The organism is Ruegeria sp. HKCCD9138, from assembly GCF_057220975.1.
In genome coordinates this window covers 1-228,095 of the sequence record NZ_JBWVAZ010000004.1, presented here as the reverse complement: position 1 = coordinate 228,095, position 228,095 = coordinate 1, and the positions used below count along the sequence as shown (strand labels likewise).

At 58.3% G+C, this 228,095-nt stretch carries 214 protein-coding genes and 4 tRNA genes (1 of these 218 running past the window's edge); 71 read left to right on the top strand and 147 right to left on the bottom strand.

Going from position 1 to position 228,095, the window contains the following annotated elements:
• A protein-coding gene (locus AC2TEL_RS09110; RefSeq protein ID WP_480903317.1) for a phosphatase PAP2 family protein crosses the window boundary here: on the top strand, positions 1-334 show its end. 656 nt of this gene lie to the left of the window's left edge; only the last 334 of its 990 coding nucleotides appear in the window; its start codon lies beyond the left edge, outside the window; the stop codon is at positions 332-334.
• A 3-nt stretch (positions 335-337) separates the two neighbouring features.
• Here AC2TEL_RS09110 and AC2TEL_RS09105 read toward each other — a convergent pair whose 3' ends face one another.
• Positions 338-925 (bottom strand): riboflavin synthase, encoded by a 588-nt coding sequence (locus AC2TEL_RS09105; protein WP_480903315.1) that lies wholly within the window; start codon positions 923-925, stop codon positions 338-340.
• 164 nt (positions 926-1,089) lie between these two features.
• Here AC2TEL_RS09105 and AC2TEL_RS09100 point away from each other — a divergent pair, with 164 nt between their 5' ends.
• From AC2TEL_RS09100 to AC2TEL_RS09090, 3 genes are all read left to right on the top strand, one after another.
• Positions 1,090-2,355: a capsule biosynthesis protein gene (locus AC2TEL_RS09100; protein WP_480903314.1), complete on the top strand. Its 1,266-nt coding sequence runs from the start codon at positions 1,090-1,092 to the stop codon at positions 2,353-2,355.
• A gap of 92 nt (positions 2,356-2,447) precedes the next feature.
• Entirely contained in the window at positions 2,448-3,581 is a 1,134-nt protein-coding gene (locus AC2TEL_RS09095; protein WP_480903312.1) for a polysaccharide biosynthesis/export family protein, read from the top strand.
• 3 nt (positions 3,582-3,584) lie between these two features.
• Positions 3,585-5,585, top strand: coding sequence for a capsular polysaccharide biosynthesis protein (locus AC2TEL_RS09090; protein WP_480903310.1), 2,001 nt, complete (start codon positions 3,585-3,587; stop codon positions 5,583-5,585).
• On the opposite strand, the gene ribD is transcribed toward AC2TEL_RS09090, so the two are convergent.
• The 5 genes from ribD to AC2TEL_RS09065 form a co-directional block, all read right to left on the bottom strand.
• Positions 5,582-6,682 carry a bifunctional diaminohydroxyphosphoribosylaminopyrimidine deaminase/5-amino-6-(5-phosphoribosylamino)uracil reductase RibD gene (gene ribD, locus AC2TEL_RS09085; RefSeq protein ID WP_480903309.1) on the bottom strand — a complete coding sequence of 367 codons (1,101 nt, stop codon included), beginning with the start codon at positions 6,680-6,682 and terminating at the stop codon, positions 5,582-5,584. The genes AC2TEL_RS09090 and ribD overlap by 4 nt on opposite strands.
• Positions 6,679-7,149, bottom strand: coding sequence for a transcriptional regulator NrdR (gene nrdR, locus AC2TEL_RS09080; RefSeq protein ID WP_039534475.1), 471 nt, complete (start codon positions 7,147-7,149; stop codon positions 6,679-6,681). Before nrdR ends, ribD begins: the two co-directional genes overlap by 4 nt.
• A 121-nt stretch (positions 7,150-7,270) precedes the next feature.
• Positions 7,271-7,681: a secondary thiamine-phosphate synthase enzyme YjbQ gene (locus AC2TEL_RS09075; RefSeq protein WP_480903307.1), complete on the bottom strand. Its 411-nt coding sequence runs from the start codon at positions 7,679-7,681 to the stop codon at positions 7,271-7,273.
• A gap of 23 nt (positions 7,682-7,704) precedes the next feature.
• The gene (locus AC2TEL_RS09070) at positions 7,705-8,097 is read right to left on the bottom strand and encodes a hypothetical protein (protein ID WP_480903306.1); all 393 of its coding nucleotides are present in this window, start codon (positions 8,095-8,097) and stop codon (positions 7,705-7,707) included.
• Between the two features lie 78 nt (positions 8,098-8,175).
• Positions 8,176-8,697 carry a DUF4166 domain-containing protein gene (locus AC2TEL_RS09065; protein ID WP_480903600.1) on the bottom strand — a complete coding sequence of 174 codons (522 nt, stop codon included), beginning with the start codon at positions 8,695-8,697 and terminating at the stop codon, positions 8,176-8,178.
• Here AC2TEL_RS09065 and AC2TEL_RS09060 point away from each other — a divergent pair.
• Positions 8,611-8,823 (top strand): hypothetical protein, encoded by a 213-nt coding sequence (locus AC2TEL_RS09060; RefSeq protein WP_480903609.1) that lies wholly within the window; start codon positions 8,611-8,613, stop codon positions 8,821-8,823. The two genes, AC2TEL_RS09065 and AC2TEL_RS09060, sit on opposite strands and share 87 nt — an antisense overlap.
• On the opposite strand, the gene AC2TEL_RS09055 is transcribed toward AC2TEL_RS09060, so the two are convergent.
• On the bottom strand, positions 8,726-9,070 hold the full coding sequence (locus AC2TEL_RS09055; RefSeq protein ID WP_480903304.1) for a thiol-disulfide oxidoreductase DCC family protein: 345 nt from the start codon (positions 9,068-9,070) through the stop codon (positions 8,726-8,728). The two genes, AC2TEL_RS09060 and AC2TEL_RS09055, sit on opposite strands and share 98 nt — an antisense overlap.
• A gap of 454 nt (positions 9,071-9,524) precedes the next feature.
• On the opposite strand from AC2TEL_RS09055, the gene AC2TEL_RS09050 reads away from it, so the two are divergent.
• Positions 9,525-10,547, top strand: a complete 1,023-nt coding sequence (locus AC2TEL_RS09050) for an AraC family transcriptional regulator (RefSeq protein WP_480903302.1) — start codon at positions 9,525-9,527, stop codon at positions 10,545-10,547.
• Positions 10,548-10,732: 185 nt separating this feature from the next.
• Here AC2TEL_RS09050 and rpoD read toward each other — a convergent pair whose 3' ends face one another.
• The 8 genes from rpoD to AC2TEL_RS09010 form a co-directional block, all read right to left on the bottom strand.
• Positions 10,733-12,724 (bottom strand): RNA polymerase sigma factor RpoD, encoded by a 1,992-nt coding sequence (gene rpoD / locus AC2TEL_RS09045; protein WP_480843290.1) that lies wholly within the window; start codon positions 12,722-12,724, stop codon positions 10,733-10,735.
• A gap of 114 nt (positions 12,725-12,838) precedes the next feature.
• Positions 12,839-14,791, bottom strand: a complete 1,953-nt coding sequence (gene dnaG, locus AC2TEL_RS09040) for a DNA primase (RefSeq protein ID WP_480862067.1) — start codon at positions 14,789-14,791, stop codon at positions 12,839-12,841.
• Positions 14,792-14,869: 78 nt separating this feature from the next.
• Positions 14,870-15,166: a hypothetical protein gene (locus AC2TEL_RS09035; protein ID WP_480843294.1), complete on the bottom strand. Its 297-nt coding sequence runs from the start codon at positions 15,164-15,166 to the stop codon at positions 14,870-14,872.
• 34 nt (positions 15,167-15,200) lie between these two features.
• Entirely contained in the window at positions 15,201-15,746 is a 546-nt protein-coding gene (locus AC2TEL_RS09030; RefSeq protein WP_480903300.1) for a sarcosine oxidase subunit gamma, read from the bottom strand.
• A complete protein-coding gene (locus AC2TEL_RS09025) occupies positions 15,739-18,672 on the bottom strand; it encodes a sarcosine oxidase subunit alpha family protein (RefSeq protein ID WP_480903298.1) in 2,934 nt (977 codons plus the stop codon). The genes AC2TEL_RS09030 and AC2TEL_RS09025 overlap by 8 nt, the downstream gene beginning before the upstream one ends.
• Entirely contained in the window at positions 18,669-18,932 is a 264-nt protein-coding gene (locus AC2TEL_RS09020; protein WP_480903296.1) for a sarcosine oxidase subunit delta, read from the bottom strand. The genes AC2TEL_RS09025 and AC2TEL_RS09020 overlap by 4 nt, the downstream gene beginning before the upstream one ends.
• A 56-nt stretch (positions 18,933-18,988) precedes the next feature.
• Entirely contained in the window at positions 18,989-20,242 is a 1,254-nt protein-coding gene (locus tag AC2TEL_RS09015; protein WP_480843302.1) for a sarcosine oxidase subunit beta family protein, read from the bottom strand.
• 711 nt (positions 20,243-20,953) lie between these two features.
• On the bottom strand, positions 20,954-22,384 hold the full coding sequence (locus AC2TEL_RS09010; RefSeq protein WP_480843304.1) for a Glu/Leu/Phe/Val family dehydrogenase: 1,431 nt from the start codon (positions 22,382-22,384) through the stop codon (positions 20,954-20,956).
• 423 nt (positions 22,385-22,807) lie between these two features.
• Here AC2TEL_RS09010 and AC2TEL_RS09005 point away from each other — a divergent pair, with 423 nt between their 5' ends.
• Genes AC2TEL_RS09005 through AC2TEL_RS08995 form a run of 3 tightly spaced genes read left to right on the top strand, consistent with a single transcriptional unit; the run spans position 22,808 to position 25,696 of the window.
• Positions 22,808-24,508, top strand: coding sequence for a Tad domain-containing protein (locus tag AC2TEL_RS09005; protein WP_480903294.1), 1,701 nt, complete (start codon positions 22,808-22,810; stop codon positions 24,506-24,508).
• The gene (locus AC2TEL_RS09000) at positions 24,505-25,095 is read left to right on the top strand and encodes a TadE/TadG family type IV pilus assembly protein (RefSeq protein ID WP_480843308.1); all 591 of its coding nucleotides are present in this window, start codon (positions 24,505-24,507) and stop codon (positions 25,093-25,095) included. Before AC2TEL_RS09005 ends, AC2TEL_RS09000 begins: the two co-directional genes overlap by 4 nt.
• A gap of 58 nt (positions 25,096-25,153) precedes the next feature.
• Positions 25,154-25,696, top strand: coding sequence for a TadE/TadG family type IV pilus assembly protein (locus tag AC2TEL_RS08995; RefSeq protein WP_480903293.1), 543 nt, complete (start codon positions 25,154-25,156; stop codon positions 25,694-25,696).
• Between the two features lie 4 nt (positions 25,697-25,700).
• Here AC2TEL_RS08995 and AC2TEL_RS08990 read toward each other — a convergent pair whose 3' ends face one another.
• The gene (locus AC2TEL_RS08990; protein WP_480903291.1) at positions 25,701-26,171 is read right to left on the bottom strand and encodes a hypothetical protein; all 471 of its coding nucleotides are present in this window, start codon (positions 26,169-26,171) and stop codon (positions 25,701-25,703) included.
• A 149-nt stretch (positions 26,172-26,320) separates the two neighbouring features.
• On the opposite strand from AC2TEL_RS08990, the gene AC2TEL_RS08985 reads away from it, so the two are divergent.
• Positions 26,321-27,232, top strand: a complete 912-nt coding sequence (locus AC2TEL_RS08985) for a pirin family protein (protein WP_480903289.1) — start codon at positions 26,321-26,323, stop codon at positions 27,230-27,232.
• Between the two features lie 22 nt (positions 27,233-27,254).
• Here AC2TEL_RS08985 and AC2TEL_RS08980 read toward each other — a convergent pair whose 3' ends face one another.
• Entirely contained in the window at positions 27,255-27,842 is a 588-nt protein-coding gene (locus AC2TEL_RS08980; RefSeq protein ID WP_480903287.1) for a TetR/AcrR family transcriptional regulator, read from the bottom strand.
• Positions 27,843-27,942: 100 nt separating this feature from the next.
• On the opposite strand from AC2TEL_RS08980, the gene AC2TEL_RS08975 reads away from it, so the two are divergent.
• The 6 genes from AC2TEL_RS08975 to AC2TEL_RS08950 all read left to right on the top strand — a co-directional run bounded on the left by AC2TEL_RS08975 (position 27,943) and on the right by AC2TEL_RS08950 (position 32,780).
• The gene (locus tag AC2TEL_RS08975; RefSeq protein WP_480903285.1) at positions 27,943-28,191 is read left to right on the top strand and encodes a hypothetical protein; all 249 of its coding nucleotides are present in this window, start codon (positions 27,943-27,945) and stop codon (positions 28,189-28,191) included.
• Positions 28,192-28,321: 130 nt separating this feature from the next.
• A complete protein-coding gene (locus AC2TEL_RS08970; RefSeq protein ID WP_480903283.1) occupies positions 28,322-29,608 on the top strand; it encodes a homoserine dehydrogenase in 1,287 nt (428 codons plus the stop codon).
• 71 nt (positions 29,609-29,679) lie between these two features.
• Positions 29,680-30,663, top strand: a complete 984-nt coding sequence (gene glpX / locus AC2TEL_RS08965; protein WP_480903281.1) for a class II fructose-bisphosphatase — start codon at positions 29,680-29,682, stop codon at positions 30,661-30,663.
• 91 nt (positions 30,664-30,754) lie between these two features.
• Positions 30,755-32,497 (top strand): single-stranded-DNA-specific exonuclease RecJ, encoded by a 1,743-nt coding sequence (gene recJ, locus AC2TEL_RS08960; protein ID WP_480903279.1) that lies wholly within the window; start codon positions 30,755-30,757, stop codon positions 32,495-32,497.
• Positions 32,498-32,606: 109 nt separating this feature from the next.
• Positions 32,607-32,681, top strand: a tRNA-Glu gene (locus tag AC2TEL_RS08955).
• A 24-nt stretch (positions 32,682-32,705) separates the two neighbouring features.
• Positions 32,706-32,780, top strand: a tRNA-Glu gene (locus AC2TEL_RS08950).
• Positions 32,781-33,083: 303 nt separating this feature from the next.
• On the opposite strand, the gene AC2TEL_RS08945 is transcribed toward AC2TEL_RS08950, so the two are convergent.
• The 11 genes from AC2TEL_RS08945 to AC2TEL_RS08895 form a co-directional block, all read right to left on the bottom strand.
• Positions 33,084-34,373, bottom strand: a complete 1,290-nt coding sequence (locus AC2TEL_RS08945; protein ID WP_480843325.1) for an ABC transporter permease — start codon at positions 34,371-34,373, stop codon at positions 33,084-33,086.
• The gene (locus tag AC2TEL_RS08940) at positions 34,370-35,290 is read right to left on the bottom strand and encodes an ABC transporter permease (protein WP_480843326.1); all 921 of its coding nucleotides are present in this window, start codon (positions 35,288-35,290) and stop codon (positions 34,370-34,372) included. Before AC2TEL_RS08940 ends, AC2TEL_RS08945 begins: the two co-directional genes overlap by 4 nt.
• Positions 35,291-35,303: 13 nt before the next feature.
• Entirely contained in the window at positions 35,304-36,416 is a 1,113-nt protein-coding gene (locus AC2TEL_RS08935) for an ABC transporter ATP-binding protein (RefSeq protein ID WP_480843327.1), read from the bottom strand.
• A 114-nt stretch (positions 36,417-36,530) separates the two neighbouring features.
• Positions 36,531-37,655 (bottom strand): extracellular solute-binding protein, encoded by a 1,125-nt coding sequence (locus tag AC2TEL_RS08930; RefSeq protein WP_480843328.1) that lies wholly within the window; start codon positions 37,653-37,655, stop codon positions 36,531-36,533.
• 269 nt (positions 37,656-37,924) lie between these two features.
• Positions 37,925-38,851 carry a 3-hydroxyacyl-CoA dehydrogenase NAD-binding domain-containing protein gene (locus AC2TEL_RS08925; RefSeq protein ID WP_480903277.1) on the bottom strand — a complete coding sequence of 309 codons (927 nt, stop codon included), beginning with the start codon at positions 38,849-38,851 and terminating at the stop codon, positions 37,925-37,927.
• Positions 38,851-39,591, bottom strand: coding sequence for an SDR family NAD(P)-dependent oxidoreductase (locus AC2TEL_RS08920; RefSeq protein WP_480903275.1), 741 nt, complete (start codon positions 39,589-39,591; stop codon positions 38,851-38,853). Before AC2TEL_RS08920 ends, AC2TEL_RS08925 begins: the two co-directional genes overlap by 1 nt.
• A gap of 163 nt (positions 39,592-39,754) precedes the next feature.
• Positions 39,755-40,150: a cupin domain-containing protein gene (locus AC2TEL_RS08915; protein WP_480903273.1), complete on the bottom strand. Its 396-nt coding sequence runs from the start codon at positions 40,148-40,150 to the stop codon at positions 39,755-39,757.
• A complete protein-coding gene (locus tag AC2TEL_RS08910; RefSeq protein WP_480843332.1) occupies positions 40,147-40,941 on the bottom strand; it encodes an SDR family NAD(P)-dependent oxidoreductase in 795 nt (264 codons plus the stop codon). The genes AC2TEL_RS08915 and AC2TEL_RS08910 overlap by 4 nt, the downstream gene beginning before the upstream one ends.
• Positions 40,938-42,473 carry a choline-sulfatase gene (gene betC, locus AC2TEL_RS08905; RefSeq protein WP_480903271.1) on the bottom strand — a complete coding sequence of 512 codons (1,536 nt, stop codon included), beginning with the start codon at positions 42,471-42,473 and terminating at the stop codon, positions 40,938-40,940. Before betC ends, AC2TEL_RS08910 begins: the two co-directional genes overlap by 4 nt.
• Positions 42,470-43,609: an aromatic ring-hydroxylating oxygenase subunit alpha gene (locus AC2TEL_RS08900; protein ID WP_480903270.1), complete on the bottom strand. Its 1,140-nt coding sequence runs from the start codon at positions 43,607-43,609 to the stop codon at positions 42,470-42,472. Before AC2TEL_RS08900 ends, betC begins: the two co-directional genes overlap by 4 nt.
• Before the next feature lie 134 nt (positions 43,610-43,743).
• Positions 43,744-44,763: a GlxA family transcriptional regulator gene (locus tag AC2TEL_RS08895; protein ID WP_480903268.1), complete on the bottom strand. Its 1,020-nt coding sequence runs from the start codon at positions 44,761-44,763 to the stop codon at positions 43,744-43,746.
• 190 nt (positions 44,764-44,953) lie between these two features.
• Here AC2TEL_RS08895 and AC2TEL_RS08890 point away from each other — a divergent pair, with 190 nt between their 5' ends.
• From AC2TEL_RS08890 to AC2TEL_RS08865, 6 genes are all read left to right on the top strand, one after another.
• Positions 44,954-45,325 carry a YciI family protein gene (locus AC2TEL_RS08890; RefSeq protein ID WP_480903266.1) on the top strand — a complete coding sequence of 124 codons (372 nt, stop codon included), beginning with the start codon at positions 44,954-44,956 and terminating at the stop codon, positions 45,323-45,325.
• A gap of 4 nt (positions 45,326-45,329) precedes the next feature.
• On the top strand, positions 45,330-46,565 hold the full coding sequence (locus AC2TEL_RS08885) for an RNA polymerase sigma factor (RefSeq protein ID WP_480903264.1): 1,236 nt from the start codon (positions 45,330-45,332) through the stop codon (positions 46,563-46,565).
• Positions 46,566-46,634: 69 nt separating this feature from the next.
• The gene (locus AC2TEL_RS08880) at positions 46,635-47,021 is read left to right on the top strand and encodes a VOC family protein (RefSeq protein ID WP_480903262.1); all 387 of its coding nucleotides are present in this window, start codon (positions 46,635-46,637) and stop codon (positions 47,019-47,021) included.
• Positions 47,022-47,048: 27 nt separating this feature from the next.
• Complete coding sequence (locus AC2TEL_RS08875) at positions 47,049-47,447, top strand: MAPEG family protein (protein WP_480903260.1); 399 nt, start codon at positions 47,049-47,051, stop codon at positions 47,445-47,447.
• Positions 47,447-47,791, top strand: coding sequence for a TfoX/Sxy family protein (locus tag AC2TEL_RS08870; protein WP_480843348.1), 345 nt, complete (start codon positions 47,447-47,449; stop codon positions 47,789-47,791). Before AC2TEL_RS08875 ends, AC2TEL_RS08870 begins: the two co-directional genes overlap by 1 nt.
• Positions 47,792-47,804: 13 nt before the next feature.
• On the top strand, positions 47,805-48,464 hold the full coding sequence (locus AC2TEL_RS08865; RefSeq protein ID WP_480903258.1) for a DUF2461 domain-containing protein: 660 nt from the start codon (positions 47,805-47,807) through the stop codon (positions 48,462-48,464).
• Between the two features lie 54 nt (positions 48,465-48,518).
• Here the strand turns inward: AC2TEL_RS08865 and AC2TEL_RS08860 are convergent, their stop codons facing one another.
• Entirely contained in the window at positions 48,519-49,403 is an 885-nt protein-coding gene (locus tag AC2TEL_RS08860; RefSeq protein WP_480843351.1) for a LysR substrate-binding domain-containing protein, read from the bottom strand.
• 162 nt (positions 49,404-49,565) lie between these two features.
• Here AC2TEL_RS08860 and AC2TEL_RS08855 point away from each other — a divergent pair, with 162 nt between their 5' ends.
• The 4 genes from AC2TEL_RS08855 (at position 49,566) to AC2TEL_RS08840 (ending at position 56,082) form a co-directional block, all read left to right on the top strand.
• Positions 49,566-50,570: an isopenicillin N synthase family dioxygenase gene (locus AC2TEL_RS08855; RefSeq protein ID WP_480843353.1), complete on the top strand. Its 1,005-nt coding sequence runs from the start codon at positions 49,566-49,568 to the stop codon at positions 50,568-50,570.
• A 78-nt stretch (positions 50,571-50,648) separates the two neighbouring features.
• Positions 50,649-53,078 (top strand): GcvT family protein, encoded by a 2,430-nt coding sequence (locus tag AC2TEL_RS08850; RefSeq protein ID WP_480903256.1) that lies wholly within the window; start codon positions 50,649-50,651, stop codon positions 53,076-53,078.
• A gap of 14 nt (positions 53,079-53,092) precedes the next feature.
• The gene (locus AC2TEL_RS08845) at positions 53,093-54,619 is read left to right on the top strand and encodes a trimethylamine methyltransferase family protein (RefSeq protein WP_480903255.1); all 1,527 of its coding nucleotides are present in this window, start codon (positions 53,093-53,095) and stop codon (positions 54,617-54,619) included.
• A 221-nt stretch (positions 54,620-54,840) separates the two neighbouring features.
• Positions 54,841-56,082 carry an NAD(P)/FAD-dependent oxidoreductase gene (locus tag AC2TEL_RS08840; protein WP_480843357.1) on the top strand — a complete coding sequence of 414 codons (1,242 nt, stop codon included), beginning with the start codon at positions 54,841-54,843 and terminating at the stop codon, positions 56,080-56,082.
• A gap of 138 nt (positions 56,083-56,220) precedes the next feature.
• On the opposite strand, the gene AC2TEL_RS08835 is transcribed toward AC2TEL_RS08840, so the two are convergent.
• Positions 56,221-56,379 (bottom strand): hypothetical protein, encoded by a 159-nt coding sequence (locus tag AC2TEL_RS08835; protein WP_480903253.1) that lies wholly within the window; start codon positions 56,377-56,379, stop codon positions 56,221-56,223.
• Positions 56,380-56,506: 127 nt separating this feature from the next.
• On the opposite strand from AC2TEL_RS08835, the gene AC2TEL_RS08830 reads away from it, so the two are divergent.
• Positions 56,507-57,616 (top strand): mandelate racemase/muconate lactonizing enzyme family protein, encoded by a 1,110-nt coding sequence (locus tag AC2TEL_RS08830; protein WP_480903251.1) that lies wholly within the window; start codon positions 56,507-56,509, stop codon positions 57,614-57,616.
• 172 nt (positions 57,617-57,788) lie between these two features.
• Here AC2TEL_RS08830 and AC2TEL_RS08825 read toward each other — a convergent pair whose 3' ends face one another.
• The 4 genes from AC2TEL_RS08825 to AC2TEL_RS08810 all read right to left on the bottom strand — a co-directional run bounded on the left by AC2TEL_RS08825 (position 57,789) and on the right by AC2TEL_RS08810 (position 61,877).
• Positions 57,789-58,745 carry a GlxA family transcriptional regulator gene (locus tag AC2TEL_RS08825; RefSeq protein WP_480903249.1) on the bottom strand — a complete coding sequence of 319 codons (957 nt, stop codon included), beginning with the start codon at positions 58,743-58,745 and terminating at the stop codon, positions 57,789-57,791.
• A 73-nt stretch (positions 58,746-58,818) separates the two neighbouring features.
• The gene (gene proX / locus AC2TEL_RS08820) at positions 58,819-59,808 is read right to left on the bottom strand and encodes a glycine betaine/L-proline ABC transporter substrate-binding protein ProX (protein WP_480903248.1); all 990 of its coding nucleotides are present in this window, start codon (positions 59,806-59,808) and stop codon (positions 58,819-58,821) included.
• Positions 59,809-59,846: 38 nt separating this feature from the next.
• Positions 59,847-60,782, bottom strand: a complete 936-nt coding sequence (locus tag AC2TEL_RS08815) for an ABC transporter permease (protein ID WP_480843367.1) — start codon at positions 60,780-60,782, stop codon at positions 59,847-59,849.
• A gap of 12 nt (positions 60,783-60,794) precedes the next feature.
• Positions 60,795-61,877 carry a quaternary amine ABC transporter ATP-binding protein gene (locus AC2TEL_RS08810; RefSeq protein ID WP_480903246.1) on the bottom strand — a complete coding sequence of 361 codons (1,083 nt, stop codon included), beginning with the start codon at positions 61,875-61,877 and terminating at the stop codon, positions 60,795-60,797.
• A 150-nt stretch (positions 61,878-62,027) separates the two neighbouring features.
• Here AC2TEL_RS08810 and AC2TEL_RS08805 point away from each other — a divergent pair, with 150 nt between their 5' ends.
• From AC2TEL_RS08805 to AC2TEL_RS08790, 4 genes are read left to right on the top strand one after another with little or no spacing between them, the layout of a single operon-like run.
• Positions 62,028-62,738: a GntR family transcriptional regulator gene (locus AC2TEL_RS08805; protein ID WP_480843371.1), complete on the top strand. Its 711-nt coding sequence runs from the start codon at positions 62,028-62,030 to the stop codon at positions 62,736-62,738.
• 7 nt (positions 62,739-62,745) lie between these two features.
• Positions 62,746-63,663: a dihydrodipicolinate synthase family protein gene (locus AC2TEL_RS08800; RefSeq protein ID WP_480843373.1), complete on the top strand. Its 918-nt coding sequence runs from the start codon at positions 62,746-62,748 to the stop codon at positions 63,661-63,663.
• A gap of 5 nt (positions 63,664-63,668) precedes the next feature.
• Positions 63,669-65,165 carry an aldehyde dehydrogenase gene (locus tag AC2TEL_RS08795; RefSeq protein WP_480903244.1) on the top strand — a complete coding sequence of 499 codons (1,497 nt, stop codon included), beginning with the start codon at positions 63,669-63,671 and terminating at the stop codon, positions 65,163-65,165.
• Positions 65,162-66,502: an NAD(P)/FAD-dependent oxidoreductase gene (locus AC2TEL_RS08790; RefSeq protein ID WP_480843377.1), complete on the top strand. Its 1,341-nt coding sequence runs from the start codon at positions 65,162-65,164 to the stop codon at positions 66,500-66,502. Before AC2TEL_RS08795 ends, AC2TEL_RS08790 begins: the two co-directional genes overlap by 4 nt.
• Before the next feature lie 21 nt (positions 66,503-66,523).
• Here AC2TEL_RS08790 and AC2TEL_RS08785 read toward each other — a convergent pair whose 3' ends face one another.
• The 3 genes from AC2TEL_RS08785 to AC2TEL_RS08775 all read right to left on the bottom strand — a co-directional run bounded on the left by AC2TEL_RS08785 (position 66,524) and on the right by AC2TEL_RS08775 (position 69,680).
• The gene (locus AC2TEL_RS08785) at positions 66,524-67,258 is read right to left on the bottom strand and encodes an SDR family NAD(P)-dependent oxidoreductase (RefSeq protein WP_480903242.1); all 735 of its coding nucleotides are present in this window, start codon (positions 67,256-67,258) and stop codon (positions 66,524-66,526) included.
• Positions 67,255-67,986 (bottom strand): SDR family NAD(P)-dependent oxidoreductase, encoded by a 732-nt coding sequence (locus AC2TEL_RS08780; RefSeq protein WP_480843381.1) that lies wholly within the window; start codon positions 67,984-67,986, stop codon positions 67,255-67,257. Before AC2TEL_RS08780 ends, AC2TEL_RS08785 begins: the two co-directional genes overlap by 4 nt.
• 137 nt (positions 67,987-68,123) lie before the next feature.
• Positions 68,124-69,680, bottom strand: coding sequence for a trimethylamine methyltransferase family protein (locus AC2TEL_RS08775; protein ID WP_480903240.1), 1,557 nt, complete (start codon positions 69,678-69,680; stop codon positions 68,124-68,126).
• Positions 69,681-70,056: 376 nt separating this feature from the next.
• Here AC2TEL_RS08775 and AC2TEL_RS08770 point away from each other — a divergent pair, with 376 nt between their 5' ends.
• Positions 70,057-72,447 carry a fatty acid cis/trans isomerase gene (locus AC2TEL_RS08770; protein WP_480862073.1) on the top strand — a complete coding sequence of 797 codons (2,391 nt, stop codon included), beginning with the start codon at positions 70,057-70,059 and terminating at the stop codon, positions 72,445-72,447.
• A 117-nt stretch (positions 72,448-72,564) separates the two neighbouring features.
• On the opposite strand, the gene AC2TEL_RS08765 is transcribed toward AC2TEL_RS08770, so the two are convergent.
• The 14 genes from AC2TEL_RS08765 to AC2TEL_RS08700 all read right to left on the bottom strand — a co-directional run bounded on the left by AC2TEL_RS08765 (position 72,565) and on the right by AC2TEL_RS08700 (position 87,759).
• Positions 72,565-73,320, bottom strand: a complete 756-nt coding sequence (locus tag AC2TEL_RS08765) for an ABC transporter ATP-binding protein (protein WP_480843385.1) — start codon at positions 73,318-73,320, stop codon at positions 72,565-72,567.
• Between the two features lie 9 nt (positions 73,321-73,329).
• A complete protein-coding gene (locus AC2TEL_RS08760) occupies positions 73,330-74,085 on the bottom strand; it encodes an ABC transporter ATP-binding protein (RefSeq protein ID WP_480903238.1) in 756 nt (251 codons plus the stop codon).
• A gap of 12 nt (positions 74,086-74,097) precedes the next feature.
• Entirely contained in the window at positions 74,098-75,303 is a 1,206-nt protein-coding gene (locus tag AC2TEL_RS08755) for a branched-chain amino acid ABC transporter permease (protein WP_480903237.1), read from the bottom strand.
• Between the two features lie 3 nt (positions 75,304-75,306).
• Positions 75,307-76,338 (bottom strand): branched-chain amino acid ABC transporter permease, encoded by a 1,032-nt coding sequence (locus AC2TEL_RS08750; protein WP_480903235.1) that lies wholly within the window; start codon positions 76,336-76,338, stop codon positions 75,307-75,309.
• A gap of 107 nt (positions 76,339-76,445) precedes the next feature.
• Complete coding sequence (locus AC2TEL_RS08745; protein ID WP_480843392.1) at positions 76,446-77,792, bottom strand: substrate-binding protein; 1,347 nt, start codon at positions 77,790-77,792, stop codon at positions 76,446-76,448.
• Positions 77,793-78,166: 374 nt separating this feature from the next.
• A complete protein-coding gene (locus AC2TEL_RS08740) occupies positions 78,167-79,270 on the bottom strand; it encodes a Gfo/Idh/MocA family protein (protein ID WP_480903234.1) in 1,104 nt (367 codons plus the stop codon).
• Positions 79,267-80,343 carry a Gfo/Idh/MocA family protein gene (locus AC2TEL_RS08735; protein WP_480903232.1) on the bottom strand — a complete coding sequence of 359 codons (1,077 nt, stop codon included), beginning with the start codon at positions 80,341-80,343 and terminating at the stop codon, positions 79,267-79,269. The genes AC2TEL_RS08740 and AC2TEL_RS08735 overlap by 4 nt, the downstream gene beginning before the upstream one ends.
• Positions 80,344-80,356: 13 nt before the next feature.
• Positions 80,357-81,364: an ABC transporter permease gene (locus AC2TEL_RS08730; RefSeq protein ID WP_480843397.1), complete on the bottom strand. Its 1,008-nt coding sequence runs from the start codon at positions 81,362-81,364 to the stop codon at positions 80,357-80,359.
• A complete protein-coding gene (locus AC2TEL_RS08725; protein WP_480903230.1) occupies positions 81,361-82,299 on the bottom strand; it encodes an ABC transporter permease in 939 nt (312 codons plus the stop codon). The genes AC2TEL_RS08730 and AC2TEL_RS08725 overlap by 4 nt, the downstream gene beginning before the upstream one ends.
• Complete coding sequence (locus AC2TEL_RS08720; RefSeq protein ID WP_480903228.1) at positions 82,296-83,780, bottom strand: sugar ABC transporter ATP-binding protein; 1,485 nt, start codon at positions 83,778-83,780, stop codon at positions 82,296-82,298. Before AC2TEL_RS08720 ends, AC2TEL_RS08725 begins: the two co-directional genes overlap by 4 nt.
• Before the next feature lie 76 nt (positions 83,781-83,856).
• A complete protein-coding gene (locus AC2TEL_RS08715; protein ID WP_480843403.1) occupies positions 83,857-84,885 on the bottom strand; it encodes an ABC transporter substrate-binding protein in 1,029 nt (342 codons plus the stop codon).
• A gap of 54 nt (positions 84,886-84,939) precedes the next feature.
• Positions 84,940-85,854 carry a sugar phosphate isomerase/epimerase family protein gene (locus AC2TEL_RS08710; RefSeq protein WP_480843405.1) on the bottom strand — a complete coding sequence of 305 codons (915 nt, stop codon included), beginning with the start codon at positions 85,852-85,854 and terminating at the stop codon, positions 84,940-84,942.
• 10 nt (positions 85,855-85,864) lie between these two features.
• Entirely contained in the window at positions 85,865-87,019 is a 1,155-nt protein-coding gene (locus AC2TEL_RS08705; protein ID WP_480903227.1) for a Gfo/Idh/MocA family protein, read from the bottom strand.
• 11 nt (positions 87,020-87,030) lie between these two features.
• Positions 87,031-87,759, bottom strand: coding sequence for an SDR family NAD(P)-dependent oxidoreductase (locus AC2TEL_RS08700; RefSeq protein ID WP_480843409.1), 729 nt, complete (start codon positions 87,757-87,759; stop codon positions 87,031-87,033).
• Positions 87,760-87,944: 185 nt separating this feature from the next.
• Between AC2TEL_RS08700 and AC2TEL_RS08695 the strand changes: the two genes are divergently transcribed.
• A complete protein-coding gene (locus AC2TEL_RS08695; RefSeq protein WP_480843410.1) occupies positions 87,945-88,970 on the top strand; it encodes a LacI family DNA-binding transcriptional regulator in 1,026 nt (341 codons plus the stop codon).
• Between the two features lie 9 nt (positions 88,971-88,979).
• Here AC2TEL_RS08695 and AC2TEL_RS08690 read toward each other — a convergent pair whose 3' ends face one another.
• Together AC2TEL_RS08690 and AC2TEL_RS08685 are read right to left on the bottom strand one after the other, a co-directional pair.
• Positions 88,980-89,759 (bottom strand): oxidoreductase, encoded by a 780-nt coding sequence (locus AC2TEL_RS08690; protein WP_480903225.1) that lies wholly within the window; start codon positions 89,757-89,759, stop codon positions 88,980-88,982.
• Positions 89,756-90,793 carry a LacI family DNA-binding transcriptional regulator gene (locus AC2TEL_RS08685; protein WP_480903224.1) on the bottom strand — a complete coding sequence of 346 codons (1,038 nt, stop codon included), beginning with the start codon at positions 90,791-90,793 and terminating at the stop codon, positions 89,756-89,758. Before AC2TEL_RS08685 ends, AC2TEL_RS08690 begins: the two co-directional genes overlap by 4 nt.
• Positions 90,794-91,098: 305 nt before the next feature.
• Between AC2TEL_RS08685 and AC2TEL_RS08680 the strand changes: the two genes are divergently transcribed.
• The 4 genes from AC2TEL_RS08680 (at position 91,099) to AC2TEL_RS08665 (ending at position 95,024) form a co-directional block, all read left to right on the top strand.
• On the top strand, positions 91,099-92,235 hold the full coding sequence (locus AC2TEL_RS08680; RefSeq protein ID WP_480903222.1) for a fatty acid desaturase family protein: 1,137 nt from the start codon (positions 91,099-91,101) through the stop codon (positions 92,233-92,235).
• 27 nt (positions 92,236-92,262) lie between these two features.
• Positions 92,263-92,574 carry a MocE family 2Fe-2S type ferredoxin gene (locus AC2TEL_RS08675; protein WP_480843417.1) on the top strand — a complete coding sequence of 104 codons (312 nt, stop codon included), beginning with the start codon at positions 92,263-92,265 and terminating at the stop codon, positions 92,572-92,574.
• A gap of 99 nt (positions 92,575-92,673) precedes the next feature.
• Positions 92,674-93,726: a hypothetical protein gene (locus AC2TEL_RS08670; RefSeq protein WP_480903220.1), complete on the top strand. Its 1,053-nt coding sequence runs from the start codon at positions 92,674-92,676 to the stop codon at positions 93,724-93,726.
• A gap of 110 nt (positions 93,727-93,836) precedes the next feature.
• Positions 93,837-95,024, top strand: coding sequence for a cytochrome P450 (locus AC2TEL_RS08665; RefSeq protein WP_480903218.1), 1,188 nt, complete (start codon positions 93,837-93,839; stop codon positions 95,022-95,024).
• Positions 95,025-95,097: 73 nt separating this feature from the next.
• On the opposite strand, the gene AC2TEL_RS08660 is transcribed toward AC2TEL_RS08665, so the two are convergent.
• The 4 genes from AC2TEL_RS08660 to AC2TEL_RS08645 all read right to left on the bottom strand — a co-directional run bounded on the left by AC2TEL_RS08660 (position 95,098) and on the right by AC2TEL_RS08645 (position 101,122).
• Positions 95,098-96,078 (bottom strand): sterol desaturase family protein, encoded by a 981-nt coding sequence (locus AC2TEL_RS08660; protein ID WP_480903216.1) that lies wholly within the window; start codon positions 96,076-96,078, stop codon positions 95,098-95,100.
• Positions 96,079-96,105: 27 nt separating this feature from the next.
• Positions 96,106-97,407, bottom strand: coding sequence for a histidinol dehydrogenase (hisD, locus tag AC2TEL_RS08655; RefSeq protein ID WP_480843424.1), 1,302 nt, complete (start codon positions 97,405-97,407; stop codon positions 96,106-96,108).
• Between the two features lie 167 nt (positions 97,408-97,574).
• Positions 97,575-98,558, bottom strand: coding sequence for a LysR family transcriptional regulator (locus tag AC2TEL_RS08650; RefSeq protein WP_480903214.1), 984 nt, complete (start codon positions 98,556-98,558; stop codon positions 97,575-97,577).
• Between the two features lie 128 nt (positions 98,559-98,686).
• Positions 98,687-101,122, bottom strand: a complete 2,436-nt coding sequence (locus tag AC2TEL_RS08645) for a GcvT family protein (protein WP_480903212.1) — start codon at positions 101,120-101,122, stop codon at positions 98,687-98,689.
• A gap of 505 nt (positions 101,123-101,627) precedes the next feature.
• On the opposite strand from AC2TEL_RS08645, the gene speB reads away from it, so the two are divergent.
• Positions 101,628-102,602 (top strand): agmatinase, encoded by a 975-nt coding sequence (gene speB, locus AC2TEL_RS08640; RefSeq protein ID WP_480903210.1) that lies wholly within the window; start codon positions 101,628-101,630, stop codon positions 102,600-102,602.
• On the opposite strand, the gene AC2TEL_RS08635 is transcribed toward speB, so the two are convergent.
• From AC2TEL_RS08635 to AC2TEL_RS08615, 5 genes are all read right to left on the bottom strand, one after another.
• Positions 102,595-103,575: an arginase family protein gene (locus tag AC2TEL_RS08635; protein ID WP_480843431.1), complete on the bottom strand. Its 981-nt coding sequence runs from the start codon at positions 103,573-103,575 to the stop codon at positions 102,595-102,597. The two genes, speB and AC2TEL_RS08635, sit on opposite strands and share 8 nt — an antisense overlap.
• A 53-nt stretch (positions 103,576-103,628) precedes the next feature.
• The gene (locus AC2TEL_RS08630; RefSeq protein ID WP_480843433.1) at positions 103,629-105,218 is read right to left on the bottom strand and encodes an ABC transporter permease; all 1,590 of its coding nucleotides are present in this window, start codon (positions 105,216-105,218) and stop codon (positions 103,629-103,631) included.
• Complete coding sequence (locus AC2TEL_RS08625) at positions 105,211-106,248, bottom strand: quaternary amine ABC transporter ATP-binding protein (protein ID WP_480843434.1); 1,038 nt, start codon at positions 106,246-106,248, stop codon at positions 105,211-105,213. The genes AC2TEL_RS08630 and AC2TEL_RS08625 overlap by 8 nt, the downstream gene beginning before the upstream one ends.
• Before the next feature lie 84 nt (positions 106,249-106,332).
• Positions 106,333-107,283 (bottom strand): ABC transporter substrate-binding protein, encoded by a 951-nt coding sequence (locus AC2TEL_RS08620; RefSeq protein WP_480843436.1) that lies wholly within the window; start codon positions 107,281-107,283, stop codon positions 106,333-106,335.
• A 702-nt stretch (positions 107,284-107,985) separates the two neighbouring features.
• Positions 107,986-108,075 (bottom strand) — tRNA-Ser (locus tag AC2TEL_RS08615).
• A 203-nt stretch (positions 108,076-108,278) separates the two neighbouring features.
• On the opposite strand from AC2TEL_RS08615, the gene AC2TEL_RS08610 reads away from it, so the two are divergent.
• From AC2TEL_RS08610 to AC2TEL_RS08575, 8 genes are all read left to right on the top strand, one after another.
• The gene (locus tag AC2TEL_RS08610) at positions 108,279-109,577 is read left to right on the top strand and encodes an SPOR domain-containing protein (protein WP_480903208.1); all 1,299 of its coding nucleotides are present in this window, start codon (positions 108,279-108,281) and stop codon (positions 109,575-109,577) included.
• A gap of 17 nt (positions 109,578-109,594) precedes the next feature.
• On the top strand, positions 109,595-110,761 hold the full coding sequence (locus AC2TEL_RS08605; RefSeq protein WP_480843438.1) for a D-alanyl-D-alanine carboxypeptidase family protein: 1,167 nt from the start codon (positions 109,595-109,597) through the stop codon (positions 110,759-110,761).
• Positions 110,758-111,399 carry a dTMP kinase gene (tmk, locus tag AC2TEL_RS08600; RefSeq protein WP_480843440.1) on the top strand — a complete coding sequence of 214 codons (642 nt, stop codon included), beginning with the start codon at positions 110,758-110,760 and terminating at the stop codon, positions 111,397-111,399. Before AC2TEL_RS08605 ends, tmk begins: the two co-directional genes overlap by 4 nt.
• A complete protein-coding gene (locus tag AC2TEL_RS08595) occupies positions 111,392-112,513 on the top strand; it encodes a DNA polymerase III subunit delta' (RefSeq protein ID WP_480843442.1) in 1,122 nt (373 codons plus the stop codon). Before tmk ends, AC2TEL_RS08595 begins: the two co-directional genes overlap by 8 nt.
• A complete protein-coding gene (locus tag AC2TEL_RS08590) occupies positions 112,510-113,316 on the top strand; it encodes a TatD family hydrolase (RefSeq protein WP_480843444.1) in 807 nt (268 codons plus the stop codon). The genes AC2TEL_RS08595 and AC2TEL_RS08590 overlap by 4 nt, the downstream gene beginning before the upstream one ends.
• Positions 113,313-114,110 carry an MBL fold metallo-hydrolase gene (locus AC2TEL_RS08585; RefSeq protein ID WP_480903206.1) on the top strand — a complete coding sequence of 266 codons (798 nt, stop codon included), beginning with the start codon at positions 113,313-113,315 and terminating at the stop codon, positions 114,108-114,110. The genes AC2TEL_RS08590 and AC2TEL_RS08585 overlap by 4 nt, the downstream gene beginning before the upstream one ends.
• A gap of 59 nt (positions 114,111-114,169) precedes the next feature.
• Entirely contained in the window at positions 114,170-115,102 is a 933-nt protein-coding gene (locus tag AC2TEL_RS08580; protein WP_480903204.1) for an AEC family transporter, read from the top strand.
• 75 nt (positions 115,103-115,177) lie between these two features.
• A complete protein-coding gene (locus tag AC2TEL_RS08575; protein ID WP_480903202.1) occupies positions 115,178-115,873 on the top strand; it encodes a CbiX/SirB N-terminal domain-containing protein in 696 nt (231 codons plus the stop codon).
• Between the two features lie 22 nt (positions 115,874-115,895).
• Here the strand turns inward: AC2TEL_RS08575 and AC2TEL_RS08570 are convergent, their stop codons facing one another.
• The 5 genes from AC2TEL_RS08570 to AC2TEL_RS08550 all read right to left on the bottom strand — a co-directional run bounded on the left by AC2TEL_RS08570 (position 115,896) and on the right by AC2TEL_RS08550 (position 120,268).
• The gene (locus tag AC2TEL_RS08570) at positions 115,896-116,888 is read right to left on the bottom strand and encodes a GGDEF domain-containing protein (RefSeq protein ID WP_480903200.1); all 993 of its coding nucleotides are present in this window, start codon (positions 116,886-116,888) and stop codon (positions 115,896-115,898) included.
• Entirely contained in the window at positions 116,885-117,472 is a 588-nt protein-coding gene (locus tag AC2TEL_RS08565; protein WP_480903198.1) for a heme NO-binding domain-containing protein, read from the bottom strand. The genes AC2TEL_RS08570 and AC2TEL_RS08565 overlap by 4 nt, the downstream gene beginning before the upstream one ends.
• 119 nt (positions 117,473-117,591) lie before the next feature.
• Entirely contained in the window at positions 117,592-119,151 is a 1,560-nt protein-coding gene (locus AC2TEL_RS08560; protein ID WP_480903196.1) for a trimethylamine methyltransferase family protein, read from the bottom strand.
• Positions 119,152-119,271: 120 nt separating this feature from the next.
• Entirely contained in the window at positions 119,272-119,964 is a 693-nt protein-coding gene (locus tag AC2TEL_RS08555; protein WP_480903195.1) for an HAD family hydrolase, read from the bottom strand.
• 19 nt (positions 119,965-119,983) lie between these two features.
• On the bottom strand, positions 119,984-120,268 hold the full coding sequence (locus AC2TEL_RS08550; protein WP_480903193.1) for a DUF3572 domain-containing protein: 285 nt from the start codon (positions 120,266-120,268) through the stop codon (positions 119,984-119,986).
• A gap of 89 nt (positions 120,269-120,357) precedes the next feature.
• Here AC2TEL_RS08550 and AC2TEL_RS08545 point away from each other — a divergent pair, with 89 nt between their 5' ends.
• The gene (locus tag AC2TEL_RS08545; protein WP_480903191.1) at positions 120,358-121,758 is read left to right on the top strand and encodes a diguanylate cyclase; all 1,401 of its coding nucleotides are present in this window, start codon (positions 120,358-120,360) and stop codon (positions 121,756-121,758) included.
• Between the two features lie 7 nt (positions 121,759-121,765).
• On the opposite strand, the gene AC2TEL_RS08540 is transcribed toward AC2TEL_RS08545, so the two are convergent.
• From AC2TEL_RS08540 to AC2TEL_RS08525, 4 genes are read right to left on the bottom strand one after another with little or no spacing between them, the layout of a single operon-like run.
• A complete protein-coding gene (locus AC2TEL_RS08540; protein WP_480903189.1) occupies positions 121,766-122,239 on the bottom strand; it encodes a periplasmic heavy metal sensor in 474 nt (157 codons plus the stop codon).
• Entirely contained in the window at positions 122,236-122,589 is a 354-nt protein-coding gene (locus AC2TEL_RS08535) for a hypothetical protein (RefSeq protein WP_480843463.1), read from the bottom strand. Before AC2TEL_RS08535 ends, AC2TEL_RS08540 begins: the two co-directional genes overlap by 4 nt.
• Positions 122,582-123,196, bottom strand: a complete 615-nt coding sequence (locus tag AC2TEL_RS08530; protein WP_480903187.1) for an RNA polymerase sigma factor — start codon at positions 123,194-123,196, stop codon at positions 122,582-122,584. The genes AC2TEL_RS08535 and AC2TEL_RS08530 overlap by 8 nt, the downstream gene beginning before the upstream one ends.
• A 6-nt stretch (positions 123,197-123,202) precedes the next feature.
• Positions 123,203-123,670: an EF-hand domain-containing protein gene (locus AC2TEL_RS08525; RefSeq protein ID WP_480843466.1), complete on the bottom strand. Its 468-nt coding sequence runs from the start codon at positions 123,668-123,670 to the stop codon at positions 123,203-123,205.
• Positions 123,671-123,894: 224 nt separating this feature from the next.
• Between AC2TEL_RS08525 and AC2TEL_RS08520 the strand changes: the two genes are divergently transcribed.
• Both AC2TEL_RS08520 and AC2TEL_RS08515 read left to right on the top strand, forming a co-directional pair.
• Positions 123,895-124,293, top strand: a complete 399-nt coding sequence (locus AC2TEL_RS08520) for a DUF983 domain-containing protein (RefSeq protein WP_480843468.1) — start codon at positions 123,895-123,897, stop codon at positions 124,291-124,293.
• A complete protein-coding gene (locus AC2TEL_RS08515) occupies positions 124,290-124,991 on the top strand; it encodes an NUDIX hydrolase (RefSeq protein ID WP_480903185.1) in 702 nt (233 codons plus the stop codon). Before AC2TEL_RS08520 ends, AC2TEL_RS08515 begins: the two co-directional genes overlap by 4 nt.
• 5 nt (positions 124,992-124,996) lie before the next feature.
• Here the strand turns inward: AC2TEL_RS08515 and AC2TEL_RS08510 are convergent, their stop codons facing one another.
• From AC2TEL_RS08510 to AC2TEL_RS08355, 32 genes are all read right to left on the bottom strand, one after another.
• Positions 124,997-126,664 carry a ribonuclease J gene (locus AC2TEL_RS08510; RefSeq protein WP_480903183.1) on the bottom strand — a complete coding sequence of 556 codons (1,668 nt, stop codon included), beginning with the start codon at positions 126,662-126,664 and terminating at the stop codon, positions 124,997-124,999.
• Positions 126,661-127,440 (bottom strand): type III pantothenate kinase, encoded by a 780-nt coding sequence (locus tag AC2TEL_RS08505; RefSeq protein WP_480843473.1) that lies wholly within the window; start codon positions 127,438-127,440, stop codon positions 126,661-126,663. Before AC2TEL_RS08505 ends, AC2TEL_RS08510 begins: the two co-directional genes overlap by 4 nt.
• A gap of 11 nt (positions 127,441-127,451) precedes the next feature.
• On the bottom strand, positions 127,452-128,201 hold the full coding sequence (locus AC2TEL_RS08500; RefSeq protein ID WP_480903597.1) for a biotin--[acetyl-CoA-carboxylase] ligase: 750 nt from the start codon (positions 128,199-128,201) through the stop codon (positions 127,452-127,454).
• A gap of 54 nt (positions 128,202-128,255) precedes the next feature.
• The gene (nuoN, locus tag AC2TEL_RS08495) at positions 128,256-129,698 is read right to left on the bottom strand and encodes an NADH-quinone oxidoreductase subunit NuoN (RefSeq protein WP_480903181.1); all 1,443 of its coding nucleotides are present in this window, start codon (positions 129,696-129,698) and stop codon (positions 128,256-128,258) included.
• Between the two features lie 15 nt (positions 129,699-129,713).
• Entirely contained in the window at positions 129,714-131,258 is a 1,545-nt protein-coding gene (locus AC2TEL_RS08490; RefSeq protein ID WP_480843477.1) for an NADH-quinone oxidoreductase subunit M, read from the bottom strand.
• Positions 131,258-133,426 (bottom strand): NADH-quinone oxidoreductase subunit L, encoded by a 2,169-nt coding sequence (gene nuoL / locus AC2TEL_RS08485; protein ID WP_480903180.1) that lies wholly within the window; start codon positions 133,424-133,426, stop codon positions 131,258-131,260. Before nuoL ends, AC2TEL_RS08490 begins: the two co-directional genes overlap by 1 nt.
• 6 nt (positions 133,427-133,432) lie before the next feature.
• Positions 133,433-133,738: an NADH-quinone oxidoreductase subunit NuoK gene (nuoK, locus tag AC2TEL_RS08480; RefSeq protein WP_005984024.1), complete on the bottom strand. Its 306-nt coding sequence runs from the start codon at positions 133,736-133,738 to the stop codon at positions 133,433-133,435.
• Positions 133,735-134,250, bottom strand: a complete 516-nt coding sequence (locus tag AC2TEL_RS08475) for a hypothetical protein (RefSeq protein WP_480903178.1) — start codon at positions 134,248-134,250, stop codon at positions 133,735-133,737. Before AC2TEL_RS08475 ends, nuoK begins: the two co-directional genes overlap by 4 nt.
• Positions 134,250-134,852 (bottom strand): NADH-quinone oxidoreductase subunit J, encoded by a 603-nt coding sequence (locus AC2TEL_RS08470; protein ID WP_480903176.1) that lies wholly within the window; start codon positions 134,850-134,852, stop codon positions 134,250-134,252. The genes AC2TEL_RS08475 and AC2TEL_RS08470 overlap by 1 nt, the downstream gene beginning before the upstream one ends.
• Positions 134,849-135,259: a carboxymuconolactone decarboxylase family protein gene (locus tag AC2TEL_RS08465; RefSeq protein WP_480903175.1), complete on the bottom strand. Its 411-nt coding sequence runs from the start codon at positions 135,257-135,259 to the stop codon at positions 134,849-134,851. The genes AC2TEL_RS08470 and AC2TEL_RS08465 overlap by 4 nt, the downstream gene beginning before the upstream one ends.
• Positions 135,256-135,750: an NADH-quinone oxidoreductase subunit NuoI gene (nuoI, locus tag AC2TEL_RS08460; protein WP_480843483.1), complete on the bottom strand. Its 495-nt coding sequence runs from the start codon at positions 135,748-135,750 to the stop codon at positions 135,256-135,258. Before nuoI ends, AC2TEL_RS08465 begins: the two co-directional genes overlap by 4 nt.
• A 1-nt stretch (position 135,751) precedes the next feature.
• Entirely contained in the window at positions 135,752-136,789 is a 1,038-nt protein-coding gene (gene nuoH / locus AC2TEL_RS08455) for an NADH-quinone oxidoreductase subunit NuoH (RefSeq protein WP_480843485.1), read from the bottom strand.
• Between the two features lie 204 nt (positions 136,790-136,993).
• Positions 136,994-139,015: an NADH-quinone oxidoreductase subunit NuoG gene (gene nuoG, locus AC2TEL_RS08450; RefSeq protein WP_480903173.1), complete on the bottom strand. Its 2,022-nt coding sequence runs from the start codon at positions 139,013-139,015 to the stop codon at positions 136,994-136,996.
• 5 nt (positions 139,016-139,020) lie between these two features.
• Positions 139,021-139,425, bottom strand: coding sequence for a DUF5333 domain-containing protein (locus tag AC2TEL_RS08445; protein ID WP_480843488.1), 405 nt, complete (start codon positions 139,423-139,425; stop codon positions 139,021-139,023).
• 98 nt (positions 139,426-139,523) lie between these two features.
• The gene (locus AC2TEL_RS08440; protein WP_480903171.1) at positions 139,524-139,940 is read right to left on the bottom strand and encodes a hypothetical protein; all 417 of its coding nucleotides are present in this window, start codon (positions 139,938-139,940) and stop codon (positions 139,524-139,526) included.
• A complete protein-coding gene (locus AC2TEL_RS08435; RefSeq protein WP_480843492.1) occupies positions 139,940-140,356 on the bottom strand; it encodes an MAPEG family protein in 417 nt (138 codons plus the stop codon). The genes AC2TEL_RS08440 and AC2TEL_RS08435 overlap by 1 nt, the downstream gene beginning before the upstream one ends.
• 5 nt (positions 140,357-140,361) lie before the next feature.
• Complete coding sequence (gene nuoF, locus AC2TEL_RS08430; RefSeq protein ID WP_480843493.1) at positions 140,362-141,660, bottom strand: NADH-quinone oxidoreductase subunit NuoF; 1,299 nt, start codon at positions 141,658-141,660, stop codon at positions 140,362-140,364.
• Between the two features lie 12 nt (positions 141,661-141,672).
• A complete protein-coding gene (locus tag AC2TEL_RS08425; RefSeq protein WP_480843495.1) occupies positions 141,673-141,894 on the bottom strand; it encodes a DUF5337 domain-containing protein in 222 nt (73 codons plus the stop codon).
• Between the two features lie 32 nt (positions 141,895-141,926).
• Positions 141,927-143,027 (bottom strand): NADH-quinone oxidoreductase subunit NuoE, encoded by a 1,101-nt coding sequence (gene nuoE / locus AC2TEL_RS08420; RefSeq protein ID WP_480843496.1) that lies wholly within the window; start codon positions 143,025-143,027, stop codon positions 141,927-141,929.
• A complete protein-coding gene (locus AC2TEL_RS08415; protein WP_480843498.1) occupies positions 143,027-144,250 on the bottom strand; it encodes an NADH-quinone oxidoreductase subunit D in 1,224 nt (407 codons plus the stop codon). Before AC2TEL_RS08415 ends, nuoE begins: the two co-directional genes overlap by 1 nt.
• Positions 144,250-144,372, bottom strand: a complete 123-nt coding sequence (locus AC2TEL_RS08410; RefSeq protein WP_480713765.1) for a hypothetical protein — start codon at positions 144,370-144,372, stop codon at positions 144,250-144,252. The genes AC2TEL_RS08415 and AC2TEL_RS08410 overlap by 1 nt, the downstream gene beginning before the upstream one ends.
• Positions 144,373-144,376: 4 nt before the next feature.
• Positions 144,377-144,553, bottom strand: a complete 177-nt coding sequence (locus AC2TEL_RS08405; RefSeq protein WP_480529897.1) for a hypothetical protein — start codon at positions 144,551-144,553, stop codon at positions 144,377-144,379.
• 2 nt (positions 144,554-144,555) lie between these two features.
• Complete coding sequence (locus AC2TEL_RS08400) at positions 144,556-145,158, bottom strand: NADH-quinone oxidoreductase subunit C (protein WP_480843501.1); 603 nt, start codon at positions 145,156-145,158, stop codon at positions 144,556-144,558.
• 11 nt (positions 145,159-145,169) lie between these two features.
• On the bottom strand, positions 145,170-145,703 hold the full coding sequence (locus AC2TEL_RS08395) for a NuoB/complex I 20 kDa subunit family protein (protein WP_037307875.1): 534 nt from the start codon (positions 145,701-145,703) through the stop codon (positions 145,170-145,172).
• Positions 145,694-146,059 carry an NADH-quinone oxidoreductase subunit A gene (locus AC2TEL_RS08390; protein ID WP_480818527.1) on the bottom strand — a complete coding sequence of 122 codons (366 nt, stop codon included), beginning with the start codon at positions 146,057-146,059 and terminating at the stop codon, positions 145,694-145,696. Before AC2TEL_RS08390 ends, AC2TEL_RS08395 begins: the two co-directional genes overlap by 10 nt.
• A gap of 193 nt (positions 146,060-146,252) precedes the next feature.
• Complete coding sequence (locus AC2TEL_RS08385) at positions 146,253-147,035, bottom strand: crotonase/enoyl-CoA hydratase family protein (protein ID WP_480843503.1); 783 nt, start codon at positions 147,033-147,035, stop codon at positions 146,253-146,255.
• A 9-nt stretch (positions 147,036-147,044) separates the two neighbouring features.
• Entirely contained in the window at positions 147,045-147,899 is an 855-nt protein-coding gene (locus AC2TEL_RS08380; protein ID WP_480843505.1) for a hydroxymethylglutaryl-CoA lyase, read from the bottom strand.
• 70 nt (positions 147,900-147,969) lie between these two features.
• Complete coding sequence (locus AC2TEL_RS08375; RefSeq protein ID WP_480843506.1) at positions 147,970-149,901, bottom strand: acetyl/propionyl/methylcrotonyl-CoA carboxylase subunit alpha; 1,932 nt, start codon at positions 149,899-149,901, stop codon at positions 147,970-147,972.
• 6 nt (positions 149,902-149,907) lie between these two features.
• Positions 149,908-150,333, bottom strand: coding sequence for an ASCH domain-containing protein (locus tag AC2TEL_RS08370; RefSeq protein ID WP_480843507.1), 426 nt, complete (start codon positions 150,331-150,333; stop codon positions 149,908-149,910).
• Between the two features lies 1 nt (position 150,334).
• Complete coding sequence (locus AC2TEL_RS08365) at positions 150,335-151,942, bottom strand: carboxyl transferase domain-containing protein (protein ID WP_480843509.1); 1,608 nt, start codon at positions 151,940-151,942, stop codon at positions 150,335-150,337.
• Position 151,943: 1 nt separating this feature from the next.
• Positions 151,944-152,426 carry a DUF4365 domain-containing protein gene (locus AC2TEL_RS08360; protein WP_480903169.1) on the bottom strand — a complete coding sequence of 161 codons (483 nt, stop codon included), beginning with the start codon at positions 152,424-152,426 and terminating at the stop codon, positions 151,944-151,946.
• The gene (locus AC2TEL_RS08355; protein WP_480843512.1) at positions 152,423-153,949 is read right to left on the bottom strand and encodes an AMP-binding protein; all 1,527 of its coding nucleotides are present in this window, start codon (positions 153,947-153,949) and stop codon (positions 152,423-152,425) included. The genes AC2TEL_RS08360 and AC2TEL_RS08355 overlap by 4 nt, the downstream gene beginning before the upstream one ends.
• Positions 153,950-154,085: 136 nt before the next feature.
• Here AC2TEL_RS08355 and AC2TEL_RS08350 point away from each other — a divergent pair, with 136 nt between their 5' ends.
• Positions 154,086-154,691 carry an OmpW/AlkL family protein gene (locus tag AC2TEL_RS08350; protein ID WP_480843672.1) on the top strand — a complete coding sequence of 202 codons (606 nt, stop codon included), beginning with the start codon at positions 154,086-154,088 and terminating at the stop codon, positions 154,689-154,691.
• A gap of 51 nt (positions 154,692-154,742) precedes the next feature.
• Here the strand turns inward: AC2TEL_RS08350 and AC2TEL_RS08345 are convergent, their stop codons facing one another.
• The 3 genes from AC2TEL_RS08345 to AC2TEL_RS08335 all read right to left on the bottom strand — a co-directional run bounded on the left by AC2TEL_RS08345 (position 154,743) and on the right by AC2TEL_RS08335 (position 157,975).
• A complete protein-coding gene (locus AC2TEL_RS08345; protein ID WP_480903167.1) occupies positions 154,743-155,906 on the bottom strand; it encodes an isovaleryl-CoA dehydrogenase in 1,164 nt (387 codons plus the stop codon).
• 167 nt (positions 155,907-156,073) lie between these two features.
• Positions 156,074-157,264: a DegT/DnrJ/EryC1/StrS family aminotransferase gene (locus AC2TEL_RS08340; protein ID WP_480843516.1), complete on the bottom strand. Its 1,191-nt coding sequence runs from the start codon at positions 157,262-157,264 to the stop codon at positions 156,074-156,076.
• A gap of 39 nt (positions 157,265-157,303) precedes the next feature.
• Positions 157,304-157,975, bottom strand: coding sequence for an HAD-IA family hydrolase (locus AC2TEL_RS08335; RefSeq protein WP_480843517.1), 672 nt, complete (start codon positions 157,973-157,975; stop codon positions 157,304-157,306).
• Between the two features lie 132 nt (positions 157,976-158,107).
• Between AC2TEL_RS08335 and glmU the strand changes: the two genes are divergently transcribed.
• The 4 genes from glmU to AC2TEL_RS08315 are packed head-to-tail and all read left to right on the top strand — an operon-like array spanning position 158,108 to position 162,525.
• On the top strand, positions 158,108-159,463 hold the full coding sequence (gene glmU / locus AC2TEL_RS08330; RefSeq protein ID WP_480843519.1) for a bifunctional UDP-N-acetylglucosamine diphosphorylase/glucosamine-1-phosphate N-acetyltransferase GlmU: 1,356 nt from the start codon (positions 158,108-158,110) through the stop codon (positions 159,461-159,463).
• A 3-nt stretch (positions 159,464-159,466) separates the two neighbouring features.
• Entirely contained in the window at positions 159,467-161,290 is a 1,824-nt protein-coding gene (glmS, locus tag AC2TEL_RS08325; protein WP_480903166.1) for a glutamine--fructose-6-phosphate transaminase (isomerizing), read from the top strand.
• 3 nt (positions 161,291-161,293) lie between these two features.
• Entirely contained in the window at positions 161,294-161,836 is a 543-nt protein-coding gene (locus AC2TEL_RS08320) for a pyridoxamine 5'-phosphate oxidase family protein (protein ID WP_480843522.1), read from the top strand.
• Positions 161,836-162,525 (top strand): DNA alkylation repair protein, encoded by a 690-nt coding sequence (locus AC2TEL_RS08315; RefSeq protein WP_480903164.1) that lies wholly within the window; start codon positions 161,836-161,838, stop codon positions 162,523-162,525. Before AC2TEL_RS08320 ends, AC2TEL_RS08315 begins: the two co-directional genes overlap by 1 nt.
• Here AC2TEL_RS08315 and AC2TEL_RS08310 read toward each other — a convergent pair.
• Positions 162,513-162,929: a hypothetical protein gene (locus AC2TEL_RS08310; RefSeq protein WP_480903162.1), complete on the bottom strand. Its 417-nt coding sequence runs from the start codon at positions 162,927-162,929 to the stop codon at positions 162,513-162,515. The two genes, AC2TEL_RS08315 and AC2TEL_RS08310, sit on opposite strands and share 13 nt — an antisense overlap.
• 90 nt (positions 162,930-163,019) lie before the next feature.
• Between AC2TEL_RS08310 and moaA the strand changes: the two genes are divergently transcribed.
• Positions 163,020-164,027, top strand: coding sequence for a GTP 3',8-cyclase MoaA (gene moaA, locus AC2TEL_RS08305; RefSeq protein WP_480903160.1), 1,008 nt, complete (start codon positions 163,020-163,022; stop codon positions 164,025-164,027).
• A gap of 1 nt (position 164,028) precedes the next feature.
• A complete protein-coding gene (locus AC2TEL_RS08300) occupies positions 164,029-165,354 on the top strand; it encodes a 3-deoxy-D-manno-octulosonic acid transferase (RefSeq protein ID WP_480903159.1) in 1,326 nt (441 codons plus the stop codon).
• Between the two features lie 64 nt (positions 165,355-165,418).
• On the opposite strand, the gene AC2TEL_RS08295 is transcribed toward AC2TEL_RS08300, so the two are convergent.
• Genes AC2TEL_RS08295 through AC2TEL_RS08275 form a run of 5 tightly spaced genes read right to left on the bottom strand, consistent with a single transcriptional unit; the run spans position 165,419 to position 171,963 of the window.
• Complete coding sequence (locus AC2TEL_RS08295) at positions 165,419-166,582, bottom strand: M20 aminoacylase family protein (protein ID WP_480903157.1); 1,164 nt, start codon at positions 166,580-166,582, stop codon at positions 165,419-165,421.
• A 17-nt stretch (positions 166,583-166,599) separates the two neighbouring features.
• A complete protein-coding gene (locus tag AC2TEL_RS08290; protein ID WP_480903155.1) occupies positions 166,600-167,763 on the bottom strand; it encodes a M20 aminoacylase family protein in 1,164 nt (387 codons plus the stop codon).
• Positions 167,764-167,778: 15 nt separating this feature from the next.
• On the bottom strand, positions 167,779-168,945 hold the full coding sequence (locus AC2TEL_RS08285; protein ID WP_480843536.1) for a M20 aminoacylase family protein: 1,167 nt from the start codon (positions 168,943-168,945) through the stop codon (positions 167,779-167,781).
• A gap of 25 nt (positions 168,946-168,970) precedes the next feature.
• Positions 168,971-170,137, bottom strand: coding sequence for an acetylornithine deacetylase (gene argE, locus AC2TEL_RS08280; RefSeq protein ID WP_480903153.1), 1,167 nt, complete (start codon positions 170,135-170,137; stop codon positions 168,971-168,973).
• A gap of 5 nt (positions 170,138-170,142) precedes the next feature.
• Complete coding sequence (locus AC2TEL_RS08275; RefSeq protein ID WP_480903151.1) at positions 170,143-171,963, bottom strand: ABC transporter ATP-binding protein; 1,821 nt, start codon at positions 171,961-171,963, stop codon at positions 170,143-170,145.
• 285 nt (positions 171,964-172,248) lie between these two features.
• Between AC2TEL_RS08275 and AC2TEL_RS08270 the strand changes: the two genes are divergently transcribed.
• The 3 genes from AC2TEL_RS08270 (at position 172,249) to AC2TEL_RS08260 (ending at position 176,030) form a co-directional block, all read left to right on the top strand.
• The gene (locus AC2TEL_RS08270; protein ID WP_480843541.1) at positions 172,249-173,955 is read left to right on the top strand and encodes a peptide ABC transporter substrate-binding protein; all 1,707 of its coding nucleotides are present in this window, start codon (positions 172,249-172,251) and stop codon (positions 173,953-173,955) included.
• A 94-nt stretch (positions 173,956-174,049) separates the two neighbouring features.
• Entirely contained in the window at positions 174,050-175,057 is a 1,008-nt protein-coding gene (locus AC2TEL_RS08265) for an ABC transporter permease (RefSeq protein WP_480843542.1), read from the top strand.
• Entirely contained in the window at positions 175,050-176,030 is a 981-nt protein-coding gene (locus AC2TEL_RS08260) for an ABC transporter permease (protein ID WP_480843544.1), read from the top strand. The genes AC2TEL_RS08265 and AC2TEL_RS08260 overlap by 8 nt, the downstream gene beginning before the upstream one ends.
• 7 nt (positions 176,031-176,037) lie before the next feature.
• On the opposite strand, the gene AC2TEL_RS08255 is transcribed toward AC2TEL_RS08260, so the two are convergent.
• The 6 genes from AC2TEL_RS08255 to AC2TEL_RS08230 form a co-directional block, all read right to left on the bottom strand.
• Positions 176,038-177,174: an MFS transporter gene (locus AC2TEL_RS08255; protein ID WP_480903149.1), complete on the bottom strand. Its 1,137-nt coding sequence runs from the start codon at positions 177,172-177,174 to the stop codon at positions 176,038-176,040.
• A 69-nt stretch (positions 177,175-177,243) separates the two neighbouring features.
• Complete coding sequence (locus AC2TEL_RS08250) at positions 177,244-178,521, bottom strand: DUF3422 family protein (protein WP_480903147.1); 1,278 nt, start codon at positions 178,519-178,521, stop codon at positions 177,244-177,246.
• Positions 178,522-178,628: 107 nt separating this feature from the next.
• Positions 178,629-178,985: a VOC family protein gene (locus AC2TEL_RS08245; RefSeq protein WP_480843550.1), complete on the bottom strand. Its 357-nt coding sequence runs from the start codon at positions 178,983-178,985 to the stop codon at positions 178,629-178,631.
• 84 nt (positions 178,986-179,069) lie between these two features.
• The gene (locus tag AC2TEL_RS08240) at positions 179,070-180,524 is read right to left on the bottom strand and encodes an NAD(P)(+) transhydrogenase (Re/Si-specific) subunit beta (protein WP_480903146.1); all 1,455 of its coding nucleotides are present in this window, start codon (positions 180,522-180,524) and stop codon (positions 179,070-179,072) included.
• Between the two features lie 13 nt (positions 180,525-180,537).
• The gene (locus AC2TEL_RS08235) at positions 180,538-182,109 is read right to left on the bottom strand and encodes a Re/Si-specific NAD(P)(+) transhydrogenase subunit alpha (RefSeq protein WP_480903144.1); all 1,572 of its coding nucleotides are present in this window, start codon (positions 182,107-182,109) and stop codon (positions 180,538-180,540) included.
• Between the two features lie 131 nt (positions 182,110-182,240).
• Entirely contained in the window at positions 182,241-182,690 is a 450-nt protein-coding gene (locus tag AC2TEL_RS08230; RefSeq protein WP_480843556.1) for a methyltransferase family protein, read from the bottom strand.
• Positions 182,691-182,884: 194 nt separating this feature from the next.
• Between AC2TEL_RS08230 and kynU the strand changes: the two genes are divergently transcribed.
• The gene (kynU, locus tag AC2TEL_RS08225; RefSeq protein WP_480903143.1) at positions 182,885-184,078 is read left to right on the top strand and encodes a kynureninase; all 1,194 of its coding nucleotides are present in this window, start codon (positions 182,885-182,887) and stop codon (positions 184,076-184,078) included.
• On the opposite strand, the gene AC2TEL_RS08220 is transcribed toward kynU, so the two are convergent.
• Positions 184,071-184,649 carry a TetR/AcrR family transcriptional regulator gene (locus AC2TEL_RS08220; protein WP_480903141.1) on the bottom strand — a complete coding sequence of 193 codons (579 nt, stop codon included), beginning with the start codon at positions 184,647-184,649 and terminating at the stop codon, positions 184,071-184,073. The genes kynU and AC2TEL_RS08220 overlap by 8 nt on opposite strands.
• A 99-nt stretch (positions 184,650-184,748) precedes the next feature.
• Between AC2TEL_RS08220 and AC2TEL_RS08215 the strand changes: the two genes are divergently transcribed.
• Positions 184,749-185,213: a (2Fe-2S)-binding protein gene (locus AC2TEL_RS08215; protein ID WP_480843561.1), complete on the top strand. Its 465-nt coding sequence runs from the start codon at positions 184,749-184,751 to the stop codon at positions 185,211-185,213.
• A gap of 3 nt (positions 185,214-185,216) precedes the next feature.
• Positions 185,217-187,457, top strand: a complete 2,241-nt coding sequence (locus AC2TEL_RS08210) for a xanthine dehydrogenase family protein molybdopterin-binding subunit (protein WP_480903139.1) — start codon at positions 185,217-185,219, stop codon at positions 187,455-187,457.
• A gap of 46 nt (positions 187,458-187,503) precedes the next feature.
• Here the strand turns inward: AC2TEL_RS08210 and AC2TEL_RS08205 are convergent, their stop codons facing one another.
• Positions 187,504-188,283, bottom strand: a complete 780-nt coding sequence (locus AC2TEL_RS08205; protein WP_480843566.1) for a gamma-glutamyl-gamma-aminobutyrate hydrolase family protein — start codon at positions 188,281-188,283, stop codon at positions 187,504-187,506.
• 175 nt (positions 188,284-188,458) lie between these two features.
• On the opposite strand from AC2TEL_RS08205, the gene AC2TEL_RS08200 reads away from it, so the two are divergent.
• Positions 188,459-189,412: a phosphatase PAP2 family protein gene (locus AC2TEL_RS08200; RefSeq protein ID WP_480903137.1), complete on the top strand. Its 954-nt coding sequence runs from the start codon at positions 188,459-188,461 to the stop codon at positions 189,410-189,412.
• A gap of 5 nt (positions 189,413-189,417) precedes the next feature.
• Here AC2TEL_RS08200 and AC2TEL_RS08195 read toward each other — a convergent pair whose 3' ends face one another.
• Positions 189,418-189,843 (bottom strand): GlcG/HbpS family heme-binding protein, encoded by a 426-nt coding sequence (locus tag AC2TEL_RS08195; protein WP_480903135.1) that lies wholly within the window; start codon positions 189,841-189,843, stop codon positions 189,418-189,420.
• 67 nt (positions 189,844-189,910) lie between these two features.
• Positions 189,911-192,046, bottom strand: coding sequence for a malate synthase G (locus AC2TEL_RS08190; RefSeq protein ID WP_480903133.1), 2,136 nt, complete (start codon positions 192,044-192,046; stop codon positions 189,911-189,913).
• Between the two features lie 221 nt (positions 192,047-192,267).
• Between AC2TEL_RS08190 and pepN the strand changes: the two genes are divergently transcribed.
• From pepN to AC2TEL_RS08155, 7 genes are all read left to right on the top strand, one after another.
• Entirely contained in the window at positions 192,268-194,820 is a 2,553-nt protein-coding gene (gene pepN, locus AC2TEL_RS08185) for an aminopeptidase N (protein ID WP_480903131.1), read from the top strand.
• The gene (locus tag AC2TEL_RS08180; protein WP_480903129.1) at positions 194,817-195,257 is read left to right on the top strand and encodes a hypothetical protein; all 441 of its coding nucleotides are present in this window, start codon (positions 194,817-194,819) and stop codon (positions 195,255-195,257) included. Before pepN ends, AC2TEL_RS08180 begins: the two co-directional genes overlap by 4 nt.
• A gap of 121 nt (positions 195,258-195,378) precedes the next feature.
• A complete protein-coding gene (locus AC2TEL_RS08175) occupies positions 195,379-196,626 on the top strand; it encodes a hypothetical protein (protein WP_480903127.1) in 1,248 nt (415 codons plus the stop codon).
• A 113-nt stretch (positions 196,627-196,739) separates the two neighbouring features.
• Positions 196,740-198,251 carry an Asp-tRNA(Asn)/Glu-tRNA(Gln) amidotransferase subunit GatB gene (gene gatB / locus AC2TEL_RS08170; RefSeq protein WP_480903125.1) on the top strand — a complete coding sequence of 504 codons (1,512 nt, stop codon included), beginning with the start codon at positions 196,740-196,742 and terminating at the stop codon, positions 198,249-198,251.
• Between the two features lie 95 nt (positions 198,252-198,346).
• Positions 198,347-199,603 (top strand): peptidase T, encoded by a 1,257-nt coding sequence (gene pepT, locus AC2TEL_RS08165; RefSeq protein ID WP_480903123.1) that lies wholly within the window; start codon positions 198,347-198,349, stop codon positions 199,601-199,603.
• An 80-nt stretch (positions 199,604-199,683) separates the two neighbouring features.
• The gene (locus AC2TEL_RS08160; RefSeq protein WP_480903121.1) at positions 199,684-200,139 is read left to right on the top strand and encodes a DUF4177 domain-containing protein; all 456 of its coding nucleotides are present in this window, start codon (positions 199,684-199,686) and stop codon (positions 200,137-200,139) included.
• 125 nt (positions 200,140-200,264) lie between these two features.
• A complete protein-coding gene (locus tag AC2TEL_RS08155) occupies positions 200,265-201,632 on the top strand; it encodes a DUF3179 domain-containing protein (RefSeq protein ID WP_480903119.1) in 1,368 nt (455 codons plus the stop codon).
• On the opposite strand, the gene AC2TEL_RS08150 is transcribed toward AC2TEL_RS08155, so the two are convergent.
• The 25 genes from AC2TEL_RS08150 to AC2TEL_RS08030 all read right to left on the bottom strand — a co-directional run bounded on the left by AC2TEL_RS08150 (position 201,633) and on the right by AC2TEL_RS08030 (position 227,800).
• On the bottom strand, positions 201,633-203,318 hold the full coding sequence (locus tag AC2TEL_RS08150; protein WP_480843585.1) for a chloride channel protein: 1,686 nt from the start codon (positions 203,316-203,318) through the stop codon (positions 201,633-201,635).
• Between the two features lie 89 nt (positions 203,319-203,407).
• The gene (recN, locus tag AC2TEL_RS08145; protein ID WP_480843587.1) at positions 203,408-205,057 is read right to left on the bottom strand and encodes a DNA repair protein RecN; all 1,650 of its coding nucleotides are present in this window, start codon (positions 205,055-205,057) and stop codon (positions 203,408-203,410) included.
• 36 nt (positions 205,058-205,093) lie between these two features.
• Positions 205,094-205,957, bottom strand: a complete 864-nt coding sequence (locus AC2TEL_RS08140) for an outer membrane protein assembly factor BamD (RefSeq protein WP_480843589.1) — start codon at positions 205,955-205,957, stop codon at positions 205,094-205,096.
• A 126-nt stretch (positions 205,958-206,083) separates the two neighbouring features.
• The gene (gene lpxC, locus AC2TEL_RS08135; RefSeq protein ID WP_480843591.1) at positions 206,084-207,004 is read right to left on the bottom strand and encodes a UDP-3-O-acyl-N-acetylglucosamine deacetylase; all 921 of its coding nucleotides are present in this window, start codon (positions 207,002-207,004) and stop codon (positions 206,084-206,086) included.
• A 213-nt stretch (positions 207,005-207,217) separates the two neighbouring features.
• Complete coding sequence (gene ftsZ, locus AC2TEL_RS08130; RefSeq protein ID WP_480843593.1) at positions 207,218-208,834, bottom strand: cell division protein FtsZ; 1,617 nt, start codon at positions 208,832-208,834, stop codon at positions 207,218-207,220.
• Between the two features lie 347 nt (positions 208,835-209,181).
• Positions 209,182-209,601: a hypothetical protein gene (locus AC2TEL_RS08125; RefSeq protein ID WP_480843594.1), complete on the bottom strand. Its 420-nt coding sequence runs from the start codon at positions 209,599-209,601 to the stop codon at positions 209,182-209,184.
• Positions 209,588-210,922, bottom strand: coding sequence for a cell division protein FtsA (gene ftsA / locus AC2TEL_RS08120; RefSeq protein ID WP_480903117.1), 1,335 nt, complete (start codon positions 210,920-210,922; stop codon positions 209,588-209,590). Before ftsA ends, AC2TEL_RS08125 begins: the two co-directional genes overlap by 14 nt.
• Before the next feature lie 8 nt (positions 210,923-210,930).
• Complete coding sequence (locus tag AC2TEL_RS08115; protein ID WP_480903115.1) at positions 210,931-211,938, bottom strand: cell division protein FtsQ/DivIB; 1,008 nt, start codon at positions 211,936-211,938, stop codon at positions 210,931-210,933.
• Positions 211,926-212,849: a D-alanine--D-alanine ligase gene (locus tag AC2TEL_RS08110; RefSeq protein WP_480843599.1), complete on the bottom strand. Its 924-nt coding sequence runs from the start codon at positions 212,847-212,849 to the stop codon at positions 211,926-211,928. The genes AC2TEL_RS08115 and AC2TEL_RS08110 overlap by 13 nt, the downstream gene beginning before the upstream one ends.
• Before the next feature lie 104 nt (positions 212,850-212,953).
• The gene (gene murB / locus AC2TEL_RS08105; RefSeq protein ID WP_480843601.1) at positions 212,954-213,880 is read right to left on the bottom strand and encodes a UDP-N-acetylmuramate dehydrogenase; all 927 of its coding nucleotides are present in this window, start codon (positions 213,878-213,880) and stop codon (positions 212,954-212,956) included.
• On the bottom strand, positions 213,877-214,170 hold the full coding sequence (locus tag AC2TEL_RS08100) for a hypothetical protein (protein ID WP_480903113.1): 294 nt from the start codon (positions 214,168-214,170) through the stop codon (positions 213,877-213,879). The genes murB and AC2TEL_RS08100 overlap by 4 nt, the downstream gene beginning before the upstream one ends.
• A 24-nt stretch (positions 214,171-214,194) precedes the next feature.
• On the bottom strand, positions 214,195-214,461 hold the full coding sequence (locus AC2TEL_RS08095; protein WP_480843604.1) for a DUF2484 family protein: 267 nt from the start codon (positions 214,459-214,461) through the stop codon (positions 214,195-214,197).
• Positions 214,458-214,706: a DUF2484 family protein gene (locus AC2TEL_RS08090; RefSeq protein ID WP_480843606.1), complete on the bottom strand. Its 249-nt coding sequence runs from the start codon at positions 214,704-214,706 to the stop codon at positions 214,458-214,460. Before AC2TEL_RS08090 ends, AC2TEL_RS08095 begins: the two co-directional genes overlap by 4 nt.
• 341 nt (positions 214,707-215,047) lie before the next feature.
• Positions 215,048-216,445: a UDP-N-acetylmuramate--L-alanine ligase gene (gene murC, locus AC2TEL_RS08085; protein ID WP_480903111.1), complete on the bottom strand. Its 1,398-nt coding sequence runs from the start codon at positions 216,443-216,445 to the stop codon at positions 215,048-215,050.
• Positions 216,442-217,539: a UDP-N-acetylglucosamine--N-acetylmuramyl-(pentapeptide) pyrophosphoryl-undecaprenol N-acetylglucosamine transferase gene (locus AC2TEL_RS08080; RefSeq protein ID WP_480903109.1), complete on the bottom strand. Its 1,098-nt coding sequence runs from the start codon at positions 217,537-217,539 to the stop codon at positions 216,442-216,444. The genes murC and AC2TEL_RS08080 overlap by 4 nt, the downstream gene beginning before the upstream one ends.
• Entirely contained in the window at positions 217,539-218,702 is a 1,164-nt protein-coding gene (gene ftsW / locus AC2TEL_RS08075) for a putative lipid II flippase FtsW (RefSeq protein ID WP_480843612.1), read from the bottom strand. The genes AC2TEL_RS08080 and ftsW overlap by 1 nt, the downstream gene beginning before the upstream one ends.
• A 216-nt stretch (positions 218,703-218,918) precedes the next feature.
• Complete coding sequence (locus AC2TEL_RS08070) at positions 218,919-220,016, bottom strand: M56 family metallopeptidase (RefSeq protein ID WP_480843614.1); 1,098 nt, start codon at positions 220,014-220,016, stop codon at positions 218,919-218,921.
• Positions 220,003-220,398: a BlaI/MecI/CopY family transcriptional regulator gene (locus AC2TEL_RS08065; RefSeq protein ID WP_480903108.1), complete on the bottom strand. Its 396-nt coding sequence runs from the start codon at positions 220,396-220,398 to the stop codon at positions 220,003-220,005. The genes AC2TEL_RS08070 and AC2TEL_RS08065 overlap by 14 nt, the downstream gene beginning before the upstream one ends.
• Positions 220,399-220,463: 65 nt before the next feature.
• The gene (locus AC2TEL_RS08060; RefSeq protein ID WP_480903106.1) at positions 220,464-220,868 is read right to left on the bottom strand and encodes a DUF2160 domain-containing protein; all 405 of its coding nucleotides are present in this window, start codon (positions 220,866-220,868) and stop codon (positions 220,464-220,466) included.
• A gap of 8 nt (positions 220,869-220,876) precedes the next feature.
• Complete coding sequence (locus AC2TEL_RS08055) at positions 220,877-221,674, bottom strand: carbohydrate ABC transporter permease (protein ID WP_480843618.1); 798 nt, start codon at positions 221,672-221,674, stop codon at positions 220,877-220,879.
• The gene (locus AC2TEL_RS08050; protein ID WP_480843620.1) at positions 221,671-222,534 is read right to left on the bottom strand and encodes a carbohydrate ABC transporter permease; all 864 of its coding nucleotides are present in this window, start codon (positions 222,532-222,534) and stop codon (positions 221,671-221,673) included. Before AC2TEL_RS08050 ends, AC2TEL_RS08055 begins: the two co-directional genes overlap by 4 nt.
• Positions 222,531-223,607 (bottom strand): ABC transporter ATP-binding protein, encoded by a 1,077-nt coding sequence (locus AC2TEL_RS08045; RefSeq protein WP_480903104.1) that lies wholly within the window; start codon positions 223,605-223,607, stop codon positions 222,531-222,533. Before AC2TEL_RS08045 ends, AC2TEL_RS08050 begins: the two co-directional genes overlap by 4 nt.
• A 1-nt stretch (position 223,608) precedes the next feature.
• The gene (locus AC2TEL_RS08040; protein WP_480903103.1) at positions 223,609-224,658 is read right to left on the bottom strand and encodes an ABC transporter ATP-binding protein; all 1,050 of its coding nucleotides are present in this window, start codon (positions 224,656-224,658) and stop codon (positions 223,609-223,611) included.
• A gap of 83 nt (positions 224,659-224,741) precedes the next feature.
• Positions 224,742-226,481 carry an ABC transporter substrate-binding protein gene (locus AC2TEL_RS08035; RefSeq protein WP_480843625.1) on the bottom strand — a complete coding sequence of 580 codons (1,740 nt, stop codon included), beginning with the start codon at positions 226,479-226,481 and terminating at the stop codon, positions 224,742-224,744.
• A 377-nt stretch (positions 226,482-226,858) separates the two neighbouring features.
• A complete protein-coding gene (locus AC2TEL_RS08030; RefSeq protein WP_480851583.1) occupies positions 226,859-227,800 on the bottom strand; it encodes a hypothetical protein in 942 nt (313 codons plus the stop codon).
• A gap of 112 nt (positions 227,801-227,912) precedes the next feature.
• On the opposite strand from AC2TEL_RS08030, the gene AC2TEL_RS08025 reads away from it, so the two are divergent.
• A tRNA-Thr gene (locus AC2TEL_RS08025) sits at positions 227,913-227,988 on the top strand.
• Positions 227,989-228,095 lie beyond the last annotated feature (107 nt).

The following is a 228,095-nucleotide window of genomic DNA, read 5'->3' as shown; positions in this document are numbered from 1 at the left end:
CGAGTTGCTTCGTCAATCACATGAGATTAGCCCAGTCTGGGCTCTGGAGTGGCACCAACTCCTGCTTGACGGGTATTTCAACGGCGGACCAATCAGCGGCATCTCGGCCATGCCCAGTATGCATGTTTCCAGCAGCGTTTTGCTAGCTATCTATGGTTTTTCATATTCACGGTATCTCGGTGCAGCCCTGACCACCTTCGCCGCGGTCATCATCCTAGGATCGGTTCATTTGGCCTGGCATTACGCTGTCGATGGCTATGCTTCGATTGCCCTCGCGTTCGCCATATGGTGGGTTTCCAAGAAGCTGACTGCCCGGTTTGGGCCGTCCACCTAATCGTCAGGAAACTTCGGCCAGTCTGGCGACGTACCGGGCCAGAGTATCGATTTCCAGGTTCACTCTGTCGCCGACCGCGACACCGCCCCAGGTCGTCACCACTTTGGTGTGCGGAATAAAATTGATGCCGAAATCACATCCGTCGACATCATTAACTGTCAATGACGTGCCATTCAGCGCCACGGAACCTTTTGGTGCAATAAAGCGCGCCAAATCCTTCGGTGCACGCAAGGTCACTCGTGTGCTGTCGCCCTCATCCTTGAGGTCAACGACCTCGGCCACTCCATCCACGTGGCCTGAAACAATGTGTCCACCAAGTTCGTCCCCAACCTTGAGCGCCCGTTCCAGATTGACCCTTTTGCCAACTGTCCACGTGTCGAGATTGGTCTTCGAAACGGTCTCGGCGCTGATTTGCACGTCATACCAGCTATCTCCCAGGGCGATTACGGTCAGGCAAACCCCGTCGCTGGCAATGGACGCACCGATGTCGATGCCCGCCGTGTCATAATTGGTGGCAATCCGCGCGCGAAGGTCACCTTGCTGATCCAACTCAGTAACAGTGCCGACATCGGTAACGATCCCTGTGAACATTCTATTAACCCTCTTGCGTCTAGGTTTCAGAGCCGAGGTAAGCCCAAGCGGCCGAACGGGCAAGCCCTGCCTTGCCCGGAATTGTGCAAACAGGCATAGTTTAGGGAATAATCACGAACAGAGCAGCACCATTGCCTCCTATTGCAACCAAACCAGACAAGCGCGTGTTCCTGTTTCTTCAGGGACCGCACGGCCCGTTTTTCAGCGCTCTGGGTCGCATTTTGCGGGCTTCGGGCGCGACTGTTTTGCGGGTTGGGTTCAACGCCGGAGATCAGGCTTTCTGGTGGGATCGGGAAAGCTATGTTGCTTTCCATGGCTGTCCGGACGACTGGCCAGATACTCTCAGCAGCCTGATGGACGACCATGGCGTGACGGATATTGTGCTCTATGGTGATACGCGCCCGGTTCATGCCAGCGCCGTGGAAATCGCCCATCGTCGGGGCGCGACCGTCCATGTGTTCGAAGAAGGCTACCTGCGTCCCTGGTGGGTGACTTATGAGCGCTCGGGATCGAACGGCAACTCCCTCCTGATGGACCTGACTGTCGATCAGATGACTCAGGCAATGGCGCATTCGGAAAATCCCGCGCCACCGCCGCCATCGCATTGGGGCGATATGCGGGAACACATTTTCTACGGCGCGCTGTATCACTGGTTCGTTTTGTTCCGGAATGGCCGTTATCGCAATTTTCGCCGTCATAGAGAGTTGCCGGCCTCAAAAGAATTCAAACTATATTTCAAACGTTTGGCACTGATGCCTCTCCACCGCATCCAGCGTAGCTTGGCCACGGCCCGCGTCAGACGAGGCGGTTTTCCTTATCACCTGGTCTTGCTGCAACTGGGGCATGACAGTTCCGTCCAGGCGCATTCCGAATACGCCACAATGACCGAATTCGTCGAACAGATGATTGCCGGCTTCGCCCAGGGCGCCCAAGCGCATCATAGACTTGTGATCAAAGAGCACCCATTGGAAAATCAACGCGAACCCCTGCGGAAACGAGTACGGGATGCTGCGCGCGCGCACGGAATTGCCGACCGCATCCACTATGTGCCCGGTGGAAAACTGGCGCGCTTGCTGGATGAGGCCAGTTCGGCCGTGACAATCAATTCAACCGCGGGTCAGCAGGTGTTGTGGAGGGGTATTCCGCTAAGAAGTTTCGGGCGTTCTGTCTACGACAAACCCGAATTCGTCTCAAAACAATCTGTTGAGGCGTTCTTTACAACCCCCACCGCTCCGGACAGCGAAGCCTACCAAAGGTATCGCGACTTCCTGCTGAGCACCAGCCAGGTTCCGGGCGGATTTTATTCCCGGCGCGGGCGGCGGCAGTTGTTGCGGCGGGCGGTGGATATGATGCTGCGGCCGCAAGATCCATACCAGACGATCCTCGCCGGTAACGCGACCATGACGCCACAGTTGAAAATCGTTAGGTAGAGCGCGCCACCATTGGCTGGATGTTTTGCAACAAAATGAGTAGCCTGCGCAAAACAATAAAACACAACAAAGACGACTGAGGGAAATCGGCAGTGCAGCGATCTCGAAACCGATGGGTACGGGCAGCGTCCCTTTTGGCTGTTTGCGGCCTTTTGTCAGCGTGTCAGCTTCCCAAAGCCGGGCCAAACAAGACCGAAATTCTGTCCGGATCGACTGAAAACGGCGGCAACGCCTTTGTTGTGGAAGTCGATGATCGCGTTGCGAATGCGACTTCTGCCATACCGCATTACGGGTTCTCTCAGTCCTTTCGAAACGCGCAGAGTGTTACTGCGGATACCGTGCGGCCGGGGGATGTTCTGGGACTGACGATCTGGGAAAACGTCGATGACGGCCTGCTGACCACCGAAACCGGCGGTGCCACGTCGCTGGACGAAGTACAGGTCGACAGCGAGGGGTATATCTTTGTGCCCTACGCCGGTCGCCTGCGTGCCGCAGGCAATACGCCCGAGCAATTGCGCAACCAGATTTCCCAGAAGCTTCAGGAGCAGACGCCTGACCCGCAAGTGCAGGTGCGACGTGTGGCGGGCAAAGGTTCGTCGGTATCGCTGACGGGCACCATTGGTCTTCCGGGCATTTACCCGATCGAACAGCCCACCCGCACCCTGTCGGGTATGCTGGCCAATGCCGGTGGCGTGACGGTCGCCACGGATATCGCGCTTGTGACGGTTATCCGCAATGGGACAAAGGGCACGATCTGGTACGAAGATCTGTTCCGCAATCCGGAAACCGATATCGCACTGCGGGGCGGTGACCGCATTCTGGTCGAGGAAGACAGCCGATCTTACATCGCACTGGGCGCAACGGGCGGCCAATCCCGGGTCGCCTTCGACAGCCAGGATCTGTCAGCGCTCGAGGCCCTGGCCCAGGTGGGCGGGCTGCAATCCCTCTCCTCGGACCCGACTGGTATCTTTGTATTGCGCAAGGAGCGTCAGGACATTGCCCGCAACGTTATGGGACAGCCTAACTTGGAAGGCGATCAGCGCGTGATCTACCTGCTGAACCTGACCGCCCCAAACGGGCTGTTCATCGCCCGCGATTTCGTCATTCGCGACGACGACACGATTTACGTAACCGAGGCACCCTACGCGCAATGGTCCAAGTCCATTTCCCTCATCGCGGGCGGTCTGACCCCATTTGCGAATGTGGCGACCTTGACGGGCGGCTAACGCGTGCTTTCTGAAACGGAGTCCGGCGCCGGGGACAGTCGTTCCCGGCTTTTCGTTTACAATGGCGGATTCCTGACACAGCGGCGAGTCCGGCGGATTCTGTCTCTGGCTGGCTACGACATCCGGCTGGGATTGCCCGGGACCGGCGACTGGGTTGGTGTCTGGGGCAATAGCCCAACCGCACATCGCGGGCTGACTATCGCCGAAAAACGGGACGTACCCGTCTTGCGGGTCGAGGATGCCTTTCTCCGGTCACTGAACCCCGGACGCGGCGGGGAGGCGCCGATGGGTCTTTTGCTGGACCGAACGGGTTTGCATTTTGATCCGTCCGCCCCATCAGATCTTGAACGTATGTTGGCAAAGCATCCCCTGGACGACACGGCCCTGCTGGACCGCGCTCGTGGCGGGATCAGGCGGCTGCGTGAACTGCACCTGAGCAAGTACTCGGCCTTTGATCTGGACCTGGCTCCACCCGATCCCGGCTATGTACTGGTAGTGGATCAAACACAGGACGATGCCGCCGTAACAGCCAGCAAAGGTGACCGCGCGCGGTTCCTTGAAATGCTGGTCATCGCGCAGGAGGAAAACCCGGGCGCACGGATCGTCATCAAGTCGCATCCTGAAACGTTGGCCGGCCATAGAGGCGGATATTACACGGATCAGGACCTGAACGCGCGGGTATCGATGTTGCGCGATCCCATCAGCCCCTGGTCCCTGTTGGAAGGCGCAATTGGCGTCTATACGCTGTCCTCGCAACTTGGGTTCGAGGCTATTCTGGCAGGCCACAAGCCCCGCATTTTTGGGCAGCCGTTCTACGCAGGCTGGGGGCTGACGCAGGACGAAAGCCCGCTCACCCGCCGTCAGCGCAACCTGACGCGCGCGCAGCTTTTCGCGGCGGCGATGATCCTTTACCCGACATGGTACGATCCATACCGCGATCAGCTATGCGACTTTGAAACGGCGGTGGACGGACTCGAAGCGCAGACACGCGCGTGGCGAGCGGACCACAGGGGCTGGACTGCTTCTGGGATGCGCCTTTGGAAACGGCCACACCTCCAGCAGATGTTCGGGCGATATCGGGGAATTCGTTTTGTGGCTGAACCTCCGCAAGCCTCCGCTCGTCCGCACATGGTCTGGGCCAGCCGGGCCAATAATACCCAGAACGCCGTGCGGATCGAGGACGGTTTTCTACGCTCCCGTGGGCTTGGCGCTCAGCTTGTACCGCCGATGTCGCTGGTGACGGATGATCTGGGCATCTATTACGACCCGACCCGCCCCAGCCGACTGGAAGAGTTGATCGCAGCGCGCGAAACCCTTCGCCCCGATCAGCAGCGCCGCGCCGAACGATTGGTCGCCGGTTTGCTCGCGCAGGGTCTGAGCAAGTACAATACCGGAGACGAAACGCCCGCCCTGCCCGAGGGGCACCGCATTCTTGTGCCCGGACAGGTTGAGGATGATGCGTCGATCCTGACTGGCACCAGCGACGTAAGAACCAACTTGGATCTCTTGCGCGCGGCACGCGGTGCGAACCCCGGCGCAATCCTGATCTACAAACCCCATCCAGACGTCGAGGCCGGATTGCGGGATGGCGGCATCGGCGCCGCCGATCTGGCCGATGTCATCGTCAGAGAAACCGACCCCGCATCATTGATTACGCAGGTCCATGAGGTCTGGACCATGACCTCCCTGCTGGGGTTCGAGGCGCTGCTGCGGGGCGTTTCTGTAACCACGTTGGGGGCACCGTTCTACGCAGGCTGGGGGCTGACAACCGATTTGGGAGCAGTCCCGGCACGGCGCGGGGCACGGCCATCGTTGATGGGCTTGGTTCACGCAACTCTGATCGACTATCCCCGCTATCAGGATCCGGTCACCGGCCTACCCTGCCCTGTCGAAGTGGTCGTTGATCGTCTGGCTCAGGGATATTCCTCGCCGACCGGTGCATTGAACCGAGTGTTGTCCAAACTCCAGGGGGCCCTGGCAACCCATTCGCATCTGTGGCGCTAGCGCGTGACACGCGCCCATCGATGCAGGACGTCCCCGCCGATATTCTGCGTTTCGATCAGATCAAACCGGGGTGCATTGTCCAGTGTTTCAAGACGTAACGCCCCGACAGCCGGCAACCCTTCGGCCCCTATAGTCAAACCGGCGGTAAAGCCGACCAGTTCATCCACCAGATCCTCGGCCAGCAATGACGCGGCCAAAGCCGAACCGCCTTCGCAGAAAACGCGTGTCAACCCTGCCTGCCCCAGCTGATGCAACAGGTCGGCGGGGTCAATGTGATGTCCCTGTAGCGCGCAGGGCAGCAGGCGCGCGCCCAGCCCCTCCCATGCGCGAGCTCGTTCTGCATCTGGGTGCGGGCCGTGACACAGCCAGACAGGGGTTTCCTCGGCTGTCCTGGCAAGATGGCCCATCAATGGCAGGTCCAGATGCCGGGACACGACAACCCGTACCGGCTGCCGGGTGACGCCCATGTCCCGCACGGTCAGCGAGGGATCGTCCGCCCGCGCTGTTCCGGCACCGACCATCACTGCATCATGCCGCGCGCGCATTGCGTGAACGGCACGTCGGGCTTCGGGGCCGGTGATCCACTTACTGTGACCGGTTTCGGTGGCAATCCGTCCATCAAAGCTGCTGGCCAGTTTGAGTGTAACAAATGGGCGGCCCTGTTCGGTTTTCAGGAAAAACCCGGCGTGATCCAACGCGGCCTGATCGGCAAGCACCCCTGTGACCACGTCGATCCCAGCTTCGCGGAGCATTGTGAAGCCTTGCCCAGCCACGCGCGGATCGCTGTCTTCTATTGCGGAAACAACCCGCGCAACACCTGCGTCAATCAACGCCTGCGCACAAGGAGGAGTGTTTCCGTGATGGGCGCACGGCTCCAGCGAAACATAGGCTGTTGCACCGCGCGCTGCGGCACCTGCCTGCTCCAATGCTTCGGTTTCCGCATGAGGACGTCCACCGGGTTGCGTCCAACCGCGCCCGATGATGCGGCCACTGCGCACGATGACACACCCCACTGACGGATTTGGCCAACAGGCGCCCTGCCCACGCCGCCCCAGTGACAGGGCCAGCGCCATATATCGCTTGTCAGTTTCGTTCACTCGTCCGTTGAGGGCTGCGGCGGGCGCAACTCGTGGACGAACTCCTCGAAATCATCGGCCGCCTGGAAATTCTTGTAGACACTCGCGAACCGAACATATGCCACAGTGTCGATCCGGGCCAGCGCTTCCATAACGATTTCACCGATTTTGTTGGACGGAATATCCGTCTCGCCCATGCTTTCCAAACGCCGCACGATGCCCGAGATCATCTGGTCGATCCGGTCGGGGTCAATGGGGCGTTTCTGCATCGAGATCCTGATCGAACGCTCCAACTTGTCCCGATCGAAATCTTCACGTTTTCCGTTGGTCTTGATGACGACAAGATCGCGCAACTGCACCCGTTCGTAGGTGGTAAATCTGCCCCCACAGGCCGGGCAGAACCGACGCCTGCGGATCGCGACATGATCTTCCGCCGGGCGTGAATCCTTGACCTGAGTGTCGATATTTCCGCAAAACGGGCAGCGCATCCGCCGTCTCCTCGTCCCTAGTTCCGCCTCTTGTTGTAAGCACTTCGGCCTACTTATCCACAACTATAGGACAGCCGCTAGGGTTTGGGTAGTTGGAATTTTGCAACGCTAAATAAAGGGGTCAGGCAAAATGCCCCGCGACTTTTCGAGAGTGCGGCGCATTGCGATGTTCGAACAGGTAAATGCCCTGCCACGTGCCCAGAACCGGCCGCCCGCCTGTGACCGGGATCGACAGCGAAACCGGCATCACAGCCGCTTTGATATGGGCCGGCATATCGTCCGGACCCTCATAGGTATGCCGCAGATAAGACATTGTGGGGTGGTCGGATGGCGGCACCAAACGGTCAAAGAACTCTTTCAGATCGGTCTGAACTTCTGGATCTGCATTTTCCTGAATCAGCAGGGAACACGATGTGTGGCGGACGAACAGTGTCAGCAACCCATCCGATGCAGGCATCAGCCAAGACCGCACGGGCGCGGTAAACTCGTAAAGCCCCGCGCCCTGTGTCTGGATCGTGAATTCGGTTTGCACCCTCGCCTGCTCCTGAGCCTTGATCAGAAAACCGGGCGAACCCGGCAGCGGCCGTTTGCGCCCTGCACAGACATGCTGTCTCCCGCCTTGAATCCTGCAGAGATGCTGCTTTGCTGCTCTACGTTGGTTGGCATTTTCAGCGAGAACTGAACGGCCGTGCGCCGGCCCGTCGTGACGCTGGGCCCGTAACCTCGCAGAACATATATCTCTTGCTGCCATCCCGCACCCAATTTGCGGCGGGCGAAATCGGCGGCCGCACACCAATAGCCGTCAATGTCCGTTCGGGCCCGCGGAATGACTTCGAATTCCGTGCTGTTGATCGCTTCGGTCTGATAGCCGTTAGGGGCAGCGTTCGCTGTCAGCGGAACGTTCAGCGCGAACATGGCCAGAATTGTACAAGTGATAATCTGTTTCATTGCCAATACCTTCCTTACTTCGATCTGTCGCACAACTAGTTTGCCATACGCCCGGGAACAGAGAGACTCACAATCAAGTCAGGCATCCTGCGGATTTGCGTGATCGCGTGTCAACCAGCCCTTGTACCGGATCAGCCTCCCTAGTACGGGCATTTCCGCCGATATGTCGAACCGAAACCGGCCCTGTTCATCCTGCCATTCAACCGAGGTCGAACGCGGCAACAGGTACCTGGGGCACGGACACCCAAAGATCCTAAGGCGTGTGATTTCAAGGTGTAATTTACCCTCAGACATGTCAGGTCGCATCCAGATTGTCAGGCCGCCGATTTTTTCACGCACCAAACCGTGCCTCGGATCAGTACATAGGCGCGAGCGGGTCTGATGCCCCGCGAAATCACGAATCCAGACCCATTGCTTTCCATCCTTCCGAGTTGTCAGGATCACAGGGACGTCATCTGCCGGTGGCGGAAACCGCCCAACGCGCAAGGCCAACGCTGTCAAGGCACCCGTGCCATGAACAATCGAACATCGGCCAGAATAACGGCCGGGCCGACTGTGCAGGTCTCTGACAGCCGAGGGCAACCCATTGGAATGCGGCACGGCACGCAGGAACGGGTCAGCCATCGTTTTAATACCCACCGGGCGCAAAGCGGCTCAGAAGAGTTTGATCCGGGACAAGACATGTCTCTGATCGACCGAACAGTTGGTATCGGTTCCGTGCGATAAGATGGTAAAGCGGGTCTTTCACCATTTTCGGCAGGAACCGGCAGAGGGAGAGTGCTTTCCATACGCCCGGCAAAGCCCGCATTGCAGCGGCGAAGGCATCCAGCCGTTGATGGACTGCTCCATTGATGATGACCAGGTTGGTCTCGAATTCCCGCGTCGGCAACCCGAGGTCCGTGTACAGCCGTTGCCCCAACAGGGATTGCGCAGTGGCGAATTGGAATTGCCTCCTCCGGTCATGACGCACCATTAAACGGAAAAAAACCCGAACACAGTACGCATTCACCGTCAAAGACAATCAGGTTCTGTTCTAAAATGGACGGATGCATGAAATCACACGTGATTACCGCGCTTTACGATGGGATCTTGGCACGTCGGACCAAGGGCGGCAATGCGACACAACGAGCTCGAGAACCTTGCGATTCCGAGTCAAAGGGGCGTGCCGGGGAGCCTTACTTGAAGCGGGATGGTCGGCCGTTCAATCAGGCTCTGACCTCATCCCCTAAAGGTGCTGACCCGACAACAACAGTTATGTAGGCTGTACCGTTGTCCGGTTCATTTGCGTAGCGGACAATTCCTTGTGAGTTGCTGACAACTGATACTGAAACTATCTGACCGAACCGAGTGCCGTGACAAAAGCTGGCAGTGAACGCCCTTTTGCAGTTACGTTTGAACGTATTCGAAATTGTTTGCCAGACAGATTTATGGACGTTGATATTTCCAGAATTCAATTATTGGCCAGAGAACTGGATCAGCATTCGGGCGACCCGGCGGTGACGGATGACGTACTGAGCATCTGCGGTTTGAGCCGCGCTGACATCGCCCCGCCCACCAAAAGCTATAGCGCTCTCAAGGAGGCCCTGTTCGTGCGCCATGCGTGCGATGCACTCAATGACATCACTTTCGGGGCTTGCGCGGGTTTGGAATTCAAGGCCTCGTCGAGTGTGACGGCCTATATCAGCAAATACTCGCGTGATCTGCGACAGGTGATAGAAAACACCGCGCGCTTTCATTGGATGATCGACCCCGCGTTGAAATTCAGGTTGCGTGAATCCAGCAATGCAGCATCCTTTGAAATCGATTGGAAAGATCCCGGTTACTCGCGCTATCACCGCAGAACAGAGTTTCTGCTGTTTGCTGCGGTCGCGCGCATGCGCGTTCTGACAAGGGTGGAGCTGCATCCCCTCGAAATGCGGTTTCAACATGAAATCGGCAATCACACATCTATGTATGACAAGATCGGTGGATTTCCGGTCAGCTTTGGGGCCGAGAGAATGGAGATCATCCTGTCCCTGTCGTCGCTGGATTTGCCTGTTCCAACTTACGATCCTAGTCTGCGCGCCCACCTGCTGGAATATGGCGAAAGGTTGCTGTCCGAGCGACCTGCACTCCAGAAAAAGACACGAGCCAGAATCGAAGGACTCATCACACGCTCAATGCCGGGTCGGGTTCTACAAGCCGAGGAAGCTGCCGCCAGCCTTGCGCTCAGCCCGCGCACACTCGCACGTCGGCTGGCCGATGAAGGCACCAGCTATCGCGAGATTGTTGAAGACTTGCGATGTGATCTCGCACAGACATTTATCAAGAACGGCATGCCTCTGTCCGAGGTTTCGTACTCACTGGGCTATGCCGACCAAGCGGCATTTTCAACCGCATTCAAGCGCTGGACCGGTCAGGCCCCCAGCACGTTCCGCAAGCGGGTTGATCACCCTCTCTCCCGGACCTGAGGGTGGCCGGGGGTCATCGGTGTTGCCACCTCGCCCCGGCCTGTCCCGTGAGTGGACAATGGCGATATAGATGGAGCAGGCGCGCCGCCCTTGCGAGTTCCCGCCAATTTGATTTCAGGTTCGGACAACGTGAATTTGCGTGACCGCAAAAAATTAAAGGCGCCTCGATTGAAGCGCCTTTGACTTTATTGATCGAGGAACGATCGCAGCTTTCGTGAACGGCTGGGATGCTTAAGCTTCCGCAGCGCCTTCGCTTCGATCTGGCGGATACGTTCTCGGGTCACGCTGAATTGCTGGCCAACCTCTTCCAGCGTATGGTCGGTGTTCATGCCGATGCCAAAGCGCATTCGAAGAACGCGTTCCTCGCGCGGGGTGAGCGAGGCCAGAACCCGTGTGGTCGTTTCCTTGAGGTTTTCCTGAATGGCGCTGTCCAGCGGCAGCACGGCATTCTTGTCCTCAATGAAATCGCCCAGCTGGCTGTCTTCCTCGTCGCCGATCGGCGTTTCGAGAGAGATCGGCTCTTTGGCGATTTTCATCACCTTGCGAACCTTTTCCAGCGGCATTTGCAACTTTTCGGCCAGTTCTTCCGGCGTCGGTTCGCGGCCGATTTCGTGCAGCATCTGGCGGCCTGTCCGGACCAGCTTGTTGATCGTTTCGATCATGTGGACAGGGATCCGGATCGTACGGGCCTGATCCGCAATCGAGCGTGTGATCGCCTGACGGATCCACCAGGTCGCATAGGTCGAGAACTTATAGCCGCGGCGGTATTCGAACTTGTCTACCGCCTTCATCAGGCCGATGTTGCCTTCCTGAATAAGATCAAGGAATTGCAGGCCACGGTTCGTGTATTTCTTGGCAATCGAGATCACCAGACGCAAGTTGGCTTCGACCATTTCCTTCTTGGCCTGCCGCGCCTCTTTCTCGCCCTTCTGGACCTGCTGAACGATGCGGCGGAATTCGGGAATATCCAGACCGACATACTGCCCGACCTGCGCCATGTCGTTGCGAAGCTCCTCAACCTTGCCGGACGAGCGTTCGATGAACATCTGCCAACCCCGGCCGGGCTTTTCCGCCATCTCGGCCAGCCAGTTCGGGTCCAGTTCGCGGCCACGATAGGCATCGATGAACTCACGGCGGTTGATACGGGCCTGGTCGGCCAGCTTCACCATCGCGCTGTCCAGCGACATGACGCGGCGGTTGATACCATAAAGCTGATCGATCAGCGCTTCGATCCGGTTGTTGTGCAGATGAAGCCCATTCACCAGCTCGACAATTTCGGCGCGCAGCTTCTGATAGGTCTCTTCATCCTTTTCGCTGAATGTACCGTCTTCGTTCAGAGTGGCCGAAATCCGGCTGTCCTGCATCTCCGACAGCATCGAGAAATCGCTCGAAATCCGTTCCAGCGTGGTCAGGACCTGATCCTTCAGCGCCGCTTCCATGGCGGCAAGGGACATGTTCGCCTGATCGTCGTCATCGTCGTCATCATCGGTGGCGATCGGGTTACCGTCCGCGTCGAGTTCCGGACCGGCGTCTTCCTTTGCGGGCTTTGCCGCCTGCACCGCAGTCGTGTCGACAACGGGCTCCTCGACATCGCCTTCTTCGTCCAACTGGTTGCCGAAAGTCGTTTCCAGATCGATGACGTCGCGCAGCAGAATGTCTTCGGACAGCAATTCGTCGTGCCAGATGGTGATCGCCTGGAAGGTCAGCGGGCTTTCACAAAGACCGGCGATCATGGTGTTGCGGCCGGCTTCGATCCGCTTGGCGATGGCGATCTCGCCTTCGCGGCTCAGCAGTTCGACGCTGCCCATCTCGCGCAGATACATGCGGACGGGGTCGTCGGTGCGGTCCAGTTTCTCGGTCGCGGCACCAGCCAGAGCAACCTCACGGTTGCTTTCGGTGGTTGTCAGTTCGGTCGAGCCCTTGTTCTCTTCCTCTTCGGCCTCTTCATCTTCGATGATGTTGATGCCCATTTCGGACAACATCGACATGACATCTTCGATTTGTTCCGAACTGACCTGATCAGGCGGCAGAACCTGATTGAGCTGGTCGTAGGTGATGTAACCTTTCTCGCGAGCCTCGGCGATCATCTTCTTGACCTGGGCCTGGCTCATGTCCAGCGAGATTTCCTGTTCCTGCTCGTCGGATTTGCGGTCTTCGTTCGTATCCTTGGCGGCCATTCAATGCTCCTGCAGGGATGGGTGATTCGTTTGACCCGAATCATTAGCGCGTAGAAGTGATTCGGCCACCCGTTTACCCGTTTTTCTTTTCCAGTGCCTTACGAAAACACCACTTTACCGGCGTTTCCGTTCGAATTTGATGCCTGACATGATGGCTTCGAACGCGTCTTTCTCGTCGCGGTTGATTCGCGCGCCATTGTCGGCGATGTCGAAAACGGCCTTGTCCTCGTTCTGGCTGCGGCTTGTGCGGTTGCGCTCTTCGGCGGCTTGCGCCAGCCGATATGTCAGCGCCTCATCGGCCAGATCAGACAACTCCTCTGCCGCTTCGGCAATTTCAGCATCCAACCCCCGGAGCGCTTTGATCTTTGCGAGTTCCTCGGCCAGCGTCATCTCGGCCTTTTCTACGTCGCCCGGTTTGTACACACAGGGGATCACTGCGACATGGCGAAGGGCCAGCAGGTTTTCAAGGGGTTCCGGTCCCAAAGCTGCGACAATATGATCTTTAATGTTGTCCGGATCATCAACCGCATGTCGCAACAAGACATCTCTCATGGCATTTAGTTCGGGATCCAAGCATGTCATTTCGTCGATCTGAATTTCGAACTGCACCACCAAAGCAGGCGTCAATATAGCAACTGCAAGAATGACACTTTCACGGAGCCGAATAGCAGCGCTGTTGTCGTTAGCAGCCAAGAAGGAAGTGCGTGCACCCTGTGTAGGTCCGGCAGTTTTGCGATCCCTTTCCCGATTGGATTTCCAATTTTTTGCAGGGAACTTTTTCTGAGAGCGGTAAAAACGAAAAAGTAGATCCCGGATCTCCTGCCGATAGTGATTTCGTATCGACTTATCTCGGATTAACTTGATCTTCTCCCAAAGCGCTTTGTCCAATGCAGATCTGCGTTCTGGGCTATCAAAAACCTTGCCCTCAGTCTCGCGCTGCCACAGCAGCTTCACCATCGGAATGGCACCGTCCAGAACTGATCGAACTGCCCCTGCGCCTTCGGCGCGCAGCAAATCGTCAGGGTCCTTGCCTTCAGGCATTAGCGCAAAGCGCAGTGACTTACCCGCCTCCAGCAACGGCAATGCCAAGTCGACCGCCCGCATCGCCGCGCGCAGACCAGCGGTATCGCCATCCAAAGCGATGATCGGCTCGTCTGAGATGCGCCACAGCAGTTGCAACTGATGCTCGGTGATCGCCGTTCCCAGCGGTGCGACCGATGCGCCGAACCCGGCCTCGGCCAGCGCGATTACATCCATATACCCTTCGGCAACGATCAAAGGCTGTCCCTTGCCCGCGGCTTGTCGCGCCGGCCCGTGGTTGTACAGGCTGCGCCCCTTGTCGAACAATTCCGTCTCGGGCGAGTTCAGGTACTTGGCGTTGTCATTCGGGTCCATCGCCCGACCACCAAAAGCGATACACCGCCCACGCGGGTCGCGGATCGGATACATGATTCGGTTGCGGAAGGTGTCGTAGGGCTTTTTGCCCTTGTTTGAGGGCTTTGCCAAACCAGCCCCAAGGATCAGATCCTCGGCTACGTTTTTGCCGCGCAGATGATCCCATAGCGCCTGCCAACCGTCCGGAGCAAAGCCGATCTCCCACCGCTCCAGTGCTTCGGCCTTCAGCCCACGACGCGACAGGTAATCGCGCGCGTCCGCCCCTGCCCCGGTTTTGAGCTGCAAGCGAAAGAACTGCACCGCCTGCTCCATCACGTCAGCCAGCTGCGAGCGATGATCCTGCTTTTCTTGCGCCTTGGGGTCACGAGCGGGCATGGGCATCCCGGCCTCTCGCGCCAATATCTCGACCGCTTCAATGAACGAGACATTCTCGGTCTCTTTCACAAAACTGATTGCGTCGCCCTTGGCGTGACATCCGAAGCAGTAATAGAACCCCTTCTGGTCGTCGACGTGAAACGAAGCCGTTTTTTCATGATGGAATGGGCATGGCGCCCACATATCGCCCTTGCCCTGATTGGACTTGCGCGGATCCCAGATGACTTTGCGCCCGACGACCTGAGACAGGCTCAGACGGGTACGCAGTTCATCCAGAAATCCGGGGGGCAATGACATTTTTAGAACCTGCCAGAAATGAAAACGCGCGCCAAGGGGATGGCGCGCTTATCCACAAGGAAATGGGCTGGCTGTGGATTACTGCTGCAAGCACAGCTCCAACCAGGCCGCGCCCAAATCCTTTTTCCGCACGTCGCGCATCTTTTGTTCGTAAACCCACGGAGTGATCAGCGGTATCGCGGCATTGTAGTTTTCGGGCCATGTCGGGCTGCTCTCGGCCACGGCCTGCGCGACATCGCGTTCCTTCACGCGATCCAACCGCGCCTTCTGGATCGCGGCAACAACATCAGCCTGATATTTACAGCTTTGCTCTTTGGTCTCTTGGGCAGCCACAGGACTGGCTAACAGAGCCGCGACGAGCGCGATACGCAACATGGAAAACCCCCGGAATCATTTCTTCAGCCGCAGCTTACCCCCGAGCGCTGACGCCTTCCATCGCCCTTTTCAAATCGTGAACCAGAGTTTCTGCCATGGATCGAAAAACCATGATCTGAAACGCGCTTTCCCCGACCCGAGTGATCGAGGCCGTCATATGAAACAGCAGGCTGCGCGCGGTATGGCCGCGTTTGAACTGCGCCGCCCTCAGATCCACGGGAACCAGCCGGGCCAAAACAGCCTCGACCCCGTCACCTTCGATGCGAACAATGGCCCATGCATCGGATTGATCCACTACGGCGGCGTGTTTTGACAACGCGGCATCCGGTGTCGGTCCAATCAGCACGGCGTGCGCACGACCGAACCACACGGCGCGCGCACCGGCGTTTCCGGTCGCACGATTGGCCGCTGGATAGGTCATCCCATGCGCTTTCTTCATCGCGTCAGACAGTGCTTTTGTCTGCCCATTGAAGGGAGAGATCGAGTGAACAGAACCAGCATCCACCTCGCTCAGCGTCACGGAACCCACGGTCAACGGAAGCAGCCCTTCACAGGGCGATTTGGCTATCAGTTTATCCACGAACACGCCCTCCTTCCGGGTCGAAGAAGACCGGGTTCACCACTTCACACAGAGTTGTCACACCACGCAAATGGTCCACCATCTTGATCACTTCTCCATACCGTTCCGGACCGTCTGCCAGAAAACCCAAGCCCAGCATCGTTTCCAGCGTCGGCGAGTAGCAGACCGATGTGATGTATCCCTGATCGTTGGTCCGCACCGGTTCTGCCTCTTCGTTGTAAAGATGCGCCCCGGCCAGTAACTGCTTGCTTTCGCCGATGGGCTTCAAACCTACCAACCGTTCTCGCCCAGCCTCTTCCAGACCCGGTCGTTCGGACATGGTCTTGCCGATACAATCCTTCTTTTGCGAGACCATCCGCCCCATGCCGATGTCGTAAGCCGTGGTGCGCCCATGGATTTCGGCATGAGTAATAAAGCCCTTCTCGATCCGCAGAACGTTCAGCGCTTCCATCCCGTAAAGTCCCCCGCCCAGCGCCTCGGCACGCCTGGTCAGAATGTCGAACAGGCTGGCGCCATAGCGGGCAGGCACGGCAATTTCATAGGCATGCTCACCCGAGAACGAGATGCGGAACAATCGACCCGGAACGCCCATTACATCAATTGCTCCACAGGCCATGAACGGCCAGCTTTCATCGTCAATGGGCTGGTCCAGCAGACCGTTCAGCAACTCACGGGATTTCGGCCCGGCGACCGCAAACTGAGCCCACTGCTCGGTGACCGAGGTGAACGACACATCCAGGTCCGGTCGCAACCCCTGATGCACGAACTCCAAGTGCTTCATCACGTCGCCTGCGCCGGCGGTTGTGGTTGTCATCACGTAGTGTGTCTCACCCAATCGCGCGGTTGTGCCGTCGTCCATGACATACCCGTCCTCACGCAGCATCAGACCATAGCGGACGCGGCCCACCTTCAGGGTCGAGAACATGTTGGTGTAGACGAAATCCAGAAAAGCACCGGCGTCCGGACCCTGAATGTCGATTTTGCCCAGGGTCGAAACGTCACAAACACCGACCGCCTGGCGCACCAAGTTGACCTCACGGTCGCAGGATTGCCGCCAGGTGGTCTCTCCCGCCTGGGGGAAATAGCTGGGGCGATACCACAGCCCAGCCTCGATCATCGGCGCATTCCGCGCGACCGAGGCCTTGTGCGAGGTGGTAAACCGCTGCGGTTTGAAGCCTGCCCCCTCGGCCCCTGCACCCAATGCGGCAATGGCCATGGGCGAGTACGGGGGGCGGAACGTGGTCGTCCCGGTTTCCGGAATCCCACGCCCGGTCGCGTCCGCCAGAACGGCCAGAGCAGCAACGTTCGAGTTCTTGCCCTGATCTGTCGCCATGCCCTGCGTGGTATAGCGCTTCATGTGCTCGACAGACCGGAAATTCTCGGTCGCTGCCTGTTTGACATCTTTGACCGTGACATCGTTCTGGAAATCCAGCCACGCCCGCCCCTTGCCCGGAACAGCCCAAAGCGGCGAGATCTCGTACGGCGTGTCGTCTGCCTCGGGGTACTCCGTCTTGGGAGCTTTCATTCCCAGTTCGGCCAATGAGTTTTCCGCAGCCGCGATCCCTTCCCTAAGGCAGGCGGCGGTCGAGAACGATCCGTTGCACGCCCCGGCCGTGACCATCCCGGGCACTGCGCCCGGCGTTGGGACAAAGGCGGCGATGTCGCGCTGCCAGGTCGGACGGCCATTCATATGACATGTCAGGTGAACCGACGGGTTCCAGCCCCCGGTCATGGCAAGGCAGTCAGTATGAATGCGATCCTCTCCGCTGGCGCGACGCACCGTGATTGCCTCCAGCCCCTTCCCGCCCGAACTGCCACAGACCTGCGCACCCCGCAGAACCTGATAATCATCCGACAGAGGCGCATCGTGGCGGCTGTCGATTACGGCCGCGACATGCACCCCGGCCTCAAGCAGATCACGTGCCGTTCGGTGAATGTCATCGTTGTTGCCAAAGATCGTGACGTTCCGTCCCGGGCTAACGCCCCAGCGGTTCAGATAGGCCCGCACAGCACCCGCGTTCATGATCCCCGGTCGGTCATTGTCGCGGAACGCCACCGGACGTTCCAGTGCACCAGCAGCCAGAACCGACCGCTTTGCCGCGATCCGCCAATAGGTCTCAAGCGGTGCGCCATTCGGGCGGCGATCGGTGTGGTGCAGGACCCGTTCAAGCGCGGCAAAGGTGCCCTGATCGTATGCCCCCGTCACAGTGGTGCGGGTCATCAGGCGGACGTTGTCCATGGCCTGAAGCTCGGACAGAACGTCTTCTGACCAAACATGACCCGGTTTGCCGTCGATTTCGTAGGTTTCAGCCAGAAGCCGCCCGCCCATACGGGCGTTTTCATCCGCCAGAATGACATCCGCCCCGGCGCGTCCGGCCACCAAAGCCGCCATCAGACCCGCGGGCCCCGATCCGATGACCAGTAGATCACAAAAGGCATAAGCGCTTTCGTACTTGTCGGTATTGTCCTGCCCGGACAGCGCACCAAGCCCGGCTGCACGCCGAATAACGGGCTCATAGAGCTTTTCCCAAAAGCTTTTGGGCCACATGAAGGTCTTGTAATAGAACCCTGCCCCCAGAAACGGGGCCGCAAGGTCATTGACCGACATCAGGTCAAACCCAAGACTGGGCCAGCGATTCTGGCTGCGCGCCTCAAGCCCGGGATAGATTTCCTGCATCGTCGCGCGCATGTTCGGCTCTTGCGCGCCGCCATTGCCGACGGTCACGAGCGCGTTTGGTTCTTCGCTGCCGGCCGTCAACACGCCACGAGGACGGTGATATTTGAATGACCGTCCCATCAGGCGCACCTCATTGGCCAACAAGGCCGAGGCCAGAGAATCCCCACGGAAGCCGGTATAGCTGACACCGTCAAAGACAAACGGCACCGTTTCAGTGCGGTCAATCAGACCTTTGCCGTCGATCCTCATGAACGCTCCTCCGACGCCAGTTGCGTCCCTAGCATTTCGTGTGTGACCGTATCGCGGGTCACGACAATCCAGGCACCACAGCCACCCTCGTGGTACCAAAGCTCACGCGTGGGACCCGCTGGGTTTTCCCGCGAATAGACAAAGTCGTCCCAGGCATCCGTTCCGGCATCAGGTGCCGGTCTTTCCAGATCCACAGCAGCGCCGCGATAATAGAACTCGCGCCGATCCCGCTCACCGCAATGTGGACAGGTGATCCTCATGACCGCGCTCCCAATTTCACTGTCTTAGAATTACTCGACACCGGTATCGCCCCACCTCAATGCAGATTGTGCTGAGAGCCCTTGCCCTCTTCATCAATGATCCCGCGCCCGGTGCGGAATCGATCCAGCCGGAACCCCGTGGCGTTCTCGTGATATCGGTCGGTCGCAATCAGATGGGCGAAGACATTGCCCGATCCGGGCACGGCCTTGAAACCTCCGTAGTTCCAGCCGCAATTCAGGTAGAGCCCGTCAATATGCGTCTTGTCGATGATCGGAGAGCCATCCGGCGACATGTCCATTATCCCTCCCCAGGATCGCAGCACCCGCGCCTTGCCGATCATCGGCATCAGGGCCATCCCGGCCTCCATGACATTTTCCACTGTCGGCAGGTTGCCCCGCGCCGCGTAGGAGGCGTAGAAATCCAGATCGCCGCCAAAAACCAGACCGCCCTTGTCGGATTGGCTGATGTAGAAATGTCCCATGCCAAAGGTCACGACATGGTCGATGCAGGGCTTGAGCCCCTCGGTCACGAAAGCCTGCAGTACGTGGCTTTCGATCGGCAAGCGCATCCCCGCCATTGCAGCCACCTGGCCTGACCGACCGGCGACAACCATCGCGACTTTCTTGGCCCGGATCGCCCCACGAGAGGTTTGCACACCGCGCACAACGCCGTTTTCGATATCGATACCCGTGACTTCACAGTTTTGAATCAGATCGACGCCACGCTGATCCGCCCCCCGTGCAAAACCCCAGGCGACCGCATCATGGCGCGCCGTTCCACCCCGAGGATGATACAGCCCGCCATACAGCGGGAACCGCAGGTCGTTGTAATTCAGGTAGGGCAGCATCTCGCGCAATTCGTCACGGCTCAGAAGGATCGCGTCATCGCCCTGGCTGATCATCATGTTGCCCCGACGCGCCGCCGCATCGCGTTGCCCGTCCGAATGGAACAGATTGATGATACCCCGCTGCGAGTGCATCACATTGTAGTTCAGGTCTTCTTCCAACCCCTCCCACAACTTCAAGGAATGCGAATAGAATTCTGAATTTCCTTGCAAAAAGTAATTTGCGCGAACGATGGTCGTATTGCGCCCGACATTACCACCACCGATGTAGCCACGCTCCAGCACGGCCACATTGGTCAGCCCGTGCTCTTTGGCCAGATAGTATGCGGTGCTGAGCCCGTGGCCGCCGCCTCCGATTATGACGATGTCATATTCAGCCTTTGGCTCGGGGTCACGCCAATGCGGCGTCCAACCTTTGTTACCGGTCAGACCTTCCTTGAGGACTCGCAAGCCGGAAAAGCGCATTCAAACCTCCCTGCAGGTGTGTCGGCATCGAACCAACTGTGACCAGCAGTAACAATGTCCTCGGGGCGTTCCGCAACCGTTTTCGACCCAGACTTGTCTGTGCGCGACGTAATTTGGCGGAAACACACGATCACAGCGTACTTCAGAAACGCAGCTGAAAGACTTCGAGGTCATTTGTCGCGGAATCCGACAAGACCGCAAATGCCAGTCCAACCTTCAGGTTCGGATTTATGGCTCAGGACCTCTTGCAGATAACCTGGGTAAATCCTTCAGAACCGCAGGCGCGCCTTTCGCAGTCCGACCGCAACTGATGCGAGGCGACAATACTGGCACCATAGACCAACACAAATAAAAAGGGGCCGGTTACCCGTATGTCGCCCATAACTTCCCAAAGCTGTTTTCCCGACAGGCCAAAATTGTGGAAAACCGGTCATAGCAGACCAAAGCGTCCGCAAAAGCTCCGCCATTAAGCCTGTGGATGGCGCCTCTAAGCCCATAACCCGGTTTGTGGCGAAATCTCCGCCACCCAACCAGAAGGTGGTCGTGATCCAGTTAGGTTGGTGCACAACTGGAATGGGGTATAAGCCGATATGGTCATTGCTTATTGGGAGAACTTCACCCGCTCTAATCCCTCAGCTACGTCATGGTGCATACAGAAAGAGCGGCAATCGGACCAATGAACCTGGCCCGACCACCTGTTTTTGGTTCCGATCAGAGCCCTTTGGCTCGATAGCTTTTCGCCACTCTGTCGATGGCGACGATATACGCAGCAGTACGCAAATCCTCGACATCGGCACGGTCATGCCAGACCTCGCTCATAGATTGATAGGCAATCCGCATGGTGTCATCGAGACCGGACCGCACCAGCTCGAGTTCGCCTGCGCCTTTGAGGTATTTCGCCTTGAAATCCGGTGACATCGACCACGCATCGCCCAGATAACGGTCCAGCCGTTCAAGTTCGCTGACGATCAATTCATGCCGCGCTTCTTCCTGACGACGTTGCATACGACCAAAGCGGATATGGCTCAGGTTCTTGACCCATTCGAAATAGGATACGGTCACACCGCCGGCGTTGGCATACATATCGGGAATGATCACCGTGCCCTTTTTGCGCAAAATCTCGTCCGCGCCGGCCGTGACGGGGCCATTCGCCGCCTCGATGATCAGCGGAGCCTTGATCCGTTCGGCGTTGGACAGGTTGATCACCCCTTCCAGTGCCGCGGGGATCAGGATGTCGCACTCAGCCTCTAGTACCGTGGCGCCATCTGCCGAATGCGTGGCGTCGGGATAGTCCTTGACCCCGCCATGTTTGACGATCCACTGGCGGACGGCTTCGACATCTATGCCGTCCGGATTGTAAAGGGCGCCATCCCATTCGATGATACCGATGATGCGCGAGCCGTCTTCCTCGCTCAGGAACTTTGCGGCGTGATAACCCACGTTGCCCAGCCCCTGAACAACGATCCTTTTGCCGTCGAGTTTACCTGACAATCCAGCCTTCTTGACGTCCTCAGGATTACGGAAGAATTCGCGCAGCGCGTATTGAATACCTCGGCCGGTGGCTTCGACCCTGCCTGCAATCCCTCCGGCGTTCAACGGTTTGCCAGTAACACAGGCCCGTGCATTGATATCCGTCGTGTTCATGCGCGCGTACTGGTCGGCAATCCAGGCCATCTCGCGCTCGCCCGTGCCCATATCGGGGGCTGGAACGTTCTGAGACGGGTTGATCAAGTCGCGCTTGGCCAGTTCGTAGGCAAAACGGCGCGTGATCTGCTCCATCTCATGTTCTTCATATTGGCGCGGGTCTATACACAATCCGCCTTTCGAACCACCAAACGGAGTTTCGACCAGCGCACATTTATAGGTCATCAGGGCTGCCAGCGCCTCGACCTCATCCTGGTTCACGGCAAGCGCGAAACGGATACCACCCTTGACCGGCTCCATATGTTCGGAATGAACGGAACGATATCCGGTAAATGTGTGTATCTGCCCCCGCAGCCGCACACCGAACCGCACTGTGTATGTTGCATTGCAGACCCGGATTTTTTCCTCAAGGCCCGGCGGTAGGTCCATCAGGGACGCCGCCCTGTTGAACATCAGATCAACACTTTCGCGAAAGCTGGGTTCTTTGATGCCGGTCATAAATTCCTCCGTGTCGGCGAATGACAAACGTCATGACTTTTTGTCGCACCACTGTCACGAAGCCGCAATCACCAATTGCACGTTTTTTCATCATTTTATGAACAACGCGTTTCCAGCTTCGAATGAGTCGCATGCGAAATTTCAGGCTGCAATTGTCAATTCCTTCGAAACAAACGCGCCAAAACTGGTGTTACTAAAGCCGTTTTTCACGCGAAATGAGCAATATAGCGGCCATAGCGCCCAAATCTCGCCATGATCCACGTCTAAATTATTAACCTTGCAGAGAACTGGTTCCGGGTCACCCGGTCGGCAGAGGAATGCGTTATGAATAACTCTGATTGGAAGTCGAAATTTATCAAATTGCGCCGCTCAAATTCAAGCTCGCGGCACCTTCACAGGTTTGCTGGCTCGGAAGACGGGTCCATGACGATCCTGGCGTTGTTTCTGTTTATTATCGTCTTCACCACCGCCGGCTTTGCAGTAGACATGATGCGATATGATCGGGAACGGGTAAAACTGCAATACGCCCTGGACCGCGCTGTGCTCGCTGCGGCGGACCTTGACCAGGACCTGTGCCCCAGAGACGTGGTCAAAGATTACCTGAGCAAGGAAAACCTGGATCAATACCTTGTCGGTGAGATCAAGGTCGAGCCTGAGACATGCGGTTCGGCCGCTGTCAGGCTTCAAGGTAAACGCCGGGTTGAAGCCAGCGCTGAAATGAATGTGCAGACACACTTTATGCAGTGGAGCGGTGTTGAAACACTGGGAACCACGGCCACCAGCGTTGCCGAGGAATCGATTGGTAACGTTGAAATTTCCCTGGTTCTGGACGTGTCGGGTTCGATGTCAGGAACGAAACTAACCAACCTAAAAAAGGCCGCCAACGATTTTATCGATGAAATGACAACAAAGTCAGAAGACGGCAAGTTGTCTATCTCAATCATTCCCTATTCAGAACAGGTCTCGGTTCCGAATTACTTTTTTAATGCTCTGAACACCATCGGCGGGAACGAGGTCGCTAATTGTATTGACTTCGAAAGTGCGCATTTCTCAACGATGAATTTCGACTCCTACGATATTGTTGATCCGGACACCGGCACCATTATCCGGCATGGAACAAACCTGAACCAGACGCTGCACTTCCGGGACAATGGCAGTAACGACTACAGATCCAGTAACGGGCTGGTTAGCAGTAATGTCTGCCGCCGAGAAACGTCGACGGACCAGCGTGAAATGGCCATCATGCAGAAAGATGCCAACACGCTCAAAAACAAGATCACCAACATGCAGGCCAGTGGCTGGACTTCTATTGATGTGGGTCTGAAGTGGGGCTTGACCCTGTTGGACGACAGCGTTCAACCATTAATCGCACAATTGCAGCAGGGCGGTGCGCCGATCCCCAGCGAATTTGCCGTCCGTCCCGGACGAAACAAAACCTCCGATACGTTGAAGGTTCTGGTTTTGATGACCGACGGGGAAAACACCCGGCAGCATAAAGTGAATCCACCATTTAATAACGGTGATTCAAACATCTTCTGGAATGCAGGCTGGAACAACTATTCAGTGTACGACCCCGAAAACAACCGCTTTGGTTGGCCAGACGTCAGGGTGACTGTACGGCACAGCAACGGCAGTCGCTGGACAAGAGACTACTACCAGGATCATGCCTTCGGCCACGGAACATATCGCCGTTACTATTGCACCAGCTATTATGACGGCAGATGCCACAGCGTTAACACCAACTACTACTATTTGGAAAGCGAAGGCGGCACTCCGGTTGAGCTAAAATGGCCGGATGTCTGGGCCCACACAGAAAAAAGCGCCATCTATAACATGCTGAACCATACATATGGTTACGCGCGTGCAGAGGAATGGTGGGACGACTCCACAACCGAACTGCGTCAGTGGAACAAGGACCCGCGCGTGGATTCACTTTGTGCAAAGGCGGCGCAGGAAGACATCCTCATCTTCACGATCGCGTTTGAAGCGCCCACTGGTGTGAAGCCGATGCTCAAGCGGTGCGCCGTGGAAGATGGCAGGTACTACGAAGCATCCGGCACACAAATCATAGGCGTGTTCGACTCGATCAGCTCGACCATTCAGAACCTGAGGTTGACCCAATGATGCGCGCGTTAAAAGGACGGTTGCGCCGGTTTCGTCGATCCGAAGACGGCAGCGCGACAACCATCGAGTTTGTATTTTGGTTCCCTTTCTTCATTTACGTCACCTGGTCGGGCATCGATCTGGGCATGATGTCATTCAGCCACGCAAATCTTGAACGGGCATTGGATGAAACGATAAGAGAGGTCCGCCTGAATAGACTTCCTGCAGGTGAAACCGAGTGGAACCATGACCTGTTGAAGAGAATGGTTTGCGACAGAACACATCATGTTCCCAATTGCTCGCGCGATCTGGCTCTGGAAATGAAATCTGTCGACCCTCGTGTCGGCAATCAGCTGGCGGCGGACGCTTACTGCGTCGATCGGGCGGAAGATATCGCTAAAGAGAGAGAGATTGATTTTGATAGCGGAACCTCGAATGAACTGATGATCATTCGGGCCTGTCTTGAAGTCTCACCTCTTTGGGGTTTCACAATGATTGGCCGGGCTGCGCAGCAGGACCCCGATGGCCAGTGGGAACTGCATGCAACAACGGTGTTTGTGCATGAACCATTCGGCGGATCGACCAGCGTACCAGCAGGAGGGTCCTAAGTTGGCACACCGGCTGCAAAAAACTGCTCAGACAAGTAAACGCGGCGTTCAAGGCTTTTTGAAACGCTTTTTTCACCGGGAACAGGGGGCAATTACGGTAGAAGCCGTTTTGGTTCTGCCGATGCTTTTCTGGTCGATTTTTGCGACCTACACGTTCTATGACGGCTACCGTCAAAGTGCACGCAGTATCAAGGCCGCATTTGCGGTTGCTGACGTCATATCGCGCGAGCGGAACATGGTGAACGCAGCCTATGTCGATACAATGCACGACCTAATTGAGACCATGGTTGCAACCCGTGCCCCTGTGTCCATGCGCATTACCTTTTTGACTTATCTGGACGCCTCAAAAACCCACGAAGTTCTGTGGTCCTGTGTCCGCGGCGCCAATTTAAATCCGTGGACAAACGCGGATGTCTCATCCATCAAGGACCACATCCCAACGATGCCCGACAACGGCAAGATGATCATCGTTGAAACCACAAACGAATATCGCGCCGCGTTCAATGGCATCAGCTTCGGGTTCGAGGATTTCACAATGGGCAACTTTGTGTTCACGCATCCGCGTGTCTTTGACAACATTGTCGCCAGCGATCCCTGCTGAGGGTTTATTCCCTTTCCAACAGCATTGCAGACAACATCTCGGACATGAACTTGGTTTCGGCGGCGGCAGTCATGCCGCCGATGCCAATGCGGCGCCCCACGCGCCACCACAATCCGGGGGCCCAGGCTTTCTTTCCCGCTACGCGCGTTGTCACCAGGAATCCGTTTGAAGGCTTGAACGCGAAGACCCCGCGTTCCACGGCCTCGATATCGTCGACTTTGCACATCACCCGGCCAGACTGGGTGCGCAACTCGGTCTTTGTCAGTTCGATGGCGTCCTGCGTGGCCAGCCACATACGCTGTGCCAGCCAGAACGATGCCACGCCGACACCGATCAGAAAGACTTGCCAACCCAATTCGGGTGGTGAAGCCAACGCCACATAAATCACCAGTATTCCAACTGTGGCCAGCATCCCTACCCCGGTCCAACGGCGAGGGCCCGAGGCCTCAACTCTGGCAAGCACCTCATCTTGCATGCAACTCTCCCGATTTTCGTCCTTCCATTAGCTGCTTTGCACACTAATGGACAGAGGTCTGAGCGCCTTTGCACAAAACCCGTGTATTGGCGCAAATTGATTGCATCCGCTCAAGCCATAGATTGCGGTCAAACAAAAAGGAGGCAGTCATGTCCCTCAGACCGGCACTGGAAACACGCCAGGCCGTACCGACGATGGAAGGCGCCGGCGTAAAACTGCACCGAGCCTTTGGGTTTCAGGATCCGTCCGAACTGGATCCGTTCCTGCTGTTCGACGATTTCAGAAACGATCGGCCCGAAGACTACAAAGCCGGTTTCCCATGGCATCCGCATCGGGGCATCGAGACCATCACCTATGTTCTGTCCGGAACCGTGGAGCACAGCGACTCGTTGGGCAATCACGGCAGTCTAGGGGCCGGTGATGTTCAATGGATGACCGCCGGGTCAGGCATACTGCATCAGGAGATGCCCACCGGCAACGCCTCCGGTCAGATGCATGGATTCCAGCTGTGGGGAAACCTGCCATCGGATCAAAAGATGACCGCACCGCGATATCAGGACGTCAAGAGCGCCGATATTCCGGAAATCACGGATGATGATGGCACCACTGTCCGCGTGATCGTCGGCGAGTTCTGGGGAAAGTCCGGACCGGTTGACGGTATTGCGGCTGACCCTCAGTATCTGGACATTCAGATCCCCGCTGGTGTCAGGAAAACCTTCCCGATCGACACGTATCGCCGTGCCTTTGCCTATGTGTTTCAGGGTCAGGCGGCGTTCGCCGATGCCTCGCAACCTACGGGCGTGTTGTTGGAAAAGGAAATAGCCGGGCAAGAAGTCAACATCCGTGACATGTCAGGCGACCGGACGCTGGTCCGGTTCGGAACCGGGGATGAAATCACGGTGCAGGCCGGGCCCGAAGGCGTCCGCTTCCTGTTGATTTCGGGAGCCCCAATAAACGAACCCGTGGCCTGGCACGGACCGATTGTCATGAACACGCGATCCGAACTTGAACAGGCATTTCGCGAGCTTCGCAACGGAACGTTTATCCGACCAGCGCATTAAGCCATCGTTGCCGCCTGCCCTGTCAGGCGGCAACGGATTTACGCACCATGTCCCAATAGACCTGTTCAACCTGGTCCAGGGACAGCCGCCCCCCGGTTCGATACCAGGTCATGACACCGTTCAACATGGCGATCACCGCAAGCGTGGCAATCTTGGTGTCGGCGACAGAAAACTGACCGGTCTGCTGACCGTGACGCAAAATGCCTTCCAACGAGTCTTCGTAGCGGCGGCGCAAAGCCTCGATCTCGGCAAAGTTTTCGGGCGTCAGGTTTCGCAGTTCCATGTAGGCGATAAAAACCTCGTCCGGTCGTTGCAGATGATAGCGGATGTGAAAGCTCACGAACTGGCGCAGGGCATTCTGCGGATCCTTTTGGTCCGTCAGATTTTCATAAGCCGCCAGCAGGTCCTGCATATGGTTCTGCATCAGTCGAAACAGAAGGCTTTGTTTGTCTGGTGTATAATTGTACAGCGCGCCGGCCTGCACGCCCACCTCGCTTGCGATTTGCCGCATGGAAACAGCGGCATAGCCTTGCCGGGCAAACAGTGAAAGCGCCGCCTCGCGGATGCGGGGGCCGGTGATGTCGGAATGTGAACCTTGGGTACGCGCCATGGTCTCACTGTATATGAACAGATGTTCAGATAGAACCCCGCTTGAACCACAACGGCAAAAGGTGCATCACGGATCGCAGATCCCAACTCGAAGGCCAATGATGAAGCTACTTCTGATGATACCATTGCTTGTCATCTGTTCAGCATGCACTGACATTCCCGAGTTGGAAGGCAGCGAGACACCTTCCCTGCGCAAAGCGCCCTATCCCGAACTCATTCCGCTGGACGAAAATCTGGGTCCGCCGGTCGATCCCGTAAATGAAGCCGAGGAAATCGAAAAAGACTTGGCGGATCGAAGCGAAGCGCTGGCTCAAAAGGCCGAGGCACTGCAGAACGCTGAGACCAATTAAGGACAGTCCACCAAATCCAAACGATTGTGCAGCCCGAGACGGATTGCGCCCAAGTCCTGAACCCGCTAAGGCAGCCGACAAAGGACAACTCGTCCTCATCGGCAAATTCGAGCGGAAAGGATCCCACGGAATGACACAGGCGCTGCGGCTTGGAATTGCGGGTTTGGGAACCGTTGGTGTGGGCGTGGTCAGGATCGTTCGCCGCCATGCCGATCTGCTGCAGGCCCGGACCGGACGCGCAATTGAAATCGTTGCTGTATCGGCGCGCGATCCGAACAAAGACCGTGGCGTCAGTCTGACCGATTACGCGTGGGAGACCGATCCCGTCGCGCTGGCCAAACGGGATGATATTGACGTCTTTGTCGAACTGATGGGGGGCGAAAATGGCCCCGCGAAAGCATCGGTTGAAGCCGCGCTGGCAAGCGGCAAAGACGTAGTTACCGCCAACAAGGCTCTACTGGCCGTTCACGGCCAGGATTTGGCCGAACAGGCCGAGGCCGCGGGGCGCGTCATCCGGTTCGAGGCCGCCGTTGCCGGAGGCATTCCCGTCATCAAATCTCTGACCGAAGGTCTGGCGGGCAACGACGTCACCCGCGTAATGGGAGTGATGAATGGCACCTGCAACTATATCCTGACCCGGATGCAGTCACAGGAGTTGGGCTACAATGCCCTGTTCGAGAAATGTGCGCAGCTTGGGTATCTTGAAGCTGACCCAAACCTTGACGTTGGCGGAATTGATGCCGCGCACAAACTGGCTCTGTTGTCGTCAATTGCGTTCGGAACCAAACCAAATTTTGATGGCATCCAGATCGAGGGCATCCAGCACATCAGTCTGGACGACATTCATCAGGCTGCCGACATGGGTTACCGCATTAAACTGCTGGGCGTAGCACAGCGCACCGCCCGAGGGCTTGAACAGCGGATGCAGCCTTGTCTGGTTCCCAGTGACTCGCCGCTGGGGCAGCTCGAAGGCGGCACCAATATGGTCGTGATCGAGGGCGACTCGGTCGAACAGATCGTTCTGCGCGGCCCTGGCGCGGGCGAAGGGCCCACGGCCAGCGCCGTGATGGGCGACGTCTGCGATCTGGCGCGCGGTCTGCAAATCCCGACTTTTGGACGCCCCGCCACGTCCCTGCAGGATGTTCCGCCCGCTCAGACTGGTCTGCCGGCCCCCTACTATTTGCGGTTGAGCTTACTGGACAAGCCCGGCGCACTGGCCAAGGTGGCCGCGATTTTGGGCGATGCTGGTGTGTCTATCGACCGGATGCGCCAATACGGTCACACGGAAAGCACCGCGCCTGTACTGATCGTGACCCACAAAACCACGCGCTCGACACTGGATCACGCGCTGAGCGGACTGCGCGACACAGATGTGGTCGCCGGAGAACCCGTCGCCCTGCGCATCGAACAGGTCTGAACGCTTGCAGCCTGCCATACGGGCAGGCTATGCCGGAATAAACGTCTTCGCTGACCAAAGGATTACGGAACATGAACGCTGCCAAGATCGATTTCAACGACCGCCTGCTGTCTCTGGGGCTGGCAAGAGTGGCGGAACAGGCCGCACTGGCCTCGGCATCGCTGGTCGGCCGAGGTGATGAGAAAGCCGCCGATCAGGCAGCCGTGAACGCGATGCGCGAGCAGTTGAACCTGCTGGACATAGAAGGCGTTGTCGTCATCGGCGAAGGAGAACGCGACGAAGCGCCGATGCTATATATTGGTGAAGAGGTTGGCACCGGGAATGGACCGGGTGTTGACATCGCTCTGGATCCGCTGGAAGGCACGACGCTGACCGCCAAAGACATGCCCAACGCGCTGACCGTGATTGCGATGGGCCCCCGCGGTTCAATGCTGCACGCGCCTGACGTCTATATGGACAAACTGGCCATCGGGCCTGGCTTTCCTGAAGGTGTCGTCAATCTGGACATGAGCCCGCGCGAGCGGGTGGAAGCGCTGGCCAAGGCCAAAGGCTGCGAGCCTAAGGACATTACAGTCTGCATTCTGGAACGTCCCCGCCACGAGGCGATGATCGCCGAGGTGCGCGAAACCGGCGCTTCGATCCGTCTGATCACCGACGGTGACGTGGCTGGTGTCATGCACTGTGCCGAAAGCGAAGCAACCGGCATTGACATGTATATGGGCCAGGGCGGCGCGCCCGAGGGCGTTCTGGCTGCGGCAGCTTTGAAATGCATGGGCGGGCAGATTTCTGGCCGTCTGCTGTTCCGTAATGATGACGAACGCGGTCGCGCGGCCAAGGCCGGGATCACCGATCTGGATCGCGTCTATTCGCGCGATGAGATGGTGACCGCAGACGTTATCTTTGCCGCAACCGGCGTGACCGGCGGCTCGCTGTTGCCCCGCATCAAGCGCGAGCCGGGTTGGGTCGAGACGACGACGCTGCTGATGCGATCCAAGACCGGCTCGGTCCGGCGCATGTCCTATCGCACGCCGACCTGGCCGCACGACAACGCTTAACGGCTTGCGCCGCTGCCTTCGGCAAGAGTATTTGTGAAAAGATGAAGGCCGGGTCCGGAAGGGTCCGGCCTTGTACGTGAAGGGGGACAGATTGGGCTTTTTGGGTGTTGAGCAATCGTTGACCGGACGGCGCTGGGTTGGCCCAACGTCAGAGGTGGAACGCGCGGCGGATATGATGGCGCAACAGACCGACTTGCCCCACGCGGTGTGTCAGGTGCTGGCACGGCGGGGCGTTCCGCCGATGGAGGCGCGCGGTTTTCTGGACCCAAAGCTGAAGGAGTTGCTGCCCGACCCGCGCGCGATGAAGGACATGGAAGCCGCTGCAACGCGGTTCCTGAAAGCTGTGCGACAGCGGCAACGGATCGCTGTATTCGCCGATTATGACGTCGACGGCGGCAGTTCGGCGGCCCTGCTGCTGGTCTGGCTGAGACAGATGGGCATACAGGCGACCCTGTACGTACCGGACCGAATTGACGAAGGCTATGGCCCCAACGTTCCAGCCATGAAGGAATTGGCTGCGACTCACGATCTGATCGTCTGCGTCGATTGCGGCACGCTGAGCCATGAACCTATCGCCGCCGCCGAGGGCGCGGACGTGATCGTACTGGACCACCATCTTGGAGGGGAAATACTGCCGGAATGTGCCGCCGTGGTGAACCCGAACCGTCAGGACGAAAGCGGTGATCTGGGCTATCTCTGCGCTGCCGGAGTGGTGTTCCTTATGCTGGTCGAAGCTGGACGACAATTGCGCGAGGACGGCGTAAAAGGCCCCGATCTGATGGCCCTGCTGGATCTGGTTGCGTTGGCTACCGTGGCCGACGTTGCACCGCTGATCGAGGCCAACCGGGCGCTGGTACGGCAGGGCCTGAAAGTAATGGCAAAGCGCCAGCGCCCCGGGTTGGTGGCCCTGTCCGACGTTGCACGGATGGATACGGCCCCCAACAGCTATCATCTGGGATTTCTGCTGGGTCCGCGCGTGAATGCCGGCGGGCGGATCGGGCAGGCCGATCTGGGCGCACGGTTGCTGAGCACGGATTCACCGTCTGAGGCGCAAGCCCTGTCTGAAAGGCTGGACGCGCTGAACACAGAACGTCGCGACATCGAAAACGTCGTACGCGCCGCAGCGCTGGAACAGGCCGAGGAACGCGGATTGGATGCGCCTCTGGTCTGGGCTGCCGGCGAGGGCTGGCACCCGGGCGTCGTAGGAATCGTCGCGTCTCGCCTTAAGGAGTCCGCCAACCGTCCGGCGATAGTCATCGGCTTCGACGGCGACGAAGGGAAAGGTTCGGGCCGTTCCGTGTCCGGCGTTGACCTTGGCGCATCGATCCAGCGACTTGCGGCCGAGGGGCTGCTGGTCAAGGGCGGTGGCCACAAGATGGCGGCCGGGTTGACCGTAATGCGCGCTCAGCTTGAACCCGCGATGAATCGCTTGTCCGAGTTGCTCGCCAAACAAGGCGCGGGTGACCGAGGCCCCGCCGACCTGAAGCTGGACGGAGCCCTGATGCCGGGCGCAGCGACGGTCGATCTGATCGAACAGATCGAACAGGCCGGGCCCTTTGGTGCCGGCGCCCCTGCCCCGCGGTACGCCCTGCCAGATCTTCAGGTCCGCTTCGCGAAACGGGTGGGCGAGTCGCATCTGAAACTCACTCTGTCCGACGGGATGAGCAGCGGTCTGGACGCAATCGCCTTTGGCGCGTTCGATGGGCCGATGGGGGATCGGCTGTCCAACCACGGCGGCGCACGGTTTCACTTTGCTGGTCGACTTGAGGTGAATTCCTGGGGTGGCAGGCAGACGGTACAGCTTCGGCTTGAGGACGCGGCCGAGGCGAATTGACCCGATTGCGCGCCCGGCGGACAAGGGATCAAAAAAGTTTCACAACCTTGCATTTTTCGGCTTGCGGGGCTGTGGTGTAATCCGTACAAGGCGCTCCACAAGCCAGCGTGGCCCGTTCGTCTATCGGTTAGGACGCCAGGTTTTCAACCTGGAAAGAGGGGTTCGATTCCCCTACGGGCTGCCACTTGTCTTGAACCGGATACCAAGTGGCCCGTTCGTCTATCGGTTAGGACGCCAGGTTTTCAACCTGGAAAGAGGGGTTCGATTCCCCTACGGGCTGCCATTTCTTTCCTGATGACAAGTTGCTGCGTTGAGGTGCCGACCTAGCAAACGAAATGGCCTGTCTGGACATCGTGAAGTGGCGATAGGTTCTATCCGGGATATGGTTGTCACGTCGTAATTGTAGCCTCTGCCCGACCGCGGCCAGCCGCCTGATGCAACTCCATTTCTCCGGCCTCAGACGATCCTGCTGATCAGTGAAACGGTCAAATCGGTCAGCACGTGCATACTTGCAGGATCAGAAAGACCCCAAAGAAAAAAGCCCCGGTCGAGATCGGCCGGGGCTTTTTCGTTTTGTGGGAGCAGACTATTCGTCCCCACTCTGCAAACTGTTCGGATCGAAGACATTTCCGAACCCGCTGTTTCCGGATGGCTGCTGTTCGGTGTCCGAAGCGCCGTCATCACCATCCCCGCTGAGCGTGTTTGGCGCGAAGACGTTACCGAAACCGGAGTTGTTGGACTCCGCAGGGGCCGGCGTGTCCTTTTCCTCGGTTCCGGGCCGCAGATCGTCAGGGTCGAACACACCTTCAAAGCGGCGCTGGCGGCGTTCTTCGCGCTCGCGGCGCAACTCCTGGATGCGCTGTTCGGCCTCCAGCTGCTTCTGCTCGCGGACGTCGGCGATGCACTGACCCGGGTTGTAGGCCGTCGCCGTGCCCACCACGGTGATGGTCGCCACCGCGAACACGACCACAAGAACCGCCGCCGTGTTTCCGGCGAAGAAACTGGGCAGCTTGATCTTGCCGGCCAGCTCCTCGACGGTCGCCTGCTTGCGCGCTGCCGCGACCAGTTCCTGACGCTTCAGCTTGGCTTCGTTCAGCAGAGCGAAAAACACCGTCAGCGCCACGATGATGAAGGCCAGCGCCGAGATCGCGGGCGTGATGCCATAGCGCACCTTCTGTGCCAGTTCGATCGTCAGCGTCGGATATTCACCAAAGGTGAAGGTGGTGGTGTTGTAGTTCTCGAACGAGGCCAGAAACGCCAGCACCGCAGCCGAAGCTATCGCCGGGCGCATGAACGGCAACAGGATCTTGCGGAACGCCTGAGCATGCGTCGCTCCCAGATCCAGCGCCGCCTCGGTCAGGGCGATGTCATACCGTTGCAGACGCGCCACCAGAACCAGCATGCAGTAGCTGGCGATAAAGGTGGACTGACCGATCACCGTCAGGAAGATACCGTTCGACAGCACGCTGTCCGCGCCCAGCCCCAGCATCCGGTTGATCCGGTCCCAGAACACCAGTGTCGAGATACCCAGAACCACGCCGGGGATCAGGATCGGAGCGATGATGATCGTGTAGTAGGTTGCGCGCAGCTTGGGCCAGATCTGGGTCAGCATCAATGCGCCCGCCAGCCCCATCGCGACCGACAGGATCACCGTCCCGGCACCAACGATTACCGAGTTCTTGATGCCGTTCAGGATACGCTGATCGCGGAAGAGCTCACCAAACCACTCGAATGTCAGGCATTCCCAAGGGCTCATCCGTGGAAAGACGGATGAGTTGAAGGCGGTGACTGACATGATCACCAGCGGCCCCAGCAGATACAGGAAGAAGATCGCCAGATAGACCCAGATGCTAATACGGAGGAAGGAATTGTTCATTTCCCGATATCCCCCATGTTCACCTTGAACAGGCGCATCACTGCCAGCACGAACAGGATACAGGTCACCAGAAGCACGATGGCGTAGGCGGCCCCCTGCGGCCAGTCATTATTGTCGTTGAACTGCTGATAGATCAGCTGCGTGAACCAAAGAGACGAGGGCCCGCCGAGAATTTGTGGCGCGGCCAGCGCACCGGCGCTGAGCATGAAGACCATGGTACAGCCCGAACTGATCCCCGGTTTGGCATAGGGTATGACCACCCGCCAGTGAATCCGCCACCAAGGCGCACCCAGATCCCGCGCTGCCTCGATCTGGTTTCCGTCCAGGCTTTCGATCACGTTGTACATCGGGAAGATCATCAGCAGGATGTAGGCATAGCCCAAACCGGCATAGAGCGCGATGTCGTTGCGGATGAAGTCGAACGGCGTGTCCCAGATACCTAGCCCCATGAACAAAGTGTTCAAAACGCCCGTTTCTCCAAAGATGATGCGCAGGGCAAATGCGCGCAGAATCTCGTTGATCCAGTACGGAATGATCAGCATGATCGCAAAGATGCGGATGTGGCTGCCCTTGGACTGACCCAGGTAATAGGCGATCGGATAACAGATGATCAGGTTGAAGATTGTCACGCAGACCGCGGCCAGCAGCGTGCGGAAGAACACCCGCAGGTCAACCACGTTGTAATCCTGACCGCCGCCCTCGGGGCCGTAGATCAGGTATTTGTAGTTCTCCAGCGTATAAACGTCCTTGGGCCCGCCGATCTCGGGCGGCGGCAGGTTCGGACGGAACGAGAAGTCAAGCATCGACAACTGCGGCAGGATGATCAGGCCGATGGTCCAGAACAGGACAAGGCCCAGGATCGCCAGCCCCATACCGGTGCCGTTGCGGTTGAAGAAGTCTTTCAGAAATCGGGGCATTTGTCTGGTCCCCTCATTCTGCGGCCAGTTCACCAGCCGGAACCAGAACCGCGTTGCGGGCCTCATATTCCAGCGTGATGGTCTGGCCGGTGTGATCCTCGAAGGACTGACCGTGGTTGGGCAACGAGACCTTGATCTCTTTCCCGCCATCGCCTTCGGTGAAGATGTTGAAGACGTTGCCTTCGAATTCCTCGTGGTTCACCCGCGCGGTGACAAAGTGGTCGCCGGTGGCACCGTCCGGCGCAATCGCCAGGGCTTCGGGGCGGATGAACATCATGGCGTCATCGCCTTCCTTCATCTTGCCCTGATTGGCGGTGGAAATCCGCGCCACCAGGTCGCCGGAGCGGTTGGTCGAAATCAGCGCCTCGTTCCCCATGACCTGCTTGATCTTGCCGCGGAACACGTTGTTTTCCCCGACGAATGAGGCCGCGAAGGCTGTCGAGGGGTCGTTATAGATCGTCTTGCCATCAGCAATCTGATCAATAACACCCGCTTTCATCACCGCGATATTGTCCGACATGGTCAGGGCCTCGCCCTGGTCGTGGGTGATGTATATGAAGGTGATACCGACACGCTGCTGAATCTCGCGCAGTTCGGTGCGCATGTGCTGGCGTAGCTTGAGGTCCAGCGCAGACAGGGGTTCGTCCAGCAGCAGCACATCGGGCTCGGCGCATAACGCCCGCGCGATGGCGACCCGCTGGCGCTGACCACCCGACAGCTCGCTTGGCAGTTTGTCGCCCTGTCCCGGCAGTGCGATCATGTCCAGCAGCTCATCGGCGCGCTTGCGGCGTTCGGCGGCGTTGGCACCGTTGATCTCCATCGAGAAGGTGATGTTCTCCCACACCTTCATCAGCGGGAACAGCGCGAGGTTCTGAAAGATCAGCGCGGTCGGGCGCTTGTTTGGCCCGATCCCTTTCATGTTGTTGCCGCCGATCAGGACGTTGCCCTCGCTGGGCTCCAGAAACCCCGAGACAGCGCGCAGGATGGTGGTCTTTCCACACCCCGATGGGCCGAGGAACGAAAAGAAATCGCCCCCGTTGATGTTCACATTCGCATCGCGCACGGCGACAAAGTCACCGAAACGGATCCACAGGTTCTCCAGATCTACGCCGACCCCTGCACTCATTTTCAATATCTCCCTGGGGCACGACCTGAAGTCACGCCACATTACTGACCGTCACACCCGGGCGGTGTGCGGAAAATGGCCCCTCGCGTTGCGAGGGGCCCGATGTCAAGGCGATCAGGCGCTCTTGAACTTGTTGACGAACTCGGTCCGGGTTTCCGCATACCATGGTGCTTCGGCCGGCCACGGGTTCAGATTGGCCAGCGAGTCGCCCGGATAGGCCTCGGCAAAGTTCTTCTTGTAAGTGTCGCCGGAATATTGATCGGCACCCAGAACCGGAGAGTTGTAGCCGTGGCTATCGATCGCCACCCCGGCCGGTTTGGCCTGATAGGCGAAGTCGATAAACGCGTAGACCTGATCAATGTTGGTGGCACCGGTCGGCATCGATATACCATCGACCCACGCCATCGCACCCTCGATCGGGGCCTGGTAGTGCACAGGCTCACCCGCGGACTTCAGCGCCAGCGGCGGGCCGTCCCAGGTCTGACCGACAACGACGCCTTCGTTCAGCAGGCCGTTCTTCTGGGTATCGGCATCGTTCCAGATCAGCTTGATGCGATCCTTGCGCGCGATACACCAGTCGGCGATCTGACCCCAGACCTTGCGCATGGTGTCTTCGTCGCCATAAGCGGCCCAGACGGAACCCGGCTCCATCTCACCGGCACGCTCCATGTAAAGACCCGCGCCCAGCATCATCGAATGCGCCCGGCCCATTGTCTTGCCGGCGTTTTCCTCGGACCAGACATCGCCATAAGACGGCGCGTCGCCTTCGGGCAGCCACAGGTCGGTGCGATAGGCGATGCCCTCGGTGCCCCAGATATGCGGCAGCCAGTGAGCTCCGCTGTCGCCGAAATTCCAGGCATCGGTGCCGATTTTGGCCATCGCCGGGTTCACCAGATCAATCGGAACCTTGCTCATGTCGAAAGGTTGCAGCAGCTCCAGCGGCTCCCACTGCAGCGAGCGGTTGTTGGTGGGCGAGACGATGTCAAAGCCCTGCCCCTTGGTCGCTTTCATCTTGTTGATGATTTCTTCGTTCGAACCAATACCGGTGTAGTTTACCTTGATGCCGGTAAGGGTTTCGAATTCCTGAATAAAACTGGGCGGCAGATAGTCTGACCACATCAGAATGTTAATCTCGCCCGACGAGGCCAACGCGCTCTTGCTGTACAATGGCGCAGCCAAAGCAGCCGCACCGGCCCCCTTCAGGACCGTACGCCGAGTTACTTCTTTACGTGTGACCATAGTAGATTCTCCCGTTGTTGGACTGCACGTTTTTTGTGCTTGTGATTGCAGGCTAGACCTTTCCCGCTGAGCTGTCAGTCCAAAAGTGACAGTTGGGATCATTCAATGAGTCCAGTTTACCAGAAAGGAACCAGAGCCCTATTGCCAGTTAGGAATATCCGACCTTTTCACGAAACAAAGCCGACGAAGAAAATCAGAGCTGTCGTCCTTTGAATCTCAGAAACAGCGCAGCGCCCCCGACAAAGCTCAGAATCGGTTGTGATTGAAGTTTAACGCAATTCCTTGACGGATTTCTGCAAAGCAACAATCAAAGCGTCCCGTTTTTGCGAGAGCTGAGCCGGCGTCATGCCCTCAGCCTCAGCACGAACACCTTCCGTCAGCTGCTCGGTCACGTCCTCGGTCAGGTACACTTGCCCCAGATCGTCCCACCAGCCATTAAAGGTATCGGAAAAGTGATCGCAGAACGCCCCGAGCCCCCCCTCGCCGGCACCAAGATTAAACAGCATGGTCGGCCCCATCGCCGCCCATCTGAGGCCCGGCCCAGCCCAAACCGCTTTGTCGATATCCTCAACCGATGCAACACCGGTGACAACCAGATTGATGGCCTCGCGCCAGATCGCGGCTTGCAATCGGTTGGCCACATGACCGGGCACTTCTTTATGGAGCCGGATCGTCGTCTTTCCGACACTTTCGTAGAAGCGCTGCGCAGCTTCGACCACGCCGTCCCCGGTGCGTTCGTTTCCCAAAACCTCGACCAGCGGAATAAGATGCGGTGGGTTGAACGGGTGACCGAGGACGAAACGCGACGGATTGGACCAGCCCGGCTGCATCTGTCCCAGCGTCAAACCAGAGGCCGAACTGGCGACGATTGCATCCCGGTCAAGTGCTGGTTCAATCGCCGCAAAGGTGGCGTGTTTAATTTCCAGCCGTTCCGGTACGTTCTCCTGCACAAATTCGGCGCCTTCTACCGCCTCTGCGCTACTGGCATGAAAGGTAACCGCATCCGGCGATCCATTCTCGGTCAAGCCCAGTTCCGTCATCGCGGGCCACGCAATCTCTATGTAATCGCGTACCTTCTTTTCGACCTGCGGATCAGGATCAAAAACGGCGACCGAGCGGCCGGACGCCAGAAACAAAGCTGTCCAACTGGCACCGATCACTCCTCCGCCGAGGCAGGCCGTATTTTGAAACTCCATCAGAACAGTCCCGGATTCAGTGGGGAAGCCGCCGTCATACCGCCATCCAAGGTGAACAGTTGGCCGGTGGCAAAGCTTGCCTCATCCGAGGCCAACCAGACTGCCATGCTGGCGATATCTTCGGGTTTGCCAAATCTGCGAACGGGGTGGCGCACCAATGCGTCCTGTCGTGCTGAATCAGGGCTCGAGGCCAAATCGAACCCGGCATCCAGCATGCCGGTCTCGATCCAGCCGGGGCAGATCGCGTTGCATCTGATTTTGGGGCCGTGATCGACGGCAATGGATCGGGTCAGCCCATGCACAAATGCCTTTGACGCGTTGTACAGTGCCATCGACGGGTCAGCGACCCTGCCTGAGATTGAGCCAATGTTGATGATGGAGCTGCCTTGGGGCATTCGGGGAATGAAGGCCCGGCACAGGTTGAACACGCCCCGGCAATTGGTGCCAATGACGGCCTCCCAATCTGCATCCGTGCTTTCGGGCACGGTTTTTTCGACCTGAACGCCGGCATTGTTCACAATAACGTCTGGACTATCGCTGGACCGGGCAAGGTCTTCAACGGAAGCCGCGTCGGTGACATCCAGCGAATACCAAAGGATGTTATCGCCCAACCCTTCTGGTCTGTCGCCGCGTCCGCACGTTGCGACAATTGCGCCTTCCCGAACAAACGCTTCGACAATCCCCCGCCCGATGCCTTGACGCCCTCCGGTTACCAGCGCTCTTTTACCAGCCAACCGCATTATCTCACCTCCGCCAGATGGCACGTCAGAGTCCCGGCAGCCCCGGAACAGGCCAATAGACTGGACTTCATCCCTGGTTCCTTCGCCTTCCCGGTGGACCGCAGAATTCTCTTCCCAATTCCGCTCAAACCATCAGCAATTGGGCGAGAAAAGAAATGCTTGGTCATGTGATCGCACCCCAGGCACCGCGCCGGTCCTGATCGACAATTTCGATGACATCGCCGGGCCTGGCCACAGTGATGTGCGTGAACTGGCTGTCGGGCGTGGCGCCATGCCAATGAGGATGACCGGCGGGGATAGTTACAACGTCTCCGGGCTCCATGATCTGTTCGCCGTGTTCGTCGGCGACGATACCCCTGCCCGCGGTGGCGATCAGGATCTGATCGACGGTGTGGGTATGGACGCGGTTGCGTTCACCGAAACCGAAGGAAACGGTATAAACCTCTACGTCTTCAGTCTGCGGAGAGCCTGCCAGCAAGGCGAAAGTGATGCTATCCCCAAGGTACAACTCGCCCGTCGCTGGTTCAGCCGTGGTTTGGTTTGATTTCAAAACTTTCATAGTTTCATCTGCTGAACTTGCGCGCTCAGCCCTCCGTCTAGAACCCAAAGTTGACCGCTGGCGTAACGCGCCTCGTCCGAGGCCAGCCAGTTGACCAGATTGGCGATGTCTTCGGGCGTGCCGTAAGTACGCATGGGATGAACGTCACGCACCGCTTGCTGCAATTGATCGATGGTCTTGCCGCCACCACCCGATCCGTCGCCGGTGAAAAAGCTCTGCAGCATCGGTGTATCGACATAGCCGGGGCAGATCGCATTCACCCGGATGCCCTCGGACCCGTGGTCACAGGCCATCGCTTTGGTCAGTGCATGAACCGCACCCTTGGTGGCGCAATATGCGGCAAGACCCGGGTCGGCGATAAATCCATCGTAACTGCCGAAGTTTATGATCGACGCCGAAGTGCCTGATGCTGCTGCTTTTCGCATTAGCGGCAATGCATGCTTGGACGTCAGGAACGTACCGGTCACGTTGACCGCAAACGAGAGGTTCCATTCCTCCAGCGACGTCTGCTCGATTGTCTTTTCGATCTCAATCCCGGCTGCATTCACCAGAATGTTCAGTTGCCCCGCCTCTGCGCCGACCTGATCCATTGCGGCGATCGCGTCGGCTTCTTTCGTGACGTCCAGTTTAAGAAAGATGCTGCCGTCGTCGTCATGCGCAGCCAATGATCCCTGCGGCGTCAGGTCGGCCGCATAGACACGCGCGCCTTCACGCAGAAAGCGGGCCACAATGGCGCGCCCAATCCCACCGCGCCCACCTGTGACCAAAGCGGTTTTGCCTTCCAGCATCATTCGTCATTCTCCTTCAAAGGCGGATAGCGATATCGGGCCGCTGCGACCGTCCAATCCATATGATTGCGAACATATTCCTGCGAAGCGTCCCGCGGCGGGTTGTAATCCCAGGACTCGCCCGCACCAGCCTCCATCGCCGCGTGCAGAGCACGACGGGAATTCTGCGTTGCGATCACATCGGCGCGCAGTTTTTCACTGTTCCATCGTTGCGCTACTTCGGCGGCGAATGAAGCAGCCTGATCCGCGTAAACCGGATCAGTTGCAACGTTCACCTTTTCCAGGGGGTCGCGCGAAAGGTCATAGAGCTGCGGCGGGTCCGGGTTGCAATGGATATATTTCAAAGGCCCGCGACGGATCATGAAGACAGGATATGGCGTCATCTCGGCACAGTATTCACCGATGGCCTCGTCCACAGGATCAGTGTCGCCGCGCGCCAGAGACATCAGAGAGCGCCCGTCAACCGGTTCGCCGAGCATTGCGTTCGACCCACCGGCTATCTCAATAAACGTAGGCAGCAAGTCCAGCAGCGAACAGGCATTTGATGCCGAACCCCGTGCGACACCCGGCCCTGCCATGATCAAGGGAACGCGAGCGGAATTTTCAAAGAAATTCATCTTGTACCACAAGCCGCGCTCACCCAGCATATCGCCGTGGTCTGCAGTGACGATGACAATTGTATTGTCCAGCTCTCCTATGTCTGCCAGCGCCTTCACCATCGCGCCGACCTTGCTGTCAAAATAGCTGACATTGGCCAGATAGGCCCGCCGGGCCCGGCGGATTTCCAATTCGGTCAGGGGGACATAGCTGGCCTCGATCCCATCCATGACCCGGCGCGAGAACGGGTCCTGTTCGTCGGGCGTCAGGGTGAATTCCGGCATCGGAATGTCCGTGTCGGAATAGAGGTTCCACCATTCCGGCTTGGCCACATAGGGATCGTGTGGGTGGATGAAACTGGCGACCAGACAGAACGGAGCCTCATTGCCGGCGGCCCGGTCGCGACCCCGATCGACCAACCAGCGACGGGCGGCGAATTCAACTTCATCGTCGTAATCGGTCTGGAAGGTGGCAATAGCCTCGCCACTTTCCTTGACTGTCTGCATGTTGTGGTACCACTTGTCGATGCGCTCGTCCGGGGCCTCCCAGTCCGGGGTCCAAGCGAAGTCAGAGGGGTAGATGTCGGTGGTCACTCGGTCCTGAAACCCGTGCTTCTGATCGGGACCCACGAAGTGCATTTTGCCCGACAAACAAGTTCTGTAACCCAGCGTCTTAAGGTAATGCGCGAAGGTCGGGACGGACGCGCGAAACTCGCTGGCGTTGTCGTAGGCCGCAATTCGACTGATCAACTGCCCCGACATGAATGCGAACCGCGACGGTGCGCAAAGGGGTGAGTTGCAATAGGCCGCATCAAACCGCATTCCCCGCTCTGCCAGAGCGTCGATATGGGGCGTCTTGACCGTTGGATGGCCGTAGGCACCGCAAAAATGCGGCGCGAACTGGTCTGCCATCACGACAACGATGTTTGGCCGTGTCACGGAGAGGCCTTTGCATAGGCGTCCAGAACCAGCCCGTGGAAATGATGCACCGCATGCTCCGACTTACCCGAGCCGTTCGGGTCATGCACAATGCGGCCCTGAGTAAAGGCGGGCGTACTCATGCCGCGCTGAACACTTTCAACGATGTCGATATCCTCACGCTGCAGCACTTCGTCCAGATAGCGGATGGCCTCCAGCTCCGCCTCGTCAGGCTCGGGTGTTTCTAGGAAGAAATCATAGGTTTCCAACGTGCGGTCGGGACCAACCGGAATAATGTTGAGCACGATCATCGAAGACCGCCCCGGATAGCGCATCAGGCAGGTTGTTGGCCACAGCCACCAGACGGCGTGGGTGCGCACCGTCGCGTTCGACACGTCATAGGCGGTGTTCTCGCCTGTGCCTGCCTCGGCCATATGGCTGGAATAGATGCCATAGGTCGTCACCTTGTAGGTGTCCATATCCACCAGATCGCAAAAATCCTTGTGTGCGGTCGGGCAGTGGTAGCATTCGAGGAAGTTGTCCACGACGTTCTTCCAGTTTGACTTGATGTCATAGGTCAGCCGGTGGCCAAAGGTAAGCTGTTCAATGTCCGGTGCCCAGTGGCGGATTTCGGTTTCGAGATTCCCCGAAACCTCTTTCAATGGGGGTGCTTCCGGGTCGAGGTTAACATAAATGAAGCCAGCAAACTCTTCGACCTGCACCTGATCCAGACAAATGTCTGTTGTGCTGAACCCGGTCAGGTTTTCCGTCTCAGGCGCGCGGACAAGCTGTCCGTCCAGCTTGTAGACCCAGGCGTGGTAAGGGCACATGATGCGCGTTGTTTCGCCCTCGCCCGACAACAGGTGATGTGCGCGGTGTTTGCAGACATTGTAGAAGGCCCGCAACACACCCTCGCGGTCGCGCACTACAGCTATGGGTCGCCCGGCAATCTCGACGGTCACATAGGATCCGGGGGAACGCAATTTCTCGACGTGGCAAACCCATTGCCAGTTCTTTGCGAGGATCTCGTTGAGATCAACCCGATGCCACGCCGGGTCCACATAGGCTTCGGCCTTCAACGACTGGGTGTTGAAAGGATCCGGGCTGAACCCATCGGATATCCGATCGAATTGTTCTTTGGAGGGCAGCTCGCTCATGGGTAACTCCGAAATTTCAGGCCGGGCTTGGCCCAAGTGACTGGCTTGTGCGGCGTATGATCAACAGAAATCTGCATTGCAGCTTAACTATTCTGGACGCTGTTTTGATCATTTCGGCCATCTCGCATTAATGCCTATGCCCGTTTGGGTTTGCGGTGCATCGGCCAGGCGCGGTATTCGAAGGGTACCCTGCCTTCGAGCCGGTCCCGACTTGGCGGCAACCCAAATCTGTCCTTGTACGACCTGCTGAAATGCACCTGACTGGCAAAGCCAGAGGCCATGGCAATCTCGGCAATCGGCATTTCGGTCTGCGTGACCAGCCCCCTGGCCCGGTCCAACCGGATATCGCGATAGTACAGCACAGGGGTTTTCTTGATGTACGTGGCAAATAGCCGGTCCAGCTGACGATGAGAAATCCCGGCCCGCCTGCAGATTTCCGGAACAGGCATCGGGTCTTCCAGATTGGCTTCCATGATCTGGATTGCCGACTTGAGCGTGGCAGGAACGATTGCGCCCAAAGGTTCGCTGCCTTCGGGTTGCTGCATGGCTGCCGGACCCCTGAGCCGATCGTGAAAAATGTATCTGGCAGCAGCGTTTGCAAGTGCGCTTCCATGTATGCCCTGCAGGATCTGCAGCCCAAAATCCACGGACGCGCTGCCGCCGCAACATGTGACCCGGTTCCCATCCAGCACATACAGGTTTTCAACCACCTCGATATCGGGAAAGAGCTCCTGAAAGGCGTCGATATGTTCATAGTGAACGGTTGCGCGCCGACCCGATAGCAACCCGGCCTGCGCCAGAATGAAAGCCCCGGTATCCAGCGCACCCAATGTCGCCCCGCCGCGTGCCCAGTTGCGCAGCGCGTTACCAATTTTGGAGGTCAGGTGCTTTTCAGGAGTCCAACTGGATGAAACGACAATAATATCAGCCGGTTGAGAAGTGACTTCATCAAGGGGTCTGGTGTCTATTCCGGCGCCGTTGCTGGAGGCGCAGAACCCGCCATTTTCCGACACGAATTCCCATCTGAAATAGGGCTTGCCGTCCAGGTAATTGGCCGCGCGAAACGGATCGATGAAGCTCATCGTTGCTGACATGTTGAAGCTTGGCGCGACAATCACAAAAAGCTGGGTGTCTACTTCTGCCGCCTTTGCCATTTGGATTTTACCTCGCTTGCCGAACCCACCGCTCAAGAAGATAGATTTTACTTTCTGTACGCAAGATCGTTGGACGCAACCGTTTTGCTGGCGTACTTGAGGTGTTCGACAGCAATTCTCTGACGGAACTGTCGGATTTGCATTGCAATACGCGTCCTTGCAACATGAAACCATCGTTGCGGAGGCGGACATGATCTATGCAATTACCATCTACGGGGAACCCGGCGTGTTCGAAGCGCTTCCAAAAGAGCGACAGGACGAGATTATGTCCGGGCATGGCGCGCTGCAAAAAGCATTGGACAAGCGGGGTTCGTTTGTGTCCGTGAAGCTGATGCCACCGACATCGGCCGTGATGGTCGAACCCGCATCGACCGGGGATGCCAAACCCTTGGTTGTAGACGGCCCTTATGCCGAAACTAAAGAAAGCTTCCTTGGGTTCTACGCTGCCGATTTTGCCGATCTGAACGAAGCCCTTGAGTATGCCAGGATGATATCCTCTCCGATCGCCCGGCTGGAAGTGCGCCCGGTCGCCTGGGCCGGCGGTGCGATCTCGTCGGAGTGAAGTCGTGTCGGATTGGCTTGAGGCAACCTTTGCACAGCATCGGCCACGCGCCATCGCCGCCTTGACCCGGTTATTCCGCGATATCGACATCGCCGAAGATGCCTTTGCCGATGCGTGCCTCAAGGCCTTGACCGCATGGCCAATGGAAGGAGCCCCGAGGGAACCGCTGGCGTGGCTGTTGGCGACCGCCCGCAATGCCGGATTGGACCGCGTGCGAAAAACTCGGCGCCGTGACGCCATTCTGGCGCGGCATGGAGCAGAATTTCCGACAATGACAGACGCCCCACCCGATCCCGATGAACTGCGCGACGACGTTCTGCGCCTGTTGTTTATTTGTTGCCACCCTGAACTGGAACGCCGTGATCAGATTGCAATCGCACTGAAGGTCGTCGCCGGGTTAAGCGTTGACGAAATTGCGCGTGGGTTCCTGATCAGACCCAAGGCAATGGAACAACGCATCACGCGCGCGAAGAAGAAGATCGCCAGCAACCCTGTCGCCTTTGAAACCCCAAGCCCACAAGAGCGCGGCGCGCGGTTGGGGGAAGTATCCTTGATGATCTACCTTATGTTCAACGAAGGGTGGTCTGCGTCCGGCGGAGCCGACCAAATGAACCTCAAGCTGTGCGAAGAGGCGATCCGACTCGCGCGCCTGCTTGTGACTCTGTTTCCTTCCATGGGCGAACAGACGGCGCTGTTGGCGTTGCTGCTTTTTCAACACGCTCGGCGAAATGCGCGCATGGATGCGGATGGGCGACTTGTGACGTTGGAAAACCAGGATCGCACCAAATGGGACAGCGCGAACACCGCCGAGGCAATGGCGTTGCTACAAAAGGCCCAGCGGATCAACCATCGCGGAACATACATTGTTCAGGCCGCTATTGCCGCCGCTCATGCGCGTGCGCCGTCCGCTGAAGAAACGGATTGGAGGGAAATCGAGGCGCATTACGCAGCACTCTACGCCCTTCAGCCCACGCCCGTCGTCCGGCTCAATCAGATCGCGGCGCAAGCCAAGCTGTACGGAGCGGAGTATGCCTTGAAAGAGATGCGCGCGCTGGCGGATGATCTGTCGCAGTATCGCTGGTTTCATGCCATGCGCGGGGCGTTTTTGCAGGATACGGACAACCACAGGGCGGCGATTGCAGCCTATGAGACGGTACTGACACTCGGACCAACCGTGCCCGAGCGCGTTGCGATCCAAGAGAAAATCGCATGCTGTCAAAAAGAACTAAGTCAATTGTAGGGAATATTCTCAGTCACGCGTCCTAGGATCAGACCCGCATATCGCGGGCCTGCATCCAGGGAGACGAAGATGAGCATTCTTGAAATGACCGAAGTTGGAAATTCAGGCTGGATCGGCCATTCCGGCCCGGATCAGAGCAAAGCCAAAGCTTTTTATCAGGACGTACTGGGCTGGGCAATCAACGACATGCCGATGCAAGACGGTTCAAGCTATTCAGCCTTCATGGTCGGGGAAACGGCCATCGGCGGCTTTTCACCCGTGCCCGAGGAAAACGGCAGTTGGACGATCTTCTTTACCGTTGCCGATGTCGACAAAAGCGTCGCGACCGCAAAAGGTAAAGGGGCCACCGTGTTGCAACCTACCATTGATATGCCCGGCGTGGGGCGTATGGCAACGCTGATTGATCCACAAGGAGCCCGTTTCGCACTCATCACATACGAGAGCATGGCGTCGTAAACGCAGGTACGGGAAGGAAAAACCCAGATGGAGCATACTCCGCAAATCGCGCTTGGCGTCACTGCCATACTTGTCCTGATGAGCATCCCAATGGCAATTTCGGTTGGGCTGCGACGAGCCAAAACCGGAATCATGCTGTTGCATGGTGAGGACGAAGATCTGCTGCGGTTGATCAGGGCGCACGGAAACTTTGTGGAGTATGTGCCGCTTGCCCTGCTTGCACTCGCAGGCGCGGAAATCGCAGGCGCCGCGCCGTGGCTGATTGCCGCCTGCGGGGCAACCCTGCTGCTTGCGCGGATTGTTCATTATTGTTCGCTAAGGACGGCTTCGGACAGCAAGGGCCGCGCAATCGGGGCCGGATTGACGACGTTGACCATGCTGGCTCTTTCGATTTCCATCCTGTGGCAACTATGGGAGGGCTATTGATGCCTTATGACGAAACCCTGAACCAACGGATGCGCGGCGCGCTTGAGGCGCATGCCGGTATAACCGAGAAACGGATGATGGGCGGCATCTGTTTCCTGCTTAACGGCAACATGGTGTCCGGTGCGCGTCGCCATCCGGACGGTGTGGGGCGGTTCATGTTCCGCGTCGGCAAGGACAACGAGGCAATGGCCTTGCAGGACCCTGCGGCCCGCGCCGTCATCCATGGAAAACGCAAGCTTGGCGGCTTTGTTCAGGTTGACGAGACGGATTGTGACCCAGCGGCCATGTCACGTTGGCTACGGATGTGTCTTGAACACGCGGCATCGCTGCCAGCAAAGAATTGAGAGGGAAGGCGCAATGACTGACTTCAATTGTTACTCGCCGCAGGCCTTAACCTTCCTTGCCGAACTCAAAGCTGACAACACAAGGGATTGGTTCGCGGAAAACAAAGGCACTTATGAGGCTGAGATCAGAGACCCGACCAAGCGGTTTGCGAATGAAATGGCCCTCGCCCTGGGCGACTTCACGAAACACCCTCACCACAGCAAGATCTTTCGGATTCATCGTGACGTGCGGTTTTCCAAGGACAAAACACCATACAACGCCCATGTTCATATCGCCTTCGTCCCGGAAGACAAAACGGCGCAGCCGCCAATGTGGTTCTTTGGATTATCCCCTGAATCACTGTCGCTAGGCTGCGGAGTTTTTCAGTATGAGAAGGCACGGCTAGCTGCGTTTCGCGATGCGATGTCTGGTCCGTTGGGAACCGAGCTCATGAACATGACAGAAACGTTCCGCGCACAAGGCATTCGCATCGGTGAGCCGGAACTGAAACGGGTTCCCGCGGGCTGGGACAAGGATCACCCAAATGCGGACGCACTGCGCCGCAAGGGCTTTACCGCCTGGATCGATGTCGAGACACCGGCATTCGCCACTCAACCAAATCTGGTTTCACGAACCGGGCACGAATTGGCGCGGCTTAAGCCGGTTTTTGATCTGCTGCTCAGGATCGATTGAGGGTGCGGCCGGTATGAATGCCCGCGTGTAACATGCCAAAATGGGATACGGTCGTTACTCGCGGTGTTTCGTAAGCCAGTTAAAGACAAGGTTCGCTCTGTCCGAGGCACGATTGTGCAGCTTTACGTAGAAATCCTGGGGTGACGATATTGTATCCGGAAGCAACTTGACCAGTTTACCGGAAGCAATCAGATCGGACGTCAGCCCTTCCCACCCCAGTACAGCTCCCATATCATCTCGGGCGGCCTGAAGCGCGATAACGTAGTTGTTGACGCGATGCGCCGCATTGAGCTTTGCGGTGCAACCCAGTGCCCGCGCCCAGGCATGCCAGTCGGTCCAACCGGTTTCCGGTGCCTCGAGGTGAATGAGTGGAATGCTTGCTATGTCCTCGACACGTTCGATTTTGTGCTCGGCGGCAAATCGCGGACTGCCCAGTGCCATGATCTGGTCATGGAACAATGCACGGCAATTTCCGCTGTCCTTCGACATGTCGCCATAGTGGATGCTCAGATCACAATTGGGCGCATTCAGATCATAATCGCTGACGACCTGAGCGACGGAAATATGCCCGTAGCTTTTCCAGAATTGCGCCAACCGAGGTGTCAGCCAAAGTGAGCTGACCGCAGTGGTCGATCGGATCGTTACCACCGCGCTTCCGTGCTGGGCGCGCAGCTGACCCAGGGCTTCGCTGATTCCCTCAAAACCCCTTTGCAACGCGACCAACAGGTAGGCGCCGCTTTCCGTCAACTCCACACCGCGATGATACCGGTGAAACAAGGAACATCGGATTTCCTGTTCCAGTGCCTTGACCTGATGACTGATTGCCGCAGGGGTCACGTTGAGTTCGTCCGCAGCCGCCTTGAAGCTGACATTGCGCGCGGCCGCCTCAAAACTGACAAGCGAGCTTACAGGCGGTAGATCATAGGGTCGCTTGGGCAAATTATTCTGTCCTATCCTTCTCGACTCAGCGCACCAGCGCAGCAGATACCGCCATTTAGCATTACTTTTTCTAATTCGATATTAGTTTTTTTGCAATTGTCGGACTGCCCCCGCCATGAGACCCATTTGGTCCAACAGAATGACAGCGCGAAGAAACACACCATGTCCAAACCTCAGAACCCTCAGATTGCCGACGCCCTTCACGCCACGCGGCAGACCTTCGACAAAATTCCGGTGGTCGATCTGGCACCTTTGATCAGCGGTAGCGATCCCCAGAAGGTTGCCAAGGAAATCCGATGGGCATTGTCGAATGCGGGTTTCATGTACGTCAAAAACCACGGCATTGCCGACACGGTTGTGGAAAACGCCTTTGATCGCACGCGGGCCTTTTTCGATCTGCCCGAGGCTGAAAAAATGAAGCTGCACATCGCCAACTCGGGCGAGGCACTGCGTGGTTACATCGAACCGTTCGGCGAAAACACCGATCCCAGCAAGACAAAGGACCTAAAGGAGTGCTTTGACATCGGGCCCGAATCCGCTGCGACCGGACCATTCTTTGGTCCGAATCAATGGCCCGCCGATGAATCGGTGCCCGGCTTCAAGGCGGCTATTTACGGCTATCACGAAGAGATGAAGCGCCTGTCGATGATCCTGCTGTCCGGCATCGCCCGGAGTTTGGATCTGACGCCGGACTTCTTCGAAGCCAAACTGCGCAATCCGATCAGCATCCAGCGTTTGCTGCATTATCCGTCGCAAACCGGCGTTGTAGACGAAAGTGTCATCGGTATCGGTGCGCATACCGACTATGGGAACCTCACTATTCTGGCGCAGGACGACGTGGGCGGTCTGCAGGTCATGAACCGTGATGGCGTCTGGGTCGAAGGCACGCCGATCCCCGGCACATTCGTCATCAACATCGGTGATCTGGTGCAACGGCTGACCAATGATGTCTACCTGGCCAATCTGCACCGGGTCGTGAACACCTCGGGGCGCGAGCGCTATTCGATCCCGTTCTTCATCGATGCGGATTATGACGCAGAGTTTGCACCATTGCCGTCCTGTATCAGCGACGACAATCCTGCGCGATATGGGCCTGTCACCTGCGGGTCTCATAAATTCGATCGGTTCGTCAAAAGCTTCCCGCATCTGCAAAAAATTCCGGCCTGATCAGCGGCCGCAGAAAAGAACTACGGAAATCAAGCGGCAGTGCCGGCACTGCCAAGAAACTCTCGAAGGAGTCACTAAATGAAGTCGCACGCAAAGGTCATCGTTGTTGGTGGAGGGTGCGTTGGGGCATCGATCCTCTACGGTCTGACCCAACACGGTTGCACGGATGCCGTCATGCTGGAGCGCACCACTCTGACCTCCGGTTCGACATGGCACGCGGCCGGGCTGCTGGTAACCTTCGTGCGCTCGCACAACATCTCGAAAATGACGATGGAAACGATCCGCATTTACGGCGAGGTCGAGGAAAAGCTGGGCACATCAGTCGGGCTCCGTCAGGTGGGGCAGTTGCGTGTCGCCAACACCGAAAAGCGTTGGGACGAGTTCCAGTCCTATATCTCGATCGCCGAAGCCGCCGGGGTCCCCTGCCGACTGGTGACACCGGAAGAGATCACGGATATCCACCCCTTGCTGGCGCAGAGTGAAAACATCCGGGGCGGTATCCTGCACGATCAGGACGGGTACGTGAATCCGGCTGACATCACCATGGGTCTGGCCAAGCTGGCACGCGATCAGGGCGCCACCGTCTATCAGAACACCGAGGCGCAGGCCTACGAAAAGCTGGAGAACGGCCACTGGAAAGTGACCACGAACAAAGGCGAGATCACCTGCGAGCATCTGATCTTTGCCACCGGAAACTATGCCCGCGAAAACGCCCGCCGGGTGGGGTTGGACCTGCCCTGCATCCCGATCGTTCACCAATACTGGACGACCGAGACGGTCCCGTTGTTGAAAGAGCGCCGCGAACAGGGCCTGAAGGAATTCCCGATACTGCGGGACGAGGATTATGGCGCCTATCTGCGTGAAGATGTGGGCGGCTTCCAGTTCGGGCCGTACGAGTTTGAAAAGGACCTGAAGCTGTTTGCCGAAGATCGCGTCCCGCCGGACTTCGGGGCAGATCTGCTGCCCGAGGATTTTGATGCCGTCGAAACCCAGTGGGAACGCGCCATCGAACGTGTACCCGCCCTGGGAGAGGTCGGCATCAAGGCCAACACCCGCGGCCCGTTCCAGATGACACCGGACGAACTGCCTCTTTGCGGCCCTGCCCCGGGTCATGAAAACCTTTGGCTGGCCGAAGGTGTACCGGGCGGCATCCTGTGGGGCGGCACCATGGGCGAACGTCTGGCCCGCTGGATCGTCAATGGTCATCCGGGCATCGACATGTCGGAAATCGACCCGCGTCGTTTTGGCGATTACGCATCCAAACGCTGGACCATGGACAAGGTGCGCGAAACCTGGGGCACACATATGGACGCCCATGTTCCGGGCGAAGACTTTCCCAGCGCCCGCCCGATGAAAACCATGCCGTCCTACGACCTGCTGACCGCTCAGGGCGCCGTCTGGACCAGTTTCAACGGTTATGAGTTCCCCCGCTGGTTTGCCAAATCGCCCGAGCAGGCGATCCCCGAGCACAGCTTCCGCCGCACCGATCACATGGAACTGGTGCAGGAAGAGGTGCGCGTGACCCGAGAAGAAGCCGGGTTCATCGAAATGTCGCCGATGACCAAGTTCACCGTGCGCGGACCCGGTGCAGCCAAATGGCTGGACGGGATCATGGCCAACAAGCTGCCCAAGGTGGGCCGCATGACCCTGGCCGTGGCCCTTAACCCGCAAGGCGGCATGGAGGGCGAATACACCATCGTTCGCTATGGCGAGAATGACTTCTACCTGGTCAGCACACCGAACGGTCAGGTCTACAACTGGGATTACCTCAGCCGCCTGCTGCCGGATGATCGCTCGGTTGTCATGGAGGATATCTCGGAACAGCTGGGCGTGATCGCACTGGCTGGCCCAAAATCGCGTGAAATTCTGCAAAAGCTCACGGATAATGACCTGTCCAACGCGGCGTTCCCGTGGCTGTCGGCGCAAATGGGCGAAGTGGGCTATGCCAAAGGCGTTCACCTTCTGCGTGTGAGCTATACCGGTGAGCTGGGTTGGGAACTGCACCATCCTATCGGTTACAACCGTCATCTGGTCGATCAGCTGCTCAAAGCCGGTGTCAAACCCTTCGGTCTGGAAGCGTTGGAATCCATGCGTCTGGAGAAGTCATATAGCGCCATCAACCGCGAAATCTGCAAGGACATGACCCCGTTCGAGGCCGGTCTGGACCGTTTCGTAGCACTTGAAGGTCGCGAGTTCATCGGACGCGACGCCTTGCTGAAACAGAAGGCCGAGGCGGGTTACAACACCCTGGTCACGCTGAAACTGCCCTTCTGCGACACGTCGGTCATTGCGGATGAAAGTGTCTACAAGGACGGCGCGCTGATCGGGCGCGTCACCTCGGGCGGGTTCTCGTATTACTGCAACCACGACATCGCAATGGCGCTGGTACCGCAGGAATTCACCGCAGAAGGCACGAAATTGCAGGTCATGATCCACAACGAGCTGCGCGATGCAGAAGTTGTGGATGTCTGCCTGGTCGATCCAACAAGCGCCCGCGCGCGCGCCTGAACAGGAGCAACAAAATGGTCGAAGTCAAAACACGCAGCGCGCGCAGCGCCCGCGGTGGCCGCGCCGCCCGGGTTCAGGCCCGCACCAACCCGGCCCCGGTCTATCTGCCGACCCTGAACCGCAAGGTGGGTCCGATCGATCTGCTGGGTCCCGAAGGGGTCGAGAAGATCCACAACGCGGCTATGTCAATCCTTGAGAATGTCGGCATCGAATTCCGCGATCCGGTCGCTTTGGCCGACTGGAAACGCGCAGGCGCGGACGTCCAAGGCGAGCGGGTCCGTATCGGACGCGATATGTTGATGGACCTGATCTCGACTGTGCCGACAACTTACAAGATGAATGCGCGCAATCCGGAACGCAGTATCGAAGTGGGCGGGCGCAACTCGATCTTCGCCAATGCCTATGGCGCTCCGTTCGTCTATGATCTGGATGGCGTTCGGCGTCCGTCGCAACTGAAGGATGCACATAATTTCTTCAAGATGGCGCAGATGAGTCAGGGCATGCATGTCCCGGGCATTCTGCCCGTCGAACCGCAGGACGTCCCCGTCCCCTTGCGGCATCTTGAACTGGTCCACGCGGCGTTGACCCTGACCGACAAGCCAATCAAGGGTTCGGTGCTGTCGGAAACCGCCGCCCGCGATACGGTCGAAATGGCCCGCATCGTGTTTGGCGAAGAGTTCGTGGATCAGAACGTGGTCCTGACCTCACTGCTGAACTGCAACACGCCCCTGGTGTGGGACGAGACGATGCTAGAAAGCCTGCGAGTCTATGCCGCCGCCAATCAGCCCTGCCTGTTGTCGCCCTTTGTTCTGGCGGGTGCCAGCGCCCCGGCCAGCCCGCTGGGTGGCGTGTCGCTGCTGATCGCGGAATCGCTGGCTGGCATTGCCTACAGCCAGATCATCCGCCGGGGCTGTCCGATGGTAATGGGCGTCGCGATCATGGGCGTGTCAATGAAAACCGGCGCACCGATGATGGGCTCGCCCGAGCCGGGCCTGATGAACTTGCTGGTGGGCCAGATGGCGCGTCACTACGGGGTGCCGTGGCGGTCCTGCACCATGTGGACCGGATCAAAAGCGCCAGACCTGCAGGCCGGTTTTGACAGCGCCAACACGATGTGGCCGGTTCTGCTGGGCGGTTGCAACTTCATCGTCCACTCCGCCGGATTTCTGGAGGGGGCGCTTGGCGTCAGCTACTCGAAATGGGTGCACGACGCCTATCAGCTTGAGGTCTATCACCGCTTTTTCTCGGGCCTGGCCGAGGAAAACCTGGACGCGTTGCTGGGTGACGTAGCCGAGATCGGCCCGGGCGGGCATTTCCTTGGCACTGACCATACCCGTGAGAACCCGCTGCAGATCAACCCGCTTCAGAACAATGACAGCTATGAGCAGTGGTTCGATGAGGGCGCGAAAGATGCCGATTGCGTCGGTCGTTTGGAAGCGCAACGCATCTTGGACAACTATGTTCGGCCGCCAATGTCTGATGATCAATCCGGCGCACTGTCGGAGTTCGTGGAAAAGAAGCGTGTTGAATACCAACCTTGATCCGCTACTGGGGCGAGAGGAATCTCTCGCCCGAAACACATTTGCGGGAAAGGACTTATGATGATGGTCCCGAACCAAGCAAAAAGCGTTCTTGCCAACCAGCTCGCAGGCAACTGTCCTGCGTGCAGATTGCTGACCACGACCCACGTTAAGACACCAAAACAGCCAGCGATAACCAAAACGGGATTGGTCCGCCTCATTAGTCGGGGGTCGTCACCGGAATGAAGCGTGTTGTTGTCATTGGGGGCGGAGTCGTCGGTGCATCCTGTGCTTTATCCCTTCAGGCAGATGGTCATTCGGTGACAATACTGGAGCCGGGCCCTGTTGGCGAAGGGGCCAGTTGGGCGTCGTGTGGCTGTATCGCAGTCGGAGAGATTGTGCCGTTGTCGCAGCCCGGAATGCTGATGAAGGTGCCGGGTTGGTTGCTTGACCCCGAAGCCCCTCTTTCGCTGCGCCCCGCCTCAGCGCCGAAATTGCTGCCGTGGTTCATGCGGTTCACCGCCAATTCGATCCCGTCACGCATGCGGGCCATTGCTGCAGATCTTGCGCGGCTGACATTTGTCGCGACCGCCGATTTCAAATCTCAGATCAACGATCTGGGTTGTCCCGATCTGCTTGTCGAACGTCCCGTGATCAAATTGTTCGACGACGATGCCGATCGCAAAACAATGGGCGCGGCCTTTGATCTTGCCCGTGAGCTTGGATGCACGATCGATGAAGTCTCGGGAGCGGACGCCCACGACATGGAGCCGGCTATCGCGCCTGATTTCAAACATGCCGCGCTGCTGAGAGACTGGAGCAATGTGACCAACCCCAAGCGGTTGGTCGAGAAACTGTTGGAAGGCTTTCAATTCCGCGGCGGCGTCCTTCTGCGCACATCCGGTATTGGGCTCGGACGCACCGGCGCGTCTGTCACGAGCGTGCGGACATCCGACGGCAACAGTGTTCAGGCGGATGAGATCGTCATCGCCGCAGGAACGGCCTCGAAAGCGCTGTCAAAGCAGTTGGGGATCAAGCTGCATCTGGAAGGTGTCGCCGGTTACTCAACAGGGTTGCAAGATCCCGGTGTCGAACTCAAACATACCGTTTTCTACCCCAAAGGCGGGTTCGGCATTACCCCATATGACAACGAGCTGGCAATAGCGGGAACCGTCGAATTCGCAAGCCTCGACGCCGCACCCAAATGGCGCCGCGCCGAAGTTCTGGTCAAGCGCGCCCAAAGGGTCTTGCCAGACCTGCACACGCGCCAAACTGAACGTCGCATGGGACGGCGGCCTTTTACACCGGACACCCGCCCCATCATCGGGCGCTCTCACAAGGTTCCGAATGTCATATTCGCCACGGGCCATGGCCAGCTTGGCCTGACCTTGGGCGCAACGACCGGAAAACTGGTTGCCGATCTGGCCGCAGACAGGCGACCGGGCATCGATATCGCGGCGTTCAGCCCCGACAGATTCAACTGAGTAGACCTCGGCAGGAGGCCGACGCATTCGCGAAGGAGACACATGTCAGCCAATCATACGTTCACGGAATTGCAGATTGGAAGAATACCAAACGAGCTTTGCAAAGGTCACAGGATCTTTATCACTTTGATCAGCAAGCTAACCCTGGCCGCTCGGGTTCTTAAGGCGTTCTCCACCGCCGAGCCGCCGGGCCTTGAGGTCGGACCCCATTGTCTGGCAGGTGCAGGCGTCCTCAAGTCCATAGTCATGAGGCAGATATGCGTCGCTCTGGCCAACTCGCCCGACCGTGATGGCCATCAGGGAAATCAGCCCGTGTTCTAGTCGCAACCGCATCGCACGCCAGATCGGGGCCCGACCAGTTGCAGGTCACGATACCCACTGTTTAAAAACCAAATGAAGAACCATTAAACCGCAGGCATCACGCATGAACATGAAAATCAAAGAAATCCACATTTATGCGCACGACCTACCCGTCAAAAATGGGCCCTACACAATGGCCAGCGGCGCGGTATACGCACTGGACACGACGCTGGTCAAACTTGTGGCGCAGGACGGCACAATTGGATGGGGCGAAACCTGCCCTGTCGGTCCCACTTATGCCGAGGCGCATGCGGAAGGCGCGCGTGCGGCGCTCAAGGTTCTGGCCGCCGGCCTGATCGGAACCGAGATCTGGCCAGCGACTTTGAACCGAAAAATGAACGGTCTGCTCAATGGTCACAATTATGCCAAGGCCGCCGTGGACATTGCCGCCCACGACCTGATCGGCAAAATGCTGCGGGTTAGCGTTGCCGACCTGTTAGGTGGGGTCGAGACGGATCGCGTGCCATCCTATTACGCCACGGGTGTCGGTGAACCGGACGACATTGCACGACTGGCGGGTGAGAAACTTTCCGAAGGGTATCCACGCCTGCAGGTCAAGGTCGGGGGTCGGCCCGTCGAAATCGACATCGAAACGATCCGTAAGGTTTGGGAAGTTGTCGGTGGTTCGGGAATGCGCCTGGCGGTGGACGGCAATCGCGGTTGGACCACGCGCGATGCGCTGCGTGTTAGCCGTGAATGCCCGGATATCCCCTTCATCATGGAACAGCCCTGCAATACGGTTGAAGACCTGAGAAAGATCCGCCCGCAGGTCGGCCACGGGATTTACATGGACGAAAACAGCGTTGACCTGAACGCAGTGATTTCGGCCGCGGGCACCGGGCTGGTAGACGGGTTCGGGATGAAGGTCACCCGGATCGGTGGCCTGCAGAACATGCGCGCATTCCGTGACATTTGCGAGGCACGAAACCTGCCGCACACTTGTGATGACAGCTGGGGCGGCGACATCATTGCGGCGGCCTGCACACAAATCGGATCGACCATCAGGCCCGACTTGCTGGAAGGTGTGTGGCTGGCAGCACCCTATATCGAAGGCAACTACGACCGCGAAAACGGCATCTCGATCAAAGGCGGGCACATTCAGCGCCCGACAGGGCCGGGTTTGGGTATCACCCCGGACGAAAGCCTGTTTGGGCCCCCGGTCGCGTCATTCTGAGACGTGTTATGGCGGAAGTTACCCCTTCCGCCATAACTGCGACAGGTTCACAGAAATGCGATGCCTGCCCGTAGAAATACTTTGCGACCCGGGACTTCCGACACCGCTTAGGGAGCAGTCTCGTAGGAACGAAAGATAAACTATCTTAATCGATTACAGGCAAATCTTCATCTCAATCCAGCCGTCCCCGCTGGAGCATCGGTGTCACACCGAACGTCGCTCTGTAAACGCGAGAAAAATGACCGGCGCTTTCAAAACCACAGGCAAATGCCACGTCCGTTACCGACGCCTCGGTCTGAATGAGAAGGTTGCGCGCCCGCTCCAACCGCATTTCCATGAAATATTTTTTTGGCGACGCATTCAGGTACTTCCCGAACAGGCGTTCAAGTTGCCTGGTCGAAATCCCGATCTGCTCGGCAATGAGTGACGGCGAAACCGGATCTTCGATGCGGTCATGCATGATCTGGATGGCTTTTGCCAGATGGGTGTTCCGCATTCCGTTGCGCGACTGAAGAGACACGCGCTGTTCGGCGGTTGCGTTGCGAACAGCATTATAGACCATCTGATCTGCCACGGCGACCGACAGGTCATAGCCGTGATCCCGTTCAATCAGATGCAGCATCAGATCGGCGGTCGCAGTGCCGCCCGACGCCGTGACATGCTTTTCGTCGGCAACAAACACGCTGCGAACAAGGTTCACCTCGGTGAAGGCCTCCATAAAGGCATCATGGTACTCCCAATGGATTGCGGCCTGCATCCCGTCCAGAAAACCGGCCTCGGCCAAAACCCAGGCACCGGAACACAGCGCCCCGATCGACGTCCCCTTTGCGCGTTCACGGCGTAGGCTGCCCAGCAGGGCACGCGACACGTGATTGCGCATGTGGATGCCCGACAGCACGAAAACCTGATCGCATTTAGGCAGCGTGTCGAACGCGGAATGCACCAGCGTGACCGACCCGTTCGAACAGACGACCTTTTCCCCCTCTTCCGAGGCAAAGGTCCATTTGTACAGCTCCTGCCCGCTGACGAGATTGGCGATGCGCAATGGTTCAACGGCACAGGAAAACGCCAGGTGCGAGAATTCCTCGACCAGCATGAAGTTGTAGTGCTGTGTTTTGGTCTGGGTCATGACTACCCCGTCTTCAGAAAGAAACTGCGCGAGCATCAGCCCGCGCAGATCAGTGATTGGCTGTCAGGCGGTATTATTGAGCGGCAGCACGCGCCGCATCAAGCCAACTGTCATAGGTTTCGCGGTTCTTCTCAATCCAGGCTTCGACGTGACGGTCGATATCGTCCGAGCTGTCCTGACCATCAGACACCATCTTGTTCTGCGCCGAAATGTCGTTGATGTCGATCTTCGCCACTTCGAACAGTTTGGCCGCCGCAGGGTTGGCACCCAGGAAATCGTCGGTGGCGACAACGCGGATGCTGTCGACGGCAAAACCCAGATCCTTGCCGTCAAAAGTGGTTTCCGCGGTCGCCCCATCCGGCAGCGACGAATAGGGCACGGCCAGCCATTCCACATCTTCACCCGGCACCAGTGCGCCAGACACCCAGTAGGGTGTCCATGTGTAATACAGCACGTTTTCACCCGACGCGTTGCGGGCTATCGTGTCCGCGATGATGGCGTTATAGGCACCCTGATTGTGGGCAACAGTGTCGCGCAGGCCGAATTCATCCAGTTGATGCTCGATCACGCGCTCGCAGCCCCAGCCGGGAACACAGCCCGCCAGATCCGCCATACCGTCGCCATCCGCGTCAAACAGCTTGGCTTTCTCTGGGTCCTTCAGGTCACCCAGATTCTGCACACCCGCATCATAGGCTGACTTGTTGACCAGATAACCTTGCAGCGCGCCGTCGATCAGCGTTCCGACTTTCTCAAGCACTTCGTCACCGCCGGATTCCTGAAAGAACGTGTCATGCAGCTTGTTCCAGTGCACAGCGGTGAAATCTCCGTCACCGGTACCCAGCGCAAGGTGGATGGTCTGATATTCAACCTCCTGCGGGTCGGCAATTTCGTAGCCGAGGTCTTCCAGCGCCGAGAACAGGATACGGTGCTGGAAGATTTCCTCGACCGAGGGTGCCATCACGGGGCGGACGGTCACGCCCTCGCCCGGATTGCCTTCCGCCAACGCGACACTGGTCAGCATCGTCGTCGCGGCAAAGGTTGCGATTGCAGTGGTTTTGATCATTAAGTTTACCTCCCTGAGGTTCAGTTGAACGGTGAGTTTCATGCTTTTCCGAACAAGTGCAGCACCGCGCCCACCGGGCCGGTCTGCCACCAGTGACGGTGACCGCGTTCGCGCCCCGACTGGCCCATGCCCTGCGTGATCCGGTCGAGGACGATGGCCAGGATCACGATGCCCAGACCTCCGACCAGCGCCTTCCCGGCGTCCAGCCGGCCCATGGCGCGCAGCACCTCGTTGCCCAGACCTTTGACCGAAATCATCGAGGCGATCACGACCATCGACAGCGACAGCATGATGGTCTGGTTGACCCCTGCCAGAATGGTCGGCGTGGCCAGCGGTAATTCGACTTTGAACAGGATCTGCCGGGGGTTGGCACCGAATGCACGCGCTGCCTCGACCACGGAATCGTTGACGCCCCGGATACCCAGCGATGTCAGACGGATCAGCGGCGGCAGCGCAAAGATGATCGTGACGATGACGCCTGATACATTGCCGATCCCGATCAGCATGACGACCGGCACCAGATAAACAAAGGCCGGAATGGTCTGCATCGTGTCCAGAACCGGACGGATCGCGGCCTCGAACCGGTCGTTTTTGCCGGCCAGAATGCCAAGCGGCAGGCCGATGAAGAAACACAGGATCACCGCCGAGATGACGATCGCCAGCGTCGTCATCGCCAGCCCCCAGGCGTTCGGCGACAGGAAGCCCAGCACCGTCATGCTGATGGCCACCAATATAGCGACCCGGCGACCTGCGGCCTGCCACGCGACAAGGACCAGAAACAGCAGCATGATCAGCGGCGGGACCGCGTTCAGGCCGTTGTCGATGCCGACAATCAGGTCGTTGAAGAAACTCTTGATCGGCTGGATGATGCCGCGATTTGAAATCGCCCATTGTTTAACGCCGTCAGCCGATTCCGCCAGCCCCAGATCGACCGAGGAGAACGGGTCGAGAATGTTGAATTCCGTATCTGCCATGTCGTTTGATCCTCAGTGTTTCAGTGTGCCAACGTCTTCGACGTCGCCCTGAATGCCGCGCAACAGGGCGTTCTTGGTCACGATCCCGATGGCCTTGCCATCCGCCTTGACCACGACCGGGTGTTGAGTGGAGATCGAAAGGTTCACGAGGTCGTCCAGCGAATGATCCGGATGCGCTTCGGGCCAGTCGCGGACATCGATCGGGCCGCTGTGACGCTCGAAGGACTCGACGGGTTCCATGATCTTGCCGGCCGAAATCAGTTCCAGTTTCGAAATTCCCGCAACGAAATCCGCCACATACTCATCGACCGGATTGGTCACGATGTCCTCGGGCGTTCCGACCTGGACCAAAGCGCCGTCCTTCATGATGGCGATCCGGTCGCCAATGCGAATGGCCTCGTCCAGGTCGTGCGTGATGAAGAGAGTCGTCTTCTTCATCTCGGCGGACAGGGACATGAACTTGTCCTGCAACTGGCGGCGGATCAGCGGATCAAGCGCCGAGAAAGGTTCGTCCATCAGCAGGATGGCCGGGTCGGCCGCGATGGCGCGGGCCAGGCCAACACGCTGCTGCATACCGCCGGACAATTCGTCGGGGTACTTCTGGTCCCAGCCGTTCAGGTCCACAGCATCGATCGCGCGCAAAGCGTTTTCACGGCGTTCGCGCGCATCGTGACCGCGCACTTCCTGACTGAACGACACATTGTCCAGAACCGTCCGATGCGGCATCAGGGCCATATTCTGGAACACCATGCCGATCTTTTCGGCGCGCAGTTCACGCAAATCGCGGGCGGACAGGGCATTCACGTCCTGACCTTCGATAAAAAGTTGCCCAGAGGTCGGCTCGATCAGGCGGTTCACATGGCGAATCAAAGTTGACTTGCCAGAGCCGGAAAGCCCCATGATGCAGAAGATTTCACCGCGATTGACGGTGAAAGTCGCATCCTGAACACCTACGACACAGTTGAAATGATCTCGGACTTCGAGCTTACCAAGCCCCTGTTCCTGAACGGCTTTCATAGCCTCATCGGCGCGCTTTCCAAATATCTTCCACAGACTTCGGCAATCGATCACGGGTTCTTCCAATGTGCTGGCCACCGGCGTCGTCCTCCTCCAGTTTTTTCGCACACTGCACAAATTTTTTTTGTGTACAAGTTGTATTTTTTTAGGATACAGCAAGAACGCCAATTGTGTTTTGCCCACGATTCGTCATTCTGACATCGGGCAAACGCAGCGAAGGGACACGCGATGAAAGACGAGGCAAAAAAGCGGAAGGGCGAGCTGCGGGAACACCTGAAGGTTTCGATCCTGACGTTGCGCCTGAGACCCGGCGAGGATCTCGATGAAGCGCAACTGTCCGAAGCCTTTGGCTTGTCCCGCACACCATTGCGCGAGGTCTTCCGCGAGCTTGCGGGCGAAGGCTATCTGGACTTGCGCACCAATCGAAGTGCGCGCGTGTCCGAGATGTCATATACGACGCTGCGCGATTTCTTCCTGGCCGCGCCAATGATCTATGGCGCCATCCTGCGCCTTGCCGCGCTCAACGCGACGCCCGCTCAGATCGAAGAGCTGAAAGCCTCGCAGGAAGCGTTCAAATCCGCGTTGCGTACCGGGTCCAGTGAAGACCGGGCCCTGGCCAACAACCGTTTTCACGAAGTGACTGGCGAGATGTCGGGCAATATCTACCTGTTGCCGTCGTACAATCGCCTGCTGATCGACCACTCTCGGATCGGCATGACATTTTATCGTCCGCAATCGGCGGAGATGTCGGAAAACCTGTCGGAGGCCAGCCAGCAGCATGACGCAATCATCGCGGCCATCGAAGCACGCGACGATGTGGCCGCAGCCAGGCTGGCCGATGACCATTGGAACCTTTCACGCGACCAGATCGAACTGTTCGTAATGCCCGAGGCCCTGGACGTACCGATGGGCGCCCTGCCCCGATCAAAACCAGCATGAGGACTGAATGAACCCAATATTCAGATTTGAGGGGATCTATACCCCTGTCGTCACGCCCTATCACGATGACGGAACCGTCAACTGGGATGCGCTGACCGACGTGATCGAGTACCTGATCGAAAACGGCGTGCATGGCCTGATTTCGGGAGGCTCAACGGGCGAAAACTACGCTCAGACCGTCGAAGAACGTCTGGCGCTGGCGCGTTTTACCCATGAGCGCCTGAAGGGTCGCCTGCCGCTGGTTGTCGGCACAGGCGCCATGCTGACGCCGGATTCAATCGCATTGGCTTCGGGTGCCCGGGAACTTGGGGCGGACTCGATCCTGCTGGCCAGCCCGCCCTATTCGGTCCCGACTGACCGGGAAAACGCGCTGAACGCGCTGGCCATCGACAAGGCCGCCGATCTGCCGGTGATGCTGTATAACTACCCGCACCGCACCGGCACGATGATGGGCGAGGAATTCCTCGACCGCGTCGGACGCAGCCGGAATTTCTGCGGCATCAAGGAGAGCTCGGGTGACATCAACCGGGTGCATCTTCTGGCGCGCGATTACCCCCATATCCAGCTGGGCTGCGGCATGGACGATCAGGCGTTGGAGTTCTTCGCCTGGGGGGCGCCCTTCTGGGTTTGTGGCGGCTCGAACTTCCTGCCCGCCGAACACGTCGCGCTTTACAATGCCTGCGTGGTTGAGGGGAACTTTGCCAAGGGCCGCCGGATCATGTCGGCGATGATGCCGCTGATGCGTGTGTTGGAACAGGGTGGCAAGTTCATCCAGACCATCAAGCATGGCGTGACCATGAACGGGATCGACGCGGGCGCGATGCGGCCTCCGCTGAAGGGTCTCAACAAGGACGACAAGCGCGCGTTGGAACAGGTGACACGCGTTCTGAAAAAGACAATCGCCGACATCGTTGCCGAGGGGTAAGAGACATGGATCTGCTGACACAGGACGAATACAAATCCATCGCCGCAGGCCTTGCCCTGCCGACCGGAGCCTTCATCGACGGTAGCTTCCGCCCCGCAGTTTCTGGCGAAACTTTCGAAACCGTGAACCCTGCCACAGGCCAAAAGCTGACCGATATCGCGTCCTGCGCTGTGGCTGATGTGGATTTCGCGGTCGAAAAGGCGCGCGAGGCGTTTGACGACGGCCGCTGGAGCAAGATGCACCCGTCCGAGCGCAAAGATGTCCTGATCCGGCTGTGCAAGCTGATGACCCGCAATGCGCGCGAACTGGCGGTGATGGAAAGCATAGACAGCGGAAAGACCATCTATGACTGCGAAACCGTTGATGTGCCCGAGACGATCCACTGCCTGAAATGGCACGCCGAGGCGATCGACAAGATCTATGATCAGGTTTCACCGGCCAGCGACGATCACATCGCCATGGTGGTGCGTGAACCGATAGGTGTGGTTGGTCTGGTGCTGCCGTGGAACTTTCCGCTACTGATGCTGGCGTGGAAGATCGGGCCTGCTCTGGCCGCGGGGTGTTCGCTGGTTGTGAAACCGGCAGCCGAAACCACCCTGACCGCGCTGCGTGTGGCCGAGTTGGCTATGGAAGCGGGCCTGCCACGCGGTGTTCTGAACATCGTTCCGGGTGGAGGGGCCAACGTAGGTGAGCCCATCGGACGCCATATGGATATCGACATGGTGTCGTTCACTGGCTCGACTGTGACCGGAAAGCGGTTCCTGACCTATTCGGCGGAAAGCAACGCCAAGGAAGTGGTGCTGGAGATGGGCGGCAAGAACCCGGCCATTGTCATGGATGATGCCGAAAACCTGGACCGCGTGGCGCAGCATGTCGTCAACGGTGCATTCTGGAACATGGGCGAGAACTGCTCGGCCTCGTCCAGGCTAATCGTGCACAAGGACGTGAAGGTCGAACTGCTGGAGCGCATTGCGCATCACGCCAAGCAGTGGAACATCGGCGATCCGCTGGATCCTGAAACCCGCATGGGCGCGCTGGTCAGCGAAGTCCATTACAACAAGGTCTGCGGTTATCTGGATCAGGCCGAAAGCATTGTAATCGGCGGCAAGGCGGAAAAAGGCTTTGTCGAAGCCACGGTGGTCGAAGTGCCCGGCAATGACGCCGTTCTCGCGCGTGAGGAAATCTTTGGCCCGGTTCTGTCGGTCATCGAGGTCTCGGGCTTTGACGAGGCCATCAGGATCGCCAATGATACCGAATACGGCCTCTGCGCCTCGATCTTCACAGCCAATGCCAAACGCGCCATCCGCGGCGCCCGGGCGTTGCGGGCCGGAACCGTCACCGTGAACAGCTTTGGCGAGGGTGATATCACCACGCCCTTTGGCGGGTTCAAGCAATCGGGCTTCGGCGGTCGCGATAACTCGGTCCATGCGCATGATCAATATACTCAGCTAAAAACCATCTGGATCGATCTGGCAGATGACGCCGACGAGGCTGTGGATTGAGTAGCTACACAGCCCGACAACACCCCGTCCATCGCGGGCCGGCTGCCTGGAATGCCATTCTGGGCAGCCAGCCCCCTGCATACGAGCTGGACGCGACCCTGACCGCCGATTTCGCGGTGGTTGGGGGCGGTTTTGCCGGGTTGACCGCAGCCCGCCGCTTGCGGCAGCTACAGCCGGACGCCAAGGTTGTCGTGCTGGAGGCCGGACGTCTGGCCCAAGGTGCGGCTGGTCGGAATTCCGGGTTCATGATTGACCTGCCGCATGATCTGTCCTCGTCGGATTATTCCGGATCGGGTGACGACAAGACAATGATCGCGTTGAACCGGCAGGCCATCGCCTTTGCCCGTAGCGCTGTCGAGGAATACCAGATTGACCGGAATTTCTTTGATCCGGCCGGCAAGGTGAACGGTGCAGCCAGCGCGGCTGGACAGGCGCATAACGAAAGCTACGCCAAGCACTTGAAAGCATTGGGCGAAACCAGCGAAATGCTGGACCCGCAGCAAATGCACGAACTGACCGGTTCGCGACACTATGTGTCTGGCCTTTACACGCCCGGTACCGTGATGCTGCAACCGGCCGGATACATTCGCGGACTGGGTGCCGGTCTGACCGGGAATGGCGTCACAATCTGCGAAAACTCGGCTGTGACGGAGTTTGTGAAACAGGGCGACGCCTGGCTGGTCAAAACGGATCGCGGCTCGGTCAGTGCCGGTGCGGTCCTGCTGACAGTCAACGGGCATCTGGAAAGCTTTGGTGTCGAACGTGGGCGGTTGATGCAACTGTTTCTATATGCCGTGATGACGCCGGAGCTGGATGATGAAGCACTGTCGCGCCTTGGCGGGCAGTCGCGCTGGGGTGTGACGCCATCGGACCCTATGGGAACCACCATGCGGCGGATCGATACCGGACAGGGCGGCAACCGCATCGTCACCCGTACCTGCGCAACCTTGCGCCCCGGCATGAAGGCCTCGCAGGCCGATCTGGCTCGGGCGGCCAGGGTCATGCAGCGCAAATTCGATCAGCGGTTCCCCCAGCTTGCCGGAACGCAGATGGAGTATCAATGGGCCGGGCATCTGTGCCTCAGTCTCAATGGCGTGTCCGTCGCGCGCGAGATCGAGGCGGGCGTCTATTCAGGCTGTGTTCAAAACGGGCTGGGAACGGCGCGCGGCACCCTGACCGGTATCGCGGCGGCAGAGATGGCTTGCGGGCATAGGTCGACCATCACCCGCTTTTTCGAGGCCTCCGACCGGCCCAAACGCCTGCCACCGCAGCCATTTCGTGAGATCGGGGCCAATTTGGTTCTGCGCTGGAAAGAATGGCGCGCCCGCGACGAATAATCGGGGCGCGTTCAAGTCCTTTCACGGCAGACTGAGCTTGGCCATACGACCGCCATCGACGGTATAGACCTGACCGGTGATGAAACCGGCCTCTTCGGCAGCCAAGAACGCCACCAGTGCGGCCACCTCTTCCGGCGCGCCGGTGCGGGCGACGGGATGAATACGCCCGATATCTCGGCGAAAGGCTTCGGGGTCCGGCATGGACTCGATGAAATCCATGTTGAGCTCTGTGTCGATCCACCCTGGCGCGACCGCGTTGCAGCGAATGCCCTCGGCTCCGTGATCCACCGCTACCGCGCGGGTCAGCCCGTGAAGGCCAGCCTTTGACGCGCAATATGCGGCGTGGCCGGGATTGGCGCCCAGCCCCTCGATGGAGCCGATATTAACGATGTTTCCGCGGGTCTTGCGCAAATGCGGCAGGGCCGCTTTGATCATCAGAAAAGGCGCGGTCAGATTGACTGTCAGGTTGCGCTGCCAGTCTTCGACTGACATTTCCTCGACAGAAGCCTCCTGCATCATACCGGCGTTGTTCACCAGCACATCGAGCCCCCCCGCCGTCCTGACGACCTGAGAAACGACAGCCGCAGGATTGCTGGGATCGCTCAGATCCGCCTCAATTCCTTCGAACCTCGCATCCTGTCCGCGCTGCGCAGTAAACACACGGGCACCTTCCTGCCGAAGCCGTTCCGCAATTGCCTGACCAATGCCGCTGCGGCCGCCTGTGACGAGCGCTGTCTTGCCCTCGAACCGAGTCATGACACCGGTTTCCCGCCGTTGACCTCGACAAGTGAACCGCAGATGTAGCGCGAAGCATCCGACACGAGGAACATCACGACGTCAGCAATATCCTCGGGTTCTGCGACACGGCCCAAGGGTACCGTTTTCCCCAGCTCGGCCACTGCCGTATCAGGGTCGAATCCACGCTTGGTAAATCCGGTGCGCAACATCGGCGTGTTCACCTCGTTCGGGCAAACCGCGTTGATGCGGATGCCCTGATGAGCGTGATCCATCCCCATGCACTGTGTCAGAGACGCGATGGCCGCCTTGGTCATGCAATAGAGCGCGTGATTGCCACCCGGCCGCAGGCCCCAGCACGAAGCGGTGTTGACGATTGCCCCGCCGCCATTGCGGGCCATGATCGGGATCGCGGCGCGGCAGATGCGAAACGGTGCCTCAACGTTCACACCCATGGACAGCGACCAATCCGCGTCCGAAGTATCCGTGACCGGACCGCGTGTGATCACGCCGGCGTTGTTGACAACAATATCCAAATGACCGAGAGAAACTGCTGCTGCATGCGGCAGACTGTCCGCATAAGCCTGATCCAGCAAGTCTCCGGGCAGGTGTGCCTCAGCCTCAATCCTGTCGACCTCACGATCGGCAGCTGCGACACGAGCACCCGCCTCGCGCAATTGTTTGACAATCGCGGCGCCGATACCTCCGGCTGCACCGGTTACCAATGCAGCCTTTCCTGCCAGTTCCATGTCTCTTCCCATATCTCGTTGCTTCCCTGCTGAACGGACGTCGCCTCGTCTGCGAACCATTGGCGCCGTTTCACGTTATGAGTCTCACCAAAAAAGAACCCGCCCAATTTCTTGGGCGGGCAAGTTCGGGGGAGTGTTCAGTAACTTTGGTTCAGTTCATCGGCCACAGGGATTTCCCGTTCCCGGCGGGCGATGTAATCCAGCAAGGCTTCGTTCTTGGCTTCATCCAGCTTTGGCTCTTCATACTCGGCCAGCAGCTTTCGCGCGTGCTTTAAGGCCCGTTCGGTGATCTCAACCTCGCCCTCGGCCACCCATTGCTCGATTGAATTATTGTCGAACAGTTCCGGCATGAAGAACGCTTCCTGGAAGTTGTCCTGCGTATGCGGATGGCCCAGATAGTGCCCGCCCGGCCCGACATCGGGCACCGCCGAAATCGCCTGATCGAAATCATGCCACTTTGGGCCTTCGGCCATGCGGTAGGCCATCGCGCATTGTTCTGCATCGACGATAAATTTCGCGACCGAACAATGCATGCCTGCTTCGTTCCAACCTGCGCTGTGCCAGATATAGTTCGCACCGGCATGGACAACGGCCTGCAGTGTTGTGGCGGATTCGTACCCGGCTTGCGCGTCGAATGTCTTGGCCCCGCCCAGTGTGTTCGATGTCCGCCATGGCACGCCGTAGTGCCGCGCCATCTGACCGATCATGAAGTTCATCAGGCTGATTTCGGGCGTGCCGGCCATCGGCGCACCGGATTTCATCGACACCGTCGAAAGATAGTGGCCGTAGATTGCGGGCGCTCCCTTGCGGATGACCTGCGTATAGGCCAATGCCGATAGCGCCTCGGCATTCAGCTGTGCCACCGTGGCGGGCACTGATGCGGGCGTGTTCGCACCACCCAGAACGAAGGGCGAGCACAAGACCGGCTGGTTGCAGCGGCAGAAGGCGCGCATCGCGCCCAGCATGGTTTCATCCCAGACCAGCGGTGAGTTGCCGTTGCAGTTGCCGGTCGTGACCGGGTGGGTCTCCAGATACTCTTCGCCAAACAGGATGGCACACATGTCCATCACGTCCTCGGCATTTTTGGGCGAGGTTGTCATGCCCATGAATGTCTTGTCCGAGTGCTTCATCGACGAATAGGTGATGCGCAGATGCCGCTGGCTGATCGGGTGATCGTAAGGCTCGACGATATGGTGGGCCGAGCTGTGCATCGCCGGCATCATATGTGCCAGCTTGTGGAACATCGCCAGATCGTCGAGCGTCGGATTGCGCCGAACATCATCCAGATCGCGCAGGAAGGGCGCGCCGGTCATTGGCACGAAAATCGAGTGTTTGCCACCAAGGCGCACGTTCTTTTGTGGATTGCGGGCGTGATATGTGAAATCCGCCGGGATCGTCGCAATCAGTTCGCGTATAAGACCGCGATCCAGATAAACCAGTTCGCCGTCGACCTTGGCGCCTGCCCGTTTCCAGTCTTCCAGCGCGATAGGATCACGGAACTGAACGCCGACATTTTCCAGAATATCCATCGAGGCATTGTCGATGCGTTCGACCTGTTCCGCATCCATCACTTCGCACAAGGGAATACCTCGGGTCAGGCCGGGCAGCATGTCGAATTTTGGTGCAGTCCGGATCGCACGACGCGCGGAACGGCCGCCGGTACGGGTTCTGGTTGCAGGGGCGGAAGTGTTCATTTGTGAGGTCTCCTTCACCTGTATCATTTCCAAGTTCACGGGGCGACACATGCATGAATGCGAAACGTTGTTGCAGAAAGCGACTCTGCCAAAAGCCGCCGGTATGCAGGCCGGAAACACGCCTAATTCTGGCGGTTCGCTCTACGTGATCCGGCACCCGGACCACGACCGCTGACCGATTTCCACTCGCCCCGGATTACCCTGCAAGCGCAGTGAATTCAGGATCGTTTGCCCCGCTCCTCAGTTACCTAAAACGAGGACGCCCGCAGGCGGGTGGTTTACCAAAGTAAACAACGTTAGGCTGAGGCATGTCGAACCGAGATATGACGACGAAGTCCAATGTGTGTATGAATAATTTGCAGACCGGGGGACATGGATGCTGAACGCTCGAGTGTTACGAAACTGTGCCGCTGTGTTGGGTTTGTCCGTTTTACTCCACGATTCAGGCGAAGCCCGGGCTCAGCAAGGCTCGGCCGACCCGGAACCGAATGTGTTGGCCGCAACGTCTTCGTCCCCCGAAGATAACTGGGCCGATGTAAGGACCGTGTTGGATCAGCGTTGTGTCGTCTGCCACAGCTGCTACGACGCGCCTTGCCAGCTTAAACTGACATCACCGGATGGTTTGCTGCGTGGAGGCAGCAAGGACGCCATCTACCACACGGAACGCCTGTCAGATGCGCAGCCTACACGGCTTGGAATTGACGCGCATACGGTGCCCGAATGGCGCGCGCTCGGGTTCTATTCCGTTATGCGGATGCCGGGGCAGTCGGCCGACGCTCCGTCGCTGCTGGAGCAAACCCTAGAACTTGGGCGTCAGAATACGTTGGAGGCCAACGCCCCTGTGCCCAATGACCTTGGCCTCGCCGTTGATCGAGCGCTCGTCTGCCCCACGACAAGCGAATTCGACGCGTTCCGAAAAAACCATCCGCTCGCTGGTATGCCTTATGCGATGGCTCCACTGGATCACGACGACTTCCAAACACTTATGTCGTGGGCCAGCAGCGGAATGGTGCCCTCTTCTGTCCCACCCGAATTACCCGACGAAATCCGGGAACAGATCGCAGCGTGGGAGACATTTCTGAACGGGACCGACCTGCGAACCCAGTTGATGAGCCGGTACCTTTACGAGCACCTGTTTCTCGCCCGGCTGCATTTTCAAGGCGACCCATCCAGACGGTTCTTTCAACTCGTTCGATCGACTACGCCACCTGGCGAAGCAATCGACGTAGTCGCGTCGCGACGTCCGTTTGATGATCCGGGCGAGGGTTCGTTCTACTACCGACTGCAGTTGTTTGATGAGACGATTGTGCACAAAGACCATTTGGTCTACCGGATCGGGCAAGATCGGATGGCGCGATATCACGAGCTGTTTCTCGAACCCGATTGGTCACTGGCCGAACTGCCACCCTACGGCAATGCCGAGGGCGGCAGTCCATTCACCACTTTTGTCGAGATGCCGGCACGAAGCCGCTATCAGTTTCTTTTGGACGACGCCCTGTTCTTTGTGCGCAGCTTTATCCGAGGCCCGGTCTGTCACGGCCAGACTGCGGTCGATGTGATCGAAGATCGGTTCTGGGTCAGCTTCCTTGCACCGGATGCCGACCTGTCGGTTACGGACCCGAGCTATCTGGAAGAAGGCGCCACGTATCTTGAGCTGCCCGTTTCGCAGGTCGACCGCGGGGTGTTGGGCGACCTGCAAACGTTCTCGCACAAAAACCAGATCAAATATCTGGATTTTCGGGACGCGCGGTACCGAGTTAGCCCAGCGCACAAAACCGGGTTCGGGTACGATGCGATTTGGGATGGCGACGGCACGAACCCGAATGCCCTGATCACTGTTTTTCGCCATTTCGACAATGCCTCAGCCATGACCGGGTTTCATGGCGGTATTCCGGAAACGGCCTGGGTCATCGATTTTCCGATTTTCGAACGCATCTACTATGATCTGGTGGCGGGATACGACGTCTTTGGTCGTGTCGAGCATCAGCTTGCGACACGGCTGTACATGGATGAACTGCGCATGGAGAGCGAGGACACGTTCCTGACATTCATGCCCAGAAACATCCGCACAGAAATGCACCGGGACTGGTACAAAGGCTACCTGGCCGAAATACACACGTTCTGGCATCAGCGCCGCGTAGACGACAGTTTTCCCACAGGCATCGATTTTGCCACGACCTCCCCGAAGCAGGAATTTCTTCTTAACCTGCTCAAGCGCGGCAATGGGCTATGGCCGTTGACCGATCCGATCAATCGATGCGCGGCAGAGAACTGCCCGCAGGGCCAAGGCGATGACGTGGAACCAATGTTGCGGGAACTCGCAGACCAGACAGGTGATTGGGTGAAGTTTCTGCCGGACCTGTCCGTTCTTTTGATCGAAAAAATCGATGGCACAACAGAAGTCTTTTCATTTGCGCATGACAAGGCTCACAAGAATGTGGCCTTTCTGTTCGACGAAGAGGCCCGGCGCGAGCCGCAATTGGATGTGCTCACAATCATTCCGGGACAGTTCGCGAGCTATCCGAATTTCTTTTTCGATATCCGTCAGAACGAACTCAGTAGCTTCGCATACGATCTGAAGTCGATGCGATCACAGCAAGACTGGATGGACGTTGTTGCCAGATATGGTGTGCGCAGAACAAGCCCCGATTTCTGGGCCATCAGCGATCAGCTTCATACGATCTTTTCTCAGCAATTGCCGATTCAGGCCGGTATTCTGGACCTCAACAGATACAAAGACCCCAAAGCGGACGACGACCCGACCTGATCCGGGTCGGGCGCGCTCCACTCTTTCTCGTTGGAAATACACAGGCACGCCACCTTCGCCCGGCAGCGGTTGACATTGGCCGCGCGTGCGCCGCGCAGTGATTGGCGATTGCGAGCGCTAGATCGCCAAATACTCTTCACGAAGCTTGGCATTCTCCAACACTTCGTTGGCCGTTCCGTCAAAAACGATGCTTCCCGTATCAAGAATTATCGCACGATCGGCAAGCTCCAGCGCCCGAACAGCGTTTTGTTCGACGATGATGGTCGTCATACCCTGTTGCTTGACATGAATAAGGGTTTTTTCGATCTCATCGACGATGACGGGGGCCAATCCCTCGTAAGGCTCATCCAACAGCAGAACCTTGATGTCCCGCGCCAGTGCTCTGGCGATTGAAAGCATCTGTTGTTCACCACCCGACAGAGTAATCCCCTCCTGTTTGCGGCGCTCTCCCAGCCTTGGGAACAGTTCATACAGCCGTTCCAGCGACCACCCGACGGGCGGTGCTATTTGTGCAAGCTGCAGGTTTTCTTCCACCGTAAGCCCAGGGATAATTCGTCTGTCTTCCGGGACCAGTCCAAGCCCGGCGGACGCAGCTTCGTAGCTTGTCATTTTATGCAAGGGCTGGTGATCCAGCCAGATTTCTCCGTGCCGGACTTCGGGCTCCCCAACCCTTGCGATGGAACGTAGGGTCGAGGTTTTTCCAGCGCCGTTGCGCCCCAGCAGAGCCAGGATTTCGCCTTCGTGAACGTTAAAGCTAACGCCCTGTACGATATAGCTTTCACCATAGTAAGAATGCACGTCCCAGACGGAAAGAAACGCCGGTGCCGTGCTGGCCATATTCGCGTTTTTTGAAAAGTCAGGTTTCTCGTTCATAGCTTTTCCTTACGCAGCTTCGCCCAGATACGCTTCGCGGACCTTGGGGTTACCGCGAATATTTTCTGGCGTGTCTTCGACCAGCGGAGTGCCTTGGGCAAGAACGGTGATCCGTTCCGCCAGGCTGAATACTACATGCATGTCGTGCTCGATGATCGCGATGGTGATGTCGCGCTCGTCTTTGATTTGTTTAAGTAAATCAATCGTGTTGTTGGTGTCCGCCCGAGCCATACCGGCAGTTGGTTCGTCCAGCAGCAGTAGCCGAGGGTTCTGACTGAGGCACATGCCGATCTCGAGGCGCCGCTTGTCTCCGCGTGACAAGGATGCCGAATGCATGTGACGTTTGTCAGCCATGTTCATCTCTTCCAGCATGGCCTCGGCCTGCTCGACAATGGCTTTTTCGTTTGCGATGGTCTCATAAGCATGCATCCGAAAGGCACCGTCGCGCATGGCGAAAATCGGGATCAGCATGTTTTCCATCACGGTCAGCTCGCCGAAAATTTCCGGTGTCTGGAACACGCGGCTTATGCCCATCTGGTTGATTTGATAGGGTTCGAGCCCCAGAACCGACGCGTTGTCGAACAACACAGCTCCTGTATCCGGCATCAGCTTGCCGACCAGGCAATTGAGCAACGTGGATTTGCCTGCGCCATTCGGACCGATGATTGCATGTACCGAGTTTTCTTCGACGCTGAGGTTGACGTCCGTCAACGCTTTTAATCCACCGAAGTTCTTGCTGACGTCTTTGACTTTTAAGATTGCCATTCTCGCGCCCCCTTATTCCGCAGGCTCGGTTTCACCGGACTGGGTATCGCCGGTTTCCGATTTCTTGCGCTTGAACCACTTCATCAAGCGCTGACCACCTTCGACAAGGCCGCCGGGCAGATAGATTACCACAAGCATGAACAGAATGCCGAGGGTCAGGTGCCAGCCCTTCCCGATGAACGGGTGAATCAGGAACACCACCGCATCTTCAAGCCCGTCGGGCAGGAAGGCGAACCAGCTGTGCAGGACATTGTCGTTGATCTTCGAGAAGATGTTCTCGAAATACTTGATGAAGCCCGCGCCCAGAACCGGACCGATCAACGTGCCCGTGCCGCCGAGAATTGTCATCAATACGACCTCACCAGAGGCGGTCCACTGCATCCGTTCGGCACCCGCCAGCGGGTCCATGGCGGCCATCAGACCTCCGGCCAGACCGGCGTACATGCCCGAGATCACAAAGGCGGCCAGTGTGTACGGCTTCGAGTTCAGGCCGGTGTAATTCATCCGCTGCTGGTTCGATTTGACCGCACGCAGCATCATACCAAAGGGTGAGCGGAAGATGCGGATCGCCAGATAGAAGACGATCATCAGGACCACTGCGCACAGGTAATAGCCCGCGTTGAAGTCAAAGCTCCATGCACCCAGATCCATGGTATAGGTCGCGCGCATCGGCAGACCGAAAAGGTGCGGCAGGTCCGGCGCGTTGGCACCCTGCAATATCTGCGGATCATCCGCGTAGACCTGCAGACCGGTCTCGCCGTTGGTCAGGTTGAACTTGGGGTTCGACAGCACCGAGTAGGCCAGCGCAAAGCTCATCTGCGCAAAGGCCAGAGTCAGGATCGAGAAATAGATGCCTGACCGCCGCAGGCTGACAAACCCGATCAGAAGCGAGAAAAGCCCGGCGACGACGACGCTCAGCGCGATGGCCGGGATGACGTTATAGCTGAGCAGCTTGAACATCCACACGGCTGAATAAGACCCTACGCCCAGAAAGGCCGCATGGCCGAAGGACAGATAGCCGGTCAGGCCGAACAGGATGTTGAACCCGATGGCAAAGATGCCGAAGATCACGAACCGCTGCATCAGATCCGGGTAACCCGCGTTGAACTGCGCCATCGCGCTGCCTTCCGGAAACGGATTGAGGATGAAGGGGGCCAGCAAGGTCAAAATACCGACAATAATCAGCAGGCTGGTGTCTCTTTTGTTCAGTCCCAACATTGATTATTCCTCCATCACGCCTTTGCGACCCATCAGCCCGCGAGGTCGCGTCAGCAGCACAATGATGGCGACAAGGTAGATGATGATCTGATTGATTCCGGGGATCGTGGTTGTTGCCCACGTGGTCGAAGCAAAGCTTTCAAGGATGCCCAAAAGGAACCCCGCCAGAACGGCACCGGGCAATGAGCCCATGCCGCCCACGACGACCACAACAAAGCTGAGAACCAGGAAGTCCATGCCCATGTGATAGTTCGGCGGGTTTAGTGGCCCGTACATTACCCCGGCAAGACCTGCGACAGCGGCGGCGATGCCGAACATAATCGTAAAGCGACGGTCAATATTTATACCCAACAGGCCAACGGTTTCCCTGTCTGCCATCCCGGCGCGGACAACCATCCCGAAGGTGGTGAATTGCAGGAACGAGAACACCGCTCCGATGATCGCAACCGCAAAGCCGAAATAGACCAGCCTCCAGATCGGATAGATGATCGCATTCGGATCGAAACCCACCATGACACCTAGATCGATCGAGCCTCTCAAAGCATCCGGCGGAGGCGTTTGGATCGGGTTGGCACCAAAGAAATACTTGACGATTTCCTGCAGCACGATTGCCAGACCAAAGGTCACAAGGATCTGATCCGCATGGGGGCGCTTGTAGAAGTGTTTGATCAGCCCGCGTTCCATCACGTAACCGACCAGCAGCATGATCGGGATCGCGAACAGGATCGCAAACGGTACCGACCAGTCGATAATGGTCGCGCCAACCTCGGGCCCAAACCAGGCTTCGACATAGGGGGTTTCCACTTTCAGAGGATTGCCCAGAAAGTCTGTTTGGGTTTCGTCAACGGTCTCGAAACTCAGGTTCAACAGCTTTTGCAAAGTGACGGCACAGAAGGCACCGATCATGAACAGCGCCCCATGGGCAAAGTTCACGACCCCGAGAGTTCCGAAAATCAGTGTCAGGCCCAGCGCGATGAGCGCGTAGGCAGATCCTTTGTCCAGACCGTTCAGAATTTGCAGTAGGATGGCGTCCATTGCCCCACCTCAAGGTTGGTCAGCTTAGAATGAGTGGTCAGCACCGGGCCGATTTGCCCGGCTATGAGTCTGGCCGCTTCTCAGCGGCCAGACTTCAGTCAAAGAGTTTACGCACCCGGGTTGCACTCGCCGAGATCGCCACCGGCGAACATCGGATGATCCGGAGCATAAGTGACCTGTTCGACCGGCGTCACTTCGACGATCTCAAGAGTGTCATACTCATTGGTCGGGTTTTGATTGCCGCGCACAACCAGAACATCCTTGAAGCACTGGTGATCGTCCGCACGATACAATGTCGGGCCATTGCCGAGCCCATCGAACTCAAACCCCTCCAGAGCTTCGACAACACCACAGGGGTTGAAGGTCCCCGCACGCTCTACCGCGTCAGCATAGAGCAGAACCTGCGCATAGCACGTCTGGGCCGAGTTCGACGGCGGCTTGCCGTATTTCTCACCAAACGACTTCACGAAGGCCTTGGTGCCCTCATCCTGAAGCTGCCAGTTCCAGTTCATCGACCCCAGCACGCCCTTGATGTTTTCGCCTGCACCCGCGGCCATCAGTTCGGAATAAAGCGGCACGACGATCTTGAAGTCCTTGCCGTTTGCAACCTTGTCGAGCAGGCCGAACTGGATCGCGTTGGTCAGCGAGTTCACCATGTTGCCGCCATAGTGGTTCAGGACCAGCACATCCGCACCCGAATTCAGTACCGGCGCGATGTAAGACGAAAAGTCCGTCGACGCGAGTGGTGTCTTGACCGTGTTGACCGTTTCCCATCCCAGGGCTTCGGTCGAAGCGACGATCGACTCTTCCTGGGTCCAGCCCCAGTTGTAGTCGGCCGTCAGGTGATAGGCGCGGCGTTCGTTACCCATTTCCGCAGCCAGCACCGGCGCCAGCGCGGCACCCGACATGTAGGCGTTGAAGAAATGGCGGAAGCCGTTGGCCTTTTTATCTTTGCCTGTCGTGTCGTTGGCGTGGGTCAGACCTGCCATGAAGATTACGCCCGCCTCTTGGCACAGACCCTGAACCGCAACAGCCACGCCCGAGGACGAACCACCGTTGATCATGATCGCGCCGTCTTTTTCGATCATCGACTTGGCCGATGCGCGCGCGGCGTCTGATTTTGTCTGAGTATCACCGGTGACGAATTCGACTTTCTTGCCGAGGATACCGTTGCCCTTCAGCGCCTTGGACGAGAAGGTGTTCAGGCACCCACCGTCGCCCTCGCCGTTCAGATGCTCAACCGCTAGCTGTTGTGCGAGCAGCTCGTCATTGCCTTCTTCCGCGTATGGGCCAGTCTGCGGGACGTTGAATCCCAAAACGACCGAAGACCCTGTAGGCTCGTTCGTGAAGGCCGCTGCGGATGATGCGGTGAAGATAGTTGGTAAGGCCAACCCGGTGCCTGCGACTGCACCAGATTTCAACACGCCGCGGCGCGTGACATTTTTGTTAGTCATAAATTCCTCCCATTTCCATTTTGCCGTTTGGCTCCTCTTCCAGCAGGCAAAAGCGCACTTATGTGCACTTGAATTATGGGAACGGGTTAGAAAACTACTCAATAAATGATTAGTTTTAAAACAAAATTTTGTAAACAAATTCACATAAAAAGAGAAATTTTGTAAATTATTTCTTCACCAACCTTACAAGGGACTGAATTATATTTGTTAAGTAGCCAAATACAGGTGCACGCATATCCCGACTTGCATTGTCAGTTGAAGCGCTGGGTTGGCCGTTCTACCGCTAGGGCTGATTGGAGGACATAAGCTCCTCCCGTATTTGTAGAGTTGGCGGTCGGTACCCGGCTGGCTCTGTGTCGGTTTCGGCGTGCGGATCATCCCGTTCTGACGATCGCAACTTCCTTGCCACTGCGTCTCGATTGGATCGCGGCAAAGGCCAGTGCCAATGATCTCAGGTTGTGTCGGGCCGAGTTGTCCGGTGGACGATTTTCTTCGATTGCGCAGAGCAGTTCGCCCATTGCCCCACGAAATCCGTCGTTGAACCATGTCCCCTTCAAATCAGGGCGAGCATACCCGCTTGCGGTTGTCAGAGTGATCGTTTGCTGCCCCAGATCTGGTCCTTGGGAAACGATACTGCCGTCCGTGCCGGAGATATAAGTCGTATCTTGCGTCCCGTGTTGAGTACTGCCGTCGAAGACCAGGCTGGCTTGACCGCCTTGCAGCCTGATCACCGCCTGAGCCAGAAGCGGCACCTTGTTCTTTTGACCAATGGCGCCGGACGCAGTGGCAAAGACGGCCTCCGCTCGCCCCCCGACAATGGACGATACAAAATCGAACCAGTGGATTCCAAAATCGTAAAGGATCAGGTCCTCGATCTCATCGAAGGCAGTACCGGCGGTCCAACCGTGGTCCCAGTGAATGGCCACATGAATAGATTGTACATCTCCGACAACTCCGGAACGGCACGCTTCACGCATCCAGGCCATGTGTGGTGACCACCGACCATTTTGGTTTACGGCCAGATGCACCCCCTGATCGTCGGCCAACCTGACCAGCGCTTCTCCGGTTGCCAGGTCAGACACAAAGGGCTTCTGGCTTAGTACGTGCTTGCCAGCCTTCAGTGCGGCTTCGATCACAGGAGCCCGCACCCCGGTCGGCAGTGTAATGTCCACGACATCGATTTCATGGTCAGCCAAAAGGTCCTGAAAGTCTTCATCGATGCGGGCGTCGGGGCAGAATTCAGCCGCCTTTTCCTCTGCCTTCGCACGACTTCGGTTCCAAAGTGCAACAACATCCCAACCTGCCGAGCGGTAGGCATCGAGATGGCTGTTTGAGATACCTCCGGTTCCTATCACTCCGATCCGCGGACGATAGGATCGCGGGCTAGGCGGAAGATAGTCAATTTCTGGCGCCGCGTTTTCAGGCAGTTCCTTGGATTTCAGGGCATAGGTGTCTGTGTCGGCAGCATCATCACTCACGGCAGCAACTCCAGTGTGCGCTTCTGGGCAGCAGACTGAACCGCCGTATCAACGATCCTCTGAGCGGTCAGGCACAATTGCGGGTCCAGCGGACCTGCAACCGGATTACCGCGCCTGATGCATCCCAACACGTATTCAATCGCGTTTGTTTGACCCCTTGGCAACGGATCGGCAGGGACGTTGTGTCGTTCAGGTCGGGCGCGTGTCTGAACCGTGACGTGATCGGCATAATCCGGCGAAGCGATCGTGCCGTCGGTTCCCACGAAGACGAAGCCGCAGACGGGTTGCGGCTGCGTAGTCCACGGGTCGGTGAACGTTCCCCAACGCGTCTCCATCTTGGACAAACCGCGCGCATAGCGGCAAACGGCGATAGCATGCTGATCAACTTCGATTCCAGGAGTTTCGTCGACGGTACAGGTAACCTCGAGCGGCGCCTCACCACCCATGTACCAGGTCCCCAGCGTCGCCCCGTAACCCAGATAGTCCAGCAATGACCCGCCGCCTGAGGATTTCTTGTACCACCAGGAAGACGGCTTTTGTTGCTCAACTTCTTCAGGGGTGACCTCGACCTTGTCGGCTAGGTGAAAGAGGGGGCCGCGATTGCCGTCGTAGAAATGCACTTCGCGCAATTCACCGATCAATCCTTCGTCAATCAGGCGTTTGGCGGTGACGTGGCTTTCGACCCACCTCAGAGGCCAGTTGATGATCAATTGCCGACCTGTCCCGTCCATGGCTGCCATCATGCGGCGCGCATCATCGGCCGAGGCGGCAAAGGGTTTTTCGACGAAGACATGCAGGTCATGAGGCGCCAGTTTTTCGGTGAATTCGGCGTGATCTGCCGTAGCCACGCAAAGAATGGCCAGATCATATGACCCGGCGGCCATGCAGGTATCGAAATCGGTAAAAACGCGCTCTTTTGGAATTGCGAAGTTCTCGATAGCCGAAACCATTTTCTGACGGTCCGGATCGAAAATACCGGCAATTTCCGCGTCGGGGTGATCGTGCACCATCCGAAGCAAGTCGCCCATGTGCATATGGTCAAAGCTTATTCCGACAACCCGAAACCTGGACATGGCCCCTCCCCCTCTAACGGTTTCCTGTGATCCTGACGTAAACGGCTGTCACGGCAAGGATGATCAGGCCGAACAGGACTGTTCTGGCACCTTCCGGCATCTGCAGCAGCGTCAGCATGGTATCCAGAACTCTGATGATCAGTGCGCCCACAATGGCACCTGCAAAGCTCCCGCGCCCGCCGAATATCGACGTTCCACCAATGACCGCAGCCGCCACAGACGGAAGCAACAGCGGATTGGCAAGGCTCAGCGAAGTTTGCCGGATCATACCAAGATAGAGCAAACCCGCCACCGCCGCGATCAACCCAGACAGCGCGTATAGCGCAAGATACACCTGCCAGGATTTGACGCCCGAGAGTTTGGCTGCGTTTTCGTTTGAGCCCAGCGCGAAAAGCAGTCTGCCGAACCCGGTGAACCGCATCAGCCAGAAGATGAACAAGGCGAAAGGCACGAACAGGAACAACCCATTGGGCATGGACAATGTGCGCCCTGTTCCCAGCCAGGCCAAAAAGGCCGGAATCTCGGAACCGGCATTGATGACCAGCCGCTGATACACCTGCAGGCACCCCGTGGCGATCAGTCCGGTTCCCAGCGTCATGATCAGCGGATGGACGCGCACCAGTCCGACCCCAAGGCCGTTTACGACCCCGACGACCACACCGGACGCCAGAGCAATCAAAACCGCAGGCGCCACACCCCATAATGAGCTTAGGGTTGCACAAACAAAAGCGGCTACGGTTGCCACTATCCCGGCGGACAGGTCGATCCCGGCCGTCAGCATCGTCAGCACCTGGCAGGCAGCAAGCATCGCAAGTGGTATTGCAAACTTGATCAGGTTTCCGACCCAAAAGGTTGAGACAATACCGTCGCGCCCCGCCCGGAAGGGCGTGACAATACCTGGCCGCATAACTTCCAGAGTGACGATCAGCAAAACCAGAAAGGCCAAAAGCGGGATCACGGGATTGTCGCGCAGGAACCGGCCAATGCGGACAATGGGTGGGTCATTCACGGACATACTCATCGTCTTGCCCCTCGTCGGGTTGCCGCAGTGCCAAGCAGAACAACGGCTACCATGATGGTGCCCTCAATGATCGTCGTGACGTTGGGATCAACGGCCAGAAGCGTCAGGATCGTTCGAACAATCCGCAGAATGAACACGGCGATTATGGGGCCCAGCAGGCCGCCTCGCCCACCGCCCAGAACCACGCCGCCCAGAACCACGGCAGCGACCGACGCAAGCAGGTAAGGACCCGGCACCGGCTCACCGATCCCTGTCAATGCCGCCAGGCTCAGACCGCCAAAGGCGCAGAACAACCCGCAAATGCCATAGGCCGCGACTTTTACGCGACCAACATTCACACCCGAGCGAAAGGCCGCACGCTCATCAGAACCCGTTGCAAAGATTGAGATGCCCAATTTGGATCGGCGAATGGGAAGCCATATCAGCGCGACGCAGCCAACGATGATCGCCAGCGCGTTGGGTACACCGGGAACAAGGCTGCCGCGGATGCTTTGCTGTACCCAATCAGTGGTGGAACCACCCGGCGTTTCAAGAATCAGTAGCGCGACCCCTTCCCAGACGAACAGCATCGCCAGCGTTACAACAATGTCAGGTACACGCGTCACGACGATGAGACAGCCGTTGATCAGCCCCATGGCGAGGCCCAGACCAAGAACAATCACAATGGCGGACAAACCCGACATCTTCTCCATCAATACGGCGGCCGACACAGCGCAAACCGCCATCATCGATGCAACAGACAGGTCGATGCCCCCTACGATAACCACCGCCGCCATGCCCGCTGTCGCAAAAGCAAAGGGCAATGCGGCGCGCGCAATACTCTCCAGCCCGGATGCGCCGAATGAAGGTTGAATGAGTTTGGTGATGATCAACAGAACCAGGAGCAGCGCGACGAGCCCGAGAAGCCAGGAATGTTTGCGCAGAATCTCTGTCACGCCGCAGTCTCGTTTTCAGTCAGCCCGTAAGCCGCCCGCAACAATGTCTGCTCGTCCGCGTCTTCCGCGTCGATGACATCCACGACCCGGCCGTTGAAGATGACCATGGCACGATCACAGGCCAGCGGCACCTCTTCCAGTTCGGATGTATAAAACAGGATCGAGGCACCGTTTTGCGCCAATTCACGGACAAGCGGATAGATCTGACGCTTGGTTCGCACATCAATTCCCCGCGTGGGATCAAACAACAAAAGCGTCTCGACGCCCGTGGCCAGCCATCTGCCAATCGTTACTTTCTGCTGGTTACCGCCGGACAAACGCTGCACTTCGCCCTGAGCCCGAGTGTCGATCTGCAATTTTTCAATCGCGTAATCGACCCGTTCACGCTCGCGCCGTAGCTTCAGGTTGCCCCAGGCGCGAACACGCGCAGAAAATGGCAGTGCGATGTTCTCTTTTACTGACCGCTGGGCCAACAGCGCTTCGGCCCGATCACCCGGAACGAAAGTCAGACCGACCGAGATTGCATCGGCAGGATGCCTGAACGCAACCTGCGATCCGTTTACTTCTATCCCTCCGGCCGTGGGCGGTAAGAAGCCGGCCAGACATTCGAACAATTCGTCCTGGCCCTGCCCCTCAAGCGCGACCACACCAAGCACTTCGCCCGGATGGAGATCAAACGAGATGTTCGAGACCTTTGGCGCGATTGCCAAGTCCTTGACACTCAGGCGCGGGTCCTTCTGCCTGACCGAACGCTTGTCTTTGACTTCGCGCCGTCCCAAATCCAGTTTCTGCCCCAGCATAAGCTCTACCGCGCGTTCTTCTACACCGGGTTCGATTGCCAGATCGCCGACGCTCATCCCGTCTCGCAATACCGAGGCCCGGTCGCAGAGTTCAGAGATTTCGCTGAACCGATGCGACACATAGATGACTCCCATGCCCTCGTTCGCCTGCTCGCGCACGACCCTGAGAACACGCTCCACAAGGTCTGTGGGAAGCGCAGCCGTCATCTCGTCAAGCAGAAGCACGTCGGGTTTTGACGCCAGAGCGCGCGCGAGATCCAGTATGCGCAACGTGGCCAGCGGCAAGTCACCGATCATGTCGGACAGGTTCAGGTTTCCGATCCCAAGTTCGCCAACCCAATGCCCGAACGGCTGGACCGGAGTATCGGTTAGACGCAGGTTGTCGGCCACGTCCAGATCAGGAATGAGCGAGGGCTCCTGATATACCGGGACAAGACCTGACTTTCGGGCCTCTGAAGGGCTTCCGACATGGGCCTGCTGACCACGGATCAGCACCTGACCGCTGTCCGGCCTCAAGGCGCCGGTGATGATTTTCACAAATGTGGATTTCCCGGCACCGTTTGCCCCCATCAACGCAACGATTTCGCCGGGCGAAACGCTGAGACTGGCGTCCGTCAACGCGCGGACGGCACCAAAGCTTTTGGCAATCCCAGTGGCGTCGAGAAGATGTGTTTGCGTCATTGGTGCCCGCTGTTCCAACTTGCCGCGTTCCCCCCGCCCAAATTGGGCAGGGAGAATGCTGGCAATTTCCCGTTTATTAGCTGTCGCCCGGACCCTTGCATTCGATGATTTGCTCCATCGTGTAGTCGGTCCAACCCGGAACGGTGACCGAGACCGGCCACTCGGGATCCAGATTCGGGTTTTGCGCCGCGGTAATGGTTGCGACACCCTCATCAGTCGCGTTTTCCCATAGCACCGGGTCAACGAGTACAGTCTTACTGTCAGGGGCGTTGCCATTCAGAATGTCAACGGCAAGCGCGATACCTGCCCCGCCAACGGAACCTGGGTTGGTGACAGCGGCACCCTGAAGGCCATCAACTTCGGTCAGATACTGCACGAACCCCGCATTGTCGGCCCCAACGATTGGCACCAGCGGAGCGCCGGATTCAACAAACGCATCAACGATCACGTTGTCGATTCCACTGGTCCACACACCATCGAAAGGAATACCGGTGGCCAGAAAGTCAAACATCTGTTGTTTGCCCTGGTCCTGCTGCCAACCGGTGAACACCTCGTGCACCACATTGATACCTTCATGTTCAGCCAGGGCCCGCTTAAAGCCATTGTCGCGGTCGGTATCAGCTGACACGCCAGCAATCCCGCGCATATAGACAACATCGCCGGAACCACCCAACTGCTCAAACAGCCACTTGGCGCCGAGATAGGCGTATTCTTCCTGGTTGTTCGACAAAATGTATGCACCGTCCGCCGTTACGCCAGCGTCGACCGCGACCACCACGATGCCCTTCTCCATGGCGGCATCCAACGCCGAGTTCAGTGCATCCGGGTTCGATGGGTTCAGAACGATCGCGTCAACCCCGGCTTCAATCAGGTTGTTGATGTCCTCCAACTGACCGGCTGAATCCGTGTTGCGGTGGGCCACAATCAGGTTGGAGACGTCGCCCTCTACCAAGGCCTGAGCGCGCATCGCACAGATCATCTGTTCACGCCAACCGTTGCCTTGCACGGTATTGGATACGCCGATGGTATAGTCCGCGGCAAACGCCGCCGGTGTAAAGGCCGCTGCGACAGCAATGGCAGCCGCACCCGTTAGTAACTTTTTCATTTCTGGTACCTCCCAGTTGATCAATCTTTAGTATGACCGGAGCTGTTCGCTCTTCTATTTTATGAAGGGTTGCAGCACGTCACGTGCCAGCAGAAACCCGCGTTTTACCTTCTCGTCAGTTCCTTCAAAAAGCCTGTCTTCATGCTCGATAATGATTGGCCCGTCATATCCAGCGCGATAAAGCCCCGAGAAGAAATCCGACCAATCGACGTCCCCCAGGCCACACAGCCGCGGCACCTGCCAACCCATTCCCGCCGACATAATCCCATGCTCGTAAAGCCCGTCGCGATCCACCATCAGGTCCTTGGCGTGGACATGGGCTATGTTCGGGCCAAACTCCTTGATGAACCGGGTCTGATCGATGAACTGCCAGATCAGGTGAGACGGGTCGAAATTCATACCGACATCGTCGCCCCACTCTTCGAAAATCCTGCGCCAGATCCTGGGAGAGTAGGCAATGTTGTGACCGCCGGGCCATTCGTCATAGCTGAAGATCATCGGACAGTTTTCAAAACACAGCCGAACGCCTTGCCCCCGGGCATGGTCGACGACGGGCGAGATGATTTCCCGCGCCCGCGCCCAGTTTTCATCCACGTTCAGGGTCCTGTCGCCCCCCACAAACGTGTTGACCAACGGCAGGCCCATGACACCGGCCGCTGTGATTACCTTCTTGAGGTGCTCGATCACCTCTTCCCTGTGCGATGCATCCGCATGCAGCGGGTTCGGGTAATACCCTAGGCCCGAAGTTCCGATGTCCAGCTCGCCTAACGCATCAACAATTTCTTTGCCCTGTTCGGTCGTCAGCCCATCCACATTGATGTGGCTGGTACCGGCATACCGCCGCTTTTCGCCGCCCGAGGACGGCCAGCACGCAATTTCGAGCGCTGAGAACCCATTGCCCGCCGCCCAAGTGGCAACTTCCATCAGCTCGGTGTCTTCAAATGGCGCAGTCAACAGCCCCAGTTTCATGGCATCACCCTCAGATCTCGTCCAAATCGACCCAGCGGCTTTCGCGGGACGATTTCACGACAGCATCGCAGAATCGCATCTCATAATGGCCGTCTTCGAAGGTTGCCCACGTGCTTCCCTTTCCGCGCGCACCCGAGCAGATGTCGGCGTAAACGGCCCGGAAGAATCCGAAAAAACTGTCCGCAAATCCTTCGATATGGCCCGGTGGTAAAGACGCTGCCGATGTTCCGGCAGTATTCATCAGTGTGAAATCACGCATCAACACCTGGTTGGCGGCGTCACGACGACCGATGAACAGGTGATCCGGTGTTTCGCTGTCCCACGCTGCGCTGGCTTTGCTGCCCGCAATGTCCCAGACCAGAGAATTCTTGCGACCGATATTGATCTGCGATGTGGTCATCACACCCTTGGCGCCACCTTCATAGCGGATCATGATCGCCGAGGCGTCGTCCGTATCAATCGTCACGGTCTCAGTCGCGCCTTCCGCGCTCGAAAATGTCTCAACCGGTCCCTTTGGGCGCTGCCGTTCCGGCAAGAAGGTCGTCAAATCAGCGAAAACGGACGCGGCCTTTAACCCGGTAACGAAGCTCGTCAGATCGACCCAATGGGTGCCAATATCCCCGACCGAGCGCAGGGCACCGCCAATTTCGGCCTGCAACCGCCAATTCCAATCTGTAGGTTTCGCAAGCCAGTCCTGATGATAATGACCGGTCACAAAGCGGATTTCACCCAATTCCCCTTGATTGACCATTTCATGCGCCTGTTGGTTCAGAGGATAAAAGCGAATGTTGTAGCACACCGCGCATATCTTGCCCGAAGCCGCTGACATTTCCACCATTTCGGCAGATTGCCGACTGGTCATTGCCAGGGGTTTCTCACAGATCACATGCTTTCCGGCTTTCAGGATCGCCATGACCTGCGGATAGTGTGCCTGGTTCGGAGAAGTAACGTGGACCACATCCACGCTCTCATCTGCCAACAATGCCTCTAATGACGCGTACGCCTGCGCCACACCAATCTCGGCTGCGCGTGCGGCACCTCTATCTGCCGACGACCCAAGTACGCCGACCACCTGCACGCCCAGACGACGCAGGGCCTGCACGTGAACCGTCCCGATGAAACCCGTTCCGACGACTGCAGCGCGTATCTGTGAGACGTCAGCCATGATCCCCTCCCTCAGACAACCGAGTATCCTCCATCGACAGGCATACAAACGCCGGTGACAAACGCCGACGCATCAGAAGCAAGAAAAAGCGCTGTACCTACAATGTCTTCTGGCACCCCCCATCGCACCATCGGCGTTCGCGCTTCGACAGCATCTACAAAATCTGGATCTTGCCTGGCCCTCGCCGATTGTTCGGTAACGATGAACCCCGGAGCAATCGCGTTTACCCGGATGCCGTCCGAGGCCCATGCAATCGCAAGCGATTTCGTCAGTTGCTCGACACCGGCCTTGGAAGACCCGTAAGCCGGGTTCTGCGGCGATCCAAAGCGGGCGTACATCGACGCAATATTGATCACCCGACCCCGGCGCGCCAGCAATGCCGAATGCAATGCCTGCGCGCATCGCATTGTGCCGACCAGGTTGACATCCAGTACATGGCTGAAGAAACCCGGCTCCATTTCTTTACCGCGCCGTGTTATCGCCGCGCAATTGACCAGTACGTCCAGTTCATCGCGTTCCCGACCAAATGCGCGAACGGCATCTGTCTCGGTTACGTTGAGCTGCGTGTAGGGAAAACGCGCAGCATCCTCGGGCAGGCATTCTGCCTCTGCGCCCGTGATTTCAACTTCGGCACCGGCGCCTTTGAAGGCGCGGGCGACGGCCGCTCCGATACCGCCGCGGCTCGCTCCGATCACGGTCACCCGGGCGCCGGAAAAGTCGAACTCGGCAGCCGCAGTCACAGGATCACCCCGGTCGACGCATTGTTTCTTGCTGCGATCATTGCACTCCCCCGATTGCACCAAATTCGCAACTGCAAACGATTACATTTCAGAAAATTCGGCCTTTTCAAGAAATGAAATCGATTACATAATCGTCAACGTCAGAGATTCGAGTCAACTGAAATCTCACTTTGTTACCAGGGGCCATGATCCAAAAACCCGCCACTATTCAGGATGTCGCCCGCGTGGCCAAGGTTTCCGCGGCCACTGTCAGCCGTGTTTTGTCCAACCCCGACCTTGTCAAGAAATCCACTAAGGATGCAGTTTTGCAGGCCATCCAAAGTACGGGTTACAGGGTCAATCAGGCTGCCAGAAACCTAAGGATGCAGCGGGCGAACGCCGTTCTGGTTCTTGTACCCAACCTTGGAAAACCGTTCTATTCGGGCATCCTTGCTGGCATCAGCGAAGCTTTTTCAAGTACCGGGTACGCGGTTCTCATCACCGATACCGAAAGCAACCCAATTCACGATTCTGCACTGGCTGGATACTTCCTGGACGGCCGTATCGATGGGGCGATTTCGCTGGACGGTCAACTTTCCGAAACAGTGCTGAGCGAATGCGTTCAGGCCGGCGCCGGAGATCGCATCGTTTTTCTGTGCGAGTGGGTAGAAGACCAGTCGTTCCCGGCAATCAAAAGCGACAACGTCGAAGGCGCGCGACTTGCAATCCGTCACTTATTTGATCTTGGTCATCGCAAGATTGCCCATATTACCGGACCTCAGGGGAATGTTCTTACAACGGCGCGGCGTGAAGGCATGGTCGCGGAACGCACCCGGCTAGGGTTACCCGCACCGTCCGAATGGATCATTCGCGGTGATTTTTCGCTGGAATCCGGGTTCGAAGCAGCCTCTCGCATTCTGGCCATGCAGGATCGGCCCACGGCAGTCTTTTGCTCGGCCGATATGGTTGCCTTTGGTCTAATTGCAGGGCTGCAGGCCGGTGGTATTCGCGTACCCGAGGATGTATCCGTCGTTGGCTTCGACGACATCGAGATGTCGGAATACTACGTGCCGGCGCTGACCACGATACGGCAGGACAGGCACCTGCTGGGCCAACGTGCCGCAAAACTTTTGCTTGGCCGCCTTTCACGCGGTCATGGTACAAGCGAACCCGAAACTCCGGTGCCGGTCGAACTGATCGAACGTGCGAGCACCGCACCGCCCAAACAGTGAGACGGTATTCTATCCCGGCGCTCCCAATACCGATTGTTCAAGATCAATACTCACCCCAGTCATCGGGAAGGATTCGGGGCTCAACAAAAAAACCGTGACACGCGCGGCCTCTGCCGGCGCCAGTAGCCTGCCAAGTGGGAGGGATCGCCCTGCCCGCTCAGCCCAGTCCGGTCGCCCGCCCAAAACCTTTGTTTGCATTTCGTGTTCAGAGTCGGTGTTCACCCAGCCAAGGTTGATCCCGTTGACCCGTATACCATCACCCAGATGCGCATTGGCCGCATTTTTGGTCAGCGTCTGCAATGCGCCTTTCGAAGCCGCATAGATAGTCAATTCCGGCGCACCACAATGCGCATTCATGGACTGGATATTCACGATCCCACCGCCTTCACCGCGGGTCTGCATGTCCTTGATCGCTTCGCTCATAAGCAGAAACGGCGCGCGCGCATTGATCGAAAATATCCTGTCGAAAGCGGTAACAGTACCGTCCAAAAAACTCGCCCGTGTCGTTATTCCTGCGGCATTAACGAGCCCGTCGATCCTGCCAAACGCCTTCTGCGCAGCAGCTGCAATTTCGGCGCTGGCGCCTGCTTCCGCCAGATCTGCGACAACAGTCTTGACATCCACGGTGCCCGAAACCTCATTTGCGAGGGTTGCAAGACCGATCCGATCCAGATCGGTGGCCAGAATCTCTCGGACACCCTGCGCGGCCGCTTCGTGCACAATTGCGCGTCCGATACCCTTGGCTGCGCCCGTTACAATAATTGCCATATTCTCCAGCTGTTTGGTCACGCGCTCACCCGACCGGCTGGGATATTCTCTCTCAGGATAATCTTTGGCTCGATATGCTCCTGTGGCAACTGCACGGAACCCGACGCAATCGCTCCGAGCAGGCGAATTACTGCTTGTTCACCAATCAAACGAGCATTCTGATCGATCACCGCGTGGATCATGCCTTCGGCCAGCCATCGACGTGTGTCCTCGGTCAGGTCGTGTACAACGACAAAGGGACGGTCAGCTCGCGGCATGGTCTCCAGGGCTTGCACCAGACCTTTTCGACCGGCACCGACGCAGTAGACGCCCACCAGACTGGGCCGCGACCGGCTTAATCGTGTTAACTCCCGGTACAACCGCTCCCCGTCTTCGCCCGTTTCAACCGAAGGCAATAGGTTCAGCGAAGGATTGTAGGTTGACAGGCAGGTTCGAAAACCGGACTCGCGCTCGCTATGGCCATGATACGCATGGCTCCCAAAGAAGACCGCAATGTCACCTGTTCGATCTCCGACAAGCATGGCAATTATCTGCGCCGCGGTTCGACCGGCGATCAGATTGTCGACGCCAACATAACCTGACCTGGGTGTCGCTAGAACATCCGACGCCAGGGTGATCACGCGAATTCCAGCCTCACAAACCCGACGCAGAATGTCACGGCTTCGAGGGTCATCCGTGGCGATCACGCCAATCCCGTCGGTATCCGGTGACAATTCGTCCAACGCCTCGACGAGGTCGTCCGGACCAATACCTTTGAGCACTTTGATGCTGCAGCGTTCGACAAGAGGCTGCGTTTCGGCAAACTGCAGTATCCTGTCGGCGAGTTCCTGCATGAACGCGTTTCCACCGCAGGGTATTAGAAACTCCAGCCGCGCAGGCCGGGCCGGCAGCGCGACGATGCCCTCGGACGGAAGGTACCCCAATAGCCGCGCGGCACGCATCACTCGTTGCCGATTGGCCGCGCTGACACCTTTGCGCCCATTGAGGACACGATCTACGGTTGCTGTTGAGACCCCTGCCCGCCTGGAAACATCTGCAATAGTCGCGCGCGCCATGCGATTGGCATTCCCCGTTGATCAAACAATTGGCGAATATTGTTGCACAACCAGCGGAACGAGTCTCGGTTTTGGAACATCAATTTACATCAACGCAACCGCGCGTATCAGTTAAGACATCGTTGAAACAACGCCTTTTTCATTGCGAACCGCTGCAGCTACCGGTTTTTGATGTGATCTGATGGATTGTCCTCTTGAAGAGCCCGCCCGGACTGTCAAAGCTGATTGTGTACAACTGACGATGCAAACTGACCCATTGGGACAGAGGTTTGCACGGGAACCTTTCAACGATTGAACGATAATCGATGAACGACGTCACGCATGAAAAGGCAAAGCCCAGAACCGACCGGGATTACTCTCTGACTGGCGCTTCCGGCCGGTACGCCGAAGAGATCGGGCTTGCCGCGGCAGAGTGGTATTGCAGTGACGTACCACGAAAGACGATGAAGTCACTGATGAAGCGTCGTGACGCTCCGGCCCTGCGCGACTCGGCGCTTTGGATTGCCCTTCACATAGTTTTCGCGACTGGCGCCATTTACTTCTGGGGCACGTGGCTCTCACTGCCTTTCTGGATGGCTTATGGTGTGGTTTACGGTTCGGCCTGCGACAGCCGTTGGCATGAGTGCGGGCACGGTACAGCCTTTCGCACGCGCTGGATGAATGATGTCGTATATCACATTGCCTCTTTCCAGATCATGCGGAACCCTGTCAATTGGCGTTGGAGCCACGCGCGCCATCACACCGACACTCTGATTGTCGGCCGTGATCCGGAAATTGCCTGGATGCACCCGATCAATCTTACGCTGAAGGCCATTGCGTTTGTCGGAATCTACGAAACGTGGCTATCGCTTCGCGTTCTTTTTCGTAATGCTTTGGGTCAATTGTCGTCGGACGAAAGGAATTACATACCCGAAACCGAATGGCCCAAAGCCGTTTTTTGGGCCAGAATTCACATGCTGATCTACGCTGCGGTTCTGCTTACCTCTGTCTTTATGTTTGCCATCGGTATGGGTTGGAAATCCACAATCCCTATCCTGTTGATCGGAGGACCCAGAGTTTACGGATGCTGGCATTTTGTTATGACCGGTTTGTTGCAGCACGGGGGCTTGCCCGAAGACGTCATAGATCACCGCCTGAACTCCCGCACGCTTTACATGAACCCGGTCAGTCGCTGGCTTTATTGGAACATGAACTATCACATCGAACACCACATGTTCCCGATGGTTCCGTATTACTCGCTTCCGGCCTTGCACGAGGAAATCAAACACGATTTGCCACCGCCCAATACTTCGATCTGGGAGGCATACAAAGAAATGATGGGCGCGGTCATGAAGCAGCGATCGGACCCTGATTATGCGCTAAAAAAGACGCTTCCGCCGACTGCCAAACCCTACAAGGATGTGTTGCATAAACATGTGCCTGATCGGAACGACAACGTGTGATCAATCGAAAATCGGCAGGAGGCCGGAATGCCCTGGATCGAAGCAGTAGCCGTCAACGAAGTCGACGAAGAAGATGTCGTTCGCTGGGATCACGCGGGTCAGACTTTCGCGATTATCCGAAGCCCGGACGGGGAATTCTTCTGCACGGATGGGCTGTGCACGCACGAACAAGTTCACCTTGCCGATGGCCTTGTGATGGATCACGAGATCGAATGCCCCCGTCACAACGGAATTTTTGACTATCGGTCCGGTGAAGCCTTGCGCGCGCCAGCCTGCGACAAGCTTGGGACCTATGAGACCAAGGTAGAGGACGATAAGGTCTTCGTTCACATATCATAAGAAACCAAATGTATTCCTTTACCGTCCTGCGGGCTGTTGCGAAATTCAAACGACGTGAATAGGCGAAGTGAAATCCAAAATGACCTCAGGCCATATGACATGATCAATTTGACCACTGACGGAATCCGGTTGTCGTTCGACCCAAGTACCGGCCTGATCGAAAGTTTCGCAGTGCTTGACGACGGCACCGAGATTTCACCGCTGCATCGCGCCCCGTGGGTCGATACCGGCGAAACGCTTCCCGATGGGCTGGCGCCGCACATGTATACCCTTGGCGGAGATTTTTTCTGCGCTCCATTCGGGCAGGAAAAAGATGGGGCACCGTTACACGGCTGGCCCGCGAACGCCCCATGGTCGATCACGAACATATCCACAGATAATTTGTCCGCCAAGTTGGATCGTCGCGTTAATAATGCAGAGCTGACCAAGGAGCTTCGGCTTTGCCCGAACCACCCATTTGTCTATCAACGCCATACATTTACCGGCGGCAGCGGAGAAATTCCCGTCGCCAATCATGCCAATCTGTCGCTACCAAACGGGGGCCTTATTCGAACATCTCCCAAAACGTGCTGGATGACGCCCCCAGCTCCCCAGGAGGTCGACCCTGCGCGCGGCCGGTCCGGATTGGATTATCCATCATTCAGCACAGATCCGACACAATTCCCGTCGCATGACGGCACTGCGGACCTGACCCGATATCCCTGGTTTCCTGCGCACGAGGATTTCGTCGTCGGGATCGAGGCACCGGGGCACTTGCTGGGATGGACAGCCGTGACCCGACCGGTGGAAGGCGACGTATTCCTTTCGCTCAGACACGCTGCCTCATTGCCCATGACGATGTTGTGGCATTCCAACGGGGGGCGTGATTTTCCGCCATGGTCTGGTCGCCATTTCGGATGTCTCGGAGTAGAAGAAGGTGCCGCCGCGCATATTTTGGGATCAGAACGCGATATAGAGCTTTCCGGTCCGGAAGCGTTGAACCTTTCCCCGCACGCGCCTTCCGTCGTCACACATGCGATTGGGGCAATCGAATGGTCGACGGGGTCTGCCATTCAATCACTGAGCCTGAACGGGGACTATCTGGAAATTGTCGGGGAATGTGGACGAACCAGACGCATAGAATTTGACGCAAACTTCATTGACCAAGAGTGATGTACCCAGAAGTCATCGAACGGGTGCTGTCTTATGATCGTAAGCTATCTCACTACCAGATCACGTATACCGCTTGTTGACACTGGCTGATTGCCCAACAATCTTACGGTATGTTCGATTTGCTAGACCTGCCTCAAGAGTTTCACGAAAACCCTTTCCCCTTCTACGATGCCCTGCTTCAGAGCGCTCCGGTTTGCATGCAGCCGGACGGATCTGTTATCCTGTCGCGCCACGCTGATTTGGAACGGGTTTACAAGGACACCAAACTTTTCACCTCTGACAAGAAGGCGACCTTCGGACCAAAATTCGGCGAGCAGAGTTCATTGTTCGAACATCACACGACATCGCTGGTTTTCAACGATCCGCCGCTGCATACGCGGGTGCGTCGCATTATGTCATCGGCGCTCACACCACGCGCGATTTCTCGTCTGAAACCTGGCCTGATCGAGACCGTTGATCACTTGCTCGACTCGCTGGACGATCACCCTGATCTGATCGAGGATTTCGCCTCGCAAATCCCGATTCAGATCATTGGAAATCTACTGGACGTGCCGATGGACGAACGCGGACCTCTTAGGGACTGGTCTCTGGCAATCCTGGGTGCACTGGAACCAGTCTTGAGCGCAGAGCAGCTCGCTTCGGGAGAACGAGCTGTTGATGAATTCAAAGCATATCTTCAGGATCTCATCTCGCGCCGTCGCAAAGCCCCTGGCGATCCCGAAACAGACGTTCTGACGCGGCTCATCAACGGTGACGACGATGGGCAGTTGACCGAAATCGAACTTATCCAGAATTGCATCTTTATCCTCAATGCAGGCCATGAAACCACGACCAATCTTATTGGAAACGGCCTTGCTCTGCTGCATGATCAGCCAAATGCGCAACATGAATTGCGCGAAGACCCGAACCTTATCGATACCTGCGTTGAAGAGGTCTTGCGCACCGCGTCGCCCAACCAGTTTGGCAATCGAGAAGCGGCGGCGGACGTCGAATTTCATGGCGTTACCATCCCGCGAGGCACCAATCTTCATCTTTGCATCGGCGCTGCCAACCGCGATCCAGCCGTATTTTCGGCCCCAGACAAATTCGACATAAAACGTAAACCGAACCGTCATCTCGCTTTCGCAGGTGGTCCGCATATTTGCGTTGGACTCACACTGGCAAGAATGGAAGGTCAAATTGCATTGCGGCGATTTCTTGAGCGGATTGGGTCCTTCACCCTAACAAGCCGAACTCAGGGCGGGCGCACGCGATTCCGCGGCTACAGGGAACTCAAGGCGGAAATCACGCGTCACTGATGTGCAGCCAGGTAATCCGCGGCGTCAGGCCGGCAGGCATGGCAATCGCGCCCGCCTTCCGTTTTCGATATTGTCATTTGTTCGCGATTGTTTTTCGGCGCAGTTGCATGCGTTCATTGGCCTCGACGGTTCCATCATGGAATGACCCGAACCACTTGTCCCATGGCATCTCGAGAGAGCCGTAATTGCACTCAAAATACCGATGATGCATTTGGTGATGAAAGGTTCCCAGGGCCAGCCTGTTCTTGTTCTTGATCATCAAACCTTCAAAGCCTGTATGCGTGGTGACCGCTGTCAGCGTGTAGTATTGAAGATGAAAAATGATGTGCAGCGGATGCGCCCCGACCATGAAATGTATCAGCACTGAGCCCAAGTAGATCGCGTGTTCCGCCGGGTGCATCGATAGCCCCGACCATGGACCAACGTTAATGTTTCGGTGGTGTACCGAATGAATGTGTTTGTAGAGAACAGGGATATGGATCAAGCGGTGAATCCAATAGAAATAGAAACTCTCCCAGATCGGTATCAGCAGAAAGATTGCTGCAAACCAAATTGGGTTTGATGCCCAGGTTACGAGAGGGACAAACCCATTGGCCAACGACCAGAACATCAGCACTTCGTATGCTGTCCAGAAAAATACGCCTGAACCCAAAGTCCACAACATATTGTCGCGGACCTGCCCACCAAGGGTGAATTGCTTGCCCTTCACCATCAACGGTCGCGGATCGAATTTCAGCCGGTTTCCCTGGGCGGAGTACCTGTAGAACCACAAGTGCAAGACCCCGGCAACAAGGAGTATCAACAGGAAGTTCCGAATATAGATCTGGGCTATCCAGCTGATCTCAAGTGTTTTTGCCTCAGCCAAAGAAGGGCTGAACCAGACGTAGCAGACGCAGGCAATTCCTAGAATAATCAGCTTTTCCGAGATCAGCAGCCACGAGTCCCAGATCCACCAACCAATCTCGACAGGTTTCAAAGGCCAGGTGAACAGCGGCGACACCTTTATCGGCACCTCCGGCATGTGGTTCCAGCCTTTGAGTTTGGGTTCAGTCATCCTTTCGGTCCGGGTCTGGCCTGATCTTCAGTTTGGCACAGCTTTTGGCAGGTCTGCAGCAATTTCCTTCATTCGCATTTCGGCGGCTCGGGCGTGGCCTTCCATTCCTTCCAAACGGCTGATCCGGGCAGTTCTGGTGGCCAATTCTTCCGACGCAACGCTGTCGCATTTCTGCCAGGTCACCATCTTTATGAATTTGTGAACCGAAAGCCCGCCGGTATATCTGGCTGCCCCGCTTGTTGGCAGAACGTGATTGGGGCCCGAGGTCTTGTCGCCAAATGACACGGTCGTTTCTTCGCCCAGAAACAACGAGCCGTAAACTTTCAGTCGATCCAGCCACCAGTCAAGGTCTTCCGCCAGAACTTGCAGATGCTCGGGCGCGTATTGATCTGCGACCTGAGCCGCTTCCTCTCGGGTATCGCACAAGATGACTTCTGCCCTGTCTCGCCACGCGACACGTGCCACTTGGGCATTGGGTTCAGGCAAGCTGTCGATCAAACTTGGAATGCGCGCAACGACACCCATTGCTACGTCGCGGTCGGTGCTGACCAGCCAGACAGGACTGTCAGCACCGTGTTCCGCCTGACTGACCAGGTCCCAGGCCACCCTTTCCACGCATGCTGACCGGTCGGCAACAACCAATGAATCGGTCGGGCCCGCGAACATATCAATGCCGACCTTACCGAACAGCATTCTTTTCGCTTCAGCCACAAATGAATTTCCCGGCCCCACAAGGATATCGGCAGGCTGCGCTCCAAACAGTCCACCCGCCATCGCGGCAATCCCCTGAACGCCGCCCAGATTCAGGATCAGGTCCGCCCCTGCCAGATTCATCGCGTAGATGACCGCATCAGGAATCCCATTTGCATCGCGCGGTGGGGACACAGCCGTTATGTGAGATACACCGGCAACTTTGGCCGTCGTGATCGTCATCAGCGCGCTGGCAATATGGCTATACCTGCCACCCGGAACATAGCATCCCGCGCTGTTGACCGGGATCTGTTTCTGCCCCGCGATCAGGCCCGGCATCACCTCGACCTGGCAATCCGAAACCGAAGCCATCTGAGCTTCGGCAAAGCGACGAATGTTATGATGGGCAAACTGAATGTCGTCCTTTAGGCAACCCGGAACCCGATCAATTGCGGCTTGACGCGCTTTGTCAGGCACCACAATCTCTCCGGTCCACCCATCCAGTTTCTTGGAGTAGTCGCGCACCGCGTTCTCGCCATCACGCTCTATGTTCGCAAGCATGATCGCAACTGTGTCACGAATGTCGGCGCTCTCGGAAATCGGAACCGGTTGCGCCTTTTTCAGATAGGTGATCGCCATAACGCTGTTTCTTTGCCCAGACGGTTGATGCAGACATCTGCTTTCCTACCCGACAATCAGCGTTGCAACCTAGGTTCGGTCAAGCAACAGCACCAAGGTTTCGAAAAAGTCGGAATGGGTATTCTATTGTCTTTCAAACAGACAACCGAAAATCTGACGCAACCATTCTAATGTTCGCTTTGAAGTGTCCGAAAATCGCTCTCGAGCCATCGGTACCTGGCGCACATGGGATCGCAAAAATTCTCTTTTATCAGTTTGCTAAGCAATTTGTGAATGAGCAAGGACGTCGAAACCGGATAAATCTCGGCCGTAAACAGTGAAACCGTGCGCACGAAGTTCCGTCCCGGAAACGGAAGAACTTTGACACTGCCGTGAAACCGTTCTGCCCGGCGAAAGCTGGCTGCGGTTGTAACCGCCCAGCCACTGCCTTCGGCCACCAGACCGACAATTGACTGGTTGCATTCCAGCTCAAACCTGTTTGGCAAACTGAACTTGTTTCGGGTCAGCTGAATCTCGATTTGCTTTCCGATGGTGTGATCTCTGGAATACCGGAGAAACGGCAACTCAGCGTCCGAATCCAGAAGATCCTCGATCGCCCCACCGTAGCTTTCCGGCAGGATCACGATGAATGGATCACGCAACAAGGGGTATTCAATCAGGCCTTCGGTTTTACCTGCGGGTTGGGTTGCAACACCGGCATCCAGCTTGTGCTCTTGCAGCTTGGCAATGATTTCGTGGCTTGGTCGCGTGAAATGGCGAAAGTTGCATCTGGGCAGTGCGTGGGCAAGGCATCGAAACAGTTCAGGCGCGACCTGGTTGTCAAAATCGTCAATCAATGCAAGCCGCAGCGCGGTGGCATGCTGCCAGTTTCCCGAGCGAATTTCCGCCTCACCGCTTTTCAGAACCGTAAGGCCGTCTCGGACGTACCTAGAAAACACCTCTCCTGCCGGGGTCAGCCCCATGGGGCGGCGGCCGTGATCCACCAATTCGACCCCCAATGAGTTCTCCAAACTTCGAAGGTGATTTGAAACGGTGCTGATAGACAGCCCCGTCTCGGATGCCACCTTTTGGATGGATCCTGACTTGGCAATCAGTTGAAATACTTCCAACCAGCGCAGGCTAAGAGGTTTTGGCAATGGTGTCGTTCCCACTGTTTCTACTCTTTCGATAAAGTCGAAACAGAGATTGTGCGCCACGGCAATGCTAAACTTGCTTATCCTGTGCCGAACTACAGAGCTTTTTTGGAACGCATTAGTAAGATGCACACACAGGCGAACAGCTAACCTCGCACCTTTTCCATCTGTGGGTCGTATGGGGATGGCGGAATAATAGTTGCCGCCGATCTGTTGCCGCAGATGTCAATTTCCAGGCCTCCATCGTCTGGCCCAATGCCTTTGTCGACAAACGCAAAGGCCAGGTTCATCCCGGTTCGGTGCCCCCAGTCGCCGGATGTCACCGTGCCGACAACTTTGTCACCAATCATCACCGAGGCACCAGGATGAGCCGGAGCCTGAACCGCATCGACGTGTAGCGTGACCAATCGTTTTCGGGACCCAATCTGACGTCGTTCCAACAGGGCACGCCGCCCCACGAAATCACCTTTGTCCAGTTTTACAAACCGATCCAGACCCGTTTCAATGGGGTCATATTCCGTGATCAAGTCGGCTTTCCAATGCAAAAAGCCTTTTTCCATTCTCATGGACTCAATCGCCCGTGCGCCAAACAGTCCCAGGCCGAACGCCCGCCCCGCCTCCTCAAGCGCTAGGTAGGCCGCATAGAGTGACGCGTTGGGAATATGGATTTCATAGGCCAACTCGCCGGAAAAACTGACGCTCATCACCGTTGCCGGGGCAATTCCAATGAAGCACTCGCGCACGCTGAGCCACGGAAACGCCTCGGCTGACCAATCGCCGCGCGCGCAGATCGACAACACGTTCCGCGCGTTCGGGCCGGCCAGCACAAGGATCGTCTGCTCGTTTGTCAAACCGCGAAGGTGAACATCCTCGTCGGGCTTCAGATGCTGCGTCAGCCAATCCATGTCATGGAATTCGCTCGCGGCGGCGGATCCATACCAGACGCGGGCCGGTCCCCGGTCGCTGGCTGGCAGGTTTGCAACGGTGGCTTCTGCCTTGACCATTCCGTGATGGTTCAAAAGATAGCCCAACCCTACACGACCGTCGCGCTTGGCGACGTTTCCACAGATCATGCGATCCAGAAACGCGTGACGATCCGAGCCGGTCACTTCAATCCGGTTGAACCCATTGACCTCGGCCAGACCAACATTTGTCTGCACGTTCGTCACTTCGGACGCGACAATGTCGAACGTTTCGTCAAAATCGAAGCTCAAGGTCGGCGAGAAATCCGGATGAGGTTTGATGTAGTCGACACGTTCCCATCCATTGACCACGGTAAACTCGGCACCCGCAGCAGCAAATACCGGCGTCAGGGGCGTTGTCTTGGCCGGACGCCCTGCGGGGCGATGCTCGTGGGGAAAATGAAACCTGAATTCGTTCTGGTAGTCTTCGACGGCTTTCAGCGCGGTCAGTTCAACGTTTGCATGCCCTGTAAATCGGCGTGGATCGAGGCACCACGTGTCGTAACAGGCTTCGCCATGCACGATTTGTTGCGCCAACAGCCACCCGTGCCCTCCCCCTTCGCCCAGCCCGGCACGCAGGCCGATGATGCAGAAAGCGTTTCGTTTTCCGGGAATGGGTCCGATCAGGGGTGCTCCATCGATCGTATAGGTGATGGGACCGTTTACGACGGTGTGAATGCCGACTTCCATCAGCGCCGGCATGCGGGCGAAGGCCCCTTCCAGCACATCCGTCACCCGATCCAGATCGTCGGGGCATAATGCATTGACGAATTTTGGATCAATCCCGTCCATGCCCCAGGTCTTGCAACCCTGTTCATAGAAACCGACCAGCAATCCGTTCTTTTCCTGTCTGCAATAATAGTCGCTGATGGGACATCTCAGCAAGGGCATGCGATGGCCCGCATCCCGGATGGCCGGGATCTCCTCGGTCAGGAAGTACTGATGCTCCATGGAGGCGACCGGATGATGCACCCCCATCATTGCACCAACTTCATTCACACGATACCCGCAGGCATTGACGACGATGTCACAATCAATATCCCCATGCTCGGTTTGAACGGTCCACGTGTCGTCGCTGTGTTGGATCAACCCGATGACCGGTGTATTGCGATAGACCTCGGCGCCTGCCTTTCTTGCGCGCCGCGCCAATGCCTGACAAAGCTGCGCGGGGTCTATGTCGCCGTCCAGCGGGTCCCACAGCCCGCCGATCAGGTTATCGGTGGAAATCAAGGGGTGGCGGCGCGCGCACTCTTCGGCATCAATCACTTCGAAATGTACGTCCATGCCGCGCGCCATCGACGCGAAGTGGCGGTAACCTTGCATCTGCGCTTTGGTATTGGCCAGACGGATGCCGCCATCGCCGTGATGATAATTGATCGGGTAGTCGGGATCATCGGCCAGCTCTTTGTACAACCGGATCGAGTGAGACTTCAGCCCGACCATCGTCTGGTTCATTCCGAAATTGGTCACCTGAGCCGCTGAATGCCATGTCGTGCCGGATGTCAGCTCATTCCGTTCGACCAAAACCACGTCCGTCCAGCCCTCTTGCGTCAGGTGGTACAACGTCGAACACCCGGCAATTCCGCCACCAATCACAACGACTTTGGTCCGAGATTTCATCACGCGCGCTCCTTACTGCGTTACTTATTCTTGGGAAAAAAGCCTGCACCACAGCAACGGCGCATTCTCCGGTTTTGGAAAATCGAAACTGGGGTTTTGGAATTCGAAATGCGCCATTCTGCTAATTTAGAACCGCACCTACTTTCCTCAGGTGCGCGGATAACACCAGTGTATGCCAACTGCTGATACAGCCCGAGAAGGAAGCCGTAGGAGCGGTCCAATGCTGGTCCTGCCGACAATACAACATTCGATCGAGAGTTGCAGTTCCGGTGTAGAACGCCAAGGCCATTGAGGCGAAGAATGGGCAAGCATGTAAAAAAACCTCTCAAACCTCTGCTCTGGCAAGTGTTGGTCTGATGCAAAAAATGCCGTGATTGCCGGGCTGCGGCCCTAAACTGTTTAGTGCGATAGGAAGGCGCCCAACTTTCTGCCGCCAACATTCGTATTGCGACGGCGAACAGTGTCGATACTGTCAACAAAACGAACTCCAATGTCAGAGGTCATCATGGCAAACACCTTCTTTCAACCGGTTTCTGCGATGGAGCTTGCCCGCTTTGCCGGAGTTCCCACTTTCATGCGTCTCCCAAACCTGACCGCTGACCATGAACGCTATGATGAGGTCGAATTGGCCCTGGTCGGCATTCCCTGGGATGGGGGCACGACCAACCGACCCGGTGCCAGGCATGGGCCGCGTCAATTGCGCGATAACTCGACCATGATCCGGGCCATGAACCCGGTCACAGGGGTCAGCCCCTTCTCTCTGGTCAACTGCGCCGATCTGGGGGATGTCGCGCCCAATCCGGTGGATATTGACGACACTTTGCAGCGTGTCACCTCGTTTTTTTCGGAACTTGTCGCACAGGGCATCACTCCGCTCACAGCGGGGGGTGACCACCTGACAACGCTGCCGGTCTTACGTGCGCTCGCATCATCTGGCCCGTTGGGGCTAGTCCAGTTCGACAGCCACACCGATCTGTTCGACAGTTATTTCGGTGGACACAAGTTCACCCACGGCACTCCGTTCCGTCGTGCGATCGAAGAAGGTCTGGTCGATCCAAAGCGTTTCGTGCAGGTCGGCATTCGCGGAACTGCCTACAACACCGACGATATCGAATGGGGTGAGGCACAAGGCGTCCGCATTATCCGTGTCGAAGAGCTGTTCGACCGAGGCATCGACGAGGTCATGACCGAGGTCAGAGAGATTATGGGCACCCAACCCTGCTATTGCACCTACGATATCGACTTTGTCGATCCGACCTACGCGCCGGGCACGGGGACGCCTGAAATTGGCGGTCCCAACAGCTTTCAGGCGCAGCAGGTCATTCGAAAGATGTCAGGATTGAATTTGGTCGGGGCCGATCTTGTCGAGGTGTCGCCACCGTTTGATCCGGAAGGCGGTACAGCATGGCTTGGGATTTCACTGATGTTCGAACTGCTTTGCGTGCTTGCTCAGGCGGTTGACAATCGGCGTGTCACTTAGCGCTGACATTTTCCGCAATCATCGCGATCATCTCGAACATGACCGCTGCAGCTGTCAGTGCCGTGATGTTGTTGGGGCTGTCCTTGGTGGGCATCATGCAGACAACGTCTCCACCAACTATGTTCAGGCCTCGGGCTGCGTGCAGGATGCCTACAGCTTCATCGATATCGAACCCTTTTTCTCCGGGTTCCAGATTTGAAACCGCCGGTGCAACGGTTGGATCCAGGCAATCCAGATCGAATGTGATATAAATCGGGCGGTCACCGAGAACCTCGCGGGTTTGTGCGACCACATCAGCCAAACCGCGTTGGCGAAATTCGCGCATCGTGACAATGTTGTAGCCATAGTCGTAGGACGGCTGCAGCCAATCCAGACTGCGCGGATGTCCCCGCAACCCGATTTGCATGGAACGGGTGGGATCCACCTGTCCCTGATCCGCCAGATATGCGCCCCAGTGCGCAGCGGATTTACGGGCACCTAGGAAATGGTCGACTTTTGTAAAGACATCCGTATGGGCGTCGAGATGAAGAAAGCTGACGGGCTCTCCACCGGCCAATTTGCCGCCGCCCAGCGCCTGAACGATACCGCCGGTGATCGAATGATCGCCTCCGACGGACACGGGCCGCGCGCCGGTCGCATCAATGTCCTTGTAGAAGGCCGTGATGCGCTCGATGCAGTCTTCGTTATCGTTGGCTCTGGGAAATGGAACGTCGCCGACATCGGCAATTCTGGTGTTGTTCCAGGGATCGATCTGGAACAGCGAATGCACCCGGCGCTGGACTGCCGAGACGTGCCGCAAGGCCCGAGGGCCGAGATGCTGATCCCGCTCGGTCGTTCCGTTGCCTGTCGAATGCGGAACTCCGACCAGCGCGATATCCTGCCCTTCTGGCCCCGTGTGCGGGCATCGAAACAACGTCGGCACGCCCCACCAATACAGATTGTCCATCATGGATTGTTCGTATTTGTCAGCCATGCCCTGCCTCCGAAAAGAAAACGCCCCCGGCTGTGCCGAGGGCGTTTGAGCCATCAGATTTTCTCGTCTTCGCGCCGGAAGGCACCTTGCACGATCCGGTCGATGACCATGGCGCAGAACAGGATGGCAAAACCGCCCAGCAGGCCCGGACCCTTGGCTGCGTATTGTAACGCCTCGAGGATCTCCTTGCCGAGTCCGCCGCCACCGATCAGCGAGATGATCACGACCATCGACAGGCACATCAGAATGGTCTGGTTAACCCCGGTCATGATGGATGGCAGAGCCAATGGGATTTCGACATCTTTCAGCAACTGCCATTTCGATGCACCAAAGGCGACGGCCGCCTCCTTGATGCTTTCTGGCACGCCACGCATGCCCAGCGCTGTCAGGCGGATAACCGGCGGCATCCCGAAGATGATCGTCGCCAGAATGCCCGGCGGGTTACCGGTGCCGAAGAAGGCGATGATCGGGATCAGATAGACAAACGCCGGAAGCGTCTGCATCAGGTCCAGCACTGGTTCCGCCGCTCGATAGGCACGTTGAGATTTGCCGAACCATATCCCCAGCGGAATACCGAAAATCACGCACAACAACACCGCCGCACCAACCAGTGCGACCGTTTCCATGGCTACATCCCAATACCCAAGTAGCGCGATGTAGGCCAAGGAAGATGCCGTAAAGATCGCCACACGTGGCCCGGCAGCGCGCCACGCCGTTACGCAGATTACCAGCATGACAACCGGCCACGGAGACCCGATCAACGCAATGGTAAGCGCATCCAGCACCGATCGCACACCGGCTACGATCCCGTCGAATATGTCTCCACCAGCCGCTGCGGCCGCATCAATCTGCGCCTCCATCCAGCTTGCCACAGTCGAGAACAACGTGCCGCTGCCTTCGCCGAGGATGATCTCGGACACTTCCTGTTCAGGAAATGCATCCAGCAGCGGAAGCGAGGCGTTGACGGTAAACTTGTAAACAATCAGCGGCCCGATGGCGGCCACCAGCATGGCACCTAAAACGATGTTCCGCGTGGATCTGCCGCTTTCGGTGCTGTCCGGGTTAATCCGCCATTTCGAATACTGCTTTTCATAGATGCGATCCGCATAAAAACCCTGAACCAGTTTGAACACCAGCAGCATGAGCAAACCGGTGATCAGAATTCCGGCAGCCTCGGATTGCGCGGCTGCGGCCCGTTCAAGACTGGTATCAGCCGCCTTCTGAATATTCTCGGCCAGCTTGGTAAAGCGGTCGATATCGGCCTTTTCCGTAGAGTCTGCAGCGCGCGCCAGCAACTCGGCGGCGCGCTCCTGTTGACGTGCCGCCCTTTCGGCGAAGTCTGCTCCGGGGTTGCCCCAGGCGCCGCGACCGATCTGGACCCATGCGATGATTTCAAGGATCAGGAACGTCCAGAACATTCCCCAGATCGCGCGCGAGGCCGACCAGAATGGCCCCAGAACAGCCGCCCACAGGTTGAATGTGTTTGGGACGGGGCTGGTGGCATCATGTATCTTGTGGAACGCCTTGATATAGTAATCTCCGCTGGGACCTACGAAATCATTAATCGAACGGTCCAGCTCATCACGGTCCACTTCAATGTCAGAGGCGGCGGTGACCTTCAGTTCTGCAGTTGCATCAGTCATTTTTGCCCCCCTGGATACCGCGCAGCAGGCGCGGTTTTGACACTACTCCAACGTCACTGCCTGCGTCCGTGATGACCACCGGAAGGTCCGTATTCACCGCAAGATCAATCAATTGGTCCAGATCCGCGCCTTCATCCGCCCGCAGCGCGCCTTCCAGCGACCCTGAGTAGCTGTTGAGCGGCTCCATAATCGAATGCGCTTTGACAAGTTTGAGCTTGGATATGCCCTGAACGAACTCACGCACATATTCGTCGGCCGGGTTCATGACGATGTCTTCGGGTGTCCCGATCTGCACGATCACACCATCCTTCATGATAGCGATGCGGTGTCCGATGCGGATTGCTTCATCCAGGTCGTGAGTGATGAAGAGAGTGGTCTTCTTCAGCTGTGCAACCAGCGCCTTGAACTGATCCTGCAACTGTAATCGGATCAGCGGGTCCAAGGCAGAGAACGGCTCGTCCATCAACAGGATCTCGGGGTCCGACGCCAAGGCGCGGGCAATCCCCACACGTTGCTGCATGCCGCCAGACAATTCCTTGGGCAGGCGGTCTTCATAGCCTGTCAGGTTAACCAGACTCAGCGCATGGTCCGACACTGCCCAGCGTTTGGATTTTGAAACCTTTCTGATTTCCAGCGGGTACGCCACATTGTCCCGAACAGACCGGTGCGGCATCAACGCCATATGCTGGAACACCATCCCGATCTGCTGCGCGCGAATGCGGCGCAGTTCAGCTTCGGAAATCTTGGAGACATCTCGGCCCAATATCTCGATCTTGCCGGCGGTTGGCTCAATCAGGCGATTGACGTGGCGCACCAGCGTCGACTTGCCCGAACCCGACAGGCCCATGATACAGAAAATCTCGCCGCGCGGCACTTCGAAGGTCGCACCCTGAACCCCGACTACACAGTTGAATCTTTCAAGAACTTCCGGCTTTCCTATGCCTTCGGCCCGGACTGCGGCCATGGCCTCTTCAGCCCGCGCGCCAAAGATTTTCCAGACATTTTCCAGTTTTACGACAGGTTCGTCCATTTGTCCCCCATGAGGCTGAGCGCCGCCCGACATACAAGAAAAGGGCCGCCGCGAACTGTCGCGACGGCCCCTTGGATTTTTGTTTTAGTTGGTTAACCAGCCGATAACGGTATCTTCGTTTGCATCCACCCACTGCCGGGCAAAATCAGCCGCTTCCATGTTGTCGACGGCAAGCGCCTTGCCCATCGCACTCAGATCATCGCCGTTCATCTGGTAATTGCGGAACAGGGCGGCCACCTCGGGGTAGTTTTCTTCCAGTTCCTTTGCGTAGTGCAAGTGAAGGGTTGCACCATTCCAGGCCGACGAGGCTTCGGATTTGGACAGCCAATCCGGGTCGTCAGTGGGCTGCACAATGGTCCATGTTGCCGGGTCATGAGCGGGCTCTTCCAGCACGGTCAGGTCCTGAGTGACAAAGATATAGTGCGGGCTGTAGCAGAAGCCGATCCATGGTTCGCCTGCCTTGGTGGCATTTGCCAGATTGGCGTAAGCGATGGTTTCCTCGTACTCCGTCAGATCGAAGATTTGGTCGTAGCCATATGATTTAGCGCGAATCTTTTCGACCACTGTAGAGGCCCAACCAGGCGCGCCAATCCAGACTTCCGGCGTGCCATTGCCGTCAGTGTCAAAGATCGCCATCTTGTCGGGATCGCTCAGATCGTCGATGGACTTGATGTCGTACTCTTCCGCAATGGCGGTGGGTACACACATGCCCTGTTCTGCCTGAACCGGGTTTTCGTTCATGACGACGGTGCCGTTGTCCTTGACGTAGGTGTCATGCAGGTTCTGCTGGTTCGGCATCCAGACTTCCGGGTGGACATGCATCGAGCCACTGTCCATAGCCTCGAATACGATAGGGTTCGTACCATTCTGCAGTTCGACATCAAGTCCGAGGTTTTCTTCGATAACAACTTCCAGGATGTGAGCCGTGGCGTTTACTGAAGCCCAGTTCGGCACACCGATAACAATGTCAGCAGCCATCACCGGCATGGCAAACGCAACCGAAGCGCCACCCAATAGCATCGAAATTTTGTTCATCCGATTTCTCCATGTTGGACGTACCTGGCGCAGTTTTTCGATTGGTGCTCAGTCACTGCGCATATTATTTTGACAACCCTAGAGTTCTCAAATATTTGGCTTGCGCAATTCTTCCCCGCGCAAGCATCAAAACTGAAGCATGTGTTTGCCCGGCGCATCAAGCGTGACATGTTTGAATTTTGTGGAATGCGAAATTCTCAGAACTTTTCTTCGACTTTCTCCAAACTTGTGAACCTCACGACGCTTTCCTTTCAACGCTCGACTTTCTGCCCGGCTGCTGCGCGGAAGATTCGAACAAATTTCGCTCGGTAAATGGGGGCTTTGATTATTGGCAAAAACCGCGCCAATCGCCGGGGTTATTGGGTCGCGTCAACCCGAAATTCTCTCATCCGCAGAGTGACAATCATTGATTGAAGTGTTTGGGGCCAAAAATGAGCGTTGGCGATTTGTTGTATGCTTTCGCATAACCCGCTCTTGTTGCAGGTCCAAAAAGAAGGAGCTTTCAAAGCGGTTGCCGAAACGTGGAATGCCGCATTGACGTATCTGCCGGTCCGCTGAGTATTCTAAAGCCAATCCCGCTGTGTTTGTCCGCGACGGCTGTCCGGGAACTGGCCAATCATTCATTGGGGGCGTTTTGGGGCAATCGCAGCAATGCGCTTTTTCACAATGGGGTTCGGGTGGTCATATGTACCAGAGAAACTGTGGCGGGGAGACAGGGATTCGAACCCTGGGAACGCTCTCACGTTCAACGGTTTTCAAGACCGCCGCATTCGACCACTCTGCCACCTCCCCGCTTGACGGCAGGGTCTAAGCGCAGTTGCAGTCAGAGGCAAGCCATAAAGCGGGGAAATATTGCCGAAGCTTTATCGCTGGTCTTCCCATGACATGTTGGTCGCGTTATGATCCCTTCAAAGACCGCAGGAGACCGGGCAAAAGATCCGGCTGACAAGCGGTGGGGCTCGGCCAAAAGGCCCTTTCAGGCAAGGGATATCGAAATGAATCGAGCGACTGGCAAATGCTCTGTGCCGTATCGGCTTATTGCTTTGACCGCCATGATTGCTGCTCTGGCAGGGTGCGAAGAGGGTTTGAACCCGTCCGCCAGTGCAGACAAGGACAAACCTTCTGACACAGCGGACGCCGGAGAAACGATCGAGTTGTTTCCGCAACCTGCGTCTGGCACAACCAGAGATGTCGAAGCGCCCGAGGTCTTTCAGGTGACTGAAGCCGGGTTATGGGACGGTCGGCCGTCACTGGGGGGGATTTGGGTGGCCCACCCGAATGTCTCTCAACCTGAACGGGTTCTGATCAAGAATACGGCCAACAACAAAACCGTCACCGGGGCTCTGTTCCGCCGTGAAAGGAACCTGCCGGGTCCCGAACTGCAGGTCTCATCTGCCGCCGCTGAGCAATTGGGGATGCTTGCCGGTGCTCCGACGAGTATTCAGGTGGTAGCCCTGCGCCGCGAAACCATTGCACCTCCACCTGTCGAAAAAACACCTGCAGAAGAAGGTGGGGTCGCCGAAGGCGAGACCGACGCGGATGTCGCGGCAACTGCCGAAACAGAAGCGGAAGAAATACCCGCCAAGCGCAAATGGTGGCAGAAAAAACCGGCTGAGGAAGCCGGAACCGCCGCTGCAACCGCCGCCGTTGCCGGTGCAGCGGCCGGAGCCGCCGTAGCGGCATCAGCATCAGACGACACCGAAACCGACGCTGCAGAAGTCACTGACGCGACCAGTGCCGAAGAAAAGCCCGCCAAGCGTAAATGGTGGCAAAAGAAAACCGACACAGATGCCAGCGCAGCGGCAGCAGGTGCTGCCGCTGGTGCGGCAACAAGCGTTGCCACAGATGACGACGCGGAGCCAACAGCGACACTGGCCGACCCCGAGGTCACCCCACCTGCCGAGAAACCCGCAAAGCGGAAGTGGTGGCAAAAGAAAGACCCGAACGAAATCACGGAAACTCCGCTGGATCCAATTGCCGGAGCAGCCGCAGCCATAGATGCAGCCGAACCGACACCAGTTGCCACTACGGCGGCGGCAAGCGCTGCGACGGCATCGTCGCTCAGCAAACCATATGTTCAGGTCGGCACTTTCAGCGTCGAAGCCAATGCAAACAGCGCGGCGCAGAAGATACGCAGAAACGGCATGACCCCCGATGTTCGTGAACTGCAATCCGAAGGGAAAACGATCTGGCGCGTATTGGTTGGCCCCGCCAACACCCGGGCCGAGCGCAAGGCAATTCTGTCGGATGTGAAGGACCTCGGGTTTACTGACGCGTTCACCGCCAAAAACTGAATTACAGGAGGCAAATCATGCTGTCCGCGTTGCGATCAACTACCTTGACCCTGGCCCTGACGCTTTTGACACTGCCCGCCCATGCCTTCGATACCACGGCGCGGGCGGCTTACGTTATGGACCAGAAAACCGGCACCGTTTTGTTGTCGAAAGAGGCGGATCAACCCCTGCCTCCGGCCTCGATGTCCAAGCTCATGACGCTTTATGTCGCGTTCGAAGCCTTGCGTGACGGGCGATTGACGCTGAATGAGACTCTGCCGGTTTCGGAACACGCCATGAGCTATGGCGGCTCAACCATGTTCCTCAACACCCAGGACCGCCCCACTGTCGAAGACCTGTTGCGCGGTGTTATCGTTCTTTCTGGCAACGACGCATGCGTCGTGATCGCCGAAGCGCTCAGCCCCGATGGAACAGAGGCGGGTTTCGCCCGCTACATGACCCAGCGCGCAAAACAGATGGGGATGAACCACTCGAACTTCGCCAATTCCAACGGTTGGCCCGCTGCCGGTCACATGATGTCGGTGCATGATCTGGCCGTTCTGGCAGACCGGTTGATCGCGGACTTTCCCGAGTATTATCCTCTGTTCGCCGAGGAAGAGTTTGAATTCGACGGCCGCGCGCCCTCGAACAAACGCAACCGCAACCCGCTGTTGAAACTCGGTATAGGGGCCGATGGCCTGAAAACCGGCCATACGCAAGAGGCAGGCTATGGCCTCGTCGGATCCGCCAAGCAGGGTGATCGCCGGGTGATCTTTGTTCTTACCGGCCTCGACAGCACCGGAGTTCGGGCAGAGGAGGCTGAGGCCGTGGTTAACTGGTCGTTTCGAAATTTTGTCGAGAGGACAGTTGCCGAAGCAGAGGAACCGATAGCCGAAGCCAAGATCTGGATGGGCGCGAAAAAGACAGTCGGTCTGGTGCCGCAGGAGGATCTGACCCTGTTGTTTCCGGTTCTGGGTGACAAGGACATTCAGGCCGAAGTTGTCTATGACGGGCCGATTAACGCTCCGGTCCAAAAGGGCCAACAACTGGCCGAGTTGGTCATTAAACCGGAAGGCCTGCCAGAGATCCGTCGTCCGCTTGTGGCCTCTGAAAGCGTCGCATCCGGGGGCTTCGTGGTGCGAATGATGACCGTGGGCGGTATCGTGTTCACCGACGTGATCGGCAACCCAATGGACTTATTGTGACGAGACCCGGTTTGTTTCTGTCATTCGAAGGCATCGACGGTTCCGGCAAGTCCACTCAGGCCCGCATTTTGGCCGAGCATTTGCGCGACGCGGGCCATCAGGTTGTTCTGACGCGCGAACCGGGCGGCTCTCCCGGTGCTGAGGAAATTCGCAGCCTTGTTTTGCAGGGAGATCCGGATCGCTGGTCCGCCGAAACGGAGATTCTGCTGTTCACCGCCGCGCGACGTGATCATCTGGAACGGACCATCGAGCCGGCGTTGGCCGAGGGTAAGGTCGTGATTTGCGACCGCTTCGCAGACAGCACCAGGATGTATCAGGGCTTGTCACGCGGCGATCTGCGGGGCTTGGTCGACCAGTTGCACGAACTGATGATCGGGCGTGAACCCGACATGACCCTGTTGATCGACATGGACCCGCGGACCGGTCTGTCCCGCGCCAAGGGGCGTCAGGGCGCCGAGGAGCGGTTCGAGGATTTCGGTCCCGCACTACAGCAGCAGATGCGCGCGGGATTTCTGGCGTTGGCCGAGGAGTATTCCGACCGGTTTCGCGTCGTCGACGGCAATAGGGACATGGACAGCGTCGCGCAGGATGTGACACAAATCGTCACCAAAGCCTTGCGACAGACAGTTCATGAGTGACGAGACCCCCACCCCGGATCAGGCCCCCGGCGCACCGCACCCCCGCGAAACCCAGCAGTTGATTGGGCAGAGCGCGGCCGAGCAGGCCTTTCTGACGGCCTACAACTCGGAACGGTTGCACCATGGCTGGCTGCTGACCGGCCCGCGCGGTGTGGGCAAGGCGACGCTGGCATGGCGCATTGCCCGATTTCTGCTGGCCACGCCGCCATCCGATGATGGTGGGCTGTTTGGGGCGCCTCCTCAGCCCCGGACGCTGGACATTGAACCGGATCACCCGGTTTCGCACCGCGTTCAGGCCGGGGCGGAACCCGGGCTGGCGGCGATCACGCGGTCTATCAACGATCAGGGGCGCCTCAGAGGCGAGATCGTCGTGGACGACATCCGCAAACTGGGCAAGTTCTTCGGGCTGTCCTCGGCAGACGGTGGACGCCGTGTCGTGATTGTTGACTCTGCCGATGAGATGAATGTCAGCGCCGCAAACGCCCTTCTGAAAATGCTCGAGGAACCGCCCGCACGAACGACTTTATTGCTGGTGTCGCATCAACCCTCGCGGCTTTTGCCAACGATCCGGTCGCGCTGTCGGACTTTGCGGCTGTCGCCGCTCGATGCGCAGGACATGCAGGCAGCCCTGTCTCAGACCGGGGCCGACCTGCCGGAGCGAACCGATCATCTGGCGGCACTGGCCTCTGGATCCGTGGGCGATGCAGTGCGGTTGATCAATCTTGGTGGTCTTGAGATATACGCCGAATTGATTGCCATACTGGGGACGCTGCCGCGTCTGGATCGACCCCGCGCATTGGCCTTGGCAGAGGCCGCCGCCCAACGCGGTGCCGCTGAAAGATTCGAGTTGCTGCTAACCCTGATTGACGTTGCGTTGTCGCGGTTGGCGCTGACCGGAGCGACCGGTGCATCCCCCGTCCCCGAGGCCGCCCCTAACGAGGCCGAGACGCTCGCCCGCCTCTCCTCCAACCCACAGCAAGCACGACAGTGGGCCGAGGTCGCCGCCACGATCACGTCCCGCGCGCGCCATGGTCAGGCAGTGAACCTTGACCCTGCCGCTCTGGTCCTAGATACGGTGTTCAAGATACAGGAAACCGCCGGTCAGAGCAGATGAACACCACCCCCGAAATCACTGACAGCCATTGCCATCTGGACTTCCCGGATTTCGAAGGCCAGCTGGATCAGATCGTTACCCGCGCGGCCGAGGCCGGGGTAACCCGCATGGTGACCATCTGCACGCGCCTGCGCAACGAAACCACTGTCCGCGCCATTGCCGAGGCACATGCCCCCGTCTTCTACGCTGCCGGTACCCACCCGATGAGCGCAGCGGACGAGCCCATGGCCACGGTAGACGAGTTGGTCGCCCTGTCACGGCACCCGAAATTTGTCGGTATCGGTGAGTCCGGATTGGATTATCACTACACCGCCGAGTCTGCCGGGGCCCAGAAGCAATCTCTGCGCGTCCATATCGAGGCCGCCCAGCGCACCGGCCTGCCACTGATCATCCACGCCCGGGCGGCCGACGATGACATGGCCCGCATCCTGACCGAGGAGTTCAACAACGCACCCTATAGCTGTGTGATGCATTGCTTTTCTTCTTCTGCCGAGCTGGCTCGTGCGGCACTGGATCTGGGGTTTTACCTCTCTATGTCCGGTATCGCGGCCTTTCCCAAGAGCCAGGAGTTGCGCGACATCTTCGCCGCCGCCCCGATCGATCGCATTCTGGTGGAAACCGACGCGCCGTATTTGGCTCCGCCGCCACATCGCGGCAAACGGAACGAGCCCGCTTTTACCGCCCACACCGCCCGCAAAGGCGCTGAAGTGTTCGGCGTGGATTTTCCCGAGTTTGCTGCGCAGACGCAGGCGAATTTCGACCGTCTGTTCACCAAAGTCGCATCATTCAAGGCCGCTGCATGAACGAGTTGAGGTGCACTATTCTGGGCTGCGGGTCATCCGGCGGTGTGCCCCGGCTGGGTGGGCATTGGGGGGCCTGCGATCCCGAAAATCCAAGAAATATCCGCCGCCGCTGTTCGTTGCTGGTAGAGCGAGACGGACCCGACGGCACGACAACGGTTTTGATCGACACTTCGCCGGACATGCGCAGTCAGTTGCTGGACACGGGCACCGGGCGTCTGGATGGTGTCGTCTACACGCACGCCCACGCCGATCATACCAATGGTATCGACGATCTGCGTATGATTGTGTTCAACATGAAAACGCGTGTGCCCGTCTGGGCCGATGGCGACACCCAGAACCAGTTGCTGGGTCGGTTCGGTTATGCCTTTGTGCAACCCGAGGGTTCTCCTTACCCACCGATTCTGGATCTGAAATCACTGGATGGCCCGTTTGAAATAGACGGCCCCGGCGGGTCGATCCCGTTTCACCCGATCAAGGTGCAACACGGTTCAATCGATGCGCTGGGTTTCAAGATGGGAAATCTGGTCTATCTACCCGATGTGTCCGATATCTATGACGACGCATGGGAACACCTCATCGGGCTGGATACTTTGGTCATCGACGCGCTGCGCCGCTCTCCTCATCCCACCCACGCACATTTGGAGAAGACACTGGAGTGGATCGAACGTCTGCGCCCAAAACAGGCCGTTCTGACCAATATGCATATCGATCTGGACTATGCCACGGTGGCCGCTGAAACCCCTGATCACGTCACACCGGCCCATGATGGCCTCGTGATCCGGCAAGCGCTGTAAGACACTGCGAGGTCGGGCCGAAATAACCCCGATACTGCCCGCAGGGGCGAGGCGATGACATGTTTCAAAACCTGATTGATGTCATTCTGCCAGTCTTCCTCGTGATTGGCGCGGGGTATGCCTCGACCCGGGCGGGATATTTCAAGGAAACCCATATCGACGGGTTGATGAAGTTCACCCAGGGGTTTGCAATCCCTTGCCTGCTGTTCCTCGCCATCTCTCATCTTGATCTGAGCGCCAGTTTCGACCCCGGTCTGCTGTTCAGCTTCTACTCGGCCGCTGGTCTGTGCTTTGTCGCCGGAATACTCGGCGCACGCCTGATCTTTCGCCGCGATTGGGAAGATTGCGTTGCGATTGGGTTTTGCTGTTTGTTTTCGAACTCCGTCTTGCTGGGCCTGCCCATCACGGAACGCGCCTATGGGCCCGCAAACCTGACCGGCAACTATGCGATCGTCGCCATCCATTCCCCGTTTTGCTACGGCCTCGGGATCACCGTGATGGAGGTCATCCGCAACAGAGGACACAGTGGCGCGCGCATGGCGCGTTCGGTCCTGACGGCAATGTTCAAGAACGCGCTGATATTGGGAATTGCGCTTGGGTTTGTGGTCAATCTGTCCGGAGTTGCTATCCCCCTGGTCGTGGACGAAGCCTTGGGGCTGGTAACCCGCGCCGCCCTGCCCGGTGCATTGTTCGCGCTTGGGGGCGTGCTGGTCATGTACCGACCTGAAGGGGATTTGCGGGCGATAATGTTTGTTTGCTGTGTCGCCTTGATCCTTCACCCAAGCCTCGTCTGGCTGTTGGGCTCTGCCTTCTCTCTGCCGCAAGATTTGTTCCGGTCCGGGGTTTTGACAGCAGCGATGGCTCCGGGGTTCAACGCCTATATCTTCGCCAACATTTATGGCCGGGCAAAGCGCGTTGCCGCGTCGTCCGTTCTGATCGGCACAGCGGTTTCGACCATGACGGTCTGGATGTGGCTGACCCTGCTTGGTTAGAACTCAGCAGTTTTGCGCATTGACTCTTTCCATCAAGGCTACATCTATCGCAGGACAAACCGCCGGAGCCCCAATATGCCGCACGCCGTTATCGTCGCCCATGGACAACCCTCGGACCCTGTTCCGGCCGAGGCCAGTCTGGCAGCGTTTGCCGAAAAGGTGGATGCCTTGACGGCGCAAGTTTCGGTCCACTCCGCGACTTTGGCGGCGCCCCGAGCACTTGAGAACTGCCTGGATGACCTGCCTGAAGATACAGCGATTTACCCACTGTTCATGGCACGCGGCTGGTTCGTCACGAAGGCCCTGCCAAAACGGCTTGGGTCAAGACCGATCCGGATACTGGACCCGCTGGGAATTGATCCGGACCTGCCGGTCCTTGTTGCTGGCGCATTGAGCGAAACCATGGTGGATCAAAACTGGCTGCCCGAGGAAACTGATCTTGTGCTCGCCGCGCATGGTTCGGGGCGCAGCCAAAACCCCGCCGCTGTTGCTTTAGATTTCGCTGAAAAACTAAAGCACCTGGTCGCGTTTCAAAGCATTCGCGTGGGATTTGTCGAACAGCCGCCTTCAATCTCCGAAGCCGCCACTGGTGTAAGTTCGAAATCAATCTGTCTGCCATTTTTTGCATGCACCGGTGGTCATGTTCTCGAGGATGTCCCCTCGGAACTGGCGCGCGCAGATTTTCAGGGTGTGGTGATGCCTGTAGTTGGCGAACTGCCCACAATCCAAAGGCAAATTGCGGCCACGCTGACGGATTGCCTGAACAGCTAAGGCAACAGACCATTTTCAGAGGCTATTGCCGCGCCTCAGACAATTCGGAAAAAAGGCAGTGGCACGAGCGCCCGTTCCTCTTGGCGGAATAAAGCGCAAGGTCGGCTGCATGAAGAATTTCCGCGGCCTTTGGGTTTTCGAACTGCGTTGACAACGCAGTGCCAATGCTGGCCGAAACAGAGCAAATCGTGCCTTCAAACGACATGGGCGCACGCAATTTATCGATCAATCGCCCGGCAATTCCGCGTAGCTTCTCACGATCCAGCAGTCCTTTGAATATCAGCACGAACTCATCCCCGCCAATACGGGCCACCGTATCGTCGCTGCGGGTTTCCTCCAGCATGATACGAGAAGCTTCCTGCAAAACGAAGTCACCCGCCGCGTGGCCCAGCCTGTCATTGACCGACTTGAAGAAATCCAGATCCAGGTGCATCAGCGCAAAATCGGTTTTTGTCGAGATCAAGTGCGCCAGAATGTGATCCATGGCCCGGCGATTCTTGAGCCCGGTCAACGTGTCCGTATAGGCCTGTTCTTCGGCGGCCAGCATAGCCCCCTGAAGACGAAGATTCAGCGAACGCGAAGCCTCCATCGCGGCGGATTTGGCTTCGACCAGATAGAGCAGCTCGATTGCAAGATCTGTGCCGGAAAAATCTGCACTGGTCAGCGCATAGTCGCGCACCGCGTCGAGGATCGAGATACCGAACGACAGGTTTATGACCGCCCCCCCGTCATTCGGCAACGGGGCGATTAGCCCTTTCAAAGCGGTGCGCGGTTCATCGCGGAGTTTGAGGTGCAGCCTTCCACCTGCTGTGGCCATCAGAGCCGGTAGGGTTGTTACCGTTCTTGGCCGAACCAGTTCGAAGATATCCAGAATTCCCTTGCCCGCCATCGGCTGATCGGGCCGCAGTTTCTGCAACGTAGGCCCGGCTTGTTCGATTCTGCCGGTTTCATCGACCAGAAGGAACATCGGGCATAGAGTTTCCAGCAACGCGGCCAGCTCGGCAGTTTTCATCATGAGTTTCGCGCCCCCAGATCGAAACTTCGACCTTTGGCAAAAGCGCTTTCCACCAATGTTATCGAGATCGCCTCTTCCTCACCGTGACATCCATCATGTGTCAGCATGACCAGTGCACCATAGTCGTCCGCCATCGCCCGCAGCACTCCTGTCATGACGCTGCCATAGCCCGGAAGGCCGGAAAAGCAATGCAACATGTATTCAGCAGGCGATTTCTCTGTCAGTTCGAGCACCGGCAATTCAAGATCGGAAACCGCTAGCCTGACACGATCCGACAAGTCATCCAGAGAGTGCAAGAATTCAACGTAAGTGACACCACCAAATCGCAGAAGACGGCGCAGATCCTCCATATTCGGATGCGAAACCAGATAGGTCCCCAAGTCCTCAAGAAAATCGGCCCGTGGACGGTTCAGATCAGCACATAATGCATCAAGCACGCGGATCGACATGTCATCATCGTAGACCAGCATCGCCTCAAACTCGGAAAACCCGAGGCCGGCCGTTTCGGTTGCACGCACCCAACACGAGCGCCCGTATGTAGCGCAGACGAAAGACTGAATCGCCCTGTTGATCAAACCGTGCATGGATCGCCCCTAATTGGCTTACACCACGATCTGATCCCAGAAAGCTTAACAAACACCCAATTTTCGACGTCGGATGCCGCAAATGCTATCTAGTCTCACCTTGAAGCCTAAACCATCGATCAGAAATCGGTGGGGGCTCCTCCCTCGGCTTTGCGGCGGGCGACAAAATCGGCAAGCTCGTCTCGGATGCCATCGTCCATAGGCGGCGCTTCAAAACTTCCGACGATTTCCTTGAACATGTGATGCGCGCGCTCAGCGGTCCAGACACCGCCGGCAGCTTCCCATCCTTCGTAGTTCTTCCAGTCGCTCAGGAACGGCTGGTAGAACGCGGTGGAGTAACGATCCTGCGTATGCTGGATACCAAAGAAATGACCGTCATCGCCGACCGAGCGGATGGCATCCAAGGCGATTTCATCCGGGCCCGTCGCGATCAGCCCAGGGTTCATATAGCGTTGAATTTGCTGAAGGATTTCGCAGTCCATGATGAACTTTTCAGGGCTGGCGATCAGCCCGCCTTCCAGCCATCCTGCGGCGTGGTAAACCATGTTGGTCCCAGACTGAACCGCTGCCCACAGGGAGTTCGATGTCTCCCAGATCGACTGTCCATCGGGCACGTTCGCCGCGCACACACCAGACGAGCGCATGGGCAATCCATAAAACCGCGCCATCTGACCGGTCATCTGGGTCGAGCGCATGTATTCCGGTGTTCCGAAAGCCGGCGCTCCTGACTTCATGTCGACATTGGACGTGAACGTACCGATGACGCAAGGTATGCCGGGGCGGACATATTGGAACAGCGCAATCGCACACAGGGCCTCGGCCAGGGATTGCGCAACGGCACCCGCCATCGTTACCGGAGCCATGGCACCAGCCAGGGTAAAGGGTGTCACCACGATCGCCTGCCCCCGCCGCGCAAGCCGAAGACAGCCGTCAATCATCGGATGGTCATGTTTCAGCGGTGAGGTCGAGTTGATATTGGTATACATACGCGGGCTCGCCTCAAACTCTTCGTGGCTGAGACCTCCTGCGATGCGCACCATCTCCATCACATCTTCGACCCGCTCTTTACCAAGCGAATAGGCGTGCATGGCCTTGTCGGTCAACGTCAGCTTGTCGTAGAGCACGTCCAGATGACGGATGCTGGCGTGGATATCCACGGGCTCGACCGGATAGCCGCCCGCAAAGTGGATACAGTTGAAATACTGCGTCAGCTTCAGAAGGTCCTGACACATCCGGCGATTGCCCGGCACCTTCTTACCTATCTCCATATCCCAGTAGTTCGGCGGGGAGGAAACGTTACCAAACAACAGGTTGCGACCACCAATCGTGATCTGACGGTCCGTGTTTCGCGGTGTGATCGTGAAGCTGGACGGCGCCTTGCCTACCATCTCCATCACAAAATCCCGGCCCATGCGAACGTTGTCGCCGTCGATCGTACATCCGGCTTCGCGCAGGATGCCGATAGCTTCTTCGTTATAAAACTCGACACCGATCTCTTCGAGTATCCGCATCGCGCCTTCGTGAATGGCCTCGATCCCTTCGGGGCCCAATGGTTCAGTCGGGCGATCAGTATTGACCGGAGGATTCCACGGCATCTGATCAATCACGGTACTGCCACGTCTGGCGGCTGCTCCTGCGCGACCGCCGCCGCGGCGCCGAGTGGTCTTGGTGTCGGCCATTGTGTCCTCCGGGTCCTGCTTTTGTATCAGCAAGCCCCGAACAACAGCTGCTGGCCGCTCTGTATGCGACAGGCTTTGTCGTTTTTTTGGCGCAAAACGACGATATTCATTGTTGGTATGTCAGTGGGTGGACAGCCAACCCGGAATATGACCGATATCCGGCAGCACAACATCAGCCAGTGGTTCCAGCGCTTCCGCTGGCGCGAGGCCGGTCAGAACGCCGATCGTGACCATTCCTGCCGCGCGCCCGGCCTCCAGGTCGTGACGGCTGTCACCCACCATGGCGATACGCGAGGGGTCAATATCTACATGTTTGGCAAAGGCCAGAAGCTGACCGGGACCGGGTTTGAAACCGTGTCCGCTGTCGTAGCCGGCGATAAAATCAAACTGATCCTTGATGCCCACCGACGCCAGATGTTGTAGCGCGGGCATTTCCGCATCATTGGTTGCAACGCCAAGCTTTAGGCCGGCCTCACGTAACCCCTCAAGAAACGGCGCAAGCGGAACGGCCGGAACCTGTTTTGATCCGGCGGACGCGTCGTTGAGGATATCTACGATTTCGGGATGAGAATAAACCGCCAGGTGCGGCAGCAAGGCTTGAGCAACCTCGTCCACCGTGCCGGCAATGACGACACTGTCATGCTCATAGCAGTCTTCGGCAAAGTTGAAGCCGATGACCCGGCCAAGCTCTGTCGCGCGGTTTTCATCCCCGTCCGCCAGTTCCAGTACGGCGGTCCGCCCGAACGCGCCCCACGTCGCCGCAAAATCAAATAGCGTTCCGTCTTTGTCGAACAGGAGTGCGTCTATAGGCATGCCCGAAAGCTCCGATTTGTCAGGTCCAATGCATATCCGCTTCTCCTGACAGCACGGCACGGGCCTGTCCCGGCAGATCGTAGGGAACGGAATTGGCGTCACAAAAGGCGATCACCCACGAATCGTCAAGCACCAGAAAATCAAGTACCGAACTCAGAAACTCTGCCTCACCGGTCCGGTCCCGCAGATCCTGAGCCGAGGCCCCTGTTGCGCCCAGAAAAACTGGCAGCAATTCGTCATTTCCCACAAGCCAGCTCAGGACATTGAGAGCCAGTGTTTCGGCAGAATTGGCAGAGATCGGCATAAACTGGTCTCGGATTGGGACATGGAAAGGGTTTGTTAACCAGAGTCATAAACACTTTGGCAACGCGTGCAATCTAACGGTGAATGGCTATGTCCGTGCAAGGAACAATACTTGTCCTCGACGGGGTTTCGACCAACCGAATCATGCTCAAGGTCCAGTTGACCGCAGCCTGGTATCAGGTCGTACAGGGCGAGAAAGTGGATGGCCTGGCCAGCCTGTTGCGGCGCACGCGGCCAGATCTTGTGCTGACCGCGCATGGTTTGCCGGATGGAAATGCCGCAGACGTCAAGAAATTGATGATGCTCGAACCGACACTGGCGGATGTTCCCATCGTGGCGATCGTACCGCAAAATGACAAAGCGGCGCGGCTTAAGGCGCTGGCGGATGGAATGGACGATGTCCTGTCACATCCGTTCAAGGACACTCTGCTGCTGGCGCGTGTGCGTAGCCTGCTGCGTGCCCGCGCCGATCGTCAGGACATGCACGTCAAAACTGGCCCCCAGTCGGTCGGCTTTGCCGAACCTGCGACGTCTTTTGTCGTACCGCCAAAAACTGCTCGAGTTGCAATATTGGCTCAATCCACTCAGGTTGCAGGCAAGTGGCGCAATGAATTGATCGAGGAATCACAACACGAAATTGCCTGCCATACCCAGAGCAACCTGCACGCCGTTCTGTCGGGGCCCACTCCGGACGCGATCCTGATCGAAATGGGGGTCGGTACAGCCGGGTTGAACATTCTTGCTGATCTTCGGTCGCGCGGCGCGACGCGTCACACTGTTCTGATCGGTGTTCTGCCAGATGACGACGCCAACCTCGCGGTCGAGGCCTTGGACCGAGGTGCCGATGCGATTTGCCTTGGCGGTTTCATCACAGATGAAATTTCACTGCGTCTCGATACGCTGATCTCGCGCAAAACCCGGGATGACCGTTTGCGCGCCACCATGCGCAACGGCCTAGCTGACTCGCTGACGGATCCACTCACGGGTTTGCATAACCGGCGCTACGCTTTGCGCGCAATGGATCAGATTTCACGGCAATCCCGTCAATCTGGGCAAAGCTTTGCAGTCATGCTGGCCGATCTGGACCATTTCAAATTGATCAACGACAGATTTGGCCATTCAGGTGGTGATCATGTTCTTTTGGAGGTCGGCAAAAGGCTGCAATCCGCCCTGGCTAATTCGGGTTTCGTGGCACGCATTGGTGGGGAAGAATTTTTGATTGGCCTGCCGGACACTTCTCAAAGACAGGCATTGCAAAGGGCTGACGTGATCCGTAATTGCATCTGCCGTGCACCGTTCCGCATTCCGGATCATCCCGCACTGATACCGGTTACCGTCAGCGTGGGCTTGAAGCTATGTGAACCTCAGGAACTGGACATGCATGACGATGCGGACCCGATTGGTGGCCTGATCCGTTCGGCAGATCGGGCGCTGTATGCGGCGAAACAGGCCGGGCGCAATCAAGTTCGTATTCGAAAAAGCGCGGCATGACACTGTCCTAGCGATCTTTTTTCTTCCGATGTGGTCCCCGGTTGACCACATCCTCCAATTGATCAGCATAAATCTGGCGATCTTCGTCGCTCATCGCCGTCACACGCGCCAACCACTCTTTATGCAACGCATCCTGCAAGTCAGCCGTCGCCTGTGCTTGTTGCTCCAACAGAATCTCGACTGCGACCGGATCAAAAGGCACGGTTTTCAAAGCGTCACTGAGTTCAGTGAAATCCTGTGCCCGGCGGTGAGAACCCTTGCTGCGCAGCGCTGACAACTGCCCCCGCAGTGCCTTTTGGTCTTCCTTGGGCAATGCGAAATACAGCGCCGGACCGAATCCCGGCGGAATTCTGGCCCGATCACCGCCCTTGAACCGCAAAGCCGTCCCGAGGATAACGCCGACGATCAGCAGATTCACCGCCAGCGAAACAACCAGCAGGATCGGCATCCACCTGCGTTTGGGAGCAGGATTCTCACTCATTCCGTATCCTCCAGATAGTCCACATCCAAATTCAGGTCAGCAACCAGGTAAGTTGTCTCTTGCGACAGCAGGTAACTCGCCGGATCCGGCAAAAAGGCCGGGGCCGAGAACCCGATCCAGACGCCGGCAGCGCTGGCTGCGACAAGCCCGCTCAAGCCGCCCCACCCCCCGATACCGTCAAAAGCCCGGCGCCAGGTTGGTCGACTGGACCGGTTTAAAGTTTCGAGACGCTGCAATCGCACGCCCTCGGCGTCGGTTTCAATCCGCACCGCCAGAGCATCAGGCAGCGCCGGACGCTGCGCGCGTGCGGTAGCAAACAGATGATCCAATTCGTCGTCGTGTTCAGCCATTTTCATACCCCAGCTCATCTCGCCGACCGGCTAGTATTGCTGCCAGAGAGCGTTTTCCCCGTGCCGTCAAGCTTTCGACCGCTTCGACGGAAATTCCCATGATTCCTGCGATATCAGGGTTCGACAACTCCTCGATATGCCGCAGAACCACGGCCTGACGTTGTCGTTCCGGCAATTGGTCCAACGCGTCTTGCAAGGCGTCCTTGCGCGCCGCGTTCTGCATGCGATCGACAACAGATTCCGTATCATCAGCCGGCTCAACCCCTTCTTCCAGCGCGCCCGGCCGTTTCTTGCGCCGCTGGTCCATGCACAGGTTCAAAGTCACCCGATATAGCCAGGTCGAAACCTGCGCCTGGCCCGGCGCCCAATCAGGCGCCATCTGCCACAGCCGCATCATCGCCTCTTGCGTGACGTCTTCGGCCTCGGCCCTGTTTCCCAGCATCCGCAACGCGACGGAGTAGCTGCGCGGTCCCAATCGATCCGTCAGCAATCGGGCAGCGGTCGCATCCCCATTGGCAAACTGGCCCAGCAACTCTGCATCGCTGAGTCGGCGCGCGGCGGGAAGGTCACCGCGCGCTTGGGTCGGACAGGAGGTCAGATCCTCCATCCCGCATCAGTTGCTATCGGTGTCCGACTGGCCATGCCGCTTGTGCTTGCGTCCCATTCTGTCCTTTGCATCCGCGTATTCCTGTTCGGAAATCGACCCGTTTCCGTCTGCATCGATCCGCTCGAACATCTTGGACGTCTTGCGCGGCTTGGGCAATTCGTCTTCGCTCAGAAAGCCGTCCTTATTGGCGTCCTGCCGCTCAAACATCTTGGCCACGCGCTCATTCGCCCGAACCTGAGCAGCCGCCTGCATTTCTTCTAGGCTCAGTTGTCCGTCGCCATCCTTGTCGGCCGAGGTGAATTTCGCCTGACTGTGTGCCGTGATCTCGGCTTCGGTCACCTGGCCATCGCCATCGGCATCCAGCTCTTGAAATGTTGCGGGCTGGCGATCTTTTGAGCCTTTTGCCAGAACAGACGTTCCGGTCACAGCGACCGCAGACAGAACAATAGCCGAGATAAAGGTTGCAGTTTTCATTACAAAGTTCCCTTGTTGTCGCGGCCCTGCGCCGCTGCTGATACTCCTTAAAACGGGGGGCCAACGGTATTCCGTCGCCGAATTTCGATTTTTCTTGTGCTACCTTCGAAACGGGCCGGAATCCTGTTAAGGTTCAGCCAAGCCGCCGCAAAGCGACGCACCCCCCTTTTCGAGTAGGTCGGCCAACCGCTATACCAGCCAGACCTGAACGCGCGAGTATCAAAATGACAGATCAGACCATTGACACCACGCTCGAGGATGAGCGCCCGACCAAGCCGGCGCTTATCCGTGGGTTTCGATGCAAGTGCCCAAGTTGCGGCGAAGGCAAGCTGTTGCACAGCTATCTCAAGGTCAATGACGAATGCTCGAACTGCGGGCAGGAGTTATTTCATCACAGGGCCGACGATGGCCCGGCTTATCTGACCATCCTGATCGTTGGTCACCTGTTGGCGCCAGCCCTGCACGTGTCTTATGTGCACTGGCGACCGGATCCGTGGACCATGGCCATTGCGTTTTCCGTCGGGTGTGTGGCGCTGTCATTGTACCTGTTGCCCCGCCTGAAGGGCGTCGTCGTCGCTTATCAATGGGCGCGACGCATGCACGGATTTGGCAAAACCGCATGACAACAGACAAAACCGCGATCCGCAACGCCGCAACTGTGATCGTTCTGCGAGACCGGTTTGACGACCCATCTATCCTGATGGGTCAGCGCGGGGCCGCAGCGGCCTTCATGCCGAACAAGTTTGTTTTTCCCGGCGGTGCGGTCGACGCTGCCGATGCCGAAATTCCGCTGGCGGCCCCTTTGCCGGGTGTCTGCTTTGATCGGTTGTCCGATCAGGCTGATCCCGGGTTGGAGAATGCACTGGCCGTCGCAGCGATCCGCGAGCTTTGGGAAGAAACGGGCCTGATCCTTGGGCAACCGGGGCGTTGGAATAACGCAGTGCCGGCGGATTGGCAGAGTTTTGCCGAAATGGGGTTTGTGCCTGCGGCGAACGCCCTGCAGTTTGTATTCCGCGCCCTCACTCCTCCTGGACGCCCCCGGCGCTTCGATGCCCGGTTCTTTTTGGTGGATGCTGAGGCGGTTCAGGGCGATCTGGATGACTTCACCCACGCGTCGGACGAGTTGTCCCATCTGCAATGGGTGAAGGTCCGTGAGGCGCGCAATTTCGATCTGCCCTTTATCACCGAAGTGGTACTGGCCGAAATCGCCGCTCGTGCAACCGATCCCGAACCACCTCAGAGTGTTCCCTTCTTCCTTAACAACGAAGAAGCCAGCCTGTTCCTGCAGCTCAGGGGATTTCCGATGCCGCAGGAAGGCTAAGCCTTTTAGCGCATCCGGCTGATCACCACGGTGACTTCGGGCTTCTTGCCCAGCTCGATCTTTGCGCTTTGGCGAACGATCCGGCGCAGCGCCTCTTCCAGCTTGTCGTCGTCGCGCAGCGTCTTCGCGTCGGCTCGCATAAGAAACTGGTTCAGATCTTCTTCCAGAATTTCAACTATCGACGCGCTGGATCCTCCCAGTTCCGGCAGGCCGATTGTGTCACACCAGGGTTCACCCAGCGGTTCGTCTTCTTCATCCAGAATGACTGTGATCGTGACATGGCCATTCAGCGCCATGCGTATTCGGTCTCGGACGACGCCATCCAATGCGCCAATCTGGACCGTGCCATCCAGATAAGTCCTGCCCGTCTCGACATAGTCGGCAACTGTTGGCGCACTACCTGTCAGGTCCAGCATGGTGCCATTTACCGCCAGAGCACCGGCACGCCCGCCTGCCTCGGCCAGTTTCGCGTGTTCACGCAGGTGACGGTGTTCACCGTGCATCGGGATAACCATTTGCGGATTCATCAGCGCATGGACCTTTTCCAGATCCGGTCGGTTCGCGTGCCCCGAGACATGATAGAGGCCCGAACTGTCATCAACGACATCCACACCTTTTTCGCTCAGCTGATTGATGACGCGGATCACACCGCGTTCATTGCCCGGGATGGTTTTGGAAGAGAACAGAAACAGGTCGCCTTCTTTCGCCTCAAGCCCCCGGTATTTGCCGCGGGCAAGCTGCGCACTAGCGGCTCGGCGCTCTCCCTGACTGCCGGTGACGATCAGCATCAGGTTTTGGCGCGGCAGATCCACAGCCTCTTCGGCGCTGATGACACGCGGGAAATCGGTCAGGATGCCCGTTTCGGTCGCGGCTTCGATCATCCGCCGCATGGCACGGCCCAGCAACACGACGGAACGCCCTGCCCGCTGACCAGCTTCGGCCAGTGTTTTCACCCGCGCCACGTTTGACGCAAATGTGGTCGCAATCACCATACCCTTGGCGTCTTGTACCAGTTTTGTGATTTCAGGCCCGACTTCGGATTCCGATCGTCCAGGATGGGTCGAAAAGACGTTGGTACTGTCGCAGACCAGCGCCTGAACGCCCGGCTTTGCAACCTCGGCCCAAAGATCGGGATCAAACGGTTCACCGACCACCGGGTTGGCGTCCAGCTTGAAGTCCCCGGTATGCACAACCCGACCTGCGGGCGTGTCAATCACAAGTCCGGCGCTTTCCGGAATCGAGTGGGAAACAGGCAGAAAACCAACGGTAAACGGCCCCACCTTGACCTGCTCCGGCCAGGCCGAGACGGTCTGCACCGCTTCGGTCGGATGGCCATGATCCTCCATCTTGCGACGGGCAATGTTGGCCGTGAAAGCGCGGGCATAGATCGGTGCACCCAGTGACTGGTAGCAATGCGCCACCGCTCCGACATGGTCTTCGTGCGCATGGGTGACAAAAACCGCTTCGAGCTGGTCGGCACGTTCCTTCAGCCAAGTAATGTCGGCGAATATCAAGTCCACACCGGGTGAGCTGTCCATATCCGGGAATGCGACCCCGAGATCGACCAGAATCAGCCGTTCCTCACCCGGCTTTCCGTAGCCGTAGACATAGGCATTCATGCCAATTTCGCCTGCACCGCCCAGAGGCAGATAAATCAGTCTTTCGCTGCTCATGTTGAGCCATTTTCCTTGTTATAGCGATGGATCACGGTCAATCCGTGCATCGTCAGATCGTCTTCGAATGCGTCGAACAGGTGCGCGGCTTGCTGAAACAATGGCGCCAGCCCACCGGTTGCAATTACTTTCATGGGCACGGCAGCCTCGCCCTTTATGCGGTCGCAAATCTCGCGCACAAGGCCGACATAGCCCCAGAACACGCCGGATTGCATGCATTCAACAGTATTGGTGCCGATCACCTTCTGCGGCTTCGATATGTCGACATGCGGCAGTGCCGCCGCTGCCAGATGCAGCGCCTCAAGGCTCAGGTTCACTCCGGGCGCGATGACTCCACCCACGTAAGCACCGTCATGAGCGACTACATCGAACGTGGTGGCGGTTCCAAAATCCACTACGATCAGATCGCCGCCATGCCTGTCAAACGCGCCAGCGGTGTTCACCAACCGGTCCGGGCCTACTTGCGTGCCCTCGTCCACGCGTGGTTTGAAGGGCAGCAGCGTTTCGGGTTTGCCTACGACCAAGGGCCTACAACCAAAGAATCGGTCGGCAAAGACACGAAGGTTGAACACCACGCGCGGCACCGTGGACGAGATGATCACGTCCGTTATGTCCGCCTCGATGCCGTAATGCTTCACCAGCGTCGAATACCAGGTGAAATAGGCGTCCGCAGTGCGGGAATGGTGGGTCGAGGTGCGCAGCGTGCACAGGAATTTCTCGCCGTCCCAGATCGAGAAAACGGTGTTGGTATTGCCGCAGTCAATCGCCAGAAGCATCTGCGCCCCCTTTAGAAATACACATCCGCCGCCGGTATGCTGACGCGGCCTTTTGCGGTGTTTAAGACAAGGTTGCCGCCTGCGTCCACCGTTTCGAAGGTGCCAACCGTCTCAGACGCGGCGGCACGGGCGGTGATGACCTCCCCTAACCGGGCCGCGCGGGACAACCAAGCGGTTCGGATCGGCTCGAAGCCATAGGTGATGAATTGCGTTTCGTATCGGGCATAGGCAGCAGCCAATTCGGTCAGAAAGTCTTCGGCCGTCACGTGGGCACCGGTTTCCGACAGCAGAGAGACGGGACGTACCGAGCCGGGTTCGATCGTATCGGCACCGGGTGCCTCGGCGAGGTTGACACCAATTCCGATGGCCAGATGCGAGACACCCCGCCCCTGACCGGTGCTTTCCAGCAATATTCCGGCCAGCTTGCCGCCATTCAGCAACACATCATTCGGCCATTTCAGGGACAAACCCGCCGCCCGACCGGTAACTGCAACACAGGCATCAAACAATGCCAGTGCCGCAACAAAACTGCGAAGCGCCGCCTGCTCCGGATCACCTTCGGGTCGCATCAGCAATGTGGCGGCTAGATTTCCCTTGGGGTTGGCCCACGCCCTGCCCCGCCGCCCACGCGCCGCGGTTTGATGATGCGCCATGATCCAAACCGGGCCTGTGGCCGTCGGCGCGATCCGCGCGGCTTCGCTCAGAGTGCTATCGACTTCCTGCAATACGTGCAGGCCGTATCCCGATGGCCAGTCACTCATGTCAAAAAGGCCCGGTCGCACGACCGAGCCTCCTTTTTCTGTAATCGTTTCAGGTCAGTTGACAAGCGTCGTCGCCGCAGCCGCAGCCGCGCCTTCGAGGCCGAACTGGTAGAACACGCCAATCAGCATCAGCGCCGCCGAACCCATCAATGCCCCCCACAGAACGGGCGAGGAACGGGTTTCGATCGGATCTTCGTTTTCGGCACCGAAATACATGTAGAACACGATCCGCAAGTAATAGAACGCGCCGATGACCGAGGCGATTGCCGATACGATGACCAAACCGATCAGACCTGCATCCACACCGGCCTGCCAGACACCAAACTTGGCAAAGAAACCCAGCATCGGGGGCACGCCTGCAAGGCTGAACATCAGGATCAGAACGGCAAGCGCCTTGCCCGGATCGCGTTTCGAATACTGCCGTAACGCGTCGATATCCGTCACAGGCTTGCCATCACGCTCCATCATCAGGATGAAGGCGAAAGTGCCGATGTTCATGGTCACGTAGATCGCCAGATACATCAGCATCGCCTTGACGCCCATTTCCGTCCCTGCAGCCAAACCAATCAGCGCATAGCCCATATGGGCAATCGACGAAAATGCCATCAGTCGCTTGATGTCGCGTTGACCAATGGCCGCGACAGCGCCCAGCAGCATCGACAATACCGAAAGCAAGACAATCACCTGCTGCCAATCCTGGATCACACCGCCAAAAGCGTCATGCATCAGGCGCGCGAACAGTGCCATTGCCGCCACCTTGGGCGCGGTGGCAAAGAACGCGGTGATCGGAGTGGGCGAGCCCTCATATACATCCGGCGTCCACATGTGAAACGGCACGGCAGAGACCTTGAACGCCAGCCCCGAGATCAGGAAGACCAGACCGAACAGCAACCCGATCGATATATCGTCGTGATGCACCGTCTGGATTATGCCCGAGAACAGCGTTGTCCCAGTAAAGCCGTATACCAGCGAAGCGCCGTACAGCAGCAGGCCCGAGCTGAGCGCGCCAAGAACAAAATACTTCAGTCCCGCTTCGGTCGATTTCGCGCTGTCACGCCGCAAGGCGGCCACGACATAAAGCGACAGGGATTGCAGCTCCAACCCCATATACAGCGACATCAAATCGCCGGCGCTAACCATCATCATCATGCCGACGGCGGCCAAAGCGACCAGCAGCGGATATTCAAACCGCAGCAAGCCACGGCGCGCCATGTAATCCTGACTCATCAACAGAACGGCAGCGGCAGAAAGCAGGATCGCAACCTTGGAGAAACGGGCGAAACCGTCATCGACGAACATGCCGTTGAAGGCGACGTTAGTGCCGTCGCCATTTGTCGCAATCCAGATTGCAAGCAGCGCCATAAGCCCCGCAGTGGCCCAGACCAGAACCGGCGCCAGCCCGTCCTTGGTGGTGTAGACAGCCCCGATCAGCGCCGCCATCGCATAGATTGCCAGAACTATTTCCGGCAGGATTATTGTCAGATCAGCCTGGATCATGTCTCCAAAGCTCCCTTAATGCGAAGCGGCCGTCTGGGTCGCAGCCTCAGCCGCGGCCAGAGCCGTGTCATAGTTCGAAATCAGCGCAGCGGTGGAATTGCCGATCACATCGGTCACCAGCGACGGATACACGCCCAGCAGGATGGTCATCACGACCAGCGGCGCAAAGATCAGCCGCTCGCGCGAGCTCATGTCGGTGATGGCTTTCAGGCTTTCCTTTATCAGATCGCCAAAGACCACCCGGCGATACAGCCACAGCGCATAGCCCGCCGAGAAGATCACACCAGTCGCGGCAACGGCCGTCACCCAGGTGTTGACCTGGAACGCACCCATCAGGGTCAGGAATTCTCCGATGAACCCACTGGTGCCGGGCAGACCGACATTGGCCATGGTGAACAGCATGAAGACCAGAGCGTATGCGGGCATCCGGATCACCAGACCGCCATACGCGTCGATGTCACGGGTATGCATCCGGTCGTAGATCACGCCGACACAAAGGAAGAGCGCCGCCGAGATGAACCCGTGGCTCAGCATCTGGAAAATTGCCCCATCAATCCCCTGCTGGTTCGCCGCAAAAATCCCCATGGTCACAAAGCCCATATGCGCGACCGAGGAATAGGCGATCAGCTTCTTCATATCCTCCTGCACCAGCGCAACCAGCGAGGTGTAGACGACAGCAATCGCCGACATCCACAGCACCAGATCGGTCATCACCGCCGAACCCACCGGGAACATCGGCAGGCTGAACCGCAGGAAGCCATAGCCGCCCATTTTCAGCAGGATCGCCGCCAGAACCACCGACCCGGCGGTCGGTGCCTGTACGTGCGCATCCGGCAGCCATGTGTGTACCGGCCACATCGGCATCTTCACCGCAAAGGACGCGAAGAAGGCAAGGAACATCAGCGTCTGCAAGCCGCCGACGATATAGATGCCCAGCACGCTGAACCCTTCGGACGAGAACTGATGGCTCATCAGCGCTTCAATGTCCGTGGTGCCCGCATCTGCATACATCGCAACCATCGCCACCAGCATCAGCACCGAGCCGAGGAAAGTATACAGGAAGAACTTGAAGCTGGCGTAGATGCGATCCTTACCGCCCCAGATGCCAATGATCAGGAACATCGGGATCAGGCCTGCTTCGAAAAACAGGTAGAACAGCACCAGATCCAACGCCATGAACACACCCAGCATCAGCGTTTCCAGCAGCAGGAAGGCGATCATGTATTCCTTGACGCGGTCGGTGACCTGCCAACTTGCCAGAATGGTCAGCGGCATGATGAAGGTGGTCAGCAGGACGAACAGAACGCTGATCCCGTCCACGCCCATCTTGTATTTAAGACCCATCAGCCAGCGGCCCTCTTCCACCATCTGGAAGCCGGTATTCGAAGGATCAAAGCCAGTGTAGATGCCGATCGAGACCAGGAAGGTCACGGTCGTCGCAACCAGCGCCACCCATTTGGCGTTGCGCTGCGCGGCTGCGTCCTCGCCATGCAGGAACAGGGCAAGGATGCCTGCTGCGATGGCGGGGATGAAGGTGACGATGGAGAGGATATTATCCATTATTGTGCGCCTCCGCCAATCGACATCCAGGTGATAAGGGCGGCGATGCCCAGAACCATCCAGAAAGCGTAAGTAAAGATGTAGCCCGTCTGTGCCTTGCCTGCGAGGCGGGTGAAGAAGGGGACGACACCCATGGCGACCCCGTTCAGGAAGCCGTCGATGGTATTGCCATCACCGCGTTTCCACAGGAAGCGGCCCAGCGCGATGGTCGGCTTGACGAAAACGGCATCGTAGATTTCGTCAAAGTACCATTTGTTCAGCAGGAACAGGTACAGCGGGCGCTGGTTTGCGGCCAGACGTGCCGGCAGCGACGTGTTCACGATGTAGAACCAGTAGGCCACGACAAAGCCCAGCACCATTGCAACAAAGGGCGAAACCTTGACCCATTTCGGGGCCGCGTGCGCGTCATCCAGAACGTGGTTGTCAGGTGCGATATACATTGCTCCCTCACCCGGCTGGCCCGCAAAGACATAATGGTGATCGCCGCCGCCCTCAGACGCGGTTTCTCCGTGCCCGTCATCTGCCAATTCAGCCTCGCCATGACCTTCGTCTGCTTGGGCAGTATCTGCATGAGCCTCGTCACCATGACCCGCATCAGCAGCGGCATGGTCGCCCGCCTCTGCATGCGCCGCGGCCTCGGCCATCGGAATGCCATAGAACTTGCCCACTTTGTCGGCATGCCCAAAGAAGTTGCTGTACCAGATCATCCCCGAGAAGACCGCGCCCAGCGACAGGACGCCCAGCGGCACCAGCATGGACATCGGGCTTTCATGCGCGTGCTCATGCGTGTGCTTGTCGCCGCGCGGCTCACCGTAGAAGGTCAGGAAGATCAGACGCCAGCTATAGAACGAGGTGAACATCGCCGCGATCACGAGCATCCAGAACGCATACCCGGTTCCACCCGCATAGGCGCTTTCGATGATTGCGTCCTTCGACAAGAACCCGGCAAACCCTATCGTCGTCAGCGGGATACCGACACCGGTGATGGCCAGCGTTCCGATCATCATCGCCCAGAAGGTGTATGGGATCTTTTTCCTCAACCCACCGTATTCGGTCATCTCCTGCTCGTGATGCATCGCGTGGATCACCGAACCGGCCCCGAGGAACAACAATGCCTTGAAGAAGGCGTGCGTCAGCAAGTGGAACATCGCGGCCGAGTACATGCCTACACCAGCCGCCACGAACATGTATCCAAGCTGGGAACAGGTCGAATAGGCGATAACGCGTTTGATGTCGGTCTGGACCAGACCCACGGTCGCCGCAAAAAACGCCGTGGACGCGCCAAGGAAGGTGATGAATCCGGTCGCGCCCGGCGCGAACTCCATCAACGGCGACATACGGCAGACCAGGAACACACCTGCGGTCACCATGGTCGCGGCGTGGATCAGCGCGGACACAGGGGTCGGGCCTTCCATCGCATCCGGCAGCCAGGTGTGCAGGATAAGCTGAGCCGACTTACCCATCGCGCCGATGAACAGCAGCACGCAGACGATTTCGATTGCGGTCCACTCACCCCACAGGAACGTCAACTGGGTTTCCGCCATCGTCGGCGCAGCGGCAAAAACATCCGAAAAGTTGATGCTGTCCGTCAGGAAGAACAGTGCAAAGATGCCAAGCGCAAAGCCAAAGTCACCCACCCGGTTGACGATGAACGCCTTGATCGCGGCGGCATTGGCCGAAGGTTTGCGGTAATAGAAACCGATCAGCAGATAAGACGCGACGCCCACGCCTTCCCAGCCAAAGAACATCTGCACCAGATTGTCGGCTGTCACCAGCATCAGCATGGCGAAGGTGAAGAACGACAGATAGGCAAAGAAGCGCGGCTTATAGCTCTCACCCTCGCGCCATTGCGGGTCGTGATCCATATAGCCAAAGGAATAAAGGTGCACGAGCGCCGAAACAGTCGTCACCACGATCAGCATGATCGCGGTCAGGCGGTCCAAACGAATGGCCCAGCTTGTCGACAACGACCCGCTTTCGATCCAGCGCATGACTTCGATCTGCTGGGTTTGACCGTCGAACGTGAAGAAAACGATCCAACTGAGCAGACAGGCCAGGAACAGCAGGCCCGTGGCGGTCCACATGGCGGCCTTCTCGCCAATGAATCTCCAGCCAAACCCGCAGAGCAGCGCGCCCACCAGCGGGGCAAAGAGGATGGTGGTTTCCATGTTCTCTTACCCCTTCATCATATTGACGTCTTCAACCGCGATGGTGCCGCGGTTGCGGAAGAAGCAGACCAGAATGGCCAGACCAATCGCCGCCTCGGCCGCCGCAACGGTCAGCACGAACAGCGTAAACACCTGCCCGACCAGATCGCCGAGGAAACTGGAAAACGCCACGAGGTTGATATTCACCGCCAGCAGCATCAGTTCGATGCTCATCAGCAGGATGATGACGTTCTTGCGGTTCAGGAAGAGACCGAAGATGCCGATGACGAACAGCGTCGCCGCGACCGTAAGATAGTGTTCAAGTCCGATCATAGCTTCGCTCCTGGCGAGTCGGGATAGTAGAGTTTGCAGCCGCACAATTGATCATAACGGTCTTTACGTTTCTCTGTTTTGAAGCGTTCGTTGAGGTCATATTGAACCGCAAGATCGCGGCGAGAGGCGCGTTCAGCTAAATCCGCCAATCGCCCTTCTGCGTTCGGTACTAGTCCGGGCGGCAAGGGCCAAATCTCATCGACATCAATCGATGGGCCACACGAAGTAAATCCAACAACCGGCCCGCTAATATTGATCCCTGTCCGATTTTTGCAGTCTAAGACATTTACACTTCTGCCGATCTTCTGGGCAACAAACTCGCTCCCCAAATCAAAGGCAGCGCTGCCTTTGACCCAATCTTGATCGCCACCATTGACGAAGCTGCAATCTGTTTCTTGAACAACGCGCGCATTCTGCCAAGTCTTCAGGTACGCAAACGTGCAAGCCGCAGCATCTGTGGAAACAGCACACATCAATATAGCAACCGAAATCGGCTTGAGATGTAAGCGCATCACAACCCCTGCCCCGGTTTCACGTCCTTCAACTCCATCGCCTTGGCCGGGTCGCGCATCATCTGGCCGACGATGTCCTGACGCTTGATGTCCTGACGGTGGCGCAGCGTCAAAACGATGGCGCCGATCATAGCCACCAGCAGGATCAGGCCTGCCAGTTGGAACAGAAGGAAGTATTGATCGTAAAGAATGACACCGAGTGCCTCGGTGTTGTGGCGGTCCACCGGGACCGGCTGCGCCAGATTTGCGGCAGCACCCTGCGCGCTATCCCATGCCCCGAAGGCCATGACGAACTGCATCAGGATCACCAGACCGATCAACAGGGCCAGCGGCATATAGCGCGCCATCTCGGCCTTGAGCTCGGCAAAGTCCACATCCAGCATCATCACCACGAAGAGGAACAGAACCGCGACCGCGCCCACGTAAACGATGATCAGCAACATCGCCACGAACTCGGCCCCCAACAGAACGAAAAGTCCCGCCGAGGACAGGAAGGACAGGATCAGCCACAGCACCGAGTGCACCGGCTGACGGCTGATCACCGTGAACAGTCCGCCGGTGATGGCGCTGATGGCAAACAGATAGAAGGCAAAGACGGTCATTGATCCTCATCCTCGTTGTCGCCCATGACCTCTTGCGCCAGATCCAGCGCGCGGGTCATGGCCGGGATGCCGGCAAAGACCGACATCTGACCGATCGTTTCCACGATCTCTTGTTTTCTTGCACCAGCTTCCAGCGCGTGGCGGACGGTCTGGCGTACGGCCGAGTCCGCCTGTGCGCCCTGACAGGTCAGCCCGGCCAGCGTCAGCAACAGGCGGGTCTTGGCGTCCAGACCGTCTTTGTTGACGGTGTTGCCGAACATCATCTCCATGACCTCTTTGGGCATGGTCGGCCACAGCGCCTCGAACCCCTTGGGCGAGAAGCTCTCCATCGCCGGGTTCATCGCCTTGGCCATGTCCTGAGCCTGTTTCATCATCAGCTCGAACGGATTTGTCGGGCTGTCACTCATCTGTACGGCGCGTCCATTTCCAGATTGCGGGCGATTTCGGCTTCCCAGCGTTCGCCGTTATCCAGCAGTTTTTCCTTGTCATAGAACAGCTCTTCGCGGGTTTCGGTGGCGAATTCAAAGTTCGGGCCTTCGACGATGGCATCGACCGGGCACGCCTCTTGGCAGAAGCCGCAATAGATACACTTGGTCATGTCGATGTCATAGCGCGTGGTGCGGCGGCTGCCGTCTTCGCGCGGTTCGGCGTCGATGGTGATGGCCTGCGCCGGACAGATCGCCTCGCACAGTTTGCAGGCGATACAGCGTTCCTCGCCGTTCGGATAACGGCGTAAGGCGTGTTCGCCCCGAAAGCGTGGCGACAGAGGGCCCTTTTCGTGCGGGTAGTTGATGGTGGCTTTAGGAGAGAAGAAGTACTTCAGTCCCAGCTTCATGCCGACCCAGAAGTCCTGCAGAAGGAAGTACTTGGCAGCGCGGGTGTAGTCGATTTGGGTCATATCAGCCTCCTACGCTCCAACGCGCGAACGCGCCCCAGAACCAGTCGAATTTTGCAGCAAATGCCACGAAGACAACCCAAGCCAGCGAGAATGGCAGGAACACTTTCCAGCCCAAGCGCATCAACTGGTCATAGCGGTAGCGGGGTGTGATCGCCTTTACCATCGCGAAGATGAAGAAGAAGAATGCCATCTTGCCGACCATCCACAGCACGCCGTCGGGCAGACCAGGGATCGGTGACAGCCAGCCGCCGAAGAACAGTAGTGTGGTCAGGGCACACATCAGGAAGATCGCGATGTATTCACCGGCCATGAACAGCAGGAAGGGTGTGGCCGAGTATTCGACCTGATAACCCGCAACCAGTTCCGATTCCGCCTCGGGCAGATCGAACGGAGGTCGGTTTGTTTCGGCCAGCGCAGAGATGAAGAACAGGAACACCATCGGGAAATGCGGCAGCCAGTACCAGCTGAAGAAACCGAAACGGCCATCCTGCGCGTGTACGATGTCGCCAAAGTTCATCGAACCGGTCGAGATGATCACACCGATGATGATCAGACCGATGGACACTTCGTAAGAGATCATCTGCGCCGCAGACCGCAGCGAGCCAAGGAACGGGTACTTTGAGTTCGACGCCCACCCCCCCATAATCACGCCATAAACCTCTAGTGAGGAGACGGCGAAGACATAAAGGATAGCGACGTTGATATCCGACAGAACCCAACCATCGTTAAACGGGATCACTGCCCAGGCGATCATCGCCAAAACGAAGGATGTCAGCGGCGCGAGAATGAACACCGTGCGGTCGGCCCCGGCAGGGATGACCACTTCTTTGACCACATATTTCAGCGCGTCCGCCACTGATTGCAGCAGGCCATAGACGCCCACCACGTTCGGGCCGCGGCGCATCTGGACAGCGGCCCAGATTTTGCGGTCGCCGTAAACAAGGAACAACAGCGAGATCATCACAAACGCAACGACTGCAAGCACTTGCGCCAGAATGATGATGGCTATTCCGCCTGGGGTGTTAAAGAATTCAGCCATTGGTCCTCACACCGTGGGTATTCCGTTTTCCGCGAGCGATGCAAAGGCCAGATGCCTGCGCACTAAGCGGCTGGGTCGGCGCGTTGGTGTAAACAGCATCTGCCGCCATTGCGCCACCCTTAATCTTGGGTTTCACACACAAATCGGGCGCAGCGTACTGCCACCCGGCAGTCGCGTTTGCCTGCGATATGAAACAGCTCCGGTTCATTCCGCCGCGATCTTCTCGGATTTGCGGGCCTGCGCCTTCGCTGAAAGCTCGGCCATCAACTGCGACGCGCGCGCAATCGGGTTGGTCAGGTAGAAATCCTTGATCGCGTACCGGAAGGTCGCCTTGCCCAGAGAACCCGCGTCCAGCGCTTGGATCTCGTTCTCGATCACTTCGTCGATGCGGGCCAGATGCGGCACGGCTTCGATCAGCGCGGTGCGCAGTTGCGCCAGCGAGTCATATGGCAGCGTCGCCCCAAGTTCGGCGGACAACGCCCGCAGGATCGCCCAGTTTTCCTTGGCCTCACCCGGTGCAAACCCGGCGCGCATGGCCAGTTGCGGGCGGCCTTCGGTGTTCACGAACAACCCGTTTTCCTCGGTATAGGCGGCACCCGGCAGGATAACATCAGCGCGGTGTGCGCCTCGGTCACCATGGCTGCCTTGATAGATAACGAAAGCCCCGTCGCCGATTTCGACTTCATCCGCGCCGAGGTTATAAATCACTTCTGCCGAGCTGACCGCATCCATGCCGCCTTCGTTGGTGGCATCCACATCCATCGCACCCACGCGCGAGGCTGCGGTATGCAGAACGATCAGGCCACTTTCCGTATTCGCAGCAACGGTTTGCGCGGCGGCCAGAACTGCCGCGCCATCGGCCTCTTGCAATGCCCCCTGCCCCACGATGACCAGTGACGCCTTGCCTTTGATCTCATCATCGCCACCCATTTCGACGACCTGTTGCAGAGCTGCCCGGTCGTCGCCTACGTGATGATAGTCATAGGTCAGATCGACAGCAGGCCCGACCAGAGCCACCTCGGCCCCATGCGCCCAAGCCTTGCGAATGCGCGCGTTCAGAACCGGTGCCTCATCGCGCGGGTTGGTGCCGATCAGCAGAATACGCTCGGCCGTGTCGATGTCCTCAATCGCGGCAGTGCCCGCATAGGCCCCCCGGTTGCCCGCAGGCAACCTTGCCCCATCCGTACGGCATTCGACGACGCCGCCCTGCCCTTCGATCATCTGCTTCAACGCAAATGCGGCCTCAACCGGGGCCAGATCACCTACGATCCCGGCAGGTTTCTCAGCCCCTTTCAGCGCCTCGGCAGCTTTGGTCAGTGCCTCGGGCCACGTAGCCGGAAGCAGTTTGCCGTTTTCGCGGACATAAGGCGTGTCCAGACGCTGTCGACGCAGGCCGTCCCAGACGAACCGCGTCTTGTCGCTGATCCACTCTTCGTTCACGCCATCATGGTTGCGTGGCAAAAAGCGCATCACTTCGCGGCCTTTGGTGTCCACGCGGATGTTCGAACCCAAGGCATCCATCACGTCGATGGATTCCGTTTTCGTCAGTTCCCACGGACGTGCGGTAAAGGCGTAAGGTTTCGAGGTCAGCGCACCAACCGGGCACAGATCGATGATGTTGCCCTGCAGGTTCGAGTCCAAAGTCTGGTTCAGATACGAGGTGATTTCGGCATCCTCTCCCCGCCCGGTCTGACCCATCTGGGTGATCCCCGCGACCTCGGTCGTAAAACGCACGCAGCGGGTGCAGCTGATACAGCGGGTCATCGCGGTGCCGACAAGCGGCCCCAGATCCAGATCATCCACCGCGCGCTTGGCTTCTTTGAAGCGCGTACCGGACATTCCATAGGCCATGGCCTGATCCTGAAGGTCACACTCGCCACCCTGATCGCAGATCGGGCAATCCAGTGGGTGGTTGATGAGAAGGAACTCCATCACCCCCTCGCGGGCCTTTTTGACCATCGGCGAGTTGGTTTTGACCACTGGAGGTTGCCCTTCCGGCCCCGGTCGAAGATCACGCACCTGCATCGCGCACGAGGCCGCTGGTTTCGGCGGCCCGCCTACGACCTCAACCAGACACATCCGGCAGTTACCGGCGATCGACAGACGCTCGTGATAGCAGAAACGCGGCACCTCGACCCCGGCTTGCTCACAAGCCTGAATCAGGGTCATCGCACCTTCGACTTCGATTTCCTGCCCGTCGATATTGATCTTGCGGAGGTCAGACATGGCTCTCAGTTCGCTCTCAAATACACGCCGATGGCGCTGTTTCTTTCGATTTCCGCCCGACCCAGCGTGCAGAAGGAATTGGGATTGTCATAGGAAACACCGTGCTGGGCCAGATAGGCCTCGCCCTTGGCGCGCATCCTGTCCTTTTCGGCGTCCGATTCCACATAGGCCCGGATTTCCCTGTCCGAGTACCCCAGTTTGTTCGCCTTGGAACGCAGCCCCCACATCACCCCAATCGCCTTCATCCGACGCCCGCTGATCGACGGGCAGTAATCGGAAATCTCGTTTGCGATGGCGATGTAATAGAGTTCGTTGTCGATCTCTTTGACATCCCTCAAGGGCGGTTTTGCATCCGCTGCGGCAGGCACCATCAGTGCAACGGCGAACGCGAGCGTCTTCATAGCAGTCATTAGCTTTCCTTTCGTCTTGGGTTCCCCAAGACGAGTCCCCGTTGGATTGCTATGCAATAGCAGCCCACCAGCGGAAAGCGGATATGCAGTAACGCGGTTCATGGGCGACGGCAGGTCCCTGCGAATGTCAGCTTGTCGTTTTCAATCTGCAGGTTCTGCGGATCGGTATCCGGACCGATCGCCCAAGAAATCCGGGACGAGCCGAAATTATTGATGCAGAACTTGGTTCCTTCGTACCGTCCAGCTTCGCGTGCGCCATCCAATGAGGCCGATACGCCGCTTACGGTCACGCGAAAATCGGCGGGCGATGCCCGCTTGTCTACAGCCTTGGCGCTGGCACGGAAAGACTTGCCGTCAAACAGGATACGATCACTGGATGAACCGCCGCCACAGGCCGACACGAGAGATATGGCCACGACCGCGCCAACCAATGCCGCTCGTTTTGTCACGGCCATGTTCCTTGCTGCCGTGCCAACCAGTGCCGAAGGCCGAGTTTGAGCATCCTTCCGCGTCATCAGAAAGCCGCCACCAATGCCATCAATCCAAGGATCAGCATGCAAGCCCAACCGACGACATAGAAAATCGATCGCAACCCACTGTGTGGGGTGCCGAGCCCGCGCAAGTGGATCACCAGCATGACAACGCGTGCTACCAGCGCAACGGAGGCCAACAAGTTCACCCAGAATGGGCTTGCCCCCAGCAAAATAGCGGCCACGGTCACCGTCAGATAGGCTGGCAGTGTCTCGGTGCCGTTCAGATAGGCGCGATTGAGGCGGTACCCCTTGTCTGAATAATCCTGTTCCGGCGTCGCACCCGGAGCCAGACCCTTACCAGCCTTGGCAAGAGCCGAGAACGGCGACAGGAACAGAACGATCAGGGTGAAAACGACCAAAGAGGCGATCGCGTGTGAATATTCGGCGTAGACTTCCATTGGGCTTACTCCGCTGCCATCGCACCCATACGGCCCGACTTCTGAGCCTTGATGCGGTCCTCGATCTCTTCCCGGAAATTACGGATCAGGCCCTGGATCGGCCATGCAGCCGCATCACCCAGGGCGCAGATCGTGTGACCTTCGACCTGCTTGGTTACGTCGAACAGCATGTCGATCTCTTCCAACTCGGCCTCTCCCCGCACCAGACGGTCCATGACACGCATCATCCAGCCTGTGCCCTCACGGCACGGCGTGCACTGACCGCAACTTTCGTGCTTGTAGAATTTCGACAGGCGCCAAATCGCTTTGATTATGTCGGTGGACTTGTCCATTACGATAACTGCAGCCGTGCCGAGGCCCGACCCCAGATCGTTGCGCAGGTGGTCAAAATCCATAATCGCGTCACGCATATGCTCGCCGCGAACACAAGGCACTGATGACCCGCCGGGGATGACCGCCAGCAGATTGTCCCAACCACCGCGAATGCCGCCGCAGTGGGTCTCGATTAGTTCTTCAAAGGGGATCGACATCGCCTCTTCAACGACACACGGGTTGTTCACGTGGCCCGAGATCGCAAACAGCTTGGTGCCCGCGTTGTTCTGACGACCAAAACCCGCGAACCAATCCGCGCCCCGGCGCAGGATAGTCGGCACAACGGCAATGGATTCCACGTTGTTTACCGTGGTCGGACAACCATACAATCCCGCGCCCGCCGGGAACGGAGGTTTCATCCGCGGCATGCCCTTCTTGCCCTCAAGGCTTTCCAGCAGAGCGGTTTCCTCGCCGCAGATATAGGCCCCGGCCCCGTGATGCAGGAACAAATCGAAATCCCAACCCGAACCGGCAGCGTTCTTGCCCAGTAGACCCGCGTCATAGGCTTCGTCAATCGCCGCCTGCAGCGCCTCACGCTCGCGGATATATTCGCCGCGCAGGTAAATGTAACACGTATGCGCATTCATCGCGAAGGACGCGATCAGGCAGCCTTCGATCAGCGTATGCGGATCATGGCGCATAATCTCGCGGTCTTTACAGGTGCCGGGCTCGGATTCGTCGGCGTTCACAACCAGATAAGCCGGACGACCGTCGCTTTCCTTGGGCATGAACGACCATTTCAGACCGGTGGGGAAGCCCGCACCACCGCGCCCACGCAGCCCCGAGTCCTTCATCGTCTGGATGATCCAGTCGCGCCCCTTCTCAATCAGGCCAGCAGTGCCGTCCCAATGCCCGCGGGCTTGCGCGCCTTTCAGCGTACGCTCATGCATCCCGTAGATGTTGGTAAAGATCCGGTCCTGATCCTTCAGCATCGTATATTACCTTCAGCTGTCCTGACGCATGCGCCAGAGTTGAAAAATGTTAACGCCCGCATAAATGAATCCCGCCAACGCAGCGAGATCAAAAAGCAGCGCATAGCGCCCCGGCATTCCCAGCGCGGGTCCGATGAACAGCGTCATGGCAAGCCACAGCAGCATGGTCACAGCGATGACAATGCCGATATGTCGACCCTTGCGGGCTATGGCCTGTTCCTTGTCTTTGTCCATCTCACCTCGATGCCCCGGATGGGCACCGTCGTTTAGTCTTCGTAAGTGCCGTCTTCCTTGGCACGTTTGGCGAATTCGGTTTCCTCACCCGCCGCAAGTTTGGCCGCCTGTTCGATCCAGCCGTCACGCTCGATCCGGCCTTTGAATTTCAGCCGCGCATCGACCCAGGCCACCTGTTCCGGTGTCCAAGCTGCGATCTGGTCGTAGTGATAGAAGCCCAGTTCGTTCAGCGTTTGCTCGAGTTTCGGGCCCACGCCTTTCAGCAATTTGAGGTCATCCGCCTTACCATCGCGCGCCGCAGTCAGCGTTTCAGGCTGATCTTCCTTGTCGGCCTTGGCTTCCTCAGCCTGCTTCACCGCAGGCTTGGCCGGTTTCGGTGCTTTTGGCGGCTTTGGCGCAGCCTTGGTCGATGCAGCCTTGCCGTCCTTACCCAGCCAAGGGGTCAGGATCGGAACCTCTGTCCCGTCGATGCGTTTGACCGTATCGCCCAAATCGACGGCCAACTCGACGCTGGCATTGTACTGAGGTTTGCCCGCTTCATATTCATTCAGGCTGCTAAGACCGCTCAGTGGTTCTGCCGCATAACGCCCGTTTTGTGGACCCGGCGTAGGTACCTTGCCAGCGGCCAGATCGTCGATGATTTTACTGAAACTTTCGGCCGTCAGATCTTCGTAGTAGTCCTTGCCGATTTGCGCCATCGGCGCGTTGGTGCAGGACCCGAGGCATTCTACCTCTTCCCAGCTCAGCTTGCCATCGGCGGACAGTTCATGCGGCTTTGCGGCGATCTTTTCCTTGCAGACGGCTATCAGATCCTCGGCCCCGCAGATCATGCAGGACGTGGTGCCACAGACTTGAATATGCGCCACCGAGCCAACCGGTTGCAGTTGGAACATGAAGTAGAACGACGCAACCTCAAGCACGCGGATATAGGCCATGCCCAGCATGTCGGCGACCAATTCAATCGCCGGGCGGCTCAGCCAGCCCTCCTGCTCCTGCGCGCGCCACAACAGCGGAATGACCGCGCTGGCCTGACGCCCTTCGGGGTATTTGGTGATCTGTGCTTCGGCCCATTGCTGGTTGGCAGCGGTGAAGGCAAAGCTTTCGGGTTGTTCGGGATGAAGACGGCGGAGCATTAGCGGTCAATCTCTCCAAATACGACGTCCATGGTGCCGATGATGGCGGCTACGTCGGCCAGTTGGTGGCCCTTGGCAACGTGGTCCATGGCTTGCAGATGCAGGAAGCCCGGCGCGCGCAGTTTGGCACGGTAGGGTTTGTTGGTGCCGTCGGCGACCAGATAGACGCCAAATTCGCCCTTGGGCGCCTCGACGGCGGCATAGACCTCGCCGGCGGGGACGTGGAAGCCTTCGGTGTAAAGCTTGAAGTGGTGGATCAAGCTTTCCATCGAGGTCTTCATGTCCGAGCGTTTCGGCGGGGTAATCTTGCCGCGCGCCAGAACATCACCCGGGCAATCGCGAATCTTGGCGATGGCTTGCTGGATGATCGACAGCGACTGACGCATTTCTTCCATGCGGACAAGGTAACGATCATAGCAGTCGCCGTTCTTGCCGACGGGGATCTGGAATTCAAACTCGTCGTAGCATTCATAGGGCTGCGCGCGACGCAGGTCCCAAGCCAGACCCGATCCGCGCACCATTACGCCCGAGAATCCGTATTTCTGGATGTCATCTTCGGTCACGACGCCAATATCGGCATTGCGCTGTTTGAAGATGCGGTTTTCGGTCAGCAGACCGTCAATGTCGTCCAGTACGGCGGGGAACTCGTGGCTCCAGGCCTCGATATCGTCCAGCAGTTCCGGCGGCAGGTCCTGATGCACACCGCCGGGGCGGAAATAGGCCGCGTGTAGACGTGCACCGCAGGCACGCTCGTAGAACACCATCAGCTTTTCACGCTCTTCAAAACCCCAGAGCGGCGGGGTCAGAGCACCCACGTCCATCGCCTGAGTGGTCACGTTCAGAAGGTGGTTCAGGACGCGCCCGATCTCGGAATACAGAACCCGGATCAGCGAACCCCGGCGCGGCACCTCGACCCCGGTCAGTTTTTCGATGGCCAGACACCAGGCGTGTTCCTGGTTCATCGGTGCCACATAGTCCAGGCGGTCGAAATACGGCAGGTTCTGCAGATACGTGCGGCTTTCCATCAGCTTTTCGGTGCCGCGGTGTAGCAGGCCGATATGCGGGTCGCACCGTTCGACGATCTCGCCGTCGAGTTCGAGCACAAGACGCAAAACCCCGTGCGCCGCAGGGTGTTGCGGACCGAAGTTAATGTTGAAATTGCGGATCTTCTGTTCTCCGCTCAGCGCGTCCGTGCTGCCGTCATCGTATCTTGAGCCGTCCATCAACGCCCTCGTTTCTTCTTTTTCGCCTCGGCCCGCACCCGGACCTTTTCGGCTTCGGCCGCTTTGGCAGCAGCCCCTGCAAGCAAGACGCCCAATGCGCCCAAAACGATCAGTTCGCCCATCATGTCAGCGTCGCTCCATCTCTTGCAGTTTCATGGCCATCATCCACAGCAGGACAATCACGACCGGAGAGATGATGCATGCAAACGCCCAGTTCTTGTTGATCCCGAAATGCGGCAGCAGCTTGATCATCGGAACGACTGTTGCAACGACCAGAATTATCCAGATCAGGAACTCGAACATGATTAGGTCTCCTGTTTCTCATCCCCTGGCAGAATGTAGTTCGCACCTTCCCACGGAGACATGAAATCGAATTGACGGTATTCCTGCACCAGCGAGACGGGCTCGTAGACCACGCGCTTTTGCGCCTCGTCATAGCGAACCTCGGTATAGCCGGTGGTCGGGAAATCCTTGCGCAACGGATAGCCGCGGAACCCATAATCCGTGAGAATGCGCCGCAGGTCCGGATGGCCCGAGAATAGAATCCCGAACATGTCGAACACCTCACGCTCGAACCAGTTGGCCGAGGGATGTACATCCACGATCGAGGGGACCATGTCTTCTTCGCGGATCGACACCCGCAGGCGGATGCGCTGGTTCTGGTACATCGACAGGAAGTGGTAGACCACATCGAACCGCTTGGCCCGTTCGGGATAGTCGACGCCGGTGATGTCAACCAAGGTCGAGAATTTGCAATTCTGGTCCGATCGGAGAAACTCAACGAATTCAACAAGGTTCGAAGGAGCCACATCTATGTTCAGTTCACCATGGGTCACATCCCACGACAGAACACAATCGGCCCGTTTCAGTTCAAGCTGCGCGCCGAGTTCTTTGAGTGCTTCGCTCATCAGCTCTCTCCTCAGCGTACGATAGTGCCGGTGCGGCGAATTTTGCGTTGCAGCTGCATCAGACCATACAGCAATGCCTCGGCGGTCGGGGGGCAGCCGGGTACATAAATGTCCACCGGAACGATCCGGTCACAGCCACGCACGACGGAATAGGAATAGTGGTAATAGCCACCGCCATTTGCGCAGGACCCCATCGAGATAACGTAGCGCGGCTCTGGCATCTGATCATAAACCTTGCGCAGCGCCGGGGCCATCTTGTTGGTCAGTGTCCCGGCCACGATCATTACGTCGGACTGACGTGGGGAGGCGCGCGGGGCGATGCCGAACCGTTCCGCATCATAACGCGGCATCGAGGTGTGCATCATCTCGACCGCGCAGCAGGCCAGACCGAAAGTCATCCAGTGCAGTGATCCGGTTCGAGCCCAGTTGATGATGTCCTCAGTCGAGGTGAGCAGAAACCCTTTGTCCTGCAGCTCGGCGTTCAGGGCCTGGGTGGCGACTTCCTTGTCGACGCCGGCGGTGTTTGCGCCCGTCATCACTCCCATTCCAGGGCCCCCTTCTTCCATTCATAGGCAAAGCCGATGGTCAGCACCGCCAGGAACACCATCATGGACCAGAAACCAACATCACTTATGTCCCGGAAGCCCACGGCCCACGGGAACAGGAATGCGATTTCCAGATCGAATATGATGAAAAGAATCGAAACCAAATAGAATCGGACGTCAAATTTCATCCGCGCATCGTCGAAAGCGTTGAAACCACATTCATATGCGCTGACTTTTTCGGGGTCCGGATTGCGGACGGCCAGTACAACAGCCGCAAGAATCAAGACGATTCCAAGGCCTATAGCAACGGCCAGAAACACCAGGATCGGGAGATACTCCCGCAACAGGTCTTCCACGAATAGCTCCTTTCCTGCGCATGCCCCGAAAGGGTGCGCCGTCAATTGGCGTGTTGACTGGACATTCTCTATCCGCGCGGGGTCAGAGGGTCAACCGAACAGAAACGCGCAGGGGGCTAATTCTGGGCTTGCCATTGATTGTTAATAAGCCGCAGTTTTCGCGAATCCCCGGTCAATGAAATAGGCGTTAAACCTAACTATTCCATGCAGGTTTTCGTTTGTCGAAGAAAGCTCCGATTCCCTCTTGCGCTTCCTCGGTTTCCCAGCGCTCGACAAGAGCTTGGATCGTGTGGTCGATCATGTCATCGTCAATGCGCGGTCCCAGTGTCCGCACCAGCTTTTTGGCAGAGGCCACGGCACCGGGTGCGCAGGACAAATAAGGGGAAACCTCCGCCTCGACCGCGCTCTGCAAATCTGTGACCGGGACCACCCGCGCCAGAAGTCCGAGATCCACCGCCTCAGACGCGTCAAACAACCGGGCCGACATGAACACGCGTCGCGCGCGCGCTTCGCCCATACGGACAATGACATAAGGGCCAATGGTCGCCGGGATCAGCCCCAGACGCGTTTCGGTCAGGCCCATTTTTAAGGTCTCGACACCTATTGCCACGTCGCAGACTGCGGCAAGCCCCACGCCGCCGCCAAAAGCGTTGCCTTGCAGTGCTCCGATCAAAGGTTTGGACAGCGTATTCAATGCGCTCAGCATTTCCGCCAGTTTTCGCGCTTCGACAAATCGCGTGGCTGGATCTGCAGCCATCTGGTCCTGCATCCAGCCCAAATCGCCACCCGCACAGAAGCTTTTGCCCGTGCTTGCCAGAACGACCACGCGCACGGTGTCATCCGCCCCCAATTGACCAGCAGCCTGGGTCAACTCGGCTATCATTTGCGCGGACATCGCGTTGTGTTTGTCCGGACGGTTCAATGTCAGTGTCGCAACGCCACGGCTATCGGCGGTCAATGAGATTGTTTCGAACATATCTGCTCCTCAACCCTTGCGCATGGCGCGCGCTATCTGCGCGGCTTGGTCCAGAACCGTCATTTCCAGTCCCGTCCGGTATCCCAGCCGCTCTAAATGCGCAACGACGGCTTCTGTCGCCACGTTTCCCGAGGCACCGGGGGCGTAAGGGCAACCGCCCAGCCCGCCCACAGCTGCGTCGAAAACCCGCACGCCCAACGACAGCGCGGCATCGATATTGTCGATGGCACGACCATTCGTGTCGTGGAAATGCCCCGCCAACCGGGTCACAGGCACCCGCTCACGCACGGCCAGCAGCATATGGGCAACCTTGTCCGGTGTGCCCTGCCCGATCGTATCGCCCAGCGAGACTTCGTAGCAACCGAGCGCGAACAGCCGATCCGCCACCTCGGCCACCTTTTCAGGCGGAGTAGGTCCGTCATAGGGGCAATCAGTGACACAAGACACGTAGCCCCTGACGGGCAAGTCGATGTGTCGAGCCGCTTCGAGGATCGGAGTGAACCGCTCGATGGATTCGGCGATGGTGGCGTTGATATTGGCCTTGGAGAACCCTTCGGACGCTGACGCGAACACCGCGATTTCATCCGCTTTGGCGGCCAGAGCATCCTCATATCCGCGCATATTCGGCGTCAGCGCGGCGTAGCGCACGTTTTCCGCTCGCGTGATACCAGCCAAAACGTCGGCGCTGCCGGCCATCTGCGGCACCCATTTCGGAGACACGAAACTCGCAACCTCGATCCGGTTGAACCCGGCGCGGCTGAGGCAGTCCACAAGCGCGACTTTCTCGGCCACAGGGATTTCACGCTGTTCGTTCTGCAATCCGTCGCGCGGACCAACTTCGAAAATCTCGACCCGTTCATCCATTTCTGTGCTTCTCCTAGTTTCTAAGCCACCGATGGCTCGACTGTGCCACGGGTGATATAGCCGGAACAGATCACTCGTCTTCCAGTCGAACCAGAGCCGCGCCAGCCTCAACCTGCGCGCCGGCCTCGGCAAGCACTTCAGCGACCACCCCATCGCGGGCGGCAAGCAGGGAATGCTCCATCTTCATCGCCTCCAGAATGGCCAGCCGATCACCTTCCTGCACTGCCTGCCCAGCCAAGGCGAAGACGGCCTTGACCAGACCGGGCATGGGGGCTTCGATCACATTGGTATCACCAGCTGCACTGGCGTCTCTGTCGAGCGGGTCAATGACTTCGAACGACAATCCATAGGCTTCGAAAACGGTGATTTCGGCGCCACTTATCGAAACCTGCGGCATGGGTTGTCCGGCAATCGTCCAGCGCGCGTTTTGGCGCTCGGCAAGCACCATTTCGGTACCGATTTGCCAGATTTGACGGTTGGGTCCGTCGACCTGAACGTCAAGATCGATGATATCGACGTCCCTTTTCAACTGAACGGCGCGATGCAAAGGGGCCCATAAGGAAAACCCTGTCTCTTCATTGCATTCCACAAGCCCCAAAGCCGTCATCGCCGCGGCCACACAGGCCGTCAATGACTGCAAAGGTTCTTCAACCAGCCCATCCAGATCCCTTCCGATCAGCCCGGTATCCACATCGCCCGCTGCGAATCCCGCGTGTCGCGTAAGCGCGCCGAGGAACGCCAGGTTTGTGACGGTTCCCGCAACTTCAGTCTGCCGCAATACACGGTTCAGTTTTTCCAGCGCAACAGCGCGCGTCGGTCCGTATACGATGACCTTGGCGATCATCGGATCGTACCAAGGGCTGATCGTGTCCCCGGCGCGAACACCGCTTTCAGCGCGACAACCTTGCGGAAACCGCAGGTGAGTCAGCGTACCAGTCGCAGGCAAGAACCCTTTGGGCACGTCTTCGGCATAGAGCCGGGCTTCGAAGGCGTGACCTTGGATTGAGAGGTCGTCCTGTTGTTTTGGCAGGCTTTCCCCGGACGCTACGCGCAACTGCCATTCGACCAGATCAACGCCGGTGATCGCCTCGGTCACGGGGTGCTCTACTTGCAAACGCGTGTTCATTTCCATGAACCAGAACCGGTCAGGCCGCAGCCCGTCCGAGGCATCGACGATGAATTCAACCGTGCCGGCACCCTTGTAGCCAATGGCCTCGGCGGCACGTACACCGGCTTGCCCCATCGCTTCACGCATCTCGGGCGTCATACCTGGTGCCGGGGCTTCTTCGATTACTTTCTGATGCCGACGCTGCAACGAACAGTCGCGTTCGAACAGATGCACCGCATGGGTGCCGTCGCCAAAGACCTGCACTTCGATATGTCGGGGTTTAGCGACGAACTTCTCAACCAACACGGCGTCGTTGCCAAAGGCTGTCCGCGCCTCGCCGCGGGCGCTGTCCAATGCTGCTGTGAAGTCTTCCGGTCGTTCAACCAGCCGCATGCCCTTGCCGCCGCCGCCTGCGACCGCTTTGATCAGAACAGGGTACCCGATTGCATCCGCCGCACCCGACAGATGCTCGGGGTCCTGATTGTCGCCATGGTATCCGGGCACAACGGGCACGCCCGCCTGTTCCATCAGAACTTTGGCGGCGTCTTTTAGGCCCATCTTGCGGATCGCTTCTGCTGAAGGGCCGATGAAGGTCAGACCGGCGGCCTCAACCGCATCCACGAAATCCGGATTCTCGGACAGAAAGCCATAGCCGGGATGGATCGCCTGCGCGCCGGTGAGGAGCGCGGCTTCGATAATCACGTCGCCCTTCAGATAACTTTCCGCAGGGGCCGCACCGCCGATGTGCACCGCTTCATCGGCCATTTGAACATGTTTGGCCGTTGCATCCGCGCCCGAGTAAACGGCCACGCAGGAGACGCCCATTGACTGAGCGGTTTCCATAACCCGACAGGCGATCTCACCACGGTTGGCAATCAGGATTTTATTGAACATTGGCGGTCACCCTTCCCTTGCCAAATCTTCAACTACGCAGAAACGCTCGCACACAAGCTCCATTTCTGGATCAAACCCGCCATTTCGCTCGAAATAGCGACGGTGTCCTTCACGCCAGCCTTGCAATGTTTGGTTTTCGCCTTCGGCCAACGCAAAATCTTCGGTAACGTCACAAAACTGGCGGATCGTGATTTCGGTCGTTTCGATAACAAGCGCCGGGTTGTCGTCCCAATCCAGCGCAATGTCACGACGGCCCGGCTCCGGCATTTCCGCGCTACCTTCGGGATAGTCCCTGAGCGCACCGCAGGTTGCCGTTTTGGCACCAGAACGCACCAGCGCCAACAACTCGTCACACAAAACCCGACTGTCACCAAACTTGAACGTTTGCGCGTTGGGATAACGGGCCTTCACCCTTTCCAACATTTTGCTCATCTCACATCCTGAACACGCCGAAACGTGTCTCCTCGATCGGGGCGTTCAACGCCGCGCTTAGCGACAGGGCCAGTACGTCGCGGCTTTTGCGCGGGTCGATGATGCCGTCGTCCCAAAGGCGGGCGGATGCATAGAGGGGGTGCGACTGTTCCTCGAACATCTCCAGCGTCGGGCGTTTGAACTCAGCTTCTTCCTCGACGGACCAAGTGCCGCCCTGCCGCTCGATGCCATCGCGTTTGACGGTGGCCAAAACGCCGGCGGCCTGCTCACCGCCCATCACTGAGATGCGCGAGTTTGGCCAGGTCCACAGGAAACGCGGCTGATAGGCCCGTCCCGCCATGCCATAGTTCCCGGCACCGAAGGACCCGCCGACCAGCATCGTGATTTTGGGCACCGAGGTCGTTGCGACCGCCGTCACCATTTTGGCCCCGTGCCGCGCGATGCCCTCGTTTTCGTATTTGCGGCCAACCATAAAGCCGGTGATGTTCTGAAGGAACACCAGCGGCGTTTTGCGCTGCGAACACAGCTCGACAAAATGCGCGCCCTTCTGCGCGGCTTCGGAAAACAGCACGCCATTGTTGGCGATAATCCCCACCGGACAACCTTTGACATGGGCAAACCCGGTCACCAGAGTTTCACCAAAGCGCGGCTTGAATTCATCAAAGCGTGAGCCATCGACAAGCCGTGCGATGACCTCGCGAATGTCATAAGGCGTGCGCAAATCGGCCGGGACGACGCCCAGAATTTCCTCGGGGTCATAAGCGGGATCTTCGGGCGTTTCGAACTGAAGCGCGGGCTTCAGCGCAGCGCCGCCCAGCGAGCCAACCGCACGACGGGCCAATGCCAGCGCGTGGGCGTCATCCTCGGCCAGATAATCCGCCACACCGGACAGGCGGGTATGGACGTCGCCGCCGCCCAGATCCTCGGCGCTGACGACTTCACCGGTCGCGGCCTTGACCAAAGGTGGACCGGCCAGAAAAATCGTGCCCTGTTCCCTGACGATGATCGTCACATCCGACATCGCAGGAACATAGGCCCCTCCAGCCGTGCACGACCCCATCACCACAGCGATCTGAGGGATACCCTTCGCGCTCATCCGCGCCTGATTGTAGAATATGCGGCCAAAGTGATCGCGGTCGGGAAAGACCTCATCCTGATTGGGCAGGTTCGCGCCGCCGCTGTCAACCAGATAGATGCAGGGCAGATGATTTTCCTCGGCAATCTCCTGTGCGCGCAGGTGTTTCTTGACGGTCATGGGATAATACGTGCCGCCCTTCACGGTGGCATCGTTGCACAGCACCATGACTTCGCGCCCCTGTACGCGGCCAATGCCCGCGATCACCCCGGCACAAGGCGCGGCATCGCCATACATCCCATGAGCCGCTGTCGCCCCGATTTCGAGGAACGGAGATCCCGGATCCAGCAGGTTCGCCACCCGCCGACGAGGCAGCATCTTGCCCCGTGATTCATGCCGCGCGCGGGATTTTTCGCCCCCGCCCATGCGGGCCGCTTCGGCAGCGGCAGAGATTTGCGCCAGCGCATCGAGATGAGCCGTGCGGTTTGCCTTGAAGCCCTCTGAGGCGGGCATGGCTTTGGATGTGAGTTTCATTTTACTCTCCCAGCGCTATTCTTAGCTGCGAAAAATCGTGTTGGCCCTGTTTGGTAATTCGCCAGGCATCGAATCTTGGGTTTGGGAATTCCTCGTTTCTGACTCTGGACCGCCCATTCATCCAAATACTTCGATGCCCCGCCTTCTTGCCTGAAGATGTAGTCACGCAATTCTCTATGAAGTCGGTCGATGTCATGAGCCACGTTTCATCGAGGCGTTCAGAATAGAACAGAAAGTAGTATCCTTGGCGCTCAACCGGATGCGACTGCCCCACACCAAAAAGTGCGGAGGATCCAAATTTCACTTGTTTTGACCGCGCTTTGATTTGCAAGTCGAGTTTTTGCCCTTCCTTGCCTCTGATGATCGCGTCAATCCCATCGTCATCCACAAGCGGGACGAAAACGTCGAAACCATCCTTTAGCAACAGGCCGATTACCCAGTACTCAATTCGCTTTCCAAATGACGCGGAGTTTCGAAAACTCATGACGGTCTCTCCTCTGCCGCCCGCGCCTTCAATTCCTTGCGGATCACCTTCCCCGTAACCGTCATCGGCAGTTCCTCCAGAAACGCCACCTCGCGCGGATAGGAATACTGCGCCAGGCGGTCCTTGACCCAATCCTGCAACTCCTGACCAGAAGCCTGCGCTCCCGGCTTCAGAACCACGTAAGCCTTGACGATCTCGGTCCGCAGCGGGTCAGGCTTGCCAACCACGCCCACCGTCGCCACCGCCGGGTGGGTCAGCAGGCAATCCTCGATCTCTGCCGGGCCAATGCGATAACCGGCCGAGGTGATCACGTCATCATCACGACCCACAAACCGCAGATAGTCCCCCTCCCATACGCCTCGGTCCCCGGTGATCAGCCAGTCACCGCGAAATTTCCCGGCTGTCGCCTCGGGCCGGTTCCAGTATTCCAGCAACATCGAAGCCGAGCCGCGCCGGATGGCCACATCGCCCTCGTCTGTCGTTGGCGCGCCGTCTTCATCGATCACAGCAACCTCGTGGCCCGGAACGGGTTTGCCGATACAGCCGGGGCGCACCGGAAAATCCTCGGTACAGGATGAGACGACCATATTGCATTCGGTCTGGCCGTAGAATTCGTTGATGGTCAGGCCAAACGCCTGCCGTCCCCAGGCCAGCATCTCGGCCCCAAGCGGCTCACCACCCGATGCGACCGAGCGCAACCCCGGTATCGTCTGATCCGCCGCCTTGAGCATGCGCAGCGCTGTCGGAGGAAAAAAAACGTTGCGCACCCCGCCGCGTCGGATCACGTCGGCACAGGTATCGGGCGAAAACTTCTCGAGCCGGGCGGCGACGACCGGAATGCCCAGCGCCAGCCCGGGCATCAGCACGTCGAACAGCCCGCCGATCCAGGCCCAGTCCGCCGGCGTCCAAAGGCAATCGCCCTCACGTAGGTGATTGTGGCTGATGGACACGCCCGGCAAGTGACCGGTCAGAACCCGGTGCCCGTGCAGCGCCCCCTTGGGGCTGCCCGTTGTGCCCGAGGTGTAGATCAGCACGGCCGGATCCTCTGGCCCTGTATCGGCGTATGGGATTGTGTCTGTGGCCTCTGCGATTTGATCAACCAACAGAGGGTCCGCCAGATCGCCCAGCAAAGCAGCGCCCTCGCCATCCGTCAAAACAATTTGCGCACCGGAATCCCCAACACGCGAGGCCAGGGCGTCGTGCTTGAACAACTTGAATAACGGGACCGAGATTGCCCCGATCTTCCAGATCGCCAAATGGGCCGCGGCACACCACGGCGACTGGCTGAGCAACACACCCACGCGATCGCCGCGCCGCGCCCTTGCCAAAAGCGCCCGCGCGATTCCGTCAGTCATCCGGCCCAACTGACCATAAGTGATACGCCGGTTTTCCTCCGACGTGAGGTCGATCAGAGCCACTTGTTCGGCAGGTTGGTTCAGGCACTGGCGCGCCATGTTCAGCTGTACCGGCACATCCCAGCCACCCGTGCCGAGCAAACCGGGTATGCGTTCAGTGCGCATCATGCCCCCAACCCCTTGTTTTTAAGCCAATTTGAACAGGATTGGGTGGCTCGGATTTCAACGTTTTTTGATGCAGATCAGAGTTGGCTGGAGCGATGACGGTCAAAAGGTCCATATCAACAGAAGCAAAGGCATGAATATGACCAAAAAACTCGCCGCTTTGACACTTTCCACCGCTCTTGTCGCAGTCGCCGCGCCGGCGCTGGCCCAGTCGCAGGGTGACTGGACGCTCGGCATCGGTGTCGGTTACCTGGACCCGAAATCCGACAACGGCACTTTGGCAGGCGCCAACGCGACCATCGACTCGGACACCCGGCCGATCTTCACCGCCGAGTATTTCATCCGCGACAACCTGGGGATCGAGCTGCTGGCCGCGACCCCTTTCAAGCATGACATCACACTTGGTGGCAGCATCGACGCGGGCAGTGTCAAGCATTTGCCGCCGACCTTGTCGCTGAACTATCACTTCCCGACCAACAGTGCGTGGAAACCCTATGTCGGCGCCGGCCTGAACTACACGATCTTCTTTGACGAACAGTCCCCTCTGGGCGATCTGAAGGTTGATGATTCCTTTGGCGTCTCGCTGCAAGCCGGTCTGGACTATATGGTCACCGAAAAAGGTGCCGTGCGTCTGAACGTGCGCTGGTTCGACATCGACTCGGATGTCACGCTGAACGGCGCAAACATCGGCAAGGCCGAGATCGATCCGTGGCTGGTCGGCGTATCCTACGTTCATCGCTTCTGATCCCTTGATCGAAACGCCTCGCAGCACCATCGTCTGCGGGGCGTTCTTTTCTCAGCGCATTTCGTTCATCATTTCCCGACCGATCAGCATCCGGCGGATCTCGCTGGTGCCTGCACCTATTTCCATGAGCTTGGCATCCCGGAAGATACGGCTGACCGGCGCGTCGGACAGGAAACCTGCTCCGCCCAGCGCCTGAACGGCCTGATGAGCCTGAACCATCGCCTGCTCGGACGCATAAAGACAGCACGCCGCTGCGTCCTGACGGGTGACATCCCCCCGATCACAGGCCTTGGCGACCTCGTAGACATAAGCCCGCGCCGAGTTCATCGCCGTGTACATGTCCGCGATCTTGCCCTGCATCAGCTGAAAGCTTCCGATAGGTTTGCCGAACTGTTTGCGCTCGGCCAGATATGGCATCACCTCATCCAGACAGGCTGCCATGATCCCGGTGCCGATCCCCGCCAGCACGACGCGCTCATAGTCCAGACCCGACATCAGAACGGCAACGCCCTTGCCTTCTTCGCCCAGCACGTTTTCGAACGGGACTTCGACGTCTTCAAATATCAGTTCGGCCGTGTTGGAACCGCGCATCCCCAACTTGTCGAAATGGGGTGAAGTCGAGAAGCCCTTCATCTCTTTCTCGATCAGGAAGGCGGTGATCCCTTTCGAGCCAGCATCTGGGTCGGTCTTGGCATAAACCACCAGCGTATCCGCATCCGGCCCATTGGTGATCCAATACTTGTTGCCGTTCAGCCTGTAGTGGTCGTTGCGCTTTTCAGCGCGCAGCTTCATCGACACGACATCAGAACCGGCCGATGGTTCCGACATGGCCAACGCTCCCACATGCTCACCCGAGATCAGGCGCGGCAGGTATTTCTGCTTTTGCTCGTCACTCCCGTTCAACTTGATCTGGTTCACGCAGAGATTCGAATGCGCCCCGTAAGACAATGAAACCGAGGCCGAAGCCCGCGCCACCTCTTCCACGGCGACCGTATGTGCCAGATAGGACATACCTGCGCCGCCGAACTTTTCCGGCACGGTGATGCCCAAAAGGCCGAGGTCGCCCATTTCCTTCCACAACTCGTTGGGAAAAGCGTTCGAAGAGTCGATTTCGGCCGCCATCGGCTTGACCCGTTCCTGCGCCCAGCGATGAACCATCTCGCGCAGGGCGTTCACGTCCTCACCCAGATCAAATTGCATCGTCGCCATGAACATTTGCGCTCTCCCTCGCACTTTAATGAACAAGTGTTCAATAACTGAATAGCAGCGAATCCTCAAACGGTCAATCTTTGTGGAGGACGGGGCAAATACAAAAAAATACCGCTCCTCCCGGAACGGTATTTCAGACAATAGAGCGTGCGCCGCAGGCGCACTCCGCTGGATTATGATTGGTAGACGGTGCCCACTTCCGCACGAATGATGCGCGCGATCACCTGACAGTCTTCCAGCGAAAACGTCAGCGGCACCCGCATATCCATGATCCCTGCCAGCACCCGGTCGCTCGATGGCATCCGCTCGCTGTCTGCATACCGCCAGCTGTCATAGCGTGAGGTGAACCCGGTCGGCTCGGCCCCGCCGAACCATTTCAGTTCAACCCCGCGGGCCGCGCAGCGGCGGATCACGTCTGCGATACGTTCCGGGGGCCAGTCCAGCAGCAAAAACTGGATGGACGAGCCGACGTAGGTTTCGGTCTCGGGGCGCTCGACTATCGTCAGACCCGGCGTGCCGCGCAAGCCTTTTTCGATTTCGACATAGCGTTCGTTCCAGCGGCGAACCTGCCGGTCGAGATCTCGAAGTTGCGGGCGCAGGATGGCTGCGCGCAGATTGTCCATGCGACCTGAAACGTTGGGAGTGGTATATTTGATCCGCTCGAAAACCTCGGGTCCAGGCGCCGCAAGGTGACGCTCATACAGCATGTAGGACCCCGACAGCATGGTTGCTTTCGCGGCCAGTTCCTCGTCGTCGGTGACCAGAAGCCCCCCCTCGCCCGAGTTGACATGTTTGTAGGTCTGGCAGGAATAGCACCCGATCGCCCCCTGCCGACCCGACAATTGCCCGCGCCACGCAGCCCCCATCGTGTGCGCACAATCCTCGATCACGACGACGCCCGCCGCATTGCAGATCTGCATCAGCCGATCCATATCGCACAAATGCCCGCGCATGTGGCTGAGCATCAGGACCCGCGCCGAATGCAGTTTAGCCGCAAGATCGTCCAGATCGATGGTCAGGTCCTCGGCGACCCCAACGAATATTGGCTTGGCCCCGATCGAGGCGATCGCCCCCGGAACAGGTGCAAGCGTAAACGCGTTGGTCAGAACCGGATCGCCGGGTTGCACCCCAACCGCCCGCAAAGCTGTCGCCAATGCATAGCCCCCGGAAGCAACTGCCAGACAGTATTTCGCGCCCATCTGCGCGGCAAATTCCTGTTCCAGCAATGCCGTTTCGCCCAATTCGCCCGGCGCCACATTGTAGCGATGCAACCGTCCATGGCGCATTACGGCCAGAGCGGCTTCGATTGCCTCGTCGGGGATGGGTTCCTGCTGGGTAAAGCTACCCGTGAATGTCTCGGTCATGGCGTAGTTTTGGAGCCGCGTCGAAGCAGGGTCAAGGGATCATGCGGCGGCACCGATAAGACCGGGCACCAATTCTGCGAGATCGTCGAAATGATGCAGCAACGCCTCGGGTTCCAACGCGGCCATATCCTCGCCTGACGGGCCAAATGTGACCAACACCGATGGCACGCCGGCCGCGCGCGCCGTGTTTCGGTCGGTGTCGGAATCGCCGATCAATACGCAATGCTCAGGGTGCCCTCCGGCACGCCGTGCGGCTTCACGCAGGGGCTCGGGGTCGGGTTTGCGGACAGGCAATGTGTCCGCCCCCACCAGCGAGGAGAACTGGTCACGCACGCCCATGCGGGTCAGCAGCAGATCGGCAAGGGCTTCGGGCTTGTTCGTGCAGATGCCAACACCGTACCCAGCGGCTTTCAGGGCCTCAACCGCCTCAAGTGCGCCGGGATAGAATTGCGTGTGCGTATCGATGGCCTGCGCGTAGGCATCCAGTAATACCGGATAGTAGTCGGCGACGGTGTCCTCGGCAAAGGCCCCTACCCTTTCCAGCCCGTGCGCCAGCATCATGCGCCCACCGCGCAAAGCGACCGCCGCGTCCTGTGGACGGTTCAGAACATCACCATGACCCATGTGCCGGAAACAATGATTGGCAGCGGCCAATAAATCGCCCGAAGTGTCCGCCAAAGTTCCGTCAAGATCAAAGATCACCGTGCGCATTCTGCCTCCGTTCCGGCGAGTTTCCGCCAAGTACTGTTGCAAACGGCAATCTTCTTTGATGGCTGAACCGCTTGCGCCTTTGCCCCCAGCGGATAAAACGGTCCGCATCAAAACAAAAGAGAAAACGAGTTCATGAGTATTGCCCTTGTCATCCTTGCAGCCGGAAAAGGCACCAGGATGAATTCGGAAATTCCAAAGGTCCTGCACCCGATAGCCCAGGCACCGATGCTGATCCATGCCATGCGCGCCGGTGCCGTTCTGTCGCCCGAGCGCACGGTGATTGTCACGGGCCACGGGGCCGAAATGGTGGCCAAAGCCGTTCGGGACGAGGATGAAACTGCACAGATTGTCGTGCAAGAGGAGCAACTGGGCACCGCACATGCCGTTGCACAAACACGCGCCGCTCTGGAGGGGTTCAGCGGCGACGTGATCGTTCTTTTCGGTGACACGCCATTCATCGATCCCGAAACCTTGCAGCGCATGGTCGAAGCCCGAAAGTCATTCGATCTGGTCATGCTGGGGTTTGACATCGCCGAGGTCCAACCTCGCTATGGCCGTTTGATCATGGATGGCGACCGTCTGGTCGAGATTGTGGAATACAAGGACGCCACCGAGGAACAGCGCGCCATTCGGTTTACCAACAGTGGGCTCTTGGCCTGTGACGCGACTCTGCTGTTCGATCTGATTGATCAGGTCAGCAATGAAAACGCGTCGGGCGAGTATTATCTGACCGCACTACCCGCTTTGGCCAATGCCCGCGGGCTTTCCGCCACAGCCATCAAGTGCGACGAGGCAGAGACCTTGGGCGTTGACTCACGCGCTGATCTTGCCGCTGCCGACGCTGTTTTCCAGAACCGTGCGCGCGCTGAGCTGCTTGATCTGGGCGTAACCCTGATGGCCCCTGAAACGGTTTACCTGGCGGCAGATACAGTGATTGGCCGCGACACCGTGATCGAACCCAACGTTGTATTCGGTCCCGGAGTCACCGTCGAAAGTGGCGCCACGATCCGGGCATTTTCCCATCTCGAAGGGTGCCATGTCAGCCGCGGTGCCATCGTCGGCCCCTATGCGCGGCTGCGCCCCGGCACCGAGCTGGCCGAAAACGCGCGCATTGGTAACTTTGTCGAAATCAAAAACGCCGAGATCGCCGAAGGCGCCAAGGTCAATCATCTGAGCTATATCGGGGACGCCACCGTTGGCGCAGCGACAAATATCGGCGCCGGTACTATCACCTGCAATTACGATGGGGTGATGAAACACAAAACGACCATCGGCGAAGGTGTCTTTGTAGGATCCAACACGATGCTGGTTGCCCCTGTTACGCTGGGTAATGGCGCAATGACTGCAACCGGAACGGTTGTCACACGGGATGTCGAACCCGATGCCCTTGCCGTGGCCCGCGCCCGGCAGGACAACAAACCCGGTTATGCCCGGAAATTGTTTGAAGTGTTAAAGGCGAAAAAGGCTCGCCGCGACAAAGGAGCCTGATTTATGTGTGGAATTGTAGGCGTATTGGGACAGCACGAAGCAGCCCCGATTTTGGTCGAGTCACTGAAACGGCTGGAATACCGTGGATACGACAGCGCAGGCATCGCGACAGTTAACAAAGGTCAGCTTGGACGACGGCGCGCGGTTGGCAAACTGGTCAACCTAAGCGATTTGCTGGTGCATGAACCCTTGCCCGGCAAATCCGGCATCGGCCACACCCGCTGGGCGACGCACGGCGCGCCCTCGGTCAATAACGCCCATCCTCACAAGGCCGGACCGGTCGCTGTCGTGCATAACGGTATTGTCGAGAATTACCGCGAACTGCGCGACGAACTGGCCGGGCATGGAATCGGGTTCGAGACCGAGACAGATACCGAAACCGTTGCTCTGTTGACCGAGCATTACATGGGCGCCGGCCTGTCCCCTGTCGATGCAGCATTCAAGACGATCGACCGCCTGGAGGGCGCCTTCGCGCTGGCCTTTCTGTTCGATGGTGAGGATGACCTGATCGTTGCGGCGCGAAAGGGCTCCCCTCTGGCAGTCGGTCACGGCGACGGCGAAATGTTCGTGGGGTCGGACGCTATTGCACTGGCTCCGCTTACCGACCGCATCACCTATCTGGAAGAAGGCGACCGGGCAGTTCTGACGCGCACCTCGCTGGAAATTCGCAACGAATCCGGCGAAATCGCCAATCGTGAAATCCGCCGGATCAAACTGGATCAGACGCGCACCGACAAGGGCGGCCACAAACACTTCATGGCCAAGGAAATCGCCGAGCAGCCCGTTGTGGTGGCCGAGGCGGTCCGCTCCTACCTGCCGACAGGCGGCAACAAGGTTGTACTGCCGGACACCGATCTTGATTTCGCCAAACTGGATCGCCTGACCATGGTGGCGTGTGGCACCGCGTTCTATGCCTGCCTGACCGCCAAATACTGGTTCGAACAGCTCGCGCAAATGCCGGTCGAAGTCGATATCGCCAGCGAGTTCCGTTACCGCGAACCGCCGATCCCCAGCCGCACGCTGGCCCTGTTCGTCAGCCAGTCCGGCGAAACGGCGGACACATTGGCAGCCCTTCGGTATTGCGAAGGCAAAGCGGACAAGATCGTCTCGGTCGTGAATGTACCTGAAAGCTCGATTGCACGGGAAAGCGATATTGCCCTGCCTATTCATGCGGGCGTAGAAATCGGCGTGGCGTCGACCAAGGCGTTCACCTGCCAGCTGAGCGTCTTGCTGATGCTGGCGCTCAAGGCCGCCTGTGACCGGGGTACTCTGACCGAAGAGGAACTGGCTGATCACGCGGCTGCCCTGCGCGGACTGCCTTCGGTTCTGAACACCGCGCTGGACCAGAACCGTGCCATAAAGAAATCGGCCCAGCGCCTGTCCGAGGCACGCGACGTCCTGTTCCTCGGGCGTGGCCTGATGTATCCGCTGGCGATGGAAGGCGCACTGAAATTGAAAGAAATCAGCTATATACACGCCGAAGGCTATGCTTCGGGCGAGCTGAAGCACGGTCCCATCGCCCTGATAGACAAGCATATGCCGGTTGTCGTCATGGCGCCGCGCGACGCGGTCTTCGACAAAACGGTGTCGAACATGCAAGAAGTAATGGCGCGCAAGGGCAAAGTGATCCTGGTTTCGGATGATGACGGTATCTCGCAAGCTGAAGACGGCGTCTGGAGCACGATCCGGATGCCGCATATCCACCACAACCTGACCCCGATCCTGTATTCGGTGCCGGCTCAGTTGCTGGCCTACCACACGGCCGTCGCTAAAGGCACGGACGTGGATCAGCCCCGCAACCTTGCAAAATCCGTGACGGTGGAGTGAGAAATGGCCAAGCAATTCCCGGAACTGGATGATGCCCATCGCAAGTTCATCCAAGAACAGCACATGTTCTTTGTTGGAACCGCGGGATCCGACGGGCGGGTCAATATTTCCCCTAAGGGCATGGATTCATTGCGCGTTCTGGGACCGAACAGAATTGCATGGATGAACCTGACGGGCAGCGGCAATGAAACTGCGGGGCATCTGCTTGAAGTCAACCGTATGACGTTGATGTGGTGCTCGTTCACAACCCGACCGCTGATCCTGCGCACCTATGGGTCCGCTCGGACGATCCACGCCACCGATGATGTTTGGGCGGAGCTCGCCGGGCATTTCCCCGGCCACCGCAGCGCGCGACAAATCTACGATATGTCCATAGACCTAGTGCAGACTTCGTGCGGCTATGCGGTGCCGTTCATGGAGTACAGGGCAGACCGGGACACAATGCAGAAATGGGTCGACGGCAAGTCGGACGACGATATTCGTGCCTATTGGGTTGAGAAGAACCAATACACCATCGATGGCAAACCCACCGGGGTTTCCGTCTGATGACACCGGACACTTACCTGGATCAGATCAAGGCACATGCCGACCCGGAACGGGCGGTGCAGATGGCCGCGTATCACAAAGCCGAGCGTCCATTTTTGGGTGTCTCGAATCCCATTTTGAACGATCTGACAAAGGCATGGCGCCGGGAACTGTCCGTGCCCGACCGGGTGACATTGGCCGGGGCTCTGTGGCAAACGGACATCCACGAAGGCCGGCTGGCCGCAGCCAAACTGCTGACACAGGCGCGCATCAGGCCCGACGACGCAGTCTGGGATCTGCTTCAAAGCTGGCTACCTGATTTCGACGCTTGGGCGGTGGCCGATCACGCCTGCATGGCCATGCAGAAACGACTGACTGCGGACCCGACCCGTTTGGATCAGGTTGAAACCTGGACAACCTCCGATCGCATGTGGACCCGGCGCGCTGCTTTGGTGGCCACCCTGCCGTGGACCAAGCAAAACCATCCCAAGCCCGACGACCTGCTGCGTCGCGACCGCATATTGGGTTGGGCAGCAGGTTATGTCCCCGACCGGGACTGGTTCATTCAAAAGGCGGTTGCCTGGTGGTTGCGCGAGCTTTCAAAACACGACCCCGCGCGCGTGATTTCTTTTCTGAACCAGCACGGCGGCGACATGAAACCCTTTGCCCGGAAAGAAGCCGGCAAATACCTGCGCGATCAGTTGGAATAGACCTCAAGCTCAACCAGCTCGTCAAATGGCAGCAACAAGGCGCGCATCGCCTCCAGCGACAAGCGACTACCGCCCCCGGCCGGTCCGGCTGCGGGCACCAGTGTCACATAAGCCTGTGCGCCGGTTTTCGGCACGACCACGCGACCGTTGATTTCACTTTCAACCAACGGCGTCTGCAACCACCGGCCCGGCGTTGTCGGATCCCCCAGCCCGGCAATTGTGGTTCTTGGCCCGGCCCATCCTGCCTCAGAAACGGCCGCTGGCTGCGCCTCGGGCTCGGCCTCAGCAGAAATGGGTGCAGGTTCAGGCTGCGGATCGGCTCCTCCGAACCATCGATCCGAGGTTGAGCGGACCGCATCGCATCCCGATACAAGTAAGATCAGGGGTATCAGCGCATATCTCATGCGTGATACGTAGCGCCCTGCGCCCATCTGTACCAGCCCAAAGCACAGTTCGCCCTTGCCGCTGCGGGGTTGCCGATTTACCTATGAGCCATGACAGCACCGCTTATCGACCCGTTTGCCCGCGCCATCACCTATCTACGCGTCTCCGTCACGGACCGCTGCGACTTCCGCTGTGTCTATTGCATGTCGGAAAACATGACCTTTCTGCCCAAGAAAGACCTGCTGACGCTGGAAGAACTGGATCGCATGTGCTCCACCTTCATTCGCCTCGGTGTCGAGAAGCTGCGCATCACCGGCGGAGAGCCCTTGGTGCGTCGCAATATCATGACCTTTTTCAACAGCATGACGCGGCACCTCGAAACCGGCGCGCTCAAAGAACTGACGCTCACGACCAACGGCTCGCAGTTGCATCGCTTCTCAGATGATCTGTATGCCGCCGGTGTACGAAGGGTGAATGTTTCGCTTGATACATTGGATGAAGACAAGTTCGCCAATATTACCCGCTGGGGCCGCCTCCAGCAGGTGTTGAACGGTATCGATGCCGCCCAACAAGCCGGCCTTCGGGTCAAGATCAACACGGTCGCGCTGAAAGGTTTCAACGAAGTGGAACTGCCGCGCATTACCGAATGGTGTGCCGAGCGAGACATGGATCTGACATGGATCGAGGTCATGCCGATGGGCGATATCGGCAACGAAGACCGTCTGGATCAATACTGGTCGCTCAAGGATGTGCGCAAGGAATACGAAAACCACTACAGCGTGACTGATCTGGCCGAACGTACAGGCGGGCCGGCGCGCTATGTCCGGCTTGGCGAAACGGGCCAGAAGATCGGCTTCATCACACCGCTCAGCCATAATTTCTGCGAAAGCTGCAACCGGGTGCGCCTGACCTGCACGGGTGAGCTGTATATGTGCCTGGGGCAAGAGGACATGGCCGACCTGCGCGGCGCGTTGCGCGATCACCCGGACACGGAAGAACCACTGGAAGACGCGATCCGCGCAGCCATCAGCCTCAAGCCCAAAGGACATGATTTCGACTATTCCCGCCAAGCTGTCGATGGTCAGATGACACGCCACATGAGCCACACGGGCGGCTGACATGCCCGCAAGGGACACGCGTCCGACGCTGATCTACAAAACCTACTGCGCAGCGACCTCTCTGTTGTCACCGCTGGCTTGGCGAACGGTGCGCAACAAGCTTGAGGCGGCAGAGGTTCCCCCGCAGCGACAACGCGAACGGCTGGGCCATGCCAGTGCGCCCCGCCCGAACGGCCGCCTGATCTGGTTTCACGCCGCCAGTGTTGGTGAAAGCCTCTCGGTCCTCAGCCTGATCAAGCGACTGGCAAAAAGGCTACCGGATGCCGAGTTCCTCATCACCTCAGGCACACCCACGTCAGCCGCGCTGATCGAAAAGCGCCTGCCGCCGCGTACACGGCACCAGTACCCGCCATTGGACACCGCAGGCCCGGTGCGCCGCTTCCTGGATCACTGGAAACCGAATGCTGGTGTTTTTGTCGAAAGCGAAATCTGGCCTCGGCTGATCGTGGAAAGCGCAAAGCGGGGTATTCCCCTGGCATTGCTGAATGCGCGCCTGTCCGAGAAATCCGTCACCGGGTGGAAAAAACGGCCCAAAACCGCACGCTTCATTCTGAACCAGTTTCGGGTATTCCTGACCCAAAACAAGCAAACGGCGGCCAATCTTCTGTCCATGGGTGCTCCGACCGATCGCGTGCGGCCCGGAACCAACCTCAAGTCCATGTCCGACCCGCTGCCGGTCGATGAAAAGACACTGACCGATATCGGCACCCAGATTGCAAACCGTCCGGTCTGGATCGCGAGCTCGACGCACGCAGGCGAAGAAGAAACCGTTCTGGCCGCCCACGCCGAATTGCTTTGCCGCTGGCCGGAGCTGCTGCTGTTCCTGATCCCGCGCCACCCCGAGCGCCGCAGCGACGTTACAAACCTTATCGCAACGGCAGGATTGACCAGCGCACTGCGAAGCGATGGCCAGCCCATCACAACACAAACACAGGTCTATGTCGCGGATACGCTGGGGGAACTGGGCACCTGGTATGCCCTTTGCCCGATTGTTTTTCTGGGCGGCTCCCTAAGGGACATTGGCGGCCATAACCCTTTTGAACCAGCTCAGGCAGGCGCCGCTGTCATTACCGGACCCGGCTATTTCAACTTCGCCGAAACCTTCGCACCGCTGATTGAAACCGGCGGAGCCGTCGAAGCCCGCTCCGCCGCCGAGCTGACCGAAGCCGTGGCCCTTTGGCTATCAAATGAAAACGCGCTCACTGCGGCGCGCGAAGCTGCCAAATCTTGCGTCAACACCCAGAAATCGGCGCTGGACGACGTAATCGACACGCTTTGTCAGTCGCTGGACCTGACCACGCAATCGGATCCTGCTTCATCTGGCTAAAAATATCCCGGGGGAGTCGCGCCGCAAGGCGCGGCGGGGGCAGAGCCCCCTACCTGCACAAGTTTCAAGCCGCTGGCATCCGCTGTTCAACGATCTCAGCCCACCAACTACAGCCGGCAGGGATCGCCTCGTCGTTGAAGTTATACTCCGGGTGATGGACCATCGCAGTGTCACCATTGCCCACCAGGATATAGGCGCCCGGGCGCTCTTCCAGCATGAAGGCGAAATCCTCGCCCCCCATCACCAGGGGTGCCACTTCGCAATCACCAGAGACCGACCGCGCGACCTTGGCCGCGAATTCGGTCTGCTCTTCACTGTTCACCATGACCGGGTAGCCGCGGATATACGTCACATCCGCCGCACCTCCGAAAGTCGCGGCAATGCCGTTGCAAATCTCGTTGATCCGCTTCTCGGCCAGATCACGCATCTCTTTGCTCATGGTGCGGACGGTGCCCTTGATCTGAACTGTCTGCGGTATGACGTTGAACGCCTTTGAAGAGGTCTCGAAGGACGTCACCGAAACCACAACCTGATCGATCGGATCTGCGTTTCGCGACGCGATGGTCTGCAATGCCAGCACGGCTTTGGCCGCGATGATCGTGGTATCCACCGTTTCATGAGGTTTCGCGGCATGACCACCTCGTCCTTCGAAGGTGATATCGAACTGATCGGTTGCCGCAAAGAACGAACCGGGCCGGATCGAGAAACTGCCGACCGGCTTGCCGGGCCAGTTGTGCATCCCATAGACCTCCTGGATGTTCCAGCGTTCCATCATCCCGTCTTCACACATCTCGCGCCCCCCACCGCCGCCTTCTTCAGCGGGCTGGAAGATGACCACAACAGTGCCGTCGAAATTGCGTGTTTCGGACAGATACTTGGCCGCGCCCAGCAACATCGCCGTATGCCCATCATGACCGCAGGCGTGCATTGCCCCATCGGTTTTCGAGGCATAGTCCAGCCCGGTCGCCTCATGAATCGGCAGCGCATCCATATCGGCGCGCAAACCGATGACCTTGCCCTTGGTGTCGGTCTTGCCTTTGATGACGCCCACGACACCGGTGCGGCCAATGCCAGTTACAACCTCGTCGCAACAGAATTCTTTTAGTTTGTCGGCGACCAGCGCACTGGTGCGATGGGTTTCAAACAGAATTTCTGGGTTTTCGTGAATATCCTGCCGCCACGCAGTGATTTCGTCCTGCAACTCGGCAAAGCGGTTCTTGACTGGCATCTCTTCTCTCTCCTCACTCAAGCAGCCGGCATCCGGCGCTCGACCATTTCAGCAAACCAGGAACATCCCATCGGGATGATTTCGTCATTGAAATTGTATTCTGGGTGGTGCAGCCCGGCACTGTCTCCATTGCCGAGCACAATGAAGGCGCCGGGGCGTTCTTCCAACATGAACGAGAAATCCTCGCCCCCCATAACCATCGGAGCCTGATCGCAACTGCCACCGACGGAGATTGCAGCCTCGGCTGCGTAACCTGTTTGTTTTTCGGCATTGATCGTCACTGGTACACCACGGGTATAGCCAACTTTGGCAGTTCCGCCGAAGGTTTCTGCAATACCAGGCACAACCTCTTTCAGCCGCATTTCGATCAAATCGCGCATTTCATTGGAATGCGTGCGCACGGTACCGCGTATCTGCGCAGATTGCGGGATCACGTTGAATGCCTTGGACGAAGTCTCCACTGACGTTACGGACAGAACGGCCTGCAATGTCGGGTCGGTATTGCGCGACACGATTGTCTGCAACGCAACGATCAGCTGAGACAGCATTACAGTGGTATCGACAGTATCGTGCGGTTTCGCCGCGTGCCCGCCGTGTCCTTCCAGATGAATGTCAAATTCATCCGCTGCCGCCAGCAAAGGCCCGGACCGAATGGCAAACTGGCCGGTGGGCACACCCGGTACGTTGTGCATGGCATAGACTTCCTGAATGCCGAAACGATCCATCAAACCGTCCTTGCACATCGCTTCAGCGCCGTTTCCACCTTCTTCGGCGGGCTGGAAGATCACCACGGCTGTGCCATCAAAGTTCCGAGTTTCGGCCAGGTATTTTGCAGCGCCAAGAACCATGGCGGTATGCCCGTCGTGCCCGCAGGCGTGCATCGCACCGTCGGTTTTGGATGCATATTCCAGGCCAGTCTGTTCCTGCATTGGCAGCGCATCCATATCCGCGCGCAACCCGATCACGCGGCCCTGTGTATCGGTCTTGCCTTTGATGACGCCCACGACACCGGTGCGCCCGATCCCGGTCACAACTTCATCGCAGCCGAACTCTTTCAGCTTTTCCGCTACCAGCGCACTCGTGCGGTGGGTGTCATACAGGATCTCGGGGTGTTGATGAATGTCACGCCGCCAACCGGTGATTTCTTCGTGCATCTCTGCAAGGCGGTTCTTGATCGGCATGTCATTCTCCCTGATTTAGGCGACGGGCAATCGTCGTTCCACGAGCTCAGCAAACCAGCTGCACCCTGCAGGAATGGCGTCGTCGTCGAAATTGTATTCCGGGTGGTGGCACATGGCCGTATCCCCGTTCCCGATAAAGATGTAGGCTCCGGGCCGTTCTTCAAGCATGTAGGCGAAATCTTCTGACGGCATGATCGGATCGGTGTTGTCGTTGACCTTGCCTGCCACGGCCTGCGCGGCCTCGGAGGCGTAGTTGGTTTCAGCTTCCGAGTTCACGGTAACCGGATAGCCGGGTGTCCACGTTACCTGAGCAGACGCACCAAAGGCCGAGGCTGTGTCCTCGGCAATCCGTCGCACGCGCACTTCGGCAATCGAGCGGTACTCCGGATCAAGTGTTCTGACAGTCCCTTGCAACCTTACGGTGTGGGCGATGACATTTGAGGCGACGCTGTCAGTTTCAAACGTACCTACGGTCAATACAACGCGTTTGATCGGATCGACGGTGCGCGACACAACCGATTGCAAAGCCACGACAATATGCGACGCCACAAGCGTTGTGTCGACGGCATCATGGGGTGCCGCCGCATGCCCCCCTTTGCCGGTCACGACAATCTCGAACTCATCGGAGGACGCCAGCAGAGCACCGGGCCGGATCGCGAACTCTCCAACCGGAAGTCCCGGCATGTTGTGCATGCCGTAGACTTCCTGAATACCCCAGCGTTCCATCAGGCCATCCTGACACATGGCCAATCCGCCGGCGCCACCTTCTTCAGCCGGTTGAAAGATCAGAACCACAGTCCCGTCGAAATTCCGCGTCTCGGCCAGATATTGCGCAGCGCCCAGCAGCATCGAGGTGTGGCCGTCATGTCCGCAGGCGTGCATCTTGCCCGAAACGGTCGAGGCATACTCTACCCCGGTTGCTTCTTCGATGGGCAAAGCGTCCATGTCGGCACGCAAGCCGATCACTCGACCGCTCGAATCCTCTCGCCCACGGATCACGGCCACTACACCGGTTTTGCCGATGCCCGGAGTGATCTCGTCGACCCCGAAATCTTTGAGCCGTTCCACAACAAACCCTGCAGTCTCATGTACGTCATACATCAGCTCAGGATGCGCATGCAGATGACGGCGCCATTTGGTGATCTCGCCATGCATTTCGGCAAGTCGGTTCTTGACGGGCATCTTTGATCTCCTCCTGACAGGCTGGTTACTGAGACACCCTCTGTACCAGGCGTTCCATAAATTTCTGACCTTCGTTGAATTGCGCGATGGTGATGAATTCGTTTGGCTGATGGGCCTGCGCAATATCACCGGGCCCGCAGATCACTGCTGAATACCCGGCCTCCTGAAATTGCCCGGCCTCGGTTCCATAACTGACCACGTGAGTGGCGTTGTCGCCGGTCAAAGATCGCACCAATGCCTCGGCCTCGCCATTCTTTTCCGGGACCAAAGCAGGAACCGCGAAGGTTTCAGCAACTTCGATGCGCGCCTCCGGGTGGACGGCCTGCATCCGGGCCTCGGCCGCCTCGACGCGCTCCATATAGGCCTTACGCCAATCCGAAGCAGCTTCGCCGGGCACCACCCTGAAATCCATCATGAAACGGCAATCCTTGGCGGTGATGTTATGGGCAGTACCACCTTCGATCATGCCGACATGACAAGTGGTCCAGGGCGGGTTGAAAATGGCCGCGATTTCGCTGGGTTGGGCGGCCCTGTTCTTGGCGTTCTGTTCATTCGCCCAATCAATCAGTGGTGCCGCTTCCATGATCGCGTTCACACCAGTGTGCATGATCGAGCTGTGAACCTCAAATCCGACCACATGGGTATCGTAGCCAAAGCCACCTTTGTGGCCCGTGACGGCCTGCATCATCGACGGTTCGCCAACGATCACGGCCGAGCCCTTGGGCACCACCCCCTGCATTGCCTTGATCATCGGAGGGGCGCCGGTGCATCCAACCTCTTCGTCAAAGCTCAGCGCAAGTTGCAGCGGGCGTTTGACGCCGAAGTGGTGCGCTTCGACCAGTGCCCAGATCGCCAGCGCATCGAATCCCTTCATGTCGCAGGTGCCGCGGCCGAAATACTTGCCGCCCTCCTCAGTGACTGTGAACGGATCCGTGTCCCATGGTTGTCCATCTACTGGCACAACGTCCGTATGTCCCGACAGGACAACAGCGCCCTCTTCCCAGGGCCCGACATGGGCATACAGAGCAGCCTTGTGCGGTTGGTCCGGGTCGGGCCAGCGATGCGCTTCGATCCCGTGGTCGCGCAGATAATCTTCGACCCAATCAATCAACGGCAGGTTGCTGACGCGGCTGACTGTCGGGAATGAGATCAACTTGGTCATGATCTCAAGCGGAGTCAGGCGTACTGGCATTCTGATCAATACCCGCTGTCGGTGGTCAGGATAAAATGGCCCGGTTCGACTTCGCGGTATTCAGATGGTTCTGGCCTGTAGCCGATTGGATGAATTGGTGACGGGATCGGCTTGAAATTCAGGTCTTTTTCCGATTTGCGTTTGTTCGGATCAGCGATCGGAACGGCCTTCATCAGCGCCTGCGTGTACGGGTGCTGCGGGTTCTCGAAAACCCGCGCGCGCGGGCCAAGTTCAACGATCCGCCCCAGATACATAACACCCACCTGATGGCTGACCCGTTCAACCACCGCCATGTCATGGCTGATGAACAGATAGCTGAGGCCAAGCTCTGCCTGCAGTTCCATCATCAGGTTCAAAACCTGTGCCTGCACTGATACGTCCAGGGCCGACACGGCTTCATCCGCAATGATCAGCTTGGGATTCAGGGCCAGGGCGCGCGCAATTGCGATCCGCTGACGCTGGCCGCCCGACATTTCGTGCGGGAATCGGCGCATGAAACTGCGCGGCAGCTGCACCTTTTCAAACAGTTGCGCGACACGGTCCTGCAGCTCTGACCCCGATGCCACTCCATAGTTTCGCATCGGTTCCGCGACCTGGTCGACCAGTTGCATCTGCGGGTTCAGCGAAGCGAATGGATCCTGAAATATCATCTGCATGTCCAGCCGCGCCTTGCGCAGACCGGCCTGATCCAGCTTCATGATATCAAGCCCGTCCAGGTTGACCTCGCCCGACATCGGCTCGACCAACCGCAGGATTGAACGCCCCGCCGAAGACTTTCCGCACCCGGACTCACCCACCAGGCTTAGCGTCTGCCCCTTGTTCAGCGTGAACGAGACATCCTCGACCGCGTGCACGTTGGAAATGGTCCGCCGCAGCAACCCGCCTTTGACCGCGAAGCGTGTGGTCAGGTTCTTGACGGTTAACAGCACATCTTCGGTGCCCGGAATGGGCGCGATTTTTTGACCTTCGACACCCAGCAGTTTCATTGGTTCGGGCGCCGATTTGCCCTGCATCTCTCCCAGTTTCGGCACCGCCGCCAGCAGGGCCTTGGTGTATTCATGCTGCGGGTTCTCGAAGATTTCGTTGACCGTACCTTCTTCGACCTTGTTGCCGCGGAACATGACCACAACGCGGTCAGCCATTTGAGCAACCACCGCCATGTCATGGGTGATGAACATAACCGCCGTGCCGGTTTCCCGCTTGAGCCGGTCCATCAGGGCCAGAATTTCGGCCTGAATGGTGACGTCCAGTGCGGTTGTCGGTTCGTCTGCGATCAGCAGACGCGGCTCACACGCCATGGCCATCGCGATCACTACGCGCTGGCGCATCCCGCCGGACAATTCATGTGGATATTGCTTCAGGCGTCGTTCGGGCTCGGGTATGCGGACCTGACGCAACAGTTCAAGCGCCCGCGCCTCGGCATCGGTTTTGTTCATATCCTTGTGGATTCGCAAACCTTCCGTCAGTTGCCGACCGACCGTGAACACCGGGTTCAGCGCCGTCATTGGCTCCTGAAAGATCATTCCGATCTCGTTACCCCGAATCTGTTTCATCAGATCCTGATCGGCCTTGGACAGATCCATCTCTTCGCCATCGCGCCGGTCGAACAGCAATTGACCACCTGCGATTTCGCCGCCGCCGAACTCGACCAGCCGCATCAGCGACAGAGAGGAAACAGACTTGCCCGAGCCCGATTCGCCAACGATGCAAACGGTTTCCCCCGGCTTCACCTCGAACGAGACGTCTTCGACCCCGACCACGGGCCCGTCCTTGGTTTGAAATTCGACCCGAAGTTTCTTGATCTGGGCAATTGGCTGATCCAGCACGTGCACGCTCCCCTTGGCGGCTTATGTTTTTTGGTTGCCAAACGCTAAGTCGCCGAGGCGGGAAAAGTCAAACCCATTGCAGGATTTCGCTGCGGCAAGGCTTGCAATTTTCGGAAACTCTGTTTCGATACGCCGCGTAACCGTATTTGGGAGAGGACGGATTTGACGAAGCGTAGATTGCATTTACGTTTCAATTCAGCGTCTTACACCCAAACGCGGCAACGCCTAGTCCGCAGGCCTTGCGGAAATAATCGAGACACGCACGTGTCCAACATGGAGTGTATGATGAAAATCAAAACCCTTTTGCTTGGTGCGATTGCCAGCACGGCTATGGCCCCGATGGCCTTTGCCGAGCGCGGATCGGACGGCAATGTCAGCATCATCTACTGGCAGGCGCCTTCGATTCTGAACCCGTTCCTGTCGGGTGGCACCAAGGATGTGGAATCGGCCTCGCTGGTGATCGAGCCTCTGGCCCGGTACGACCAGGATGGCAACATGGTGCCCTATCTGGCCGCCGAGATTCCGACCGTTGAAAATGGTGGCGTCAGCGAAGACCTGACTTCGATCACCTGGAAAATCGCACCTGGAATCACCTGGTCGGACGGTACGCCGTTCACATCGGCCGACGTGAAATTCACCGCGGATTACTGCATGCACCCCGAAGGCGGTTGCGCGCAGGTGACCAAGTTCGAAGGCGTAACTTCGGTCGAGGCCGTGGATGACATGACCGTCAAAGTTACGTTCGATGCGCCGACTCCTTTCCCCTACGGCCCGTTCGTTGGTGGTGAAAGCCCGATCATTCAGGCCGCACAGTTCGCGGATTGCGTGGGCGCGAAAGCTCCTGAGTGTACCGAGCAGAACTTCAACCCGATCGGCACCGGCCCGTTTGTCGTCACCGAGTTCAAGCCGAACGACGTGATCACTTTCAAGGCCAATGACAACTACCGTGATCCGAACAAACCGGCCTTTGCCACCGTGACCTTCAAAGGCGGCGGCGATGCAACCGCTGCGGGCCGCGCCGTCATGGAAACCGGCGAGTTCGACTATGCCTGGAACCTGCAGCTGGCGCCGGAAGTGATCGCGCAGATGCAGGAGGGCGGCAAAGGCACCCCGGTCGCAGGCTTCGGTCCGCTGGTCGAGCGCCTCATGCTGAACCAGACCAACCCGTCGCCCGATCTGCCGGAAGGCGAGCGTTCGACCGCTGCGCATCCGCATCCGTTCCTGACCGATCCGGCTGTCTACAAGGCGATGTCATTGGCCATCGACCGTCCGCTGCTGGTGGAAATCGGCTACGGGCAGGCCGGTAAGGTCACTTGTAACTGGGTTCCGGCCCCGGCTGCATTCAACTCGACAACGATGACCTGCGACACACAGGATATCGAAGGCGCGAAGAAACTGCTGGACGATGCAGGCATTGTCGACACCAACGGCGACGGCGTTCGTGAAAAAGACGGCGTTCCGCTGAAAATCGTCTACCAGACCTCGACCAACGCCGTTCGTCAGGACTTCCAGGCGCTGATCAAGGAATGGTGGAGCCAGATCGGCATCGAAACCGAGCTGCGCAACATCAACGCATCGGTCTTCTTCGGCGGTGACCCGGGCTCGCCCGACACCTTCCAGAAGTTCTACGCCGACGTCGAGATGTACGCCAACACCTTCAACGGCACTGACCCGCAGTCCTATCTGGGCAACGGCCTGTGCGACAAGGCTCCGCGTCCCGATACGCAGTGGCAGGGCGAAAACATCAGCCGCTTCTGCAACGAGGAGTTCGACAAGCTGCACGGTCAGCTGGCCGAGACCGCCGGTCTTGAGCAGCGCGCCGAGATCGCGAAGCAGCTGAACGACATCATGGTTCAGAACGGCGGCATGATCCCGCTGGTACACCGTGGCCGTCTGTCGGCGCATTCGAACACGCTGGGTGGTGTTGTCCTGAACGTCTGGGACAGCGAACTGTGGAACATCGCTGACTGGTACCGTAAAACCGGTTCCTAAGCGTAAAGCTTGCAAAGCCGCGCCCCGATCCCTTTCGGGGCGCGGATTTTCGCACATTCCACCAACAAGAAGACGCATATAAAGGCGCCTCTTAATGCTCAACTTTACGATCAGACGACTGATCCTGGCAGTTCCAACACTGCTGTTCATCAGCCTCGTCATCTTCCTGCTCCTCGAATTCGCACCTGGCGATCCGATGGCGCAGGTACCGCTCACCGTTCCCCCCGAAGTCAAAGAGAAGATGCGCGAGGCCCTTGGCCTCGGTCAGCCGATGCATATCCGGTTCTGGAAATGGATCGTGCAGTTCTTCTGGATCGAACCGCAGGTTCTGATCGACCATATCTTTGGCACGACTTTCTCCGAAGGTGACCTGCGCGTGATTTCGTGGCAGACCCGCTCGCCCGTCATGGACATCGTGGTTCAGCGTATCCCGCAGACCCTGTGGGTTGTTGGCACCGCCTATGTGGTCGCCATCCTGATCGCCCTGCCCATCGGCATCTATTCGGCTTATCGCCAGTATTCCTGGTTCGATCAGATGGGAACCTTTGTGTCGATGGTCGGATTCTCGGTTCCGCCCTTCTTCTCGGGCGTACTGGTGATCGTGATCTTCTCGGTTCAGCTAGGCTGGTTTCCGTCAATCTATGACACTACGCATGTGGTGAATGATTGGGACAGCTTCGTGGTGCAATTGAAGCAGATGATCATGCCGGTCATGGTCTTGGCGCTTCAGATCACCGCGCAGCTCAGCCGGTTCATGCGTGCCTCGATGCTGGACAACCTAAATCAGGATTACGTCCGAACCGCCCGCGCCAAGGGGCTGAGTGAATACACCGTGGTCATGGTTCACGTGCTGCGAAACTCGATGATTCCCGTGGTCACCGTGATCGCGCTGGGTATCCCAGCCATCTTCGGCGGTGCCATCATCACCGAGCAGGTGTTCAAGGTGAACGGTATTGGCCAGTTGCTGATCGGTGCCATTCAGGCCAATGACCTTCCGATGGTGCAAACCCTGACCTTCATCTTTGCCGTACTCATCGTGCTGTTCAACCTGATCGCAGACGTTCTGTATGGCATTCTGGACCCGAGGATTCGCTATGACTGATCATGATCGCACGGATTCCCTGGTCCCCGACGAAGGTCTGGCCCCCGCTTCGACCGCTCTGCCAACCACTGACGTGATGGAGGAACTGGCCACCCCGCCCCGCAGCCAATGGCGCGACGTCTGGGACCAGTTCAAGACTCACAAGGGAGCGATGATCGGGGCGATCCTGTTCATCTTCATTGTCGCCGGCGTCTATCTGGGACCGTATCTCTGGAGCATTGATCCCACGCAGATCGACATTCGCGCGCGCAATCAGGGGCCAAGCTGGACGCACCCGTTCGGGACCGACCAACTGGGCCGCGATATCCTGGCGCGGATGATGTCAGGCGGGCAAACCTCGGTTTCGGTGGGCATCACCGCGATGCTTCTGGCGCTGCTACTGGGCTCGCTCATTGGGGTTCTGGCCGGGTTCTTCCGGAGGCTGGACGGCCCACTGATGCGCCTGACCGACCTGTTCCTGGCCCTGCCCTTGCTGCCGCTTCTGCTGGTCATGATGCTGCTGTTCCGCGAGCCTTTGTCCGCTGCCTTCGGACTGGAGCGCGGGATTTTCATCCTGATCGTCTGCGCCATCGGGATCACATCGTGGATGCCGACGGCACGGATCGTGCGCGGCGATGTGCTGGCCATCAAGGAGCGTGAGTTCGTTCTGGCCGCCCGGTCCATCGGCACCAGCAACTCGCAAATCATTACGCGCCACATCCTTCCCAACGTGCTGTCGCCAATCATGGTTTCCGCAACGCTGGGCATCGCCACGGCGATCATCACCGAAAGCGCTTTGTCCTTCCTCGGCCTCGGTTTCCCGCCGGATTTCCCGACCTGGGGGCGTTTGCTATTCGACGGCGTCGATTATCTGCAACAATACCCGGAACGCGTGTTCTGGCCCGGCCTTGCTATCTCGTTGACCGTGCTGAGCGTCAACTATCTCGGCGATGGCCTGCGTGATGCACTGGATCCGCGCATTCGCGGGCGTTGAAGAAAACTCAGTCGGCGTGCCGCAGCGCGCCGGCTAAAACCACGATCAGGATGGCCAACGGCAAGAGGATTGCAAAGGCCAGCCGCAAAGTCAGCACCTCGGCCAAGATTCCAATCAGCGGCGGCCCGATTAGTAATCCGCCGTATCCCAGAGTAGCAACACTCGCGATGGCCTGCCCAGGCGGAACGTCCGGATCACTTGCCGCGCGACTGAACGCCAGCGGCATGATCACGGCATAACCCACACCCATAAGTGCAAATCCGGCCAAAGCCAGCAGCGGAGTTGCGGTGGAGACGACGCAAAGCACACCCAGCGCAGCACATACACCACCGAACCTGGCCGTTGCGACCGGCCCAAATCGAGCGATGAGCACTCCGCCTGCAAGGCGGAACGACACCATCGTGACCGAAAAGATGGCGTATCCCAATGCGGCCACGCTCTCTGCCGCGCCGGTGACATCACGCAGAAATATCGCGCTCCAATCCGCAACTGCGCCTTCGCCAAGAGCCCCGCACAGGGCAGTAAGCCCGACCAGAACCAATGCACCGGATGGCAATGCAAAGACCGATCCTTTTGACAGTTCGGACCGTCGCGATGTCCAGCGAACCCAGGACAAGGCAAGGGCGAGCGCGACGACAATACTCCCAGCCAGCAGAAAGTGGCTGATCACTGCCAGGCCCATCTGAACAGCCGCATACCCGCTGAGCGCCCCCAACCCGGCCCCTAGGCTCCACATTGCGTGAAACGAGGACATGACTGGCTTGTCATAGGTGCGCTCAACCTCTGCTGCCCACGCATTCATCGCTACGTCCATCGAGCCGTGAAAGGCACCAAAGATGAACAGGAATGCAGCCAAGGCCCAGAAGCCACCCGCCAAGGCCAGCAATATCAGAGAGAACGTGTAAAGAACCGCGACCACACGCGTGATGGCCACTGCGCCGAAGCGGTCCGTCAGCCGCCCCGTGATCGGAAACGAGCATACGGCCCCTGCGGCCATGAACAGCAGGCCATAACCCAGCGCCTCGTGAGTCAGGTCCAGCCGGTCAAGGACGGCCGGGATACGCGACGCCCAGATACCGAACAGCGCACCGTTCAGGATGAACATGGCAGCGACAGCCCGCCATGCGGCCACAATGCTGATCACGGAAGATCCTCATGAAATCCGCCAAACGACGCCTGTTCTACAGACCTCGCAGAGATTGGCAAACGGCGTTTATGCCAACCGCTTTCGAATTTGCCGGACCCCATACCAGACGCCCAGTACCACCGGGATCGTTACCGCGGCCGTCAACATGCCTTTGCTGATCCCGACTTGCGTCACCGGATAAAGCAAATAGCTAACCAATGAGACCGCATAGTAACTGATAGCAACCACCGACAACCCTTCGACCGTGTGCTGCAGGCGCAGGGCAAGGTCGGCGCGTCGGTCCATGCTTTCCAGCAAAGCCTGGTTCTGAGCGCTGCGTTCCACATCCACACGCGTTCGCAGCAACTCTCCCGCTCGGATGGCCCGGTCGGACAGTGCTTGCAGGCGGCGTTCCGTGGATTTTACAGTACGGATCGCAGGGTCGTATCGACGCATCATGAAATCGGCAAAGTTCTGGCCGCCCTGAAACCGCTCTTCACGAAGAACCTCGATCCGCTGGTTGACGATGGCTTCATAGGCACCAGTGGCTCCGAACCGGAAAGAGCACTGAGCCGAGAGTGTTTCGAGTTCGATGGAAGTCGACAACAGATCTTGTAACAACGCGTCAGGCTGCGCCGAGTTGTCGGTCATCTGCCCCATCAATCGGGTCAATTGCCCGTCCAGCTCTCCGATACGCGGCATCAGTTGTTTGACGCGCGCGAACCCCAACATTGACATCGCTTTATAGGTTTCGATTTCGCACAGGCGCTGGACGATCCGGCCCGTCCTGCGTTCGCCTGTGCCTTCGGTCACAAACAACGCAAAGCGCATATGGCCCGCCGGGTCGATACGAAAATCGCTGGCACATACGGCGGTATCATCCAGTACTCGGGCCACCGCGAGGCTTTCCGGTTCGAACCAATCCAGCAGTTTGGATTTAACCGCCTCGTCACTTTCGCGTTCAATCACGCGCACCATAGCCGACGTGACCCGCTGACCCGGGCTTGCCATCAGCCAATCGGGCGGAAAGACTTCGAAATCGGCCGGATTGAACGCGCGATCACTCACGTTCTGGGCAATCGCGGTGTAGGTGACGAACTCGGTATGTTGCTCCCACTTTAGCCAATGGCGCCCGATTTGACCGGCGTAGTGCGTGGCATCCGGCTGAGGGTGCTGCGCACCGTGACGATCCAGCAGGTTGATCAGGTGCGCCAGATCTTCGCTGCGATCCCGCGCAACGGCGGCTTCCGGCTTCTTGATTGCCAGAAAGACCACCGTGCACGGCATTGTCGCCACCGGGAAAGGGCGCGCGTGCAGTTCATTGGCCAGCGCATAGCGCAGGGGATGGTCGTCTATTGGCGTCATTTGGGGCTCCGCTTCGTCCGGCGCACTATACGACACATATGCAATACATCAATTATCTTTTTATTTCATATACTTACAAGGATACATCGGTATACAAGCTCGCTATCTCATTGATTTGGTTGCCAGAGTTCTATTGGATTCCCTTCCGGATCGTGAATGCGGGCGAATTTTCCGATCTCGCTGTCCCACTCTGCGCGGGTTTCAACCTGGATCCCGGCCTCTTCGAGCTGAGTGATCATAGCGCCCATGTCGTCGACCCGAAAATTGATCATCCACTGCTGTTCCGGTCGCCCAAAATACTCGGTGTCCTGCGCAAAGGGGGCAAAAACGGTGTACCCTTCACGTTGCTTCCAGGGCACCGGATCGTAGTGATTAACGCCCAGGTGTTTTTCGTACCATGCACTCAATGCCTTCGGATCTTTGGCGCGGAAGAACAGGCCGCCAATACCGTTGACTTTCTCCATACGTCACCTCCTGTGACTTCAGGGTACAGCAAAAACAGAAAAGGCGCCCGGGTGGGGCGCCTTTTGTCGTGATATCTGGCCTGATCAGTCGATCATCGGCAGCAGTTTGTCGAGCGACTGCTTTGCATCGCCATAGAACATGCGTGTGTTTTCCTTGAAGAACAGCGGGTTTTCGATGCCCGAATACCCGGTGCCCTGACCGCGCTTGGACACGAACACCTGCTTGGCCTTCCAGCATTCCAGAACCGGCATGCCGGCGATGGGGCTGTTGGGGTCTTCCTGTGCGGCCGGGTTCACGATGTCGTTCGAGCCGATGACGATGGCCACATCCGTGTCCGGGAAATCCTCGTTGATCTCGTCCATTTCCAGAACGATGTCGTAGGGCACTTTCGCCTCGGCCAACAGAACGTTCATATGGCCGGGCAGACGACCCGCAACGGGGTGGATCGCAAAGCGCACCTCTTTGCCCTTGGCACGCAATTTGCGCACCAGTTCGGAGACCGACTGCTGTGCCTGCGCCACAGCCATTCCGTAGCCCGGGATGATGATAATGCTGTCGGCGTCATTCAGGGCTGCGGCCACGCCATCGGCGTCGATGGCCACCTGCTCACCTTCAACAGCCATCTGTTCACCTTGCGGGCCACCAAAGCCGCCCAGGATCACGCTGACAAAGTGGCGGTTCATCGCCTTGCACATGATGTAGGACAGGATCGCACCCGACGAGCCGACCAGTGCGCCCACAACGATCAGCAGGTCGTTGCCCAGCGAGAAGCCGATGGCAGCCGCCGCCCAGCCCGAGTAGCTGTTCAGCATCGACACAACCACCGGCATGTCGGCGCCGCCGATGCCCATGATCAGGTGATAGCCGATGAACAGCGCCGCCAGCGTCATCAGGAACAGCGGGAAGAAGAAGCCCGAGGCGGTGTACCAGATCAGGCAGATCAGCGACAATCCGGCCGCTGCCGCGTTCAGCGCATGGCCACCGGGCAGTTTGGTTGCCGCAGATGTCACCTTGCCAGCCAGCTTGCCATAGGCCACGACCGAACCGGTAAATGTGATGGCACCGATAAAGACGCCCAGGAACAGTTCCACATGCAGGATCGACAGTTCCGCCGGGGTTTTCTTGGCGATCAGTTGGGCAAACCCTCCGAGACCGGTGTAAAGCACTTCTTTCGATGCGTCCGAGACCGCCATCACTTCGGCGACGTTCAGAACTTCAAAATGCGCATTGAAGCCGACGAACACAGCCGCCAGACCAACAAGCGAGTGCATCGCGGCCACAAGCTGCGGCATCTCGGTCATCTGAACGCGCTGCGCCACATATTGACCGATCATGCCACCGCCAGCGATCAACAGCAGCGACAACAGCCACCGCCCCGCACCAGGGCCAACCAGCGTGGCAAAGACCGCCAGCGCCATACCGACGATGCCGTACCAGACCGCGCGCTTGGCGCTTTCCTGGTTCGACAGACCGCCGAGTGAAAGGATGAAAAGGACAGCCGCAACGACATAGGCGGCAGTAGTGAAGCCAAATTCCATGTGCCCGGCCTCCTTAAGATTTCTGGAACATGGCAAGCATGCGCCGGGTTACGAGGAAGCCTCCGAAGATGTTGATCCCGGCCATGAACACGGACAGTGCCGCCAGCAGAATAACCAGGAACGACCCCGACCCAATCTGCATCAAGGCCCCAACGATAATGATCGACGAGATCGCGTTGGTGATCGCCATCAGCGGAGTGTGCAAGCTGTGCGAGACGTTCCAGATCACCTGGAAGCCCACAAAAATGGCCAGCACGAAGACGATGAAGTGCTGCATGAAGCTGGCCGGAGCCACCAGCCCCACCAACAGCATCAGTGCACCGCCGACCCCCAACAAGGTGAACTGCTGTTTGGTCTGTGCCTTGAAGGCAGCAAGCTCCTGCGCCTTCTTCTCTTCCGCGGTCAGTTCCTTGACCTCGGGCTTTTTCTGCGTCGCAATCGCCTGCACCTTGGGCGGCGGCGGCGGGAAGGTGATCTCGCCATCGTATGTCACGGTCGAACCACGGATCACATCGTCTTCCATGTCATGATTGACCTTGCCATCCTTTTCAGGCGTCAGGTCCGTCATCATATGGCGGATGTTGGTGGCATAGAGCGACGACGACTGCGCCGCCATCCGGCTTGGGAAATCGGTATAGCCGACGATGGTCACCCCATTCGGGGTCACGACCTTTTCGTCCGGCACGGTGCCCTCGACGTTGCCGCCCCGTTCGGCAGCGAGGTCAACGATGACCGAGCCCGGCTTCATCGCCTTGACCATATCCTCAAGCCACAGCTTGGGCGCCGGGCGATTGGGGATCAGGGCGGTGGTGATCACGATGTCCATTTCCGGAGCAAGCTCGCGGAACTTGGCCAGTTGGGCGTTACGGAACTCTTCCGACTGGACCGAGGCATAGCCGCCCGTGGCCGCGCCGTCCTGCTGTTCTTCTTCGAAGTCCAGATAGACGAACTCAGCGCCCATGGATTCGACCTGCTCGGCCACTTCGGGGCGCACATCGAAGGCGTAGGTAATCGCGCCCAGCGAGGTCGAGGTCCCGATCGCCGCCAGGCCCGCCACACCGGCGCCAACGATCAGCACCTTGGCAGGCGGCACCTTACCGGCTGCCGTTACCTGACCGGTGAAGAAGCGCCCAAAGTTATTGCCCGCTTCGATCACCGCACGGTAACCGGCGATATTCGCCATCGAAGACAGAGCGTCCATCTTCTGCGCACGGGAAATACGCGGCACCATCTCCATGGCGATCACGTTTGCGCCCTTGGATTTGGCCAGTTCCATCCCCTCTTCATTCCCGGCCGGATTGAAGAACGAGATCAGCGTCTTGCCCTTGGTCAGACGCTTCAGTTCGGTTTCGTTGGGTTGGCGCACCTTGGCGATGATATCAGCCGCCTTCCACAGGGCCGCCGCGGTTTTTACAACCTCGACACCGGCTTCCTTATACGCTGCGTCCGAAAACCCAGCCGCCGCACCGGCGCCCTTTTCCATCAGGCAATCATAGCCCAGTTTTTGCAATTGACGCGCCGAGTCCGGTGTCATCGCCACCCGGTTCTCCCCGTCAAAAATCTCCTTCGGTGTGCCTATCTTCAACGGTGCAGTCCCCCTAATTTTCGGTCTGTTCGCGCAGGTGGTTTGAATTCTTCGCCAAGACTTGATTTATCTCGCGAAAGATTGTTTCGCAAGCGCAGCAATTTTTACGTTGTGTCAAAAATCTCACAGCCTCAGATCCATCGACGTGTTTGGCGTTCGTACCGGGCAAAATCCGCCCGGAAGGTTCGGCGTAACCGGTCTTCTTCCGGTACGATAAAACGGCGCTCCAACACCCAGACGAATACGGGTATCAGAACCAGCGACAGCACCGCATCAAAGCGCAGGATGAGCCCGGCCAGGATCAACACATCGCCGAGGTAGATTGGGTTGCGACTGCGCTTGTAAATCCCTGACTGTACCATGGCCGAAGGCGTTTCGTGCGGGATCACGGTTGTGCGGTGCCGCCGGAACTCGACAATCGCCATAATTGCCAAAACGATCCCGGCACCAATCAGCAAGCCGCTGAGCAAGTCGGTTACGGCGCCTTTCAGCGATAGTCCAAACGGCAGCATTCGACCCTGCAACCAGGCAATTAGCGCAAAGCCGATCAGCCAGACGGGCGGGATATCGATCCTGCGCATGTCTTCCTCCTGTCGCAACATCTCGAAAAGCATGTCGCTTTCGTGTCATGTCCTACCGCTTTCTGGGTGCGAAGGCAAAAGCTCAGGGTGTCGCAGCCCGTGCGATCAGCGGCCGGTACATAGATGGACAGGCCCGGAAGGATCAGATACGCCAGTGAGAATTCCAACCTGTCCATACAAACGCACGAGACTCCATGACCGATTTCAGCAAAACCAAGGCAATGTTCCACCTGCCTGAAGGCATGATTTACCTGGACGGGAATTCTCTGGGCCCTCTTCCCAAGGCAACGGACGCAAGAGTTCAGGAGATGCTGAGCCTTGAATGGGGAGAGATGCTGATCACCGGGTGGAACAAGGCCGGATGGATGGCTCTGCCGACCGGTCTTGGCGACCAGATCGGCCGGTTGATCGGGGCCGAGCCGGGAAGTGTTGTTGTTGGCGATACTCTGTCGATCAAGGTCTATCAGGCCGTAGCCTCGGCGCTGGAACTTAATCCGGAACGCAAGGTGGTCTTGTCAGACAATGGCAACTTCCCTTCTGATCTCTATATGGCTGATGGGTTGCTGCGGTCGCTGGGGGCTGACTACGAGTTGCGCGTGGTCGAGCCGGAGGAAGTCGCCTCGCACGTCACTGAAGAGGTCGCCGTTCTGATGCTGACCGAAGTCGATTACCGCACCGGGCGCATGCATGACATGAAAGCGCTGACCGAACTGGCCCATGCCAATGGCGTGGTGACGGTTTGGGACCTGGCACACTCGGCCGGTGCAATTCCTGTGAACCTGTCCGGATGCAACGCGGATTTTGCCGTCGGTTGTACATATAAGTACCTCAACGGAGGTCCTGGCGCGCCAGCGTTCATCTATGTAGCGCCGCGCCTGTCCGAGCGGGTGCGTCCGGCGCTATCCGGTTGGCTGGGGCACGAAGCGCCCTTTGCTTTTGACCTTGATTACCGACCCGGCGCCGGGATCGAACGGATGCGGGTCGGCACCCCACCGGTGATCCAAATGACGGCGTTGTCTTCTGCGATGGACATCTGGGATATGGCCGACATGGCCGACGTGAGGGCCAAATCCATCGAATTGACCGAACTGTTCGTCACGGGTGTAGAAGCCTCCTGCCCCGAATTGGAACTGGCCAGCCCGCGCGACCCTCACCAGCGCGGCAGCCAGATTTCATTCCGCTTTGCAGAAGGATACGCCGCCATGCAGGCTCTGATCGAGCGCGGCGTGATCGGAGACTTCCGCGCGCCCGATATAATGCGGTTCGGGTTCACACCGCTCTATATCGACGAAAGCGACGTGAAACAGGCCGTTGAGATTCTGGCTGACATCATCGGCAACAAGTTATGGGACAAACCGGAATACAAGATCCGACAGCGTGTTACCTGAGCTCCAACCCGGCACCAAGCAGCGCTGCCAGTTGAGAAATCCTCTGTTCGAACTCTTCGGCGCCTGAGGCGGTCATCTTGATGCCCTTCAGGGCCGCGGTAATCGTGCCGGCGGTTTCATCCGGCCCGACAGGGAGATGTACGCGACCTGCGGCATCTTCGCGCCGCAGCCAGTCCGCATAAAGGCGTGTCAGTTTGCCCTCTCCGTCCTGAACAATGTCGGTAGACATGGATTTGGTGGTGTCCAGCATTTCAAGCCCGTGGGGCGAGGCAAGGATTTCTGCCATCCCTTCGGATTGCGCCTGAATCGCCCGGGCCAGAATACCCGGTACGGTTCCATCACCGGTGAGAGCCTGCGCCACCAAAGCGGTCTTTTGTTCGTAATACAGCCGGGTCAGTTCGCGAACGATCGCCTCTTTGTTCTTGTAATGCAGATACACAGCAGGCCGAGACATCCCGGCCCCCTTGGCAATGTCATCCATAGAGGTTTTTCGAAAACCATAGGTCGCAAAGGCTTGAAATGCCGAATTCAGAATCGCGGCCTGCCTGGGATCTTCGCTAGCATTTGTCATATCTGAACCCCTGACAGTTTTTGTTATTTTTGTCAATTGACAACCTGACACTTTGCATTAATTATGTCAGAAACCAGCCACAGCCAAGAGAGGTGCGCCATGGCGACCACCCTATCGATCAACGGAAAAACCCATCAGGTCGATCTGCCTGATGATGTTCCCTTATTGTGGGTCCTGCGCGACGAGGTCGGCCTGACAGGGACCAAATTCGGCTGCGGCGTTGCCGCCTGCGGGTCTTGCACCGTTCACATTGATGGCGAGGCCGTGCGCTCGTGTCAGGTGGCGCTGTCAGATGTCTGGGGCGACGTGACGACAATCGAAGGGCTGGGTACGCCAGACGCAATGGCAACGATCCAACAGGCCTGGGTCGACAACCAGGTCGCGCAATGTGGCTACTGCCAGTCTGGTCAGATCATGCAGGCAGCTGCCTTGCTGTCGACTAACCCGACCCCGACCGATGCCGATATCGATGAAGCGATGCAGGGCAATCTGTGCCGCTGCGGTACCTATCCCCGCATCCGCGCCGCCATTCACGACGCCGCAGCCAAGCTGAAGGAGGTCTGAGCCATGGCAAGCATCGGAAAAATCCTGCGCCGCACATTCCTGATCGGATCGGCCGCAATCGTGGGCGGTGTGGCCTTCGGCGCCTATTACGTTACCCGACCCGCAGCCAACCCGCTGAAGCCAGGCAAGGGCGAGACTGCACTTAGCCCCTTTGTTCTGATTGATCAGCAGGGCGTTACCTTGTTCGCGCCGCGTGCGGAAATGGGCCAGGGCGTGATGACCACCTGGGCCGCCCTGATAGCGGAAGAGTTGGATGTCGAACTCGACCAGATCCGCGTGCTGCACGGCCCGGCGGCAGCGGCCTACTACAATACGGCCATGATTGGGGAAGGTCTGCCGAACAAGGGCTATGACGTCACAGACTTCCAGCACAATCTGGCCGAGGCTCTGGGCGTGATCGGCAAGGTCCTAAGCCTTCACGTCACCGGTGGGTCGACATCGATGAAAGATGGGTTCGAGCGGATGAGGATGGCTGGCGCCGCCGCCCGCGAGACGCTGAAACAGGCCGCCGCGAACCAACTGGGCGTGGACCGCGCGCAATTGAAGACCGAAAATGGCGCGGTGATTGCCCCGGACGGGACACGCATCCCGTACACGGATCTCGCCGAAGCGGCAGGTCAGGTCGAGCCGCCCGAGGTCGAACTGCGCGATCCCACCAACTGGCGTCTGTTGGGTCAATCCCAGCCGCGCATAGACATCCCGGGCAAGTCGACGGGCACGGCCGAATTTGGAATTGACGTTCGGCCCGAGGGCTTAAAATTCGCATCGGTCCGCATGAACCCCAAACTGGGCGGCCAAATGAACGGTTTCGATGCCAGCGCGGCGGAAAACATGCCCGGCGTGGAAAAGGTCGTCGACCTTGGCACAGGTGTCGCTGTCATTGCCAGCAACACCTGGCTGGCCATGCAGGCGGTCGAGGCAATCGACGTGGATTGGGGCGAAGCGCCCTACCCGCCAGAGACGGATGGCTTGTTCGAGCAGATTGCCAAGGCATTTGACGACGAACCCAATTCGACCATGCGCGACGATGGCGACGTCGAAGCATTGCCTGATGGGGCAACTGAAATCACCGCGGAATACTCCGTTCCTTATCTGGCCCATGCCACCATGGAGCCGATGAACGCAACAGCGCTATTTTCCGGCGACCGGCTGGAATTCTGGGGCGGCAACCAGGCGCCGACCTTCATGCAGATGAAAATCGCCCGGGCCGCAAATCTGGACACCGAAGCGGTCGAGGTGCACACCACCTACCTCGGTGGCGGGTTCGGACGGCGCGGCGAATTCGACTTTGGCGTGATTGCCACACACGTCGCCATGGCGATGCCGGGAAACCCGGTCCAGACCACCTGGAGCCGCGAAGAAGACATGCGCCACGACTTTTACCGCCCCGGCGCGATGGCCCGGATGCGTGGCGCGGTCAAGGATGGCAAGGCCGTGCTGATTGATGGCAAGGTCGCATCGCAATCCTGCACACATCAGGCCGTTGAACGCGTGACCGGAATGGCAGGCGGCGGCCCCGACAAGGTGCTGGTCGAGGGGTTGTTCAACCAACCTTATGCCGTGCCGAATTACAGGATCAGCGGCCACATCGCGGACCTGCAGGTTCCGGTTGGCTTCTGGCGTTCGGTCGGCAACAGCCATAACGGGTTCTTCCACGAAACATTTATGGACGAGATGGCCCATGCCGCCGGTCGAGACCCGCTGGAGTTCCGGCTGGAACTCGCCAGCAGTGAGCATGCCCCGTCGGCCGGCTGTCTTCAGGCCGTAAAGGAAATGTCCGGCTGGACCGGCAAGACACCCGACGGTGTCGGACGCGGAGTGGCACTGACCTACAGCTTCGGCACGCCTGTCGCGCAGGTGATCGAAGTAGTGGATGAAGATGGCACTATTCGCATCAACAAGGCCTGGATTGCTTGCGACATGGGTCTGGCGCTGGATCCGGCCACGGTCGAAGCTCAGATGATCAGCGGCATGATCTACGGTCTGTCCGCTGCCGCCCATGGCGAGATCACGTTCAGCGATGGCGAGGTCGAGCAATTCAACTTCCCCGACTACGACGCCCTGCGCATGCACACCACCCCTGTGACCGAGGTCCGGGTGCTGGAAACCAACAAGCATATGGGCGGCGCAGGCGAGCCCGGCACTCCGCCATCCATGCCCGCGCTTGGAAACGCCTTGTTCGACCTGACGGGCGAGCGCGCTCGCGTGTTGCCACTGAACAAGCAGTTCAACTTGCTGGTTTGAAGTTTTGACGAACCGGTCCGTTGTTGGGTCGGTTCGTCTGCCGCGATCAAGCCGATCGCTTCAATTGAGCTTTGCCCTTGCAACTATTCCAGGAACGCACTGCGTCGCCAAAAGCTTCGAACAGGGGGCGGGACACGGGGTCATTGGCCGCATCCCATTCCGGGTGCCACTGCACGGATAGAGTGAAACCGGGCGCATCCTTGATGTAGATTGCTTCGGGCGTGCCGTCCGGTGCGTACCCGTCGACGACGATGTTCTGCCCAACCGTCTTGATCCCCTGCCCGTGCAAGGTGTTGGTCATCACCTCGCGTGCGCCAAACAACCCGTGGAAAACCCCTCCTTCCGTCAATGACACGACATGGCGCAGGGCGAATTTCTCTTCCAACGTTCCATCTGGCGGCATCCGATGGTTCTGCCGCCCCGGCAGGTCACGGATTTCCGGGTACAAGGTCCCACCCAAGGCAACATTGACTTCCTGGAACCCTCGGCAAATCCCGAAAAAGGGCTGGCCACGTTGGGCGCAGGCCCGCACCAGAGGCAGGGTGATCGCATCGCGCGCCCGGTCAAAATCGCCGTGCGCAGCTGTTGCGGCTTCACCATATTCTTCTGGGTGAACATTCGGGCGCCCGCCTGTCAGCAGGAAACCGTCGCAGACTGCCAGCAGTTCCTCTACCGAAACAAAACGCGGATCGGCCGGGATCAGCAATGGGATACAGTCCGAGACGTTGGATATGGCGTCCGAATTCATCGTACCGCCCGCGTGGGTCGGATACTGATCGTTCATCAGATAGGAGTTGCCGATTATTCCAACGATCGGGCGCACCATCTAATTCTCTCCTAATTCTCTAACTGCTCGAACCTTAATGCCAAATTCGCGAGTTTTTTCAAAGTGCATGGGCGCAGCTTGCTCTGTGAATTTCTCAACATCTGCACAGCCGTGCCAAAGATATGCCCCAAATTTGGTGGAATGAGACAAGAGGAGAGCTTTTCGAGTTATTACAATGACCGTAACAGCCAGCGCGAATAAGTCCGTTCGGTGTACGCCTCAAGCGACGCTGAACCGCCCAGAGGCCTTTCTTGCGGCGACTCTGGTTTTTATGGCTGCGCTGAGTTTTGTTCTATCCGCCATGAAATCGCAGCCAATAGCATGGTGGGCGTTTGCCATTAGCCTGGCTCCAACCCTGGGATTGTTTGCGGCCGGAGTTTACATCCGCCGATTCAAAAACCAGCCTAGGATCGCGAAACTGGCCATCGCTAACAGTGTGTTTCTGGGGTTTACCGGAATAACGACGCTGCTCATCTATCTGAGGTTTCCGATCTCGGAACTTGCCTTTGACAAGTGGCTCATACAGGCAGATGCGTTGGTTGGCTATTCCTGGCCCGTCTTTGTTGAACATGTCGCAGCCAATCCATGGATCGGGTATACGCTCAGTTACGTTTACCACAGCTCTTTACCGCAGTTATTTGTAATGATTGGCTTTCTCTCCCTGGCAGGATACTCGGGCCCTCTCGACCGGGTTATGCTGGCCGGTAGCATCAGCCTGCTGTTGACTACGTTTATCTGGTGGCTGGCGCCCAGCGTCGGTCCTTCGGTATTCTTCTCCCTGCCGGCGGGGCTTGAGGATTCCATTCGCCTGGCTACCAACAGCGCTTATGCCTCAACTTTGCGTATGCTGGCCGATCAGGGGCTTACTGTGATTTCGCCTTCGGATATCGTCGGCACCATTGCCTTCCCGTCCTATCATACGGTGATGGCATTGTTGGTCGTCTGGTATCTGCGCGGCACGGTATTGTTCTTGCCGGCACTCGCCCTGAATGTCGTCATGATCCCGGCAATTCTGTCGCATGGCGGCCATCACCTGACGGACATGGCTGGCGGTGTTGCGGTGTTCGCTGTTTCGGCATGGATTGCGGCGCGCCCGTGGTTTGACCGCCCCGCAGATGAGCACCAATAAGACCCTCAGACCTCGCCTGTCAGCCCTGCGGCCTCGATCCCTGCCATAGCTGCGGCGGCATCATTGTCCGAAGTGTCTCCGGTCACACCTACGGCTCCGATTACGGCGCCTTTGCGGTCATGCAGCAACACTCCACCCGGAACCGGGATGACCTGCCCGCCGTAAACGCCATTCACCGCCGCCATGAAATAGGCCTGACCCTCTGCCCGCTGCATTTGCGCCGTACCGGCCATACCCAGCATGACCGAACCATAGGCTTTACCGTGCGCAATCGAGAACCGGCCAGGTGCGGCACCGTCTTCACGCTCGAACGCGATGACATGACCACCTGCATCCAGCACGACGACCGACAGGGGTTTCAGTTCCATCTCACGCCCCTTTTCAAGGGTTTTGCGGATGATCGTCCGGGCCTTGCGCAGTGAAACCGCCATGTCGTGTCCTTTTGCGTTTGCATTATCGAATTGGGGCGGTGGGCATGCACCCTCCGCCTTTGGTGTTCTACGTCCGAATTGCCTTGAATTCCAACCGTCGGGCATGCAGGACCGGTTCGGTGTAACCCGAAGGCTGCACCCGCCCCTTGAAAACCAGATCGCATGCTGCCTGAAAGGCAACTCCATTGAAATCAGGCGACATCAGAACATAAGCCGGATCGCTTGCATTCTGACGGTCGACGACAGCAGCCATCTTCCTTAACGCTGCCATTACCTGTGCTTCATCGACCACATCGTGGTGCAGCCAGTTGGCCAGTGCCTGTGACGATATCCGGCAGGTCGCGCGATCCTCCATCAGGCCGATATCATTGATGTCGGGCACTTTCGAGCATCCGACGCCCTGATCGACCCAGCGTACCACGTAACCCAAAATGCCCTGTGCGTTGTTTTCAACCTCGCGTGTGATTTCCTCGGCACGAAGATTGCGACCGCCCAGCAGCGGGATGGTCAGCAGATCATCCAGCGTGCCGCGTGCACCACCAGCAGCGATTTCGTCCTGCCGCGCTAGGACGCCAACCTTGTGGTAATGCGTCGCGTGCAGTGTCGCGGCTGTTGGCGACGGCACCCAAGCGCAGGTTGCGCCCGACAAAGGGTGGCCAATTTTGACGTCCAGCATTTCACCCATCCGGTCCGGCATCGCCCACATGCCCTTGCCGATCTGCGCCTTGCCTTTCAGACCGCAGGCCAGACCGATATCGACGTTGCGATCCTCGTAGGATGTAATCCAGGGCGTGTCCTTGATGTCGCCCTTGGGCAGCATTGGCCCGGCTTCCATCGAGGTATGGATCTCATCCCCCGTCCGGTCAAGGAACCCGGTGTTGATGAAGGCCACGCGCGACTTGGCGGCACGAATGCATTCCTTGAGGTTCACCGAGGTCCGGCGCTCCTCATCCATGATGCCCAGCTTCACGGTGTTGCGCGGCAGGCCGAGGATGTCTTCGACCATGTCGAATACCTCGACCGAGAACGCGACTTCCTCGGGCCCGTGCATCTTGGGTTTCACGACATAGACCGATCCTGCGACCGAGTTGCCGCCGTCCCGCTTCAGGTCATGCATGGCGATCAGGGTGGTGCACAGCGCATCCATCAGCCCCTCGCCGATCTCATTGCCCTTGGCATCCAGAACCGCGGGATTGGTCATCAGATGGCCCACATTCCGCGCCAGCATCAGCGACCTGCCTTTGAGCGAGGCGGTTTCTCCCTCGGCGGATGTGTAGCTCAGATCATCCGACAGTCTGCGGGTGAAGGTCGTACCATTCTTGGTCACTTCCTCGGTCAGATCGCCCTTCATCAACCCCAGCCAACTGGCATAGGCCACGACTTTGTCGGCGGCATCGACACAGGCGACGGAGTCTTCGCAATCCATGATCGAAGACAACGCCGCCTCCAGTCGTACATCCGCAATGCCCGCCGGGTCGGACGCCCCGATTCTGCTGGACGGATCCAGTATGATCTGAATGTGCAGGCCGTTATTCCGGAGCAGCACGAAGTCCGGCGTTTGGGCTTTGCCACCGAATCCAACGAACTTGCCGGTATCTGCCAAGGCGGGTGTTAAGACACCATCCCTGACAGTCAAACCTGTTACGTCAGCCCACGAGCCTTCAGCCAATGGAACCGCTTCATCGAGAAAGGACTTGGCCCATGCAACAACGCGGGCACCGCGTATCTCATCGTAGCCCCCGCCAGAAGGCAGATCGCCCATCGCATCCGTGCCATAAAGCGCATCGTACAGGCTGCCCCAACGGGCATTGGCTGCATTCAGGGCAAAGCGCGCGTTGGTGATCGGCACGACCAGTTGCGGACCGGGGGTCAGGGCAATCTCGGGATCGACATTAGCGGTTTCGATTTGAAAGTCCGCTCCTTCCTCGACCAGATACCCAATGTCGCGCAAAAAAGCCTCGTAAGCGGACGCATCGTGCGCTTGTCCTTTGCGCGCGAGGTGCCAGCCGTCGATACGGCCCTGAATATCGGTCCGCTTCGCCAGCAATTCCCGGTTCTTCGGCCCAAGCTCTTCAACCATGCGGGCCAGACCGCTCCAGAATGCTTCGGTCGGTATACCCGTACCCGGCAAGGCCCGGTTTTCGATGAAATCCGCCAGTTCCCAGGCAATCTGCAGCCCGTTCCGGGTTTCTCTGCCGCTCATGTTCGCCCTCTCCCGCGATTGTGTGCCACTGTATGCTGACCTGAATTAGGATGAAAGTTTCCAATAGACAACTCGGCATGCGCCGGTTCGCAGGAAATCCGCTAGGTCAATCCGCGATACGAACGTCCCCAAAGCAAAACATCGCATCTCTGATGCACGGCTTGCAGCCCCGGATCAGAGCCCATAACGTCGCGCCAGCAACAACCGATGCGAGGCCCCTGATGCGCGACGCTGCCCCCACCACCATTTACCTCAAGGATTACACGCCTTTCGGCTATGTGGTCGACAGCGTGCATCTGACGTTTGACCTTGCACCAAACGCGACTCGGGTAACGTCGCGCATCGCATTCCGCCCAAATCCCGAAGCCACGGACAAGACGTTTTTCCTGCACGGCGAAGACCTGAAACTGATCCGGGCATCAATCAACGGGATCGAGGTTGCCCCCGATGTCACCGACAAGGGGTTGACGGTCGCAGCGCCGGATGGCCCGTTTGTCTGGGAGGCCGAGGTCGAGATTGACCCCGGGAACAATACCGCGCTCGAAGGTCTATACATGTCGAACGGTATGTATTGCACGCAGTGCGAAGCGGAAGGTTTCCGCAAGATCACATACTATCCCGACCGGCCCGATGTTATGTCCACCTTTGCAGTTCGCATCAACGGGGATCTGCCGGTTCTGCTCTCGAACGGCAACCCGACGGGCAGCGGCGACGGCTGGGCCGAATGGAGCGATCCATGGCCAAAGCCCGCCTACCTGTTCGCTCTGGTCGCTGGTGAGCTTGTCGCCCACTCGGACCGGTTCACGACACGATCGGGTCGTGAAATCGAACTGAATCTCTGGGTTCGCCCCGGTGACGAAGGTAAATGCGCCTTCGGTATGGAGGCGCTGAAGAAGTCGATGAAATGGGACGAGGACGTCTATGGCCGCGAGTATGATCTGGACGTTTTCAATATTGTCGCCGTGGATGACTTCAACATGGGCGCCATGGAGAACAAGGGTTTGAATATCTTCAACTCTTCCGCGGTTCTGGCCAGCCCCGAAACCTCGACCGATGCGAATTTCGAAAGGATCGAGGCGATCATCGCGCATGAGTATTTCCACAACTGGACCGGCAACCGCATCACTTGCCGCGACTGGTTCCAGCTGTGCCTGAAAGAAGGGCTGACAGTGTACCGCGACGCCCAGTTCACCTCGGACATGCGCTCGGCACCGGTCAAACGCATTCACGACGTGATCGACCTGCGGGCGCGCCAGTTCCCCGAGGATAACGGCCCCTTGTCGCACCCGGTCCGGCCCGAGAGCTTTCAGGAAATCAACAACTTCTACACTTCGACCGTTTATGAAAAAGGTGCCGAAGTTATCGGTATGCTCAAGCGGTTGGTAGGCGATGACGCTTATGCGCGCGCGCTGGATCTCTATTTCGACCGGCATGACGGGCAGGCTTGTACCATCGAAGACTGGCTGAAGGTGTTCGAGGACACGACTGGGCGTGACCTGAGCCAGTTCAAACGCTGGTACAGCCAGTCCGGAACACCGCGGATCTCCGTGGCCGACAACTGGGACGACGGGACGTATACGCTGACCCTAAGCCAGAAAACGCTGCCGACACCGGGACAGCCGGACAAGCTGCCTCAGGTCATTCCCGTGGCGGTTGGATTGCTGGGCGCAAACGGCGATGAAGTGCGCGAGACCGAGATTCTGGAACTGACGGAGGACAAACAGAGTTTCACCTTCACCGGCCTCGCAGCCAAACCTGTGCCGTCGATCCTGCGGGAATTCTCGGCGCCTGTGATAGTTGAACAGGATCAGTCCAGCGCAGAGCGCGCGTTTCTGCTGGCACATGACACCGATCCGTTTAATCGCTGGCAGGCGGGGCGCTCGCTGGCTCAGGATGCGTTGATTGGCATGATTCTGAACGACACCGCGCCAAATGCTGATTATCTGGACGGGCTTCTGGCGGTGCTGCGCGATGACAGCCACGACCCGGCTTATCGCGCATTGATGCTGGGCCTTCCGACGCAATCTGAGCTGGCCGCCGAGTTGCATCAGCAAGGCAAAATACCAGACCCGATGGCAATCTGGACCGCGGTCGAGACATTACGGCAGGCCACGGCGCAGCATGTTCAGGACCTGTTGCCGCGACTGCACGGAGAGACAGTCGTGGATGCCCCATACAGCCCCGACGCCGAACAGTCGGGCAAGCGTGCTCTGGGCAGCGCCGCATTAGCGCTGACGACGCGGCTGGATGGCGGTGTAAAGGCGGCCGAGGGCTTTGCCACAGCGGACAACATGACCTTGCAACTGACCTCCCTGTCCTGCCTGTTGCGCGCGGGCAAGGGCGAAACGGAACTGGCCGCGTTCTATGACCAATGGCAGCATGACCGGCTGGTGGTGGACAAATGGTTTGCCCTGCAGGTGTCTATGGCTCAACCTGACGCCGCAGTTGAAATTGCACGCGAGCTGACCACTCATGCGGACTTCAATTGGAAGAACCCAAATCGTTTTCGGGCGCTGATGGGATCGCTGGCGATGAACCACGCCGGATTCCACCGCAGCGACGGTGCCGGTTATACGCTGCTGACGGATTGGCTGATCCGACTGGACCCGGTGAACCCGCAGACCACCGCCCGGATGTGCAGCGCGTTCCAGACGTGGAAACGATATGACGCAGACAGGCAGGCGCTGATGCGCGAACAACTGACCCGCATTGCGGAAACACCAAATCTGTCGCGGGATACAACCGAAATGGTATCGCGCATTCTGGACGCATGACCGACGATTTGACCACTTTCACCTATATCCGCCGGAATCGCTCACCACAAACGGTTGTGATCCTGATCTGCGTATACGCGGTGTTGATTGGAATGGTGATCCTGCTGGATGCCGCCTGGTGGCTGATGGCGCTGCTTGCACTGCCGACTCTGCCCGCCGTTTTGGACGTTATGCGAGACACCAGCGCCGGCCTTTCAATGGGCCCCAAGACCATTCACTGGTACACGGGCGGTCGGCAGGGGGAGCTCGATTTCGAGGAGATCGAGCGGTTCAGGTTCGATACCCGCTGGGATTTTTCGGTCCGTGTCTCGGCCATCCTTCGGTCCGGCAAACGTGTGAGATTGCCGGACGAGTCGCTGCCACCACACAGACAGTTTGAGGACATCCTGCAGCAAGCAGGTTTCGCTGTGGAGCGTCACCATTTCCGGGTTTTTTGAAACGATCAGCCATAAATGCACCAGTTTGTTCTCAAGTCAGAAGGAATTTGCAGCATTTCTTGAATTTTCCACGAATTCTTACCAAGCTCGACCCGTTGTAATTTTTTGTTCGAGTATCGCCATGTTCAGGTCATTCAAGGCATTGTCCGCCCGCATTTCAGGTTCAGTTTCTTCCGAAACGCCTCAGACGATGATGCCGGATGAAACCACCCCTCTTTATGAAAAGCTGAACATTCCGGTTGCGAAACCGGGAACTGACGAAGTGGTCGGCCGTCAGGCGATTGAACGTGGTCGCCACCTGGCCCGTCAGGACATGTGGACCGAGTTGTCACAGGAAATGCGCGCCGCAGATCAGATGCGCAAAGTTGCGCCCTGCGGACAACCTATCGCCGACCTGCTGGCTTATGGTGCCCGCGCTGACGTCGTGACGGCGGTTGAACATGCGTTATCCCAAGGTACGGCCATCGTCGATTATGATCTGCTGTGCGGGATCTCGGAGCTTGAGACCGAATTGAAGGATCACGCGGGTGATCCGATGATTGGTGTTGTCGTCGCTCTGGCGCATATCGATTTGGCCTGGGCATGGCGCGGGACAACGCGAGACACGTCGTTGCACCCGCAGCACTGGTCGCGCTGCGCCGCTCATTTTGACCGGGCTGCTGCCCTTTTGCCCGCTTGCCGTGCGTCAGCACCGGACAGCCCGTTGGTTGCAGCAGCAGAATGTGCCTTGCTTGCGGGCCAGAGCCGGGCTCAGACCCGTGTGGCCGACAAGTTCGAGGAACTGATCGCGCTGGATCCGAACAATTACCGACACATGCGCGCCATGGGCAGCCATCTTCTGCCCAGCCTGTTCGGCACCTATCAGGAACTGGAGGTTCAGGCCCTGCGGAACGCTGCACGCACGCAGGATGTCTGGGGCGCCGGTGGTTACACCTGGGTTCAGTTCGACGCGATTGCATTGGATCCGGTGGCCTGCGCGCGCGTAGATGTCGAGTATTTCATTGAGGGTCTGCACGACATCGTCGCGCGGCGTTCGGATCAGCAGATGATCAATCTGCTGGCTGCCTATTGTGCAATCACCCTGCAAAAAGGTAAGGGCCTGAACGATCAGGCTGACCTTGCCCGGTCGCAGATCCGTGAAGCTGCCGACTGGCTGATCCGGGATCATATGACCGAGCTGCACCCGCTGATCTGGGCCCACGCGGCGGATGGGTTCAACAACAGCATCCGCATCCAATCGCCCGAGCGTTTCGCGGCGCGTGGACACCGTGACGCCCTGCAGGCAATTGCAGATCTGTTCCGCGATGAGCTGCGCAGCGGCAAAAGCGTTACCTTCACGCCCTCTGGGCTGCATTTTTCCAGCAATTAAGCGCACCCGCCCTCGGCACCCGGATTTCCATTATTTGCGCCCATTCCCCCTTGCCCCTTTGGGCAGGCGGGCCTAATACGCAGGCTTAGACTTCTGCGGATAAGAGGCGCGCCATGCTCGACCTGACCTACGAAATGCCCAAACCGAAAACCATCGCCGGGGCCAAGCACGATTGGGAACTGGTGATCGGGATGGAAGTACATGCGCAGGTCTCATCCAATGCCAAGCTGTTCTCGGGCGCGTCGACCCAATTCGGGGCCGAGCCGAACGCGAACGTGGCCTTCGTGGATGCCGCAATGCCGGGTATGTTGCCGGTGATCAACGAATTTTGTGTCGAACAGGCTGTGCGCACAGGGCTGGGCCTGAAGGCGGATATCAACCTGAAATCGGCCTTCGACCGCAAGAACTACTTCTACCCTGACCTGCCGCAGGGTTACCAGATCTCGCAGCTCTACCACCCGATTGTGGGTGAAGGAGAAGTTTTGGTTGAATTGGGCGACGGCACCGCGCGTTTGGTTCGCATCGAACGCATCCATATGGAGCAGGACGCGGGCAAGTCCATCCACGACATGGACCCGCATATGTCCTTCGTCGACCTGAACCGCACGGGCGTCTGCCTGATGGAGATCGTCAGCCGCCCCGATATCCGCGGCCCCGAAGAGGCCGCCGCCTATATCGCCAAGCTGCGCCAGATCATGCGCTATCTGGGCACTTGCGACGGCAACATGCAGAACGGCAACCTGCGGGCGGACGTCAACGTCTCGATCTGTCTGCCGGGCGCGTATGAGAAATATCAGGAAACACAGGACTTTTCGCATCTGGGCACGCGATGCGAGATCAAGAACATGAACTCTATGCGTTTCATTCAGCAGGCCATCGAAGTCGAAGCCCGCCGCCAGATCGCCATCGTTGAAGCCGGTGGCGAGGTCGAACAGGAAACCCGCCTGTATGACCCGGACAAGGGCGAGACGCGTTCGATGCGGTCCAAGGAAGAGGCGCATGATTACCGCTATTTCCCCGACCCCGACCTGCTGCCACTGGAGATCGAGCAGGCATGGGTCGACGACATCGCTGCACGGTTGCCCGAACTACCGGACGAAAAAAAAGCGCGTTTCATCACCGAGTTTGGCCTGACCGACTATGACGCTTCGGTTCTGACCGCCGAAGTGGAATCGGCTGCCTATTTCGAAGAAGTCGCCAAGAACCGTAACGGTAAGCTGGCTGCGAACTGGGTGATCAACGAACTGTTTGGGCGTCTGAAAAAAGAAGACCACGACATCACCGAGTCCCCCGTGTCTCCGGCACAGTTGGGTGGGATCATCGACTTGATCGCCTCGGACGCAATTTCGGGAAAAATCGCCAAGGACCTGTTCGAGATCGTCTATACCGAAGGCGGCGACCCGGCGCAGATCGTTGAAGAACGCGGCATGAAGCAGGTGACCGACACCGGCGCCATCGAGGCTGCGCTGGACGAGATCATCGCGGCAAATCCGGCGCAGGTCGAAAAGGCCAAGGTGAACCCGAAACTGGCAGGCTGGTTCGTGGGTCAGGTGATGAAAGCAACCGGCGGCAAGGCCAACCCCAAGGCCGTGAACGAGTTGGTGAGCAAAAAACTGGGATCGTAATACCTGCGCTCTTGCAGGATTTGACGGAGTCAGGCCATCGGCTTGACTCCGTTTCTGTTTGCGCTCTTTCTTCGGCACCAGAGAGGTAAGGTATCATGCAGAACAGATTTGATCGGGAACTCGAAGATCGGCTTGTCCGTTACGCAGCCATCGACAGTCAAAGCGAGGAGACGTCCCCAACGACACCCAGCACCGAGATCCAGTTCGACATGTTGAATCTGTTGAAACAGGAACTGACCGAGATCGGCGCGCAGGATGTGGAACTGACAGGGGATAGCGTCGTTGTGGCCACGATTCCCGGCACGGCCTCCGGCCCGACCATCGGGTTTCTGGCGCATGTGGATACTGCGCCCCAGTTCAACGCGACGGGCGTCAAGCCGCGCGTCATCAAAGGCTACAACGGCGGTGACATCACCTTTCCCGACGACCCGGAACTGGTTCTGTCACCCGACGAACACCCCTATCTGGCGCAGAAGATCGGGCACGACCTGATCACTGCTTCGGGCACGACCCTTTTGGGTGCTGATGACAAAGCGGGCGTGTCGATCCTGATGACCATGGCGCGGCACCTGATCGAGAACAACGACGTCGCACACGGCCCAATCCGCATCGCTTTCACACCCGACGAAGAAATCGGGCGCGGCGTGACCGAGCAACTGCCCAAGGATTTGAAAGCCGATTTTGCTTATACGCTGGACGGCCAGGAAGTCGGCGAAATCGAGTACGAAAGCTTCTCGGCCGACCGGGCGGTGATCAGGATCCAAGGTGTCTCGATCCACCCCGGACTGGCCAATGGAAAGATGGTCAATGCTGCTCATCTGGCCGCCAAGATCGTGCAAACCCTGCCGCAGGCGACGATGACGCCCGAAACCACCGACGGGCGCGAAGGCTTCATCCACATCACCGACATGAACGGCGGGTCTTCCGAGATGGAGATCAAGCTGATCTTGCGCGATTTCGAGCTGGACGCGCTAAAGGCGCAGGGCGATCTGGTGCGGCAAGTCTGCGCCGCTGTGCAGGCCACGGAACCGCGCGCCGTGATCACCTGCGAGATTAACCACCAGTACCGCAACATGCGCTATTGGTTGGAGAAGGACATGACACCTGTCGATCTGGCCCGCGAGGCCTGCCGCGACTTGGGGGTCGAGCCGATCTCGGTTCCGATCCGGGGCGGCACGGATGGGTCTCGCCTGACCGAGTTTGGCACGCCCTGCCCCAATATCTTCACGGGCATGCAATGCATTCACGGGCCGATGGAATGGATTTCCGTGCAGGACATGGCGCTGGCCACCGAGCTTTGTCTGTCTCTGGTCGGCAAGGCAGCGCAGGGTTCCGGCAACAGTGCGGGCTGAATTTCGCCGGTGCGCGAAGTTCGCTTTTACCTGCGCGCCAAAATGTTAACGTGCCGGGACATGGCAATCAGGACCGATTGATGCAGCGTTACGAATACAAAGTTGTTCCTGCCCCTCAAAAGGGCACCAAAGCCAAGGGCGTAAAGACACCTGAAGGGCGCTTTGCCACCTCGATCGAGCAATTGCTGAACCAGTTGGGCAAGGACGGTTGGGAATATCAGCGGGCCGAGTTGCTGCCCAGCGAAGAACGCACCGGGCTGACCGGATCAACAGTGAACTGGCGCAACGTGCTGGTGTTCCGCCGGGCTTTGGAACCCGTTCTTGCCGAACCGATGCCTGCGGGCGATCAGGCCGACGAAGAGGAAACACCGCAAGTCCGCCCTGTTCCCGGGCCGGAGGAAACCTTGGGCGTCAAAGACGCATCAGTGTCCGCCCCTGCCCCTATTGCTGCCGAGGTTAAAGACCCGCCGCTGACGCTGAAGTCATCCGACGAAGACCACGCGAAGGATGATGAGGACACTGTTCTGAAAACCTGACGGCTCTGTTCCGCAGAATATTTTTCGATCTGACGCAGAGTTTGCGTCGCCTCGGTCACGCGGGTGTGGAGTGAACGTGATCTCAAAAAGGTCCAAGCTGAACATGGACTCTTTGGGAGGTTGCCATGTCTGTCACACGTCGCGGTTTCGCCGGTCTATTGGGAGCCAGCCTCGTCGCCCCCGACATCCTCTTGGCACAGGAAGACCCAGTGCTCATGGCGGTTCGGTCTACTTTGTTCGGAGGCCGGACTGATTTCGAAGCGGGAATGGCATTTCTGACTCAACGCGGCAACCCGGACGTGGTGCCCGCCCTGCTGACCGCGATGCGTTATGGCAGGCGGCGCGAACGCGACATTGCCGAAGTGATGGAGGCGCTGACCGGCCAGAAACTGGGGACCGACTGGTTCGAATGGATGCTTTGGCAGGAAAGAAACCCGCAGATCGCCCCTCACCCGTCACTGATCCCGTTCAAACGAGAGGTTCTGTTGGGCATAGATCAGAATTTCGACCTGTTTCTGCGGCCGGAGTATCTTCAACGCGACAAGATGAAAATCCGTCTGGAAGAGGTAACATGGGGCGGGGTCACCAAGGATGGAATTCCCTCGCTGGACAATCCGAAGCTGATCTCTGCTCAATCCGCCGATTACCTGAGGGGCGATGATCTGGTTTTTGGTGTGGCAATCAACGGAGACATACGGGCCTATCCGCTGCGGATCATGGGTTGGCACGAGATGTTCAATGAGGTGATCGGAGGTGTTCCCGTTGCGCTGGCTTATTGCACACTGTGCGGATCGGGCATTCTGTTCGAAACAAAAGTGGCCGGACAGAGACGACCTTTTGTCTTCGGCTCATCAGGGTTCCTTTATCGATCCAACAAGCTGATGTTCGACCGCCAGACGCATTCCCTGTGGAATCAATATACAGGCAAGCCTGTGATTGGCCCACTTGCCGACAGCAGCATCGAGCTGAAACAGCGCCCGGTGGTTATTACCGACTGGGACAGTTGGAAAACGTCTCACCCCGACTCGAAAGTCTTGTCGCTAAAGACGGGGCATCGTCGCAATTATGGATCTGGCGTCGTCTACCGGGACTATTTCGCCTCAAGCGAGCTGATGTTCCCGGCGCTGGTCGATCAGTCACAGCACAGGCAGAAGGATTATGTGTTCACCGTTCGACAATTCGGAGCCGCGCGCGCCTGGCCGTTGGACGCATTCAAGGGAAAGCCAGTGATTAACGACGCGATAGGAAACCGGCCACTGGTGTTGATCGGCGATCCATCCAGGCGCAGTGTCCGGGCATATGAACGCGTTTCGCATCAGTTCACCGCCACGGCTGGTGGATTGCAGGACAAGTCTGACCAGATCTGGACCATCACCGAAGAAGCCTTGATTAGCCCGGATGGCACACGTCTGCCTCGGGTGGCGGGTCATATCTCGTACTGGTTTGCCTGGGACAATTACCTGGAAGACGCCGCAAGCGTTTATGGCGGGTGATTACGAGTGCTCTTCGGCCGCTGTGGCCGCAAGCGCCCGGTTATAGGCCTTGAGCGCGTCAACGTGATAAAGCGCGCCCACGGGCTCTTCGGCATCTTCCGCGTCTCTGACAACAACTGGGATGCATGGAATGTCAGCGCGATCGAAATAGGGCATGGCGGCCTCCAACGTGGCACTGGCTTGGACACATAAGCCTTGTTCCATCAGCGCCAGCGCCTCCTCCCTTGTGATCGAACGCGGATCGCCTATTGGCCGCATCACGGCCCCCGCGCGTAACATCGCCAGCAGATAGGCCTGCGGTCCTGCCGCAAGGTGCACGTTGCGGCGCTCCAGTTGGGTCAGGAAGAAGGAACGGTCCACAAGACGCGAGGCCAGCGCGGTGGACATCGAGACCGAAACCATCACGGCCAGACCGATCTGCCAGTCTCCGGTCAGTTCGAACACGATCAGCGTGGTCGAGATCGGCGCCCCGAGCACCGCCGCCGCAACGGCACCCATTCCGGCGAAGGCATAGAGCGTGTGCGTACCCGATACGTCAGGCAGCAGACCGGTTGCAATCAAACCAAAGGCCAACCCGGTCAGAGCACCGATCATCAGCGACGGCGAAAATACCCCGCCGCCCATACGCCCGCCCATGGTTATGGCTACAGCCACAGTTTTGATCACTGCAAACAGAATGGCAGTTGTCAGCACCAGATCTCCGGCCAGCGCGCGGATCGTGGTTTCGTAACCGACACCAATGATATGCGGAAACCAGATCGCCAGAAGGCCCAGCATCGCCCCCGACACCGCCGGACGCAGCCAACGCGGCAAAGACAGACGGTTCTGGACATGGGTGCCGAAATCCTCGGCAAAAAAGATCGACCGCATCAGCAGCAGCGACACCAGCCCGCAGATCAGGCCAAGGATCAGAAAGGCCGGTAGTTCCACGTAGAATTGCAGCGATCCCGGCGTTTCCAGTCGGAATTCAGTTACGTCGCCATATTCCAACCGGTTGATCACTGTCCCTGCAACCGACGCAATGACGATCGGCGCAAAGGCGTGCACCGCGAAATGGCGCAGAACCACCTCCAGCGCAAAAAGCGCTCCGGCAATGGGCGCGTTAAAGCTGGCCGAGACGGCCGCAGCGACGGCACACCCCAACAGATCGCGCCCAGTAATACCATCGGCGTGGATGCGATTGCTGACCCAGGTCGAGATCACACCTGCAGCATGCACGACCGGTCCTTCCCGTCCCGTGGAGCCACCGGAACTGAGGGTTATGAGCGAGGCAAGAAACGAGGCGACACCTGCCTTGGTTTCGACACGGCCATCGGTGAGGGCTGAACCTTCGATCACATCCGCAACGGATCGCACACGGCCGTCATCGGTGAACTTATGCAGGATGATGCCTACGATCAGGCCACCGACGATGGGTGTGATCAGGATCAGAATCCAGGGTAGTTTCTCGGCGTGACTGTGCAGCAGAAGGATATCTTCTGTGTCGTAGATATAAGCCTGCAGCGCCCGGATGCCCTTTCGGAACCCCAGTGCCATGAAGCCTGCCGCAATTCCGATGGCCAGCGCGATGAACCAGAATTGAACCTGACTGGGACCACGGTGGCGCAATACCCGCCACGCGTCTTTGAGCGCCGCAATGGCCTGGTTCAACTGGTTACGCAAAACAGTGCGGGTGGACTGGGTCATCTGCGCCCTTTGGACATCTCGTACTCCTTACTAAGCCACGCGAGGGGCGTAGAAAAGTCGGATCACACGCTTTTGCAACAGGTGTGGTTTCAGGCGTCCAGAAGCGCCCGCGCGGCCGCGCGGGCCTGATCGGTAATCGTGTCGCCCGCCACCATTCTGGCGATTTCGTCCACGCGATCTGAGTCGGATAGAGGCAGAACGGTCGACAGGGTCTGGCCATTCGCCACTTGTTTCTGCACCCGCCAGTGATGTGCTGCGCGCGCGGCGACCTGCGGTGAGTGTGTTACCACCAGTACCTGCCCGCCCTGCGCCAGCGACGCAAGACGCCGCCCAACCGCATCCGCTGTGGCACCGCCAACCCCGCGGTCGATCTCATCAAAGATCATCGTGCGCGCACTGTCTGCGCCGGTCAGGCAGACTTTGAGCGCCAAAAGAAAGCGGCTCAGCTCACCGCCCGATGCGATCTTGTTTAGCGGTCCAGCAGGGGCACCCGGATTGGTCGCGACCGTAAAGGCCACTGCATCAGCGCCCTCCGGGCCGGGATCGGCGGGCGTGATTCCCGTTTGGAACACCGCGCGCTCCATCTTCAGCGGTGCAAGTTCTGCCATGACCGCCGCATCCAGTTGCCCGGCTGCCCTTCGTCGTACCGCGCTGAGGTTTGCGGCCGCAGTTTCGTATGACGCTTCCGCCGCGTCGACAGCAGCCCGTTTGTCGGCCAGATCTGCGTCTCCGGCCTCCAGCCTGTTCAGCCTGTCCCGCAAGGTGTCGGCGAATGGACCCAATTCGTCTGGCGCCACTTCGTGCTTCCGCGCCAGGGCCCGGATTGCGAACAGGCGCTCCTCGGTGCTTTCCAGCTCTGCCGGGTTGAAATCCAGCGCTTGAAGGCAGTTGTTCACACCGTCCTGCGCCTCGCCCAGTTCGATCATTGCGCGACCCAGCGCTGCAATTGGCTCCTCAAGCTGGCCACCGGCGTTATCCGAGACACCTTCGAGCCAGCGCATGGCATCCGCCATGGCCCCTTCGGCGCCTTCACTGCTCAGAAGTGAGTAGGCACGGGCAACGTCATCGCGGATGCGTTCCGCGCCTTGCATCATGCGGCGGCGCGCGTCGAGATCCGCATCCTCACCCGGCTGCGGGTCAAGCTGATCCAATTCAGCGACTGCATGGCGCAGAAACTCTTCTTCGCTGCGCACGGCGGCAAGCGCAGCTTCGGTCTCGGCCAGCGCTTTACGACTGCGGGACATTTCATTCCAGGCTATGCGCACGGCGGACAGTTGATCATCTGCCCCGGCATAGGCATCCAGCATCGCGCGATGGCCGCGCGGATTCAGCAGTCCACGATCATCATGCTGGCCATGCAATTCGATCAGAGTTTCCGACAGCGCCCGCAGCACCTCGCCCGAGCAACGGCGGTCGTTGACCCAGGCGGTCTTACGCCCCTCTGCCGTGTTGACGCGACGCAGGATCAGTTCCTCGCCATCCGGCAGGCCTGCTTCGGCCAGCACAGCATGGGCGGGGTGGTCGTCTGACAGTTCGAATTCGGCCACGACTTCACCCTGCGCCGCACCTTGGCGCACCAACTCGGCGCGGCCACGCCAACCCAAAACAAACCCCAGAGAATCCAGCAGGATCGATTTCCCTGCGCCCGTCTCGCCAGTCAACGCGTTCAGACCCGGCTGAAACGTCAGTTCCAACCGGTCGATGATCAGCATGTCGCGTATATCAAGGGCGCGCAGCATCGGGTCTTCAGCGTCCCAAGCCAGAAGCCATGGCGATTACAACCACTCACCTTTGATCGTCTGGCGGTAAATCTGGCTGAGCCAGTTGTTGCCGCGGCTCTTGGCGTCCAGCCCGCGCGAGGTCAGCAGCTTGTAACCTGCCTCATACCACTCAGAGGACTGGTAGTTGTAACCCAGAATTGCGCCAGCCGACTGCGCCTCGTCCACCAGACCCAGCGACAGGTACGCCTCGATCAGACGGTAAAGCGCTTCGGCCGTGTGGGACGTGGTCTGGAAATCCTCCACCACAACACGGAACCGGTTAATGGCGGCCGTATAGTGATCCTGACGCAGGTAATAACGCCCGATCTCCATCTCCTTGCCGGCCAGATGGTCGAAGGCGAGGTCGAATTTAAGAACCGCCGATGTCGCGTATTCGCTGTCCGGGTAAACCTCGATCACTGTGCGCAGGGCCTGAAGGGCCTGGAACGTCAGCCCCTGATCGCGGCCAACTTCGTCAATCTGGTCATAGTAGCTGAGCGCCAGAAGGTATTGTGCGTATGCAGCGTCTTCATCTGCGGGATAAAAGTCGATGTAGCGCTGCGCCGCTGCGCGGCTTTCAGCATAATTGCCGTCCGAGTGGAACGAGAAAGCCTGCATGATCAACGCACGTTTTGCCCAGTCTGAATAGGGGTACAGGCGTTCGACCTCGGAAAAATACCATGCCGCATCGTCCGAGCGATTCTGCGACAGTTCGTATTCACCGCGTGTATAAATCTGTTCGGGGGTGAACCCTTCGAGGTTCTGAGTGCGATCGGCACCTCTGTTGCCGAACAGGCCTCCGGCATTGCCGCATGCCGTCAAAGTTGCTGCCAGAAGAACCGCGCCCGCGAATCTGACTGCCGCTTTGGTGCCAACCATTCCGCCCATCCTTGTCGTCTTGCTTATCGGGGTTCGCCCCGGATCGGGCCTTGGTCTAGCACATAAAATTCCGGTGCAAAACGCCTTATGCGCGCAGTGACGCAAATGTCGTCCGAGTTGATCAGATCACGCAACCTGTGGAATTTCGCTGCGAACAAGCCCTTGCCCAGGCAAACGCGCTGCCTGTTCAGGAGTACACAGAACCGGACGCACAGCCCCGGGGGTTTCGAACAGCTTGCGCAGCAGCGTATTCGTCATCGAATGGCCGGACTTTTCGCCCGTGAACCGTCCCAGAATCGGACCGCCCGCCAGATACAAATCACCCAGAGCGTCCAGCATCTTGTGGCGCACGGCCTCATCGTCGTGGCGGAAGCCGCCGGGGGTCAGAACCTCGTCACCCTGTACAACGACAGCGTTTTCCAGTGTGCCACCCAAGGCCAGCCCATTTTCCCGCATGGCTTCGACATCGGTACGGCGGCAGAAGGTGCGGCTGTCGCACAGTTCACGCGCGAACGTTCCGTTGCGCATGTCCAGCGTCTTGGTCTGGTTGCCGATTGCATCATCTTCGAAGTCGATGTGGAATTCGATCTCAAGCCCGTCAGCCGGAGCAATCGAGGCCCGCGCCCCTTCCCGTTCCACCGTTACCGGCTTGAGCACTTCGTAGGCCAGAACCGGGCTGGCCTGGCGGCGCACGCCCTTGGCCATGATGCCGTGCACGAACTCGACCGACGATCCGTCCATGATCGGAACCTCAGGCCCGTCAATCTCGATCAGCGCGTTGTGAATGCCGCATCCCGCCAACGCGGCCATGATATGCTCAACAGTCGACACCGAAACGCCCGCATCGTTTACCAGACGGGTACAAAGCGGCGTGCGCTCGACCACATCATAGATCGCGGGGATCAGCGCATTGCCCAGCTCTATGTCAGTCCGTTTGAACCAGATTCCGTGACCGGCGGCGGCCGGTTTCAGAACCATGGTTGCAGGCTTGCCACCGTGCAGCCCGACGCCTTTGAACGTGACTGAGGATTTGAGCGTATGTTGCAATGTGAACCTCGGCGAGTGGTGTCCAGCCTTTATCTGGCTGTGTTGCACCCCAACTAAGGAAGGCGCGGCAAAGGCTCAACTCACTCTTTGCAACCGAATGAAACATGTATGTGACAGATCGGCAAAACCCTGCTCACACTGTGTTAGGGTATTGTTTTTACAATAAAAAGGGCCGCCAAATGACGACCCTTTGAATAGATTTTGTGACCGGTATCAGTTGGCCTGACGGCGCAAAAACGCGGGAATCTCGATGCGTTCCTGGTCCGGATCGGCTTCTTCCCGAGCAGGTGCCGTAGCGTCAGCTTGGCGGAAAGAGGGCTGCTGCCGCACTGGCTGAGCCGGAGTGTCCGCCGCGTGACCCGTCATACGGTCGATCAATCGATTGAACCCAAAACGGGGGCGTTCCTCTGCCGCCTGCTCGGGTTGTGGCGTCGGTTCCTGCGGCCGCTCAGCTGCCATCCGCGCCCGTGCAGCCGGGACGTTCTTGACCGCCGCCTGCAAGCGTTGGATCGCTTCGGGCGACGGCGTTCCCGGCAAATGGCCGCGTTGCGCATCATAGCTTTCCGGCGCCGGTTCTTCGACTTCCGGTTGCGGTTCGAACTGCGCCGCTGCGGGCTGGTAAGCCGGTGGAGGCAGGCCATCATCATCCCGCGCGGCAGAAGCGGGCTGTTCCTCGTGCCAACCGGGCTTGAACTCGACATCCTCGATCGATTCAAACAACGAAGGCGCGATGTTACCATTTTCTTCGGAGGCCGCCACTTCGGCAGCCGGGGCTTCTTCACGCGCGGCTTCTTCCGCCGAAACGGTCCGGGTCAGCGGTGCCGACATCGAACGGCGTGCGACCGGTACATCCTCGGACTTTTCGCTGGCATCGATGCCGGTGGCGACAACCGACACGCGCATACCGCCTTCCATCGCGGTGTCGAGGGTCGAACCGACGATGATGTTCGCCTCCGGGTCCACTTCTTCGCGGATACGGTTGGCAGCTTCGTCCAATTCGAACAGGGTCAGGTCGTGCGAGCCAGTGATGTTGATCAGCACACCTTTCGCACCCTTCAGGCTGATTTCGTCCAGCAGCGGGTTGGCGATGGCCTTTTCTGCCGCCTGAATTGCGCGGTCTTCGCCGGTCGCTTCGCCGGTGCCCATCATCGCCTTGCCCATCTCGTCCATCACGGCGCGAACGTCAGCAAAGTCGAGGTTGATCAGGCCGGGGCGAACCATCAGGTCGGTCACGCCCTTGACACCCTGATACAAAACGTCGTCGGCCATCGAGAAAGCCTCGGTAAACGTGGTCTTTTCGTTGGCCAGGCGGAACAGGTTCTGGTTCGGGATGATGATCAGCGTATCGACGACCTTTTGCAGCGATTCAACGCCGTCCTCTGCCTGGCGCATCCGCTTGGCCCCTTCAAACTGGAAGGGTTTGGTCACAACGCCAACAGTCAGTACACCCAGTTCACGCGCTGCCTGCGCGATGATCGGGGCCGCACCGGTACCCGTACCGCCACCCATGCCTGCGGTGATAAAGCACATATGCGCGCCAGCCAGGTGATCGACGATCTGCTCGATGCTTTCTTCAGCAGCTGCTGCGCCGACCGTGGGACGAGCGCCTGCACCCAGACCTTCGGTGACTTTCACGCCCAGTTGCACCCGTGCGGAAGATTGACTTTGCTGCAGGGCCTGCGCATCCGTGTTGGCGACCACGAAGTCGACGCCATCCAGCTGCTTTTCAATCATGTTGTTGACAGCGTTGCCGCCGGCACCGCCAACGCCGAAAACTGTAATCCGTGGCTTCAATTCATCTTGCCCGGGCATCGAAAGATTCAATGTCATGCTCTGTCCGCCTGTATTATTGACCCGCCAAAGCGGTGTTTTTCTGACCTATCCGAGCTCGAGTCTACATTTCGAATCCCCAAACGTCACGCCAAAAATCGCGAAAAACCACAAAATATGGAGGAATTAAGGCGGCAAACAGCGGCATTTCGCTTTCATCGCCAGATGTTGCGGCACAACACTAAACCACCACAACACACGCCACCACTCGCATTGCATTTCAGGCAATGCGTCGCACGATGCAGTTCGTCATCTATCCGGCAAAACTGCTCAATGTCCTGCCACAGACCTCTGTCGGGCCTTGTGGATATCTTGAGGGATAAATTACCTGTCTGCAACCCGTTTCTTCAACTAATTGGGGTACTTGGGCAGGACAGACCTTTTTCGGAGACGCCGCGAACTTCCTGAATCTCTGCGCCTGAAAAAGTGGCCAGCCGCACCATCAGACGATCCTGATGCAGAAACGGCCACCAACAAACAGGAATACCATCCGAGTCATTGTCGTAGAGAAAACAGATCTGCCCATTTGGTGTCGTGATCTGACCATAGACGCACGCGTCTCCCTGCCCCCTCCAGACCGAGAGCGAATGGCTGATAAACTGCTCGGTCCCGACGAGATCTCCGCTGCGAATTTCATAAAAATCGACCGTCTTGCCCTGCACGGCGTTCAGAAAAGCCTCAGGCGTGATCCGAGATTGAGCCGTTGAAATGTGGGGGGTCAGTGCAAGCCCAACCACGGCCCCAATTAATGTTCTACCAATTGTCACGGAACCACCGCACTGCGCGTTTGAAAGGGCGCGCCGCGTAGGTGTCGACCGGAATTTCAAAGTCCCACCATTCATCTTGCGGATGTGCGGCAAACAGGCTCAGCCCCACCACCGACGAAAAGCTTGGCCCGGTGGCTGACTGAGGCAGTCCGTGAACGCGCAGAGGACGCCCCAGACGCACGCGCTGGCCGAGAATGCGGCTGGCCAATCCATCGAGACCCATGATCTGACTGCCGCCTCCGGTCAAAACGATCTGCTGACTTGGCATGTGGTCAAACCCGGCAGCGTCCAGGCGGATACGGACCTCTTCCAGGATTTCCTCGACACGGGGGCGCATGATGCCGATCAGCTCGGCGCGGCTGACGGTGCGCCGGTCGTGCTCCCAGTCGCCGGTATCGCCCCCGATATCAATCAGGTCGCGATCATCCGCGCCGGTCGCATGAACGCCGCCATTGAAGGTCTTGATCCGCTCAGCCACAGCCGCCGGGACACCCAGCCCCATGGAGATGTCCGAAGTCACATGATCGCTGCCCATACGCACACAGTCGGCATAAATCATGTGCTTTTTCATAAAGATCGACACGCTGGTCGTGCCGCCGCCCATGTCGATACAGGCCGCGCCCAGTTCCTGTTCGTCTTCGACCAAAGCGGAAATCCCGGAGACATAAGCCGAATTGGCAATTCCCGCCAGTTCCAGATCGCAACGCTTGATGCACCGCACAATGTTCTGGATGGCAATCGCATCGACGGTCAGCATGTGCATGTCCACAGCCAGAGTCTGCCCCAGTTGGCCTCGTGGGTCCGTCAGGCCCGAGCGATTATCCAGCGCGAAATTCACCGGTTGGGCGTGGAGCACTTCGCGCCCTGCCCCGTAGTCCGGCACGTCGCAGGCGTTCAGAACACGGCCAACCTCGGCTTCGGTCACCAGTTGTCCTTCCAGATCGACCTGGGCATCCAAGCCATACGAGCGCGGGTTTGCACCCGAGAAACAGGCGATGACGTGATCGACCCGGATGTCGGCCATCTTCTGCGCCGCTTGCACCGCCGTGCGGATGGCGCGTTCGGTCTCCTGCATCGCGGTGACCTCACCGAACTGCACCCCGCGCGAGCGAGTTGTGGCGGCACCGATGACGCGAAACCCGGTCTGTCCCGCCATCGAGCCAATACCGGTGTCCTCGTTCAATCGACCTGTACCGTCAAAACGCAGTACGAGGCAGGCGATCTTAGAGCTACCGACGTCCAGAATGGCAACGACACCTCGTTGCATCGCCTGCCGGCGCATCTGACGCATTGCCCGTTGGGACTGATACAGATCGGTCATCATTTTCGTTATTGCCCGCTACCCACTGCCACTTTTGTATTCCACCAAGCTTCGCTGGCGTTTTTGTTCATTCTTATGGTCGGTCTCTGACCCAGCCGCATGTCAACCACGGCCACGTCACGTTCCAGAAGATCCTGTACCTCATTCACAGCCAGCACGCGTTCCAATGCGCGTACCGGTCGGTCCACCGGCAGCATGATACGCTGACCACGGTCCAGAACCAGATCCCAGCGCCGCTCACCTATGCGCACAAGGCCGCGGACGCGGTTGCCCAGACTGCGGGCCGTCGTCAGGATCTCAAGCGCCTGGGGCACATGTTGGTCTGCTCCTTTGCCCGCCATCAGGGGCAGAGCACCATGGTCCGTCCGGGATGCGACACGTTTGACGTGAGCACCGGTTTCATCCAGCAACTCGATCCCGTCGCGGGTGCGCCAGACGACGACCGGTTGCCGCTCGACAACGTCGACCTGAAGGATACCGCCCGGGCGAATGCGCACCGTCGCTGATTTCACAGGGTCCAATCCGGTGATCGTATCGCGGATCTGCTCGACATCCAGATCCCAGGAACTGATCGGGAAATCCAGCGGGACGACCTCGCGGATGTCCTCGGACAGTCCGGTGCCCGCCCCGTCGATCGCCATGAGGTTAACCATGAACTCGGGGCGCTCCTGGATCGAGGTCTTGATGTCGGCAATGTAAGCCCCCACTGCATCACGCCGTTCTTCAGATGCCAGATAGAATCCAATCGCCGATGCTATGGCCAGGACCGGAAGTCCAAATTTCATGCCTCGACGAATACCGGGCGTCAGCATCCAGCGCTGAAGGCGATAGCTGAGACGCGACGGCGCCGGGTCCGACTGCCGCGTGGCGCGGCCAAAGAGTTTCGCGCCGCGCAGACGCAGCTTTGGTTGCGCTTCGGTCTCGGTCCCCGGGGCCGACCGGAATTTGGCATCAGGCCCGGCCAGAGGCTTGGTTCGGAGGATGACAGGCGCACGGGTGGCAGTCAGCGGTCGCATGAGGCGTCCTCCACCATCCAGGCGCAGAGCTGACCGAATGTCATGCCCAAATGCTCGGCCTGTTCCGGCACCAGCGAAGTGGGCGTCATCCCCGGCTGCGTGTTGGTTTCCAGCAGGAAAAGGCCGTCTGCGCCCATGCTTTCGTCCCACCGGTAGTCGGTGCGGCTGACGCCCTTGCATCCCAACGCATCATGGGCCCGTACAGCGTAGTCCATGCACCGGTCGAAGATATCCTGAGGGATCTCCGCCGGCAGCACATGCCACGATCCGCCAGGCTTGTACTTGGCATCGTAGTCGTACCAGCCACCATTTGTCATGATTTCGGTCACTGTAAGCGGTCGGTCGCCCATGACGGTCGCGGTCAATTCGCGGCCAGCGACGTATTTTTCGGCCATCACATGTTCGGGCATGTCGTCAGACAGCTGCGGCGGGCCGTTGGCGCTTTCATGCACGATATAGATGCCGACGCTGGAACCTTCGTTGTTGGGCTTGACCACGTAGGGAGGTTGCATCACGTGCGCTTCGATGACCTCGACCTTGGGCACGATCACGCTTGGGACAATCGGCAGACCTTTGGTTTGGTACACCTCTTTGCTGCGCTGCTTGTCCATGGCCAAAGCCGAGGCCAATACGCCGGAATGCGTGTAGGGAATTCGCATCCATTCCAGCAGCCCCTGCACACAGCCATCCTCGCCCCAACGGCCATGCAGGGCGTTGAAAACCACATCCGGCTTGATGTCCAAAAGGCGCGCATAGAGGTCAGGACCCGCGTCCAGTTCGACCACTTCAAAGCCTTCTCCCACTAGGGCGGCTGCGCATTCGCGCCCGCTGCTGAGAGACACCTCGCGCTCAGCCGAGGGGCCGCCCATCAATACCGCCACTTTGGGGTTTGTCCTGCTCGACAGTCCCACTTCGTGCGCCTCAATGTCCCCGGACCTTATGTGGTGGCCCGTACTGCGTTTATGCCTTTGATCCGTCGCCTGAATTTGCCTGTTTTGGTCTGACGGTCGGGGCTTTAATCTGTCAGCGGATCACCGACCCGCATGATTTCCCACTCTAGCGTGATGCCGCTTGTTTCGTAAACCTTTTTTCGCACTTCTTCTCCCAGCCCTTCAAGGTCAGCGGCCGACGCGTCACCCGTATTGATCAGGAAATTCGAGTGCTTTTCGCTCATCTGCGCACCGCCCCGGATCGCGCCGCGCATTCCGGCATCGTCGATCACTTTCCACGCCTTGAGGTCATGGACATCGTCGGCCCGCCCCGTGGACGAAAACCCGGCCGGATTGCGAAAAGTAGACCCGGCGCTGCGATCCTTGGTCGGCTGAGTCTCATCCCGCTTTTTCAACTGCGCTTCCATGCGGGCGTGCAACTCATCCGGTTTGCCTGTGGGGCCTTGAAACGTAGCCGAAACCAGAACCGCACCTTCGGGCAGGTCGGACTGACGATAGCGAAAGTTCAGGTCTTCGGGCGTGAGGTCCACGACCTCTCCTTGCCGGGTGACAATGGTCGCCTTGCGCAGCACGTCTGCCGTATAACTGCCATAGCATCCCGCGTTCATTCGCACCGCCCCACCGATGGAACCGGGAATGGTGCGGAGGAATGTCAGGTCAACACCCGCGTCCGCCGCCCTGCGTGCCACATGCGCATCCAGAGCCGCAGCACCAGCAGTGACTGTATTGCCGTCGACCGAGATATCATTGAACCCGCGGCCCAATCGGATCACCACGGCACGCAGCCCGCCATCACGAACGATCAGGTTCGAGCCGACTCCCATTGGAAAGACCGGAGTTCCGCCCGGCAAGTCCCGCAGAAAGTTCTGCAAGTCTTCGATATCCGCCGGCTGGAACAGAAAATCCGCCGGACCGCCAACCCGCAGCCAGGTGAAATCTGACAGCTTGCGCGCCTGCGACAGGCGCCCGCGTGTGGCCGGCATCGAGTTCATGTGTTTGCCCGAGCCGCCAGACTACGCCCGCCAACACCGCCCATAATCGCGGCAAACAAGAAGGGCAGAACACCCGCCGTGAGCCAAACCAGTGGGCCAAAGGCTTTTTCCTCTTCACCGGTTCCGATGCTTGCCAGTATGACGATCAGCACCAGCCCGACTGCTGATGTCAGGCCGATCAGCCACAACAGGCCACGCAGACCGATCCAACGCCCGGCGACGAAACCAGCGACCGCGCCGAGGACAAAGGTCATAAGCGGTAAATAGGCAAGAGTGGCGGCGTTCACCATGGCAGATCTCCTGAAGCTGGCCAGTTATTTGTCAGCCGCCTTCATGCCCTGCATTTTCGACTTTGTCCAACGGGTCAGGTAAATCACCGGCCAGCGCAGCACGGACATGCCCGCGGCGAGTACGACCAAACCGACCAAGGGGCCGTTTTCATAGGTGACAAAGCCCAGAATTGGGACCCCGACGGCAATCAGGAAATAGGCGCGGGTCCAGTGGTTGTCCTTGCTGGGGATCATCGCCAGAACATTTGCTGTCAAACCCCAGAGCCCGGCAAGTGCGATTGACCAGCTCATTTCTGCGCCTCCCGCCCCGTCCATTTACGCCAATAGTAGCGCAGAGGATAACGGAACATCGAAGTGAAGGCCGCCAAAGCCAGCACCGAGATGAACCAGCCAAAATCATATCCCAGCCAGATGATCAGAAACGGCGCGCAGATCAGCAACACGATGCCCGGAGGAAACTGCATCCGCATTGGCAGCATGGCCACGATAGTGGCGCAGATCACCCAAAGGGCGGAAAAGATCATCGAATAGTCCATCAGTCCCCTCCCGAGGGCACACGTTGATAGCGGACAGGATATCACATCTATGGGTTGTGCAGTGCAACTCGGGCACGTCAATTTTTCAATTACTTGTTACGTGAACGTGGCCCCCTTGCCCATCGCCCGAGAAAAAACCCAACTAACAATACAGGCAATGAATAGACAAGCAAAAGGGAGGAAAACCTGAGCGTTGTCGCCTCGATTGAAGAAGAAGCGATGAAATACTCATAACCTAGCCAACCAAGGAACAGCAGGGTCAGGGAACCGAACAACCAGTTTGGCAAAACACCAAAGCAAGCCCCGATAAGTGGCAAGACAATAAGAACAAGAAACGACACTTAACCGCGCAATCTTTCAGGCAATCCGTTTGCCCAGGCGCTGATCGTACCCGCGCCCAAACAGACGACCATATCTCCAGGGCGGGCCTGTTCGCGCACGAGGCGCTCCAGATCGTCCTCGTTGAGGATCGCACGGGCATGACGGTGACCGTGACGGATCAACCCCTCGACAAGGTCGTCACGGCTGGCGCCTTCGATCGGGTCTTCTCCGGCAGCAAAAACCTCTGCAATTGCAACAACATCGGCATCATTGAAGCAGGTGCAGAAATCGTCGAACAGGTTCGACAGCCGCGAAAATCGGTGCGGTTGGTGCACGGCGATAACACGGCCTTCAGTCGCCTGACGCGCCGCTTTAAGAACCGCCGCGATTTCGACCGGGTGGTGGCCGTAGTCGTCGATAACAGTCACGCCGCCGATCTCTCCCACCTTAGTAAAACGGCGATTGACGCCGCCGAAATTGGCCAGCGCATCGCGTATTTCCGAAGCCTTCATGCCCAGATGGCGCGCAACCGCCGCCGCCGACAGCGCGTTCGAAACGTTGTGGTCCCCCGGCATCGGCAGAGTGCAGCCCTCGATCACCGTGTCTTCGTACTGAAGGTGGATGTCGAAATGCGCGATGCCACCCTTGTAGGTCAGGTTTACCGCGCGCACATCCGCCTGTGCGTTGAACCCGTAGGTGCGCACCCGGCGGTCGGTGATGCGGCCCACCAGCGTCTGAACCTCGGCGTGGTCCGTGCAACAGACTGCGAGGCCGTAGAACGGGAGGTTCGAGACAAACTCGTAGAAGCCGTCGCGCAGAGTGTCGAAATCACCCCAATGCTCCATATGCTCGGGGTCAATATTGGTGACGATAGCAATCGTTGCAGGCAGTCGATTGAACGAGCCATCGGATTCGTCGGCCTCGACCACCATCCATTCGCCCTGCCCCATCCGGGCGTTCGACCCGTAAGCATGAATGATACCGCCATTGATCACGGTTGGGTCAAAATCGCCCGCCACCATCAGTTCGGCCATCATCGTGGTCGTGGTCGTCTTGCCGTGCGTTCCTGCGATGGCAACGTTGGACCGCAGGCGCATCAGCTCGGCCAGCATGTCGGCGCGGCGGACGACGGGCAGACCCTGAGCCCGCGCCTCATCCAGTTCGGGGTTGCCCGGTTTGATGGCGGTCGACACGACGACCACGGCGGCGTTTTTCAGGTTCTCGGCACGCTGGCCCACAAATATCTCGGCACCCAACGCGGCCAGACGGTCGGTGATCTTTGACGTCTTGAGGTCGGAACCCTGCACCCGATAGCCCAGATTCAGCAGCACCTCGGCAATACCTGACATCCCGATCCCGCCGATCCCAACAAAGTGAATCGGTCCTACGTCCTGCGGCAATTTGGTGGCTGGATTCATGTGGTCTCCTTCTGCGCCAGTTGTTCGACGAGGGCGACCAGACGCTCGGTGGCGTCAGGCGCCCCGACCGACAAGGCGGCATGGGCCATTTTCTGTGCGGCTTCGGGGTTGGTCAGAACTGCGGTGATTTGCTCTGTCAGCGCGGAAACGTCAAGCGCATTTTCAGGGATCATGATCGCCCCGCCTGCCTGAACCAGCCCACGTGCATTTGCGGTCTGGTGATCGCCGGCGGCAGCAGCGAAGGGGATCAGGATGGACGGGCGACCAATGACCGAGATGTCGGCGACGCTGGACGCTCCGGACCGAGAGATAACCAGCTGCGCTTCGGTCATGCGACGCGGGACGTCCTGAAAGAATGGCTTCACCTCGGCCAGAATACCGTGATCGGCATAGAAAGCGGTGACACGTTCTGCGTCCTCGTCGCGGGCCTGATGCGCCACGCGGATGTGGCCGCGCAAGTCGTCGGGCAGCGCGGCGATGGCATCGGGCACCACGTCACTCAGGATACGGGCCCCCTGCGAGCCGCCCATCACGAGGATCGACATCGGGTAGTCGCCCGGAGAAATGTAAGCGGCTGCGGCACGGTCCAGAACGGCGGCGCGCACCGGGTTACCGGTGTGGATACCGTTCACGCCGTCGGGCAAGTCGGTTGGCCAAACACCGCAGGCCACGTTGGCCACACGCGCGGCGAATAGCTGGTTCACGCGCCCCAGAACACCGTTCTGTTCATGGATCATACGCGGGATCTTCAACATGGTCGCTGCACCCAGCGCGGGGATCGACGGATAACCGCCGAATCCTACGACAACATCCGGTCGATCCCGCATCATCTGAAGCGCCATGCTGGTGACGCCACCTGCGATTTTGGGCCCGGCCATTGCCTTGGCGGCCAGCCCGCCACGGGCGAAGGTGGCAGATGACGCCTCGGCGATTTCGGTCGAATGAGGAAAGCCCCCGGTATACCTCGCGCCGCGCGCGTCGGTGGACAGACGCACGCGCCATCCTTTGTGCAGCATCGCCTCGGCCAGCGCCTGCGCGGGGAACATGTGGCCCCCGGTGCCGCCAGCCGCAATCAGAAGGTAGGGTTTGCTCATCAACCTCGCCCGCGTAGAATTTCGCCAAGCTCACCCTGTGGGCGCGTTCGCGTGAAGGCCAGCAGCATGCCCACCGCGATGCCGCCCGCGATCAGCGACGAGCCACCATAGCTAACGAACGGTAACGTCATGCCCTTTGCTGGCAAAAGGCGCACGGCAACGCCCATATTTATCATCGCCTGAACACCGAACATGCATGCCAGACCTGTGCCCGCGAGACGAATGAACATATCCCGTTCCCGCATCAGCCGCAGCAATGAGCGAACAACGATAATCGAATACAGCGCGATGATGATCAGCACCAGGATCAGACCGTATTCTTCAGCGGCAACGGCTATGATGAAATCCGTATGGGCATCGGGCAGCGACCATTTTACCTGCCCCTCTCCCACGCCAACTCCAAACAGGCCACCTTCGCGGATGGCGTTGGTGGCATAGCCAAGCTGGGTGGTCGGATCGACCTCTTGGTTCAAAAATCCGTCGATGCGGCGGGCGAAATGCTCGGAATTCGAATAGGCAAACATGCCGCCCAGAACGACAAATCCTGCCATACCGACCAACAACAGCATGGGTGCCCCTGCCACGAAATACATCACGCCCCAACCAAAGAGGATCAGACAGGCCTGACCAAAATCGGGCTGCATTACCAGCATACCCACAATGGCCATGCACAGCGCAAAGGACCACAAGCGTCCCGGTGGGCCGTTAATCTCTTGCGAAGCGGCCAGTAACCACGCCGCGACCACGACAAAACCGGGCTTCAGGAACTCCGAAGGTTGCAGTGCAGCAAAGCCAAGTGAATACCAACGCACCGCCCCTTTCCCAAAATCGGTGCCAAACACCGGAAGGAAGACCAGAGCCACGAAAGCGGCCAGAAAACCCAGCACAGCCAGACGCCGCACCAAGGTTGGCGACATCATCGACGTCAATAGCATGGCAATCAGCGCCAAACCCCCGAACAGGGCCTGGCGCTCGACATAGTGGAATGGATCGAACCCGTTTCGCCCGGCAAGGGGCGGCGACGAGGCCAACCCAAGCAACAACCCAATCACAAACAGGATCAGAACACAGGACATTGTCCAGCGATCAATCGTTCGCCACCATTTTGGTAGAATCGGTTCGCCGCGCTGGTTCTGGACCGCGCCATACACCATCTCAGTCATGAGATACCGCCACTATCTGCCTCGTTAACGTCCCGTTTTCGGGATCTGATTGAGAGTCTACAGTGAAACTTTCGTTCAGGCCAGCGTCTTGAATGGGCGGTCCGGCAAAAACAGGCCTATCGAAAGTGCCCCTGTCAGATCATTGCGACCTGATCGCAAACCAGCGCAGAGCTTACACTTGGCAGACCTTCACGTTTCGCGGGCAAGATATGTGAATCAGTCGCCGCCGTTCCTTACGGCCAACCGTTCGAGGTTGATGACGGTTGAAAGCATGATCCGATCATGGCTCCAGTCATCCGACTGCTGCATCGAAGCCGATCCAAAGGCAAGCAATGCGGCAAAGACCAGCGTGAACCCCAGAACCAATACTTGCAGGTTTTGCTGCCGCATCGGTGCATCGGCCAAGGCCAGCACGCGCTGCCGCAGCACCCGTTTGGCGCGTCCACCGTCCACGAAGGCCACGTTAAGAACATTGGGTCGTTCCTTGCCGAACGTTCGTGCACAGTAATCCAGAAGGCAGTTCGCGTAATCGGCTGCATCCAGACGGCGACGCGCGACAATGGATTGGTCACAACCCAATTCCCTGAGCCGTTCGAACTGATATTTCAGAAGTGGATACGCCGGGTTCCAGAAAAACAAGGGGCGCAGGCATTCCAGAATAAGCTCCCATTCCACGTCCCCCGCCCGCACGTGTTGGAATTCATGCGCGATGGCAAAGCGCAATTCCCTGGGTTTGTCGATCAGGTGGCTTGGCAGAACAACATGACGGCGGCGCAGACCGCGCACGGCAAACGGAACAAGGATGCGGTCAGAAAGTCTTACATCAACTTTGGCAGATTGCCGCCATAGAAAGCTTGAGTTGATCGTTTCGCGAATGCGCATAGCGGCAACCACGACGCGGATGGTTAAGATCACTGCACCGATTGCCATCGCCGCCAGCAAAGCGGTTGCGGCAAAAGAGCTGCCGTTAAGAAGCCCATCAATCCAACGTTCGCGCGTGTTTAAAAGTACCTCGAACTGCGTGGCCGGCAACGCAATCTCTCCTCGCAGATAAGCCGCCACGGCAAGGTCGCCCAGCGCCACAGCCCGACCCGGCCAGAAAAACTCGACAAGGACCGAGCAACCCAAAGCCAGAACAGGACTGAGCAGAATACAGGCCAGAAGCACCTTCAGGACACGAAGCTGACCGAAATAAGCGTACCTCATAGAGGTGCGCGCAAAAACAAATCGAGCCGCGAACCAGATCAGCAAAGACAAAACCAGAACCAGATTCAGCTCCAGATAAAGATCGAGAACCGGTTTAACCGCCGTCATTTTGCAGTCTCCTTTCTACCAGTGCTCGAATTTCCTCCAGATCAGCTTCACTCAGACCCGCGTCGTCGACCAGCCGCGCGACCAACGTCGCGGGTGTGTCGTCAAACAGTGTTCGCGAGAGGTTCTGCAGCGACCGCGTCTGGTACCTGTCCTTTTCCAGAAGCGGTTTGTAAATCAGCGACTTGCCGCCCTTGTGGCTTTCGACAAATCCTTTCTCGTCGAGAATGCGCAAGATCGTTGCGCCGGATGTATAGGCCAGATTTCGTTCGGGCGGCAGGCGATCCAAGACATCGCGGACCGAACCCTGACCCAGAGCCCAAAGCTCATTCATGAACTCAAGCTCGACTTCGGTCAGAAGGTTCGTTGTCTTTTTCTTTCGCATCGGTCCAGGTGTCGCCATTTTTGGTATGCCCGTCAGAGAAGCATTCTTTCGCCCATTCTCAAAGCCTAAACTTTCCAGAACACAAAAATACCCCAACCGATCGACAGGAACAGCGGTGTCCAGACCGGCTGCCCCACCAATCCAAGCCATGCCAGGAAAATGTAGGCCGAGCCCAGAAGCGTTATGAACAGCCGATCCCCCAAAGTTGTCGTCAGGCCCAGTACACCGCGCCGTTCGATCCCATCGCGGAATTTGAGGACCTCCATAACGCCGATCAGGGCTATGGCTGAAAATATGCCTATGAACACAGCCAGCGTTGCGGGCGTCCATGCCATCCAAAAGTCTGGCCACAGCGGATCGGTCCAGGAAAACCCTTTTTCCTCCTGTTGGCCGACATTGCCCCATCCGGCCTGCGCCTGGGCAAAGGCCGTTTTTGGCAGGAAGGGGAGGATGAGAAGAAGTTTACGCATATCGAACCTCACACACGTCCCATCGCGAAACCGCGCGCGATGTAGTTGCGGACAAACCAGATGACGATGGCGCCGGGGATGATGGTCAGCGTTCCCGCAGCGGCCAGCAAGCCCAGCTCATACCCTGCGCTGGATGCCGTCCGGGTCATCACGGCGGCGATGGGTTTGGCCTCGACCGCTGTCAGGGTCTTGGCCAGCAGCATTTCCACCCAAGAGAACATGAAACAGAAGAACGCCGCGACACCCACGCCCGCCTTGATGTTGGGCAGGAAGATCGTCACGAAGAAACGTGGGAAAGAATAGCCGTCGACATAGGCCGTTTCGTCCAGTTCTTTCGGGATGCCGCGCATGAAGCCTTCCAAAATCCACACCGCCAGAGGCACGTTGAACAGTGTGTGCGCCAGCGCCACGGCCAGATAGGTGTCGAAGAGGTGGATCGACGAATAAAGCTGGAAGAACGGCAGCGCGAACACAGCCGCCGGGGCCATCCGGTTGGTCAGCAGCCAGAAGAACAGCTGCTTGTCACCCAGGAACCGATAACGCGAGAACGCATAGGCCGCTGGCAGCGCAACACAGACCGAAAGCACGGTGTTGATCGTCACATAGATGATCGAGTTGAGGTAGCCCCAATACCACGTCGGATCGGTGAAGATGGTGATGTAATTCTCCAGCGTAAAGGTTTGGGGAAACAGGGAAAAGCCCGACAGTATCTCGTTCGTGGTCTTGAAGGACATCGCCACCAGCCAATAGATCGGCAGCATCAGGAACGCGATATAGAGGATCGGGATCAGGGACCGCTTCTTCATTGCGCGTCATCCTTTGTCATCAGAGTGTAGAAGACCCAAGAGACCAGCAGCGTGATGGCGAAGTAGATCAGGCTCATCGCGGCCGCGGGGCCAAGGTCGAACTGTCCCAGCGCGATCTTCACAAGGTCGATCGACAGCAAGGTGGTTGAGTTGCCGGGGCCACCGCCGGTCAGAACGAAAGGCTCGGTGTAGATGTTGAAACTGTCCATGAACCGTAGAAGCACTGCGATGGTCAGGACCGTTTTCATCTTCGGCAGTTGGATATAGCGGAACACCGACCACGGGCTGGCGCCGTCGATCTTGGCAGCCTGATAATAGGCATCCGGGATCGACACGAGACCGGCGTAGCACAGCAGCACGACCAGCGAGGTCCAGTGCCAGACATCCATGACGACGACGGTGATCCAGGCCGAGATCGGCTGCTGCGTCATGTCATAGTTGATACCCAGAACGTCATTCAGGAAGTATCCCAGCAGGCCGATCTGAGGCAGGGTGAAGATGTTCCACATCGACCCGACCACGTTCCACGGGATCAGCATCGGCAGAGCCATCAGTACCAGACAGACCGGCACCCAGAAGCCTTTGCGCGGCATGGATAGGGCGACGATGATACCCAGTGGAACTTCGATGATGAGGATCAGGAAGGTGAACAGGAACTGTCGGCCAAGTGCGGCCTGGAACCGGTCGGAGCGCAGGATCTGCTCGAACCAACCCAGTCCTTCCCAGAAGAACTGGTTATTCCCGAAGGTTTCCTGCACCGAGTAGTTGACCACCGTCATCATCGGCACCAGCGCGTTGAACGCAACCAGCGCCAACACCGGCAGGACAAAGAACCATGCTCTTTGGTTTTCCGTTCTCATAGCGCCCGCTCCTCGGTTGCGATCCAGCCGTCGCGGTAGACGCGGGATTGTTCAGGTTTGAATTGCAGGAAGACCTGTGATCCGGGCTCGGGCACGCTGTGTTCTGCCACGGCCTTGAGGGCTGTGTTTCCAACCATCGCGCTGACGACATAGTGGCGGCCAATGTCCGAAACCTTGGTCACATGCGCCGGGATGCCGGTGTCGCCAAAGCCTACATACTCGGGCCGGATACCCAGATCGGTACGACCTCCGTCTCCGTGAGTTGGGCCTTCCAAAATGACTTCGTGACCCTCAAAAACAGCCCGGTCGCCTTTGGCCTCGCACGGCAGGACATTCATACCGGGCGAGCCGATGAAGTGGCCGACAAATGTGTGCTGAGGGCGTTCGAACAGTTCTACCGGGGTGCCGATCTGAACCACTTCACCTTCCTGCATCACCACGACCTCATCAGCAAAGGTCAGCGCCTCGGTCTGATCGTGGGTCACGTAGATCATCGTGGCCTGCACGCGCTGATGCAGTTCTTTCAGCTTGGACCGCAGCTTCCACTTCAGATGCGGGTCGATCACGGTCAGCGGCTCATCAAACATCACCGCGTTCACGTCATCGCGGACCAGACCACGACCCATCGATATCTTCTGCTTGTTGTCCGGGCTGAGGCCGCTGGCGCGGGTGTTGAGCATATCCGTGACGTCCAGCATTTCGGCTATCTCCGAAACACGGCGTTCGATCGTTGCAGCATCGACGCCCCGGTTTTTCAAGGGAAACGCAAGGTTCTCGCCCACGGTCATCGTGTCGTAGATCACCGGGAACTGAAACACTTGTGCGATGTTGCGCTGATCGGGTGGCAGGGCCGTAACGTCACGGTCGCCGAACAGAATCTGCCCATCGGACGGCGTCAAAAGCCCCGAGATGATGTTCAGCAGCGTGGACTTACCACAGCCCGACGGGCCGAGCAGCGCATAGGCACCACCATCACGCCACGTCACGTCGATTTCCTTCAGCGCATAGTCTTCCGGGCCTTTCGGCGTTGGCATGTAGCTGTGTCGCAGGTTTGAAAGCTTGATCTGTGCCATGTCAGGCCACCCTTTTGCCGTCTTGGCCGAAATACCGGCAATGCGCCGGGTTCATGTAGAAACTATGGTCCTCACCGACCTGATAGGGATGAACGCCAGCGGCGAGCGAGACCCAAGCGTCATCCCCATGCTGGAAATGAGCGCTGGAATCTGAGCCGGACAGTTCGGTCACAATCACGCGGCCAGTAAGTTCCACATCATCATCGGATGAACGGAACGGCGTTACCCGATGGGGTCGTACGGCGACCATGTAATCTCCGTCGGCCATGTCGGTAACCGGCCAGCCACCTCCGCCAGCCAGTTGCGCCTGAGCGCCGGAAACAGTGATGCGGGCGACGTTGATTGGCGGGTCTGAAAACACCCGCGCGGCCGCGATGTTTTCTGGGTTGCGATAAATGTCGGCTGTTGGTCCGAACTGGGTGACGCGACCATCTTCCATCAAGGCCGTGTATCCACCCAGCAGCAGGGCCTCTTCCGGTTCCGAAGTGGCATAAACCACAACCGCGCCGCGTCCGGCGAAAAGGTCGGGCAGCTGCTCGCGCAATTCTTCGCGCAGCTTATAGTCGAGGTTCGCCAGCGGCTCGTCCAGGAACACCGCGCGGCTTTCCTTTGCGATGGCGCGGGCCAACGCAGTCCGCTGCTGCTGCCCGCCTGACAACTCGTGCGGGCGGCGGTACAGCATCGGGCGCAGTTGCAGCAGGTCGGCGGCTTCTTCGACGCGGCCTTCAACTTCGCTCTGTGCCATGCCTGCCACGCGCAGCGGCGAGGCGATGTTGTCGAATACAGTCATATGCGGGTAGTTCACGAAAAACTGGTGCACCAGGCTGATCTGCCGTTTCTGCGTGTTCAGCCGTGTCACATCCTGTCCATCCATCAGGACTTTGCCCGAGGCGATCGGGTCCAGCCCGGCCATCATCTTGATCAGAGAGGTCTTGCCCGATCCTGTCGCACCGAGCAGCACGTTGAAATGGCCTGTGTGCAAAGTCAGGGACGTGGGTTTGATATGGATGACGTTGCCGACCCTTTTGGTCGCGTCTTGAAGTTCGATCATGTCCGTGGGTTCCGGTCCTTCAGTGCGCGGCACTGGTCTTGAGGTGGGGATGCCTGAGACGGCACCCCCGGGGTTGCAGGGGCTTACTGAGACTGCCAGCGCTGAACCAGTTCGTCATAGTTGACGGTCTGACCTTGCGGCTTTTCGTTCTCCAGCTTGGCCTTGGGCGAGCCGGCTTTTTCCAGCCAGAAGGCAGGATCCTGCGGGTCGTTCAGGCGTGGGCCGCAGCCACCGTAGACACCGGCGCTTTCATCCGCGGCCTGCATACGGGCCATGGTGATGTCCATCTCTTCGGCCAGACGATCCATCGCCTCTTGCGGCGTGAAGGCACCCGAGTTCACGTCACCGATCTGCTGCCACCAGATCTGCGCCAGCTTCGGATAGTCCGGAACGTTGATGCCGGTCGGCGACCATGCCACACGATCAGGGGAGCGGTAGAACTCGACCAGACCACCCAGCTTGGGCGCGCGTTCGGTGAACGACTCGTGGTTGACCGAGCTGTCGCGAATGAAGGTCAGGCCCACATGGGACTTCTTCACATCGACAGTCTTGGAGGTCACGAACTGAGCGTAGAGCCAGGCTGCCTGAGCACGATCCGCCGGGGTCGATTTCAGGAAGGTCCAAGAGCCCACGTCCTGATAGCCAACTTTCTGGCCGTCTTCCCAATAGGGGCCATGCGGGCTGGGCGCCATCCGCCACAGCGGCGTGCCTTCGTCATCCACGGTGTTGTTGCCTTCGGACTTCGGCTTCACCATGTCGGCGGTAAAGGCGGTGTACCAGAAGATCTGCTGGGCCACGTTGCCCTGGCTGAGTGCCGGCAGAGACTGGTAGAAGTCATAGGACGCCGCACCCGGAGGCGCATAGTTCCGCAGCCACTCATCCCATTTGCGGATTGCGTAGACCGCAGCAGGCCCGTTTGCGGCACCACCGCGCGAGACGGACGCACCAACAGGGTTACAGGTGCCCGCTTCCATGCGGATGCCCCATTCGTCGACGGGTACACCGTTCGGCTCACCCTTGTCTCCGGCGCCTGCCATCGACAGCCAGGCATCGGTCATGCGCCAGCCAAGGTCGGGCGCACGCTTGCCATAGTCCATGTGGCCATAGATCGCCACGCCGTCGATTTCCTTGACGTCTTCGGTGAAGAATTCGGCGATGTCTTCATACGCGGACCAGTTGACCGGAACGCCGAGGTCATAGCCGTATTTCTCTTTGAACGCGGCCTTGTTGTCCTCGTCATCGAACCAGTCCTTGCGGAACCAGTAGAGGTTCGCGAACTGCTGATCGGGTAGCTGATACAGCTTGCCGTCGGGACCGGTGGTGAACTGAATGCCCATGAAGTCATCCAGATCCAGCGTGGGCGAGGTTGTCGCCGCCCAATCGCCTTCCATCATGTCGGTCAGCGGATAGGCCAGTTGCAGGCGCGAATGCGTACCGATCAGGTCACTGTCGTTGACATAACCATCATAGAGGTTCCGGCCCGTCTGCAACTGGGTCTGAACGGCCTGAACCACCTCGCCCTCACCAAGAATCTGGTGATTGACTTTGATACCGGTAATTTCCTCAAACGCCTTTGTCAGAACCTCGGATTCGTACGAGTGCGTGGGGATGCCTTCGGACAGCACATTGATTTCCATGCCGGCATAAGGTTGTGCAGCTTCGATGAACCACTGCATTTCGGCCATCTGTTCGTCTTTCGACAGCGTTGATGGCTGGAATTCGTCGTCGATCCAACGTTGTGCTGCGGCTTCGTCGGCCCAAACGGGACCGTGCCCCGCAATGACGGCAGCCGCCGCCACTGCGGAAAGTAGATGTCTCCGCATCTGTCTCCTCCCAAAAATTTATGGTTCTCCGGTGGGGACCGGATGACCAACAGCATCAGCGATTTTTCGCACATGTGTCAAACTAAATTTTTAGTAATTGCATAGATCATTGTTTTTCAACAACTTTATACTACCCCAATCTATCTAAATCTTGGGAAGTTTCGGCCGACACAAACACATATTGCAGACAGATTCTGATTAACTGCCCTTTACCGGGACAAGAATCCAATCGTCCTGCGCATCCCAGAACTGGTATGCCTTCGCACCCGAATTCATGGAAACCGCGCCAAACAAGCATCCGGTTGCCAGCACGTGCAGAAATCGATTTGCACTTCTCTCGCGCACTCACTTTCGCCAGATCGCAGCGCCCCTGCCCTTCAGGCGCCCAGAAACCGAATGTCAGGCATAGTCCGCAGTCGCGCCAAATCCTGTTCATAAAGCTCGGTGAAGGCCGAAACGACATCTTCGCTCCAGCCTGGTAGGTCCAGCTCTTCTTCAATGGCATCGGGCAGAGCGTGCGCCTGAAAGACGCGCGCCAGCGCGTCGCGAAACTCCTTGCCGCGCAGTGCTGGCTCCTGCTCGATCATGCTTTGTATTTGGTACTTACCGTTATCCGACACCAAGGACGACAGGAAATCATATTCTCCCTTTAGCGGTGCATCCTCCGGCAGTCCCACCATTGCGCGTAGGATATCGCCCCAAATCAAAGGCGAATCTTCGTTGCTCCACAGAGTAATATGAACGTCAGGAGCCAGGTCGCGAATGTCTTCGATCATGGTCAGCCAACTGAGGCAGCTCAGATCGGTCGTACCGAGAATATTGTGACGTTCCGACTCTGGAAGCCACATCAAAACCCTTGGAATGAACGTGCCGGGGTTTCGCAGGCTGATAAAAAGCTCGATGGGAAAGTCACCCAAAAGATGGCTTAAATGGGCGATACGCTGACCGGCGAGCGGATAAAGCTGGCCATCGGCAATTACGGACGCCTGTTCACCTATGAAAGAATCGCAGGATAGAATCGCCCGATCGACCTCCCTGCCCTCAGGTAGCAAAGACAAAAAGCGTGACAGCGTATCGGGCTGGGAATCGCCCCCACCGGGATTACTCAGAACGGGGCGAAAAATTTGCCGGTAACGCCGAGGCCCCCAAAAGACGCCCTTGTTCTGTTCTATCAACGCGGCGTTCGCCTGAAGCAGTTTGATGAGCCGCCCTTCATCGGAAAACAAAACGCCAGCGTGGATAGCCACTTGCATGTAAGATTTTACCCCAAATTCTCGCGCGTCCTCATCCGGGTTACAGGCTGCGAGCAGCGCAGTCAAACCTGCCCAAAAAACCGATTTGGATCCGAGCTATCAGAAAAATCGAGCGAAGCCAGGATTGTCCAAATTCGGGCTTGCAGTCTCTGTGCTGAAACAGTAATGCACGCCCAGCGCCCCTATAGCTCAGCTGGTAGAGCAACTGATTTGTAATCAGTAGGTCCGCGGTTCGAGTCCGTGTGGGGGCACCACATCTTCTGAAAAAAAATCTGGCTTTCCTCGTGGTTGGTCATCGCAAACGATACGTTGGTCAAGCGGTCAAAGGACAACGTGCCATCAGGTTTGGGATAGTCGATGG

What these genes read in the sequence shown, in the direction of transcription:
- AC2TEL_RS08365 (WP_480843509.1), bottom strand. Translation starts at nt 151,942, where the DNA reads ATGAAACTCACATCCAAAGCCATGCCCGCCTCAGAGGGCTTCAAGGCA.
- AC2TEL_RS08705 (WP_480903227.1), bottom strand. Translation starts at nt 87,019, where the DNA reads ATGGCTGACGTCTCACAGATACGCGCTGCAGTCGTCGGAACGGGTTTC.
- AC2TEL_RS08500 (WP_480903597.1), bottom strand. Translation starts at nt 128,201, where the DNA reads ATGAGTGACTGGCCATCGGGATACGGCCTGCACGTATTGCAGGAAGTC.
- nuoF (WP_480843493.1), bottom strand. Translation starts at nt 141,660, where the DNA reads ATGCTGAAGGATCAGGACCGGATCTTTACCAACATCTACGGGATGCAT.
- glmS (WP_480903166.1), top strand. Translation starts at nt 159,467, where the DNA reads ATGTGTGGAATTGTAGGCGTATTGGGACAGCACGAAGCAGCCCCGATT.
- AC2TEL_RS08660 (WP_480903216.1), bottom strand. Translation starts at nt 96,078, where the DNA reads ATGACTGAACCCAAACTCAAAGGCTGGAACCACATGCCGGAGGTGCCG.
- AC2TEL_RS08210 (WP_480903139.1), top strand. Translation starts at nt 185,217, where the DNA reads ATGGCAAGCATCGGAAAAATCCTGCGCCGCACATTCCTGATCGGATCG.
- AC2TEL_RS08060 (WP_480903106.1), bottom strand. Translation starts at nt 220,868, where the DNA reads ATGCGTAAACTTCTTCTCATCCTCCCCTTCCTGCCAAAAACGGCCTTT.
- AC2TEL_RS09005 (WP_480903294.1), top strand. Translation starts at nt 22,808, where the DNA reads ATGACGATCCTGGCGTTGTTTCTGTTTATTATCGTCTTCACCACCGCC.
- AC2TEL_RS08370 (WP_480843507.1), bottom strand. Translation starts at nt 150,333, where the DNA reads ATGAGCAAAATGTTGGAAAGGGTGAAGGCCCGTTATCCCAACGCGCAA.
- AC2TEL_RS08040 (WP_480903103.1), bottom strand. Translation starts at nt 224,658, where the DNA reads ATGATCGAACTTCAAGACGCGACCAAAAGGGTCGGCAACGTCATCCAT.
- nuoI (WP_480843483.1), bottom strand. Translation starts at nt 135,750, where the DNA reads ATGACCCAAATCGACTACACCCGCGCTGCCAAGTACTTCCTTCTGCAG.
- AC2TEL_RS08770 (WP_480862073.1), top strand. Translation starts at nt 70,057, where the DNA reads ATGCTGAACGCTCGAGTGTTACGAAACTGTGCCGCTGTGTTGGGTTTG.
- hisD (WP_480843424.1), bottom strand. Translation starts at nt 97,407, where the DNA reads ATGGCGATCACCTATCTGAAAAAGGCGCAACCGGTTCCGATTTCCGAG.
- AC2TEL_RS08625 (WP_480843434.1), bottom strand. Translation starts at nt 106,248, where the DNA reads ATGGACGAACCTGTCGTAAAACTGGAAAATGTCTGGAAAATCTTTGGC.
- AC2TEL_RS09000 (WP_480843308.1), top strand. Translation starts at nt 24,505, where the DNA reads ATGATGCGCGCGTTAAAAGGACGGTTGCGCCGGTTTCGTCGATCCGAA.
- AC2TEL_RS08045 (WP_480903104.1), bottom strand. Translation starts at nt 223,607, where the DNA reads ATGGCACAGATCAAGCTTTCAAACCTGCGACACAGCTACATGCCAACG.
- AC2TEL_RS09035 (WP_480843294.1), bottom strand. Translation starts at nt 15,166, where the DNA reads ATGTTGCGTATCGCGCTCGTCGCGGCTCTGTTAGCCAGTCCTGTGGCT.
- AC2TEL_RS08940 (WP_480843326.1), bottom strand. Translation starts at nt 35,290, where the DNA reads ATGCCCCGATTTCTGAAAGACTTCTTCAACCGCAACGGCACCGGTATG.
- AC2TEL_RS08175 (WP_480903127.1), top strand. Translation starts at nt 195,379, where the DNA reads ATGTTCAGGTCATTCAAGGCATTGTCCGCCCGCATTTCAGGTTCAGTT.
- AC2TEL_RS08630 (WP_480843433.1), bottom strand. Translation starts at nt 105,218, where the DNA reads ATGACTGATGCAACTGCAGAACTGAAGGTCACCGCCGCCTCTGACATT.
- AC2TEL_RS08695 (WP_480843410.1), top strand. Translation starts at nt 87,945, where the DNA reads ATGATCCAAAAACCCGCCACTATTCAGGATGTCGCCCGCGTGGCCAAG.
- AC2TEL_RS08835 (WP_480903253.1), bottom strand. Translation starts at nt 56,379, where the DNA reads ATGGCCATCACGGTCGGGCGAGTTGGCCAGAGCGACGCATATCTGCCT.
- AC2TEL_RS08140 (WP_480843589.1), bottom strand. Translation starts at nt 205,957, where the DNA reads ATGGTTGGCACCAAAGCGGCAGTCAGATTCGCGGGCGCGGTTCTTCTG.
- AC2TEL_RS08710 (WP_480843405.1), bottom strand. Translation starts at nt 85,854, where the DNA reads ATGAAACTGGGGCTGTTGACTGCGCCATTTGAAGACACCGAGCTGATG.
- AC2TEL_RS08605 (WP_480843438.1), top strand. Translation starts at nt 109,595, where the DNA reads ATGCTGTCCGCGTTGCGATCAACTACCTTGACCCTGGCCCTGACGCTT.
- AC2TEL_RS08295 (WP_480903157.1), bottom strand. Translation starts at nt 166,582, where the DNA reads ATGCCAGTCAAGAACCGCTTTGCCGAGTTGCAGGACGAAATCACTGCG.
- AC2TEL_RS08980 (WP_480903287.1), bottom strand. Translation starts at nt 27,842, where the DNA reads ATGGCGCGTACCCAAGGTTCACATTCCGACATCACCGGCCCCCGCATC.
- AC2TEL_RS09105 (WP_480903315.1), bottom strand. Translation starts at nt 925, where the DNA reads ATGTTCACAGGGATCGTTACCGATGTCGGCACTGTTACTGAGTTGGAT.
- AC2TEL_RS08775 (WP_480903240.1), bottom strand. Translation starts at nt 69,680, where the DNA reads ATGAACACTTCCGCCCCTGCAACCAGAACCCGTACCGGCGGCCGTTCC.
- AC2TEL_RS08610 (WP_480903208.1), top strand. Translation starts at nt 108,279, where the DNA reads ATGAATCGAGCGACTGGCAAATGCTCTGTGCCGTATCGGCTTATTGCT.
- nuoH (WP_480843485.1), bottom strand. Translation starts at nt 136,789, where the DNA reads ATGGCTGAATTCTTTAACACCCCAGGCGGAATAGCCATCATCATTCTG.
- AC2TEL_RS08665 (WP_480903218.1), top strand. Translation starts at nt 93,837, where the DNA reads ATGTTCGATTTGCTAGACCTGCCTCAAGAGTTTCACGAAAACCCTTTC.
- AC2TEL_RS08320 (WP_480843522.1), top strand. Translation starts at nt 161,294, where the DNA reads ATGGCCAAGCAATTCCCGGAACTGGATGATGCCCATCGCAAGTTCATC.
- AC2TEL_RS08715 (WP_480843403.1), bottom strand. Translation starts at nt 84,885, where the DNA reads ATGAAAAAGTTACTAACGGGTGCGGCTGCCATTGCTGTCGCAGCGGCC.
- AC2TEL_RS08990 (WP_480903291.1), bottom strand. Translation starts at nt 26,171, where the DNA reads ATGCAAGATGAGGTGCTTGCCAGAGTTGAGGCCTCGGGCCCTCGCCGT.
- AC2TEL_RS08805 (WP_480843371.1), top strand. Translation starts at nt 62,028, where the DNA reads ATGAAAGACGAGGCAAAAAAGCGGAAGGGCGAGCTGCGGGAACACCTG.
- AC2TEL_RS08880 (WP_480903262.1), top strand. Translation starts at nt 46,635, where the DNA reads ATGAGCATTCTTGAAATGACCGAAGTTGGAAATTCAGGCTGGATCGGC.
- rpoD (WP_480843290.1), bottom strand. Translation starts at nt 12,724, where the DNA reads ATGGCCGCCAAGGATACGAACGAAGACCGCAAATCCGACGAGCAGGAA.
- AC2TEL_RS08375 (WP_480843506.1), bottom strand. Translation starts at nt 149,901, where the DNA reads ATGTTCAATAAAATCCTGATTGCCAACCGTGGTGAGATCGCCTGTCGG.
- ftsW (WP_480843612.1), bottom strand. Translation starts at nt 218,702, where the DNA reads ATGACTGAGATGGTGTATGGCGCGGTCCAGAACCAGCGCGGCGAACCG.
- AC2TEL_RS08755 (WP_480903237.1), bottom strand. Translation starts at nt 75,303, where the DNA reads ATGTTGGGACTGAACAAAAGAGACACCAGCCTGCTGATTATTGTCGGT.
- AC2TEL_RS08920 (WP_480903275.1), bottom strand. Translation starts at nt 39,591, where the DNA reads ATGCGGTTGGCTGGTAAAAGAGCGCTGGTAACCGGAGGGCGTCAAGGC.
- AC2TEL_RS08115 (WP_480903115.1), bottom strand. Translation starts at nt 211,938, where the DNA reads ATGCGACCGCTGACTGCCACCCGTGCGCCTGTCATCCTCCGAACCAAG.
- AC2TEL_RS08855 (WP_480843353.1), top strand. Translation starts at nt 49,566, where the DNA reads ATGTCCAAACCTCAGAACCCTCAGATTGCCGACGCCCTTCACGCCACG.
- murC (WP_480903111.1), bottom strand. Translation starts at nt 216,445, where the DNA reads ATGAATCCAGCCACCAAATTGCCGCAGGACGTAGGACCGATTCACTTT.
- AC2TEL_RS08570 (WP_480903200.1), bottom strand. Translation starts at nt 116,888, where the DNA reads ATGATGAAAACTGCCGAGCTGGCCGCGTTGCTGGAAACTCTATGCCCG.
- AC2TEL_RS08585 (WP_480903206.1), top strand. Translation starts at nt 113,313, where the DNA reads ATGAACGAGTTGAGGTGCACTATTCTGGGCTGCGGGTCATCCGGCGGT.
- AC2TEL_RS08730 (WP_480843397.1), bottom strand. Translation starts at nt 81,364, where the DNA reads ATGAGTATGTCCGTGAATGACCCACCCATTGTCCGCATTGGCCGGTTC.
- dnaG (WP_480862067.1), bottom strand. Translation starts at nt 14,791, where the DNA reads ATGTCATTGCCCCCCGGATTTCTGGATGAACTGCGTACCCGTCTGAGC.
- gatB (WP_480903125.1), top strand. Translation starts at nt 196,740, where the DNA reads ATGCTCGACCTGACCTACGAAATGCCCAAACCGAAAACCATCGCCGGG.
- AC2TEL_RS08290 (WP_480903155.1), bottom strand. Translation starts at nt 167,763, where the DNA reads ATGCCGATCAAGAACCGCCTTGCAGAGATGCACGAAGAAATCACCGGT.
- AC2TEL_RS09010 (WP_480843304.1), bottom strand. Translation starts at nt 22,384, where the DNA reads ATGACCGGCATCAAAGAACCCAGCTTTCGCGAAAGTGTTGATCTGATG.
- argE (WP_480903153.1), bottom strand. Translation starts at nt 170,137, where the DNA reads ATGCCAGTACGCCTGACTCCGCTTGAGATCATGACCAAGTTGATCTCA.
- AC2TEL_RS08620 (WP_480843436.1), bottom strand. Translation starts at nt 107,283, where the DNA reads ATGAACAAAATTTCGATGCTATTGGGTGGCGCTTCGGTTGCGTTTGCC.
- AC2TEL_RS09070 (WP_480903306.1), bottom strand. Translation starts at nt 8,097, where the DNA reads ATGAAACAGATTATCACTTGTACAATTCTGGCCATGTTCGCGCTGAAC.
- AC2TEL_RS08930 (WP_480843328.1), bottom strand. Translation starts at nt 37,655, where the DNA reads ATGGTCACACGTAAAGAAGTAACTCGGCGTACGGTCCTGAAGGGGGCC.
- AC2TEL_RS08160 (WP_480903121.1), top strand. Translation starts at nt 199,684, where the DNA reads ATGCAGCGTTACGAATACAAAGTTGTTCCTGCCCCTCAAAAGGGCACC.
- AC2TEL_RS08560 (WP_480903196.1), bottom strand. Translation starts at nt 119,151, where the DNA reads ATGGCCGACACCAAGACCACTCGGCGCCGCGGCGGCGGTCGCGCAGGA.
- glmU (WP_480843519.1), top strand. Translation starts at nt 158,108, where the DNA reads ATGAGTATTGCCCTTGTCATCCTTGCAGCCGGAAAAGGCACCAGGATG.
- AC2TEL_RS08425 (WP_480843495.1), bottom strand. Translation starts at nt 141,894, where the DNA reads ATGGACAAAGACAAGGAACAGGCCATAGCCCGCAAGGGTCGACATATC.
- AC2TEL_RS08440 (WP_480903171.1), bottom strand. Translation starts at nt 139,940, where the DNA reads ATGACGCGGAAGGATGCTCAAACTCGGCCTTCGGCACTGGTTGGCACG.
- glpX (WP_480903281.1), top strand. Translation starts at nt 29,680, where the DNA reads ATGAACGCTGCCAAGATCGATTTCAACGACCGCCTGCTGTCTCTGGGG.
- AC2TEL_RS08590 (WP_480843444.1), top strand. Translation starts at nt 112,510, where the DNA reads ATGAACACCACCCCCGAAATCACTGACAGCCATTGCCATCTGGACTTC.
- AC2TEL_RS08745 (WP_480843392.1), bottom strand. Translation starts at nt 77,792, where the DNA reads ATGACTAACAAAAATGTCACGCGCCGCGGCGTGTTGAAATCTGGTGCA.
- AC2TEL_RS08380 (WP_480843505.1), bottom strand. Translation starts at nt 147,899, where the DNA reads ATGGATGAACGGGTCGAGATTTTCGAAGTTGGTCCGCGCGACGGATTG.
- AC2TEL_RS08815 (WP_480843367.1), bottom strand. Translation starts at nt 60,782, where the DNA reads ATGGCAGATACGGAATTCAACATTCTCGACCCGTTCTCCTCGGTCGAT.
- AC2TEL_RS08520 (WP_480843468.1), top strand. Translation starts at nt 123,895, where the DNA reads ATGACAGATCAGACCATTGACACCACGCTCGAGGATGAGCGCCCGACC.
- AC2TEL_RS08870 (WP_480843348.1), top strand. Translation starts at nt 47,447, where the DNA reads ATGCCTTATGACGAAACCCTGAACCAACGGATGCGCGGCGCGCTTGAG.
- nuoG (WP_480903173.1), bottom strand. Translation starts at nt 139,015, where the DNA reads ATGTCTGACCTCCGCAAGATCAATATCGACGGGCAGGAAATCGAAGTC.
- AC2TEL_RS08180 (WP_480903129.1), top strand. Translation starts at nt 194,817, where the DNA reads ATGACCGACGATTTGACCACTTTCACCTATATCCGCCGGAATCGCTCA.
- AC2TEL_RS09050 (WP_480903302.1), top strand. Translation starts at nt 9,525, where the DNA reads ATGGACGTTGATATTTCCAGAATTCAATTATTGGCCAGAGAACTGGAT.
- AC2TEL_RS08315 (WP_480903164.1), top strand. Translation starts at nt 161,836, where the DNA reads ATGACACCGGACACTTACCTGGATCAGATCAAGGCACATGCCGACCCG.
- AC2TEL_RS08410 (WP_480713765.1), bottom strand. Translation starts at nt 144,372, where the DNA reads ATGGGCGAACTGATCGTTTTGGGCGCATTGGGCGTCTTGCTTGCAGGG.
- AC2TEL_RS08680 (WP_480903222.1), top strand. Translation starts at nt 91,099, where the DNA reads ATGAACGACGTCACGCATGAAAAGGCAAAGCCCAGAACCGACCGGGAT.
- AC2TEL_RS08550 (WP_480903193.1), bottom strand. Translation starts at nt 120,268, where the DNA reads ATGCCGATCTCTGCCAATTCTGCCGAAACACTGGCTCTCAATGTCCTG.
- AC2TEL_RS08670 (WP_480903220.1), top strand. Translation starts at nt 92,674, where the DNA reads ATGATCAATTTGACCACTGACGGAATCCGGTTGTCGTTCGACCCAAGT.
- AC2TEL_RS08895 (WP_480903268.1), bottom strand. Translation starts at nt 44,763, where the DNA reads ATGGCAAAGGCGGCAGAAGTAGACACCCAGCTTTTTGTGATTGTCGCG.
- AC2TEL_RS08890 (WP_480903266.1), top strand. Translation starts at nt 44,954, where the DNA reads ATGATCTATGCAATTACCATCTACGGGGAACCCGGCGTGTTCGAAGCG.
- AC2TEL_RS08080 (WP_480903109.1), bottom strand. Translation starts at nt 217,539, where the DNA reads ATGAGCAAACCCTACCTTCTGATTGCGGCTGGCGGCACCGGGGGCCAC.
- AC2TEL_RS08800 (WP_480843373.1), top strand. Translation starts at nt 62,746, where the DNA reads ATGAACCCAATATTCAGATTTGAGGGGATCTATACCCCTGTCGTCACG.
- ftsZ (WP_480843593.1), bottom strand. Translation starts at nt 208,834, where the DNA reads ATGACATTGAATCTTTCGATGCCCGGGCAAGATGAATTGAAGCCACGG.
- AC2TEL_RS08150 (WP_480843585.1), bottom strand. Translation starts at nt 203,318, where the DNA reads ATGACCCAGTCCACCCGCACTGTTTTGCGTAACCAGTTGAACCAGGCC.
- nuoN (WP_480903181.1), bottom strand. Translation starts at nt 129,698, where the DNA reads ATGATCCAGGCTGATCTGACAATAATCCTGCCGGAAATAGTTCTGGCA.
- AC2TEL_RS08055 (WP_480843618.1), bottom strand. Translation starts at nt 221,674, where the DNA reads ATGAAGAAGCGGTCCCTGATCCCGATCCTCTATATCGCGTTCCTGATG.
- AC2TEL_RS08645 (WP_480903212.1), bottom strand. Translation starts at nt 101,122, where the DNA reads ATGAAATCTCGGACCAAAGTCGTTGTGATTGGTGGCGGAATTGCCGGG.
- AC2TEL_RS08190 (WP_480903133.1), bottom strand. Translation starts at nt 192,046, where the DNA reads ATGAGCGGCAGAGAAACCCGGAACGGGCTGCAGATTGCCTGGGAACTG.
- AC2TEL_RS08065 (WP_480903108.1), bottom strand. Translation starts at nt 220,398, where the DNA reads ATGCGAAAGAAAAAGACAACGAACCTTCTGACCGAAGTCGAGCTTGAG.
- AC2TEL_RS09020 (WP_480903296.1), bottom strand. Translation starts at nt 18,932, where the DNA reads ATGAGGATCACCTGTCCACATTGCGGTGAGCGGGATCGGCGCGAGTTC.
- AC2TEL_RS08865 (WP_480903258.1), top strand. Translation starts at nt 47,805, where the DNA reads ATGACTGACTTCAATTGTTACTCGCCGCAGGCCTTAACCTTCCTTGCC.
- AC2TEL_RS08445 (WP_480843488.1), bottom strand. Translation starts at nt 139,425, where the DNA reads ATGACTGCTATGAAGACGCTCGCGTTCGCCGTTGCACTGATGGTGCCT.
- AC2TEL_RS08250 (WP_480903147.1), bottom strand. Translation starts at nt 178,521, where the DNA reads ATGACGCCAATAGACGACCATCCCCTGCGCTATGCGCTGGCCAATGAA.
- AC2TEL_RS08840 (WP_480843357.1), top strand. Translation starts at nt 54,841, where the DNA reads ATGAAGCGTGTTGTTGTCATTGGGGGCGGAGTCGTCGGTGCATCCTGT.
- AC2TEL_RS08535 (WP_480843463.1), bottom strand. Translation starts at nt 122,589, where the DNA reads ATGGCTGAACACGACGACGAATTGGATCATCTGTTTGCTACCGCACGC.
- AC2TEL_RS08850 (WP_480903256.1), top strand. Translation starts at nt 50,649, where the DNA reads ATGAAGTCGCACGCAAAGGTCATCGTTGTTGGTGGAGGGTGCGTTGGG.
- AC2TEL_RS08345 (WP_480903167.1), bottom strand. Translation starts at nt 155,906, where the DNA reads ATGTTCATGGCGACGATGCAATTTGATCTGGGTGAGGACGTGAACGCC.
- AC2TEL_RS08510 (WP_480903183.1), bottom strand. Translation starts at nt 126,664, where the DNA reads ATGAGCAGCGAAAGACTGATTTATCTGCCTCTGGGCGGTGCAGGCGAA.
- AC2TEL_RS08675 (WP_480843417.1), top strand. Translation starts at nt 92,263, where the DNA reads ATGCCCTGGATCGAAGCAGTAGCCGTCAACGAAGTCGACGAAGAAGAT.
- AC2TEL_RS08780 (WP_480843381.1), bottom strand. Translation starts at nt 67,986, where the DNA reads ATGGAACTGGCAGGAAAGGCTGCATTGGTAACCGGTGCAGCCGGAGGT.
- AC2TEL_RS08970 (WP_480903283.1), top strand. Translation starts at nt 28,322, where the DNA reads ATGACACAGGCGCTGCGGCTTGGAATTGCGGGTTTGGGAACCGTTGGT.
- AC2TEL_RS08575 (WP_480903202.1), top strand. Translation starts at nt 115,178, where the DNA reads ATGCCGCACGCCGTTATCGTCGCCCATGGACAACCCTCGGACCCTGTT.
- AC2TEL_RS08155 (WP_480903119.1), top strand. Translation starts at nt 200,265, where the DNA reads ATGTCTGTCACACGTCGCGGTTTCGCCGGTCTATTGGGAGCCAGCCTC.
- AC2TEL_RS08355 (WP_480843512.1), bottom strand. Translation starts at nt 153,949, where the DNA reads ATGATGCGCACTGAACGCATACCCGGTTTGCTCGGCACGGGTGGCTGG.
- AC2TEL_RS08035 (WP_480843625.1), bottom strand. Translation starts at nt 226,481, where the DNA reads ATGCGGAGACATCTACTTTCCGCAGTGGCGGCGGCTGCCGTCATTGCG.
- AC2TEL_RS08200 (WP_480903137.1), top strand. Translation starts at nt 188,459, where the DNA reads ATGACCGTAACAGCCAGCGCGAATAAGTCCGTTCGGTGTACGCCTCAA.
- AC2TEL_RS08340 (WP_480843516.1), bottom strand. Translation starts at nt 157,264, where the DNA reads ATGACCGAGACATTCACGGGTAGCTTTACCCAGCAGGAACCCATCCCC.
- AC2TEL_RS08285 (WP_480843536.1), bottom strand. Translation starts at nt 168,945, where the DNA reads ATGCCCGTCAAGAACCGACTTGCCGAAATGCATGGCGAGATCACCAAA.
- nuoE (WP_480843496.1), bottom strand. Translation starts at nt 143,027, where the DNA reads ATGCTCCGCCGTCTTCATCCCGAACAACCCGAAAGCTTTGCCTTCACC.
- AC2TEL_RS08580 (WP_480903204.1), top strand. Translation starts at nt 114,170, where the DNA reads ATGTTTCAAAACCTGATTGATGTCATTCTGCCAGTCTTCCTCGTGATT.
- AC2TEL_RS08830 (WP_480903251.1), top strand. Translation starts at nt 56,507, where the DNA reads ATGAACATGAAAATCAAAGAAATCCACATTTATGCGCACGACCTACCC.
- AC2TEL_RS08220 (WP_480903141.1), bottom strand. Translation starts at nt 184,649, where the DNA reads ATGACAAATGCTAGCGAAGATCCCAGGCAGGCCGCGATTCTGAATTCG.
- AC2TEL_RS08975 (WP_480903285.1), top strand. Translation starts at nt 27,943, where the DNA reads ATGAAGCTACTTCTGATGATACCATTGCTTGTCATCTGTTCAGCATGC.
- AC2TEL_RS08260 (WP_480843544.1), top strand. Translation starts at nt 175,050, where the DNA reads ATGACTGATCATGATCGCACGGATTCCCTGGTCCCCGACGAAGGTCTG.
- AC2TEL_RS08765 (WP_480843385.1), bottom strand. Translation starts at nt 73,320, where the DNA reads ATGAACGAGAAACCTGACTTTTCAAAAAACGCGAATATGGCCAGCACG.
- AC2TEL_RS09025 (WP_480903298.1), bottom strand. Translation starts at nt 18,672, where the DNA reads ATGAGGATCGACGGCAAAGGTCTGATTGACCGCACTGAAACGGTGCCG.
- AC2TEL_RS08470 (WP_480903176.1), bottom strand. Translation starts at nt 134,852, where the DNA reads ATGACCGTCTTTGCCTTCTATCTGTTTGCCATCAGCGCCATCACCGGC.
- speB (WP_480903210.1), top strand. Translation starts at nt 101,628, where the DNA reads ATGGCAAACACCTTCTTTCAACCGGTTTCTGCGATGGAGCTTGCCCGC.
- AC2TEL_RS08205 (WP_480843566.1), bottom strand. Translation starts at nt 188,283, where the DNA reads ATGGTGCGCCCGATCGTTGGAATAATCGGCAACTCCTATCTGATGAAC.
- AC2TEL_RS08545 (WP_480903191.1), top strand. Translation starts at nt 120,358, where the DNA reads ATGTCCGTGCAAGGAACAATACTTGTCCTCGACGGGGTTTCGACCAAC.
- AC2TEL_RS08385 (WP_480843503.1), bottom strand. Translation starts at nt 147,035, where the DNA reads ATGTTCGAAACAATCTCATTGACCGCCGATAGCCGTGGCGTTGCGACA.
- AC2TEL_RS08465 (WP_480903175.1), bottom strand. Translation starts at nt 135,259, where the DNA reads ATGAGTGACAGCCCGACAAATCCGTTCGAGCTGATGATGAAACAGGCT.
- AC2TEL_RS09015 (WP_480843302.1), bottom strand. Translation starts at nt 20,242, where the DNA reads ATGCGCTTTTCCGGCTTGCGAGTCCTCAAGGAAGGTCTGACCGGTAAC.
- AC2TEL_RS08945 (WP_480843325.1), bottom strand. Translation starts at nt 34,373, where the DNA reads ATGAACAATTCCTTCCTCCGTATTAGCATCTGGGTCTATCTGGCGATC.
- AC2TEL_RS08595 (WP_480843442.1), top strand. Translation starts at nt 111,392, where the DNA reads ATGAGTGACGAGACCCCCACCCCGGATCAGGCCCCCGGCGCACCGCAC.
- AC2TEL_RS08785 (WP_480903242.1), bottom strand. Translation starts at nt 67,258, where the DNA reads ATGACTCGGTTCGAGGGCAAGACAGCGCTCGTCACAGGCGGCCGCAGC.
- AC2TEL_RS08310 (WP_480903162.1), bottom strand. Translation starts at nt 162,929, where the DNA reads ATGAGATATGCGCTGATACCCCTGATCTTACTTGTATCGGGATGCGAT.
- AC2TEL_RS08555 (WP_480903195.1), bottom strand. Translation starts at nt 119,964, where the DNA reads ATGCCTATAGACGCACTCCTGTTCGACAAAGACGGAACGCTATTTGAT.
- pepN (WP_480903131.1), top strand. Translation starts at nt 192,268, where the DNA reads ATGCGCGACGCTGCCCCCACCACCATTTACCTCAAGGATTACACGCCT.
- AC2TEL_RS08230 (WP_480843556.1), bottom strand. Translation starts at nt 182,690, where the DNA reads ATGCGCAGGATCGATATCCCGCCCGTCTGGCTGATCGGCTTTGCGCTA.
- AC2TEL_RS08515 (WP_480903185.1), top strand. Translation starts at nt 124,290, where the DNA reads ATGACAACAGACAAAACCGCGATCCGCAACGCCGCAACTGTGATCGTT.
- AC2TEL_RS08985 (WP_480903289.1), top strand. Translation starts at nt 26,321, where the DNA reads ATGTCCCTCAGACCGGCACTGGAAACACGCCAGGCCGTACCGACGATG.
- AC2TEL_RS08925 (WP_480903277.1), bottom strand. Translation starts at nt 38,851, where the DNA reads ATGGAGTTTCAAAATACGGCCTGCCTCGGCGGAGGAGTGATCGGTGCC.
- AC2TEL_RS08475 (WP_480903178.1), bottom strand. Translation starts at nt 134,250, where the DNA reads ATGCGCTTACATCTCAAGCCGATTTCGGTTGCTATATTGATGTGTGCT.
- AC2TEL_RS08300 (WP_480903159.1), top strand. Translation starts at nt 164,029, where the DNA reads ATGCCCGCAAGGGACACGCGTCCGACGCTGATCTACAAAACCTACTGC.
- AC2TEL_RS08415 (WP_480843498.1), bottom strand. Translation starts at nt 144,250, where the DNA reads ATGGACGGCTCAAGATACGATGACGGCAGCACGGACGCGCTGAGCGGA.
- AC2TEL_RS08405 (WP_480529897.1), bottom strand. Translation starts at nt 144,553, where the DNA reads ATGTTCGAGTTCCTGATCTGGATAATTCTGGTCGTTGCAACAGTCGTT.
- AC2TEL_RS08435 (WP_480843492.1), bottom strand. Translation starts at nt 140,356, where the DNA reads ATGGAAGTCTACGCCGAATATTCACACGCGATCGCCTCTTTGGTCGTT.
- AC2TEL_RS08090 (WP_480843606.1), bottom strand. Translation starts at nt 214,706, where the DNA reads ATGGACTATTCGATGATCTTTTCCGCCCTTTGGGTGATCTGCGCCACT.
- AC2TEL_RS08195 (WP_480903135.1), bottom strand. Translation starts at nt 189,843, where the DNA reads ATGGCGGTTTCACTGCGCAAGGCCCGGACGATCATCCGCAAAACCCTT.
- AC2TEL_RS09060 (WP_480903609.1), top strand. Translation starts at nt 8,611, where the DNA reads ATGAACAATCGAACATCGGCCAGAATAACGGCCGGGCCGACTGTGCAG.
- AC2TEL_RS08900 (WP_480903270.1), bottom strand. Translation starts at nt 43,609, where the DNA reads ATGAGCGAGCTGCCCTCCAAAGAACAATTCGATCGGATATCCGATGGG.
- AC2TEL_RS08735 (WP_480903232.1), bottom strand. Translation starts at nt 80,343, where the DNA reads ATGTCCAGGTTTCGGGTTGTCGGAATAAGCTTTGACCATATGCACATG.
- AC2TEL_RS09055 (WP_480903304.1), bottom strand. Translation starts at nt 9,070, where the DNA reads ATGGTGCGTCATGACCGGAGGAGGCAATTCCAATTCGCCACTGCGCAA.
- AC2TEL_RS08760 (WP_480903238.1), bottom strand. Translation starts at nt 74,085, where the DNA reads ATGGCAATCTTAAAAGTCAAAGACGTCAGCAAGAACTTCGGTGGATTA.
- AC2TEL_RS08265 (WP_480843542.1), top strand. Translation starts at nt 174,050, where the DNA reads ATGCTCAACTTTACGATCAGACGACTGATCCTGGCAGTTCCAACACTG.
- AC2TEL_RS08095 (WP_480843604.1), bottom strand. Translation starts at nt 214,461, where the DNA reads ATGAGCTGGTCAATCGCACTTGCCGGGCTCTGGGGTTTGACAGCAAAT.
- AC2TEL_RS08360 (WP_480903169.1), bottom strand. Translation starts at nt 152,426, where the DNA reads ATGAGTTTTCGAAACTCCGCGTCATTTGGAAAGCGAATTGAGTACTGG.
- AC2TEL_RS08540 (WP_480903189.1), bottom strand. Translation starts at nt 122,239, where the DNA reads ATGAGTGAGAATCCTGCTCCCAAACGCAGGTGGATGCCGATCCTGCTG.
- nuoK (WP_005984024.1), bottom strand. Translation starts at nt 133,738, where the DNA reads ATGATCGGACTTGAACACTATCTTACGGTCGCGGCGACGCTGTTCGTC.
- AC2TEL_RS08505 (WP_480843473.1), bottom strand. Translation starts at nt 127,440, where the DNA reads ATGCTTCTGGCGATTGACTGCGGCAATACCAACACCGTTTTCTCGATC.
- moaA (WP_480903160.1), top strand. Translation starts at nt 163,020, where the DNA reads ATGACAGCACCGCTTATCGACCCGTTTGCCCGCGCCATCACCTATCTA.
- recN (WP_480843587.1), bottom strand. Translation starts at nt 205,057, where the DNA reads ATGCTGCGCGCCCTTGATATACGCGACATGCTGATCATCGACCGGTTG.
- AC2TEL_RS08875 (WP_480903260.1), top strand. Translation starts at nt 47,049, where the DNA reads ATGGAGCATACTCCGCAAATCGCGCTTGGCGTCACTGCCATACTTGTC.
- AC2TEL_RS08685 (WP_480903224.1), bottom strand. Translation starts at nt 90,793, where the DNA reads ATGGCGCGCGCGACTATTGCAGATGTTTCCAGGCGGGCAGGGGTCTCA.
- murB (WP_480843601.1), bottom strand. Translation starts at nt 213,880, where the DNA reads ATGAACTCGATGCCGGCCACACGCGGGCGCCTGTCGCAGGCGCGCAAG.
- AC2TEL_RS08935 (WP_480843327.1), bottom strand. Translation starts at nt 36,416, where the DNA reads ATGAGTGCAGGGGTCGGCGTAGATCTGGAGAACCTGTGGATCCGTTTC.
- nrdR (WP_039534475.1), bottom strand. Translation starts at nt 7,149, where the DNA reads ATGCGCTGCCCGTTTTGCGGAAATATCGACACTCAGGTCAAGGATTCA.
- AC2TEL_RS08910 (WP_480843332.1), bottom strand. Translation starts at nt 40,941, where the DNA reads ATGATGCTGGAAGGCAAAACCGCTTTGGTCACAGGTGGGCGCGGTGGG.
- AC2TEL_RS08490 (WP_480843477.1), bottom strand. Translation starts at nt 131,258, where the DNA reads ATGGATAATATCCTCTCCATCGTCACCTTCATCCCCGCCATCGCAGCA.
- AC2TEL_RS08335 (WP_480843517.1), bottom strand. Translation starts at nt 157,975, where the DNA reads ATGCGCACGGTGATCTTTGATCTTGACGGAACTTTGGCGGACACTTCG.
- AC2TEL_RS08565 (WP_480903198.1), bottom strand. Translation starts at nt 117,472, where the DNA reads ATGCACGGTTTGATCAACAGGGCGATTCAGTCTTTCGTCTGCGCTACA.
- nuoL (WP_480903180.1), bottom strand. Translation starts at nt 133,426, where the DNA reads ATGGAAACCACCATCCTCTTTGCCCCGCTGGTGGGCGCGCTGCTCTGC.
- kynU (WP_480903143.1), top strand. Translation starts at nt 182,885, where the DNA reads ATGACCGATTTCAGCAAAACCAAGGCAATGTTCCACCTGCCTGAAGGC.
- AC2TEL_RS08070 (WP_480843614.1), bottom strand. Translation starts at nt 220,016, where the DNA reads ATGACGGCGGTTAAACCGGTTCTCGATCTTTATCTGGAGCTGAATCTG.
- pepT (WP_480903123.1), top strand. Translation starts at nt 198,347, where the DNA reads ATGCAGAACAGATTTGATCGGGAACTCGAAGATCGGCTTGTCCGTTAC.
- AC2TEL_RS08720 (WP_480903228.1), bottom strand. Translation starts at nt 83,780, where the DNA reads ATGACGCAAACACATCTTCTCGACGCCACTGGGATTGCCAAAAGCTTT.
- AC2TEL_RS08050 (WP_480843620.1), bottom strand. Translation starts at nt 222,534, where the DNA reads ATGAGAACGGAAAACCAAAGAGCATGGTTCTTTGTCCTGCCGGTGTTG.
- AC2TEL_RS08530 (WP_480903187.1), bottom strand. Translation starts at nt 123,196, where the DNA reads ATGGAGGATCTGACCTCCTGTCCGACCCAAGCGCGCGGTGACCTTCCC.
- AC2TEL_RS08635 (WP_480843431.1), bottom strand. Translation starts at nt 103,575, where the DNA reads ATGGCTGACAAATACGAACAATCCATGATGGACAATCTGTATTGGTGG.
- AC2TEL_RS08915 (WP_480903273.1), bottom strand. Translation starts at nt 40,150, where the DNA reads ATGAAAGTTTTGAAATCAAACCAAACCACGGCTGAACCAGCGACGGGC.
- AC2TEL_RS08525 (WP_480843466.1), bottom strand. Translation starts at nt 123,670, where the DNA reads ATGAAAACTGCAACCTTTATCTCGGCTATTGTTCTGTCTGCGGTCGCT.
- AC2TEL_RS08845 (WP_480903255.1), top strand. Translation starts at nt 53,093, where the DNA reads ATGGTCGAAGTCAAAACACGCAGCGCGCGCAGCGCCCGCGGTGGCCGC.
- ftsA (WP_480903117.1), bottom strand. Translation starts at nt 210,922, where the DNA reads ATGACCGATCTGTATCAGTCCCAACGGGCAATGCGTCAGATGCGCCGG.
- AC2TEL_RS08395 (WP_037307875.1), bottom strand. Translation starts at nt 145,703, where the DNA reads ATGGGAGTGATGACGGGCGCAAACACCGCCGGCGTCGACAAGGAAGTC.
- AC2TEL_RS08240 (WP_480903146.1), bottom strand. Translation starts at nt 180,524, where the DNA reads ATGGAATTTGGCTTCACTACTGCCGCCTATGTCGTTGCGGCTGTCCTT.
- AC2TEL_RS08270 (WP_480843541.1), top strand. Translation starts at nt 172,249, where the DNA reads ATGAAAATCAAAACCCTTTTGCTTGGTGCGATTGCCAGCACGGCTATG.
- AC2TEL_RS08825 (WP_480903249.1), bottom strand. Translation starts at nt 58,745, where the DNA reads ATGACCCAGACCAAAACACAGCACTACAACTTCATGCTGGTCGAGGAA.
- AC2TEL_RS08795 (WP_480903244.1), top strand. Translation starts at nt 63,669, where the DNA reads ATGGATCTGCTGACACAGGACGAATACAAATCCATCGCCGCAGGCCTT.
- AC2TEL_RS08245 (WP_480843550.1), bottom strand. Translation starts at nt 178,985, where the DNA reads ATGGAGAAAGTCAACGGTATTGGCGGCCTGTTCTTCCGCGCCAAAGAT.
- AC2TEL_RS08350 (WP_480843672.1), top strand. Translation starts at nt 154,086, where the DNA reads ATGACCAAAAAACTCGCCGCTTTGACACTTTCCACCGCTCTTGTCGCA.
- AC2TEL_RS08400 (WP_480843501.1), bottom strand. Translation starts at nt 145,158, where the DNA reads ATGAGCGAAGCACTCAAAGAACTCGGCGCGCAGCTTGAACTGAAACGG.
- proX (WP_480903248.1), bottom strand. Translation starts at nt 59,808, where the DNA reads ATGATCAAAACCACTGCAATCGCAACCTTTGCCGCGACGACGATGCTG.
- AC2TEL_RS08215 (WP_480843561.1), top strand. Translation starts at nt 184,749, where the DNA reads ATGGCGACCACCCTATCGATCAACGGAAAAACCCATCAGGTCGATCTG.
- AC2TEL_RS08750 (WP_480903235.1), bottom strand. Translation starts at nt 76,338, where the DNA reads ATGGACGCCATCCTACTGCAAATTCTGAACGGTCTGGACAAAGGATCT.
- AC2TEL_RS08100 (WP_480903113.1), bottom strand. Translation starts at nt 214,170, where the DNA reads ATGGTGAACGCCGCCACTCTTGCCTATTTACCGCTTATGACCTTTGTC.